The 230,686-nt window shown below is 35.0% G+C and carries 184 protein-coding genes, 6 tRNA genes and 1 pseudogene (2 of these 191 cut by a window edge); 94 read left to right on the forward strand and 97 right to left on the reverse strand.

Annotated elements, in window-relative coordinates; translation table 11 throughout:
* On the forward strand, nucleotides 1-4,406 hold the 3' portion of the coding sequence (locus OZP15_RS02905; protein ID WP_281336950.1) for a DUF8693 domain-containing protein. Its footprint begins 328 nt before the window's first position; the window shows 4,406 of its 4,734 coding nt (coding positions 329-4,734); its start codon lies off the left edge, out of view; its stop codon occupies nucleotides 4,404-4,406.
* Nucleotides 4,407-4,473: 67 nt separating this feature from the next.
* Here the strand turns inward: OZP15_RS02905 and OZP15_RS02910 are convergent.
* The 6 genes from OZP15_RS02910 to OZP15_RS02935 all read right to left on the reverse strand — a co-directional run bounded on the left by OZP15_RS02910 (nucleotide 4,474) and on the right by OZP15_RS02935 (nucleotide 10,765).
* Nucleotides 4,474-4,560: transfer RNA gene (locus OZP15_RS02910), tRNA-Ser, on the reverse strand.
* 61 nt (nucleotides 4,561-4,621) lie between these two features.
* Nucleotides 4,622-5,650, reverse strand: a complete 1,029-nt coding sequence (locus tag OZP15_RS02915; RefSeq protein ID WP_281336951.1) for an asparaginase — start codon at nucleotides 5,648-5,650, stop codon at nucleotides 4,622-4,624.
* Nucleotides 5,640-6,776 carry a 1-acyl-sn-glycerol-3-phosphate acyltransferase gene (locus tag OZP15_RS02920; RefSeq protein ID WP_281336952.1) on the reverse strand — a complete coding sequence of 379 codons (1,137 nt, stop codon included), beginning with the start codon at nucleotides 6,774-6,776 and terminating at the stop codon, nucleotides 5,640-5,642. The genes OZP15_RS02915 and OZP15_RS02920 overlap by 11 nt, the downstream gene beginning before the upstream one ends.
* A gap of 61 nt (nucleotides 6,777-6,837) precedes the next feature.
* On the reverse strand, nucleotides 6,838-7,605 hold the full coding sequence (locus tag OZP15_RS02925; protein WP_269227000.1) for a TatD family hydrolase: 768 nt from the start codon (nucleotides 7,603-7,605) through the stop codon (nucleotides 6,838-6,840).
* Between the two features lie 149 nt (nucleotides 7,606-7,754).
* Nucleotides 7,755-9,713, reverse strand: a complete 1,959-nt coding sequence (locus OZP15_RS02930) for a PKD domain-containing protein (RefSeq protein WP_281336953.1) — start codon at nucleotides 9,711-9,713, stop codon at nucleotides 7,755-7,757.
* Between the two features lie 83 nt (nucleotides 9,714-9,796).
* Nucleotides 9,797-10,765 (reverse strand): hypothetical protein, encoded by a 969-nt coding sequence (locus OZP15_RS02935; RefSeq protein WP_281336954.1) that lies wholly within the window; start codon nucleotides 10,763-10,765, stop codon nucleotides 9,797-9,799.
* 249 nt (nucleotides 10,766-11,014) lie between these two features.
* Here OZP15_RS02935 and OZP15_RS02940 point away from each other — a divergent pair, with 249 nt between their 5' ends.
* From OZP15_RS02940 to OZP15_RS02955, 4 genes are read left to right on the forward strand one after another with little or no spacing between them, the layout of a single operon-like run.
* Complete coding sequence (locus OZP15_RS02940; protein WP_281336955.1) at nucleotides 11,015-11,596, forward strand: RNA polymerase sigma factor; 582 nt, start codon at nucleotides 11,015-11,017, stop codon at nucleotides 11,594-11,596.
* 2 nt (nucleotides 11,597-11,598) lie between these two features.
* Nucleotides 11,599-12,321, forward strand: coding sequence for a tetratricopeptide repeat protein (locus tag OZP15_RS02945; RefSeq protein ID WP_281336956.1), 723 nt, complete (start codon nucleotides 11,599-11,601; stop codon nucleotides 12,319-12,321).
* On the forward strand, nucleotides 12,308-14,935 hold the full coding sequence (locus OZP15_RS02950; RefSeq protein ID WP_281336957.1) for a CHAT domain-containing protein: 2,628 nt from the start codon (nucleotides 12,308-12,310) through the stop codon (nucleotides 14,933-14,935). The genes OZP15_RS02945 and OZP15_RS02950 overlap by 14 nt, the downstream gene beginning before the upstream one ends.
* Nucleotides 14,932-15,372: a retropepsin-like aspartic protease gene (locus tag OZP15_RS02955; RefSeq protein ID WP_269227010.1), complete on the forward strand. Its 441-nt coding sequence runs from the start codon at nucleotides 14,932-14,934 to the stop codon at nucleotides 15,370-15,372. Before OZP15_RS02950 ends, OZP15_RS02955 begins: the two co-directional genes overlap by 4 nt.
* Nucleotides 15,373-15,379: 7 nt before the next feature.
* On the opposite strand, the gene OZP15_RS02960 is transcribed toward OZP15_RS02955, so the two are convergent.
* From OZP15_RS02960 to OZP15_RS03000, 9 genes are all read right to left on the reverse strand, one after another.
* Nucleotides 15,380-16,159 carry a ThuA domain-containing protein gene (locus OZP15_RS02960; protein ID WP_269227011.1) on the reverse strand — a complete coding sequence of 260 codons (780 nt, stop codon included), beginning with the start codon at nucleotides 16,157-16,159 and terminating at the stop codon, nucleotides 15,380-15,382.
* Between the two features lie 112 nt (nucleotides 16,160-16,271).
* Nucleotides 16,272-17,357: a biotin synthase BioB gene (bioB, locus tag OZP15_RS02965; protein ID WP_269227012.1), complete on the reverse strand. Its 1,086-nt coding sequence runs from the start codon at nucleotides 17,355-17,357 to the stop codon at nucleotides 16,272-16,274.
* 78 nt (nucleotides 17,358-17,435) lie between these two features.
* Entirely contained in the window at nucleotides 17,436-17,873 is a 438-nt protein-coding gene (locus OZP15_RS02970) for a hypothetical protein (protein WP_281336958.1), read from the reverse strand.
* Nucleotides 17,874-17,979: 106 nt separating this feature from the next.
* Entirely contained in the window at nucleotides 17,980-18,912 is a 933-nt protein-coding gene (locus OZP15_RS02975; protein WP_281336959.1) for a bifunctional riboflavin kinase/FAD synthetase, read from the reverse strand.
* Between the two features lie 101 nt (nucleotides 18,913-19,013).
* Entirely contained in the window at nucleotides 19,014-21,107 is a 2,094-nt protein-coding gene (locus OZP15_RS02980) for a T9SS type A sorting domain-containing protein (RefSeq protein ID WP_281336960.1), read from the reverse strand.
* Between the two features lie 72 nt (nucleotides 21,108-21,179).
* Entirely contained in the window at nucleotides 21,180-21,806 is a 627-nt protein-coding gene (pth, locus tag OZP15_RS02985; RefSeq protein ID WP_269227017.1) for an aminoacyl-tRNA hydrolase, read from the reverse strand.
* A gap of 105 nt (nucleotides 21,807-21,911) precedes the next feature.
* Entirely contained in the window at nucleotides 21,912-22,688 is a 777-nt protein-coding gene (locus OZP15_RS02990) for a LuxR C-terminal-related transcriptional regulator (RefSeq protein WP_281336961.1), read from the reverse strand.
* Nucleotides 22,689-22,894: 206 nt separating this feature from the next.
* The gene (locus OZP15_RS02995) at nucleotides 22,895-23,506 is read right to left on the reverse strand and encodes a 50S ribosomal protein L25/general stress protein Ctc (RefSeq protein ID WP_269227019.1); all 612 of its coding nucleotides are present in this window, start codon (nucleotides 23,504-23,506) and stop codon (nucleotides 22,895-22,897) included.
* Between the two features lie 178 nt (nucleotides 23,507-23,684).
* The gene (locus tag OZP15_RS03000; protein WP_269227020.1) at nucleotides 23,685-24,626 is read right to left on the reverse strand and encodes a ribose-phosphate pyrophosphokinase; all 942 of its coding nucleotides are present in this window, start codon (nucleotides 24,624-24,626) and stop codon (nucleotides 23,685-23,687) included.
* 285 nt (nucleotides 24,627-24,911) lie between these two features.
* On the opposite strand from OZP15_RS03000, the gene OZP15_RS03005 reads away from it, so the two are divergent.
* A tRNA-Leu gene (locus OZP15_RS03005) sits at nucleotides 24,912-24,991 on the forward strand.
* A gap of 194 nt (nucleotides 24,992-25,185) precedes the next feature.
* Here the strand turns inward: OZP15_RS03005 and OZP15_RS03010 are convergent.
* A complete protein-coding gene (locus OZP15_RS03010; RefSeq protein ID WP_281336962.1) occupies nucleotides 25,186-25,686 on the reverse strand; it encodes a DUF456 domain-containing protein in 501 nt (166 codons plus the stop codon).
* A gap of 78 nt (nucleotides 25,687-25,764) precedes the next feature.
* Between OZP15_RS03010 and OZP15_RS03015 the strand changes: the two genes are divergently transcribed.
* Complete coding sequence (locus tag OZP15_RS03015) at nucleotides 25,765-26,247, forward strand: hypothetical protein (protein ID WP_269227022.1); 483 nt, start codon at nucleotides 25,765-25,767, stop codon at nucleotides 26,245-26,247.
* Between the two features lie 188 nt (nucleotides 26,248-26,435).
* On the opposite strand, the gene OZP15_RS03020 is transcribed toward OZP15_RS03015, so the two are convergent.
* From OZP15_RS03020 to OZP15_RS03045, 6 genes are all read right to left on the reverse strand, one after another.
* Nucleotides 26,436-28,406 carry a TonB-dependent receptor plug domain-containing protein gene (locus OZP15_RS03020; protein WP_432419393.1) on the reverse strand — a complete coding sequence of 657 codons (1,971 nt, stop codon included), beginning with the start codon at nucleotides 28,404-28,406 and terminating at the stop codon, nucleotides 26,436-26,438.
* A gap of 116 nt (nucleotides 28,407-28,522) precedes the next feature.
* On the reverse strand, nucleotides 28,523-28,675 hold the full coding sequence (locus tag OZP15_RS03025; protein ID WP_281336964.1) for a hypothetical protein: 153 nt from the start codon (nucleotides 28,673-28,675) through the stop codon (nucleotides 28,523-28,525).
* Nucleotides 28,676-28,962: 287 nt separating this feature from the next.
* A complete protein-coding gene (locus OZP15_RS03030) occupies nucleotides 28,963-29,952 on the reverse strand; it encodes an aspartate-semialdehyde dehydrogenase (protein WP_281336965.1) in 990 nt (329 codons plus the stop codon).
* 169 nt (nucleotides 29,953-30,121) lie between these two features.
* Nucleotides 30,122-30,538, reverse strand: coding sequence for a large conductance mechanosensitive channel protein MscL (gene mscL, locus OZP15_RS03035; protein WP_269227024.1), 417 nt, complete (start codon nucleotides 30,536-30,538; stop codon nucleotides 30,122-30,124).
* Between the two features lie 67 nt (nucleotides 30,539-30,605).
* A complete protein-coding gene (locus OZP15_RS03040; protein WP_281336966.1) occupies nucleotides 30,606-33,053 on the reverse strand; it encodes a bifunctional UDP-N-acetylmuramoyl-tripeptide:D-alanyl-D-alanine ligase/alanine racemase in 2,448 nt (815 codons plus the stop codon).
* Between the two features lie 3 nt (nucleotides 33,054-33,056).
* Nucleotides 33,057-33,686: a thymidine kinase gene (locus tag OZP15_RS03045; RefSeq protein ID WP_281336967.1), complete on the reverse strand. Its 630-nt coding sequence runs from the start codon at nucleotides 33,684-33,686 to the stop codon at nucleotides 33,057-33,059.
* A 101-nt stretch (nucleotides 33,687-33,787) separates the two neighbouring features.
* Here OZP15_RS03045 and OZP15_RS03050 point away from each other — a divergent pair, with 101 nt between their 5' ends.
* Genes OZP15_RS03050 through OZP15_RS03060 form a run of 3 tightly spaced genes read left to right on the forward strand, consistent with a single transcriptional unit; the run spans nucleotide 33,788 to nucleotide 35,793 of the window.
* Nucleotides 33,788-34,732 carry a DUF8457 domain-containing protein gene (locus OZP15_RS03050; protein ID WP_281336968.1) on the forward strand — a complete coding sequence of 315 codons (945 nt, stop codon included), beginning with the start codon at nucleotides 33,788-33,790 and terminating at the stop codon, nucleotides 34,730-34,732.
* A complete protein-coding gene (gene rsmI / locus OZP15_RS03055; RefSeq protein WP_281336969.1) occupies nucleotides 34,733-35,434 on the forward strand; it encodes a 16S rRNA (cytidine(1402)-2'-O)-methyltransferase in 702 nt (233 codons plus the stop codon).
* A gap of 11 nt (nucleotides 35,435-35,445) precedes the next feature.
* Nucleotides 35,446-35,793, forward strand: a complete 348-nt coding sequence (locus OZP15_RS03060) for a HopJ type III effector protein (RefSeq protein ID WP_269227027.1) — start codon at nucleotides 35,446-35,448, stop codon at nucleotides 35,791-35,793.
* Between the two features lie 79 nt (nucleotides 35,794-35,872).
* Here the strand turns inward: OZP15_RS03060 and OZP15_RS03065 are convergent, their stop codons facing one another.
* The 5 genes from OZP15_RS03065 to OZP15_RS03085 form a co-directional block, all read right to left on the reverse strand.
* Complete coding sequence (locus OZP15_RS03065; protein ID WP_281336970.1) at nucleotides 35,873-37,165, reverse strand: type II toxin-antitoxin system HipA family toxin; 1,293 nt, start codon at nucleotides 37,163-37,165, stop codon at nucleotides 35,873-35,875.
* A gap of 2 nt (nucleotides 37,166-37,167) precedes the next feature.
* Nucleotides 37,168-37,503, reverse strand: coding sequence for a helix-turn-helix domain-containing protein (locus tag OZP15_RS03070; RefSeq protein WP_281336971.1), 336 nt, complete (start codon nucleotides 37,501-37,503; stop codon nucleotides 37,168-37,170).
* 80 nt (nucleotides 37,504-37,583) lie between these two features.
* On the reverse strand, nucleotides 37,584-39,206 hold the full coding sequence (gene ade, locus OZP15_RS03075; protein ID WP_281336972.1) for an adenine deaminase: 1,623 nt from the start codon (nucleotides 39,204-39,206) through the stop codon (nucleotides 37,584-37,586).
* A 140-nt stretch (nucleotides 39,207-39,346) separates the two neighbouring features.
* Nucleotides 39,347-40,576: a 2-oxoglutarate dehydrogenase complex dihydrolipoyllysine-residue succinyltransferase gene (gene odhB, locus OZP15_RS03080; protein ID WP_281336973.1), complete on the reverse strand. Its 1,230-nt coding sequence runs from the start codon at nucleotides 40,574-40,576 to the stop codon at nucleotides 39,347-39,349.
* Between the two features lie 61 nt (nucleotides 40,577-40,637).
* On the reverse strand, nucleotides 40,638-43,430 hold the full coding sequence (locus OZP15_RS03085; RefSeq protein ID WP_281336974.1) for a 2-oxoglutarate dehydrogenase E1 component: 2,793 nt from the start codon (nucleotides 43,428-43,430) through the stop codon (nucleotides 40,638-40,640).
* Between the two features lie 119 nt (nucleotides 43,431-43,549).
* Here OZP15_RS03085 and OZP15_RS03090 point away from each other — a divergent pair, with 119 nt between their 5' ends.
* The 3 genes from OZP15_RS03090 (at nucleotide 43,550) to OZP15_RS03100 (ending at nucleotide 45,225) form a co-directional block, all read left to right on the forward strand.
* Nucleotides 43,550-44,098: a hypothetical protein gene (locus OZP15_RS03090; protein WP_269227031.1), complete on the forward strand. Its 549-nt coding sequence runs from the start codon at nucleotides 43,550-43,552 to the stop codon at nucleotides 44,096-44,098.
* Between the two features lie 255 nt (nucleotides 44,099-44,353).
* On the forward strand, nucleotides 44,354-44,659 hold the full coding sequence (locus OZP15_RS03095; RefSeq protein WP_281336975.1) for a hypothetical protein: 306 nt from the start codon (nucleotides 44,354-44,356) through the stop codon (nucleotides 44,657-44,659).
* A gap of 119 nt (nucleotides 44,660-44,778) precedes the next feature.
* Entirely contained in the window at nucleotides 44,779-45,225 is a 447-nt protein-coding gene (locus OZP15_RS03100; RefSeq protein WP_269227033.1) for a hypothetical protein, read from the forward strand.
* A gap of 129 nt (nucleotides 45,226-45,354) precedes the next feature.
* Here the strand turns inward: OZP15_RS03100 and OZP15_RS03105 are convergent, their stop codons facing one another.
* Nucleotides 45,355-45,705, reverse strand: coding sequence for a hypothetical protein (locus OZP15_RS03105; protein ID WP_281336976.1), 351 nt, complete (start codon nucleotides 45,703-45,705; stop codon nucleotides 45,355-45,357).
* Nucleotides 45,706-45,748: 43 nt separating this feature from the next.
* Nucleotides 45,749-46,723: a polyprenyl synthetase family protein gene (locus OZP15_RS03110; protein ID WP_281336977.1), complete on the reverse strand. Its 975-nt coding sequence runs from the start codon at nucleotides 46,721-46,723 to the stop codon at nucleotides 45,749-45,751.
* 218 nt (nucleotides 46,724-46,941) lie between these two features.
* On the opposite strand from OZP15_RS03110, the gene OZP15_RS03115 reads away from it, so the two are divergent.
* On the forward strand, nucleotides 46,942-48,216 hold the full coding sequence (locus OZP15_RS03115; RefSeq protein WP_281336978.1) for a Y-family DNA polymerase: 1,275 nt from the start codon (nucleotides 46,942-46,944) through the stop codon (nucleotides 48,214-48,216).
* On the forward strand, nucleotides 48,207-48,647 hold the full coding sequence (locus OZP15_RS03120) for a LexA family protein (protein WP_269227034.1): 441 nt from the start codon (nucleotides 48,207-48,209) through the stop codon (nucleotides 48,645-48,647). The genes OZP15_RS03115 and OZP15_RS03120 overlap by 10 nt, the downstream gene beginning before the upstream one ends.
* 279 nt (nucleotides 48,648-48,926) lie before the next feature.
* On the opposite strand, the gene OZP15_RS03125 is transcribed toward OZP15_RS03120, so the two are convergent.
* Nucleotides 48,927-49,000, reverse strand: a tRNA-Ala gene (locus OZP15_RS03125).
* A gap of 103 nt (nucleotides 49,001-49,103) precedes the next feature.
* On the opposite strand from OZP15_RS03125, the gene OZP15_RS03130 reads away from it, so the two are divergent.
* The 3 genes from OZP15_RS03130 (at nucleotide 49,104) to OZP15_RS03140 (ending at nucleotide 51,235) form a co-directional block, all read left to right on the forward strand.
* On the forward strand, nucleotides 49,104-49,868 hold the full coding sequence (locus OZP15_RS03130) for an enoyl-CoA hydratase/isomerase family protein (protein ID WP_269227036.1): 765 nt from the start codon (nucleotides 49,104-49,106) through the stop codon (nucleotides 49,866-49,868).
* A gap of 120 nt (nucleotides 49,869-49,988) precedes the next feature.
* Nucleotides 49,989-50,441 carry a 6-pyruvoyl trahydropterin synthase family protein gene (locus OZP15_RS03135; protein ID WP_281336979.1) on the forward strand — a complete coding sequence of 151 codons (453 nt, stop codon included), beginning with the start codon at nucleotides 49,989-49,991 and terminating at the stop codon, nucleotides 50,439-50,441.
* A 44-nt stretch (nucleotides 50,442-50,485) separates the two neighbouring features.
* Entirely contained in the window at nucleotides 50,486-51,235 is a 750-nt protein-coding gene (locus tag OZP15_RS03140) for a UDP-2,3-diacylglucosamine diphosphatase (protein WP_281336980.1), read from the forward strand.
* Nucleotides 51,236-51,317: 82 nt separating this feature from the next.
* On the opposite strand, the gene OZP15_RS03145 is transcribed toward OZP15_RS03140, so the two are convergent.
* Both OZP15_RS03145 and recJ read right to left on the reverse strand, forming a co-directional pair.
* Complete coding sequence (locus OZP15_RS03145; RefSeq protein ID WP_281336981.1) at nucleotides 51,318-52,592, reverse strand: MFS transporter; 1,275 nt, start codon at nucleotides 52,590-52,592, stop codon at nucleotides 51,318-51,320.
* A 6-nt stretch (nucleotides 52,593-52,598) separates the two neighbouring features.
* Complete coding sequence (recJ, locus tag OZP15_RS03150) at nucleotides 52,599-54,287, reverse strand: single-stranded-DNA-specific exonuclease RecJ (RefSeq protein ID WP_269227038.1); 1,689 nt, start codon at nucleotides 54,285-54,287, stop codon at nucleotides 52,599-52,601.
* A gap of 226 nt (nucleotides 54,288-54,513) precedes the next feature.
* On the opposite strand from recJ, the gene OZP15_RS03155 reads away from it, so the two are divergent.
* Both OZP15_RS03155 and rbp read left to right on the forward strand, forming a co-directional pair.
* Nucleotides 54,514-54,996, forward strand: coding sequence for a DUF6252 domain-containing protein (locus OZP15_RS03155; protein ID WP_281336982.1), 483 nt, complete (start codon nucleotides 54,514-54,516; stop codon nucleotides 54,994-54,996).
* Nucleotides 54,997-55,140: 144 nt separating this feature from the next.
* The gene (gene rbp / locus OZP15_RS03160; RefSeq protein ID WP_269227041.1) at nucleotides 55,141-55,494 is read left to right on the forward strand and encodes an RNA-binding regulator; all 354 of its coding nucleotides are present in this window, start codon (nucleotides 55,141-55,143) and stop codon (nucleotides 55,492-55,494) included.
* A 76-nt stretch (nucleotides 55,495-55,570) separates the two neighbouring features.
* On the opposite strand, the gene mtgA is transcribed toward rbp, so the two are convergent.
* Nucleotides 55,571-56,311: a monofunctional biosynthetic peptidoglycan transglycosylase gene (gene mtgA / locus OZP15_RS03165; protein WP_281336983.1), complete on the reverse strand. Its 741-nt coding sequence runs from the start codon at nucleotides 56,309-56,311 to the stop codon at nucleotides 55,571-55,573.
* A 126-nt stretch (nucleotides 56,312-56,437) separates the two neighbouring features.
* On the opposite strand from mtgA, the gene OZP15_RS03170 reads away from it, so the two are divergent.
* Entirely contained in the window at nucleotides 56,438-58,339 is a 1,902-nt protein-coding gene (locus OZP15_RS03170; protein ID WP_281336984.1) for a S9 family peptidase, read from the forward strand.
* A 65-nt stretch (nucleotides 58,340-58,404) separates the two neighbouring features.
* Here OZP15_RS03170 and accC read toward each other — a convergent pair whose 3' ends face one another.
* The 6 genes from accC to pdxA all read right to left on the reverse strand — a co-directional run bounded on the left by accC (nucleotide 58,405) and on the right by pdxA (nucleotide 63,410).
* Nucleotides 58,405-59,757, reverse strand: coding sequence for an acetyl-CoA carboxylase biotin carboxylase subunit (gene accC / locus OZP15_RS03175; RefSeq protein ID WP_281336985.1), 1,353 nt, complete (start codon nucleotides 59,755-59,757; stop codon nucleotides 58,405-58,407).
* Nucleotides 59,758-59,847: 90 nt separating this feature from the next.
* Entirely contained in the window at nucleotides 59,848-60,327 is a 480-nt protein-coding gene (gene accB / locus OZP15_RS03180) for an acetyl-CoA carboxylase biotin carboxyl carrier protein (protein WP_269227042.1), read from the reverse strand.
* Between the two features lie 26 nt (nucleotides 60,328-60,353).
* Complete coding sequence (locus tag OZP15_RS03185; protein WP_269227043.1) at nucleotides 60,354-61,352, reverse strand: beta-ketoacyl-ACP synthase III; 999 nt, start codon at nucleotides 61,350-61,352, stop codon at nucleotides 60,354-60,356.
* A 177-nt stretch (nucleotides 61,353-61,529) separates the two neighbouring features.
* Entirely contained in the window at nucleotides 61,530-61,724 is a 195-nt protein-coding gene (gene rpmF, locus OZP15_RS03190) for a 50S ribosomal protein L32 (RefSeq protein WP_269227044.1), read from the reverse strand.
* A 9-nt stretch (nucleotides 61,725-61,733) separates the two neighbouring features.
* Nucleotides 61,734-62,276, reverse strand: a complete 543-nt coding sequence (locus tag OZP15_RS03195; RefSeq protein WP_281336986.1) for a YceD family protein — start codon at nucleotides 62,274-62,276, stop codon at nucleotides 61,734-61,736.
* A gap of 90 nt (nucleotides 62,277-62,366) precedes the next feature.
* Nucleotides 62,367-63,410, reverse strand: coding sequence for a 4-hydroxythreonine-4-phosphate dehydrogenase PdxA (pdxA, locus tag OZP15_RS03200; protein ID WP_281336987.1), 1,044 nt, complete (start codon nucleotides 63,408-63,410; stop codon nucleotides 62,367-62,369).
* Nucleotides 63,411-63,468: 58 nt separating this feature from the next.
* On the opposite strand from pdxA, the gene OZP15_RS03205 reads away from it, so the two are divergent.
* Complete coding sequence (locus OZP15_RS03205) at nucleotides 63,469-64,056, forward strand: riboflavin synthase (RefSeq protein WP_269227045.1); 588 nt, start codon at nucleotides 63,469-63,471, stop codon at nucleotides 64,054-64,056.
* Nucleotides 64,057-64,090: 34 nt separating this feature from the next.
* On the opposite strand, the gene OZP15_RS03210 is transcribed toward OZP15_RS03205, so the two are convergent.
* Both OZP15_RS03210 and OZP15_RS03215 read right to left on the reverse strand, forming a co-directional pair.
* Nucleotides 64,091-64,297: a hypothetical protein gene (locus tag OZP15_RS03210; protein ID WP_281336988.1), complete on the reverse strand. Its 207-nt coding sequence runs from the start codon at nucleotides 64,295-64,297 to the stop codon at nucleotides 64,091-64,093.
* Nucleotides 64,298-64,512: 215 nt separating this feature from the next.
* A tRNA-Ile gene (locus OZP15_RS03215) sits at nucleotides 64,513-64,586 on the reverse strand.
* A 234-nt stretch (nucleotides 64,587-64,820) separates the two neighbouring features.
* Here OZP15_RS03215 and rbfA point away from each other — a divergent pair.
* Both rbfA and OZP15_RS03225 read left to right on the forward strand, forming a co-directional pair.
* Complete coding sequence (gene rbfA, locus OZP15_RS03220; protein WP_269227046.1) at nucleotides 64,821-65,213, forward strand: 30S ribosome-binding factor RbfA; 393 nt, start codon at nucleotides 64,821-64,823, stop codon at nucleotides 65,211-65,213.
* A gap of 3 nt (nucleotides 65,214-65,216) precedes the next feature.
* A complete protein-coding gene (locus OZP15_RS03225) occupies nucleotides 65,217-66,416 on the forward strand; it encodes an ABC transporter permease (protein ID WP_281336989.1) in 1,200 nt (399 codons plus the stop codon).
* On the opposite strand, the gene OZP15_RS03230 is transcribed toward OZP15_RS03225, so the two are convergent.
* From OZP15_RS03230 to dusB, 3 genes are all read right to left on the reverse strand, one after another.
* Nucleotides 66,417-66,719: a type II toxin-antitoxin system RelE/ParE family toxin gene (locus OZP15_RS03230; RefSeq protein WP_269227047.1), complete on the reverse strand. Its 303-nt coding sequence runs from the start codon at nucleotides 66,717-66,719 to the stop codon at nucleotides 66,417-66,419.
* The gene (locus OZP15_RS03235) at nucleotides 66,709-66,942 is read right to left on the reverse strand and encodes a hypothetical protein (protein ID WP_269227048.1); all 234 of its coding nucleotides are present in this window, start codon (nucleotides 66,940-66,942) and stop codon (nucleotides 66,709-66,711) included. The genes OZP15_RS03230 and OZP15_RS03235 overlap by 11 nt, the downstream gene beginning before the upstream one ends.
* A 66-nt stretch (nucleotides 66,943-67,008) precedes the next feature.
* Complete coding sequence (dusB, locus tag OZP15_RS03240) at nucleotides 67,009-68,001, reverse strand: tRNA dihydrouridine synthase DusB (protein WP_281336990.1); 993 nt, start codon at nucleotides 67,999-68,001, stop codon at nucleotides 67,009-67,011.
* 400 nt (nucleotides 68,002-68,401) lie between these two features.
* Here dusB and lepA point away from each other — a divergent pair, with 400 nt between their 5' ends.
* From lepA to OZP15_RS03260, 4 genes are all read left to right on the forward strand, one after another.
* Nucleotides 68,402-70,198: a translation elongation factor 4 gene (gene lepA / locus OZP15_RS03245; protein ID WP_269227049.1), complete on the forward strand. Its 1,797-nt coding sequence runs from the start codon at nucleotides 68,402-68,404 to the stop codon at nucleotides 70,196-70,198.
* 99 nt (nucleotides 70,199-70,297) lie between these two features.
* Nucleotides 70,298-71,008, forward strand: coding sequence for a hypothetical protein (locus OZP15_RS03250; RefSeq protein ID WP_281336991.1), 711 nt, complete (start codon nucleotides 70,298-70,300; stop codon nucleotides 71,006-71,008).
* A 7-nt stretch (nucleotides 71,009-71,015) separates the two neighbouring features.
* The gene (locus OZP15_RS03255; protein ID WP_269227051.1) at nucleotides 71,016-71,138 is read left to right on the forward strand and encodes a hypothetical protein; all 123 of its coding nucleotides are present in this window, start codon (nucleotides 71,016-71,018) and stop codon (nucleotides 71,136-71,138) included.
* A 50-nt stretch (nucleotides 71,139-71,188) separates the two neighbouring features.
* Nucleotides 71,189-72,148, forward strand: a complete 960-nt coding sequence (locus OZP15_RS03260) for a helix-turn-helix transcriptional regulator (protein ID WP_269227052.1) — start codon at nucleotides 71,189-71,191, stop codon at nucleotides 72,146-72,148.
* A gap of 286 nt (nucleotides 72,149-72,434) precedes the next feature.
* Here the strand turns inward: OZP15_RS03260 and OZP15_RS03265 are convergent, their stop codons facing one another.
* A complete protein-coding gene (locus tag OZP15_RS03265) occupies nucleotides 72,435-72,917 on the reverse strand; it encodes a DinB family protein (protein WP_269227053.1) in 483 nt (160 codons plus the stop codon).
* 71 nt (nucleotides 72,918-72,988) lie between these two features.
* A complete protein-coding gene (locus OZP15_RS03270) occupies nucleotides 72,989-73,921 on the reverse strand; it encodes a 1-phosphofructokinase family hexose kinase (RefSeq protein WP_281336992.1) in 933 nt (310 codons plus the stop codon).
* A gap of 126 nt (nucleotides 73,922-74,047) precedes the next feature.
* Between OZP15_RS03270 and thiL the strand changes: the two genes are divergently transcribed.
* The 10 genes from thiL (at nucleotide 74,048) to OZP15_RS03320 (ending at nucleotide 88,298) form a co-directional block, all read left to right on the forward strand.
* On the forward strand, nucleotides 74,048-75,100 hold the full coding sequence (gene thiL / locus OZP15_RS03275; RefSeq protein WP_269227056.1) for a thiamine-phosphate kinase: 1,053 nt from the start codon (nucleotides 74,048-74,050) through the stop codon (nucleotides 75,098-75,100).
* A 308-nt stretch (nucleotides 75,101-75,408) separates the two neighbouring features.
* On the forward strand, nucleotides 75,409-75,903 hold the full coding sequence (locus tag OZP15_RS03280) for a YceI family protein (protein WP_269227057.1): 495 nt from the start codon (nucleotides 75,409-75,411) through the stop codon (nucleotides 75,901-75,903).
* 104 nt (nucleotides 75,904-76,007) lie between these two features.
* Nucleotides 76,008-76,604 carry a TetR/AcrR family transcriptional regulator gene (locus tag OZP15_RS03285; protein ID WP_281336993.1) on the forward strand — a complete coding sequence of 199 codons (597 nt, stop codon included), beginning with the start codon at nucleotides 76,008-76,010 and terminating at the stop codon, nucleotides 76,602-76,604.
* A 3-nt stretch (nucleotides 76,605-76,607) separates the two neighbouring features.
* Nucleotides 76,608-77,945, forward strand: a complete 1,338-nt coding sequence (locus OZP15_RS03290) for a TolC family protein (RefSeq protein ID WP_281336994.1) — start codon at nucleotides 76,608-76,610, stop codon at nucleotides 77,943-77,945.
* Nucleotides 77,946-77,950: 5 nt separating this feature from the next.
* A complete protein-coding gene (locus OZP15_RS03295) occupies nucleotides 77,951-79,015 on the forward strand; it encodes an efflux RND transporter periplasmic adaptor subunit (protein ID WP_281336995.1) in 1,065 nt (354 codons plus the stop codon).
* 96 nt (nucleotides 79,016-79,111) lie between these two features.
* Nucleotides 79,112-82,288: an efflux RND transporter permease subunit gene (locus tag OZP15_RS03300; RefSeq protein ID WP_281336996.1), complete on the forward strand. Its 3,177-nt coding sequence runs from the start codon at nucleotides 79,112-79,114 to the stop codon at nucleotides 82,286-82,288.
* A 292-nt stretch (nucleotides 82,289-82,580) separates the two neighbouring features.
* Nucleotides 82,581-85,238, forward strand: a complete 2,658-nt coding sequence (locus tag OZP15_RS03305; protein WP_281336997.1) for an nSTAND1 domain-containing NTPase — start codon at nucleotides 82,581-82,583, stop codon at nucleotides 85,236-85,238.
* 492 nt (nucleotides 85,239-85,730) lie between these two features.
* Entirely contained in the window at nucleotides 85,731-86,189 is a 459-nt protein-coding gene (locus tag OZP15_RS03310) for an SRPBCC family protein (protein ID WP_281336998.1), read from the forward strand.
* A gap of 71 nt (nucleotides 86,190-86,260) precedes the next feature.
* Nucleotides 86,261-86,743: a 2-dehydro-3-deoxyphosphooctonate aldolase gene (locus tag OZP15_RS03315; RefSeq protein WP_281336999.1), complete on the forward strand. Its 483-nt coding sequence runs from the start codon at nucleotides 86,261-86,263 to the stop codon at nucleotides 86,741-86,743.
* Nucleotides 86,744-87,173: 430 nt separating this feature from the next.
* Entirely contained in the window at nucleotides 87,174-88,298 is a 1,125-nt protein-coding gene (locus tag OZP15_RS03320) for an ATP-binding protein (RefSeq protein WP_281337000.1), read from the forward strand.
* A 277-nt stretch (nucleotides 88,299-88,575) separates the two neighbouring features.
* Here OZP15_RS03320 and OZP15_RS03325 read toward each other — a convergent pair whose 3' ends face one another.
* Both OZP15_RS03325 and dnaE read right to left on the reverse strand, forming a co-directional pair.
* On the reverse strand, nucleotides 88,576-89,049 hold the full coding sequence (locus OZP15_RS03325; RefSeq protein WP_281337001.1) for a hypothetical protein: 474 nt from the start codon (nucleotides 89,047-89,049) through the stop codon (nucleotides 88,576-88,578).
* Between the two features lie 300 nt (nucleotides 89,050-89,349).
* Entirely contained in the window at nucleotides 89,350-93,885 is a 4,536-nt protein-coding gene (gene dnaE / locus OZP15_RS03330) for a DNA polymerase III subunit alpha (protein WP_281337002.1), read from the reverse strand.
* Nucleotides 93,886-94,539: 654 nt separating this feature from the next.
* On the opposite strand from dnaE, the gene leuC reads away from it, so the two are divergent.
* The 4 genes from leuC (at nucleotide 94,540) to leuB (ending at nucleotide 99,474) form a co-directional block, all read left to right on the forward strand.
* A complete protein-coding gene (gene leuC / locus OZP15_RS03335; protein WP_281337003.1) occupies nucleotides 94,540-95,934 on the forward strand; it encodes a 3-isopropylmalate dehydratase large subunit in 1,395 nt (464 codons plus the stop codon).
* A 167-nt stretch (nucleotides 95,935-96,101) separates the two neighbouring features.
* Nucleotides 96,102-96,698 (forward strand): 3-isopropylmalate dehydratase small subunit, encoded by a 597-nt coding sequence (leuD, locus tag OZP15_RS03340; protein ID WP_281337004.1) that lies wholly within the window; start codon nucleotides 96,102-96,104, stop codon nucleotides 96,696-96,698.
* A gap of 123 nt (nucleotides 96,699-96,821) precedes the next feature.
* Nucleotides 96,822-98,339, forward strand: coding sequence for an alpha-isopropylmalate synthase regulatory domain-containing protein (locus OZP15_RS03345; RefSeq protein WP_281337005.1), 1,518 nt, complete (start codon nucleotides 96,822-96,824; stop codon nucleotides 98,337-98,339).
* Nucleotides 98,340-98,418: 79 nt separating this feature from the next.
* A complete protein-coding gene (gene leuB / locus OZP15_RS03350; RefSeq protein ID WP_269227066.1) occupies nucleotides 98,419-99,474 on the forward strand; it encodes a 3-isopropylmalate dehydrogenase in 1,056 nt (351 codons plus the stop codon).
* 153 nt (nucleotides 99,475-99,627) lie between these two features.
* Here leuB and OZP15_RS03355 read toward each other — a convergent pair whose 3' ends face one another.
* The 5 genes from OZP15_RS03355 to OZP15_RS03375 form a co-directional block, all read right to left on the reverse strand.
* Complete coding sequence (locus OZP15_RS03355) at nucleotides 99,628-100,728, reverse strand: glycosyltransferase family 2 protein (protein WP_281337006.1); 1,101 nt, start codon at nucleotides 100,726-100,728, stop codon at nucleotides 99,628-99,630.
* A 10-nt stretch (nucleotides 100,729-100,738) separates the two neighbouring features.
* Entirely contained in the window at nucleotides 100,739-101,710 is a 972-nt protein-coding gene (locus OZP15_RS03360) for a hypothetical protein (protein WP_269227067.1), read from the reverse strand.
* Between the two features lie 120 nt (nucleotides 101,711-101,830).
* Nucleotides 101,831-103,384: a pectate lyase gene (gene pelA / locus OZP15_RS03365; protein ID WP_281337007.1), complete on the reverse strand. Its 1,554-nt coding sequence runs from the start codon at nucleotides 103,382-103,384 to the stop codon at nucleotides 101,831-101,833.
* A 151-nt stretch (nucleotides 103,385-103,535) separates the two neighbouring features.
* Nucleotides 103,536-105,731, reverse strand: coding sequence for a hypothetical protein (locus OZP15_RS03370; RefSeq protein ID WP_281337008.1), 2,196 nt, complete (start codon nucleotides 105,729-105,731; stop codon nucleotides 103,536-103,538).
* A 190-nt stretch (nucleotides 105,732-105,921) separates the two neighbouring features.
* The gene (locus tag OZP15_RS03375; protein ID WP_281337009.1) at nucleotides 105,922-109,554 is read right to left on the reverse strand and encodes a DUF4450 domain-containing protein; all 3,633 of its coding nucleotides are present in this window, start codon (nucleotides 109,552-109,554) and stop codon (nucleotides 105,922-105,924) included.
* A 250-nt stretch (nucleotides 109,555-109,804) separates the two neighbouring features.
* Between OZP15_RS03375 and OZP15_RS03380 the strand changes: the two genes are divergently transcribed.
* From OZP15_RS03380 to hemW, 3 genes are all read left to right on the forward strand, one after another.
* On the forward strand, nucleotides 109,805-110,758 hold the full coding sequence (locus tag OZP15_RS03380; RefSeq protein ID WP_281337010.1) for an alpha/beta hydrolase: 954 nt from the start codon (nucleotides 109,805-109,807) through the stop codon (nucleotides 110,756-110,758).
* Between the two features lie 2 nt (nucleotides 110,759-110,760).
* Nucleotides 110,761-111,315, forward strand: coding sequence for a crossover junction endodeoxyribonuclease RuvC (ruvC, locus tag OZP15_RS03385; RefSeq protein WP_269227077.1), 555 nt, complete (start codon nucleotides 110,761-110,763; stop codon nucleotides 111,313-111,315).
* 74 nt (nucleotides 111,316-111,389) lie between these two features.
* Nucleotides 111,390-112,538 (forward strand): radical SAM family heme chaperone HemW, encoded by a 1,149-nt coding sequence (gene hemW, locus OZP15_RS03390; protein ID WP_281337011.1) that lies wholly within the window; start codon nucleotides 111,390-111,392, stop codon nucleotides 112,536-112,538.
* A 207-nt stretch (nucleotides 112,539-112,745) separates the two neighbouring features.
* Here hemW and OZP15_RS03395 read toward each other — a convergent pair whose 3' ends face one another.
* Nucleotides 112,746-113,618 carry an AraC family transcriptional regulator gene (locus tag OZP15_RS03395; protein WP_281337012.1) on the reverse strand — a complete coding sequence of 291 codons (873 nt, stop codon included), beginning with the start codon at nucleotides 113,616-113,618 and terminating at the stop codon, nucleotides 112,746-112,748.
* 281 nt (nucleotides 113,619-113,899) lie between these two features.
* On the opposite strand from OZP15_RS03395, the gene OZP15_RS03400 reads away from it, so the two are divergent.
* Complete coding sequence (locus tag OZP15_RS03400; RefSeq protein WP_281337013.1) at nucleotides 113,900-114,484, forward strand: T9SS type A sorting domain-containing protein; 585 nt, start codon at nucleotides 113,900-113,902, stop codon at nucleotides 114,482-114,484.
* A gap of 64 nt (nucleotides 114,485-114,548) precedes the next feature.
* Here the strand turns inward: OZP15_RS03400 and OZP15_RS03405 are convergent, their stop codons facing one another.
* The 20 genes from OZP15_RS03405 to aspS all read right to left on the reverse strand — a co-directional run bounded on the left by OZP15_RS03405 (nucleotide 114,549) and on the right by aspS (nucleotide 134,530).
* Nucleotides 114,549-115,541: a Gfo/Idh/MocA family protein gene (locus tag OZP15_RS03405; RefSeq protein WP_281337014.1), complete on the reverse strand. Its 993-nt coding sequence runs from the start codon at nucleotides 115,539-115,541 to the stop codon at nucleotides 114,549-114,551.
* 10 nt (nucleotides 115,542-115,551) lie between these two features.
* Nucleotides 115,552-116,433 carry a hypothetical protein gene (locus OZP15_RS03410; RefSeq protein ID WP_269227080.1) on the reverse strand — a complete coding sequence of 294 codons (882 nt, stop codon included), beginning with the start codon at nucleotides 116,431-116,433 and terminating at the stop codon, nucleotides 115,552-115,554.
* The gene (locus OZP15_RS03415; RefSeq protein ID WP_269227081.1) at nucleotides 116,433-117,866 is read right to left on the reverse strand and encodes an MBOAT family O-acyltransferase; all 1,434 of its coding nucleotides are present in this window, start codon (nucleotides 117,864-117,866) and stop codon (nucleotides 116,433-116,435) included. The genes OZP15_RS03410 and OZP15_RS03415 overlap by 1 nt, the downstream gene beginning before the upstream one ends.
* A gap of 78 nt (nucleotides 117,867-117,944) precedes the next feature.
* Nucleotides 117,945-119,336 carry an NADH-quinone oxidoreductase subunit N gene (locus OZP15_RS03420; protein ID WP_281337015.1) on the reverse strand — a complete coding sequence of 464 codons (1,392 nt, stop codon included), beginning with the start codon at nucleotides 119,334-119,336 and terminating at the stop codon, nucleotides 117,945-117,947.
* Nucleotides 119,337-119,349: 13 nt separating this feature from the next.
* Nucleotides 119,350-120,792 carry a complex I subunit 4 family protein gene (locus OZP15_RS03425; protein WP_269227082.1) on the reverse strand — a complete coding sequence of 481 codons (1,443 nt, stop codon included), beginning with the start codon at nucleotides 120,790-120,792 and terminating at the stop codon, nucleotides 119,350-119,352.
* A 10-nt stretch (nucleotides 120,793-120,802) separates the two neighbouring features.
* A complete protein-coding gene (gene nuoL, locus OZP15_RS03430) occupies nucleotides 120,803-122,683 on the reverse strand; it encodes an NADH-quinone oxidoreductase subunit L (RefSeq protein ID WP_281337016.1) in 1,881 nt (626 codons plus the stop codon).
* 4 nt (nucleotides 122,684-122,687) lie between these two features.
* A complete protein-coding gene (nuoK, locus tag OZP15_RS03435; protein ID WP_269227083.1) occupies nucleotides 122,688-123,008 on the reverse strand; it encodes an NADH-quinone oxidoreductase subunit NuoK in 321 nt (106 codons plus the stop codon).
* Complete coding sequence (locus OZP15_RS03440; protein ID WP_269227084.1) at nucleotides 123,008-123,550, reverse strand: NADH-quinone oxidoreductase subunit J family protein; 543 nt, start codon at nucleotides 123,548-123,550, stop codon at nucleotides 123,008-123,010. Before OZP15_RS03440 ends, nuoK begins: the two co-directional genes overlap by 1 nt.
* Nucleotides 123,551-124,096, reverse strand: coding sequence for a NuoI/complex I 23 kDa subunit family protein (locus OZP15_RS03445; RefSeq protein WP_281337017.1), 546 nt, complete (start codon nucleotides 124,094-124,096; stop codon nucleotides 123,551-123,553). It lies immediately after the preceding gene.
* Nucleotides 124,097-124,191: 95 nt separating this feature from the next.
* Nucleotides 124,192-125,244, reverse strand: coding sequence for an NADH-quinone oxidoreductase subunit NuoH (gene nuoH / locus OZP15_RS03450; protein WP_269227086.1), 1,053 nt, complete (start codon nucleotides 125,242-125,244; stop codon nucleotides 124,192-124,194).
* Nucleotides 125,237-126,292 (reverse strand): NADH-quinone oxidoreductase subunit G, encoded by a 1,056-nt coding sequence (locus tag OZP15_RS03455; protein WP_281337018.1) that lies wholly within the window; start codon nucleotides 126,290-126,292, stop codon nucleotides 125,237-125,239. Before OZP15_RS03455 ends, nuoH begins: the two co-directional genes overlap by 8 nt.
* A 38-nt stretch (nucleotides 126,293-126,330) precedes the next feature.
* Nucleotides 126,331-127,299: a hypothetical protein gene (locus OZP15_RS03460; protein ID WP_269227087.1), complete on the reverse strand. Its 969-nt coding sequence runs from the start codon at nucleotides 127,297-127,299 to the stop codon at nucleotides 126,331-126,333.
* Between the two features lie 9 nt (nucleotides 127,300-127,308).
* Nucleotides 127,309-128,676, reverse strand: coding sequence for an NADH-quinone oxidoreductase subunit NuoF (gene nuoF / locus OZP15_RS03465; RefSeq protein ID WP_269227088.1), 1,368 nt, complete (start codon nucleotides 128,674-128,676; stop codon nucleotides 127,309-127,311).
* A gap of 1 nt (nucleotide 128,677) precedes the next feature.
* Nucleotides 128,678-129,208: a complex I 24 kDa subunit family protein gene (locus OZP15_RS03470; protein WP_269227089.1), complete on the reverse strand. Its 531-nt coding sequence runs from the start codon at nucleotides 129,206-129,208 to the stop codon at nucleotides 128,678-128,680.
* A gap of 104 nt (nucleotides 129,209-129,312) precedes the next feature.
* Nucleotides 129,313-130,551, reverse strand: a complete 1,239-nt coding sequence (locus OZP15_RS03475) for an NADH-quinone oxidoreductase subunit D (protein WP_269227090.1) — start codon at nucleotides 130,549-130,551, stop codon at nucleotides 129,313-129,315.
* Between the two features lie 136 nt (nucleotides 130,552-130,687).
* Nucleotides 130,688-131,209 carry an NADH-quinone oxidoreductase subunit C gene (locus OZP15_RS03480; protein WP_269227091.1) on the reverse strand — a complete coding sequence of 174 codons (522 nt, stop codon included), beginning with the start codon at nucleotides 131,207-131,209 and terminating at the stop codon, nucleotides 130,688-130,690.
* Between the two features lie 4 nt (nucleotides 131,210-131,213).
* Nucleotides 131,214-131,762 (reverse strand): NADH-quinone oxidoreductase subunit B, encoded by a 549-nt coding sequence (locus OZP15_RS03485; protein ID WP_281337019.1) that lies wholly within the window; start codon nucleotides 131,760-131,762, stop codon nucleotides 131,214-131,216.
* Between the two features lie 107 nt (nucleotides 131,763-131,869).
* Complete coding sequence (locus OZP15_RS03490; protein ID WP_269227092.1) at nucleotides 131,870-132,235, reverse strand: NADH-quinone oxidoreductase subunit A; 366 nt, start codon at nucleotides 132,233-132,235, stop codon at nucleotides 131,870-131,872.
* Nucleotides 132,236-132,458: 223 nt separating this feature from the next.
* Nucleotides 132,459-132,653: a cold-shock protein gene (locus OZP15_RS03495; RefSeq protein WP_269227093.1), complete on the reverse strand. Its 195-nt coding sequence runs from the start codon at nucleotides 132,651-132,653 to the stop codon at nucleotides 132,459-132,461.
* Between the two features lie 125 nt (nucleotides 132,654-132,778).
* Nucleotides 132,779-134,530, reverse strand: coding sequence for an aspartate--tRNA ligase (aspS, locus tag OZP15_RS03500; protein ID WP_281337020.1), 1,752 nt, complete (start codon nucleotides 134,528-134,530; stop codon nucleotides 132,779-132,781).
* A gap of 149 nt (nucleotides 134,531-134,679) precedes the next feature.
* Here aspS and OZP15_RS03505 point away from each other — a divergent pair, with 149 nt between their 5' ends.
* Nucleotides 134,680-135,720, forward strand: coding sequence for a TlpA family protein disulfide reductase (locus OZP15_RS03505; RefSeq protein ID WP_281337021.1), 1,041 nt, complete (start codon nucleotides 134,680-134,682; stop codon nucleotides 135,718-135,720).
* Nucleotides 135,721-136,003: 283 nt separating this feature from the next.
* Here the strand turns inward: OZP15_RS03505 and OZP15_RS03510 are convergent.
* Nucleotides 136,004-136,085, reverse strand: a tRNA-Leu gene (locus OZP15_RS03510).
* Nucleotides 136,086-136,194: 109 nt separating this feature from the next.
* On the opposite strand from OZP15_RS03510, the gene OZP15_RS03515 reads away from it, so the two are divergent.
* On the forward strand, nucleotides 136,195-137,583 hold the full coding sequence (locus tag OZP15_RS03515; protein WP_269227095.1) for a dipeptidase: 1,389 nt from the start codon (nucleotides 136,195-136,197) through the stop codon (nucleotides 137,581-137,583).
* A 76-nt stretch (nucleotides 137,584-137,659) separates the two neighbouring features.
* Here OZP15_RS03515 and OZP15_RS03520 read toward each other — a convergent pair whose 3' ends face one another.
* Nucleotides 137,660-139,015, reverse strand: coding sequence for a saccharopine dehydrogenase family protein (locus OZP15_RS03520; RefSeq protein WP_281337022.1), 1,356 nt, complete (start codon nucleotides 139,013-139,015; stop codon nucleotides 137,660-137,662).
* Nucleotides 139,016-139,138: 123 nt separating this feature from the next.
* Between OZP15_RS03520 and OZP15_RS03525 the strand changes: the two genes are divergently transcribed.
* Nucleotides 139,139-139,528: a DUF423 domain-containing protein gene (locus tag OZP15_RS03525; protein ID WP_281337023.1), complete on the forward strand. Its 390-nt coding sequence runs from the start codon at nucleotides 139,139-139,141 to the stop codon at nucleotides 139,526-139,528.
* 116 nt (nucleotides 139,529-139,644) lie between these two features.
* Here OZP15_RS03525 and OZP15_RS03530 read toward each other — a convergent pair whose 3' ends face one another.
* The 3 genes from OZP15_RS03530 to OZP15_RS03540 all read right to left on the reverse strand — a co-directional run bounded on the left by OZP15_RS03530 (nucleotide 139,645) and on the right by OZP15_RS03540 (nucleotide 144,811).
* Entirely contained in the window at nucleotides 139,645-140,703 is a 1,059-nt protein-coding gene (locus OZP15_RS03530) for a phytase (RefSeq protein WP_281337024.1), read from the reverse strand.
* A gap of 75 nt (nucleotides 140,704-140,778) precedes the next feature.
* Complete coding sequence (locus OZP15_RS03535) at nucleotides 140,779-143,598, reverse strand: TonB-dependent receptor (RefSeq protein WP_281337025.1); 2,820 nt, start codon at nucleotides 143,596-143,598, stop codon at nucleotides 140,779-140,781.
* Nucleotides 143,599-143,734: 136 nt separating this feature from the next.
* On the reverse strand, nucleotides 143,735-144,811 hold the full coding sequence (locus OZP15_RS03540; protein WP_281337026.1) for a helix-turn-helix domain-containing protein: 1,077 nt from the start codon (nucleotides 144,809-144,811) through the stop codon (nucleotides 143,735-143,737).
* 140 nt (nucleotides 144,812-144,951) lie between these two features.
* On the opposite strand from OZP15_RS03540, the gene OZP15_RS03545 reads away from it, so the two are divergent.
* A complete protein-coding gene (locus OZP15_RS03545; protein WP_281337027.1) occupies nucleotides 144,952-147,216 on the forward strand; it encodes a TonB-dependent receptor in 2,265 nt (754 codons plus the stop codon).
* A 17-nt stretch (nucleotides 147,217-147,233) separates the two neighbouring features.
* Entirely contained in the window at nucleotides 147,234-148,607 is a 1,374-nt protein-coding gene (locus OZP15_RS03550; protein ID WP_269227101.1) for a DUF4374 domain-containing protein, read from the forward strand.
* Between the two features lie 81 nt (nucleotides 148,608-148,688).
* On the opposite strand, the gene OZP15_RS03555 is transcribed toward OZP15_RS03550, so the two are convergent.
* From OZP15_RS03555 to OZP15_RS03580, 6 genes are all read right to left on the reverse strand, one after another.
* The gene (locus OZP15_RS03555; protein ID WP_269227102.1) at nucleotides 148,689-149,378 is read right to left on the reverse strand and encodes a PH domain-containing protein; all 690 of its coding nucleotides are present in this window, start codon (nucleotides 149,376-149,378) and stop codon (nucleotides 148,689-148,691) included.
* Nucleotides 149,379-149,426: 48 nt separating this feature from the next.
* Nucleotides 149,427-149,798: an MmcQ/YjbR family DNA-binding protein gene (locus tag OZP15_RS03560; protein WP_281337028.1), complete on the reverse strand. Its 372-nt coding sequence runs from the start codon at nucleotides 149,796-149,798 to the stop codon at nucleotides 149,427-149,429.
* Nucleotides 149,795-150,196, reverse strand: coding sequence for a GNAT family N-acetyltransferase (locus tag OZP15_RS03565; protein ID WP_269227103.1), 402 nt, complete (start codon nucleotides 150,194-150,196; stop codon nucleotides 149,795-149,797). The genes OZP15_RS03560 and OZP15_RS03565 overlap by 4 nt, the downstream gene beginning before the upstream one ends.
* 105 nt (nucleotides 150,197-150,301) lie before the next feature.
* The gene (locus tag OZP15_RS03570; RefSeq protein ID WP_281337029.1) at nucleotides 150,302-151,132 is read right to left on the reverse strand and encodes an amidohydrolase family protein; all 831 of its coding nucleotides are present in this window, start codon (nucleotides 151,130-151,132) and stop codon (nucleotides 150,302-150,304) included.
* 3 nt (nucleotides 151,133-151,135) lie between these two features.
* Nucleotides 151,136-151,933 (reverse strand): SDR family oxidoreductase, encoded by a 798-nt coding sequence (locus tag OZP15_RS03575; protein WP_269227104.1) that lies wholly within the window; start codon nucleotides 151,931-151,933, stop codon nucleotides 151,136-151,138.
* A gap of 26 nt (nucleotides 151,934-151,959) precedes the next feature.
* Complete coding sequence (locus OZP15_RS03580; protein ID WP_281337030.1) at nucleotides 151,960-152,973, reverse strand: zinc-binding alcohol dehydrogenase family protein; 1,014 nt, start codon at nucleotides 152,971-152,973, stop codon at nucleotides 151,960-151,962.
* A gap of 558 nt (nucleotides 152,974-153,531) precedes the next feature.
* Here OZP15_RS03580 and OZP15_RS03585 point away from each other — a divergent pair.
* The 6 genes and pseudogenes from OZP15_RS03585 to OZP15_RS03610 all read left to right on the forward strand — a co-directional run bounded on the left by OZP15_RS03585 (nucleotide 153,532) and on the right by OZP15_RS03610 (nucleotide 159,925).
* Nucleotides 153,532-155,181, forward strand: a complete 1,650-nt coding sequence (locus OZP15_RS03585) for an ABC transporter ATP-binding protein (RefSeq protein ID WP_281337031.1) — start codon at nucleotides 153,532-153,534, stop codon at nucleotides 155,179-155,181.
* 11 nt (nucleotides 155,182-155,192) lie between these two features.
* Nucleotides 155,193-157,262: a glycosyltransferase gene (locus tag OZP15_RS03590; RefSeq protein ID WP_281337032.1), complete on the forward strand. Its 2,070-nt coding sequence runs from the start codon at nucleotides 155,193-155,195 to the stop codon at nucleotides 157,260-157,262.
* A complete protein-coding gene (locus tag OZP15_RS03595; protein ID WP_281337033.1) occupies nucleotides 157,259-158,236 on the forward strand; it encodes a UbiA family prenyltransferase in 978 nt (325 codons plus the stop codon). Before OZP15_RS03590 ends, OZP15_RS03595 begins: the two co-directional genes overlap by 4 nt.
* Before the next feature lie 146 nt (nucleotides 158,237-158,382).
* Nucleotides 158,383-158,709: pseudogene (trxA, locus tag OZP15_RS03600) on the forward strand (thioredoxin); the annotation flags it as partial.
* 128 nt (nucleotides 158,710-158,837) lie between these two features.
* On the forward strand, nucleotides 158,838-159,764 hold the full coding sequence (locus tag OZP15_RS03605; RefSeq protein ID WP_281337034.1) for a DUF58 domain-containing protein: 927 nt from the start codon (nucleotides 158,838-158,840) through the stop codon (nucleotides 159,762-159,764).
* Between the two features lie 87 nt (nucleotides 159,765-159,851).
* Nucleotides 159,852-159,925, forward strand: a tRNA-Asp gene (locus tag OZP15_RS03610).
* A 262-nt stretch (nucleotides 159,926-160,187) separates the two neighbouring features.
* On the opposite strand, the gene OZP15_RS03615 is transcribed toward OZP15_RS03610, so the two are convergent.
* On the reverse strand, nucleotides 160,188-161,174 hold the full coding sequence (locus OZP15_RS03615) for a T9SS type A sorting domain-containing protein (protein ID WP_269227112.1): 987 nt from the start codon (nucleotides 161,172-161,174) through the stop codon (nucleotides 160,188-160,190).
* Nucleotides 161,175-161,277: 103 nt separating this feature from the next.
* Nucleotides 161,278-161,616, reverse strand: a complete 339-nt coding sequence (locus OZP15_RS03620) for a T9SS type A sorting domain-containing protein (RefSeq protein WP_281337035.1) — start codon at nucleotides 161,614-161,616, stop codon at nucleotides 161,278-161,280.
* Between the two features lie 247 nt (nucleotides 161,617-161,863).
* Between OZP15_RS03620 and OZP15_RS03625 the strand changes: the two genes are divergently transcribed.
* From OZP15_RS03625 to phoU, 8 genes are all read left to right on the forward strand, one after another.
* Nucleotides 161,864-162,547: a response regulator transcription factor gene (locus tag OZP15_RS03625; RefSeq protein WP_269227113.1), complete on the forward strand. Its 684-nt coding sequence runs from the start codon at nucleotides 161,864-161,866 to the stop codon at nucleotides 162,545-162,547.
* Nucleotides 162,548-162,587: 40 nt separating this feature from the next.
* Entirely contained in the window at nucleotides 162,588-163,664 is a 1,077-nt protein-coding gene (locus OZP15_RS03630) for a sensor histidine kinase (protein ID WP_269227114.1), read from the forward strand.
* Nucleotides 163,665-163,837: 173 nt separating this feature from the next.
* Nucleotides 163,838-165,175 carry a porin gene (locus OZP15_RS03635; protein ID WP_281337036.1) on the forward strand — a complete coding sequence of 446 codons (1,338 nt, stop codon included), beginning with the start codon at nucleotides 163,838-163,840 and terminating at the stop codon, nucleotides 165,173-165,175.
* 195 nt (nucleotides 165,176-165,370) lie between these two features.
* On the forward strand, nucleotides 165,371-166,204 hold the full coding sequence (locus OZP15_RS03640; RefSeq protein ID WP_269227116.1) for a PstS family phosphate ABC transporter substrate-binding protein: 834 nt from the start codon (nucleotides 165,371-165,373) through the stop codon (nucleotides 166,202-166,204).
* 66 nt (nucleotides 166,205-166,270) lie between these two features.
* The gene (gene pstC / locus OZP15_RS03645; protein WP_269227117.1) at nucleotides 166,271-167,491 is read left to right on the forward strand and encodes a phosphate ABC transporter permease subunit PstC; all 1,221 of its coding nucleotides are present in this window, start codon (nucleotides 166,271-166,273) and stop codon (nucleotides 167,489-167,491) included.
* A gap of 2 nt (nucleotides 167,492-167,493) precedes the next feature.
* Entirely contained in the window at nucleotides 167,494-168,441 is a 948-nt protein-coding gene (gene pstA / locus OZP15_RS03650; protein WP_269227118.1) for a phosphate ABC transporter permease PstA, read from the forward strand.
* A 95-nt stretch (nucleotides 168,442-168,536) separates the two neighbouring features.
* A complete protein-coding gene (pstB, locus tag OZP15_RS03655) occupies nucleotides 168,537-169,295 on the forward strand; it encodes a phosphate ABC transporter ATP-binding protein PstB (RefSeq protein WP_281337037.1) in 759 nt (252 codons plus the stop codon).
* A gap of 88 nt (nucleotides 169,296-169,383) precedes the next feature.
* The gene (phoU, locus tag OZP15_RS03660) at nucleotides 169,384-170,073 is read left to right on the forward strand and encodes a phosphate signaling complex protein PhoU (protein WP_269227119.1); all 690 of its coding nucleotides are present in this window, start codon (nucleotides 169,384-169,386) and stop codon (nucleotides 170,071-170,073) included.
* A 55-nt stretch (nucleotides 170,074-170,128) separates the two neighbouring features.
* Here phoU and OZP15_RS03665 read toward each other — a convergent pair whose 3' ends face one another.
* The 5 genes from OZP15_RS03665 to OZP15_RS03685 all read right to left on the reverse strand — a co-directional run bounded on the left by OZP15_RS03665 (nucleotide 170,129) and on the right by OZP15_RS03685 (nucleotide 177,242).
* Nucleotides 170,129-171,193, reverse strand: coding sequence for a glycosyltransferase (locus OZP15_RS03665; protein WP_281337038.1), 1,065 nt, complete (start codon nucleotides 171,191-171,193; stop codon nucleotides 170,129-170,131).
* A 147-nt stretch (nucleotides 171,194-171,340) separates the two neighbouring features.
* Nucleotides 171,341-171,784, reverse strand: coding sequence for a hypothetical protein (locus tag OZP15_RS03670; protein WP_281337039.1), 444 nt, complete (start codon nucleotides 171,782-171,784; stop codon nucleotides 171,341-171,343).
* Between the two features lie 76 nt (nucleotides 171,785-171,860).
* On the reverse strand, nucleotides 171,861-175,277 hold the full coding sequence (locus OZP15_RS03675; RefSeq protein ID WP_281337040.1) for a DUF8818 domain-containing protein: 3,417 nt from the start codon (nucleotides 175,275-175,277) through the stop codon (nucleotides 171,861-171,863).
* A 126-nt stretch (nucleotides 175,278-175,403) separates the two neighbouring features.
* Entirely contained in the window at nucleotides 175,404-176,660 is a 1,257-nt protein-coding gene (locus OZP15_RS03680; protein WP_269227121.1) for an aspartate kinase, read from the reverse strand.
* 114 nt (nucleotides 176,661-176,774) lie between these two features.
* A complete protein-coding gene (locus OZP15_RS03685; RefSeq protein ID WP_269227122.1) occupies nucleotides 176,775-177,242 on the reverse strand; it encodes a GNAT family N-acetyltransferase in 468 nt (155 codons plus the stop codon).
* A 166-nt stretch (nucleotides 177,243-177,408) separates the two neighbouring features.
* Here OZP15_RS03685 and fbp point away from each other — a divergent pair, with 166 nt between their 5' ends.
* Complete coding sequence (fbp, locus tag OZP15_RS03690) at nucleotides 177,409-178,428, forward strand: class 1 fructose-bisphosphatase (RefSeq protein ID WP_269227123.1); 1,020 nt, start codon at nucleotides 177,409-177,411, stop codon at nucleotides 178,426-178,428.
* A gap of 104 nt (nucleotides 178,429-178,532) precedes the next feature.
* Here the strand turns inward: fbp and OZP15_RS03695 are convergent, their stop codons facing one another.
* Entirely contained in the window at nucleotides 178,533-178,964 is a 432-nt protein-coding gene (locus OZP15_RS03695) for a tellurite resistance TerB family protein (RefSeq protein ID WP_281337041.1), read from the reverse strand.
* A 189-nt stretch (nucleotides 178,965-179,153) separates the two neighbouring features.
* Here OZP15_RS03695 and OZP15_RS03700 point away from each other — a divergent pair, with 189 nt between their 5' ends.
* The 3 genes from OZP15_RS03700 to OZP15_RS03710 all read left to right on the forward strand — a co-directional run bounded on the left by OZP15_RS03700 (nucleotide 179,154) and on the right by OZP15_RS03710 (nucleotide 181,838).
* Nucleotides 179,154-179,747 carry a HupE/UreJ family protein gene (locus OZP15_RS03700; protein WP_269227125.1) on the forward strand — a complete coding sequence of 198 codons (594 nt, stop codon included), beginning with the start codon at nucleotides 179,154-179,156 and terminating at the stop codon, nucleotides 179,745-179,747.
* A 1-nt stretch (nucleotide 179,748) separates the two neighbouring features.
* Nucleotides 179,749-180,177 carry a deoxycytidylate deaminase gene (locus OZP15_RS03705; RefSeq protein ID WP_269227126.1) on the forward strand — a complete coding sequence of 143 codons (429 nt, stop codon included), beginning with the start codon at nucleotides 179,749-179,751 and terminating at the stop codon, nucleotides 180,175-180,177.
* 89 nt (nucleotides 180,178-180,266) lie between these two features.
* On the forward strand, nucleotides 180,267-181,838 hold the full coding sequence (locus tag OZP15_RS03710) for a S41 family peptidase (protein WP_269227127.1): 1,572 nt from the start codon (nucleotides 180,267-180,269) through the stop codon (nucleotides 181,836-181,838).
* On the opposite strand, the gene OZP15_RS03715 is transcribed toward OZP15_RS03710, so the two are convergent.
* The 3 genes from OZP15_RS03715 to OZP15_RS03725 are packed head-to-tail and all read right to left on the reverse strand — an operon-like array spanning nucleotide 181,839 to nucleotide 183,279.
* Nucleotides 181,839-182,447 carry an FAD-dependent oxidoreductase gene (locus OZP15_RS03715; protein ID WP_281337042.1) on the reverse strand — a complete coding sequence of 203 codons (609 nt, stop codon included), beginning with the start codon at nucleotides 182,445-182,447 and terminating at the stop codon, nucleotides 181,839-181,841.
* Complete coding sequence (locus tag OZP15_RS03720) at nucleotides 182,447-182,650, reverse strand: hypothetical protein (RefSeq protein WP_269227129.1); 204 nt, start codon at nucleotides 182,648-182,650, stop codon at nucleotides 182,447-182,449. The genes OZP15_RS03715 and OZP15_RS03720 overlap by 1 nt, the downstream gene beginning before the upstream one ends.
* Before the next feature lie 53 nt (nucleotides 182,651-182,703).
* Nucleotides 182,704-183,279, reverse strand: coding sequence for a MarC family protein (locus OZP15_RS03725; RefSeq protein WP_432419384.1), 576 nt, complete (start codon nucleotides 183,277-183,279; stop codon nucleotides 182,704-182,706).
* Nucleotides 183,280-183,496: 217 nt separating this feature from the next.
* Here OZP15_RS03725 and OZP15_RS03730 point away from each other — a divergent pair, with 217 nt between their 5' ends.
* From OZP15_RS03730 to OZP15_RS03745, 4 genes are all read left to right on the forward strand, one after another.
* A complete protein-coding gene (locus OZP15_RS03730; RefSeq protein ID WP_269227130.1) occupies nucleotides 183,497-184,078 on the forward strand; it encodes a DUF3109 family protein in 582 nt (193 codons plus the stop codon).
* Nucleotides 184,079-184,314: 236 nt separating this feature from the next.
* A complete protein-coding gene (locus OZP15_RS03735) occupies nucleotides 184,315-185,292 on the forward strand; it encodes a ribonucleotide-diphosphate reductase subunit beta (RefSeq protein ID WP_269227131.1) in 978 nt (325 codons plus the stop codon).
* A 150-nt stretch (nucleotides 185,293-185,442) separates the two neighbouring features.
* The gene (locus OZP15_RS03740) at nucleotides 185,443-187,872 is read left to right on the forward strand and encodes a ribonucleoside-diphosphate reductase subunit alpha (RefSeq protein ID WP_281337043.1); all 2,430 of its coding nucleotides are present in this window, start codon (nucleotides 185,443-185,445) and stop codon (nucleotides 187,870-187,872) included.
* 78 nt (nucleotides 187,873-187,950) lie between these two features.
* Nucleotides 187,951-188,424, forward strand: coding sequence for an RDD family protein (locus tag OZP15_RS03745; protein ID WP_269227132.1), 474 nt, complete (start codon nucleotides 187,951-187,953; stop codon nucleotides 188,422-188,424).
* 21 nt (nucleotides 188,425-188,445) lie between these two features.
* Here OZP15_RS03745 and OZP15_RS03750 read toward each other — a convergent pair whose 3' ends face one another.
* Nucleotides 188,446-189,366, reverse strand: a complete 921-nt coding sequence (locus OZP15_RS03750; protein ID WP_269227133.1) for an AraC family transcriptional regulator — start codon at nucleotides 189,364-189,366, stop codon at nucleotides 188,446-188,448.
* A gap of 302 nt (nucleotides 189,367-189,668) precedes the next feature.
* Between OZP15_RS03750 and OZP15_RS03755 the strand changes: the two genes are divergently transcribed.
* The 21 genes from OZP15_RS03755 to OZP15_RS03855 form a co-directional block, all read left to right on the forward strand.
* Nucleotides 189,669-192,119, forward strand: a complete 2,451-nt coding sequence (locus tag OZP15_RS03755) for an L-rhamnose mutarotase (protein ID WP_281337044.1) — start codon at nucleotides 189,669-189,671, stop codon at nucleotides 192,117-192,119.
* A gap of 129 nt (nucleotides 192,120-192,248) precedes the next feature.
* Nucleotides 192,249-193,313 carry a Gfo/Idh/MocA family protein gene (locus tag OZP15_RS03760; RefSeq protein ID WP_281337045.1) on the forward strand — a complete coding sequence of 355 codons (1,065 nt, stop codon included), beginning with the start codon at nucleotides 192,249-192,251 and terminating at the stop codon, nucleotides 193,311-193,313.
* Entirely contained in the window at nucleotides 193,310-194,893 is a 1,584-nt protein-coding gene (locus tag OZP15_RS03765; RefSeq protein ID WP_281337046.1) for a sodium:solute symporter, read from the forward strand. The genes OZP15_RS03760 and OZP15_RS03765 overlap by 4 nt, the downstream gene beginning before the upstream one ends.
* Nucleotide 194,894: 1 nt before the next feature.
* Entirely contained in the window at nucleotides 194,895-197,078 is a 2,184-nt protein-coding gene (locus OZP15_RS03770) for an alpha-L-rhamnosidase-related protein (RefSeq protein WP_269227137.1), read from the forward strand.
* A complete protein-coding gene (locus tag OZP15_RS03775) occupies nucleotides 197,078-198,736 on the forward strand; it encodes a glycoside hydrolase family protein (RefSeq protein ID WP_281337047.1) in 1,659 nt (552 codons plus the stop codon). Before OZP15_RS03770 ends, OZP15_RS03775 begins: the two co-directional genes overlap by 1 nt.
* A gap of 197 nt (nucleotides 198,737-198,933) precedes the next feature.
* Nucleotides 198,934-200,058, forward strand: a complete 1,125-nt coding sequence (locus tag OZP15_RS03780) for a glycoside hydrolase family protein (RefSeq protein ID WP_281337048.1) — start codon at nucleotides 198,934-198,936, stop codon at nucleotides 200,056-200,058.
* Between the two features lie 83 nt (nucleotides 200,059-200,141).
* Complete coding sequence (locus OZP15_RS03785; protein WP_281337049.1) at nucleotides 200,142-203,471, forward strand: glycoside hydrolase family 2 TIM barrel-domain containing protein; 3,330 nt, start codon at nucleotides 200,142-200,144, stop codon at nucleotides 203,469-203,471.
* A 103-nt stretch (nucleotides 203,472-203,574) separates the two neighbouring features.
* Nucleotides 203,575-206,979, forward strand: a complete 3,405-nt coding sequence (locus tag OZP15_RS03790; RefSeq protein WP_281337050.1) for a glycosyl hydrolase — start codon at nucleotides 203,575-203,577, stop codon at nucleotides 206,977-206,979.
* Between the two features lie 84 nt (nucleotides 206,980-207,063).
* Nucleotides 207,064-208,488, forward strand: a complete 1,425-nt coding sequence (locus tag OZP15_RS03795) for a sialate O-acetylesterase (RefSeq protein WP_269227149.1) — start codon at nucleotides 207,064-207,066, stop codon at nucleotides 208,486-208,488.
* Nucleotides 208,489-208,619: 131 nt separating this feature from the next.
* A complete protein-coding gene (locus OZP15_RS03800) occupies nucleotides 208,620-210,950 on the forward strand; it encodes a DUF5703 domain-containing protein (RefSeq protein WP_281337051.1) in 2,331 nt (776 codons plus the stop codon).
* Nucleotides 210,951-211,040: 90 nt separating this feature from the next.
* Nucleotides 211,041-213,494 (forward strand): pectate lyase family protein, encoded by a 2,454-nt coding sequence (locus OZP15_RS03805; RefSeq protein WP_281337052.1) that lies wholly within the window; start codon nucleotides 211,041-211,043, stop codon nucleotides 213,492-213,494.
* 131 nt (nucleotides 213,495-213,625) lie between these two features.
* Nucleotides 213,626-215,647, forward strand: coding sequence for an aceric acid hydrolase (locus OZP15_RS03810; protein ID WP_281337053.1), 2,022 nt, complete (start codon nucleotides 213,626-213,628; stop codon nucleotides 215,645-215,647).
* Nucleotides 215,648-215,938: 291 nt separating this feature from the next.
* Nucleotides 215,939-216,847, forward strand: coding sequence for an alpha/beta hydrolase (locus tag OZP15_RS03815; RefSeq protein WP_269227158.1), 909 nt, complete (start codon nucleotides 215,939-215,941; stop codon nucleotides 216,845-216,847).
* Nucleotides 216,848-216,879: 32 nt separating this feature from the next.
* Complete coding sequence (locus tag OZP15_RS03820; RefSeq protein WP_269227159.1) at nucleotides 216,880-217,872, forward strand: pectinesterase family protein; 993 nt, start codon at nucleotides 216,880-216,882, stop codon at nucleotides 217,870-217,872.
* Between the two features lie 5 nt (nucleotides 217,873-217,877).
* Complete coding sequence (locus OZP15_RS03825) at nucleotides 217,878-219,527, forward strand: glycoside hydrolase family 28 protein (protein WP_281337054.1); 1,650 nt, start codon at nucleotides 217,878-217,880, stop codon at nucleotides 219,525-219,527.
* Nucleotides 219,527-220,312 (forward strand): rhamnogalacturonan acetylesterase, encoded by a 786-nt coding sequence (locus OZP15_RS03830; RefSeq protein ID WP_269227163.1) that lies wholly within the window; start codon nucleotides 219,527-219,529, stop codon nucleotides 220,310-220,312. Before OZP15_RS03825 ends, OZP15_RS03830 begins: the two co-directional genes overlap by 1 nt.
* Nucleotides 220,313-221,039: 727 nt before the next feature.
* The gene (locus OZP15_RS03835; protein ID WP_281337055.1) at nucleotides 221,040-224,420 is read left to right on the forward strand and encodes a SusC/RagA family TonB-linked outer membrane protein; all 3,381 of its coding nucleotides are present in this window, start codon (nucleotides 221,040-221,042) and stop codon (nucleotides 224,418-224,420) included.
* 19 nt (nucleotides 224,421-224,439) lie between these two features.
* On the forward strand, nucleotides 224,440-226,443 hold the full coding sequence (locus OZP15_RS03840) for a RagB/SusD family nutrient uptake outer membrane protein (protein ID WP_281337056.1): 2,004 nt from the start codon (nucleotides 224,440-224,442) through the stop codon (nucleotides 226,441-226,443).
* Nucleotides 226,444-226,623: 180 nt separating this feature from the next.
* On the forward strand, nucleotides 226,624-228,327 hold the full coding sequence (locus OZP15_RS03845) for a pectate lyase family protein (protein ID WP_281337057.1): 1,704 nt from the start codon (nucleotides 226,624-226,626) through the stop codon (nucleotides 228,325-228,327).
* 104 nt (nucleotides 228,328-228,431) lie between these two features.
* Entirely contained in the window at nucleotides 228,432-229,100 is a 669-nt protein-coding gene (locus OZP15_RS03850; protein WP_281337058.1) for a DUF3826 domain-containing protein, read from the forward strand.
* 28 nt (nucleotides 229,101-229,128) lie between these two features.
* On the forward strand, nucleotides 229,129-230,686 hold the 5' portion of the coding sequence (locus tag OZP15_RS03855; protein WP_281337059.1) for a polysaccharide lyase. 149 nt of this gene lie beyond the right edge of the window; only the first 1,558 of its 1,707 coding nucleotides appear in the window; it begins with the start codon at nucleotides 229,129-229,131; the stop codon falls past the right edge of the window.

The following is a 230,686-nucleotide window of genomic DNA, read 5'->3' on the forward strand; positions in this document are numbered from 1 at the left end:
TTACGGTAAGTTCAGGTAGAATTTTACCAGCAGGAGATTTTACGAATACAGGAACAGTAACCTATTCGGCAGCAGGAAGGTTGTATTTAGGAGGGAATTATACCAATTCAGGAACTGTTACATTAGGCTCTGCATTAGTTTATTTTACGGGTAGTGCCAATCAAACGATTCAAGGATTTACCACTACTGGAACGGTTCGATCTGATAAAACTGGAGGAATGGCAACATTTACTGGGAATGTAAGTGGAGGAGGATTTACGTTGAACGGTGCTGGGACTTTGAATTTAGGAACAGGATTAACACATACATTTACTGGAAACTGGGCACGAACAAATGGAACTTTGAATTGCGGGTCAAGTACCTTGAAAATTGGTACTAATGTTACTGGAGCAGCAGGAACGTTTATTGCAGGAACTGGAACAGTTGAATACAACGGAAATCGAAACCAAGCTGCAGCGGTTTTAACGTATAATAACCTAACGCTTTCAGGAACAAGTGGAACTAGAGTGAAAACTTTTGAAACAACACCAACTGTAAACGGAAAGTTGACCATTGCTGGTACAGCAACCGTTACTATAACGGGATCAGGAGTAGTTACTTATGGGCCTAATGCTACTTTGCAATACGACACATCTGCGGCTAGAATAATAACTTCAGAAGAATGGATTTCGCCATTTAACGCATCAGGTGGTGTGTTGATCAATGGAACAAATAATATAACATTAAACACGGCTAAAGTCTTTGGATTAAATAGCCCGCTTACTATAACTGGTACAGGAAAATTAGTTACAAATAATCTAGGATTAACTTTTGGTGGAAACTTTGTTATTGATAGTGGCGGAACCTTTATGGCAGGAAGTTCTCCAATTGTTATAACTAATACAGGTACTCAAAATATTGCTGGATTTACAACCACAGGATTGGTTTCGATGACCAAAACTGCTGGTACAGCTACTTTTGTTAGTGATGTTAACGCAGTTGGATTAACTGTTAATGGAGCAGGAGGAACCTTGAATTTAGGAACTGCTTTAAATCACACTTTGACAGGTGCTGTAACCTTAACCAGCGGAACTTTGAACGGTGGTTCGAGTATGTTGAATGTTAATTTTGCAGGAACAGCTTGGGCAGGAACAGGAACTAATTTCGCCAGAGGAACAGGAACAGTAAATTTTGGAGGTCTTGCTCAAACATTGACTGCAGTTTCTACTTTTAATAATCTTACGGTTTCTAATTCTGGACTTAAAACAGTTGCCGCTGGAACAACAGTAAACGGAATTCTTTCTATGGAAGGTGCCGCAACGGTTTCTGCAGCACCTATTTATGGAACTGCGGCTACATTGCAATACAATACAGCTACACCAAGAAATTCGGATGTAGAATGGATAACACCATTCAATGCTACAGGTGGAGTGAGTATTATTAATACAGGAATTATAACAGTTGCGACTGCAAAAACTTGTGCTTTATTGAATATTGCAGATGATGCAACTTTAAATAATGGAAATGTTGCTATTTTAGGAACAACATTAAATCTTGCCGATGGCGGAACTTTGTTAGTAAGCGGAACAAGTACTTTTCCGGTATTTACAACAAACAATTTAGGGCTTACTAGTGTTGTAAATTATAACGGAACAGCACAGACAGTAGCAGTAAAAAATTATGGTTTTTTGACTTTGAGTGGTTCAGGAATTAAAACATTTGCAGGTGCAACAACCATTCGAGAAGACTTTTCTATTGGTGCGGGAGTTACTGCATTATTTCCTAATGGAACGACTTCTAGTGCAGAAAGTTTGTATTTGAATAGCGTTTTGCAAACTACGCTAGGCTCTTATGGGGGAACAGCTTCGGCAGCAACTACTAAAGATGCTACTTGGTTCGGAACTACTACAACGGGTATTTTAAACGTAACATCTTCTTGTATTTCGGGTACTTGGTTAGGAACAACAAATACAGATTGGGGTACAGCCTCTAACTGGTGTGGCGGAGTTATACCTTCGGCTACTACAAATGTCATTATAGGAGCTTCGTCTAATCAGCCTATCATTGGAGCATCAGGTGGAATTTGTAGAAATATTACCATAAATAGTGGCTCTACTTTAACTATTTCTGGATCGAATGTCTTACAAGTAAGAGGCAATTGGATAAATAACGGGACTTTTATCCCTAATTCAAGTATAGTAAATTTTAACGGAACTGTTGCGCAATCCATTGGTGGAACAGCAACAATCACTTTTGCTACTTTAAACAATACCAATACTACAGCTATAGTGACAGCTACAAAAGCTATTGCTGTGAATAATGGTTTGACTGTGGCAACAAACGCAGTATTGGATATGACTACTTTTGCTTTGGCAGGTGCTTTTATTAATTCTGGAGCTGGACAAATAAGAACAGCTAGTACAACAGCTTTGCCATTGCCAACAGGCAAAACTTGGACAAACACTATTTTATATTCTAGTTTAACAGGAGGACAAACGATTGTAGCAGGAACCTATAACGGAACACCATCAGTAGAATTGGATAATACCTCGGGAACACAAACGGCATCAGGAAACATAGTAACTGGCGGACAGTTGAATATCAATACTGGTGGTTCATCCACTTTCAATTTGGATAATTATAACCTAACAACCAATAGCCTAAATGTTTTAGATTCCAATTCAGTTTTGGATATGGGAACAGGAACTTTAACCATCACAACAGTACAAGCAATGGAAGGTAAAGTTCGTTTTTCAGGAGCTACTAACGGAAAAGCTTTTGCTTCTGGCACGGTAGAATATTACGGAACTGCACAAACGGTTACAGCTGGCGATTATTTCAAATTACTGTTTACAGGAGCCAGTGGAGTTTATACTATTGGTGCTAATTTGGACGTTGCAAGCACATTAATTATAACAAATGGAGTAGTAACGGTTCAGGATGGTTTTACAGTATCAGTCGATGATGCGGTAACTGTTACAAGTCCTGGGACTTTGATATTCGAAAATAATGCAAGTTTATTGCAAACGACTTATACGGGTGCTAATACTGGAAATGTTGTAATAAAAAGAAACACCACACCAATTCTTAAATTAGATAGTACTTTCTGGTCTTCGCCAACAACAGGAACACAAACTTTATCAAATTTTTCACCTAATACGGATACTTCACAATTTTACACTTTTAATAGTGTAATAAATAATTATGAAACACAAAATCCTGCAACGGCTGTTTTTGAAAAAGGAGTAGGCTATTCAATTCGCGCTCCAGAAACAGCTTCTACAGTTACGCCAACTGTTACCCCTTTTCAGTTTGTTGGAGTGCCTAACAATGGCCCTTTTACTCTAGCAGTGACTACTCCGCCGGGGGATGTAGGTTTGAGTTTGATAGGAAATCCATATCCATCAGCAATTAATGCCGAAGATTTCATAAACGAAAATCTATATGACGCTGTGTTAAATCCGACGAATGTATTAGAAGGAACTTTGTATTTCTGGACACACAATAATCGTTTGATAGGGACTGATTTTAGCTCTTCGGATTATGCTTCTAGAAATTTATCAGGGTTTAATGCAGGAAATTCAGGAACAGGAAATGATGAGGTACCAACAGATTATATCGCCTCTGGTCAAGGTTTTTTTGTGCAAAATGATATTGCAGGAAATTTGAAGTTTAATAATACCATGCGTGAATCTAACAATAATACTAACTTTTATAAAACCAAAAAAGGAAATAAAATTAAAGAGATTGAAAGACATCGAGTTTGGTTGGATTTGAAAAACAGTTCGACTAAATCAAGCCAGATTTTGATTGCTTATGTAGAGAATGCTACTAATAATTATGAAGGAGGTTATGATTCTTATGTTTTTGATGCAGATCTTCCTTTTTTATTGTACAGTTTGCTAGGGACAAATAAAATGGGTATTCAAGGTAGAGCTTTGCCGTTTTCCGATGCTGATATTATTCCGCTAGGATACAAAATGGATTTGGCTGGAAGCACTAATATATCTATTAATAATATGGATGGTTTATTTCTAGAAGAACAAGGCATTTATTTAGAAGACAAAGATTTGAATGTAATTCATGATCTTAAAGAAGAACCTTACGTGTTTAATTCCACAGTAGGAACTTTTGAGAATCGTTTTGTATTGCGTTACACCAGCTCTAATTTAGGTACCGATACTTTCAATTCTTTAAAAAATAGAGTTTTGGTGTCTAATAAAAACAAACAAATAAAAATCAATTCTTTTGCTGAAACTATCGAAAAAGTAGCTATTTATGATTTGTCAGGAAAACAGATCTTTCAAAAAGAAGGGGTTGATACTAATGAATTTGTAATAGCGAATTTGGCTTCAAATCGTCAAGTTATAATGGTAAAAACTACATTGCAAAATGGTACAATAGTAACCAATAAAATAGTTTTCTAAAGCACTACTTTTCATGACCAATAAAGAAAAACCCCAAAAACTAACGTCTTTGGGGTTTTTTAATTCGCAGAGAGGAAGGGATTCGAACCCTCGATACAGTTACCCATATACTAGCTTTCCAGGCTAGCTCCTTCAACCACTCGGACACCTCTCTATTATTTTGAGGATGCAAATAACACGAAAAAAAATGACTAAAGAAAATTAAAAATGGATTTTTATGAAATTTCTCCTCGCAATGAAGTTTCAAATAAGGTTTTAAAATTATTTGGCGCAGTATTTTGTCCTAACAAAAACATTAGTTTAGTAATCGCTGCTTCGGTGGTACTATCTTTTCCAGAAATCACTCCTATTTCTTTCATGGAAGTACTAGTTTCATATTGTCCCATACTAACGCTTCCAGCATCGCATTGTGTGACATTAACAATTTGCAATCCGCTTGTTATTGCGTCTTTCAGTAAAGATATAAACCAATCTTCGGTGGGTGCATTTCCAGCTCCATAGGTTTCTAACACCACTCCCTTGAGTGTTGGAATTTCAAAAATAGCTTTCAAAACGGCTTGACTAATGCCTGGAAACATTTTTACGATTGCTACACGAGTATCAAAATTTTTATGGATTTTTAAATCTCCAACTTCGGTTTTAGTCCAAAAAAGTTCGTGATTAATTTTAAAATGCACGCCAGAAGTTATCAGCGCAGGATAATTGGGCGAATCAAAAGCATTGAAATTTTCGGCATTAATTTTTGTAGTTCGATTGCCTCGATACAATTTATATTCAAAATACAAGCAAACTTCTTGTATTACCGCTTCATCGTTTTGGCGTAAAGCAGCAATTTGAATGGCGGTTATTAAATTTTCTTTGGCATCAGTTCTTAAATCTCCTATTGGCAATTGTGAGCCTGTAAAAATAATTGGTTTTGTTAAATTTTCGAGCATAAAACTCAATGCTGAAGCCGAATAAGACATGGTATCAGATCCGTGCAAAACTACAAATCCATCAAAATTGGCATAATTATTCTCAATAATTTCGGCAATTTCAACCCATTTTTCAGGATTCATATTCGAGGAATCGATTGGATTTTCGAAAGTAAGGGTTTCGATTTCGCAATCCAATTGCTTCAGTTCGGGGATTTTTTGCAATAATTTACTAAAATTAAAAGCTTTGAGTGCTCCCGTTTCAAAATCCTTCTTCATACCAATGGTACCACCGGTATAAATCAAGAGGATTTTGGTCTTAAATTGCATTTTCGTATTTCAACTTATTGGCAACAGGATTGGCATACATTGCCAAGAAACTTTGCATTGCCAATGGATTATTACAATCAATTCTTCTTTCTAATCGGCGTTCGAAAAGAGATTTTTCATTTTCAGTGTATAAATCAGAATAAGTATTGGTTTGATTTACAATATCGTAAGCGATATAATTAGTTGGCCATAATTTATAACTTGTTATGATTGAATCGTCTATAACTTGAGCCAAGGCTTGAATTTGCTTATTCGAATTATCGTGTTCGGCTTTGATGGTATCTAATTCAGTATCCAAAACATCGCCAAGGTGAATGTGGATTCTTCTTTTTTGTCCCATAATTCCACTCATCAAATTGATAAAATCTTCATTTTTTTCTTTGATGTAAATTTCTTGATTGGCTTCGGCCAAAAGTTGTGGCATCTTCAAGGCATCGGTAGGATCATATTCATAAGAAATAGAAACAGGAACTATTTTAATTTTCTTGAAATAATCCATCAAATTTTCCTCGTCAGAAGCCATGGCTAACATTTTCAGAACACCAGGATTTGTGGCATCATTTCCGTCTTTGGTTCTTCCTTCACGTTGTGCAATCCATACCGAACGATTTTCGTGTTGCAATAATTTGCTGATATATTCTGCCAATAACTTGGAACTTTGTAACATTTCACGAGGCGATAATCCTCTTTGAACCAAGAAATTTCGATTCAATTTCGCTAATACTTTTAAGAAAGATTTGGTTACCAAATTGTCCCCAATAGCAGAAGCTGTCATCACTAACTTATGTTCGAACAAACAAGCATTAAGCAAAGAAGTATCTAAAAGAATATCCCGATGATTCGAGATAAACATGTAAGCGGTGTTTAATTCTAGTTTTTCAAAACCCGAAGTTGTGAGTCCATCGGAAGTAGTTTCCAACACTTTTTGGAGTGCTTGATATATAAAATTGCATTGAAAATCTCTTGTAGAATGGGTTCTTCGAAGTTGTTCTTTCCAAACTTCATCTTCCAATTCTGGAAAAGTAAAGTTCATCAATGCCTTCATCATAGGATGATCGACCACTTTTAGAATGGCATCATTTACTTCGGTATCATAAAATGGACGGATAGCGTCAAATTTTGACATATAGCATATTTTTTTAAGAACAAATGAACAAAAATTTTAACAAAAATAGGCGAATTCTACATTAAATCCCAAATATAGCTATAGAATTTTCGGTAGTAATGCGTGCTATTTCTTCTTTTGGTAAATTGTAAATTTCAGCTAATTTATCTATCACTTTGATTATATAACTGCTTTCATTTCGTTTCCCACGAAAAGGAACTGGAGCTAGATAAGGCGAATCCGTTTCGAGAACAATATGCGTCAAATCAATTTGATTCAAGAATTGATCTATTTTCCCGTTTTTGAAAGTCACCACTCCGCCAATTCCGAGTTTCATATTATACGAAATGGCTTGTAATGCCTGCTCATAAGTGCCAGAAAAACAATGAAAAATTCCAAATAAATCAGCCGATTTTTCTTCTTCTAGGATTTCGAAAATTTCGTCGAAAGCTTCTCTACAATGAATCACGATAGGCAATTTATATTCTTTGGCTAATTGAATTTGTTTTCTAAAAGCATCTTGCTGTTGTGGTAAATGGGTTTTATCCCAATACAAATCGATGCCAATTTCTCCAATAGCATAAAAATTTCTCTTGGCTAATTCTTCTTCAATATGTTCTAATTCTTCCTGATAATTATCTTTGACATGAGTAGGATGCAAACCCATCATTAGGAAAATATTTTTAGGAAAAACTTTTTCCAAATCGTACATCGATTGAGTGTAAGCCGAATCAATTGCAGGAATAAAAAAGCGTGAAACTCCAGCATCAATAGCGCGCTGAATCATTTCGTTACGATCTTCGTCAAATTCGTTGGAATACAAATGAGTGTGCGTATCAGTAATTATCATGGTAATTTATTATTACCGCAAAGATACAATCTTAAGGAACTAAGTGTCAATTACGAATTAAAAATTACTAATTACGTTGAAAACGAGTGGCTTAAATATTGAAAACGTATTAATTAAATAATTGTAATCACTTAATCACTGTTTCTGGATTAAAACTTCCAAATAGCATATAGCTGCACATAATTGAAATTTTCCTCGAAATTCAGTACATATCTTGCTCCTAAACTTGGACCAATTCTAGCAGCTCCAAGTGTTAAATCGAACAATAGTCCAGTTTTGAAATTGGTAAAAGTTTTGCTGTTTGAAATGGTATTTTCTTCAGTTTTTAGGATAGGAGAATCTGGTTTTTCTGACTCGAAATAGTCTATTTTAGTATGTTCTTCTTGTTTTTCTGAAGCGTTAATATTGGCTTGGATACCCGCTCCAATTCCTATAAAATTATTGATATTGTATCTAATCAATAGGGGAATTTCGTTATTGATATTGGAATAATTTAGTGTGGTGGTGGTTCGTGTAGGTTGTCTTACTCCATTTGGAGAGGTTGTAAAACCCGTAGTTATAGTGGTACCGTTATTGTATTTATGGAGACTATTGATTAATTCGGCTTGCCAATAAAAACGATACGCTTTGAAAGGAGAAATTGTTGCTCCGACAAAATAACTTTTAGAATTATCTAAACTCGGATAAAAATTATATCCTGCTTTTGCTCCAATAGAAATGCCTGGCGAGAAACGAGTAGTGGCATAATTGGTAATAATTGGTTCGTTTTTGTCGAAAATAATAGCGGTCCTACTTTTGGTATTTACTTTGTGAAAGTCTTTGTTGAATTTCATCGAATATTTGACAAAGCCTTTAGTACTGTCTTTTTCTTTGACATTTTTTTGTTCGCTTCCTGGTAAATAAATGTTTTTGAAGGTAAAGAAAATCTGTTTTTGCTTGATAATAGTGTCCAAACAACTAACAGTTGGCTCCTCTTCTTTTGGACAAATCGGACATTTGGGATACATATCTTCAATTTGAAATGTTTTTTTGTCGAACATATCCGGAATATCAGTTTCTAAACGAATCATTCTAGCTGGTCCTTCGCCATTATTTTGAAAACGAGTTTTGAAATTCACTCTTTTGAAACGCACCAATCTGTAATTCATAAAACTGCCGTTCGACCCCATTTTGTTAGGATCATGTGAAGTCACAATTTCCATTTCAAGATTTTTGACTTTATGGTTTTTAAAACTCCTGTTTGGCACAAATACACTTCGCATCGTTACGGTAGCACTGGTATCTTTAATCATTTCGGGAGTGGTTTTGTGGGTAAAAAACACGTTACGGGTTTCGCCTGGATTCGCTCCATAAAACTCCAGAATCGTTACGTTTTTGTATGTTTTATAAGCGTCTAATAAAGTAGCGTCCAAATCTATTTCAGTTGTTGTGTTTTTGCTTTTTTGAACTTTCACCAAGGCGTTTCCAGAAGCCAAATAAGAATCTGAATTTTCCAAATCATCTACAGTTGCTACGAGATTTTCTTTGACTTCTTTCTCACCAGCATAAGTTCGGAAATCGATCAATTCGAAATTGTTGTTCTTGAATTGTTTTTCGTTGTAAAAAAGGTATAATTTTCCATCCGTTACGTAGTTTTCCATGTTTTGATAACTCACAATAACTTCCATTTCTTGGTCTGGAATGGGGTCAGCATTTTTTTGGATAACCAATCCATTTTGATCTTCAATAGAAGCAATATCGGTGTAAATTTCTTCCTCCGCAATTTCGTTTACAGCGACTGATTTTGGTCGTGTTGCTGGTGGTTTTCCGTTGTCGTAATTATTGGTTACCGCCAGTTTAGTTTTGTAAGTTCCTTTATTTTTATAAACGTGTTTGGGTTCGGCTTCTTTGCTGTAATGACCATCGCCCATTTCCCATAAATAAGAATAAAATGGTTTAGGCGCACCAGCAATAGGGATTAATGGTGGCGTTTCGGGTTTGAATTTTACGGCATTCCCTTTTTGATTATATGTAATATTAGCTCTTCGGGTTACCGTATCTTTTACTTTGGTTTGCGAAAATGAAAATAGATAAAAGAGAATAAAGAAAAGCGATAGTAGTTTTTTCATAATCTTTTGGTTTAGTTAAGGTTCTAAAAATAGAAAAAAGTGGTGAGCAAATCACCACTTTATCTAAAAACTTCTATTCTAGGCTATTGTATCGCATTGATGGCAGCAACTAATTGGGCTTCTGTTCCTGTCGTAGTTTCTGCAAGAGTAAAAGAAAAAATATCGTTTGCAGCCACTGTAACCGCTTTGATTCCGTATCGCCATTGTCCATTATCTTCTGTTACAAAAATAACGTGGCAAGCCAGTCCTATTGGAATTTGTCCATAATGTTCACTGAATAATCCAGCCGCTGTGTAAGTATCCATATTTGCTAAAGCATTTTGTCCTTCGCCATCATAAGATAAATATACGGCACTATTTGTATTGTCATATCCATCGGGAGCATCAACAAGAATAGTGGTTTTAGGTCTAGGATCGCTGTAGAATTTGTCCACATTCGTCCATCCAAAGTTTCCAAACGTCACATAATAGGTATTTCCTTGTGCGCCAACACCACCTTTTCCTCCAGCAGCGTCTCTTACTTCTTTCCAAGCCAGATTGTCGTTAGTATCTATTTCTCCTTTCCATAAAGTCATGGCATTATCTATTCCGCCAGTTAAATTAGCAGGAACTTGCAATTGTATAGCACCCGTTGAGACTAAATTTACTCCGCCTTGTGAAGCTTGGATAAAAAATTCTCCTCCCGATTTGAGTAAACTTTTTTTACCATCTGCCATAATTCCCATAGTAGGTTTGTTGGTAACCAACATCGTTCCTTTGTCGAAAAGTTCAATGTATTCAATGTCAATTGCTCCATTTACGGGAAGTCCGTTTTTAGTAAGAGCATTTCCGTTAAGTGTGATAACTACTCCTTTTGCTGAAGTTAATGTGATTGTTCCTGTTCCTGCTGTTGCGGTAAAATTTTGAGTATTTTTCTTTATTCCAGATTGTGTAATTCCTTTGAATGCAGCTGCTGTTGGCGGAATGGGATCCAAATTGTCATTGTTCGTACAACTTGTAAAGAAGATTGTTGCTAAAGCTAAAAGTCCGATGTTTTTAATTTGATTTTTCATAATTTCTATTATTTAAAATGGTTATTTAATTTAATATCAATTCGGGTTTGATATTGTTACCCTTTCTTTTAATTTTTTTTTATCGGGTAATTAATACCCAAAGTTTACTGACGAATGAGATTCCTATTTTCTTTAAATTTTCCATAATCTAAAAGTTTTAAAAGTTTCAATTCTTGATTTATACTGTTATATCAACTTGGTTTTATATTTGTTACCCCTTTTTTTAGTATTTTCGAAAAAAGTTTTTTTATGGCTAATACGATTCATCCCGACCAAATCTATATTGAAGGACTTGCTAATAATGATTCAGCAATAATTCAATCTATTTACAAGAAGTTTGTTCCCAAAGTTGTTTCTTATATCAGGAACAATTCTGGCGATGAAGATCAGGCTCAAGATGTGGTTCAGGAAATTATGATTTTGCTTTTCAATCAGGCCAAAGCCAATAAATTGCAACTCACTTGCCCCTTTGATGCTTACTTTTTTTTATTGTGTAAAAGAAAATGGTTGAACGAAATAAAAAAATCTTCGAATAAAGGGGTAACAATCAATGAAGATTTGGCATCTAATACTGAATCCACAGAACAAATGGTTACAGAAACTGAATTGTTCGACGAAAAACAGCAACTTTTTGACACGATGTTTCAAAAACTAGGCGACAAATGCCAAGAGTTATTGAAATTGAGTTTCACCATCAAATCGATGGAGGAAGTTGCCGAAAAACTCAACGTGACCTATGGTTATGTTCGAAAGAAAAAATCGTTGTGTGTAGGTCAATTAACCCAGTGGATTCAGGAAACCAATCGCTTTAACTCTTTAAAAATGAATTAGTCATGAATGAGGAACGCTACATAGAATTCGACCAATATTTGGCAAATGAATTATCTGCCGAAGAAAAAATATCTTTTGAAAAACAATTGTCAGAAGACCCAGAATTGGCTACAGCATTTGAAATTTTCAAGGAATTGCAGCTTCATTTGGACAATAAATTTGGCAATGCCGGAGAATTAAATGCTTTTAAAAAGAATTTAAAATCCATTTCTAAAGATCATTTCAAGATTAAAAAATCAAAAGTGATTGATTTAAGAGCTTGGCATTATGCCGTTGCGGCTTCTGTGGCAATCTTGTTCGGATTATTTGTTTTTCAGAATATAAATCCATCTTTTGAAGATTACAATCATCCCGAAATGGCAAGTTTTGTTGAAAGAGGCGATGTAAGCGAAAATTTAAAATTGGCACAAGATGCCTTTAACACAAAAGAGTATAAAACCGCCATTCCATATTTCGAAAATATTTTAAAAGAGAAAAAATCAGCTGAAATTCAATATTTTTATGCGATTTCACTTTTAGAAGATCATCAATTTAAAAAAGCCGAAAGCAATTTGACTGCATTACAAACTGGAACTTCTATTTATAAAAACAAAGCCACTTGGTATTTGGCTCTTTCTAAATTAAAACAGAAAAAATACAAAGATTGTAAAGAAATTCTATTGACCATTCCAGATGATTTTGAAGAGTATGACCAAGTGCAACAATTATTAAATGAATTGGATTAAACCCTTTTTGTGTCTAATACTATTCCTAAATCTAACTGTTTTTGGACAAAATTCGCTTGCAACAGAAGATCAGATTTACAATGCGATTGATGCTTATGTTGTGAATCCAACCCTTGAAGGATTGTCAAATTTGACGCAAACGGAACGTAATTTTTGGAAAAACGCTAAACCGAAAATCAAGAATGAATTCCTAGCCATTGTGGTTTTAAATTGCAACAAAGCCTATTATGAAAATCAATTTGGCAAGACTCATCAAGCCATTTCAAGTTATGAAAAAGCCTGGAAAATTTATCAAAACTACAAACTTTCTAATTATGATATTACCGAATATTGTCTGAAACCATTGGGTAATCTTTACACAATTATTGGGGATTTTGACAATGCCGAAAACACTATCAAACAGTATTATTTTATTGCCAATACCGATAGAAATCAATCGCAAAAAATTGCAGCTATTCTCAATTTGTCGAATGTGTATCAAAATACAGGTAGAATAAATGAGGCTATTGATTTACTCGAAAAAAACATTAGAAAGGAGAAACTGACCCCTACGCAAAAAGGAAATTTGTTGAACAATTTGGGAAACAATTATGTATTAAGTTATAAAAATCCAAGTTTGTCCAAACCTATTCCAGACATTTTCAAAAAACTAGAAGGCTCTTATTTTGCTGCCATTCAGTTATTGAAATCCGACAAAACTCAAAGTGAAACACTGGCGAATTGTTACCGCAACTTATCGGCATTAAATATCCAATGGCACAACCATGAATTAGCCAATTCCTATTTTGAAAAAGCAAAAAAATATTTCTTTTTAACTGCTAATATTGTGCCTCGAAAACTAGCCAAATTCAAACTGGAAGAAGCTAATTTATTGTTTCAGCAAGAAAAATATTCAGAAGCTAGCACCATTTTATCATCCGTTTTCAAGACTTTAATCCCCAATTATTCGAGTTCAAAAAATAGTTTTCCTAATGTCAATTCGCTTTATGCAGAAACCATTTTATTGGACGCAATAGACTTGCAAGCGGAAATTTTTGTGAATCAAAATCAACCCAAAAAGGCGTTGGAAGGATATGCTCTTTCGTTCCAAATAGAAGAGTTGTTCTCGAACTTATTGGTCTATGAAAATTCTAAAATCATCAACCAAATTAGAATTAGAAATCGCACCGAAAAGTGCATTGCTATTTATGATTTGTTGCATCAAAAAGAAGGCAAAATCAGTTATTTAGAAAAAGCGTTTCAACTTGCGGAACGAACCAAATCGGGTGTTTTGAAAAACTATCTTTCCACCAAAAAAACTACTTCCAGAGAAGAAAAACTGCATTTAGAACAATTGCAAAACTGGAATAACGAAATCCTAAAAGAACAACAAAAAGGTGATTTGGCAAACGTTTCCAAAATAAACGAAGCCAATAAAAAACAAAACGAATTGATGCTTTCGCTAAAGAAAATCAGGTCGAAAAACCAAGTCGATTCAGCTGAAAATTTAGATATAAAAGTCTTGTATTCTAAACTCGAAAAAGACAAAGCCATTATGGTGGAGTATTTTTCGGGCTTTGAAAAAATCTATATTTTTACTTTGGCAAATCAAAGAATAAGGCTGAAATACATTTACATTACAGACACTGCTATTCCAGAAATAATTTCATTTTTGGATTATTTTAGTGATACTAATAAAATTACAGATGATATTTCGGGTTATAATCATTATGGTAATTCGCTTTATAAAATGCTGCAATTGCCAATCAATACCACTTACCAAAACCTCGTCATTGTCCCTGATGGATTATTAAATTTCCTTCCTTTTGAAGCCTTAATTACTAAAGAATCCAACACGACGAATTTTACCCAAATGCACTATTTGCTGCATGATTTCAGGATAGCCTATAACAATTCGGCTAGCTTTTATTTGAATGGGAAATCCATTTCAAACGATAAAAAATCGGTACTCGGAATTTTTCCCGTTTTCGAAAAAACGAATTATGAATTGACTTTTTCCAAAAAAGAAATGCAATCGATAAAAAGCAATTTCGATGGTCAGTTTTTTGACAACAAAAATGCTACTTTCGATAACTTTAAAAAGAATGCAAACCATTATTCGATTTTACATTTATCTACACATGCCAGTTCGGGAGATACTCAAACGTCAGCAAGTATCAAGTTTTATGACCAAGAAATCTTGTATTCCGAGTTGTATAACCTCAATATCAATCCTGATTTGGTCGTTTTAAGTGCTTGTGAAACCGGAATTGGAAAACTCTACAAATCCGAAGGAGCGATGAGCGTTGCCAGAGGATTTCAATTTGCTGGAGCTCAAAATTTATTGTTTTCTCTTTGGAAAGTAAACGATTTTACTACTTCGGTTTTTATGGATAAGTTTTACAGAAACATTAAAAATGACCAATCTTACTTCGAAGCGAATGCCAATGCCAAACTCGATTTCCTAAATGACGAATCCATTTCGAATGCTAAAAAATCGCCTTATTATTGGAGTGCTTTTGTTTATTATGGTTCAATTGAAAAGCCAGAAGCACCAACGAATTATTATTTTTATATTATTGGGTTATTGATTGTAATTGGATTATTTTTGGTCTTCAAATACTTTCGAAAATGAATTACCTTCCCTATATTCTTAAAAAAGAAAACTACAAAAAAATAAAATTCAAGATTTCTAAAACCCAACATTTGCTCATCAAAGCGAAGATTAATGGCGTGAAAGGTAATTTTATTCTGGATACAGGAGCTTCTAACAGTTGCGTTGGTTTTGAAAGTATCGGATTGTTTCAACTCACAGCTAACGATTCTAAAACCAAAGCTTCGGGTGCCGGTGCAACGGGGATGTTGACACAAACTTCTGTCGGCAATAAACTGCAATTAGGCGATTGGAAATTCCGTGAATTTGATTTGGTGATTTTTGACTTATCTCATGTTAATGAAGCTTTGATTGCTTATAAAGCCAAACCTGTTCACGGCATCATTGGTGCCGATATTCTAATGCAAGGTAAAGGAATTATTGATTATTACAATCATTGTTTGTATTTGAGAAAATAGAAATAATTTATTTTCGCTTCGAATTTGACTTTTTTGAATTCGTTCCTAATGCCCATAAAAGTCCGCCTGTAATATGTTCCAGATATACAGAATTAGTATAATCTTTACTGTCATGACCTAAAGCGGTATAGAAAACTCTTCCGCCTTCAAATTCATGACACCAAGCCAATGGTAGATAATCGCCAAAAGTGCGTCCAGGATAGACTTCTTTTTCTTTGTCATTGACCGTTCGCATATCGGCTGCTAAAAGGATATGAATATTCGGATTGAATTCATTCATATAATAGCACTCATCTTCTTTTTTCCATGTTTCTCCCAGCATCGAAGTAGCAGGATGATTTTTATCAATGACTTTTATTTCGAAAGACTGAAAAGCAGGATGTCTTTTGAATCTCCCACCGACCATTGTTGCATACCAAGGCCAAGATTTTTCAGAATCAGATGCACTATGAATGCCTACGAAAGCACCACCAGAATGAATATAATCTACAAAGGCTTGCTTTTGCTGTTCGGTATCAAAAATAGCATTACAAGTATTCGAAAAAATCAGACAGCTGTACTTGGATAAATTTTCGGTATTCATTACGGCTGGATCATCGGAAACATCCACAATTAAATTGTTTTCTTCGCCAATTTTCTTCCACGCTTCCACGCTAGAAGCAATGTTTTTGTGTACATAACCTTTACCATTTTTGGTATAAATTAAAATACGTTTTTTAGCTGATGGATTTGCAAAAACAGCACTGAATCCAAAAAAAACAGTGAGTAATAGTAGCTTAATTTTCATGTTTCTTATTTGTTTTAATTTAAAAAAAAGCTTCTAACGGTTGTGTTAGAAGCTTTTTGGTGAGATTCAATACTCTTTTAAACTTGTTCTTTTTAAACAGTTTGGCTAGTATTTATTTTCCTTTTGTACTAGCTTCTAAATTTCTTTCAATAGTATGACCAGGTCGAGACCATTTTGGTTTTTCACCAAGAGGAACAAATTTAGAATCTTCGGCTTCTACAGTTTCTCTTTGCGAGGCTTTAGCAAAAGGTTTTTGATTTTTTAGACCTAACATTTCAAACATTTTAATATCGTCGTTGGCATCATTATTAGGAGTAGTCAACAATTTATCTCCTGCAAAAATAGAATTGGCTCCAGCCAAAAAGCACATGGCTTGACCCTCACGACTCATATTAATTCTTCCTGCTGAAAGACGTACTTGAGTTTCTGGCATCACAATTCGAGTAGTAGCTACCATTCGTATCATTTCCCAAATTTCTACTTGTTTTTGTTCTTCGAGAGGTGTTCCTTCTACAGCAACAAGAGCATTAATAGGCACTGATTCTGGTTGTGGATTCAAAGTAGCAAGTGCTACTAGCATTCCTGCACGGTCTTCGATGCTTTCGCCCATTCCGATGATTCCACCGCTACAAACAGTAACATTGGTTTTGCGAACATTTTCAATGGTTTGCAAACGGTCTTCAAAACCACGAGTCGAAATAACTTCTTTATAATATTCTTCGGAAGTGTCAATATTGTGGTTGTAAGCATAAAGTCCTGCTTCAGCCAATCGTTGGGCTTGATTTTCGGTAATCATTCCAAGCGTACAACACACTTCCATATCCATTTTATTGATGGTACGAACCATTTCTAGTACCTGATCAAACTCTTCACCATCTTTTACATTTCGCCAAGCAGCTCCCATACATACTCTAGACGAACCGCTAGATTTAGCTCTTAAGGCTTGCGCTTTTACCTGACTAACGGACATTAAGTCATTTCCTTCAATCCCAGTATTGTATCGTGCGGCTTGTGGACAATATCCACAGTCTTCAGAACAGCCACCTGTTTTTATAGACAATAATGTAGATACCTGAACCACATTTGGATCGTGATGTTCTCTATGAACAGTTGCTGCTTCGAAAAGCAAGTCCATCATGGGTTTAGTATAAATTGCAATAATTTCTTCTTTCGTCCAGTCGTGTTTTTTGATACTCATCTATGTGATTTTTTGATGGGTCAAAAGTAGTCAAATTGTTCCAATCGACAAAGTTGTGGTGTTAAAAAGGAATCGATATTAATCTACTACAAATCGATTGTTCCAATAAAGCATAGCAAATAAAGTGACTACTACAGATGATGCAATTCCTTCAAAAAAAAGACAAATGCTATAAGTCATTACAGATGGGTTGCCTCCAAACAAAAAAGTTTCGGATAAGGATTGTACATATTCATCACCACCTTTCATATAACTGTATGCAATTAACCCAATAATACTTAAAGCGACAGCTATAAGTGATGTTTTCATGGCAGCAGTAGCATTATGAATAAAGGCTCCTTTGCCTTCCATGATATTCATTTGGATTGTTTTGTTTACACCATAGAAAATAAAAAAAATATTGAACAGACGTAAATAAGATTTGTCCGCTAATCCTAATACATTCATTAGTAAAAAATAAATGCTAATTCCAACAAAGATAGTCGCTCCATTGGAAAATTCTTTTGATACTTTCATGTGATTGATTTTTAAAAGGTTAAAAACAATACTTTAGCGCACAATGGCATATCAAATTTACACAAAAAATAAGCAACTTTTATGTAACAATCTAAAATTTAACGAATTATAATGAATTTTTTATAAACACTAAAGCCGCTTTCTTATCTTTTTCTAACTGCTCTTTTAGTAAATCTACAGACTCAAATTTTTCTTCTGGGCGAAGATATTTTAGCAAAGAAACCGATAGTTTTTGATTGTATAAATCAGCATCAAAATCAAAATAATGCACCTCAATAGATAAATTTTCACCAGCTACGGTTGGCTTGAAACCTATATTCATCATGCCATAAACCGTTTTTTGATTGATGATACTTTTTACAACATAAACTCCATTTTTAGGAACTAGTTTGTAGTTTTCTTCTATTTGAAAATTAGCTGTTGGAAATCCAATGGTGCGTCCTAGTTGTTTGCCTCTAGTAATTGTACCAGATAAAAAATAATGATACCCTAAATAATCGTTGGCAAGTGCCATACTTCCTTCGGTCAAGGCTTTTCTTATTTTAGTAGAACTGATGGAAACAGCATCAATTTCTTCTGCCGAAATTTGTTCTACTTCAAAATCATATTGTTTCCCAAAAAGAATGAGGTCGTTGATATCGGCAGTTCGATTTTTTCCAAAACGATGATCGTGTCCGATAATTATTTTTTGAATTTGTAGTTTTTCAACAAGAATAGTTTTCACAAATTCTTCGGCAGTTAATTGTGAAAATAGTTCATCAAAGGGATGAATTACGAGATTTTGAATGCCTAATTTTTCTAATAAATCAATTTTTTCAGGAATTGTATTGAGTAGTTTTACGGCAGATTCTCCGTGCAAAACCATTCGAGGATGCGGAAAAAAAGTGAGCACAAGGCTTTCGTATTTTCCGTTGACTGTACTTTGAGTCATTTTTTCAAGGATTTTTTTGTGTCCAATATGCACACCATCAAAAGTACCTAGTGTCAGAATGGTTTTTTTGGTTGACTTAAAATCGTTTATGGAATGAAAAATATTCAAAGCAGTCTTTTTTTATAATGCTGCAAATTTAGGCTAATAATAACAGATAAAAAAAGAGGATTGAAATAAATCAATCCTCTTTAAAACATTATTTTTTCTAATTATTCTTTGATGAATTTTAAGGTTCGTTTTTGTCCATTTTTCACAATAGTAATAAAATAGACTCCCTTACTCAAACTCGAAGTATTGATAACTAAATCGGCTTCTTTGGTAACTTCTTTTTGACTCACTTTTTGACCCAACGCGTTGTTGATGTTAAAACTATTTGGCAGACCAAAATCATTTGGGATAAGGATATTCAACAAGTCTTTGGTCGGATTTGGAAATAAGTAAATATCGCTAGAAGTTTCGAATTCGTTTGTTCCAAGTGAACCAATGGTAAAAGTATATTTAGCAATAGATTTAAAATTAGTTCCAGAGGTCAAAAGAGTGCCATCTGTAGCTTTGATATCAAAATATCCACTACCACTACTGCCACAACAGATGCCATCTCCTTGAGAATCGTTTATGGTAAAAGTATAGCATTTATTATTAGGCAATGTCCAATTTTCAGTTATTAAATCAGGTAATGGTAGAGCATCTTTATCAGTGTAAGAACCACCACTATATAAAACTGCACCAGAACCGTCTTTGAGATTCCATGTGGTTTCACTTCCCCATAAGTCTTGTTGCAATCTAAATACATAATTGGTGTAAGAATAATTTGTTGCAGATGTTGGAATAACAAAACTTCCAGATATTGAATTGTTTGATGCTCTTTGATCGGTAACTCCATTTGCGGTGACAATAGCGGCATTGAAAGTTCCGTTTGCTGTTGCATTAATGGTAATGCTAAATACAGCTGATTGATTTGGAGCTAGGTTTCCATTCCAATTATATACCGTGTTTCCTCCACCATTGATATTATAATTAATCGTTGCAGCTGTTAAATTACTCGTTCCTCTATTATAAATAATTACTTTTTTTAAAGCTTGGTTGGTCGAAGCACCACAAACGGGAACGTCGCAACTCGACTCGAGTTTTAGTTCTGCATCATTGGCAAACAAGGCTATTGGACTATTTTTGGTAGATGTTTTCAGGGTACTTCTTCGTGCTGCACTATTGATAATAGTGGTCATTCTATCTTTTTGATTTTGCGTAAAAATGTTCATACAAGCATCGTTTGTATAATCCATATAGTTTTCAGGCATATCATTTCCAGCTACTAACGGACAAGTATCAAAAGTGCCACAAGTGAAATGTTCCCATCCTACTTGAGGAGTATCAGCACAATAATCAGTAGCGCTACAATCGGGTGTGTTAGCATCTTGATCGCCATCACCATCGCCCCAAATATGTCTTAATCCCAACCAATGTCCTACTTCATGAGTCATTGTTCTTCCTCTATCATAAGGAGATTGCAATAGAAAGCTATTGTTTGTATCATAAGCTCTACTTCCAAACACACTGTAGTTAGAAACCACTCCATCTGTATTAGCACTTCCGCCTGAATTATCAAGTCCTTGTAGTCCAGAAGCATCTGGAAATTGAGCATAGCCTAATAGTTGACTGTCAGCAAATTGCACGCTCCACATGTTCATATATTGTGTTGGATCCCAAATAGTAATTGGCTTTACGGTAGAATTAATTTCTGTTTCTCCCCAAGCGTCTTGGCACAAACTCACACGGTCAATTCCGTTGGTCGGGTTTCCGTTTGGATCTACTTGTGCCAATGCAAACTGAATTTGAGTATCAGTTCCCACAGCATTGTTGTTAAAACCAGGAGTTCCTGCTAATCTTCTAAAATCTTCGTTCAATACAGTAATTTGCGAAAGTACTTGTGCATCCGAAATATTAGGTGCAACTCCAATGGCTTGTCCGTTATAAATCACGTGAACTACTACAGGAATAGTAATAATCCCACCCGATTGGGAACTGGTTCTCAATGCTTTTTGTTTGTTGACCAATGGGGACAGCCAAGCCTCAAACTGTGTTTCTGTTAGCCTTTTTGGATTTTTTGCTTGAAGCGATTTTTCATATTCGGTTGTAGCGCAACGAATAATTCCATTGTTTGGATTTGTCTTTCCGCTACTTACAGGAACACCAAATAGTGTTTTTGAGTTTGATTTTTTTTCTTGAGCGTAACTATTATTTAGTATGAAAAAGAACAGAATTGCAATAATTTTATAAATAGAATTTGGGGAAATTTTTTTCATAGGTTAAGGAATGTTTTGTCAAATTTACGTATTTTACTAAATCACAGATGTAAATAAACAAAAATGTTGTTTTTATTTTCCGTTAAAGCTGGTCATTGTATTTTCTAAACCAGCAGTTCCAAAAGATTTTATGATTTCCGAAGCTAGTTCTAATCGTTCTGGAAGAGCGTTTTTTTCAGCATCATCCCAGTCACCTAGTACATAATCTACTTGTTTCCCTTTTTTGAATTCGTCGCTAATACCAAAACGGAAACGAGTGTATTGCTGCGTATTCAAAACCAAGTTGATGTTTTTGAGTCCGTTATGTCCGCCGTCGCTACCTTTAGGTCTGATACGAATGGTTCCGAAAGAAAGATTCAAATCATCAGTAATAACCATAATGTTTTCGAGGGGAATATTCTCCTTGTCCATCCAATATTGCACAGCTTTACCACTCAAGTTCATGTAGGTATTGGGTTTCAATAGGAAGAAAGTGCGTCCTTTGAATTTGTATTCGGCTAGCGAGCCTAGTTTTACGGTTTGAAAATCAAGCCCTTCTTTTCTTGCTAAAAAATCTACTACTTTAAATCCAATATTGTGTCTTGTGTTTACATATTCGGCACCGATATTGCCGAGTCCAACGATTAAAAATTTCTTCATAACATCTAAATTGTCGTCTGTTTTTGTTTTTGAAAACAGATTGTTCAACCATTTTATCATGGTGCAAAAGTAAGGTTAATTTTTGATTGTACTTAGGTCAATCTGGCTTTCGAATTTAGTTAGAATAAAATCAATATAGAGTTTGACTTTTAGTTGTATAAATAGTTATATCCAGCCTTCGTTTATAACTTTAGTCACTAAATCAATAGGGGATTTGCAGTCTGCTTTAGTAAGGAGTTTTTTTCGATGAGTGTTAACGGTATGCAGGCTTATGTTTAATTCGTCTGCTATGGCTTTGCTGCTTTTACCTTCTACTATAAGTTTTAAAACTTCTCTTTCTCTTTTGGTAAAGATATCATAAGTCTTCGTGAATACAGTCGAGTCTTTTATATTGTGATAAGAAGGTTCTCCATTCATCCCTATTATAGAAAAGCATGGGATGCCTTCTTTTTTTATGTGTGAAATGTCTGTTTGTAATCCTAAAGATTTATAAAAATTAGTTTCGTTATAATCAATAGGTATGATTTGCTGTAGTATCCTTATATAGGTGTCATTCTTGGTTTTTATCCTAAAGTCGTATTGGGCTTTATAGTTTTTAATTTTTTCGAAGGGGATACTTTTAAAAAACGCAATACTTTTATTTTCATAATGAAGCAAGTAATCCTTATCCTCTGGATGCACATTTTCTAAAAGAAACCTTGTAGTCATTTCTTGTGGTTCGTATCCTAAAACTTCTTTTACACTATCGCTGATAAAATCAAATTCGCCTTGAAAAATATTAAAAATAAAGTAATAAAACGGACCTACTTGAAGAAGATTAAGCAATTGTTTGTGAAACTCGAGTTGTTGCTCAAGATCTAGCGTGTATTCGGAATCACTTTTGGCAACCGTTCCCCATATTTTTTTGGCTGCTAGATAAAAGTTAGAATTTGATTTTTCCATGATTATATAGATAGTCTTGTTTAAAATAGATTTAACTCAAATCTTGTTTTTTCCTTATTTTTCAAATATAATGAATAATCCTAACTAAATGTAAGATATTTTGGTATTTACTGTTGAAGCATTTTAGGGGAATTATAAAGCTACATAAAACAAAAAAAGCACCAGTTGTAGAACTGATGCTTTCTTGAATATAATTTGAAAAAGTATTATTTTTTCTTTCCTTTTGCAGGACCTGCTTTTGCTGCTTTTGCTGCTTCTTGAGCTGCTTTCATAGCCGCACGAGAAATCTTCACTTGACAAACTACAGTGTTGTCTGGGTGCAATAATTTGTAATTATCAACCACTAATTTAGTAACATATAATTTGTTACCCATTTGAAGCTCTGAAATGTTAGCTTCAACATAATCAGGAAGATTTTTTGGTAAAGCTTTTACTTTTAATCTACGAGTGTTCAAACGTAAATCACCACCTAAAAGTACTCCAGGAGATACTCCAGTGATTTTTACAGGAACTTCCATAGTGATTTCTTTGTCATCAAATAATTGAAAGAAGTCAATGTGTAAAACTTTGTCAGACACTGGGTGAACCTGAATGTCTTGCAAAACTGCATTGAATGATTTTCCTTCCAACTCAATCACAACTGTGTGTGCGTTTGGAGTGTAAACCAAGTTTTTGAATGCTTTTTCTTCTGCAGAAAAATGCACTGGTTGATCTCCTCCGTATAACACGCAAGGAACCGCTCCAGCATTACGTAAGGCTTTAGTAGCAACTTTGCCCACGCTTTCTCTTTCTGATCCTTTAATTGTAATCGATTTCATTGTAAAAATTTTATATAGTTATTAATTAAACTCTTGTTATTAAGTGATTAGCGTCTAGTGATTAGTAATTAGCTAATCATTTAGGATAATCTACTTCTTCTTTTTGATTACTCTTTTGGTAAAGTTTAGTGTTCTATTTTGACCATTCACTAATTACTAAAAGCTAATCACTTGTATTTTACATCAAAAATGTTCCGCTGATGGAATTGTTGTTCTGAACCATTTGCATTACTTCTGCAAAAAGTGGCGCACAACTTACTACTCTTATTTTGTTTGATTCTTTCTTCAACGGAATAGAATCAGTCACAATCAATTCAAGTAATTTTGAATTTTCTATTTTCTCGTAGGCAGCTCCAGATAAAATGGCATGAGTACAAATAGCTCTTACGCTCAATGCTCCTTTTTCTATCATTAAATCTGCGGCTTTCGCCAATGTGCCTCCAGTATCAATCATATCGTCAACCAAAATTACATTTCTTCCTTTTACTTCACCAATCAACTCCATGGTGTCGATAATATTGGCTTCTTTTCGTTGTTTGTAACAAATTACCACATCCGACTCCAAGAATTTAGAATACGCATAAGCTCTTTTAGAACCTCCCATATCTGGTGATGCGATAGTCAGGTTCTCTAAACCTAAACTTTCTATATAAGGTAAAAAGATAGTCGATGCAAAAAGATGATCTACTGGCTTTTCGAAAAATCCTTGAATTTGATCGGCGTGCAAATCCATCGTCATGATTCTAGTTGCTCCTGCTGTTTCTAACAATTTAGCCACTAATTTAGCTCCAATTGGAACTCTAGCTTTGTCTTTCCTGTCTTGTCTTGCCCAACCAAAATAAGGGATAACTGCCGTGATGTGTCTAGCTGAAGCTCTTTTGGCAGCATCAATCATCAGTAATAATTCCATCAAATTATCAGCATTAGGAAAAGTAGAGCAAACAATAAAAACACGCAATCCTCTAATAGATTCTTCATAAGAAGGCTGGAATTCTCCATCACTATAATAAGAGGTTGTAATATTTCCTAATGGAACTCCATACTCCTTTGCAATCTTTTCTGCGAGATATACACTTTTTGAACACGCAAAAATTTTAGCTTCTGGCTCTAAGTGGGACATTTAATTTGTTGTTTTTATTCCGCTGCGCTCCATACAATTTGGCTAGAAATTTTATTTTAGCCAAACGACGTATTTGCCTCGGGTGTAGTTAGTTGCTGTTTTTCGTTTTACCGAGGTGCAAATTTAGGAATAAAATCGAACTCTGAAAGGAAAAATTTCAGTATTTTTATTAGAATGTTTAATATTATTTTTTACATTTGCACCGTGTTAAAGAAAAAGACGTTTAGCTACCACTAAATATCTCTTTATTGCGTGAGATAACTGTTGTTATTTCTGTCTGCTGAAGCCCGGATGGCGGAATTGGTAGACGCGCTGGTCTCAAACACCTGTGGGAAACCGTGCCGGTTCGACTCCGGCTCCGGGTACTTAAAAAGTCTGTAATTACTTGTTTTTCAAGTATTACAGGCTTTTTTATTTTGAAGCTGTCCAACCATTGCCCAACCATTTCAAAAATTTACATTTTTTTGGGATTTATTTTTTACTTATTCAGGTTGTCACATATTAAATTCAAAAATCTTTTATAAAAACAACAAACCCGATACGGTTTTTTACATACTTATTAAAACAAGTTGGATTTGTTTTCCCAAACAATATGGAGAAATAGCCCCAAATAAATAATGCAAACTACAAATTTCATAAAACTTCCTGCCAGAAATCCGATAAAGGAACCTGTTGCCGCTTTCAAAGCACGTTGATGATTTTTGGAATCGTAAAGTAGTTCTCCAATAAAAGCACCCAAAAAAGGGCTAATAATAAATCCAAAAGGGATAGGAGCAAAAATCCCCACAATCAAACCAATATTGGTTCCCCAAATGCCATAAGAACTTCCTCCAAATCGCTTGGTTCCCTTTGCAGGAATGAGATAATCCAAGATAGTAACTACGAGCATAATCACGAAAGTAATTCCTAAAATCCAATAATTATTAGGAACTGAATGGGTAAAATAAAGAAATAGCAATCCCAACCAACTAATACTTGGGCCTGGCAAAACTGGCAAAAAACTCCCAAAAACACCTACAATCATACACAGAAACCCAATAGTTAGCAATAGTAAATCCATAAAGTTATTTTTAGTATTTTTGAAAATTAAAGCAGTACTTTTAAATAAATTTTAAAAAGTGTTGTTTTGTTGACCAATATGAGAAAAATAATTCAAATACTACTCTTATTTCCACTGATTTTTAGCTCCTGCCAGTACTTTGAAAAACAAGTACCGTCAGAAAAGGAATTGTTGCAAAAAGAACTCAAGGCGATTAACTGGAAAGAAGTTGATGAGTTTCCTTCTATTGCCGATTGCGAAAAAATAGAAAATAAAATTTTGCGTCAACAATGTTTTTTTGAGTACATGACTCAATTGATTCAACAAAAATTAAGCATTGATACCCTCTCTGTTCTTTATCCAGAACTGGATACGATTGAAGTGAAAGTGACTATATTTCCTAATGCGTCTATGCAATTCGAACCACAATTTCCGAAAGATTCCGTTGCTTATGATACCGTAAAAATCGACAGTATTCTAAAAGCCCGCTTGGTCGATTTTCCAAAAGTAAATCCCGCCATCAAGCGTGGAATTCCTGTAAAAACTCAATTTATTTTGCCTGTTATTTTAAAGGTTGAGTAGGTTTAAAAATTATTTTATCCAAATTACGAAATATTATTTTATCATTTTTAATTGAAATCAAACCTATAAAAAAAACACATAGACACAGAATAAAAGAAGTAGGAAATTCTGAATTATTAGATTTACCTTCTTTTATTCTATGTTTATGTGGCAAAATGAAACCTATTGGAATTCAATCCTAAAGATTTCTAAATATCAAAATTCAATCCCAAAACAATATTTCTTCCCATATTCGGGATACCATCCGTTTTTAGGCGTGAAAGATGCGAAGTATAATTTTTATCTAGTATATTATTGGCATTCAAATTAATATCAAAAGCTGTTTTTCCTAATTTTATGGTTCCGCCTAAACCAAGATTTAGCAACGTATAACTATTCGTTTTAGTTTCAAAACCGCTTACATTGTTTTGATTAAAAGTACTAGAAACATTCAAAGAAGCATATCCTGCTTCTAGCCAGTTTTTAATTTTAAATTCGGTCTTAATGGTATTATTCCAATTGTTGGCAGGAATCAAAGGCAAATAATCTCCGTTGTCTTTTTTACCAGTAACAGTTTCAAAGCTAGTTTCATAATGCAACCAATCTAACGGATGCGGGTGAAAATGAAGTCCAATTTCGCCACCAAATAATTTGGCGTTGTCTTGAATATAATCAAAAACTTCATTGTCATCTAATATTGCTCCAGTTGGCGAAGTGTAAATATAATTATTGATGTGATTGTAAAATCCGTTAACAAAAAACTCAAAATGTCCGCTTTTGTACTCTAAATTCAGATCGGTTTGTAGGTTTTGCTCTGTTTTCAAATTAGGATTTCCTACTTCATAACGATTGGTGCCTTCGTGAACACCATTTGAAGTTAATTCTGCTAAATTAGGTGCTCTAAATCCAGAAGCAACATTCAAACGCAACGTTAAATCCTGCGCTAAATTAGTTTTGTATCCTAAAGAAGCATTAAAACTGTCAAACGATTTATCAAGTGCTTCGAATGAACCTTCTTCACCGGAAATTCCTCGAGCATCGCTGTTGATTTTTCTATTGTCAAAACGCAATCCTGCTTGTATGGCATTCGATCCCCATTCGTAAATTCCAGTTCCAAAAACACCAAAATCATTGGTTACAGCATCTGGAATAAGGAATTCTTCACCTGAATTGGTATTCGTTTGGTTCATTCCCTGAATTCCGACAATGGTTTCAAACTTTCCGAATTTTGGTAAATGGTATTTTGCATTATAGTTGAAAGTGTTTAATTTCATGTGCAAAACGGCAACTTCGCTGTCTTCAAATTCACTTCTGTCATTGGAAATATAACCCAAATCAACATCTAGTTTTGATTTTTCGAAGAAAATAGTATTATTCAAACTCAACAAATGATTGAAAATCCCTTGTTTTGGGTAGGCTGTATTTTTGTTAGTCGTTTGTTCTGCGATTCCTTCTTCGGGAATTCCCAAATCTAAATCATTAAAATTGTAGCGCAATACACTCGAAAATTTCGAATTACTGTAACCAATTCCAGTTTTGAAATCGGTTTCCTGATAACGAGTATTAGTCACTCGATCGCCGTCAGCCATTTTGTAATCAGAATGCGTATTATACGTTCCACGAACGAGAAATTTCCAGTTTTCGGTAGAGGTTTTTAAACCCAAAGAAGAATTACTTCCCAAAGTATTAGAGAATAATTTCTGATTGAAATTGGCCTTAAAAGTACCTGCTTCGGCAAATTTTTCAGGATTAAAATACAAAACACCACCCAAAGCATCCGAGCCATAAAGCAAAGAAGCTGGCCCTTTGATTACTTCGACACTTTCGACTCCAGCATCATTTAAACCCAAACCGTGTTCGTCGCCAAACTGTTGGTTTTCGATTCGAACACCTTGTGAATACACCAAAACTCGATTGCCACTCAATCCTCGAATGACTGGTTTTCCGATAGATGTTCCTGTCGAAACTTGCGAAACTCCGGGTATCGTTGCTAATCCTTCGATAAGTGTTGCAGTTCCTTTTTGTTGTAATTCTTTGATGGTAGAATGTTCTACTTTCATCACATTTTGTGATTGTAATTTTTTGAAAGCCGTAGAAACAATTACTTCGTCTAATGTAAAGGGTTTGTCTTTATGAAGGGTATCTTGTTTTTTTTCTTGAACTTCTTGTGCCTGAAGCATTGCCGAAAACCCTATAAATAGGGCTATTATAATTTTTTTCATTTTTGAAATGATTTTATATTGTTAAATAGAAAAGTTGCACGAAAAACATAGCGTCTTCGTGTCTTTGCGGTAAATTAAACAATAAAAACAGGGGGAGCACGAAGCGCAAAAAGGCTTCCTTTAAAGAATTGGGTGATTTCTCTAGATTCGAAAAAAGTGTATCCAGCAGGAATTTGGGTGTTTTGAAATTCAAAAGAGGAAATATCCAAAGAAACAAAATTGCTCATTTTGAAATCACAAACAAAGCAATTTTCAAAATTGTGATGTTGATGTGTTATTTGGAATTTAGAGGTAGATTTATGAACACATTTTCTATCAGCAAGTTCGTCTTCGAAATGCTCAAAACTGTGCACAGATTGGAACAGCATCACGAACAATACCGCAAATGCTAAGAAAGAATTTAGTATGACAAATCTCTTTTTCATTTTGTGCAAAGGTAGGGATAGAAAATAAAAAACCGACTAACTTTAAATTTATTTTAAAATTAGTCGGTTTTTAAGAAGTATAAAAGGTTTTAAACCAATTTATTAGCTACTAAATATTCGGCAATTTGAATGGTGTTTGTTGCAGCACCTTTTCTTAAATTATCTGCTACAATCCACATATTCAAAGTGTTCTCCTGGCTTTCGTCACGACGAATACGTCCTACGAACACATCATTTTTACCTTCAGCATATTTTGGCATTGGATAAGTAAAAGTATCTAAATTATCCTGAACCGTTACACCATCTGTTTGGCTCAAAAGAGTTCTTACTTCGTTTACATCAAAATCATTACTGAATTCAACATTCACCGCTTCACTGTGTCCACCAACAACGGGTACACGAACTGCAGTAGCCGTTACTTTGATGCTGTCATCGCTTAATATTTTTTTGGTTTCTTTAACCAATTTCATCTCTTCTTTAGTGTAGCCATTTGGTTCGAAAACGTCACATTGTGGAATACAGTTGCGGTTGATTTCGTATTTGTAAACCATATCGCCTTTAATTCCTTTTACTTCGTTTTCGAATTGTTCTACCGCTTTTACACCAGTTCCAGTGATGGATTGGTAAGTAGAAACAATCACACGTTTCACATTGTATTTTTTGTGCAATGGAGCCAAAGCCAAAACCATTTGAATAGTCGAACAGTTTGGATTTGCAATGATTTTATCTTCTTTTGTCAATTGATTCGCATTGATTTCAGGCACCACTAATTTTTTAGTTGGATCCATTCTCCAAGCTGATGAGTTATCGATAACTGTTGTTCCTGCTGCAGCAAATTTTGGTGCCCAATCCAATGAAGTTTGACCTCCAGCTGAAAAAAGAGCGATGTCTGCTTTCATATCAACTGCAGTTTGTAAACCTACTACGGTGTGTTTTTGTCCTTTGAATTCAATTACTTTACCTACTGATTTCTCTGAAGCTACAAGGATTAGTTCTGTGTATGGAAAGTTTCTTTCTTCTAATACTTTCAACATGATTTCGCCAACCATTCCAGTGGCACCTACAACTGCAATTTTCATACTATATATTTTAATTTTTTTATTTCTAAATTTTATGGTGCAAAAGTAAGCAATAAGTTATTTAAAACAAGACTGTTCACAAAAAGTAACAAAATGTTATAATTATAACAAAAAAAAGAACCACGCCTTTAGAGCGTGGTTTAGTTAGAATATATAATGTAGCGGAAATTTATTTTTTTAGTAAATCTCTAATTTGAGTCAACAATTCTTCTTGAGTTGGTCCAGCTGGTGCAGCAGGAGCGGCTTCTTCTTTCTTTTTAGCTTTTTCAGCAGCTCTTAAAACAACAAAAATGAAAAATGAAATAATCACAAAGTTGATTATAGCTTGTACTAAATTACCATAAGTAATTACCGCAGCACCAGCCGTTTTTGCAGCAGCTAAATTATTATAACTGTTTCCATCAAGAGTGATAAATTTTTGAGTAAAATCTATTCCTCCAGTTATCAAACCAACAATAGGCATAATAACATCATCAACGGCAGAACCCACAATTTTACCAAAGGCACCACCAATAACAACCGCAGTCGCTAAACTTAAAACGTCACCTCTCATCAAAGAAGCTTTAAAATCTGCAAAAAAACCCATAATCTATTTTTTTTTGTTAATAAAAAATTTTATAACGAAGTTAATAAAAAAAGATTTACAAAAATATTTATTCCCTGTAAAAAACTCTCTTTACTCTTTGAGAAATACTGGTCAGGATTTCATAAGGAATTGTTTGTAATTGATTGGCTATGTATGTTACAGTTGGGCTTTCGCCAAAAATAATTACGGAATCTCCTTCCTTGCAATTGATTTCGGTAATATCAACCATTAACATATCCATACAAATACTACCAATGATGGTTGCTTTCTGATTATTAATAGTAACGAATCCAGTACCATTGCCCCAATGTCTAGAAATTCCGTCGGCATAACCTATGGGAATTGTGGCAATTTTTGTCGCTTTGCTAGCCATAAAACGCCTGCCGTAACCTACGCTTTCACCTGAATCAATGAATTTGATTTGTGAAATAACCGATTTTAATGTACCTACGTTTTCTAAATATTTCTGCTCTTCATTATCGTTGGAAACTCCATACAATCCAATGCCTAGGCGAACCATATCGTATTGCGCTTTTGGGAAATTGCTAATTCCGGAAGTGTTTAATATATGTCGAATGGGTTGTATTTGTAATTCATTCATCAATTTAGATGATAGTTTTTCGAATAAATCGATTTGAGAATTGGCAAAATCAATGTGTTTCAAATCATCGCTTGTCGCCATATGCGATAAAATACTTTTTACGCTTACTGATTTATTACTTTTTAAAGTCGCAATTAACTCATCGATATTCTCCTCTTCAAAACCCAAACGGTGCATTCCCGTATCAATTTTGATATGAATAGGGAAGTGTTCTAAATTTCGCTGTTCGGCAATTTTAAGAAAAGCTTTTAAACCTTTCAAACTATAAATTTCAGGCTCTAATTGATGCTGAATAATTGCCGAAAAACTAGTCGTTTCTGGATTCAAAACCATAATTGGCAATTTGATTCCAGCACTTTTTAACGAAATTCCTTCATCGGCGAAAGCCACACCCAGATAATCTACTTTGTGATGTTCGAGTAATTTGGCAATTTCGAATCCGCCGCTGCCATAACCAAAAGCTTTGACCATCACCATCATTTTGGTAGTCGATTTTAGTTTGGATTTAAAGAAATTCAGGTTGTGACTAATGGCGTTCAGGTTGATTTCCAAAACGGTTTCATGTGTTTTCTCTTCTAATAAAGAAACTATGTTTTCAAACTGAAAATGTCTTGCTCCTTTGATTAAAATCGTTTCATTGCTAAAAGTTAATCGATCAAAATTAGCAACAAAATCTTCCGTATTTTCGAATGTAACACAGTTCGGAAATTTATTTTCGAATGCTGAAATAGTTGTACCAATGGCAATAACTCGAGTGATTTTATTCGAAATAATCAGATTAGAAACTTTTGAATACAATTCTTCGTTGGTCAATCCACTTTCGACAATATCCGATAAAATTATTGTTTTCTTATGATGTTGTTTTTGGTTTTCCAGAAAATCCAAAGCGATTTTTAAAGATTGAAAATCAGAACTATAACTGTCATCAATAATCGTTATATTGTTAATTCCGTTTTTTACTTCAAGACGCATTTCTACCGGAAACAGCATTTCTATTCGGTTTTGAATAGTCTCCAAATCGTATTTGAAATACAATAAAATCATCAGACACGAAATAGAATTTTCTACCGAAGCATCGTCCTGAAAAGGAATTCGGATTTCAAATTCTTGATTTCCTTGTTGAATATGTAAAACCGTTTTGTCTAAAACTGATTTTTTAGAAAGGAAAATATCGGCAGTTTTATCGGTAACACTCCAGGAGAAAGTTTTCGATTTTCCTTCTTTTAAATGTTTGTCAACAATTTCCTTTTTTTGATAAATTACTATTTCAGAATGTTTGAAAAGCTGTAATTTTTCTTTGATTTTTTCTTCCGTATTCGAAAAACCTTCATCGTGTGCCGAACCGATATTGGTCAGAATTCCGATAGTTGGTTGGATGATGGTTTCTAGTTTTTCCATCTCGTTCACTTTGGAAATTCCAGCTTCAAAAATTCCGAGATTATGCTTTTCGTTGATAGCAATTACCGATAAAGGCACACCAACCTGCGAGTTGTAACTTTTTGGATTTCGAACAATATTATAATCTGGACTTAACAAAAAGTTTAGCCATTCTTTGACTATCGTTTTGCCGTTACTTCCCGTCAATCCAATAATAGGAAAATCAAACTGACTGCGGTGATGAGAGGCAAATTGCTGTAAAGCTTCCAAAGTATTTTCCACAACAAGAAAATTAGCTTTGGTTTTTAATTCTTCAGGAATATGGGTAACGACAAAGTTGCGAACACCTTTTTCAATCAATGCCGAGATATAATTGTGTCCGTCATTATTGTGCCCTACCAAAGCGAAAAACAAAGTATGAATTCCGTTTTGCAAAGAACGGCTGTCGATGGAAATGGTGTCGATTGTAGTTTCAGGATTGCTCCCAAACCATTTGGCATTTAGTATTGAGACGCTATTTTTTAGATTAAAATTCAAAATCTAGGATTGATTTTTATTAGTTTTATCAGAAGATAATTTATTTTTTTCTTCACTTTTCTGCATTGCATAAAAATAAGCAGCACGGCTCAAGGGCTCGTATTCTTCGGTTTCGCCAAGCATAACGAGTTTGTCGTTGTTGTTTTTTCGATGACTGTAATTCGCTAGATTTCCAGTTTTTGTACAAACGGCGTGAACTTTAGTCACATATTCGGCAGTCGCCATCAAGGCTGGCATTGGCCCAAAAGGATTGCCTTTGAAATCCATATCCAATCCAGCAACAATGACACGAATTCCTTGATTTGCTAAATCATTGCAAATTTTCACGATTTCATCATCAAAAAACTGGGCTTCGTCAATGCCAACTACATCACAACCTTGAGCCAAAATTGCAATATTGGCTGCAGCAGGAACGGGTGTAGAGCGAATTTCGTTAGAATCATGCGAAACTACCATTTCATCGTGATAACGGGTATCAATTTCAGGCTTGAATATTTCTACTTTTTGTTTGGCAAATTGCGCACGTTTTAGTCTGCGAATGAGTTCCTCGGTTTTGCCCGAAAACATGGATCCACAAATTACTTCGATCCAACCAAATTGTTCTTTATGATTTACTGTATTTTCGAGAAACATTTTGTACTTTTCTGCCTTTAAAAAGGATTAGTTTTTATTACTTTGTAACGAAACAAATTTATTAAAAAAGACACACCCTACTCACTATAATTTCAAAAGTTATGAAGAAAAAATTGGAAGCCGACTTGATAAGCATCGCTCACCGAGTATTGCAAATGAAAAACAAATCTGATATTGAACAGTTGTATGTTGAAACCCAGAAATTGTATGAGAAACTGTCTGTTTTACGTTTTGTGGAAGAACATTTTGGAGATGTAAAACCAACAATTGGTCAAGCCGAAATTATAGAAAAACTGGAAGAAACTACAGTAACAACTCCTGTAGCTAACTTGCAATCAGAAACAATTCAGGAAGAAATTATTCCTGAAATTATTGAGGAGAAAATTGTTATTGAAGAAGAGATTGAAAATGAAATCGTAGGCAATGAAGTTGAAATTGAGCACATCACTATTGAAGAAGTTTCAGAAGAAATAGCAATGGAGGAAGTTTCAGAAGAAATTCTTGAGGAAGCAATTGCTGTTGAAGCAGAAACAATGCAAGAACCAATACAAGATAATTTTATTCCTTCTTTTGAATTAGACGAAGAAGAAACTCCAAAAAAAACAGCCTCTGTTCAGATTTCTTTTGAAGATTTATTAGGTGTAAATTATGGCGAACCTCATTTTGTAAAAGTAGATCACAACAAAGCCAATCCATTGGATTTTGAATTACCAAAAGCAACGAACCTTCAAGAAGAAAGAGCCGAACTTTTGGCCGAAATACAAGTAAGTCCTAAAGATATTGAACCAAAAACAGCCGCTATTATTGACATACAAGCCAAAGCAATTAACATCGGTTTGAATGATAGAATTGCTTTTGTAAAACACCTTTTCGGAAATAGTAATGAAGATTATGCACGTGTTTTGAACCAATTAATCACTTTCGATAGTTTTGAAGAAGCTCAAAATTTTATTGAAGATATGGTCAAACCAGACTACAACAATTGGGAAGGAAAAGAAGATTACTCCGAGCGTTTTATCCAAATCATCGAGAAAAAATTCGCTTAAATGGGTAAACTATACATTGTTCCAACGCCAATTGGCAACCTCGAAGACATGACTTTTAGGGCGATTCGAATTCTGAAAGAAGTCGATTTGATTTTGGCGGAAGATACCCGCACCAGCGGAAAATTATTGAAACATTTCGAGATTGGCACGCACATGCACAGCCATCACATGCACAATGAGCACAAAACGGTAGAAAATTTAATCTCTCGTTTGAAAGTCGGAGAAACCATCGCCTTGATTTCGGATGCGGGAACACCAGCAATTTCCGACCCTGGTTTTTTGCTGACTCGTGCCTGTGTTGAAAATAAAATTGATGTGGAATGTTTGCCAGGCGCAACAGCTTTTGTACCTGCTTTGGTCAATAGCGGTTTGCCAAACGACAGATTCATTTTCGAAGGATTTTTGCCTGAAAAAAAAGGGAGACAAACCCGCTATTTGGCTCTTGCCGAAGAAACTCGCACGATGATTTTGTATGTTTCACCCCATAAATTAGTCAAAACTTTAGCTGAATTTATTACATACTTTGGCGAAGACCGACAAATTTGTGTCTCCAGAGAATTATCAAAACTACACGAAGAAAATGTCCGTGGAACAGCTCGTGAAGTGTTAACCCATTTTGAAAACAAACCTCCAAAGGGTGAAATTGTTGTAGTCGTTGCAGGAAAAGTGTCAACTAAAGAAAATAAAAAACAAACAGAATAATACATTACATAATGAGCATTACATCCTTTTTAGAAAAATTAAAACAAACTCAAAATAAGATTACATTTCCAGAAACCATTGCAGTAATTGAAGAAAATTACGATTTTACTCCAACGACTTTCAGCAATGGAACACAGCATAATGAAGCGGGACAAAATTCAGGTTCTTGCAAATTATTTGCTTTTGCAAAATTGCAAAACTTATCCCAAACCGAAACATTAGCTTGTTTTGGAGCTTATTATTTTGAAGAAGTATTAGGGGATCCAGAAGGAACCAACCATCAAAATATCCGTAATTTTATAAAATTAGGATGGGACGGAATTCAATTTGAAGGCGAAGCTTTGGCTTTGAAAGTCTAAATAACAAAATAAAAATAATAAAAAATGTAGCTTTTGTGATTCAATAAGTGTTTAAAAAGCCTTTTTAGAATCACAAAAGCTACAATTTGTAACTCAAAATTTGTTTCTCAATCTGATGGATTTGAACGGTGTCAATTCCTGATTTTTCTGCATATACACTCCAATTAGAAAGTACTTTGTTGCACAATTCAATAATTGCTTTGGGTTTTTTGATGTTTACATTTTTGGCAACAGCCAATAAATCCTCCAAAGTGATGTTTTCTCGTTTTCCATTCACACTCATTTGATGCGCTTTCAGCCAAAAATTATCTGGATTATAAGCGTACGTAATGTCATAAGCTGGAGAAAGTTGCCATTTCCCGTCAGGAAACATCAAAAACGAAATGTTTTTAGTATGATCATCTTGGTTGCGGGACATTACATTAAAAACCATTCTGCGATACAATTCTTCCATATCAGAATAAGGCAATCTCATTTGGCGCATTATTTGAAAAGCTTGTTCATAAGAATAAATTCGAGGTTGATTGTAATCAAAATGGGCTAATCCACACAAAGTTTGCATGTGAATTTTTTGATTATTTTGTCTGTCGAACCGTTTGGTCAAAAAATGGGAACGACTATTTTCGGTCATTAATTTACTTTCAGAAATGGTAATTCCGCAATCCACAGCCATCAAATAATAAGCATATTCAATATTGCCATAGCCTTTTGGATCGCCCAATTGCTGGTTAGTCACGCCGTCAAATTTTATCAACCAATAATCAAAACCCTCCAAGCCATCTACTTGACTCGAACGCACTTCGCCAGTAGTTTCGTTGTAAGCAATAATCGCTTTTGCCCTTGCGCCACCAGCGGAACTTCCTACTTGCAAAATGTCTGAAAATCCTTTTTCGTTATCCATATTAGTATGAAAATCTTGTCGGTTTTCCAGTACTTCTTTGGCAAACTTTACCAATTCTTGAATTTGAATAGGGTTCGAATTTTCGACAGAAATGTTGTTAGTGGGTTCAAATTCTAAAGCACCCATTCCTCGTTTTCCAATATAACAAAGGCGATCAACTGGATTAAAATCACTGCTATTTTTACCTTGTTGCGTCAACCAAGCATCTATAATTTGATTTCCAAACTTATCCGGCAAACTATCCGAAAGCAAGCCCGGTAAGCCTTTGAAAGTATCAGGATTCAACATCGGAAAAGAAAAAATTCTATTGCCTTTTTGAGCTTCTGCAATAGGCATCATTAATGGCGCAATATCCAAACCAAGCTTCAAAAAAGATTTGTCGAATTCAAAAACACCAAGGTTTCTTTGTTCGTTCCAAAGGATAACGCCCACTTTTTTATTCCAAATTTTTACATCTGCTATCGCAACCATAATTAAAGGGTTTTGTTTCTTGGGGAAGACGCTTTTTTACGCAATTTTTGTTGCTGTTCCATCACTAGCATTGGGCTAATTTCGGGTTCAACATTCAAATAACCTAGCAAATCCAATTGTTCTAAAGCACGAAGTAATTGAATTAAAGTCAATAAATTAATAGCTTTTCCAGTTTCCATACGACTGATGGTTACTCGATTTACACCTGATTGTAAAGAAAGTTCTTCTTGAGAAATGTTTTTATTCAAACGCATTTGTTTGATGCTTTTGCAAAGCACCTCGACAATGGCGTTATCAGTCATTCCGTACCAGTTTTTATTGTAACTAAATTGCATCATTAAATGTTTTTAAGGTATTTATTGAATCAAATATGTTACAAATTTACAATTTTTATTGAAATTAATATATGCAAATCAATTTATTTTACCTCCAGATCCACAAACGAAAAACTATTGCCACTGAATAATCCTTTATCGGATAATTTTAAATCAGGAATTACCAGTAAAGCCATAAACGAAAGCGTCATAAAAGGTGCTTTCAAATTGCTTCCTAATTCTTTTGCCATAGCATCAACTTCTTGATACAATTTCCCTGTTTCCCAGCCATTTTTGGCGCTCATAATTCCAGCAACAGGCAAAGCCAACATTTTATTTTCAGCACCATTTACTGCACAAACGCCACCTGTATTTTTAATAATCAGATTAACAGCATTGCAAATTTCCTCGTCAGAAGTTCCTACTACAACAATATTGTGACAATCGTGTGCGACTGAACTCGCAATTGCCCCTTTTTTTAAACCAAAATTCTTGATGAAAGCAATTGCAGGTTTGGTGTCTTGATAGCGATTCACAACTGCCATTTTCAGAATGTCATTTTCCGTATCCGAAATTAGTTGCCCATCAACGATTAAGGGTTTATGATGAATTTCATTGGTAATCAATTGTCCTTCCAAGGCTTCGATTACTCTGATTTTTGAACCTGAACCTGAAACAGCAAAATCACTGATTTCTTTAGGACTAATATTGAAATTATTAGGTGTTTCAAAGAAAATATGTTTCACAAAAGAGTTTCCATTTTCGGCAACTAATTCGCCGTTGATATAGGTTTGTTTTACTTTAAAATTAATTAAATCTTCGACTACGATAAAATCGGCAGGGTCGTTTTCTTTTAATAAACCCACATTGATTTTGTAATGATTCACAGGATTTACACAAGCCACTTGCAAGACTTTAAAAACGTCTATTCCTTTAGCAACGGCACGGGCACAAAGTGAATTGATATGACTTACAATCAAATCGTCTGGATGTTTGTCGTCTGAACAAAACATCATATTTGCATAATTTTCAGGGAGTAAATCGATGAGCGCTTCGAAGTTTTTGGCAGCACTTCCTTCTCGGATAATGACTTTCATTCCGAGGGATAATTTTTCTTCGGCTTCTTCAAAAGTGAAGCATTCGTGGTCGGTAGAAATGCCTGCCGAAATGTATTTTTGAACCGCTTCACCTCTCAATCCTGGTGCATGACCATCGACGGGTTTATTGAAATGTTTCGCCCATTGAATTTTTTTCAAAACTTCTTCATCATCGAATAAAACGCCGGGATAATTCATCATTTCTGCCAGATAATAAATATCAGGTGAAGCCAATAATTCCTTGATTCCTTCTGAATCGATAACAGCTCCAGCACTTTCGAAAGTGGTAGCAGGAACACAGGATGGTGCTCCAAAATGAAATTTAAATGGTACTTTTTTGCCATTTTCAATCATGTAATAAACGCCTGAAGCACCCAGTACATTGGCAATTTCATGTGGGTCGGAAATCGTGGCAACAGTTCCGTGAAGCACAGCAATTTTAGCAAATTCAGAAGGAACTAGCATCGAGCTCTCTATATGAATGTGGGAATCAATAAAACCAGGCATAATGTAATCTTGCACATTGTGGTTTTTCTCGATTATCGAACTAATTTTTCCGTTTTCGACAGTGATTTCTCCTGCATAAATGCGACTGTTTTGAATGTCGACAATTTGTCCTTGAATTTGCATTTGGATTGATTTAAAAGTAGTTATTCAAAAATACGACCTTTTGTTTTTTGAAAATGTCTTTTGAAAGTGTTTTTCAAAAAAAAATCCCAAACTCCATTGTAAAGGAATTTGGGATTTTTTATATTGAAAAAAGTTTAAAACTATAGCTCCAATGCTTTTTTAGCATTTCCACCCATCAATAATTCTAGTGGGTTTTCTAAAGCCTCTTTTACAGCAACCAAGAAACCAACAGACTCACGACCGTCGATGATTCTGTGGTCATAAGAAAGCGCTACATACATCATTGGATGAATTTCCACTTTACCGTTTACAGCAATCGGACGCTCGATAATGTTGTGCATTCCAAGGATTCCAGATTGAGGAGGGTTGATAATTGGTGTAGATAACATAGAACCGAAAACACCACCATTTGTAATAGTAAATGTTCCGCCTGTCATATCATCAACAGTAATTTGTCCGTCGCGTGCTCTTAAAGCCAATCTTTTAATTTCAGCTTCAACTCCACGGAAAGTCAAGTTTTCAGCGTTACGAACTACAGGGACCATCAAACCTTTTGGACCAGAAACTGCAATAGAAATATCGGCAAAATCAAAAGCAATTTTGTGATCTCCATCCATCATTGAGTTTACATCAGGATACAATTCTAAAGCTCTTGTAACCGCTTTTGTAAAGAATGACATATATCCTAAACCAAGTCCACCGTGTTTAGCTTTAAACGCATCTTTATACTCATTACGAATCAAGTTGATTGGCGTCATGTTCACTTCATTGAAAGTAGTCAACATCGCTGTTTCGTTTTTAGCAGCAACTAATCTTTCCGCTACTTTACGACGTAACATTGATAATTTGGTACGCTCAACACCACGGCTTCCTCCTGTTGGAGTTCCCATAGAAGGTACTGCATTTACAGCATCATCTTTAGTGATTCTTCCACCTTTACCAGATCCTGACACAGTTGCTGGAGCGATATTTTTTTCGTCTAATATTTTTTTAGCTGCCGGAGACGGAGTTCCTGCTGCGTAAGATGCTGCCGGAGCTGGAGCGGCTGCTACTGGAGCTGGCGCTACTGGTGCAGGTGCTGCTTTTGGTGCTTCAGCTACTGCCGGTGCAGGAGCCGAACCCGATGGTTTAGCTGCAGCGGTATCAATATGACATACAACTGCTCCTACTGCTACTGCATCACCTTCTTCTGCTTTTAGGGTAATGATACCGCTTGCTTCTGCAGGCAATTCTAATGTTGCCTTGTCTGAATCAACTTCAGCAATAGCTTGATCTTTTTCAACATAATCGCCATCTTTTACTAACCAAGTTGCGATTTCAACTTCTTTAATTGATTCCCCTGGTGATGGGACTTTCATTTCTAAAATCATAATTTTTAATTTAAAGGTTCAGCTTTAAAAATTTAAACCTGAATATTGTGTGAATAGTTTTTTATCTGAATAAATTTTTGTCGAATACCATTTTAATAGCATCTGCATGACGACGTTTTGCTCTTGTATAACTTCCTGCAGCTGGTGCTGAATACGCTTTTAATGAAGCTAATCTCCATTTTACTAGATCAAAGTTCATCAACATATAGCTGTAAGCTCCCATGTTTTTAGGTTCTTCCTGTGCCCAAACATAATCATCTGCGTTTGGATATTTAGCGATGATAGCTTTCAATTGCTCCACTGGTAAGGGGAATAACTGTTCTACTCTTACAACTGCAACATCTTTTCTTCCGTTAATTTCTCTTTCCGCAACAATATCGTAATAGAATTTACCAGTAACAAAAACCAATGTTTTAACGTCTTTCTTATTAACTGTTTCATCATCGATAGTTTCCTGGAAGCTTCCTTTTGCTAATTCTTCGACAGTAGAAACGCATCTTGGATCACGCAATAAACTTTTTGGAGAGAATACTACCAACGGTTTACGGAAAGTCGTTTTCATTTGTCTTCTCAACAAGTGGAAGAAGTTGGCTGGTGTTGTACAGTCAGCCACATACATATTGTGTCTTGCACAAAGTTGTAAGTAACGCTCCATTCTTGCAGAAGAGTGTTCAGCTCCTTGTCCTTCATATCCGTGTGGTAATAATAAAACAATACCGTTTTGGTTGTTCCATTTGTCTTCACCACAAGAGATATACTGGTCAATCATAATTTGCGCTCCATTACTGAAATCTCCAAATTGTGCTTCCCAAATTGTTAATGCATTTGGATTCGCTAAAGCATAACCGTAATCAAAACCAAGAACTCCGTATTCAGATAAAAGAGAATTGAAAACATTGAATTTTCCTTTTTTGTTTTCGATATCGTTCAACAAAACTACTTCTTCTTCCGAATCTTCTACTTTCACAACAGCGTGACGGTGAGAGAATGTTCCTCTTTCTACGTCCTGACCTGAAATTCGAATATCATATCCTTCGGTCAAAAGTGAACCGTAAGCTAATGCTTCGGCAGTTCCCCAATCGATGGTGTTGTTATCGTATCCCGCTTTTCTATCCGTAACAATTTTGCTTATCTTATTGATAAATTTCTTGTCTGATGGTAAAGTCGAAATTGTTTTTATTATTGAATCTAATCCTTTTTTAGCAAAAGAAGTATTTACTTTTTCCAACATTACATCATTCGAAACCTGTTTGAAGCCTTTCCATTCATTTTGCATAAATGGAGTAATGATAGTCAACGCTTTTTTACGAGAAGCTTCCAAGTTATGATCTAAATCATCTTTGTATTCTTTCTCTAAAGTTTTTACCAAATTGCCATCGATAACGCCTTCAGATAATAATTTTTCAGCATAAATATCTCTTGGATTTTGATGCTTTGCAATTATTTTATATAAAACAGGTTGTGTAAAACGAGGCTCATCACCTTCGTTGTGTCCGTATTTTCTATATCCTAATAAATCTATAAATACGTCACGTCCAAACTGCATTCTGAAATCCAATGCAAATTGCATAGCGTGTACCACAGATTCAGCATCATCCGCATTTACGTGTAATACGGGTGATAAAGTTACTTTAGCAACATCTGTACAATAAGTTGACGAACGAGCGTCCAAATAATTGGTTGTGAAACCAACTTGGTTGTTGATTACAATGTGAATGGTACCACCTGTTTTGTATCCATCCAATTGTGCCATTTGAATAATCTCATAAAGCAAACCTTGTCCTGCAATCGCAGCATCACCGTGAACAGCGATTGGCAATACTTTAGAAAAATCGTCTGGGAAATATTTATCTTGTTTGGCTCTTGTAATACCTTCGATTACTGCACCTACTGTTTCAAGGTGAGAAGGGTTTGGAGCTAAATTGATGTTTATTTTTTTACCTGTACTTGTAATTTTGTCAGCTGTAAGACCTAAATGGTATTTTACGTCACCATCAAAATATTCTTGATCGTAATCTTTTCCGTCAAATTCAGAGAAAATATCTTGAGTTGATTTGCCAAAAATATTTGCCAAAACGTTCAAACGACCACGGTGAGCCATTCCCATAACGAATTGTTCTACTCCTTTTTCAGCAGCTCTTTCAATCAAAGCATCCAAAGCTGGAATTACAGATTCACCACCTTCAAGAGAGAAACGTTTTTGACCTACATATTTTGTATGCAAGAAGTTCTCGAAAGAAACCGCTTGGTTCAATTTGTTTAAAATTGCCTTTTTCTCATCGGCTGTAAAAGTTGGGCGATTTTCATTCACATTCAATCGATCTTGAATCCAATCTACGATTTCAGGACGACGAATGTACATGTATTCGATACCAATATGCTGACAGTAAACAGCTGTCAAGTGATTTAAAATTTGAGACAAAGTAGAGGATTGTAAACCCAACACTTTAGCAGCGTCAAAAGTTGTATTCAAATCAGCTGACGAAAGACCAAAATTTTCTATATCTAAAGTTGGAGAAAAAGTTCTACGCTCTCTAACTGGATTGGTTTTAGTAAATAAGTGTCCGCGTGAACGGTATCCGTCAATTAGTTTTAAAACTTTAAATTCTTTTTGAAGTTTTTCAGAAACTTGTGCGTTGTCAGTGTTACTAGCTGCATAATTAGCTATTTGCTGTACTGGCGCAGCAACTTCTGCCACTTGATATTCTTCGTTGTAAGTAGTCATTCCAAAGTCGAAACCTTGAAAAAAACTTCTCCAGCTAGGCTCAACGCTATCTGGATTCTCTAAATATTGATCGTATAATTGTGCAAAAAATTCGGTATGTGCCGCATTTAAGAATGAAAACCTATCCATAATTGTGTATAATCTAAATAATTGTTAGAAATAGTTTGGCAAAAGTACAATAATACAATAAGTTTATAAATCTTTTTTAAATACATTTATACCGAATTTTGTTAAAACCCAAGCTAGTTATGAAAAATAATCCCTTCAAAACTGTTTCGAAATTGTTTTTGGTAGTCCTTACCTTATCCTTTTTTTACACTTCATTTGCGCAACAACAATCCATTCCGTCTCATCAACAAAATAATTTTTGGCAAAATGTACAATTTGGTGGCGGATTGGGATTGAGTATTGGATCTGGTTATACGGATATTTCAGTTTCTCCGAGTGCTATTTATAATATCAATTCTGTTGTTGCAGTTGGAACTTCTTTGCAATTTGGTTATGTTTCTGCCAGAAATAATTTTTCGTCCACCGTTTATGGCGCAAGCTTGATTGGTTTAATCAATCCAATACCTGAAATTCAGCTCTCGGCAGAGTTAGAAGAAGTCAATGTTAATTTGAAATACAAAAACAACAGTCCTTTTAATTCAGAGAATTTTTGGAATACCGCCTTATATCTTGGTGCGGGTTATCGAACTGGAAATGTAACTGTTGGGGTTCGTTATAATGTGCTTTTTGATGAAAATAAAAACTATTACAATGATGCCTTTATGCCGTTTGTGAGGGTTTATTTTTAATTTATTACCTTAAATAAATAGTATCTTTGTAATTATAAAAATCCAAAAAACGGAAGTCTTTAAAACTGAAAGATTCAGGCAAAAACCTTCTTAAGATTGTCAAAAAACTATTATATAATTACATTTGAAGAAAAAACTTTATCTTACACAGTTGACAGAAAACTTATAATGAGAAACAATACAGTCAAAAAAATTCATAAGATTTGGGAAAAGTAAGCTCGTTAGAGTAATATTCAAATTTTAATCAATTGAATTATGGAAGATATCAAAATAAAAAAAAATCTTGATCAAAACTTTACTAATGCTAGTTATGTTAACACATTAGATGATGTTATATCAATTTACAAATCTAAAATCATTCTTGAATTTCCTTGGATTAAAGAGATATTGGTTGAAGTATTTATAGATTTTCTTGCCTCATCGAGTAAATTTTGTGCTAATGAAAAGGATAAAAGTATACAAATATTAATGAAATTTAATAAAATTCCATCACTAGTAGAATTTGAAAAAATATTCAAAAATACTTTTGAAAGTGGAATAAATACCATTTATCTCAAATAGAAATTTTAAGTTTATATATAAAAAAAAATAGAAACATTTTTTACTTTCAGTTCAAATTAGTTAAAGTCACTGAAAACAAATTAATTGTGATTTAATAAATTTTAAACCATTCTAACAATATGAAAAAACTAATTATAATTATATTTTTTTTATTCGGACAAAATATTTATTCCCAATGTATACTTAATTTTCAAACTTTTATAAAATACACAAAATTAAGTAATGAAGAATTTGATACTTATGCACAGAAAAATGGTTGGTTTTACAACACGGAATTAGAAGCATATATGTGTGACAATGAAACTAAAAATAATTGCCGTGCTATACTCAATAGGGTGAAAAAAAGTGAGTATGACATTACTACATATACTTTCTTTGACAAAAGAATATATATTAGTTTTAAAGAAATGCTAGAATCACAAGGAAAACTATCCAATCAAACTGAAAATGACGGCACAAGAACTATAAACTATATATATAATAAAAATATTATTTCATTATTAATAACCACACAAAACGAAAATTACAAAATCACTAATATATATAAAATTATTACTAGTAGATAATAATCTTCAACACACAGTTTTCTATAACTAACGCAAAAGCAGCATATTCATAGAAAAGATAATTTTAATTTAAAACGACACCACGAAAACTTATAATTTGTAAAATTCATAATTCTAATTATGCTTTTTTTAATACTTATTCCTAAACCACACTTTTTGCCACTCTCTTTTTAAGATTAAAAAAGCAACATCTTCAGCCAGCATTACTAAATCAGAACCATCGAGTTTTTTTATTTGCTCTTCGGGAACATCTATAATATAAAGCAGATTCAAATATTCGGCAAATTTGTACTGAATCATTCGATAGATTTTTTCGTGCAATTGAATTTTTAATTCTTCGGGCGAAATACTCATTGGAAAATCAATGCCTTCATTGGCTAAATTAAAATCCTTATTGATTTGTTCAATCAATTTCAGATACAAAGATTCTTTTTGAGCTTCTTCGAATAAAAGATCAGTATTTATTGGAGTAATATACATTTTAGATGGCAGATTTTAGATGGCAGATTTCTGCTAAATATGCTTATTGCTTTCTTTCCATTAAGTTTTCGCCAAAAGTTTTTAGAATCACTTTCTTATCTTGTGAAATGCTCATTTTTTCTAAAGTTTCAAACGCTTTCAAAGTATAATCTTCAATGGCTTTTTGTGTGGCTTTTGAGCCTCCTGTAGTATTGAAAATTTCTTTTACAGCAGTAATTTTATCTGAATTATTGTCTTGCTTTGTAGAAAATAATTGGGTTAGTTGTTCTTTTTGGGTTGGGTTCGAAAACTCGATAGCTTTTAGATACAAATAGGTTTTTTTGTTTTCGATAATATCGCCACCTACTTGTTTTCCAAAAGTTTCTGGATCGCCAAAAGCGTCTAAATAATCATCCTGTAACTGAAAAGCTAAGCCTAAATTAAGTCCAAAATCGTAAATCAATCGGGAATTTTCTTTAGAGGTTTGAGCAATAATAGCTCCCATTTTCATTGCCGCAGCCACAAGAACGGCGGTTTTATATTCGATCATTTTCAAGTATTCAGGAATCGTAACATCGTTTCTGGTTTCAAAATCGACATCGTATTGTTGTCCTTCGCAAACTTCGAGAGCGGTTTTGCTAAATAATTTGGCTAGTTTTCGGAATATTTTAGGTTCGTAATTTTCAAAATATTGATACGCTAAAATCAACATCGCATCCCCAGAAAGAATACCAGTATTGATGTTCCATTTTTCGTGAACGGTTGCTTGTCCTCTTCGCAAAGGAGCGTCATCCATAATATCATCGTGAACTAAAGAAAAATTATGAAAAACCTCTACCGCCATGGCTGCAGGCAAGGCTTTTTTGTAATCTACCTCAAAAATATCGGCTGTCAGTAAGGTCAGAACGGGACGCATTCTTTTGCCACCCAATTGCAAAATGTAATCTATAGGTTGGTAGAGATTTTTAGGTTCTTTGTCAATTTTTTGATTTTCTAAATACTGTAGAAATTGTTCTTGATATTTGTGTATAGGAAGCATAAAATAATTTTCGGATTTGCAAAAGTTCAAAGATACTAATTCCATTCTGAATTATTGATCTCAAAAACCAATCGAAATGAAACCTAAAAATTAAGAAATGGTTAAAAAATGAAATAAGCTTAAAAATTCAAAACAGTAAAAGTTTTTCTTCTTCAAAAATTTATCAACAATCCCTAAAATTAACTTTTGCCTACAGCCTTATTCTGTAATTTTACAGGATGTATGCTTTAGTCGATTGTAACAATTTTTATGCTTCCTGCGAAAGGGTTTTTCAACCCCAATTCGTGGGTAAACCCGTTGCGATATTGTCTAACAACGACGGTTGTATAATTTCTAGAAGTAACGAAGCCAAAGCTGTTGGCGTTCCGATGGGTGCTCCCGCATTTCAAATCAAGGAATTGGTCAAAGAAAAAAACGTCAAATTATTTTCTTCCAATTATCCACTGTATGGCGATTTGAGCAATCGAGTAATGACGATTTTAAACCAATTTACACCCAATCTAGAAATCTACAGCATCGACGAAGCCTTCCTGAATTTTGACGGGTTGACTATTCCAGATTACCACGATTATGGTCTGCAGATGAAAAATCGTGTTCGAAAATGGGTTGGAATTCCTGTTTGCATTGGCTTTGCCGAAACCAAGGCTTTATCGAAAGTCGCCAACAAAATAGCCAAAAAATTTCAGGACAGGACAAAAGGTGTTTACGTTATCGACTCCGAAGAAAAACGTATCAAAGCCTTAAAGTGGACCAAGATTGAAGATGTTTGGGGTATTGGCTATCGAATGAATAAAAAGATGAAGCTGAAAAACATCAAAACGGCACTAGATTTTACTCAACCGCAACACGAAAACTGGATCAAGAGAGAAATGGGTGTTGTGGGAATGCGTTTGAAATATGAACTCGAAGGAAAATCGGTTTTGGACTTGGAACCCATTCCCGACCAAAAGAAAAGCATTGCCATCACTAGAAGTTTTCCCAAACAAATCTCGGATTTCGATTTGTTGCGGGAACGTGTAGTGACTTTTGCTTCGGTTTGTGCAGAGAAATTACGAAATCAAAAATCATGTTGCCATACGATAATTGTGCTATTGGTCATTGACAAACACAGCGTTCAAACCTCGAAATATTATTTCAATATGGCGGTTACTTTGCCTTTTGCGACCCATTCGACGCTGACTATTTCGAACACAGCCATCGACATTTTGAAAAAATTACATCAAGGAAATGAACATTTAAAATTCAAAAAAGCAGGCGTAATCGTCACCGAATTGATTGACGAAAATAAAAAACAACTGCAATTATTCGACGAAGAAAATCCAAAACATTTGGCTTTGATGCAAGCGATGGATAAACTGAATGCCAAAATAGGTAACAAAAAAGTAAAACTGGCAACTCAAAACCTGAACTTGACTTGGAATATGAATCAGGAGCATCTTTCGCCAAAATATACGACTAACTTTAACGATATTCTCGAAATACGATGTCAATAAAAAAAGACCAAAAGCTAACATTCTTCGTTCCTGATCTAGAAAGTGAACTCCAAATTCCTTTTATAAAAGAAGGTGTTTCAGCAGGATTTCCTTCGCCTGCGGCTGATTTTATGGAAAACGGTATCGACCTAAACAAAGAATTAAGCGAAAATCCTTTGGCGACTTTTTATATCAAAGTCAAAGGTAACTCTATGATTGATGCTGGTATCAACGACAAAGATGTTTTGGTTGTAGATAGAAGCCTGGAACCACAAAACAATAAAATCGCCATTTGCTTCATTGACGGCGAATTTACCGTAAAACGCATTCAACTCGAAAAAGACTGTTTGTGCCTAATGCCCGAAAATCCCAATTATCCTCCCATAAAAGTCACAGAAGAAAACCAATTAATCATTTGGGGAATTGTGACTTATGTGATAAAGAGGGTGTGAAAAGAAAATCAAGTTTAAAAGTTTAATTTCTTCATAAGCATTAGCTGTCAATAAAACTTTTGTTCTATGCTGTATAAACAAAAATTTTAACTTGTTCACTTTTACTTGGAAATAAGAGTTTGGCAGACAAAAAAGAATGTTTTAGAAGAAGTTTTTACAATGAAATTGGCATTAGCAAACACGACAATTGGAGAAAAGATAAAAAAGCACAAAGAGCAAAAGAAGAGTACTTAAATAAAATAAAAAGCCTTACATCTCTGTAAGGCTTGGTTTTACTAGTGGAGAATACCGGATTCGAACCGGTCACCTCTTGCCTGCCAGGCAAGCGCTCTAGCCAAATGAGCTAATCCCCCAATCTTGGCGCAAATATAACATTAAAATACAGCACAAAGCAAATTTCGAAAAAAAATATCCAACGTCCCCTAATATTTTTAACTTTACACAAATTCTGTGTTAATGACAACTAAAAACTCAAACGGTACACTACTCACAACTATCGAAAATCAAATCGCAACCCTCGAATTTGGACATCCTGCGAGCAATTCTTTTCCGAGAGATTTACTAGCTCGATTGACGAGAGAGCTCAACGATTTGAGCAATAATCCTGCTGTTTCAGTAATTATTTTAAAGAGTAGTGGTTCGGGTGCCTTTTGTGCCGGAGCTTCTTTTGATGAACTTTTAGCTGTTTCGAATCAAGAGGAAGCTACTCAATTTTTTTCTGGTTTTGCCAATGTTTTGAATGCGATGCGCAACTGTTCGAAAATCATCATCGGAAGAATTCACGGAAAAGCTGTTGGAGGAGGTGTTGGTATTGCGGCTGCTTGTGATTATGTTTTTGCAACCAATGAAAGCTCCATAAAATTATCAGAATTAGCCATCGGAATTGGTCCTTTTGTAATTGAACCTGCAGTAAGCCGTAAGATTGGAAAAACCGCCACAACTGAAATGACTTTGGACACCGAATGGAAAACAGCCACTTGGGCAAAAGAAAAAGGATTGTATGCTAAAGTATTAGAAACTGCAACTGAATTAGATCAGGAAATTATGGCTTTCGCCAATAAACTGTCGGTTTATAATCCCGAGGCTTTAACCGAAATTAAAAAAGTACTTTGGGAAGGCACTGAAAATTGGGGTACTTTATTATATGAAAGAGCTGAAATTTCAGGAAAATTAGTCCTTTCGGATTTTTCCAAAAAAGCATTAAACCAATTTAAGAAGTAAACACAAAAGATAGATTTCCACAAGCAAAAAATCTGTGGAAATCTTTTAAATCTGTGGCAAAATAAAATTGAAGCAAATGTCAAAGAAAGAGATTAAATTTGCATTCAAATAAAATACACAATGAGCAAAATAAGAATCACAAAACAATTTAGTTTCGAAACCGGTCACGCCCTGTATGGCTATGATGGAAAATGCAAAAACGTGCACGGTCATAGTTATAAATTGTCGGTAACGGTAATTGGTTCGCCTATTTTAGATCGTTCGAACGTGAAATTTGGAATGGTGATTGATTTTACAGATTTGAAAAAAATCGTGAAAGAAGAAATTGTAGATCAGTTCGATCACGCTACCGTTTTCAACGAAACTACGCCTCATATTGAATTGGCAAACGAATTAAAATCTCGCGGTCATCACGTAATTTTAGTCGATTACCAACCTACAAGCGAAAATATGGTGGTTGATTTTTCAAAAAGAATCATCAGCAGATTGCCTCAAGATATCAAACTTTTTTCCTTGAAATTACAGGAAACAGAATCTTCCTTCGCCGAATGGTTTGCGAGTGATAACCTTTAAGAAATTTCAATTTTTTAAATCCCAAATCTCAAAGTTTTTATAAAATGTCTCCCAACAAAAAAATTTATTTCGCTTCCGATCAGCATTTTGGCGCACCTACTCCTGAATTGAGTTTCCCTAGAGAACAAAAATTTGTGGCTTGGCTAGACGAAGTCAAAAAAGATGCAGAAGCTATTTTCTTGTTAGGCGATTTATTCGATTTTTGGTTCGAATACAAAACTGTTGTTCCTAAAGGTTTTGTTCGGGTTTTAGGCAAATTGGCTGAAATTCGCGACAGTGGTATTCCGATTTATTTCTTTGTGGGTAATCACGATTTATGGATGGAGGATTATTTCGAAAAAGAACTCAATATCCCCATTTATCGTGACAATCAGGAATATACTTTCAACGGAAAAACCTTCCTTCTTGGTCATGGCGACGGAAAAGGGCCTGGCGACAAAGGATACAAACGAATGAAAAAAGTATTTACACATCCTTTATCCAAATGGTTGTATCGTTGGTTGCATCCCGATATTGGTATGAAACTGGCACAATATCTTTCAGTGAAAAACAAACTAATTTCGGGTGATGAAGACGTGAAATTTCTTGGCGATGACAACGAATGGCTGATTTTGTATGCCAAAAGAAAACTAGAAACCAAACATTACAATTACCTTATTTTTGGGCACCGTCATTTACCCATGATTAAAACCGTAGGCGAAAATGCTGAATATGTGAATCTAGGCGATTGGATTAGCTATTTTACTTACGGTGTTTTTGATGGCGAGAATTTCGAATTGAAGAAGTTTGAATAAGTTTTTTACCACATAAGTCATATAAGTTTTTTATTTGATACAGAAGCAAGTTAAACTTATATGACTTATATGTTTCGTTTTATTATTTATGGTTTTCGTGTTCTTGCATGTCTTTTTGCAAATCCAATTTTCTGAATCCTGGCAATTTGATTCCTGTGAAAATCACCACCAAAAGTGTCATACTTCCACCAAAAACAACTGCGGAAGCTGCTCCCATGAACTTTGCAGTTAATCCACTTTCGAAAGCACCCAATTCATTAGAAGAACCCACAAATATGGAGTTCACAGCTGACACACGTCCTCGCATGTGATCGGGCGTTTTGAGTTGTAAAATCGTTTGACGAATTACTACAGAAATTCCATCGGTAACACCGCTCATAAACAGCGCCAAAACCGACAACCAAAACCAAGTAGAAAGTCCAAAAACAATAATACAAATACCAAAACCAAAAATAGCTGCCAATAATTTCATTCCCGCATTTTTATAAAAAGGCAAATGAGCCGAAACAAACATCGTTAACAAAGCACCCACTGCTGGTGCTGCACGCAAAATACCAAAACCTTCAGGGCCAACTTTCAAAATATCTTGAGCAAAAATAGGCAAAAGTGCTACTGCTCCACCAAAAAGAACTGCTACCATATCTAGCGTTAAAGCTCCTAAAATGGATTTATTGGTATAAACGAATTTCAAACCTTCCTTTAAACTTTCCATTATTGGCTCTCCAATTTTTGGGTTCAAAATAGGTTTGGTTTCTATTTGAGTTAAGACTAATAATGCTAAAATCGAACAAGCAAAAATGGAGCACATTGACCAATGAACTCCGATCCAAGTGATAGAAAATCCAGCCACAGCAGGCCCAATAACGGAGCCAATTTGCCAAACCGAACTACTCCAAGTAGCTGCGTTGGGATATACTTTTCTCGGAACCACTAATGACAACAAGGAGAATATTGTTGGCCCCAAAAACGCGCGAACCAATCCACCCAAAAAAACCAAGAAATAAATAGAATATAAAATAGTATCGGTGGATAAATCGCTGACCATTCGTGGCCAAGTCAATAAAAACAATCCAAAACTGATGATAGAAAATCCTAGAATACATTTAACAAGCATTCCTTTTTTCTCTTTTTGATCGACAATATGACCCGCAAACAGAGCCATTCCAACGGCTGGAATTACTTCCATTAATCCAATCATTCCTAACGAAAGGGCGCTTTTAGTCAAACTATACACTTCCCATTCGATGATGATAAATTGCATAGACCAGGCAAAAACCATAGCAAAACGCACCATCAAAAAAATATTAAATTCTCTAAAACGCAACGCTGCGTATGGATCTCTCACTTTCTCACTCATAATCTGCTACTTAATATCTTTCAATCGCAATTGAACGGAAGTTTTACCATTCCATTCGTTTTCATCTATACAATACGCCGCTTCAAACGGATTTTTATTTATTGTTACTTCTATTTTATTTCCTAATCCAAAGCCAATTGCAGCTATTCCTTCCGAATTATTTTGACGTACAAAAAGTCTTAAATGTTCTTCATCGGCTCCTAATTTTTGAGCATAACCAGTATCTATAACATTTTTGGTCAGGAAAACAGGTGTCATATTTTGAGGACCAAAAGGTTCGAATTGTTTTAAAAGGCGGATCAGTTTTGGGGTAATATCCGATAAATTAATTTCAGCATCAATGGTAATTTCTGGAATCAACATATCGGGATGAATGGTTCTTTCGACTTCTTTTTCGAAAGCATTTTTGAAAGCCAGATAATTTTCTTCCAACAAAGTCATTCCAGCCGCATACATGTGTCCGCCAAATTGCTCCAGATGTTCCGAACAGGCTTCCAAAGCATTATAGACGTCAAAACCTTTTACCGAACGTGCCGAAGCCGCATATTTATCACCACTTTTGGTAAAAACCAAGGTCGGACGATAATAGGTTTCTATCAATCTCGAAGCCACAATTCCAATCACGCCTTTGTGCCAGTCTTCTTGAAAAACCACTGATGTAAATCGTTTTTCTTCCTTATTTTCTATAATTTGATTCAGTGCTTCTTTGGTAATTTGTTTGTCTAACTCTTTGCGTTCCGAATTATAAGCTTCAATTTCGGATGCAAATTGTTGGGCTTGTTCAAAATCAAATTCAGTCAATAATTCCACAGCGTGATTCCCGTGTTTGATTCGTCCCGCTGCATTGATTCTCGGTGCGATGATAAATACTACATCGGTAATATCCAAGGTTTTCTTTTTAATTTGATGTGTCAAAGCTTTGAATCCTAGTCTCGGATTGGAGTTGATGACTTGCAAACCAAAATAAGCCAAAACCCGATTTTCTCCTGTCATCGGAACGATATCAGCAGCAATTGCTGTTGCCACCAAATCCAAATAGGAAGTCAAATCTTCTATAGTTTGGTTTCGGTTTTCGCCCAATGCCTGAATTAATTTGAAGCCAATTCCACAACCGCACAATTCATCATACGGATAACTACAATCGTCTCGTTTGGGATCTAAAATCGCCACCGCTTCGGGTAAAAATTCTCCTGGTCTGTGGTGGTCGCAAATGATGAAATCGATGTTTCTCTCTTTGGCGTAAGCGATATGATCGATAGATTTTATACCGCAATCCAAAGCAATAATCAGCGAAAAACCATTGTCGTCAGCAAAGTCAATTCCTTTAAAAGAAACCCCATAACCTTCGTCATAACGATCTGGAATATACGTAGCAACATTTGGATAATAGGTTTTTAAATACGATGAAACCAACGAAACGGCAGTAGTTCCGTCCACATCATAATCGCCAAAAACGAGAATATTTTCTCCGTTTTCAATCGCTGATTCAATACGTTTAACTGCTTTGTCCATATCTTTCATCAAATACGGATTATGTAAATCTGCCAATGTAGGACGGAAAAATTGTCGGGCTTGTTCGAAAGTTTCAACGCCACGCTGCACGAGCAGTGTTGCTATAGATTCCTCAATATTCAAAAGGGCTGCCAATTGTTTTACTTTTTCTTCAGAAGGTTTTGCTTTGATAGTCCAGCGCATAAATAATGTAGGAATTGAGAATTACGAATGATGATTTTGTGTGTTAAGACAAATTTAGTTTAAAATAGCCAAAAAATATAAAGCGGCAAGAAATTAACAACCGATTAGGTATTTGTTGTTTGTTTCATTCATTCCTTAAGAATGCTTTTTGTAAGCAAATATTTCAATCTAGTACTGTTTTTAAATCAAAAATAATCTATTTTTGTATGGATAAATTCTTTAAATCATGAAAAAAATAGTTGCCTATCTGTTATTGTTTTTTGCTTTTGTTTCTTGTGAAGATAACGTGAAATTTAACAATCCTACTTTTGAAGGACAGAAAGATAATGTGTTTTGGCGCGCTATTGATGCTAAAGTTATGCTACTCAGTGATGGTGGTTTGATGGTTGAAGGATATACTAGAAACGAAATAATTTCTTTGAAAACAGCCTCAATTACAGCTCAAACATATACTTTAGGAATAGATGACTCGAATAAGGTTACTTATACTTACAAAGATGCCAACGGAACAATAACTTATGAAACAGGAGATGGAATTGGAGAAGGAGAAATTGTGATAGAGGAGTATGATGCTGTAAACAAAACGGTTTCAGGAACTTTTAAATTCAATGCAGAGAACATTTACAACAATCCATTGGCTGGACCACTATTGAATTTTCAGTATGGTCGCTTTTATAAAATACCTGTAACAACTGAATTTATCAATTAGCAGAAACTTATAAAAATCTCTTGTAATCAAGGCTTTTGCGATTTAAACTTGAATATTCTTCATATATAAATCATAAATAAACTAATACATAGTAGATTAGAGAAAAATAAGACTACATTTGTCCTATATTATAAATAAGTACATATGAATATTTTTGTTGGAAGCCTTCCATTCAGTATTGAGGAAGCAGATTTAAGAGAGTCTTTCGAGGCTTATGGAGCAGTTGATTCTGTAAAAATTATTACTGATAAATTTACTGGAAGAAGTAAAGGATTCGGTTTTGTTGAAATGCCAAATGATGACGAAGCTCAAAAAGCAATCGATGAATTGAACGGAGCAACTGTTCAAGGACGTGCAATCGTTGTTAATAAATCTGAACCAAAACCAGAAGGCGAAAGAAGAAGTTTTAATAACAACCGTGGTGGAGATTCACGCGGAGGTTACGGAAACAACCGTGGTGGAGATAACCGTGGAGGTGGAGATAGAGGAAGATACTAATATTTTTTTCAATCATATAGAAAAAGCTGTCAATGAAAATTGACAGCTTTTTTGTTTGTACAAAGTTGTAGTACTATTAATAATCCAATTTGCCCATTTGTCTCATGATGCGAACAATTTTATCTTTTCTGCGATTGATGTAAGATGAGGAACTCGTTGCGGTATATTTTCTTGGATTGGGTAAAATGGCTGCAATTCCTGCGGCTTGCTTTTTAGTCAAACTCGAAGCATCTTTTCTGTACCAATGCTCACAAGCGGCTTGGGCACCATAAACACCATTTCCCATTTCGATACTGTTGAGATAGACTTCCATGATTCTTTCCTTGCCCCAAATCAATTCTATCAAAACCGTAAAATAAGCTTCTAATCCTTTGCGCAAATAACTTCTGCCTTGCCAGAGGAAAACATTTTTAGCGGTTTGTTGCGAAATGGTGCTTCCACCTTTTATTCTTCGTCCCCTCGAATTGTTCTTATAAGCCTTTTGCATGGCTACAAAATCAAAACCATTATGAGTAAGAAAAGTTCCGTCTTCACTCGCAATTACTGCTTTTTGCAAATTAACTGAAATGTTTTCTATCGGCTCCCAGTCGTGGCTAAAGTAATTCTCTTTTCCGTCTATTTTATTTTCTATAGCTCGAATCACCATCAATGGCGTAAATGGTACTGGAACAAATTTGAAAAATACCACTGAAAAAATGGACAATCCAAAAAACCATAACATCGTTTTAAGTAAAAAACGAGTCAGCTTGCTTTTGAAATTTCCTGAATCTTTTTTAGTTGAGGGTTTTGTTTTCTTTGGGGTAATTCTTGTTGCCATTCTATTTTTGCCGCTAATTTATATAAATATAAAAAAATATTTCCGTTTTCAAAATTAACCATAAAACAACAGTTCCTAAAACATTTAGAATTTGTATTTTTAAGAAATAATAAATTTCCAAGTTTTATGAAAAAAGTACTATATATAACATTGATAATGATAAATCTAAATGCAATGGCGCAGCGTGTAATGACTCCAGAACTGCTCTGGAAATTAGGAAGAATAACCACTTTAGGAATTACTAAAGACGAAAAAAGTATAATTTATAAAGTAGATTTTCCTTCTGTTGAAGAAAACAAATCGAATTCTAAGTTGTATGCTTTGCCTATAAATGGTGGAAAACCAACAGAAATAACAACAACCAAAGAAGTTCTGAAAGACAAAAACGTTTCTCCAGATGGAAAATATGTTGTGTATCATGAAGAAGTAAAAATAGACAAAGTGCATGGTAAAGATTTTTATCCAGAACTCGAAAAATCAAATGTTCAAGTGTATAACGGATTGGATTATCGCCATTGGGATAAGTGGAATGAAGGTAAATTTAATCATGTTTTTTACAAAGAGAGTACAGAGAATGGGGTAGGAGTCGACCTTTTGAGTGGTGAATCTTTTGATAGTCCACAAAAACCTTTTGGCGGAGACGAAGATTATATTTGGTCGCCAGACAGCAAAAGCATTTTATACGTTTGCAAGAAAAAATCAGGAACCGCTTATGCAACTAGCACCAATACCGATATTTATGAATATCATTTAGAAACCAAAAAAACAATTAACAGAACCGAGCCAAACTTGGGTTATGACACCAATCCAGTGTTTTCTCCAACAGGAAACTTGACATGGTTGCAAATGAAACGTGACGGAAATGAAGCTGACAAAAACGATATTATTGTTAGTTTCAAAGGAATGAATATCAATTTGACAGCGCATTGGGACGGAACGGTGGAAAATTTCAAATGGAGTAAAAACGGAGAAAAAGTCTATTTTGTAGCTCCTGTTGATGGAACATTACAGCTGTTTGAAGTTGATTTCCCTGGATTGACCAAAAAAATGCCACAAGTCATTCAAATCACCAATGGCAATTTTGATGTGGTAGATATTGTTGGTTTTTCGGGAGATTCTGTCATTGTGAATCGAACAGATATGAATCATGCGTCCGAGATTTTTAGCTATCATTTAAAAACAAAAAGCTGGAAGCAATTGTCGAATGTAAATACGGAAATATACAATTCATTGGCGTTAAGCAAAACCGAAAAAAGGTATGTAACTACCACTGACGGTAAAAAAATGTTGGTTTGGTTGATTCTTCCCCCTAATTTTGATGTTACTAAAAAATATCCAACATTACTTTATTGTCAAGGCGGTCCACAAGCTCCGTTGACTCAATTTTATTCTTTTCGTTGGAATTTTCAATTGATGGCAGCTCAAGGTTATGTTGTGGTTGCTCCCAATCGCCGTGGAATGCCAGGTCATGGTGTAGCATGGAACGAACAAATTAGCAAAGATTGGGGCGGACAAGTAATGGATGATTATCTTTCAGCGATTGACGATGTCGCTAAAGAAATTTACGTTGACAAAAACCGTTTGGGGTGCGTTGGAGCCAGTTTTGGAGGTTATTCTGCTTTTTATTTAGCAGGAATTCACAACAATCGTTTCAAAACTTTCATTGCACATGATGGCGTTTTCAATACTCAAAGTATGTACGGAACGACCGAAGAAGTTTTCTTTAGTCATTGGGAATCGGGTGGTGCTTATTGGGAGAAGGATAATGCGATTGCTCAAAAAATATTTACCCAATTTAATCCTGCTAATTTTGTTCAAAAATGGAATACGCCTATACTAATTATTCAAGGCGGAAATGATTTTAGAGTGCCGATTGGACAAGCCCAAGAAGCTTTTCAGGCCGCACAATTATTAGGTGTAAAAAGTAGATTCTTGTATTTTCCAGAAGAGAATCATTGGGTTTTAAAGCCTCAAAACGCTATCGTTTGGCAAAGAGAATTTTACAAATGGTTGAAAGAAACTTTGTAGTATTTCAATTGTTTTTGAACCAAAAAATCCCGTCAATTTGACGGGATTTTTTATATGACTAGAATCTAGTTTTTTTCAGGATCATTCATTTTAAAAGTATCCATAAAAGCGGTGGTATAATCTCCAGCGATATAACGCGGTTCATCCATCAACTGTCTGTGGAACGGAATGGTTGTTTTAATTCCTTCGATTACGAATTCATCTAAAGCTCTTCTCATTTTGCTAATAGCTTCTTCACGAGTTTGAGCCGTCGTGATTAATTTAGCAATCATAGAATCGTAATTTGGCGGAATCGTGTAACCAGAGTAAACGTGAGTGTCTAAACGAACTCCGTGACCACCTGGCATGTGAAGCGTAGTGATTTTTCCTGGCGAAGGTCTGAAATCATTATATGGATCTTCGGCATTGATACGACATTCGATAGCGTGTAATTGTGGTAAATAATTTTTACCTGAAATTGGCACACCAGCGGCAACTAGTATTTGCTCTCTAATCAAATCATAATCAACAACTTGTTCCGTTATTGGGTGCTCTACTTGGATACGAGTATTCATCTCCATGAAGTAGAAATTACGGTGTTTATCTACCAAAAATTCTACTGTTCCTGCACCTTCGTATTTAATGTATTCGGCTGCTTTTACTGCAGCTTCACCCATTTTTTGACGTAATTCCTCGGTCATAAATGGTGAAGGAGTTTCCTCTGTTAATTTTTGATGACGACGTTGAACTGAACAATCTCTTTCTGAAAGGTGACATGCTTTTCCATAAGAATCACCAACAATTTGAATTTCAATATGACGTGGTTCTTCAATCAGTTTCTCCATGTACATTCCGTCATTTCCAAAAGCAGCAGCCGATTCCTGACGAGCACCTTCCCAAGCTTTTAGTAAATCTTCTTCTTTCCAAACAGCACGCATTCCTTTTCCACCACCACCAGCAGTTGCTTTTAGCATTACAGGATAGCCCATTTCTTTGGCTAATTTTTCGGTTTGTTCAAAAGATTCTAATAATCCATCTGAACCAGGTACACACGGAACTCCAGCTTCTTTCATTGTTGCTTTGGCCGAAGCTTTGTCACCCATACGGTCAATCATTTCAGGCGCTGCTCCGATGAATTTGATGCCGTGTTCTTGACAGATTTTAGAAAATTTAGAATTTTCAGAAAGGAATCCGTATCCAGGGTGTATGGCATCTGCATTAGTAATTTCTGCAGCTGCAATAATATTTGACATTTTTAAATAAGACAAATTACTAGGAGGTGGACCAATGCAAACTGCTTCGTCTGCAAATTTTACGTGCAAACTTTCAGCATCGGCAGTAGAATAAACAGCTACTGTTTTGATGCCCATTTCTTTGCAGGTTCTGATGATGCGAAGAGCAATTTCTCCTCTATTGGCAATCAATATTTTTTTAAACATCTTTTTTTAAATTAAAAATTAAAAATTTTGAATTAAAAATTAAAAGATACTTCAAGCATTTTTAATTTTTAATTAATAATTTTTAATTGATTAAGAGGGATCTACTAAAAATAATGGTTGGTCGTATTCTACTGGTGACATATCATCCACTAAAATTTTAACGATTTTACCTGAAACTTCAGATTCGATTTCGTTGAATAATTTCATGGCTTCAATTACACAAAGTACATCTCCTTTAGCAATAGTGCTGCCTACTTCTACAAACATTGGTTTGTCTGGAGATGGTTTTCTATAAAAAGTTCCAATAATTGGAGATTTAACAGTAATGTAATTAGAATTCTCTACTGCTGGAGCAGCTGGTGTTGGAGCTACTGGAGCGATGGTTTGAGGAACTGCAACTGGCTGAATAGCTGGTTGAGCTGGAATTTGTTGGATATAAGTTGCTTCAGCTACATTTCCTTCCAAAGTGGTTCTAATGGTGATTTTAACATCGTCCATTTCTAATTTAACTTCAGCAACTCCTGAATTTGCTACAAATTTGATTAGATTTTGAATTTCTTTTAAATCCATGATTATTGTTTTTTTTGGTTTAAATTTTATTTTTTATCGTATGCCCATTTTAAGTAAATAGAACCCCATGTAAATCCTCCTCCGAAAGCGGCTAAAATGATGGTGTCGCCTTTTTTGAATAGGTTTTCAAAATCATTAAGTACTAATGGTAAGGTGGCAGAAGTTGTATTTCCGTACTTTTCTATATTCATTAAGACTTTAGAGTCTTCTAAATTCATTCGACTTGCGGTCGCATCAATAATGCGTTTGTTGGCTTGATGTGGAACTAACCAATCTACATCTGCATTGGTCAAATTATTTCTTTTCAAAATCATTTCACTAGCATCAGCCATATTAGTCACAGCATATTTGAAAACTGTTTTTCCGTCTTGTTTGATATTGTGTCTTCCTTCTTCAACCGTTTGGGTTGTTGCTGGATGTAAAGATCCACCAGCATCAATTTTAAGAAAATCACGACCAATGCTGTCTCCTCTTAAATATTCGTCTTGCAATCCTAATCCTTCATAATTAGGTTCGAATAAAGCGGCACCAGCTCCATCGCCAAAGATGATACAGGTAGTTCGGTCGGTATAATCTACTATAGATGACATTTTATCAGCTCCGATAAGTAGTATTTTTTTATATCTTCCGGATTGAATGTAAGCTGCTGCAGTGGACATTCCGAATAAAAAACTAGAGCAGGCTGCTTGCAAATCATAGGCAAAAGCATTTTTTGCACCGATTTCAGTTGCAACATGTACTCCTGAAGCTGCCACTGGCATATCTGGTGTTGCAGTTGCCATTATTACCATGTCAATTTCTAAAGGATCGATATTGGCTTTTGTTATCAAGTCTTGAGCGGCTTTTATGGCCATAAAAGAAGTTCCTTTTGTGTCATCTTTTAGAATTCTTCTTTCTTTTATTCCCGTACGAGAGGTTATCCATTCATCATTAGTATCTACTAATGTTTCGAGAATTTTATTTGTAAGCACGTAGTCTGGAACATAAGCTCCAACAGCAGTAATTGCGGCTGTAATTTTATTCATTATATTCAGTTATTTCTTGTCAAATGCTTCCATTTGAAAAATTGCTAAAAGAACTCGAAAATTACAAAAAAAATCGAATTCTTATCGTTTTAATCACTCTTATTTAATGAAAATTATAAACAACAAAAAAACTCTCACATTGCTTGTGAGAGTTTGATTATCATTTACATAGATGTATTAAGCAACCGCTGTAGATTTATCTATAACAACTTGACCTCTGTAGTACATTTTACCTTCATGCCAGTAAGCTCTGTGGTATAAATGTGCTTCACCTGTAATAGGGCAAGTAGCGATTTGAGCTACAGTAGCTTTGTAATGTGTTCTTCTCTTATCTCTTCTTGTTTTCGAGATTTTTCTTTTAGGATGTGCCATTTTACTATATTATTTATCCGTTAATAGTTGTTTTAATTTGTCCCAACGCGGGTCAATATTTTCTTCTTTTTTATTCTCTTTTTTCAGTTCTTTTACTGTCAATTCTTTCAGTTTTGTTAAGGCTTCAGAGTTTAGGCTGCCATCTTTAACTCCTGGATGAATTCGCTTTAGAGGAACTGATAATACAATCATTTCGTATATATACTGTGCAATATCTATTTGATATTCTCCATGCGGCAAAATGAGCAATTCTTCATTGTCATTATTGAAGACATCTCCAAAACGAACAATTAATTTCATACTTCCTTTTATTGGCAAATCAAACTCTTCGTTTGTCATATCACAAGGAACATTTACTGTTCCTTTATGTTTGAAGGCCAACTCCAACATGGTGCTTTTTTTCTCTAAAACTACATTTACTTTGATATTCGAATTATTATATTCGTGATAGTCAAAGATTTCAAAGAACGAGTTACTTACCTGATATTCAAAATGATGTTTCCCTAGCTTTAATCCTATAAAAGGAATTAAAAATTCTTTTGTCTTCTCCATTTCAACAACAATTTGCCCGAAACTTCGGGAGTGCAAAGATATAAAATTATTGTAAACCTAATAATCTTATTTATCTTTTTTTGTTTATATCTATTTTTCTTTTATTTTCAAGGGTTTTTGGCTGATTTCTGCATATTGATTTCTTGAATGATAGATGTCAATTGCAGCATAAACAGCTTCTTTAAACGAATTATAATCCGCAATTCCTTTTCCAGCAATATCATAAGCTGTTCCGTGATCTGGGGAAGTTCGTACTTTATTCAAACCAGCTGTGTAATTTACTCCGTTTCCAAATGATAAAGTCTTGAAAGGAATTAGTCCCTGATCGTGATAAGTAGCAATAATAGCATCATATTTTTCATATTGATTACTTCCAAAAAAGCCATCGGCAGCAAAGGGACCAAATACTAATGTTCCTTTTTCGAATATTTTTTTTAATGCTGGTTTCAATACTACATCGTCTTCTTTGCCAATAACGCCACCGTCTCCACAATGTGGATTCAATCCCAATACCGCTATTTTTGGTTTGTTGATGCTGAAATCTTGTATCAATGACTGTTTAATAGTTTCAATCTTTTTTACAATCAATTCCTCTGTAAGATGTGATGCAACTTCATTAATAGCAATATGATCTGTCAATAGTCCCACTCTCAAGTTATCCTGAATCATAAACATCAAAGCATTTCCTTCCAATTCCTGATCTAAATAATCTGTATGTCCCGGAAATTTAAAATCTTCCGATTGAATGTTGTACTTATTTATAGGGGCTGTTACTAATACATCTACCAATCCTTCTTTCAAAGCTTTAGTAGCTGTAACAAAAGATTTGATGGCATATTTACCCACTTTATCATCGGTAGTGCCAAATTTTATATCTACGGCTTCTTGCCAAACATTTAATACATTGATTTTTCCCAAAACAATTTGGTCTAATCTATCAATTCCGTGAAGCATAGATGTAGATTCCAAACTTTTCTTTACAAAGGATAGAATTTTTACATTGGCAAAAATAACTGGTGTACATAATTCCAACATTCGAGAATCTTCAAATGTTTTAAGAATTACTTCGCTTCCAATACCGTTTAAATCTCCTATTGAAATTCCGACGATTATATTTTCTGCTTTTTTTGTCATGACATCAAGTTATTTATTGCTAATTTTGAAGTGCAAATTTAGTAAAATAAAACAAGAAATGTTTACAGGAATCATAGAAACCCTTGGTAAAATCCAGGAAATAAAAAAAGACAAAGACAATCTACATATTACAATAACATCTTCCGTTGCTAATGAACTTAAAATAGATCAAAGTGTGGCTCATAATGGGATTTGTTTGACAGTTGTTAATATTAATCAAGATCAATATACTGTAACTGCTATTGATGAAACAATAAAAAAAACGAATATTTCCCATTGGCAAACTGGAGATATTGTTAACCTTGAAAGAGCTATGAAATTAGGTGATCGATTGGACGGTCATATTGTTCAGGGACACGTAGATCAAATTGGGACTTGTATTGTAGCAAAAGAAACCAACGGAAGCTGGGGATATACCTTTGAATATGACGAATCACTTGGAAATATTACTATCGAAAAAGGATCGATTACTGTAAATGGAGTAAGTTTGACTGTAGTAGATTCTGGTAAAAACCAATTTAGTGTTGCAATTATTCCTTATACTTTTGAACATACTAATTTTAATACTTTTATAGAAGGGACAAAAGTGAACCTTGAATTTGATGTCATTGGTAAATATGTTTCTCGTTTGTATTCAAATAAATAAATCGTATTATAATAATAAAAACAAAGGCTTCAATTTAAATTGAAGCCTTTGTTTTTATTTGGTATTTTAGAATACTATAGAAGCTAAAGATTAATGCTATTAATATCAAAAAATAAATATTTTCGTCTATGGGTAATCCAGGTGGCGGTGGCGGTATTTTTTTTGGCGAAGGAGGATTTGGTGCGGCAATAATACTTCCTGTGAAAAAAAACAAAGCAATTAAAACAAAAAATCTATACATAATTGTTTTCATAAATTATTAATAAATAACAAAACAAAGAGATTTTGTGTTTAAACCTCCTAGGTTTTAATTAATTAACGCCTACAAAGTTATTTATATTTTGTTAGGAAACAATTTTTTTAACGATTAAAATACATTTTTTACCGATAAAAAGCATTGTTGAATTTTAATTGTAAAAAAAAACCTATAAATCGATTGATTTATAGGTTTTTTTGTGGTCCCACTTGGAATCGAACCAAGCACCTACTGATTATGAGTCAGTTGCTCTAACCGAATGAGCTATAGGACCGTTATTGCGGATGCGAAATTACTACTATTTTATATTTGTTCCAAATATTTTTAGAAATAGATTTTTTATATTCAAATCAGTATCACTTTCAAAACAGAAACTACTGATTATTAGAATCATCCTATAAGACATTCCTTTTGGCTGATTGTCAAATTTCACGTTTTAATTATCTAAAAGAACTAAACTTTGTCTGTTAGAGTCTTTGGAGCTTCAAAAAAATCGTATTTTTGCAACATGGAAACAAATAGACAGAAAAAAATAGGCGGAGTTATCCAAAAAGATTTGGTGGACATCCTACAAGGTGAAGTGAGAAAGAACGGACTTACGAATTTAATCATTTCGGTATCCAAAGTTAGTGTGACTACAGATTTATCCGTAGCCACGGTTTATTTAAGTATTTTTCCTCAAGAAAAAGCCCAAGAAACTTTAGTGGGAATAAAAGCGAATTCTAAATTAATAAAACACGATTTGTCTCAAAGAGTACGTTTGCAATTGCGAAAAGTGCCTAATTTAGTATTCTTTATAGACGACTCATTAGATTACATAGAAAAAATAGACAATGCTTTGTCTAATAAAGAAAATCCTATAGAAAATCGTGATCTTTTAGAAAAACGCAGATTTCAATAAAATTTGAATTTTCCTCTTTACATAGCCCAACGGTATATTTTTAGCAGCAGCAAAAATAATGCTATCAACATCATCAATCGCATTGCTAGTGTGGGAATCATCGTTGGTGCGATGGCTTTGTTTGTGGTTTTGTCCGTTTTTAGCGGATTAAAAGTCTTCAGCCTTTCGTTTAGCAATGATATTGATCCTGATTTGAAAGTTAGCAGTACTTTGGGAAAATCTTTTCTAGTTTCTCCATCTCAAGAAAATCAAATCAAACAAATTGAAGGTATTGCTTCTTACAGCAAAATAATAGAAGAACGTGTTTTATTTACTTTCAACGGAAAACAAGAAGTTACTTGGCTCAAAGGAATTGATTCTAGTTATACCAAAGTAAATGCAATTAAGAAAAAAATCTATACAGGGGATTGGCTCGAAAAAGATACTTATCAAGTAGTGGTTGGCTATGGAACTGCTGTGGAATTTTCGATGGGAATATTGGATTTTAAAAATCAATTGGAAGTTCTGGCACCAAAACCGGGAAAAGGCAATATCGAAAATCCAGCGGAAGCTTTCAATAAAGAGGTGATAATTCCAGTAGGAGTCTATGCAATTAGCGAAGAATTGGATTCTAAATATGTGTTTGCTGATTTAGGTTTGGCTCAAGAATTATTGGAGTATAAACCCACCCAAATTTCAGGAATTGAAATCAAGATGAATAAAAATGCTGATGAAAAAGCTATTGTCAATAAACTTCAAACTATTTTCAATAATAAAATCACAGTAAAAAACAGAGCGCAACTCAACGAATCACTGTATAAAATGCTGAATACCGAGAATCTTGCGGTTTATCTCATATTTACTTTAGTCATTATTATTGCCCTTTTCAATCTGGTTGGTGCATTAATCATGATGATTCTGGACAAAAAAGGAAACCTGAAAACACTTTTAAATCTAGGAACTGACATCAAAGATTTACGCAAAATATTCCTGCTTCAAGGTACTTTGTTAAGCGTTTTTGGTGGAATAATTGGATTGACTTTAGGTATTGCAATCGTTTTACTGCAACAACATTTTGAATTGATAATGATTACTCCAACCCTAGCTTATCCAGTAGATTTTACAATAGAAAACGTGTTGATTGTGTTTGCAACCATTGTTTCCCTTGGTTTTATTGCTTCATTGATTGCGAGTAGTCGTGTAAGTAAGAAGTTGTTGGATTGATTATAAAATCTGCGGAAGCTTGTTTGGGATATCTTCTTTGGAATGCCAAAATGCTAAAATAAACACTTCATTATTTTCCCAAATATAATACAAACCATAAGGGAATTTATTCAACCAAAATATTCTGATTTTAGAATAACGAAACTGGAAACTTTCAGGATTTTTAGCAATAATTTTTAAACCTAATCGTATTTCTTTTTCGATTCTTTTTGCTAAAACAATATTGATTGAAGCATAATGTGCAATTACATTTTCGATTTCAACCGCTGTATTTGTTTTTAAAGTGAGTTTGTTATAACTCATATTTAGATTTTAAGGAATCTAAAAATTCAAACGCATCAACTCCAGATTTAGAATTTTCTTGATGTTCAGCTAGTCTTTTATCTAATTCTTTCTTTTGCTTTTCGGATAACGAAACAGGTTCAATTTCGTGCAAAACAAAATTCTTCACTTTCTGAATAATAGAAGCGTCATTGATATTTTGAAGTAAATCAATTAAAAGCGATTTTTCGGTTTGAACACTCATAATCAAGGTTATTTAATAACAAATATAATGAAAATTGGAGAACAATAATTTCAAATTCTTTATTTTCTAAACCACCTCATATCCCGAATAAGTTTCTTCAATTTCATTCAAAACAGCAAATAATTCTTCGGGACGGTCTAGAGTAACCAATTGTTGTTTAAAAGGTTTGAAAGAATGAATTCCTTTAAAGTAATTGGTATAATGCGGACGTGTTTCTACAATTCCGAGTCTTTCACCTTTCCATTCCATTGCCCAGGTTAAGTGATTGCGAACAGCTTCTACTCTGTCCGACACAGTTGGTTTTGCTAAATGCTCGCCAGTTTTGAAGTAATGTTTGATTTCATCGAAAATCCAAGGATAGCCAATGGCAGCACGACCAATCATAATGCCGTCGATGCCGTATTCATTTTTATACTGTAATGCTTTTTCGGGAGAATCAATATCGCCATTTCCAAAAATAGGCATTGTGATTCTGGGATTATTTTTCACTCGGGCGATGTGTGACCAATCCGAATGGCCTTTATACATTTGGGCACGGGTTCGGGCGTGAATGCTCAAAGCAGCAACACCAATATCCTGCAGACGCTCGGCAACCTCATCAATATTAATAGAATTATCATCCCAGCCCAAACGGGTTTTTACTGTAACTGGCAAATGTGTGCTGTCGATAACGGCTTGCGTCAAGCGAATCATCAAATCGACATCTTTCAAAACTCCTGCGCCTGCGCCTTTGCAAACGACTTTCTTTACGGGACAGCCAAAATTAATATCAATTAAATCTGGATTTACCGTAGAAACAATTTTAGAGGACAATGCCATTGCTTCTTCGTCTCCTCCAAAAATCTGGATTCCAACGGGTCTTTCGTAATCGAAAATATCGAGTTTCATTCGGCTTTTGATGGCGTCGCGAATTAATCCCTCGGAGGAAATAAATTCGGAATACATCAAATCGGCTCCGTGTTGTTTGCACAATCTGCGAAACGGCGGATCGCTCACATCTTCCATAGGTGCGAGAAGTAACGGAAAATCAGGAAGTTTTATGTTGCCAATCTTTATCAAGGGTAATTTTTTTGCAAAGATAGATGATTTGATAGAATAGAAAAAAGATAAAAGAATAAAGCGAGCAAATGAGGTATTTCACCGCAGATTCACAGATTTATTTATCGAAAATCTGATTTTTATGATTTTGAAAGTCTAACTCGTACTTAAATTCATTGATTTTGAATACCAATTTTATTAAAATCTGCGAATCTGCGGTTATTTTTTAGCACATACATATTTCCATTGAGTCTTAAACCAAGTAGTTTGTGATTGAAGCGCTTTGAAACTGTTGAATTTAAACTATATTTGCAGATTAATTGCTTGCTTGAGAGAGCTTGTGACGATAGTCTGTTCGCCGCAGTGAACACGCCCAAACTTCGACTGCGCTCAGTTGGACATAAATTGACATACACAAAGAATGAAACACATAAGAAATTTTTGCATTATTGCACACATTGACCACGGTAAAAGTACGCTTGCCGACAGACTTCTTGGCGCTACACAAACCGTTACGGCTCGTGAGGAAAAGGCTCAATTGCTTGACAATATGGACTTGGAACGCGAACGTGGGATTACCATAAAAAGTCACGCCATTCAGATGGAATACAAGTACAAAGGCGAGGATTATATCCTGAATTTGATTGATACTCCTGGACACGTGGATTTTTCGTATGAGGTTTCCCGTTCGATTGCGGCTTGTGAAGGGGCTCTTTTGATTGTAGATGCTGCGCAAAGTATTCAGGCACAAACGATTTCGAATTTGTATTTGGCTTTGGAAAACGACTTGGAGATTATTCCAGTTTTGAATAAAGTGGATTTACCAAGTGCCAATCCTGAAGAAGTTAGCGATGATATTATTGATTTATTGGGTTGCAAACTGGAGGATATTATTCACGCTTCGGGGAAAACTGGTTTTGGTGTCGAAAATATTTTGGCTGCCATTATTGAGAAAATCCCACCTCCTAAAGGAAATAAAGACGAACCATTACAAGCTTTGATTTTTGACTCACATTACAATCCATTCCGTGGAATTGAGGTTATTTTCCGTGTGAAAAACGGAGAAATCAAAAAGGGTCAGAAGATTAAATTTATGGCTACTGGAAATGAATATTTTGCGGATGAAATTGGTACGTTGAAACTAAATCAAGTGCCAAAAAATGTCATTTCGACTGGAGATGTGGGTTATTTGATTTCGGGAATTAAAGAGGCGAAAGAAGTAAAAGTAGGGGATACACTTACGGATGCCAAAACGCCAACTACAAATATGATTACAGGTTTCGAAGATGTGAAACCAATGGTTTTTGCCGGAATTTATCCAGTGGACACCGAAGATTTTGAAGAGTTGCGTGCTTCGATGGAAAAATTGCAATTAAACGACGCTTCTTTAGTATTTACTGCCGAAAGTTCTGCGGCTTTAGGTTTTGGTTTTCGTTGCGGATTCTTGGGAATGTTGCACATGGAAATCATCCAGGAGCGATTGGAACGTGAGTTCGATATGACTGTGATTACTACGGTTCCCAACGTTTCGTATTTGGCTTACACCAAGAAAAATCCTGAAACTGCACTTGTAGTCAACAATCCTTCTGATTTGCCAGAGCCTTCTAGTTTAGACCGAGTAGAAGAGCCTTATATCAAAGCGACTATCATTACCAAAGCTGATTTTGTTGGGAATGTAATGAGTTTGTGTATCGAAAAACGAGGATTAATTACCAATCAAACTTATTTGACCACCGAAAGAGTGGAATTGAATTTCGATATGCCATTGGCCGAAATTGTATTCGATTTTTACGACCGATTGAAGACGGTTTCCAAAGGATATGCTTCTTTTGACTATGCTCCAATTGGAATGCGTACTTCTAAATTAGTAAAATTAGACGTTTTATTGAATGCCCAATCCGTGGATGCCCTTTCTGCCTTGATTCACGAAAGCAATGCTTACAATATTGGTAAAAAAATGTGTGAGAAATTGCGTGAACTGATTCCGAGACAGCAATTTGATATTCCGATTCAGGCGGCAATTGGTGCTAAAATCATTGCCCGTGAAACGATAAAAGCCTTACGTAAAGACGTTACCGCCAAATGTTATGGTGGAGATATTTCCCGTAAACGTAAATTATTGGAAAAACAGAAAAAAGGTAAAAAACGCATGAGACTGGTTGGAAATGTTGAGATTCCTCAAGAAGCGTTTATGGCTGTTTTGAAATTGAATGACTAGATTTTAGACTTTTTAGATAAAAGACGAATAGATAATAGAGAAAACCTGATGATGAAAATTGTCAGGTTTTTTTGTTTATTTTTACATCAAAAATTAATAATGAAAGAAATTAATCAATTAATAGATAATTTAGAAAATTTAAATAATTTGATTTCTGGCGAAATAAATAAACATAATGAAAATGATATTCGGAACGTTACTCTTGATTTAGTTGCAACGCGAATTCAAGATTTTAGAACCTCACTTATTTTGAGCAAAAATATCAATAAAAAGTGGCTTTTTGAAAATAACAGCAATGAGCATTATAGTGATATTGAAATTAAAACGTTTATTTCGAATTTTGTACACAATCAAATTGATGCATTTTTTATAAATACTTTTATGTATATAGAAGCACATATTAGATTAATTGCAAAATATTACGAAAATTCAAATAATAAAATTTTGAATTTTAAAATTTCTCAAACATTTGAAAACTTAACTAATAACAATAAAATTCAATTGTTTGAAAATATCAGCGAAGAAAACAAATTGTTATTCAAATTTTATCTTTCATTAAGAAATACTATACACACCGGACATTTTCACACTTGGGACTATGATTTTTTTATCATAAATGATAAATCTTCAATTATTGATAAAACTGAAAAAAAATTAGAACTACATAAAAATAAATATGTTGAAATTAATCCCTTCGAGAAACTTCTATTGATTGAACAAATAATAAAATTAATTTTAAAAATTAATTCCAAAATACCAAACAACACAATAATTGAGCATAGTTATGTTGATATTGGATATAATGAATAATTAAAAAATGGAGGAAAAAGACAATAAAATTCCCGTTGAGCATCAACAAATTGTTTTGGAACGAATAGAAAAATCAAAGACGAATCCAGAAAGACTTTTAGATTGGGATGAAGTTTCTAAAAATTTATAATTTTTGAAATGTATCTTTGAGACATTATCCACAAACATTTAACTCATAAAATGCTCGACGAAACCCCAAAACGATTTGACCGCATTGTTGCTATTTTGATCCAATTGCAATCCAAAAAAATTGTAAAAGCACAGGAATTGGCGAATCGTTTTGATGTCAGCTTGCGGACTATTTATCGTGACATTCGTACTTTGGAAGCTTCAGGAGTTCCTATTTACAGTGAAGCTGGCGTTGGTTATGCCTTAATGGACGGCTACCGATTACCGCCTGTAATGTTTACCCGAGAGGAAGCCAGCAGTTTTATTGCTGCAGAAAAATTAATGCAGAAATTCACTGATGCGACTCTAGGAAATCATTATGCTTCGGCGATGTACAAACTAAAAGCTGTACTTCGAAGCGATGATAAAGATTGGGTTTCCAGCATTGAATCGAGCGTTTTGATGCAATCTTCCGAAAAGCTTTTCAATGATAAATCACCGAATACTTTGTCCACTCTTTTTGAAAGTATAGCCGAAAAAACACAAGTTATTCTTTCGTATGAAGCGATTCAATCGGATGGAATTACGGTGCGAAATATTGAACCTGTTGGGGTTTTTCACGACAACAACAATTGGTATATGTTGGGTTATTGCCATTTACGAAAAGATTATCGACAATTTCGAGCAGATCGGGTTCACGGAATTGAAAAAACGGAAATTCCTTTCTCTATAGAACACGATGCTTTGGAAACTTATTTGGATAAAAACAAAAATGTTCCAACAACCAAAATCCGGATTCTAGTAGATAAAAAAATTGCCAACTATCTGGCATACGAACGAAAATACCACGGCTTTGTTTCTGAAAAAATAATAGACGACAAAATCGAAATGACTTTTATGTCTTGTGATACACTGGAAGGATTTTCGCGCTGGTATCTGATGTTTGGAGATTACGCCACCATATTGGAACCTGAAAGTTTAAAAACCAGAATTCTGGAATTATTAGAAATAAACAAACAACGACTTTTATAAAACATTGTTTCTATTTATAAACCATTAAGACATTAAGTTTTTATACTTAATTTTCTTAATGTCTTAATGGTAAATTCAAACCCGTTGGGTGTAATTTCATTTAGTTTTTTTAACACATAGAAACATAGTTTTTATTAACTTTAAAGTCGTTTCACTTTATTAAAGAATCATAGCTATGTGTACCGATAAATCGGCTATATAACTCTTTTTTCTATGATTCTATGCGTTTCAAATTTTACAATTTCTAAAGATTTAATAATTACACCCAACGGCTTAAATTCAAATGTTATCTTTCCCAGAAAAAAGGAGGTGTAATTCCTAACGCACGCAAATACACATATCCCTGACCTCGATGATGTACTTCGTTATCAATGAAATATAGAATATTATGAATAATCGGGAATTCGTATTGACCAAACAAATTAAAGGTTTCGTTAAAATCTTCTATTGTTAATTTCTCCCAATGCTGATTGATTTCTGCTGTAGCTTCATCCCATTTCTCTAGGTATTGCGCTTTGAAAATCAATTTTTCTGCTCTTTCTTCATTATAAGGCTGAATTTCTCGATTTACAATCCCTTTCAAAGCAGGTGCGCCAATAGCCAGAAGTTCATCTATCAATTTTGCAAAAGGACGCATCCCGCCAATGGAGAATTCAAAGAAATCTTTTTCAGGAAATGATTCAATTACACGACGGGTTAAGGCGCGATGCCCTTGCCAGTGTTTCAATAAATCTTCAGGAGTAATAACTTGTTGCGCTAATGTTTTCATAATTTTAAAGTTTTTATTTTTATTTCTTCAAAAGTAGATACAGCTGGTGACAACAGTTTGTCAGTAGTATTTTATTTATTTTGCAACCACCCAAATAGTCGTTTTGCATCCTCCAGTTTAAACAATTGGGTTCCTTCGTTCATCGTGGCTGCAGATCCACAGGAAACACCCCATTGCACGACTTCTTTCAGACTTTTGTTTTGGGATAATGCCCAGGTCATTGCGCCAACCATACTATCGCCAGCTCCAACGGTGCTTTTCTTGGCTACATTCGGCGCCGAAACAAACTCGGTTTGAGTTGCTGTTACCAAAACTGCTCCTTGTGGACCAAGCGAAACAACAATAATTTCGGCACTGCCTTTTTCGATTAAGGTTTGTGCGGCGTGAACCACTTCATCTATTTCTAATTTTTCGACCCCAATTAATTTGGCCAATTCCCCGACATTCGGTTTTATTAAATAAACGCCAGTTTCCAAGATCTTTTGCAAGGCTTCTCCCGAAGTATCTACAATTACTTTCGAACCTAATTTTTTTGCTAAATCGGCAATGTTTTTATAATAATCCGTTGGCAAACCTTCGTTCAAACTGCCACTCAATACCAAGAATTTGGGTTTCAACTCTTGAATAGTTTGAATAATTTTTTTTTGTTCTTCATCAGAAATTGCAGAACCCGAAAAACCAAAACGATATTGCGAATTGGTATTATCGTCAACAGCAACGAAACTTTCTCTTGTCCAATTTTTGGTTTTGATGGCTTCGAAATCTATATTTTCTTTTTGAACTAATCCTTCCAACATCGACCCAATTGGACCGCCAGAAGTAAAAACACAAAAGGACTCTCCTTCCAATCTGGCAATAGCTTTGGAAACATTGATTCCGCCACCGCCAGCATCATAACGAGGCTCCTCGCAACGAATTTTTTGTTCAGGAATTAATCCTTTGAAATGAGCTGTTTTGTCTAAAGCTGGATTTACGGTAATGGTAACAATATCGAATGGTTTCATTTTCTGTTTTTTTTTTGAATGGCATAAATTTAAGGATAAATAAAATGACAGAATCGAAACTGTTTTTTTATTTCTCAAAAAGCCTTCTGTTCTTTGTACCTTTGCAACTTTAAAATATAAATCACAATGATCGAAGATAAAACTCCACAAAGAACCAGTATTGCTCAATTAGGCGAATTTGGTTTGATAGACCACTTGACTAAAAACTTTGAAATCAATCAAACTTCCACATTAAAAGGAATTGGAGATGATGCAGCCGTTTTGGATTTCAAGGACAAAAAAACCGTTATTTCAACTGATTTATTGATTGAAGGCGTTCATTTTGATTTGGCTTATATGCCTTTGAGGCATTTGGGTTACAAAGCAGTTGTGGTCAATGTTTCTGACATTTGTGCGATGAATGCCAGAGCGACTCAAATCTTGGTTTCAATTGCGGTTTCTAATCGTTTTCCTTTGGAAGCTTTAGAAGAATTATTCGACGGAATTACGCTTGCTGCCAATGAATACAAAGTGGACGTAATCGGTGGCGATACCACTTCATCTCAAAAAGGAATGATTATCAGTATTACCGTTATTGGCGAAGCCGAAGAGAACGAAATTGTGTATAGAAACGGTGCTGGTCAGACTGATTTATTGGTGGTAACAGGCGATCTTGGTGCTGCTTATATGGGGTTGCAAGTTCTCGAAAGAGAGAAACAAGTATTTCAGGTAAACCCAAATTCGCAACCTGATTTAGATGCTTATACGTATTTAATCGAACGTCAATTGAAGCCAGAAGCTCGTAAAGACGTACGTACTTTATTGCACGCATTGGAAATAAAACCAACAGCAATGATTGATATTTCGGATGGATTGTCTTCTGAAATTATGCACATTTGCAAAAAATCCAAAGTGGGTTGTAATTTGTATGAAGACAAATTGCCATTGGATCCGCAATTTATGAATGTTTGCGAAGAATTCGACTTGGATGCCACAACGGTAGCCATTAACGGTGGCGAGGATTATGAATTGCTTTTCACTATCAAAATGGAAGATTTTGAGAAGATTAAAGGAAATCCAAACTTCACGATTATTGGTCACATGACCCAAGAAAGCGAAGGAATTCATTTGGTAACCCGAGCCAATACTCGAATTCCGCTAAAAGCTCGAGGCTGGAATGCTTTGAGCGAGGAAGAATAAATTTTAAATACAAAGCTTAAATAGTAAAAAACGACATTTTTAAAGTGTCGTTTTTTTTTTGCATAATGCTAAAAAATACCAATTATTTTTTATTGCATTCTAACACTTCACAGGAATCTGTTGTGTTTTCAACAGGAAAACCAGCAATTTAACAGACTTTATTAGCGAAAACCAATCAAATCATCGCAATTGGGGGAAATAATTTAAAAAATACTTTGGAAACTATTTTGGTATTCAAAGTTTCCGTTTTATATTTGCACCATAAATTTTAACACAAAAAGTCTTTTTAACATAAAATTCAACCAACTATGACAACAAAATGGGCTATTGATGCAAACCAATCGGATGTGTTAATCAAAGTAAAAGATGCTACAATTACGTATTTAGGTGGCGAAACCAATCAATTCAATGGTTTTGTGTCTATGGATGAAGATGAAGTTGAAGACGCATCGGTAGAATTTTTATTAGACAGTAACACATTTCCTTCTCAAAAAAGAGATTCAAAAAACAATCCTAAAAAGCCTTTGATTCGTTTCAAATCGACTTCGTTTCAAAAAATTAAAAATAACATCAATTTCTTGAAAGGTTATTTAACGATAAAAGATGTTACCAAAATGGTGGAATTGGATGCTGAATTTATTGGCATCAACAATTACAACGGAAGTCGTAAAGCTGCTTTTGAAATAAAAGGCGACATTAATAGAAATGACTTTGGATTGGATAAAAATTTCAATAATTCGAATGAAAAATTTGGATTAGGAAAAAATCTAAAACTAGTGGCTAATTTGGAGTTTTCAATCTAAAGAAGTTAAGTTATTGTAAACATCTTGGAAACCAATTTTTAGTTAAAATCTTCCAACTTACTTTTACATCAATAAAGGCGCTGAAGTTAATTCAGTAAAAAAAAATGAAAGAAAAAATTATAGCAAAAGCAGGCGAAATGTTTTTAAAACTTGGTTTTAAAAGTATTACTATGGATGACATCGCAGGCGAAATGTGTATTTCAAAAAAAACGATTTACAAATATTTTTGCAACAAAGAAATTCTAGTTGAAGAGAGTGTGCAATTGCTTCATAAAGAAGTGCATAAGCTAATAGAAGAAGCTATATCTAAAAACTTCAATGCTATTGCTGAAAATTTTGAAATCAGACGCATGTTTGCCGAGATGTTTAAATCTTCGGATACTTCTCCTATTTATCAATTAAAAAAGCATTATCCAGAAATATATCATAATGCTTTAAAATTTCAAATTGAAGAATGTGAATTTTGTTTTAGACAAAATATCGAAAAAGGAATTGAACAAAAACTATATCGAAGTGATTTGAATGTAGAGGTTTATGTTAAATTCTACTATTATTTGATTTTTAGTATCAACGAAAACACACCTTCAGAGGCGGAAGCTGAAACACTAGAATTTGAAGCTTTAGAATACCACACCCGAGCTATGGCTACAGCTGATGGAATAATCGAACTCGAAAAACAATTAAAAAACGTTAATATATAATCAATGAAAAAAATAATTCTAATACTATTGTGTTCTCTTGGTTGGACTACCAATGCACAAGTTAAAACCCTAACCTTGAAAGAAGCCATAACCTATGCGCTAGAAAACAAGGCCGATGCAAAAAAAGCAAAGTTAGATGTAGAAAATAGTGAATACCAAATTCAGGAAGTTCGCTCTAGAGCTTTGCCACAAATTACGGCTAATGGAAGCTTAAATTACAATCCTGTTTTGCAAACTACAGTAATTGATGGAGCTGCTTTTGGTACGCCAGGAACTACAATCCAAGCTGCTTTTGGACAAAAATGGAATTCAGTTGCAGGAGTTTCTTTAAATCAAGCTTTGTATGATCAATCGGTTTTTATTGGATTGAAAGCATCAAAGTCAACTAGAGAGTTTTACCAAATCAATGCGCAATTGACCGAAGAACAGCTTATAGAAAAAGTAGCTAATGCTTATTATCAGGTGTATGTTACTCGCCAAAACTTAAATGTTTTAGATAACAATTTAAAAAACACTACTAAAGTTAAGGATATTATCAAAGGGCAATTTGATAACGGTTTGGCAAAAAAAATTGATTTAGATCGAACTTTAGTTCGTGTTTCGAACATCAACACACAACGCCAGCAAACTATTAATGCTATAGCTCTTCAGGAGAATTCCTTAAAATTTTTGATGGGAATGCCTATAGAAACGACTATTTCAATTCCAGAAACTGAATTTGAAGTAACTCCAGAAGCACTTTCTGCCAAACCAGATACAACCACAAGATCAGAATATGCACTGCTAAAAAAGAACGAACAACTTTTAGAGTATCAAAAAAAATCAGTTCAAGCGGGCTATTATCCAACACTTTCTTTAACAGGAAGCTATAATTATATAGGACAAGGACCAGAAATGCCTTGGTTCAAAAAACCATCCGACGGAGTGTATTGGTCTGATTTTGCTTCAGTTGGTTTGAATTTGCAAGTTCCTATTTTCAGTGGATTTGGAACACGAGCCAAAGTTCGTCAAGCGGATAATAAATTAAAATCGATAAAAGTAGATTTAGAGGAAACGAAATTGGCTCTCGATTTAGAATTTGAAAATGCTAAAACTCAAATTGACAATAGCCTTATTTCCATCAATAATCAAAAGCAAAATGCACAATTGGCACAAGAAGTTTTGACTAATACCAATAATAATTACATTCAAGGATTGGCTTCTTTAACTGATTTGTTGGATGCTGAAAACGAATTGGTAGCCGCTCAAAACAATTACACCACTTCTTTACTACAATACAAATTAGCTGAAATAGCATTAATCAAATCCAAAGGACAACTTAAATCACTTATAAACAAATAACGAATATGAAAAAAATTATAACAACCGTACTAATAATTGTTGCCTCATTGGCAGTAATTGGATATATTTTGACGAGTAACAAAGCCGAGAACAAAGCGAAGACTGATATTGTTGCCGAAAAAAATGCAACAGTTTCTGTAAAAGTAGCTCCAGTAAAAACAGAAGAAATTGTGTTGGATTTCGTAGCAAACGGAAGCTTTGAACCTATCCAAGAATTGACTTTTTGTGCAGAAAAATCAGGAAAGGTAATCAGCGTTTTAGTAAAAGAAGGCGATTATGTAAGCGTAGGTCAAACATTAGCAACTGTAAGAGGCGATGTAATTGATGTAAATGCTCAAACGGCAAATGCAGTTTATCAAAATTCAAAATCAGATTATGCTCGTTATGAAAACGCATTCAAATCAGGTGGAGTGACCAAACAACAATTAGATCAAGCCAAATTAGCTTTGACTAATGCTGAAGCCAACTTAAAACAAGCCAGAATCAATGTAGGAGATACTCGAATCAAAGCACCAATCAAAGGTTTTATCAACAAAAGATACATCGAACCAGGATCTATTTTGACTGGAATGCCAGCTACTTCATTATTCGATATTGTGAATGTTTCTAAATTGAAATTGAATGTTACTGTTGACGAAAGTCAAGTAGCTAGCTTGAAAAAAGGAAATACAGTAAATGTTACTTCAAGCGTATTTCCTGATAAAACATTTTCTGGAAAAATCACTTTTGTTGCTGCTAAAGCGGATGCAACATTAAACTTTCCGGTAGAAATTGAAATCGCTAACAACTCGGACAATAGCCTAAAAGCGGGAATGTACGGAACGGCTAATTTTGGTTCGAAACAAAAGAAATTGTTGAAAGTAGTTCCAAGAAATGCTTTCGTAGGAAGTGTAAGTGCTAACGAAGTTTTTGTTGTAGAAAACGGAACTGCTAAATTGAAAAAAGTAACTGCTGGAAGAATTCTAGGCGATCAAGTAGAAATTGTTGACGGATTAGACGAAGGTGATACAGTAATTATTACAGGGCAAATTAACCTACAAAATGGTAATGCAGTAGAAATTATTAAATAAAAGTAATTAGTGACTAGTAATTAGTGATTAGTTATGAACTGTACTCAAGGCTAATCACCAGTCACTAATTACTTATCACTCTTTAAAACAAAATATATGAAATTAGCAGAAATATCCATAAAACGTCCCTCGTTAATCATTGTATTGTTTACAATATTAACCCTTGGTGGACTCTTCAGTTACAGCCAATTGGGCTATGAATTGATCCCGAAATTCGAACAAAACGTAATTACTATTTCGACTGTTTATCCTGGAGCTTCTCCGAGTGAGGTAGAAAATACAGTTACCAAAAAAATTGAAGATGCGATTGCATCCTTGGAAAATATCAAAAAAATTGATTCTAAATCCTACGAAAGTTTGTCTATCGTATCGATTTCATTGACATCCAATGCAAAAGTAGATTATTCGATGAATGATGCGCAACGAAAAATCAATGCCATTATTAGTGATTTACCAGATGATGCTAAAACACCCGCATTGACTAAATTCTCTTTGAGTGATTTGCCAATTATGACCATTGGTGCCAATGCCAAAATGGACGAAGCTACCTTTTATGACTTGATTGACAAAAAAGTAGCACCCGTTTTATCTCGTGTTCCTGGTGTGGCCGAAGTAAGGATAGTAGGTGGTCAGGAACGTGAAATTCAAGTCAATCTGGATGCTGTAAAAATGCAAGGTTACGGATTATCAATTCCGCAAGTGCAACAAACCATTTTGACTTCCAACTTGGATTTTCCAACAGGAAATATCCAAACGCGTGATCAAAAAATCTTGATTCGTTTGGCAGGAAAATACAAGAGTGTTGAAGAATTAAGAAATTTGGTAGTTTCTTCTCAAAACGGAATTCAAATTCGTTTGGGCGAAATTGCAGATGTTCAAGATGCTCAAAAAATTGCTGAAAAAATTTCGAGAGTAGATCAAAAAAGTGCTATTATCTTGCAAGTTGTTAAGCAGTCGGATGCCAATGCGGTTGCGGTAAGTGAAGAGTTGGTTAAAACCATCAACAACTTAAAAGTAGATTATGAAAAAAATGCTTTACAATTAGAAATTGCCAAAGACAGTACAGTTTATACGCTGGAAGCTGCGGATTCTGTAATCCACGATTTGTTGATTGCCGTAATTTTGGTGGCTTTTGTAATGTTGTTCTTCTTGCACAGTATTCGTAACTCTTTGATTGTAATGGTGTCGATTCCGGTATCGTTAATTGCGACTTTTATTGGGATTTATTTGATGGGTTACACCCTGAACTTAATGAGTTTATTGGGATTGTCGCTTGTGGTAGGTATCTTGGTTGATGATGCTATTGTGGTATTAGAAAACATTTACAGACACATGGAAATGGGCAAAAGTCGTGTTCGTGCCGCTTATGACGGAACTGCCGAAATTGGCGGAACCGTTACTTCTATTACATTAGTAATTGTGGTGGTATTTTTACCTATTGCGATGAGTTCAGGATTAGTGTCTAATATTATCACGCAGTTTTGTGTTACGGTAATTATCTCTACCTTATTTTCATTATTGGCTTCGTTTACGATTATTCCGTGGTTGTCTTCTCGTTTTGGAAAATTAGAACACATTGAAGGTAAAAACTGGTTCGGAAAATCGATTCTTGGATTCGAAAAAATATTAACTCGCTTTACCAACTGGGTTACTGGATTGTTAAACTGGTGTTTGGATCATTATATTAAAACCATTGTTGTTGTAGTGGTATTGTTTTTCGCTTCTACAGTAGGTTTGATGGCAGGAGGTTTTATCGGAGGAGAATTCTTTGCGGCATCAGATAGTGGAGAGTTTTTAGTGCAAATCGAAATGCCAAAAGACGCTTCGTTAGAACAAACCAACTTTATGACTCAAAAAGCCGAAGCGTATTTGAAAGGACAAGAGTATGTAGAAAGTCAAATTACGACCATTGGTCAAACCAGTGAAGGATTTGGCGCATCGCAAGCTACGGCTTACAAAGCCGAGATTGATGTAAAGATGATTGAACAATCCGAACGTTCGGACGACGCTTCTGTTTATGCAGCCAAAATCAAACGTAAATTAGAAAAAGTATTGGTGGGAGCCAAAATCAAAACAGTTCCAGTAGGTATTTTAGGAACTGCCGAGGATGCTACTCTTGGATTAATTGTTACAGGACCATCAACAGAGGAAGCAATGAAATTTGCCAAATTAGCCGAAGCCGAATTGCGTACTATTCCAGGAACTACCGAAATCCGATTGAGTGTCGAGGACGGAAATCCTGAAGTAAACGTGCAGGTAGATAGAGATAAAATGGCAGCATTAGGATTAAGCCTTCAAACGGTGGGTATGACTATGCAAACGGCTTATAGCGGTAATACTGACGGAAAGTTCAGAGCAGGTGAATACGAGTACGACATCAATATCAAATACAATGCTTTTGACAGAAAAAGTATTGCCGATGTTAGTAATTTGATTTTCATAAACAATGCTGGACAACAAATTAAATTAGCACAATTTGCTACTATTTCTGAAGGTTCTGGGCCTAGCCAATTAGAGCGTAGAGACAAAACGGCTTCGGTAACGGTTAAAGGACAAAACGTTGGGGTTGCCTCTGGAACCATTGTAGCGCTATGGCAAGAGAAATTAGACAAACTAAAAAAACCTGCAGGAGTCAATTACATTTGGGGTGGTGACCAAGAAAATCAAAGCGAGGGTTTTGGTACTTTGGGAATTGCATTATTAGCCGCTATTATCTTGGTTTACCTGGTAATGGTTGGATTGTATGATAGTTTTGTTCACCCGTTTGTGGTATTGTTTGCCATTCCGCTTTCGTTTATTGGAGCGATGATGGCTTTGGCTTTGACTAATAACACCTTGAATATATTTACCATTTTGGGAATCATTATGTTGATTGGTCTTGTGTGTAAAAATGCGATTATGTTAGTGGATTATACCAACCAACGAAGAGCAGCTGGCGAATCGATCAGAACGGCGTTAATTCAAGCGAATCACGCTCGTTTGCGTCCGATTTTGATGACGACAATTGCCATGGTATTTGGTATGTTCCCAATAGCATTGGCATCAGGAGCTGGAGCCGAATGGAAAAATGGTTTGGCTTGGGTAATTATTGGTGGATTAATTTCTTCTTTATTCTTAACCCTGATTATCGTTCCTGTGATTTATGAAATCATGGAAAAAATAATCGCTAAATTCTCTAAAGGCGAAAAAGTAGATTACGAAGCCGAAATGGTTGCCGATTATGAACACACCGAATTAAGCGAAGACGGTTTCAACCCGAAACATACGGTTTAATTTCTGAATTTTAATATTTTAAAAAAACCACCTGAAATTTGATTTTGGGTGGTTTTTTGTTTTTTGTAAGAATGGAATGATTATATTAGCGGAGAATATAAAGTGAAATAAACCTTCGCCAATCTACCTAATTTTGGGCGGATTGTCGCTACTTTGTAGCGAGTATATATAAGTTTGGCAAAAGAAAAAAAGGCCAAATTTAGATAATACTTAGGCCTTTTTTCCCTTCGCCAAGCGGACTGACGTTGGTGGCAATTGTAAGAAAAATATCCGGTAAACAAAATCCTTGTAAATGAAAACAGAAATTAAAATCATACTTGAGGAAGGCTCTTCAAATAAAGCTAAAGGAAATTGTTTTGAAACGCTTATTAGAAATTTACTTGCAATTCATCAATATGATATTAGAGGAAATATAAACTTTTCAGGAATGGAAATTGACTTAATTGCTAATCATAAACATAAAGACGAAATTCTTTATGTAGAATGTAAAGCAAAAGAAAAAGTTAGTTCAGATGAATTAAGTAAATTCTGTTTTAACGTTGAATTTCAAGAAGCTGATTATGGATATTTTTTTAGAACACAAGAATTAGAATATCAAGCTGGTGCTCTATTAAGTGAAATCAGAAAAAAAGCTAAATATAAAAATTTAACTTTTTTTGAACCCTCTGATATAATTCAAATGCTCTCCGATGCTAATAAAATTTTCGAACCAATTTCAAAGTTAAATTCATTTACAATTTCTAAAAAAATACTAGCAGTTACTCATTTTGGTGATTTTTTAATTTATTTAGTAGATGAAGCAAATTTATTTCCAACAAAATTTATTGTTGTTAATGCTAATAATAATTCGTTAGAAGTAAAAAAAGAAACTGTAGAATTAATCGTAAAGCGAATAGATGAGTTAAGTAAGTTAGAAGCAATAACAAATTTTATTGAACCTATAAAAAAAAATGAATTAATAAAAAAAGAGGTTGTTGTTGAAACTATATCAGAAGTTCAAGAAAGTGAATATTGGTATGATTATTTACCTGCTTCTTCTACAAAAAATCATTTTGTTGGGAGAGATTTTATTAGAACACAAATTTTAGATTTTTTCAAAGAAGTTCAAACTGACAAAACACATAAGAGAATCTTTTACTTAAATGGAAAATCAGGTTGGGGAAAAAGTTCTTTATTACTTGAAATTAAATCACGTTGCGAAAATAAATATTATAAAAATAAATTTTTCACACTTGCCATCGACACAAGAAGTGCATTGTCTGATAATTTTGTTGCTTTATCATTTGAAAAGCTTATCAATAAAGCAATAGAAAAAAAATTTATTAAAAAGACTATTTTCAGCAAGCAAGTCAAATTTACTTCAAATTTAGATTTACTATCGTCAGAATCAATAGAAGATTTATTTCAATCACTAAAAGCTGAAAATAAATATCTAGTACTTATTTTTGACCAATTTGAAGACGTTTTTAGAAAGCAAGATTTATTTAAATCCTTTTACAAGTTCTTAAGTGATGTCACAGATAAAAAACCAAATTTAATCGTTGGTTTTTCTTGGAAATCTGAATTTTTCATACCAAATGATGACCCAGCATATTATTATTGGCAACAAGCTAAAGAACAATCAAGAGAATTTATAATTGGAGATTTTGGTGAAAAGGAAATTGATGGTATAATTAAACAATTAGAACAATCCATAGGAAAACTTGATAAAGATATAAAAAACAGGATTAAAGAAAGCTCACAAGGTTTACCTTGGCTTACTAAAAAATTATGTATTCATATTTTTGAGCAAATTCAAGGAGGACTAAAAAAAGATAAACTTATTGAATCAAATCTTAATATTATAGATTTATTTGAAAAGGATAAAGAAAGAATAGAACCTGAAGAATTGAATGGTTTAAAATTAATTGCTCAAAAAGCATATGAAGGAGCATTTTTTGAAATTTCTGAAGTTGGAGAATCAATTGAAAGCAAAATAATAGATTCATTGTTAAATAAGCGTTTAATAATTAAATCAGGTGCTAATTATAATATTTATTGGGACATATTTAGAGATTATTTAGTTACAAACATTATTCCTACTATTGGTGAAAGTTATTTGATAAGACAACGTGTAACATTATGTTTAGAAGTTTTTTTACTTTTCAAAGATTCCGCAGAACCACAAACTATTGAAACAATTCTAAAAAAACATATAAAAAGTATAGGAAAAACGAGTCTTGAAAATATTTTAATAGAATTAAGAAATTTTGGTCTAATTAAAAAAAATGATGATTTTTATAGTGTTGCAAAAAAAGAAATAGAAATCACAGAAAATGGTTTTATTACATTCATTACAAATAAATTCCAAAATTACACACCTTATTTAGAATTAAAGAAAATGAATTTAAACTCAATCACTAAAGATGATATAACAACAGTTTTAAAATCAATTTTCAAACAAGATTTTAAAGACAAAACCTGGGAAGCTTATTCATTAAATCTGATTAGTTGGTTTTTACAATCTAAATTAGATATTAAACCAAAAATTAAGGAACCACAAAAAGGACGAAGTACAAAAACACAACTATCTTTAAAATCCGATAATGTAATTCCTAGAAGTTCGTTAAAAGAAATTTCAAATGTTATAAAATTAATGAAAGAAGCAGATTATTCCATTAATAGTAAATATTATAGAGATTTACTGTTACTTAATATAATTGACGAAAGCAAAAATATTACCGCTATTGGTTCTCAAATTATTGAATTAAAGGATGAAAATTTAAAAATCTCGCTTATAAAACAATTAAATAAGAACAAAAAAATAATTGAATTACAAAAGATTTTGAAATTAAAACCAAAAATACAAGCTAAAGAATTAGTAAAAAATTTACCAACTGATTTTTTTGACGGTAAAGCAGAAAGTTCAAAAATTATTTACGCATCAGTAGCCTTATCTTGGGTTAAATAGAAACAACAGCCACCAACAGTTAGAGTTTCGTTGCGTGCGCAGCACGAACAATGAAACTCCTGTTGAACGGAACCGATTACACGTCCGTCAACCTATGTACTTATCGTAAAAGTTTTAGAGAGAATAGCAAGAGGATTTATATTCCTCTTTTTTTTTTTTTTTGAGTAATTTCTAGAGGTTTTATCGTGTTTTCCATCACTTTTGGGCATACTATCCCTTACCCCAGCTCCTCGAAGAGTTCCCTAAAAGATAAATATTCATAAAGCTACGGTTGTGCTGGGCGAATGTCTCCGACTTCGCCCGCTAAACCTCTTTTGGAAACACTACTGGTTTTGGCTTAATATAAAGCTGGTTTTGTATTTTGGATGATTTGGCAAATTCGAAAATAGTACTTAATTTAGTTTCAAACCTTTGTACTAGCGAATGTTATCTAGAACAACGTTGCTATTACAAATAATAACAACTTGAAAAATTAACCAAAAAGCTACTATTATGAAAAAGTTACAATTCAAAGTCAGTATAGATGCAACTGCAAATAAGATCTATGATTTTATGCTGGGCATTAGCAATAAATCCACTTATGAGCAATGGACAGCTTTGTTTAATCCTACATCTACATTTGAGGGAAGTTGGGACAAGGGAAATAAAATCCTATTTATTGGAGTAGATGAGAAAGGAGAAAAAGGAGGTATGGTTTCCAGAATAGTGGATAACATTCCCAATCAATTTGTTTCTATTCAACATTATGGGCTTTTTAAAGCGGATAAGGAAATAACAGAAGGCCCCGAAGTAGAAAAATGGGCAAACGGATTTGAAAACTATACTTTCGAAGAAAACAATGGTACCACCACCGTTACTGTTGATTTAGATACCACCCAAGATTTTGTAGATTACATGAACCAGTCCTACCCAAAAGCACTCGACAAATTGAAAGAAATTTGTGAAAAATGAGTTTGATTTAGTGCCAAAACCACTATAATAGCAGATGTCGATTATTACAATTAAAACATTATAAATTGCACATGAAAAAAATAATTCCACTTATCGTATTTGTAATTTTATCCTGTTCCTCTCCAAAAACTATTGTTGCAGGTAATGATGTTGCTGACACCGATAAAGGTGTAGGTGATACCAGAACAAAACAGGTTGAAATGCTAGATAATAATACGTATTTGTTAACGGAAACTAGTGATGATAAAACTTACGGATATGACAAATCCAATCCTATAAAAGTAGGAGGAGTACACGATAACACTGGTCCTTTGAACGAACGAAGATTTTTAAATGCACTTTTTGGGCCCAACGATAGAAAGATGATGTATTTCAGAGCGGGTAGTTGTTGTCCATTTAAAACTCCCAATGGGTTTATTAACAATTCTGGAATGCTTGATCGTTATAGACTAACCGAAATTGGGAGTAAAGACACTTTAGATATCTATATCAATATGTACGATACTGGCGATTTAAAAATCCCTTTTGGTTTGAGAGCTAAAGAAAAGAAATAATTAACAGTAACCCGTTGGATGTAATTCAAAATTTTTGATTTTTAAACACATAGAAACATAGATTTTGTAAATTTTGAAAGGCGTTTCACTTTATTAAAGAAAAACATAGCTATGTGAACCCAAGACCCGAGCGATAGCGAATAGGCGAAGCAATTGGGCTATAAAACTCTTTTTTTCTATGATTCTATGTGTTTAAATTTTATATCTTTTTGAAATTCTTTTATTTTTAATAATTACACCCAACGGGTTAATAGTAATTAATTTCTATAAAAACATAATTATTTTGGAATTAATTCCAATAAAAACATAATTATTTTGGAATTAATTCCAATAAAAACATAATTATTTTGGAATTTAATCCAATAAAAACATAATTATTTTGGAATTAAAATTCAATTAAACTACTTTTGTTCTTCAATATCAATTCGTTATGGTAAGAAGAGAACAAACCCATTATGCCAAAGCAAGATTATTCAAAGGAAAAGCACTTTTGGTTTTTGGACCAAGGCAGGTGGGGAAAACTACTTTTGTACAAAACCTAATTGCCGACTTAAATAAAAAAACACTTTTCCTGAACGGAGACGAGTCGGATGTGTTGGTTTTATTCGAAAGTCCAAACGTTACGAAACTGAAGAACATCATTGGCGACAATGAAATTCTAGTGATTGACGAAGCACAGCGCATCACCAACATTGGCATTGTACTCAAAATCATTGTAGATCAAATTAAATCGGTGCAAGTTATTGCTACTGGTTCGTCAAGTTTTGAATTGGCAAATAAACTCAACGAACCTTTGACAGGAAGAAAATACGAAATGTTTTTGTATCCTCTTGCCTTTTCAGAAATGGTAAACCATAACGGATTACTAGAAGAAAAAAGAGCTTTGGAACAACGCCTTATCTTCGGCAATTATCCTGAAATAATTACGAATCCGATAGATGCGAAAGAGCACATCAAATTGATTGCCAACAGTTATTTATACAAGGATTTATTTCTGCTGGATCAAATTTCGAAACCTGTTTTACTTCAAAAAATCGTCAAAGCATTAGCCTTGCAAATAGGAAGCGAAGTCAATTATAACGAATTGAGCAAATTGATTCAAATAGACAATAAAACGGTTGAAAAATATATTGATTTGCTCGAAAAAGCTTTTGTGATTTTTAAACTTCCTGCGTTGTCTAACAATGTTCGAAATGAAATCAAAAAAGGCAAAAAAATCTATTTTTATGACAACGGAATTATCAATGCGGTAACTGGAAATTTCAATCCTTTGACTCAAAGAACGGATATTGGTAGTTTGTGGGAGAATTATATCATAAGCGAGCGCATCAAATATTTGAATATTCAGCAGCAGGAAAGTGAGTTTTATTTTTGGAGAACCACACAGCAACAAGAAATAGATTATATAGAGAAAAATGAAGACCAGATTTTGGCCTGTGAAATAAAATGGAACGCTAAATCGAAGTATAAAATTCCTGTCACTTTTTCGACAAATTATGCCAATGTAACCTCCCAAATAGTTTCGCCCGAAAATTATGAGGAGTTTTTGTTGTAATCTTTTATGGGTTTAATTCAACCAAAAAACTATTCGGAATCTTGACTTTTAGACTCAATCTTAACGAAATTTAAAACTTTGGTAAAGGCTCTCAATTAACAAATGTGTTAAATATTTTGTATTTTTAGGGTGTTTTATCTCGTTTATATCTATATTTGCAAAGGCAATTTTGATATAGCACAATCTGCACTCGCAGAGGTTACCAGTATTGGTACGGCTAATCAAAGATTGCTTTTTTTGTTTATATAACCATCAGTTTTAAATTCGCTTGCTTTTTCTATCTCGAATTTATTTTTTTTAGGATGGTATAATTACTGTTTTTACTTCCAAATTTTTCAAAATCGTATAAATCAATTATCAAATTCATTTTCTCTACCAAAGCATTGTAAAACCTGCTTTCTTGGAGAAGAATATAGCGTTGTAAAGCCCACATCAAATAATCAATAATACTTAACTCCGGTGTAATATCGCTTGGAATTGTTCTACAGTCATAATGAATTGCTATTGGTTTTTTCCTTTTTTTATTGTCTCTTTCAATTGCTTTTTCGATAGCTTCCTTTAATTTTTCTCCTGAATTACCAGCTCTGGTTGATAATAAAATTTGATAAAAAACGTCTTCTCTGTTTAATCTATCCTTTAACAAATGATAGACCATATCAAAATAAAATTCACTTTCAGATTTATTATGCTTTTTGTGAAATAAATCCAAACGTTTTCTTCCAATAACAATATAAGATTTAAAATTTTCCATTTTTCTGATTAGCTCAATAAATTTTGTTCTAATTTCTGGTTGATCATTTCTAGCGTGAAAATACCAACCTTTAGGATTTGAAACACATTTTAAAGAGTTGTATAATGTGTCATTTTTAATGTCTTCTTGAAGACTTTTAATAGAATTGTATATTTCTTTTTTGTCTTCTAAAACTATCAATCCTAGTAACAATAACGGTTGAAAGCCATCTGTTCCAACAAGTAGTTTGTTTTTTTGGCATAAAAAGAAGCATCACCGCTTTCGTCAATAAACAAATACACTTTCTTTTTATCCTCCATATCAATTCAACTTAAAATTCACTTGCATTTTCTCCAATTCTACTAACAATTCATTCGAAATCTTGATTTTTAGTTTTCGGCTGGGCATGGATAAAAAGGTAATGATTTTGGTTTCTTCTACGATTTCTTTTTCCATAATTACTACCGTGTTTTCGGTTTCTAGGGTAGTGTCGTCATCATCAAGTATCATTTCATTTTCATCTACTTCAACGGCAATTGGTGCTGCATCAACCTTTTTTTGGATAGTTTCCAGTTCCATTACTTCAAAAGTAACTTGGTGATCACCGCTGTTTTCTTGAAAAATGGTTTTCAATCTATGGATTAAATCTGTCTGTAAATCTTTAATATTTAGTGGAATAATTAATTTTTTAGCAAAAATGCCTAGTATGTCTTGTAATTGTTTTGCATCAACAAATTGAATTCTTGGATCCGACTTTTTTCCTGTTTCTCTATTAACCCAACCTTCTTTAACGAGTATTTTAAAATAAACAAAATTGTTAGGTAATAAGTAGCGATGAAAATTCAAATAATCCTCATTGAAAATTTTAAACTCATAGCTTTCATCATAGCCTTCTAAATTGAAACTAGCCCATTCTTTGCCGTTCTTTGCCGTTCTTCTTTGAACATTAGATACAATCCCGCCAAAATGTAAATTTTTGCCAATATGCAAATCTAAATTTTTAAGTGATTCTAGTTTAGAACTACAAAAATATTTCATTTCAAACCTAAAATCATCCAGTGGATGGCCAGAAATATAAATACCGACTACTTCTTTTTCTTTTGCCAATTTTTCCATCGTGCTCCAGTCTTCGCAAGGTGGTACAACGGGTTCGGCAATTTGAACATCGCTGCTTTCTCCAAACAAGCTCACCTGCGATGAATTTTCGTTTTCCTGATATTTCGCTCCATAGCGAATGGCTTTTTCATAGAACGTAATTCCATCACCATCATCATGAAAGTATTGTGCTCGTGTTGTTCCAATAAAGGAATCAAAACCGCCTGCTAAAGCCAGATTTTCGAATGCTTTTTTGTTGGCTGCACGCAAATCAATACGCTTTGCCAAATCAAAAATTGATTTATATTTTCCGTCTTTTCTATTAGCTACAATAGTTTCTACAGCACCTTGGCCAACACCTTTTATCGCACCCATTCCGAAACGAACGGCATATTCGTCGTTTACCGTAAATTTATAAAACGACTCATTTACATCAGGACCTAAAACTTTTAATCCCATGCGTTTGCATTCTTCCATGAAAAAAGAAACTTGCTTGATATCGCTCATATTGTTCGAAAGTACCGCAGCCATATATTCGGCTGGGTAATGTGCTTTCAAATAGGCTGTTTGATAAGCAATCCAAGCATAGCAAGTTGAGTGTGATTTGTTGAAGGCGTAACTGGCAAAAGCTTCCCAGTCTTTCCAAATTTTTTCTAAAACGGTAGCGTCATGTCCTTTGGCAGAAGCTTGTTCTACGAATTTAGGTTTCATTTTAGCCAGAACATCTATTAATTTTTTACCCATCGCTTTACGCAAAACGTCGGCTTCACCTTTAGTAAAACCAGCCAAAGATTGCGACAAAAGCATCACCTGTTCCTGATAAACCGTAATTCCGTAGGTTTCTGCAAGGTATTCTTCGCAAGCATCCAAATCATAGACGATAGGTTCTTCGCCATTTTTTCTTCGAACGAAAGACGGAATATATTCCAATGGTCCTGGTCGGTACAAAGCATTCATAGCAATCAAATCCCCAAAAACTGTCGGTTTCAAGTCCTTCATGTACTTTTGCATTCCGGGTGACTCGTATTGGAAGATTCCAACTGTTTCTCCTCTTTGGAACAGTTCATACGTTTTTATATCATCAATCGGGAAAGTGTCGGGATCGAGTTGAATTCCAGTTCTATATTTGACCAGTTTAACAGTATCTTTTATTAAAGTCAGAGTCTTTAAACCCAAGAAGTCCATTTTCAACAATCCAGCACTTTCGGCAACCGAGTTGTCAAATTGGGTTACATATAAATCCGAATCTTTGGCAGTGGTTACAGGAACGAAATTCGTAATATCCGAAGGCGTGATAATCACTCCACAGGCGTGAATTCCCGTATTTCGCATCGAACCTTCCAAAATTTTTGCTTGCTGAATCGTTTCTCCGGCTAAATCATCGCCACTGGCAATAGCAATTAGTTCTTTGACACTTTCGAATTCATCTGAACGCAAGGCTTTTTTGACATCCTCTTCTTTTTCCGAAATAAAACGTGCCAAATTCCATTTGGAAGGCATCATTCCCGGAATCAGTTTGGCAATTCTGTCGGCTTCAAATAGCGGTAAATCCAATACACGAGCCGTATCTCGAATGGCTGATTTGGTTGCCATTTTACCATAAGTAATAATCTGTGCTACCTGATTTTTTCCGTATTTATTAATTACATAATCCATTACTCGACCACGACCTTCATCATCAAAATCGATATCAATATCGGGCATGGACACACGATCGGGATTCAGGAAACGCTCAAAAAGCAAGTCGTATTTAATGGGGTCGATATTGGTAATTCCCAAACAATACGCCACCGCAGAACCCGCAGCCGAACCACGACCTGGTCCAACAGAAACGTCCATATTTCTAGCCTCGGCAATGAAATCCTGAACAATCAAAAAGTAACCCGGATAACCCGAATTGGAAATCGTCAATAATTCAAAATCCAATCGTTCCTGAATTTCGGGTGTAATATCGCCATATCTTTTTTTGGCACCTTCCATCGTTAGGTGTCGCAGGTATTTATTTTCACCACGAACTCCACCATCGGCTTCATCTTCCACAACAAAAAACTCGGATGGAATATCAAATTTTGGAAGTAAAACATCTCTGTAAAGCGAGTATATTTCAACCTTATCTACAATTTCTTGAATATTGGAAATAGCCTCTGGTAAATCGGCGAAGAGTTTTTTCATCTCCTCTTCCGACTTGTAATAATACTCCTGATTGGGTAAACCATAACGGTAGCCACGACCACGACCGATAGGAGTCGCCTGCTTTTCACCATCTTTTACACACAATAAAATATCATGAGCATTAGCATCTTGTTTGTTTAGATAATAAGTATTGTTGGTCGCAATTAATTTGACATTGTGCTTTTTAGAAAATCCAATCAAGGTTTGATTTACCCTGTTTTCGTCTTCCTGATTGTGGCGCATAATTTCCAGATAAAAATCGGTGCCAAATTGTGCTTTCCACCAAACCAAGGATTCTTCTGCTTGATTTTCGCCTAAATTCAGGATTTTACTCGGAATTTCTCCGTATAAATTCCCAGACAAAACCATAATGTCTTCCTTGTATTTTTCGACAATGTTTCGGTCAATTCTAGGCACATAATAAAAACCATCCGTGTAGGCAATAGAAGCCATTTTGGCTAAATTATGATAACCCTTTTTGTTTTTGGCTAACAAAACTACTTGATAGCCATTGTCTTTTTTGGTCTTATCCAAATGATTGTCGCAAATATTGAATTCGCAACCTACTATGGGTTTAATTTCGGTTTCGGTGGGTTCTTCACCACTTTCGACCAAGGCTTTGTTTTTGGTGGAAGCTGATTTGTTGTGGTTCATTACTGCACTCACAAAATGAAAAGCGCCCATCATATTCCCCGTGTCGGTCATTGCCACAGCGGGAAATTTATTTTTGGCTGTTGCCGAAACTAAACCTCCAATAGCAATAGTGGATTGTAAAACTGAAAATTGAGTATGATTGTGCAAATGCGCAAATCGAGCATCAGATAATAATTCAACATTATTGGAAAGCTCTTGTTTGGAAATTACTGTCGATTGTTTCTCTCCAAACTGCTGACGTATTTTATCCGAGGCTTCTTTTAGGTTAATGTGCCTTAAACCTATTAACTGTATTTCACGGGGATTTTTATTTTTAAACTCTTCAAAATAATCCTTTGGAACATCCAGCTCTTCTTTTGTAAAAACTTCTCTTCGAATTAATTCTAAAAAACAACGCGTAGTTGCCTCAACGTCGGCAGTTGCGTTGTGCGCTTCCGCAAAAGGAACGTTGAATAAATAACTGTGCAATTCGGTCAAAGTAGGCAGTTTGAACTTACCACCACGACCTCCAGGTAATTTTAATAGAGAAGCAGTAACCTCGGTACAAGTATCCAAAACAGGCATAGTACTCATCGGAGAATCCACACCCATACGATGAAATTCTGCGCCCATAATGTTTACATCAAAACCTAAATTCTGACCTACAATAAATTTGGTTTTCGATAAAGCAATATTGAATTTTTCTAAAACTTCCGCTAAAGGAATTCCATCGTGTTCGGCCAATTCGGTCGAAATTCCATGAATTCGTTCTGCATCATACGGAATATTAAAGCCATCTGGTTTGACCAAATAATCCTGATGTTCTATGAGTTTTCCCATCTCGTCATGCAGCTGCCAGGCGATTTGTATGCAGCGAGGCCAGTTGTCAGAATCAGTAATAGGAGCATCCCAACGTTTTGGCAAACCTGTGGTTTCGGTATCGAATATTAAGTACATAGTTGAATTTTAATGTATTGCAACTACAGAAAACTATAGGTAGCAATTTTCAAATTTAGTTTTTTTTGGAGTAGAAACATAATTCAAGTTATCAACAAAAATGATTTTAAACTGAAAAAAATAATGGTTGTCTCAAATCATTTTTAAGTGAATTTTCTCTGCAAAATTCAAAAAAAAAATCAAAAATCTATTTTTTGGATGTCGTAGTATTTTGTCAAAAAAAAAGCATTAGAAATAGTCTAAATAATTTTATTTGAAGGAGTAAAAAAACAAAATAGTAGCATGAGTTAAAAATAAATAAAAGCAATAATTATTGTTAATTATTGCTTTTTTGGCTTGTTTTTTTGTGGTTTTTGGTTCAAAAACAGTTGGTTTAGACCAAAATCGTGATGATTTTTCAAAAAAACAAAACCATTTCTGCTAAATTGAAAACCCAATTAAAAAGAGAATTAAAGTTAAAATTAAAAGACAATGTTTTATCACTATTAACTATCAGAACTAGTTAGCTGTTGTAAAAACAACTTTGGGTATCGTATATATGTAGAATAGTAAAATTGATAACTTTATTTCTTTTTATAAATTTGCACCCATTGTTATAATTATGGCTAATTACCAAAATTGTAAAAAAGAGAAATACACTAAAAAATATTAAAAATGAGTAAGACATTATTTGACAAAGTATGGGATGCGCACGTAATACGTAAAATTGAAGATGGACCAGACGTGTTTTTTATTGACCGTCATTTCATTCACGAAGTTACAAGTCCTGTTGCTTTTTTAGGTTTAAAAGGAAGAGGTGTTTCGGTTTTGTACCCAGAACGTACTTTTGCAACAGCCGATCACAACACGCCAACTATAAACCAACACTTACCTGTTGCTGACGCTTTATCTGCTAATCAATTGAAAGCATTGGAAGATAACGCTGCAGAATATGGCATTTCTCACTGGGGATTAGGTCACCAAAAAAATGGAATTGTACACGTAGTAGGTCCTGAAAACGGAATTACTTTGCCAGGTGCAACCATCGTTTGTGGAGATTCTCACACTTCTACTCACGGAGCTTTTGGTGCTATTGCTTTTGGTATCGGAACTTCTGAAGTGGAAATGGTTTTGACTACGCAATGTATCATGCAACCAAAGCCAAAGAAAATGCGTATCAACGTAAACGGAACTTTGAGCAAAGGTGTAGGACCAAAAGATGTGGCTTTGTATATCATTTCAAAATTGACTACTTCCGGAGGTACAGGATATTTTGCTGAATACGCCGGAAATGTTTTTGAAGAAATGTCTATGGAAGGCCGTATGACTGTTTGTAACCTTTCTATCGAAATGGGTGCTCGTGGAGGTATGATTGCACCAGATCAAAAAACTTTCGATTTCTTGGAAGGACGTTTATTCGCTCCAAAAGGAGAAGCTTGGACAAAAGCTGTTGAATATTGGAAAACGTTGAAAACGGATGCTGATGCAGTTTTTGATGCTGAATTAAATATCGATGCTTCTGATATCGAACCAATGATTACTTATGGTACCAATCCAGGAATGGGAATTGGTATCTCTAAACATATTCCAAGTGCTGACCAAGTAGAAGGTGGCGAGGAAACTTATAAAAAATCTTTGGCTTATATGGGCTTCAACGAAGATGATGTAATGATTGGAAAACAAATCGATTACGTTTTCTTGGGAAGTTGTACCAATGGTCGTATCGAAGATTTTAGAGCTTTTGCTGAAATTGTAAAAGGAAGAAAAAAAGCAGATAATGTTACCGCTTGGTTAGTTCCGGGTTCTCATGTTGTTGAAGCACAAATCAAAGAAGAAGGAATTTTAGACATTCTTACTGAAGCTGGTTTCGTATTGCGTCAACCAGGTTGTTCAGCTTGTTTGGCAATGAATGATGATAAAGTTCCTGCTGGAAAATATGCAGTAAGTACATCAAACAGAAACTTTGAAGGTCGTCAGGGTCCAGGTTCAAGAACGTTGTTAGCTTCTCCAATTATGGCAGCAGCAGCAGCGGTTACTGGAAAATTAACTGATCCAAGAGACTTATTTTAGATTGAAGATTTTAGATTTTAGATTTCACTTGGTGTTATTTAAAAATCTAAAAATAGCTTCAACTAAAATTGATTTACATTATTAATAAAAAATATTTTTAGAATATCCAATTTAGTATTTCAAATGAGAATCTAAAATCTGAATTCTAAAATCTAAAATTACAAAAAATGGCATACGATAAATTTAATATCCTTACCAGTAGTGCAGTGCCACTACCAATAGAAAACGTAGATACTGATCAAATCATTCCGGCTCGTTTCCTTAAAGCTACAAAACGTGAAGGCTTTGGCGACAACCTTTTCAGAGACTGGAGATACAATGGAGATGATACTCCAAAAGCTGATTTCGTGTTAAACGATAAAACATACAGCGGAAAAATTCTTGTTGGAGGAAAAAACTTTGGTTCAGGTTCTTCTCGTGAGCACGCTGCCTGGGCAGTTTACGATTATGGATTCCGTGCTGTAGTTTCTTCTTTCTTTGCAGATATCTTCAAAGGTAACTGTTTGAATATTGGAGTTTTACCAGTGCAAGTGAGTCCTGAATTTTCAGAAACTATCTTCAAAGCTATCGAAGCAGATCCAAACACACAATTGGAAATCAATTTGCCAGAGCAAACGATTACTTTATTGGCTACTGGACAAAAAGAATCTTTTGATATCAACGGATACAAAAAGAACAATATGCTTAATGGTTTTGATGATATTGATTACTTACAAAGTATGAAAGAAGAAATTGTTGGCTTTGCTGACAAACTTCCTTACTAATAAAAAACCTTTACAAAATGCAGTTACGGAAGCATTCCTTTTTGGAATTTGCTGAAGTAACTGCTTTTAGTGTTTTATACAAAATACAATATCCCGATTTCAAATTAGCGAAATCATATTAAAATGGAAAGAAGAAAAATTGAAATAATGGATACGACGCTCCGTGATGGTGAACAAACCTCGGGAGTATCCTTTTCTGCTGCAGAAAAATTAACCATTGCGCAATTATTGCTAGAAGAATTAAATATAGATCGCATCGAAGTAGCGTCAGCTCGTGTAAGCGAAGGTGAGTTTCAAGGTGTAAAAGGTATTATGTCTTGGGCAGAGCAAAATGGATATAGTAATCGTATCGAAGTTTTATCTTTTGTCGATGGCGGAATTTCTATCGAATGGATGAAAAAGGCAGGAGCCAAAGTGCAAAATTTATTGACCAAAGGATCTTTAAATCACTTGACGCATCAATTAAAAAAAACACCAGAACAGCATTTTTCTGAAATCGCACAATCTATTGCTTTAGCCAATGAAAACGGAATTGCTACTAATGTTTATCTAGAAGATTGGAGTAACGGAATGCGTAATTCTCCAGATTATGTTTTTCAATATTTGGATTTTTTAGTGACTCAACCTGTTAAGAGAATATTGTTACCTGATACTTTAGGAGTTCTTATTCCTTCAGACACTTTTGCCTTTATTGCTAAAATCACAGCCAAATACCCAAACATTCATTTTGATTTTCATGCACACAATGACTACGATTTAAGTGTTGCCAATGTGATGGAAGCTATAAAAGCAGGCATCAGCGGATTACACGTTACGGTAAACGGAATGGGAGAACGTGCAGGAAACGCACCACTCGAAAGCACTGTTGCTGTGATTAATGACTTTATGCCCGAGGTACAAATCAACATCAAAGAATCATCCTTGTATTCGGTAAGTAAATTGGTGGAGACTTTTACTGGGTATAGAATTCCAGCTAATAAACCAATTGTTGGAGACAATGTATTTACACAGACTGCAGGAATTCACGCCGATGGTGATAACAAAAATAATTTATATTTCAACAATTTGCTTCCGGAGCGTTTTGGAAGAAAACGAAAATATGCTTTAGGAAAAACATCTGGTAAAGCCAATATCGAAAAAAATCTGCAAGAGTTAGGATTACACCTTAATAACGAAGATTTGAAATTGGTTACTCAACGCATCATCGAATTGGGTGACAAAAAAGAAACCGTTACCAAAGAAGATTTGCCTTATATCATATCTGATGTTTTGGACAGTCATACTTATGAAGATAGAATTGTTATTGATTCGTATGCTTTAGTGCATTCTAAAGGATTTCAGCCCACAACCTCATTGCGTTTGAAAATCGATAACGAAATTATCGAAGAGCACGCTCAAGGCGATGGACAATTTGATGCTTTTATGAATGCTTTGACCAAAATATACAAGAGCAAAAAACTCACGTTACCAAAATTGACAGATTATGCCGTTCGAATTCCACCAGGAAGTAGTTCCGATGCGTTGTGCGAAACCATCATCACCTGGGCAGCCAACGGAAGAGAATTCAAAACCCGAGGTTTGGATTCGGATCAAACGGTTGCGGCTATCAAAGCAACACAGAAAATGCTGAATGTACAGTAACGGAGTAAATTCCAAAAAATAAAATCCAAATTCCAACTCATTGGAATAGAAATAAATAATTAATTATAATATCAAAATAATGAAATTTAACATCGCCCTTTTAGCCGGAGACGGAATCGGACCAGAAGTAATTGATCAAGCAGTAAAAGTATCAGATGCAATTGCACAAAAATTTGGACACGAAATTACTTGGCAACCAGCTTTAACTGGAGCTGCTGCAATTGATGCAGTTGGTGAGCCTTATCCAGATTCTACTCATGAAATTTGTAAAAATGCTGATGCAGTTTTGTTTGGTGCTATTGGTCACCCAAAATACGATAACGATCCTTCTGCACCAGTTCGTCCAGAACAAGGTTTGTTAAAAATGCGTAAAGCTTTAGGTTTGTTTGCAAACGTAAGACCTACTTTTACATTCCCATCTTTATTAGATAAATCGCCATTAAAAAGAGAAAGAATCGAAGGAACTGATTTAGTTTTCTTAAGAGAATTAACCGGAGGAATCTACTTTGGTGAAAAAGGAAGAAAAGACAACGGAGATACCGCTTTTGACAACTGTGTTTACACTAGAGCTGAAGTACAACGTTTAGCGAAAAAAGGTTTTGAATTAGCAATGACACGTAGCAAAAGATTATGTTGTGTTGACAAAGCCAACGTAATGGAAACTTCCCGTTTGTGGAGAGAAACGGTTCAGGCTATGGAAAAAGATTATCCAGAAGTAACTGTTTCTTACGAATTTGTTGATGCTGTTGCGATGCGTTTGGTTCAATGGCCAAATTCTTATGATGTATTGATTACAGAAAACTTATTTGGAGATATCTTAACAGACGAAGCTTCTGTAATTTCAGGATCTATGGGATTAATGCCATCAGCATCTATGGGAGCTGAAGTGTCTTTGTTTGAGCCAATTCACGGTTCTTATCCACAAGCAACTGGTTTGAACATTGCTAATCCAATGGCTACTGTTTTATCTGCTGCTATGATGTTTGAAAACTTCGGTTTAATGGAAGAAGGAAAAGCAATGAGAGATGCAGTTAACAAAGCGTTAGAAGCTGGAATTGTTACAGAAGATTTAGCCGATGGTGGTAAAGCTTATGGAACAAAAGAAGTTGGTGATTGGTTAGCAGCTAATATCTAAAATAGTTTTATTAGTCAAAAATAACTGTTTACAAAACTCTAAAATTTTGTAAACAAGACGCATAAAAGTTTATTGAAATTCGTTTCAATAAACTTTTTTTATTTGCAAACAGACCAAAATGTTAATCTGTAATTTGCTTTGATTTTTAGGAATCTAAAACCGTCTTCCTTTCCATTCATACTTACCAAACAAGGAATACAAAGCCACACTCACACTGAAAAAAGGATACACTACACTACTCAAAACCAAATAACGGATTTTGTTTGAAGTCAAAAAACGATTGGTTTTATAAATTAAAATACTATCTACAGTACATTTTAAAAAGGCAAACATAACGATATTTAGAAACGAAATAAAATCCACAACCCACAACCCACAACCTACAACCAAAGATAAATTCCCACCCAAAACTATCAATCCCAAACTAATTCCAAATTGACTTTGATAAGAGCCTGTTTTCGAAGCCCAACGCACTCTTTGATGAAATAAAGATTTCCAATTATTTACGGGTTGCGTAGTAATAATGTTGTTTTCTGATTTTAAATAATGCACTTTTTCTGGGAATTGAGCTATGGCTTTTTGCAACAAAAAAACATCGTCGCCGCTGGCAATAGTGTTGTTTCCGTCAAAACCATTGAGTTCCTGAAAAAAAGATTTGGTGTAAGCAAAATTAGCTCCATTGCACATAAAACCTTTTCGCAAACCAAAACTTCCTATTGTAGCACCTTGTAAACTCGTTAAATCCAATTGCTGAAAATGATGTAAAAAAGAGTTTTCACAATCATAAGTAACCGCTCCAGCTATCATCGAAATTTGATGCAGTTGAATGTAATTGTCTAATGCTGATAACCAGTTTTCATTGACTACACAATCAGCATCGGTGGTGATAATCCAATCGTTTTTGACCACTTTCATAGCTGTTGTAATCGCATCTTTTTTGGGTGAATTCGACACCCGAATAGTATCAATTACCTGAACACTGAACGCTGAACACTGAACACTGAACACTTCATCAGAATCGTCATTCACCAAAATTACTTCAAATAAAGCGGTTGGATAATCTAATTTGGAAAGACTATTCAAAAGTTTTGGAATATTTTCGGCTTCATTTCGAAAAGGAATTATAATAGAGAATTTGGTTTTTGGCTCCAGTCCAAGATAATCAAAGGAATTGACTTTGGTAAAACCATAAATTAAGGCAGTAATCGCCAAGCAATAAATGAATATTATGATGTATAAAATAATTGTAATCATCATCATTTTATTAAGTTGCGTCTCCCTCTTCTTTGGAGAGGGTCGGGGTGAGGACTTTGAAATTCATTACATAATAACTGCCAATAATTACGGGTAAAACTACATTCAAAAACCACATTAGCGTACTTATGAAAACCACAATCCATTCGTTAACTCCTAAAATACCAAAGAAATAAACGGCAACACTACCTTTTACGGCAAAGTCTAAAAATTGAAATGTAGGTAGCGATGAGGCTAAAAAGTAAACACTCGCTATGGTGGCCATCAAAGTGAAGTAAGGTAAATCTACATCAAAAGCTAAAAACAAAAAATAGTATTGATGTGAAAAAGTTAAATAACGACAAACCGCCAAAAAAATATTCTTACGATGAATAGATTTTGGAATTTCGTTAATTTTGTGAATCAGTTTTTGAATCGAATACCCTTTGATATTTACTTTCTTCGAAAAAAATAAAATTCCAAAAAGTAAAGAACAAATTCCAAAAAGTATCAAAACTGTTTTTGGAGTAATAATGTTATAATTGACATTAAAGTATAACAACCCAAATAGCCCAAAAACTACCGATAAAATCATTTGGATTCCGTTACAAATTAAATTTAAAAAGATAACCGTTTTTGCTTTTGCTTTTTTGAAAAACAAAGCTTTCCCAGCATATTCACCAACACCGTTTGGCGTAAATAATCCAGCAGTTAATGCGCCTAGGACTTGCTTGGTGGCTTCTGGTAAAAGGATTGGATGAAGATAAGAAACCAAATTTTGCCATTTCAAAATCTCGAAAAATCGATTCAAAACACTCAAAAGTAAAATAAAGGCAATTCCTCCAAAAGAGTAATTTTTATGGAATAAAATCAGGAATTTTTGCCAATCTAGCTTATCATTATTGGCCAGTTGATTGTAAATAAAATAGAACGCACCCCCAACAATCAAGATTTTGATTAGAAAGAAGAAAGATTGTTTTGCTTTTGGAGAAATGAAAATCATAACAGCAAAATAACAAATTTAATCTGTGAAAGTCTTTGAAATATTGGAAAGCTTTTATTAAAAAAAATAGCTCGAAACGGTTAGGCTTCGAGCTGTTTATTCTGTTGTTTGTGATTGTGTTTACAAACCGTGTTTAGCTTTCCAATTGGTGTATTCAGAACCAATCAATCCAGATGGCCAGTTGCCATACCAAGAATATCCTGTTCTTCTTTCGATTTCAATTTCGGCTAAAGTGTTTTTCTTAATGCCATCTCTACCACAGAAAAATGGTAAGCCTGTGTTTAAATCATAAAAACGAGCCCACAAAATTGCACCAGGAGAAGCTACAACCACTACATCGTTTGGGTTTGTAGTTGCTTGTGTTTTTATATCAAAAAGTCTAGCACTAATAAACCAATCTACAGCATCTTTCACAGCTTGTTTTACCGCTGGCGAAGGACTTTCTACCATCATTAATATTCTTGTAATTCCAACCGATTCAGATCCGCTAATAGAAGGTAGTTCATAAGCTCTAGCTGTGGCAGGTAGTAAACTTACTTCATCGTGTTGTGCACACCAAGCTGTTTTTTTACCGTTTGAAGTAATTTGTGTTTTTAAAATGACATCAATTCCTTTGTTAAACGCGGCAACAGCCATTGCTTTGTATTTAGAATTGATTACTTCGGTGTCTTTTTGAGTTTTAGAAATGTCCCACATCAAATTCATTACATTTCCCATAGCGTTATCGTTGTAAGTGATTTGGTGTCTGTATCCGCTTTTGTCAGGGTAATATTGCGGCCATCCACCATTGGCATATTGTGCTGTGAATAAGAAATCGATTCCTTTTTCGGCAGCAACCAAATAATTAGGATTTTTGGTAGATTTAAACGCACTAAGTAAATGTCTTATTTCTCCAATAGTATGATTGTTGTCTATGTTTGTGTCAAGGTTGTTTTTGGTATTGTTTGCAGTTGTAATTTCTGAACTGGTTTGTGTACGATCATATCCAGAAAAATCATTGTGAGGTTCTTTTGGCCATCCACCATTATTTCTTTGCCACAATAACATATTCTCTGCTCTTAGATTTGTAGTAAAGACAATACCAGAAATAGTAATAGTAAGTTGTCCTACTTTTCCGCTGCCGTCATTTGCTGTAGCATAAATGATAACTGTTCCGTTGGATATTGGTGTAAAAAGACCCGCTGAAGAAACGGTAGCAACACCCGAAGATGCAGACCAAGTAACAGTTTTGTTTGTGGCATTAGCGGGTTGAACATCTAAAGTAAGTTGTTGTGGTTTGCCATCAGTGCTAGGAGTTGCTCCGATAGTTACACTTGTAGCAAGCACAACAGGTCCAACAATTCCTGTGATGGTAATAGTAGCTTGTTTTGAAATTCCTGAACCGTCATTTGCAGTAACATCAACGGTTATGGTTCCGTTTTTTAATGGAGTTAAAAGTCCTGTTTGCGAAATGGTTGCAATTGTTGCGTCTGAAACAGACCAAGTAACGGTTTTGTCTGCGGCAGTACTTGGAAGTACAGTTGCTGATAATTGTTTAGGAAGACCATTCGTAATAGCTGTGCCATTATTGATTGTAATGGATTTTACTTGTTCTACCGTAGGCTCTTTATCAGAGCTACAAGCTGCTAAAAATAAGATGCCAATAAACAGGCCTAATTTTTTAATTGTGTTCATAATTTTTTGGTTAATAGTTGGTTAGTTATTGAATCACAAATAAACAACAAAAATCATTCCTAAATTGTAATCGATTACATTGTTTTGTGTTAAAAAAATAAAAAAGGCTATTTTTTTACGAAATTATATAAAAAAATAGCCTTGATTGTAATTACGGCATCGGTTTAAAACCTTCCCATTGCACCTTCCAAGTTCCGTCTTTTGGAAATCCGGGATTGTTTTCTGTCGTTCCGTCCCAACCAGCGCACATCATAGCAACGGTTGTTAAAATTCCCCCATTTCCAGGCAAGTATAATGTCAATCTTTCGGATTGGTAGTTGTGTCCGTTTTTCAAATACGTATTGGTAACTACGTCCATAAACAAAGCATCGATGGCTTTTTTTGGCATATTCAAACGAGCTGCACTCATCGCTGTCATTGGGAAATCCCAACCCCAAGTTTTGTCCCAAGACCAAGTGTCCCAAACCAAATCGAAAGTGTTTTTCATAATCTTTTTATCCAAAAGAGTCGTTTCTGGCAACATTCCGTAAGTTCCTAAAACAGATGGATGATCGGTTTTGAATTCAGGATTAGTGTATGAATCCGTAGCACTTTCGGTAGCCAAATACACATTGTCGGCAACTGGCAAAGGGGATAATTTAGCCAAAACATCTTGCCATTCTTTTGGAGCAGGTTCGTTCAACCTTTTTTTCCAATCCAAAGCTGTATTTAACGCCCAATTCCAATACGCCAATTCGTAAGTTGGGTTAAAAGTTTGCATTGCTTTGAAACGTTCTTGTGCAGGAATTACACCTGGCCCTAACATATATCTCTTTTTTTCGGCATCATAATGAGCGAACGAAGCCATAAAATCGGCAGTGGCAAAAACACGTTCTTTGTATTTTTCCAATGTTGCAGGAGTAGGCGAATTGCGATACAACAATTCAGCGTACGTAATAAAATGGGGCTGTTGCCAAATCAAAAGTGCTCCTACCGAAGAAGGACTTTCATTTCCATCAGGATCGGTCATTTTTTGCCATCTTGCTCCTTTAAATCCTTGTCTTTGGGCTATTTTTTTTGCTTTATCGAAGGCATTTTGATACCAAGGCAAACTTTTTTCTAATAGTTCTGGTCTTCCCCAAAGTGGAAAATGAACACCGTGCCACCAGTGCATTTCCAAATGCGGTTTTCCGTACCAACTGTTATACGTTAAACCTGTTTCTTGTGGAGGCATTGAACCTGTACATTGAATTTTGGTCAAGTATTGCGAAAGAACAACTCTTCGTTCCAATTCGTGTGCTCTTGGGTCAGTACTTCCTGAAAAGTCAACTGCTGCACCACTTTCCCAAAAGGATTTCCAACCAGCGATACTGCTTTTTTCAATCGCTTCAAAAGAAGGGATTACAGATTTGTTTTTATCTGTTTGAATGAACGAACAGCTCAATTCGATTGTATTACTTTTTGAAGGCTCTACAACAAAATAATGTTTTGCTTTTTCTTTAATCGATGCAGTACCTTTCCATTTCAAATTAATATCATACGAAATACTGTCCATTATGTGTGTAATTGTAGCTTCTGATTTATTTTTGATTTTCAGATTGCTTATATAATCTTGATTTCCGCCCCATTTTTTTCCCATATCAGTCCCCGCAATTGCAACTGCTGAAATAGTTACATCTTGTTTTTCTTCCCATTTTGTCCCCATATCACCCCATAATCCTGTTGGATAAGGAATTCTCAAACGGAATTTTAAGCGTCCTTGTTGCAATAAATCGGATACAACTTTTACGCCAATAGCATCTTTTTCTTGATGCGAAGCTGTAGTTACTTTTACAGGAATGCCTTCCACTTTGAAATTACTTTCAATTTCTCCAGTCCAAAGATTTAGCGTTTGATCAATAGATTCGATGTCTTCGGCTTTCGCCAATGTGCCGTCTTTTTTAGTAATTTCAAAACCAAGATTTCCCAATTGCAGTAAATGCGCATTTTGTCGGAACCAGTTTACGGCTTCGTTTTTTCGAGGCGTTGATTTTTCTTGAACGCTATAACTAATTTTTCTGCCGTATTGATCGTAATCTCTTAAGGTTTCTGAAAATTTGTAGTTATTGGTGTTTTTATAACTGTCCCAACCCCATTCGGATTGCGTTCCCAATGGCACTCCTTTTTGATATTTTTCTGGGAAAGATTGTAATCCTGTAGCATCGACAGTAAAGGCGAAAGCACCATTTCCAACGGATAATGAAGCCAGAGTATCAATAGACGAAAGCTTCACATTATGGCGACTGACCACTGCTTTTCGGTCAATTTTTTGCTGTCCTATCATTACGATAGAAAATAGAAGAGCTGTAATTATTAGGTTTTTTTTCATTGGTAGTTAATTTATAAAAAAGGGCAATATTACCCAAATAAACGTATATTTTTTTTACCGCAGATTCGCAGATTTTATTGTGAATTTTTATTAAATGAATTAACCACTTTCAGTGGAAATAGCACAAATTATCTTCTTTAAAAATCATAAATTTTGCTTTAAAATCAGCGAATCAGCGGTTGTTGTTTTTTCATCGCACCAAAGTCGCACTCATCAACCCAATCACCACATCATTGGCAATGGATTTCAGGGTAATATTTTTCAATGTTTTATTTTTATTTAATGGTAAATCTAAAATCGTTGCAGCACCGCCATCAACGGCATAATTGCTAAATCCTTTTATCGATGTGAAATCGGTGAAAGTTCTGGAAATCGTTCCCGATTTTAAATACACTCTTGGCGGTTTTGGAGCATCGGTCGTGAAAGCCAAACCGTCAATAAAATAATCTTGTTCTATCGGCCACCAGTTTTCAGGATTTGTAAGTGTTAGGATTTCCGAAGTTCCATCGGTGTAATTTACGGTCAATTCTCCATTTGTGAATCGACTTTGCATAGGGTTTGTGGTTCCTGCCATCATCAAATACAGGTGTGACGCTTTTCCTGAAAGGGGAACAGCAATACTATCCGGAAAGTTATCCCACATTGAGGTAAAAGCAATGTTTTTCGAATTGGAATCCGATGGCGTTTGAAATAAAATCCCTTGTGGACTTGTAATTTGGTTGTTTTTTGCACTTTGGCGTAAGCCAGAATCATCAATTTGTACGTCTAAATTGGGATAACACCAATTGCCAATTCCGTGTTTTGGTAATTGTAAAGTAGGCGATGTCGGTCTAGGCGAAAGGTATTCTTGTTTGAAAATATCGGTTACTTTAGCATTAAAATTTGGAGCAAGTGAAACTGTTTCTAGCTTTGTTTCTTTAGGTAAAGTAATATCCCAATTGGTAAACGAAATCGGAACTATTTTACCATCATTGGTTTTCAATTCTAAAGTATTAGTTCCCGAAATCAAATTCTCGAAAGGAATAGCAATAGTAGTTTCAGAATCTTTGTTCAAACTCACTTTTTGTGAAATTGCTGCTCCAAAAGGATTGAAAATCAAGTTCCCTTCAATCGCTTTTTGACTGTTGTTTTTTATGATAAAAAGTAATTTGTTGTTTTCTATTCTATTCGATTTTGCTTCGATTTCTGGTTTTACAATCAGTTTAATCGGATTCCACCAAGTCACATTTCCTTGTTGTAATTTTATGAAAAAAGTAGCATTTTCTTTGGTTTTCAAATTGGCTTTCAGTTCGGAATTCGTTTTCGAAACTTCTCTTAAAGCCATTTGTGGATCATAAATTTCAATGATTTTGGCTTTTGTTGTTTCCAATAAAATGCTTTCGCCAATGCAATAGCTTTTTTCCAATTTAGGTTGTTCTAGCTTTTCGCCATCCCAAGTAATGTCGATGTTGTAATTCTCTTTAAACGGACTTTCGACAATCAATTGTGGATTTCCAACTGCATCGAAGATTTTCCAAGTCGCTTTTTCGCCATTGATAGTTACGGATTTTATGTTGTCGTAAGGGATTTTAGCAACGAATTTCAACCCCATTTTTGTTGTAAAACGACTTTTAATTTCATAAGAATCCGTGTTTTTTTCTCTATTGAAAACAACTGAAATATCTGGAATTTCAATACTTGCAGAATTCCATTCGACTGGAAATCCGGGATGAATCGTTAACCTATTTTCCAGCGCATTCGGTTGGATTCCAAAAAGTCCTTCCACTAAAGTTCGGGAAGTCATTCCAATTGGGTCGGCAAAATCGCGGTATAATTCGCCACGCATCGCATCATAAAACGAAAGCTGTTCAAAACCACCTGGCGAAGCACCTAGATACATACTGCCGATTAGGGCACTTTCCCACATTTTGAAAGCCGTTTCTTGTTGTCCGCCTTGCCAAAAAGCCAATGAAGTGTGCAATTGTTCCGCCAGCGCCACATTATTGATGGACCAATCGTAAGGTTGCCAATTGGTCGTACTGATGACATACAAATCTTTTTTATCCAATCCTTCGGCAACAATTGGAATATGAGGCGTTTTGGTATCTACATAATTGAGCATTTGGTAGGATTGAAAAGGATCCGATAATTCGGAATCGATGGTGTGATAGATGCTCCAAACGCCTGGAGAATCGTGTAATAATTTGTTTCCAAGTCCATCTTTGTATTCGGCAAAAATTCCTTTTTTAGGCATCCAAAGTTGGGCATTCGTGGCATTTGAAATCTTTAGAGCTTCGTTTAAAAAAGGTTTTTCATCTATGTTTAAAATTTTGGCAACAGCCGCCACTTCTTTGTTTGCATAAAAATTATAAGCCGAAGTATGCGTTACCGCTCCGCCGCTATATTGCAAGGCATCGCTCGCCCAAATGGCTGCATACGCATCATACAATCCGTCATTATTAGTATCGAAATTTCTTTTTTCCCAAGCTAGATGCCTTTGTATTACGGGCCACATTTCTTTCATAAAACTGGTATCGCCAGTCCATTTGAAATGGCGTAACATTTGGTCGAAAAAAACCAAATTCATATCATAATGATGGGCAATGGTATTGTTGTCTGGTCGGCGGCTAATGTATCCGCTACTGAACATCGAAGTTCCAATTTTTTCGGTTTCACGAGCTAAATTTCGGCTAACATCGGGTGTGACAGGACCACTCAAAGGTTCCAGAACTTGCGAACGACTGTAACTGGTAAAATGAGTTTTGGCTCGATCGTGCCATCCCAAAGGATCGGCTGTGTAAGCGCCTCGCCAAGCATTTAAGTGCATTCGCCAAGCAATCGCTCCGTGCAAATAAGCGGGACTTTCCCAAATTCCGTCAGCGGCAATTGCCAAGGCAGAACCTAAAGTATTGATGTAAGGATTGGGTGTAACCACTTTAACTCGATTCGCCAAAAGTTGAGTTTCTTGAACGGATTTTTCGAAAATAACAGCCAATTCTTTTTGATTTTTGAGTTGGGTTTTAGCATCGGTTTCGATCATCCAAAATAAACCAGATTTTGGAATGCTATTTATTTTTCCAGTAATGACAGGCAAAGAATCAGGAGTGGAATTGTAAAGTTCTAAAGGGGAATTTTGCTTGTTGGCATTCGCCAAATGAATTTCGGATTTGGGATAAAAACCAATCAAACTTTTGTTATTTCCTGTTTTTTCTTTGTTGACTGCAGCGCCATATTCCAACAAGAAAGATTCTTTTTGTAATGTGAATTTATTGTCAGTGCAATAATTGGGTTGCATATAAAACACCGATTCGGGGTCGGCACCAATATCGCCATCACGACTGAATTTTCTACCACTCGCTCCACCAAAAGCCCAAATCAAAGCAATGTCTTTTGGGATATTGTTTCCAGTAACTTTCAATCCGAAACCTTCTGTGTTTTTCAAGGCAATTACTTCCAAAAGCAGTTCGCCATTTCCTAAAGTGGGATCTTGAATTTTGTAATACATAATGCCCAAAGTATATCGGGTATCGATTTTTGTAGCTTCGGTAATCCATTTGCTTTTGTCTCCTTTTTGAATTCCGAGTTTGAAGTTGCCGCCCATTCCAGGGAGATACAATGCAAATTCTGGTAAATCGCCCGTTTCAACTCTAAAAGCAGTGTTAGTTCCATAAAGTGCTCGGTTGAATTTTCGAGTTCCATTTTTTAACACAAAACTATTTCCTTCTGGCGCATAATGAATTTTGCGAGCTGATGGTACAGTTTCTTTAGCCTGACTTACAGAAAGTATTGGGAATAAAAGCAATAAAACTCCAAAAAATGGGAAAAGTGTTTTTTTAGTTCTCATACGATAGGGTGGAAGCGTCTGGGTTAAATAGCTGAATTTCAATAATGATAGGGCAATATAATTCTTTTTCAAAATTAATCCATCCTATGCTGTCCTGTACTGTGCTGAAATTCTAAAATTCTGCTTCAAATATGATGCCGTTATTCCTTAAAAATTGAATCTAAATGTTATTAAAAAATAAATAGTGTAGGAACTGCAACAAAAGAATTAGATTTGTATGAGAATAAAACAATAGTAGAAATTAAAGAGTATGAAGAAAAATAGAGACCGAAAATTACTTATGATTTTTTTGTTTTTAGGAATAAGTATTTCCAGTTTTTCGCAAAATACAGTAATTCCGTTGTGGGATAAAATTCCTAATTCCATTGAATTGAAGGATTATAAAGAAGAAATGACTTATTTTAACGATGGTTCAATAAACGGAATTAGTAAAGTTTCTGAACCTACAGTAACGGTTTTTCTTGCCGATGCCAAAATAGCTAACGGAACCTCGGTAGTTATTTGTCCTGGAGGCGGATACCATCATTTGTCTATTAATAAAGAAGGATATAAAATCGCTCAATGGCTTAATACTTTAGGAATTTCTGCCTTTGTTTTGAAATACCGAATGCCGAGCGATTTGACGATGAAAGACAAAACAATTGGACCTTTGCAAGATGCTCAAGAAGCGTTGAGAACGGTAAGGCGTAATGCCGAAAAATGGAAATTAAATCCTGCGAAAATTGGGATTATAGGATTTTCGGCAGGAGGACATTTGGCTTCAACATTGGCGACACAATTCGATAAAAAAGTCTATGATTCTAAAGACAACACCAGTACTCGTCCCGATTTTTCGATTTTGATGTATCCCGTGATTTCGATGCAGGATGGAATTACGCACAAAGGTTCCAAAACGAATTTATTGGGCGAAAATCCGAGTGCAGCTTTGATAGAAAACTATTCGAATGAAAAACAGGTAAATGCAACAACTCCCAAAACATTTATCGTTCACGCCACCGATGACAAAGCGGTTCCTGTTGAAAATAGCATCAATTATTATCTAGCATTAAAACAGAATAAAATTCCAGTGGAAATTCATTTGTATGAAAATGGAGGTCACGGTTTTGGATTAGGCACGGATGGAACGAATAAAAACTGGTCGAAAGCCTGCGAAAATTGGTTGATTGCTAATGGATTTCTACCTAATATTTTAGCGACAAAATAATTATGGCAAACGAACGCATTATATTAGGAATCGACCCCGGAACTACGATTATGGGTTTTGGATTGATAAAAATTGTCAACAAGAAAATGGAATTTTTGCAACTCAACGAACTGCAATTGTCCAAATACGACAACCATTATCAAAAACTGAAAATCATTTTCGAACGCACCATCGAATTGATAGACACACATCATCCAGATGAAATTGCGATTGAAGCGCCTTTCTTTGGCAAAAATGTACAGTCGATGCTAAAGTTAGGAAGAGCGCAAGGCGTGGCAATGGCTGCGGGACTTTCGAGAGATATTCCCATCACGGAATACGAACCCAAGAAAATAAAAATGGCAATTACCGGAAACGGAAATGCCAGCAAAGAACAAGTAGCCAAAATGCTGCAACAATTATTAGGATTGAAAGAATTACCCAAAAATCTCGATTCCACCGATGGTTTGGCAGCTGCGGTTTGTCATTTTTTCAATTCCGGAAAAGTGGTGGGCGAGAAGAGTTATTCGGGTTGGGATGCTTTTGTGAAAAATAATGAAGAACGAATTAAGAAGTAGTGTTCAGTAATCAGTAATCAGTTTGCAGACTGACGACCACTGAATACTGACCACTGAATACTGACCACTATTTTATGAGCGGAATCTACATCCATATCCCTTTTTGCAAGCAGGCTTGCCATTACTGCGATTTTCATTTTTCGACTTCGATGAAGAAGAAAGACGAGATGGTTTTGGCTTTGGTCAAAGAAATTCAAATGCGTAAAAATGAGCTTCTCGACTGCGCTCGAAGTGACAACGATGAGGTTGTAGAAACGATTTATTTCGGTGGAGGAACGCCTTCTACATTGCAGATTGCAGATTGCAGGTTGTTGATTGATGAAGTGTATAAAAATTATAAAGTTTCTGAAAATCCAGAAATCACACTCGAAGCCAATCCCGATGATTTGTCGGAAACGTATTTAATGGAACTTTCGGAAATTGGAATTAACCGATTGTCAATCGGAATTCAATCTTTTTTTGAAGATGATTTACAGCTAATGAATCGTGCTCATAATTCGGTGGAAGCCAAAAAATGTTTGGAACTGGCGACTCAATATTTTGATAATATTTCTCTCGATTTGATTTATGGAATTCCGGGAATGAGTAATGAAAAGTGGAAACAAAACATCGAAACCGCTTTGTCTTTTGGTATTCCGCACATTTCGAGTTATGCTTTGACGGTGGAACCCAAAACGGCTTTGAACAAACTCATCCAAACCGGAAAAATTACCCAACCCAAAGACGAAGTTGCCGAGGAACATTTCCAGATTTTGGTCGAAACGCTAGAAGCGAATGGGTTCATACATTATGAATTATCGAATTTTGGTAAGGAGAATTACTTTTCGAAAAACAATTCGGCTTATTGGTTGGGGGAAAAATATATTGGGATTGGGCCTTCTGCTCACAGTTATGATGGTATTTCTCGAAGTTGGAATATTTCGAATAATGCGATCTATTTAAAATCTATTCAAGAAAATAAATTGCCTAATGAAATAGAAATTTTATCCAACACTGATCGGTATAACGAATATATTATGACGGGTTTGCGAACCATTTGGGGCGTTTCATTGAATAGAATTGAACAAGAATTTGGAAACGACTATTTAGACTATTTGCAAAAGCAATCCCAGAAATTTATAAAGGAAGATTTACTTTTTATTGAAAATAAGATTTTAAAACCCACTCCAAAGGGGAAATTTTTGACCGATGGAATAGCCAGTGATTTGTTTTATATAGAATAATTCTTTGGTAGCAATTCGAATTTTTTTAACACATAAGAAACATAGATCTATAAATTATAAAAAGGCGTTTCACTTTTTTTTTAGAAAACATTAGCTATGTGAACCCAAGAAATGGGCTATCGAATTCTTTTTTCTATGCTTCTATGCGTTTCAAATTTTTATAGTTACAATCAAAAATTTATAGCATAAATAAATTGCTTTAGGAAATCAATCTAAAACCGAACGCAACTCTTTGCGGTATTCCGAAGCAGTTTTACCGGTAAATTCATGAAATGATTTATTGAAATAACTAAAGTTGTTGAATCCACTTTCGAAACAAATTTCGGTAATGCTGATGGGTTTTTCTGCAAGCAGTTTTGAAGCGTGTACCAAACGATATTCGTTGACAAATTTGGTAAACGTTTTGTGGGTTACTTTTTTGAAGAATCGACAAAAAGAAGGAACCGTCATACTAACTAATTCAGCCACTTCATCCAGCGTAATAGGTTCTTGAAAATGATCTTTCACAAAATTAAAAACAGAGTTGATTTTGTCATTGTCCTGCATTGGCATTTCCATTGAGAAACCTTCGGCATTGAGCACCTTAAATTCTGTGGCTTGTTCCATTTCATTTAAAACCGAAAGTAAAGTCAGTAATCTTTCGAACGGGGCTTGATTTTCCATCAATTCTATTTTTTGTCCAATTCTATTTTTGGTTTCACCAATAAAAACTAAACCTGCTTTGGCTCGATTAAAGAGATGCTGGATGTTTTTCATTTCGGCAATTCCAAAAAAGTCAGCTCCAAGGAAGTTAGGCAGCATTTGAATTACCGTTTCTTTTTTGTTCCCTGTTTTTTCATCGGTAAAACCGCAATGTGGCAGATTGCTTCCTATGAGAATAACACATCCACGGGTATAGTAAGAAATATGGCTTCCTACTTGGCGTTTGCCCGCACCACCATTTACATAGACCAATTCGATTTCGGGATGGTAATGCCAAAAGTGGGATTTGTTGTTCGAATTTCCGCCATATTGTGTAAAAGTGAAGGAACTTCCAAAAGAGGGTTCTATTATTTTTAAGGTAGGTTGAATCTTTTTCATATATATAGGAGTTATTTATCAGAGGTCATATATGTTATCGCTTTTTTATTTATTGGTGTTTGCTTATGCAAACGGTTTGTTAATAGCGATTTCATATAGTCTCTGATTTAGAATCAATACAAAATTAACTAAAAATAACACAGAATTATCTTTTTTAACCTTAATCGTTTTCGTAAAAGGTAATATAGCATATAAATTGGAAAATAGAGCATCTTTGTGCATCAGTAAGTTGAGGTAAATTTGACTTAACAAAAATCATTGTTAACTTAAAATGAACAATTATGAAAAAGATTTCAAAATTTGGTTTGATGCTGGGAGTAGCATTATTAACTGTAAATATGAATGCTGGTACTGTTGATTCTGCATTAAGTGTAAAAGAAAAAAAGGTAACTTTTGTTTCTAATGAGATGGACAAAGTAGATTTATCTATTTATGATTCTGAAGGGAAATTACTCCATTCAGAAATGGTTGATGCCAAAAAAAATCCTGCAAGAACTTTTGATTTGAAAGCTTTGCCAGAGGGGACTTATTTTTTAGAAACAGAAACCGATGTGAAAGTTTCGAGATATAAAATTTCAGTTCTTGAAAAAACAGCATCATTATCGACTACTGTTGTTTCTGAAATTTATAAACCTGCGTTTGTAAACAAAAAAGGACTGATAATGGTAAGTATCTTGAATTTAGATAAATCTCCTGTGAATATCAAAATCTATGATAAAGCCAATAATGAGGTTTATGATAGTGATGTTCTTATGGAACAAGATGTGAAAAAGGTTTTTGATATCAACAATTTACTCGACGAAGAATATACTTTTGTGATGAGTTACAAAGACAAAACGTATAGCAAAACATTTGCGAGCAATTAATTTTAAGCCAATCGGGATTATGTAAAGAACAGCTCTACCTACTTAAGGGCTGTTTTTTTTATGTTTATAAATTACCTAAAATCTTATCCATCACCCAACTAGTTTGTACTGCTGAAGCATCAGCTGAAGGATGCTGGCTATTGCCTAAAAGATGTTCTCGAATTCGTTCTACGTGATGCAATTGCACGTTTTCAGGATGCTCGATAAACAGTTCCGTATCGCCTTCGTCATTGGAAAGTAGAATTGCTTCGTCTTCGAAAATAGAAAAGGTTATCTTTCCTTTACTTCCAGCAATTTCTACAATATCTTCTCGTTTAGGACTTCCAAAATTCCAATTGCCATTTCCTGTAACTCCTGATTCGTGAACCCAACAAGCTGTGATAGCATCTTTGGCAGAATACAATCCTTGTTGGTTCAAACTATAACCTGTAACGGCTGCGATGTCTCCCAAAAGAAAGGTGAATAAATTCAAACCGTGACTTGCCAAATCATCAAAATAACCACCTGGAGCTACTTTTGCATCCGTACGCCAATTGTATTCTTTTGACAAATCTTGTTCCGATGTGGTTTTAGTCAAATTCCATCGAATGGATCGTAGTTCTCCAATTTCATTATTGTCGAGCCAAGCTTTTATTTTTTCGAAACGAGGCAAAGTTCGTCTGTAATAAGCGGTAAATAATGGAATATTCTTTGCTTTGAAAGCTTCGTAAATTTCAAGACTTTCTTTGTAGCTCGGAGCTAATGGTTTTTCGATACAACAAATTTTTCCAGCAGTAGCTACTTTAAGTCCGTATAATTTATGAGTGTCTGGTGGAGTCGCAATATAAACAGCATCAATTTCAGGATCATTGATTAGTTCGTCAGCATCCGAATAATATTTACTAATGTTGTGTCTTTTAGCATAATCAGCAGCTTTTTCGGCATCTCGTCGCATCACGGCTTCGATTTTGAAACCTGCCGTTTTTTGATAGGCTGGACCGCTTTTTACTTCGGTTACATTCCCACATCCCAAGATTCCCCAACGGATTTTTTTTGTGTTTTCGGTGTTGTTTGCCATTTCAAATATTTTATTTTTTTTCGAAAAACCTATTGATAACTTCTGCTGTAAAAAGCCTCGCTCCCGCATCATTCATGTGTCCACAAGATGAGAAATATTGATCTCCTTGCACGACGTTTTCCAGATTGTGAATTTCTGGATAAATTTTGTTTGCTTTTTCAAAATAATCTAGTCCTTTCACATTGGTACACATAGGTGTCATTACAGTGATTAGATTGTAATTATTTTGTTGGCAAATTAGCTTGATTTCTTCGTAATATTTGTTGCGAATGGGTTTCAAAGCCCTAATGTCGTTCTTCATGTTTCCGGGTTTGTTGCTATTTAAAGGATGATAGCCCAAATTGTCTAAAATATTTGTGGGTTTACCCGTTGCCGTATTGTACATTTCACGAAAACCAATCAGCGCATCAAAATCGATATAGCGGTAAAAAGGAATATAATACAACTCATTAAAATTCTCCTGCTTCGAAAAATGATTTTTTATAATTTCAGAATGATGAATGTAAGGCAGGAATTTGCCAGCAATCATTTCGGATTCTTTTTCGTTACAAAGCCCTAAATCGGCTTCCAGGATTATGGTTTTGATTTTGTAATTACGTTCAGCCATTAGTTTCAACATTAGCGAAGCTTCAAATAAATGGGCGCCGCTCATTCCGTAATTGAAGGTTTTCAATCCTTTCTTTTCAAACAATTCGGGAACGAAATGATTATTGGCTCTGGAAGAACCTAAAATTACTACATCATAATTTTCAGCTTTCGAATTGAAAACCTTTTCTACTTTTCCACGATTGGAAGAATGTAAAAACACAGTTGTATATGCCCAATCTAGTATTACTAAAAATACTAGAATGATGAGTAATATTTTTGCTGTTACTATTAGAAATTTCTTCATTAGAATTGAAAATAAATGAATTCTTTATAATCTGCATACGTTCCCAAAGCAATAATCGCCAAGAGGCACAAACTCATTTTTAACCAGCTGTATTTTCCCGAAATAGGTTCTATTTTATAGCGGCTGTTCCATTCTACCAAAACAAAAGCTAGAACCAATAAAAGTAGTTCATAACTGTAGCGTTGGTTTTGAAGAAATTGTGAGGCGAAAGTTCCGTTGGTAAAAATTTTGCCAATGTAATCAAAAGCAATCTCAATGGTGTTTGCCCTGAAAAATATCCACGCCAAACACGATAAAATGAATGTTGACAAAATACTAAAGAACACTTTTATAGAATTGAAATCCCAATGCAATTCGGCAGTTTCCATATTATTTCGATTCGTTCCCAATAACAAAGATGGCAAGAAATATAAGGCATTAATAAATCCCCAGGCTACGAAAGTCCAATTGGCTCCGTGCCAAAAACCACTAACCACAAATATGATGAATACATTGCGTACTTGTTTGAGTTTGCTTCCACGGCTTCCGCCAAGAGGAATGTATAAATAATCCCGAAACCAGGAGGACAACGAAATGTGCCAGCGACGCCAAAACTCGGCAATGTCTCTTGAGAAATAGGGATAGTTGAAATTGCGTAACAAATCCAAACCAAATAATTTTGACATTCCCAAAGCCATATCTGAATAACCTGAAAAGTCGCCATAAATTTGGAACGCAAAATAGATTGCTCCTAAAATTAAGGACAAAGAATTCATTGAGGTGTAATTGTCAAAAATAGCATTGGCATAAGTGGCGCAAGTATCGGCAATGACTACTTTTTTGACCAATCCCCAAATAATTTGATAAATGCCTTCTTTGGCTTTTTCGAAATCGAAGTTTCTTTTTGTTTTAAGATGAGGTAATAAATGTGTGGCTCTTTCGATTGGACCCGCCACCAAAAGTGGAAAGTAGCTCACGAATAAGGCATAATCAACCACGTTTTTCTCGGCGTTTATTCTTTTGTAATAAATGTCAATTACATACGACAAACCGTGAAAAGTATAGAAAGAAATCCCAACAGGAAGAATTAAGTCAAGTAAAAGCGGACTAGATTGTAATCCAATATTAGTTAATGCTTCTGCTAAAGATGTTGCAAAAAAGTTATAGTATTTGAAGATTCCCAAAAAACCAAGATTGAAAATTATACTCAACCAAAACCAAAATTTACGAGTTGTTTCTTTATTGCTTTTTTCGATTTGGATTCCAGTGAAATAACACAGAAGAGTCGAGAACAACAATAATAATAAGAAATACTTATTCCAGCAAGAGTAAAAATAATAACTAGCAACTACTAAAAAGGCATTTTGCGTGCTTTTAGAATAACTAAAAACAAACCAATAGAGTAGAAAAACTATAGGTAGAAAAACAGCAAATGTTAGCGAGTTAAAAAACATAGTTGTAGTTGTATAATGAAGACAAAAACCATCAAAATTGCTCTTGATGGTTTTGTGAATTTTATTTTCTATTTAGAATTATCCCAATAAATCCAACACTGCCGAAGGGAATAAGCCTAAAGCAATATTCAAGAGGATGGCAATAATGGCTACTGCATAAAAAACAAAAGGGGTTTTTGCTACTTCTTCGTTTGGCTCTTTTGAATACATTGCTAAAATCAACTTGAAATAATAACCAACACTTATGATAGAGTTGATTACTCCAGCGATAACTACTACCAAATATCCTGCTTCAATCACTTGGTTGAATAAAAATAATTTGGCAAAAAATCCGGCAAATATTGGTATTCCAGCCATTGAAAGTAAAGCTGCAGTAAGTACTGCTGCCATCAATGGATTCTTTTTACCTAATCCGTTGAAGTTTTCGATGTCTTCGTTATCTCTATTTTTACAAACGTATAAAATCACAGTAAAAGCAGCAATCCCAGCCAATGAATAAGCCGAAGCATAATACAATAAACTTGCAGATGAATTTTGGATACTCAACAAAGTCATCAACATAAAACCAGCGTGTGAAATTCCAGAGAAAGCCAGCATTCGTTTTACGTTATTTTGTTTCAACGCCATAATATTTCCAACAGTCATCGATGCGATAGCAATCACAACAATAATGATTTTGAAAGCTTCTAGAAGATCTTGGTTTTCTAAAGATGGAATTAAATTCAGTTCTATGATTAATTTATAAAGTGTGGCAACGGCTATTACTTTTACCAATGTACTCATGGTTGCAGTTGTCAAAGCTGGAGAACCTTCATAAACATCTGGAGCCCAAAAGTGGAATGGTACAGCAGCAATTTTGAAAAGCATTCCGATTGTCATCAAAATCATTCCGATAGGGAACCAAACAGGCAATTCGGCAGATAAGGAGCTTTCGCTTATTTCGATAACATCAAAACTTCCCATAGCGCCATAAACCAAACAAATTCCGAATAATATGATTCCTGAAGCAAAAGATCCCATTAGAAAATATTTCATACCTGCTTCGTTACTTTTTATATTCATTCTGTTACTAGCAGCAAGAACATAAAGGGAAATGGATAAAATTTCAATTCCGATAAAGAACATAGCTAAATTTCCAAACGAAACCATGGCTACTCCACCTGCTAACAAAAATATTTTTATGGCAATAAAATCGGAGATTTTAGTGGAATGATTTTCGTAGAAATCGTGTGCTAAAGCTATTAATAAAATAGCAAGAACAATAAACAATGAAGAAAATGCAGTCGAAAATTTACTTACCACAATCATATTGTTGTAATAAGTTTGTGGAGTATTAAATTCAGATACTGTTAATCCAAGGATGGCCAATAATCCAATAATGGTTACGGGAACAATACCTTTTCTAAAATTTAAAATTTCAAATAAAAGGCATAAAACACCTAATCCTGTTATAGCTATTAATGTATTCATTTTTTTATTTGACTTATTTATATCTATTAATTTCTATTATAATATTTTCGAGACTTGGTGTTATTAAATCTATAATTGGTTTTGGATACAAACCAAAGAAGAATAATACTGCGATGATGCTTACCAAAGTTAAACCTTCGTTGAATGTTACGTCTTTAAATATTTTGGTATTTGTTTCGCCCAACATTACGTGTTGGAACATTCTCAACATATAATAAGCTCCCAAGATTATTGTTGTTCCTCCAAGTACAGCAAACCAAATGTTTATTTGCGAAAGACTGTAAAGCACTGTAAATTCTCCGATAAAGTTAAAAGTAAGCGGTAAAGCAACAGACGCTAAAACTAAAATTAAAAATAGTGAAGTGAATATTGGTGATTGGGTACGAATACCACCCATTTCGGCAATTTTTCTGGTTTGGAATCTTCGGTGAATAATTTGCGCTGTGTAGAATAAACCAACCACCACAAAACCGTGCGCTATCATTTGTAAAACAGCACCACGCAATCCATCTAGTGTTAGAGTATAAATTCCAGCCGCAATTAATCCAACGTGTGCCAAAGAAGAATAAGCCAATAATTTTTTCAAATCATTTTGTCTCAATGCCACGATTGAACCATAGATTACACCAGCAAGTCCAAGTCCAATGAAAACATACATATATTCTTTTGCAGCCAATGGCGCTAGAGGTAATTGCCAACGAATAACGCTGTACAATCCCATTTTTAGCATAATCCCAGAAAGTAGCATCGTTCCAGCAGTTGGTGCTTTTTGATATACTTTTGCTTGCCAAGTATGAAAAGGAATCAATGGAATTTTGATAGCATAAGCCAAGAAGAAAGCCATGAATATCCAAAATTGTTCTGTTTCAGACAATGGAACTCTTAATAATTGAGAGATTAAAAAAGTACCTGTTTTTTGGTACAAATAAATAAACGCAACCAACATAAATAGCGAACCAGCGAGTGTATAAATAAAGAATTTCACCACTGCTTTTTTGCGTTCTTCTACATAGCCATTACCCCAAATCAAAGCGATGAAGTAAATAGGGATTAAAGCAAGTTCCCAGAAAATATAATACAATAATCCGTCAGTTGCAAGGAAAGTTCCTGCCATAGCGAAAGACATAAATAGTATCAAACTATAATACGCTTTTGCATTTTTATAGTCATTTCCAAAAGAAGAAAATATAATGATAGGAGTCAAAGCAGTTGTAAGCAGAAGCATTGCCATAGTGATACCATCTGCATAGAAGGATAGATAAACTGTTGGTTTTGTTATCCAGAGTTTAAAAAAACTAATTTCTATTCCTGCATTGAAATGACTCAATAAACAGATTGCACTTCCAAAAGCAGCCAAACTAAAAAGTAAAGCAATTTTTGAAGCCCATTTATCGCCCGAAAAATAAGTAGCCAATGCGCCAACTAATAGTATAATTAATAGGGTAGTTACATCCATTAGGTAAAAATTATTGTAAAAATAAATAAGTTAATATGGCAATAACGCCTAAAACAAATACGGAAAGATACAAACCAACACTTCCGTTATGTATTCTTTTTCCATAGAAAGCAATTCCGTTTGTTGCTGTTCCTAATCCTAAAACGAGTTTAGTTAATGTTGTTTCTACTTTATCTCTAAAGAAACTAGATAGTACATTGATTGGTTTTACAAAAACTGATTCGTATACTTCATCAACATAATATTTGTTGTATAAAACTTTAGAAAACCCTGTAATTTCAGTATCCTCACTTGGAATTGTATTGTCTTTTAAGTATTTTTTGTAAGCAATTGCAATTCCAACAATAGCACCAATGGTAGCAACTGCCATCAACATATATTCGGTACTTCCTAAAGTGTGGACCTCGTGAGCTTCTTTTGAAAATAATGGTGCTAAATAATGGTTCAACCAACTGTGTCCAGGTAAACTAATGATTCCACCAAAGAAAGATAAAATCGCCAAAATAATTAAAGGAACAGTAATTAAACTTGGGCTTTCGTGCAAATGATGTTTTTGTTCTTCGGTTCCTCTAAAATCGTTAAAGAAAGTTAGATATATTAATCTAAACATATAGAAAGCAGTCATGATTGAAGCAATCGAACCCACTATCCACAAAACTTTGCTTTCGTGAAAAGCCACCATCAAAATTTCGTCTTTTGACCAAAATCCTGCTAATGGGAATATTCCAGCAATGGCTAATGAAGCAATTAACATAGTGATAAAAGTAATGGGCATTGCTTTTTTCAAACCACCCATTTTGCGCATATCTTGTTCGCCGTGTAATCCATGAATTACTGATCCAGAACCCAAGAACAAACAAGCTTTGAAGAAAGCGTGCGTGATTACATGGAAAACCGCCACTTCATAAGCACCCAAACCTAAAGCCAAAAACATTAATCCCAATTGTGAAACAGTAGAATATGCCAATACTTTTTTGATGTCATTTTGAACCAAAGCAATCGTTGCAGCAACCAAAGCAGTAAGTGCTCCAACAACAGCAATAATTTCCTGAACACTTGGAGCTAAATCGAACAAGAAATTCAATCTCGTCAACATAAAAATACCAGCCGTAACCATCGTTGCAGCGTGAATCAATGCCGAAACTGGCGTTGGTCCAGCCATGGCATCAGGCAACCAAGTATATAATGGAATTTGAGCTGATTTTCCAGATGCTCCAATGAATAAGGCAAAGGCTGCAACAGGAATCCATAAACTATCTGTATTTGTTCCAGAAGCGATTAGTGTTTTTAAGGAAGTAAAATCCAAAGTGCTGAATACAGAACCCACAATGAATATTCCAATTAAAAATCCTAAATCTCCAATTCTGTTCATGATAAAGGCTTTTTTGGCAGCATCATTAAAATCTTGGTTTTTGTACCAAAATCCAATCAATAAATAGGAGCAAAGACCAACGCCTTCCCAACCAATGAACATCATTAGCAAGTTGCTTCCCATTACTAAAGTAATCATGAAGAAGATGAAGAGGTTCAAATAGCCAAAAAAGTAATGTGTTTTCTCGTCATCGTGCATATAACTGATGGAATATAAATGAATCAAAGATCCAATTCCGGTTACAAACATCAACCATAGTATAGACAATTGGTCTAAAAGAAAACCAAATTTCACATCAAATTTTTCTATCGAAATCCAGTCAAATAAATTAATAGAAATAGCTTCCTGGGTTTGGTTTATTTGAAGGAAAAAATATAACGTCACAGCAAACGAAACCGCAACGGAAAGTGTTCCCACAATGCCAACGCTATTTTTTCCAGCTTTTTTACCTAGAAAAATATTAAATAAAAACCCTAAAAAAGGAGCTAATAGTAGCACTAAAACTAAATTGGTATCCATTAAATTATCCTTTTAAGTTTTTTAAATTTCCAACATCAATTGTATGCAAGTTTCTAAAAATCGAAACTAAAATTGCCAATCCAACAGCCACTTCTGCCGCAGCAACTGCCATCGAGAAGAATACGAAAACTTGTCCTTGTGCATCTTGATGGTAAGTTGAAAATGCTACAAACAATAGATTAACAGCGTTCAACATGATTTCAATTGACATAAATACGATAATGGCATTTCGTCTGTACAACACTCCAAAAACGCCAATACAAAAAAGTATCACGCTCAAGAAGATGTAATTTTCGATACCCACTTGATTCAAAATATTACTCATTATTTCTTCTCTATTTTTTCTTTTTTAGACAATAAAACGGCTCCAATCATTGCTACTAAAAGTAGAATTGATGCAAATTCAAAAGGAACCATATACTCATTCAACAGTACTTTGCCCAATACTTTAATGGATTGGAAATCTTCTCCAGTTGTTGGATATTCTCCAACAATTGGTTTCGAATTGATGAACATTGTAATCAAAACTACACACATTGTGCAAAACAAAACGATAGCACCCAAGCGAGTTACTCTAGGTTTGTAAACTTCATTTTCTTTGTTGAGGTTCATTAACATTAAAGTAAATACAATCAAGATCATAATCGCACCGATGTAAACAATCAAGTTTACCAATGCCAAAAACTGTGCATTCAACAGTAAATAATGTCCTGAAATGGTAGAGAAACAAACCACTAAATAAATAGCACTATGCATTGGTTTTCTACTGTAAATAGTCATAAAAGCTGTAAACAATGTGATAACAGCAAGGATACAGAATAGTATTTGTATTGGTGTTGCATTTGCAATATCTGGAATACGTATCATTTAGTTAACAGTTTTAAGTTGAGCATTTCTTGTTGCCATTTCTAAAGGCATCACCAATTTGTCTTTTCCGAAAATGAAATCTTCTCTGTTATAACTTGCAGGTACTAATTCTTTAGAAATAGTCAAATAAATAGCGTCTTTTGGACAAGCTTCCTCACACAATCCGCAAAAAATACAACGTAACATGTTGATTTCATATATCGAAGCATATTTTTCCTCACGGTACAAATGTTTTTCATTTGGTTTGCGTTCTTCAGCTTTCATGGTGATAGCTTCTGCAGGGCAGGATAATGCACATAATCCACAGGCTGTACAGTTTTCACGACCTTGTTCATCACGTTTCAGCATGTGCTGACCACGATATACCGGACTCATTTCACGTACTTGCTCCGGATATTGAATCGTGGCTTTTCTCATGAATAAATGCTTCAGTGTTATCCATAAGCCTTTGAATATGGCTATAAGATACATTCGTTCCAAAAAAGTCATCTCCTTGTTAGAGACTACTTTTTTTCTTCCAGAAAGTGATATTTCTTGTATTGACATTTTTTCTTTTTTTTGAAGCTTAATCCTGCTATTCGTTTCTCCAGATGAAAAATTGAGATGCACTACTAGGCAGGGCTGGGTATTTCGTAATCTAATTAAAATCCTAAATAAGTGGCTATTTCTCCTTTCAACAGCACAATTCCAGTAATGATAATATTTGCAATCGATAATGGAATTAGTATTTTCCAGCCTAAATTCATTAATTGATCGTATCTGAATCTTGGGATAGTCCAACGTACCCACATATAAAAGAAGATAAAACCACAAAGCTTAATAAACAAAGCTATAATTCCTAATGTGTTTCCAATATTTACTCCCCAGTTTTCGACAACCCAACTCATTCCTGGATAGTTATATCCTCCGAAGAATAAAACTGCTAAAAGGGTAGAAGAAACAAACATATTTGCATATTCAGCAAATAAATAGAATCCCATTTTCATTGAGGAATACTCGGTGTGGTAACCTCCAATTAATTCGGTTTCACATTCTGCTAAATCAAAAGGAGTTCTGTTGGTTTCTGCAAAAGCACAAATCAAAAAGATTAAAAAGGATAAAGGCTGATAGAAAACATTCCAGTTCATTCCTGCTTGTTGGGCTGAAATTTCTTTTAGACTTAAAGTTCCTGTCATCATTAACAAAGCCACTATTGATAATCCCATAGCAACTTCATACGAAACCATTTGAGAGGCAGCACGAATCGCTCCCATCAAAGAGAATTTATTATTAGATGCCCATCCACCAATCATAATTCCGTAAACACCCAAAGAAACTATACCGAAAACATACAAAATAGCTACATCAATATCAGTAGCCTGTAATAAAATGTCTTTTCCAAAAAGATGGAAACGGTCTCCCCATGGGATAACAGCACTCGTCATCAAAGCCGTTGCCATTGCAATTCCGGGACCTACAACAAATAAAATTCTATTAGGGGTATTAGGAGTAAATTCTTCTTTTGAAAATAATTTTAATCCATCAGCTAGAGGTTGCAATAATCCACCCCAACCAGCACGGTTTGGTCCAATTCTGTCCTGTAGAAAGGCTGCTACTTTTCTTTCTGCCCAAGTAGAATACATTGCCATAAGCATGGTTACAGCAAAAACAACAAGAATTACAATACTTTTTTCTATAACAAAGGCACTATCCATTTTTTGTAGTATTTACTGGGTTACCATCTATTTTTTCATTATAATCAATCTCGGACATACTGATTTTTTTTCTGTCTTTTTCTCTACCTAAAAGAATAGTTTCTTCGGTATTGATAACCACTTTTTCTAATTTTTTGGTGTAATTGTTTTGATTGATTACAGAATCTTTTTCAAAAGCTCTTGGCCCTTCAATTACCCAGTCATTCACATCTTTTTTATCAAAACGACAAGTGTTACAAATAAAATCTTCTACTTCGTGGTATTCGTCTTTTCTTCCTGTAACTCTCTGAATTTCGTTTCCAAACATCCAAACAGTTGTTTTTCCGCAACATCCTGGAGTAGTACATTCTCTGTGTGCGTTGAATGGTTTGTTAAACCAAACTCTCGATTTGAATCGGAACGTTTTGTCAGTCAAAGCACCAACCGGGCACACATCAATCATATTGCCTGAAAACTCATTGTCGATAGCTTTAGAAATACAAGTTGAAATATTCGAATGATCACCTCTGTCCATCACTCCATGTACTCGGTTGTCTGTCAATTGATCAGCAACCATAACACAACGATAACACAGAATACAACGATTCATGTGCAATTGAATATTTGGACCAATATCTTCCGGTTCGAAAGTTCTTTTTTCTTCAATAAAACGGGATTCGGATTTTCCGTGTTCGAAACTTAAATTCTGCAAATCACATTCTCCTGCCTGATCACAAACCGGACAATCCAAAGGATGGTTAATCAACAAGAATTCCGTCACCGATTTTCTTGCTTCCTGCACTCTTGGCGAAGATTTGCTGTTCACTTCCATTCCGTCCTGACACCCTGTTACACAAGAAGCCATCAATTTTGGCATTGGTCTTGGGTCGGCTTCACTTCCTTTGGCTACTTCAACCAAACAGCAACGGCATTTTCCACCGCTTCCTTTTAACTTAGAATAATAGCACATCGCTGGCGGAACTACTTCTCCTCCAATCATTCTGGCTGCTTGCAGGATTGTTGTTCCTGGTTCTACCTCTATTGCTTGACCGTCTATGGTTACTTTCATTATCAAAAGATATTTTGAAATATTTATTTTAACTTAAATTACTTCTTTGCTATTACTTTGCTCAAATCTTTTAAATCTCCTGATTTGATATTATAGGAGGCAGGAGTATATACAGAGTATACAATTTCTCCAGTTTGAGAATTAATTACACTAACATATTTGTCCGTAGAACTCTTTATATATTGTAAATAATAAAAAACAGAATCATCATTTAGAATTTTTTTATTTAAATCCGTAGACGATACAATTTCATATTTGAATTTATAATCATTTAATATGTCTTTTGTATCATGTTTTTTTGATTCATCACCTGTAAACATATTAAATTTTGTAAAAATATAATCAGGGATATATAAAGTCTCCTTGTTTAATTTTTTTAGTTCATTAGCATTTACAATCTCTGAAAATAATCTTTTTTCTGTTCCTTTATTAAGGTAAGAAACCATATTTTGAATGTGGTTTTTAAATAGACCAAGTCCCCAATTTCTGATATGTCCATCAGCGTCATAATCGGTTTTGTAAAGATTACTCGGCATCATTAATGTTGGGAAATCTGTAAATAACTCTAATCTTGAAATTTGCGTTTTGTCTTTTTCCTTAAAATCTTTAGCATCTTGACTTTTTCCTAAAAATTTATCGCTACATTTCCATAGTTCTAAATAAATATGGGTGTGGCTATAATCAACTCCAAAACCTCGACCTCCGCTATAGATTGTATGAGAATTTACATCTGTCACATATCCTCCAATTGTTAAAAATGAACTTTTACTATTCAAATATTTATAAATATCGGAATATTCAATGAATTCAATTTTAGAAATTGTCCAATATTTTTGAAAAATAGCTGCGTATTCTTTTGCAATTACAGAATTTGGATCTTTCATTGCAATATAAGTCGTAGTATTTTTAATTTTATTAATTTCATCAGCATTAGAGACAGAAATCTGCGCCTTGCTAACAAAACTTATAAATAGAAATAAAAAAGCTAATCTTATCTTAATAGTCATATTTAGTGTTTAAACAGTTGCTTTAGAAACTAAATGCTTCACACTTTCAAAAGGCTCATTCACAAAATGGTCTCTGTTTTTTATTTTTTCCGGGAAACGAATATGGTATTCAAATTCATCTCTAAAGTGACGAATTGCCGCTGCCACAGGCCAAGCTGCTGCATCACCTAATGGACAAATCGTGTTTCCTTCAATTTTACTCTGAATGCTCAAAAGCAAATCGATATCTTCTTCACGGCCGTGACCGTTTTCTATTCTGTGCAATACTTTTTCCATCCAACCTGTTCCTTCACGGCAAGGCGAACATTGTCCGCAAGATTCGTGATGGTAAAAACGAGAAAAATTCCAAGTGTTTCTTACGATACAAGAAGTGTCGTTGTAAACGATAAACCCTCCTGAACCTAGCATCGAACCCGTTGCAAAACCACCGTCGCTCAAACTTTCGTAAGTCATCAAACGGTCTTCGTTGTTGGCTGTTTTGTAAATTAAATTAGCTGGTAAAACTGGAACTGAAGAACCTCCAGGCACAAAAGCTTTCAAAGGTCTGTCAGAACTCATTCCGCCCAAATATTCATCGGAATTCATAAATTCGTAAACGCTTAATCCTAATTCGATTTCATAAACACCAGGATTTTTGATGTGTCCTGAAGCTGAAATTAATTTGGTTCCTGTAGATCTTCCAATACCAATTTTAGCATAATCAGCACCTGAATTGTTTACAATCCAAGGCACAGCTGCAATAGTTTCTACATTATTTACTACTGTTGGATTTGCCCAAAGTCCCGAAACTGCCGGAAATGGTGGCTTGATACGAGGATTTCCTCTTTTTCCTTCCAATGATTCGATCAATGCGGTTTCTTCTCCACAAATGTAAGCTCCACCACCAATTTGAACATAAAGTTCCAAATCGTAGCCGGTTCCTAATATATTTTTTCCTAACCAACCCGCAGCTTTAGCTTCGGCGATGGCTCTTTCTAAAATTTTGTAAACCCACATATATTCTCCACGAATATAAATGTAAGACAGGTTTGCACCCAAAGCATAGCTCGAAGTAATCATTCCTTCAATCAATAAATGAGGAATGTATTCCATCAAATATCGGTCTTTGAAAGTTCCGGGTTCTGATTCGTCAGCGTTGCAAACCAAATGTCTTGGTTTTCCTGATTTTTTGTCAATAAAACTCCATTTCATTCCTGCTGGGAAACCTGCACCTCCACGACCTCTTAATCCCGAAGTTTTCACTTCTTCAACCACTTCATCAGGCGTTAGTGTTTTTAAGGCTTTCTCCACAGAAGCATAACCACCGTTTTGGCGATACACTTCGTAGGTTTTGATTCCCGGAATATTTACTTTGTCTAATAATATTTTTTGTGACATATTATTTATCGTGTAACGTAATTTTATTATCTCTACAATCAGCAATAATCTGATCTACTTTTTCTTTGGTCAGGTGTTCTTTGTAAAAATCACCCAATTGCATCATTGGAGCATAACCACAAGCACCTAAACATTCAACTCCTCTAACTTCAAAAAGTCCATCAGCAGTTGTTTCTCCAATTCCAACGCCCAATTTTTCGCAGGTATAATCCATTAAATCTTCAACACCATTCAAACAACAAGGAGAGGTTTGACAAAATTCAAACATATATTTTCCAATAGGTCGTCTGTTGAACATCGTATAAAATGAAACCACTTCATACACTTCGACTGGTTTTATCGACAATATTTCGGCTACTTTGTCTTGCAATTCAATACTCAACCAATTGTTGTGAGCATCCTGAACTTCGTGCAAAACAGGCAACAAAGCCGATTTTTGCTTTCCTTCAGGATAATGACTGATTAATTCATTGATGCGAGTCATCAAGGCTTCGGTCATATTTATTTCTTGTTTATAATCTGTTCTTTCCATTTTTATTTCTTTTAACCACAAAGTGCACAAAGAAGGCACAACGTTCACAAAGATTTTCTATCGAATTAAATTTTTAATTTTTAATTCTCAATTTTTAATTGATTTTAAGCGTCTAATTCTCCGGCAATAACATTTAAACTTGACAAAATAACAATCGCATCCGAAAGCATTGCTCCTTTTATCATTTCGGGATAAGCCTGATAATAAATAAAACAAGGTCTGCGGAAGTGAAGTCTATAAGGAGTTCTACTTCCATCGGTTACCAAATAAAAACCTACTTCTCCGTTTCCACCTTCAACCGCATGATACACTTCGGCAACCGGAACAGGAATTTCTCCCATTACAATCTTGAAATGATAAATCAAAGATTCCATATCGTGATACACATCTTCTTTTGGAGGCAAATAATATTCAGGAACATCAGCGTGAAATACATTTCCTTCTGGCATTTTGTCTAATGCCTGACGAATAATGCTTAAACTTTCCCAAACTTCGGCATTACGAACACAAAAACGGTCGTACGTATCGCCTGATTTTCCAACAGGAACGATGAAATCAAAATCTTCGTAAGAGGAGTAAGGATGTGCCACACGAACGTCATAATCAACTCCGGCAGCACGTAAATTTGGACCTGTAAATCCGTAAGCCATCGCCATTTCGGCAGTAATTGGACCAACGTTTACAGTTCTGTCAATAAAAATTCTGTTTCTTTCAAACAAGTTTTCGAATTCTTTCCAAGCAACTGGAAAATCTTTCAAAAACACGTCTAATTTGCGGAAAGCTTCTGGTGACCAATCTCTTTCGAAACCACCTAATCTTCCCATATTGGTTGTCAAACGAGCACCACAAATCTCTTCGTAGATTTCGTAAACTTTCTCTCTAAATTGGAAAACATATAAGAAACCAGTGTAAGCACCAGTATCTACACCAAGAATCGAATTACAGATAATATGATCTGTGATTCTGGCCAATTCCATCACGATAACTCTTAAATATTGAACTCTTTTAGGAACTTCAATATCTAATAATTTTTCCAAAGTCATCCACCATCCCATATTGTTGATAGGAGAGGAGCAATAGTTCATTCTGTCAGTAAGTGGTGTGATTTGATAAAAAGGGCGATTTTCGGCAATTTTTTCAAAAGCTCTATGAATGTAGCCAATGGTTGGTTCAGCTTCTAGAATTTTTTCTCCATCCATCAACAAAATATTTTGGAAAATACCGTGTGTAGCTGGGTGCGTTGGACCTAAATTCAAAATCGAAAGCTCGCTTCCGTCTTCATTTACCCTGTTTTTTATAATTTCAGCATAGCGATGCTCTGGTGGTAATAATAGTTCTGACATTTATAATCAATTACGAATTACGAATTACGAATTAAAAATCAATTTCTTAAAAGTAAATTGGCAATCTATTTTGTTCTGTTTTTATATTCTAAAATTAGAATTACGCAATCCATTCGTAATTCGTAATTTTTAATTTCTAATTATTATGTACTGTTCTTCCAAAGAAACGATCGTCTTTGTCTGTTCTTCCGCCGTCTTCCATCGGAAATTCTTTTCGCATAGGATGTGATACCATTTCATCCATATTTAAAATGCGTTTTAATTGTGGATGACCAATAAAATCGATGCCGTAAAAATCCCAAGTTTCTCTTTCCATCCAGTTTGCAGTTGGAAAAATAGTAGTCAAAGTTTTAATTTTTGGTATTTCTCCATTGATAAAAACTTTTATTCTGATGCGTTTGTTCTCATACCAATTGTGCAAATGATAAACTACTGCAAATTGTCTTTCGATTTCGTTATCTGGATAATGAACTCCACATAAATCTGTCAAAAAATGAAATTTTAATGCAGGGTCATTTTTCAAAAAAAGAACAACAGCGGTAATCTTGTCGGCTGCTACTTCAAATGAAAATATATCTTTTTCTTGATTGAAATGGAAAACGTTTTCACCAAACATTTCCGCTAATTTATCCTGAATTGTTGTCGATTCTAAACTCATTTGCTTATTTTATGTTATACGAAGCCAACAATTCCTGATATTCAGGAGAACTTCTTCTTCTTACCGATTCACTTTTTACTAGCTCTTGTAATCTCATTACACCGTCCACAATTTGTTCAGGTCTTGGCGGACAACCAGGAACATAAACATCAACTGGAATTACTTTGTCTATTCCTTGTAAGACTGAATAAGTGTCAAAAACACCGCCAGAAGAAGCACAAGCTCCAACAGCAATTACCCAACGAGGTTCTGCCATTTGTTCGTAAACCTGACGTAAAATTGGTCCCATTTTTTTTGAAATAGTTCCCATAACTAACAACATATCAGCTTGACGAGGAGAAAAACTCACACGTTCAGAACCAAAACGGGCTAAATCATAATGAGAAGCCATTGTTGCCATAAATTCAATTCCGCAACAAGAAGTGGCAAAAGGTAATGGCCAAAGTGAATTGGCACGAGCTAATCCCACAACATCATTCAATTTTGTAGCAAAAAAACCTTCGCCAGAAACGCCTTCAGGTGGGGCAACCATTTTTATATTTGAATCACTCATCTTTGTAATTATGAATTGTAAATTATGAATTATGAGTTCATAATTAAAATTTAAACATTTTAGAAATTAGAATTTTGTCATTCATAATTTCTAATTCGTAATTGTTTTTATTCCCACTCCAGTGCTTTTTTCTTGATGATGTAGAAAAAACCTACCAATAATAAAGCCATAAAAATCATCATTTTGACTAACCCTTCCATGCCTAATTCTTTGAAATTGATAGCCCAAGGGTAAAGAAAAATTACTTCGACATCAAAAAGTACAAATAAGATAGCGACAAGGAAATATTTAACTGAAAAAGGAATTCGAGCACTACCAAGAGATTCAATACCACATTCAAAGTTTTCATCTTTAATTTCAGATGATCTTTTTGGTCCTAATTTACCTGAAACTACAATTGTTCCTGCTACAAATCCTATGGCTAAAAGCGCTTGCATTATTATTGGGAAATAATCTAATTGGCTTGATTGCATAATGAATATAACTTTTATATTAGAATAAGTTACAAAGATAGGTTTCGGGTAATTAAAACACAAGAATAAAACACACAATAGTTTGCTAAAACATATAATTAACACTTTATTTTTAATCATTATAAATAAAGTTGAAATTAAATGATTTGTTATTTTTTGTGTCAAAAAAAAAGCGTCTCGATTTAATCGAAACGCTTTAAGCATTTGTTGTAAAAGAAATGATTTAGATAACTGCTACTTTCGCAGCAACTTTTCCTTTTCTTCCTTCTTCTTCTTCATAACTAACTCTATCACCTTCGCGAAGTTCTTCCGCAGTGATTCCTGATGCATGAACAAAAATGTCTTTTCCTGTTTCTTCGTCTGTAATGAATCCGTAACCTTTTGATTCATTGAAAAATTTTACTGTACCTGTACGCATTGTAATTGTAATAATAATTTATAATATGACAAATGTAATATTTAATACAATACGAAAGATATATTATACAAAATATTATTAAAATATTTGATATTCAACGTTTTCTAGTTGGTTTGAACTGTTTTCTACAATAAATCTAGTTTAATGTGTAGTTCGTTTAATTGCAGTTCATCTATTGCTGATGGGGCATCAATCATGACATCTCTACCAGAATTGTTTTTTGGAAATGCAATAAAATCACGAATGGTCTCTTGGCCACCAAGGATTGCAACCAAGCGGTCTAATCCAAAAGCCAATCCTCCGTGTGGTGGTGCGCCAAATTGGAAAGCGTCCATCAGGAATCCAAATTGCTCTTTGGCTTGTTCTGGTGTGAAACCTAAATATTTAAACATTAATTGTTGAGTCGCTTTGTCGTGAATACGAATTGAACCTCCACCAATTTCGTTTCCATTCAAGACCATGTCATAAGCATTAGCGCGGACTTTTCCTGGTTTAGTTTCCAAAAGCTTCATGTCTTCTGGTTTTGGAGAAGTGAAAGGATGGTGCATTGCATGATAACGACCACTTTCTTCGTCTAATTCCAATAATGGGAAATCAATTACCCAAAGTGGAGCAAATTCTGCTGGATTTCTTAATCCCAAGCGAGTTGCCAATTCCATTCTTAAAGTAGAAAGTTGTGTTCTGGTTTTATCGGCTGGACCAGAAAGTACAAAAATCATATCTCCAGCTTTTGCTCCAGTTGTTTTCGCCCAATTGGTCAAATCTTCTTGGTCGTAGAATTTATCAACCGATGATTTGAATGTTCCATCTTCGTTGCATTTTACATAAACCATTCCGCTGGCACCAATTTGTGGACGTTTCATCCAATCGATTAATCCGTCAATTTCTTTACGGGTATAATTTCCTGCTCCTGGAACGGCAATTCCAACAACCAATTCCGCAGCGTTGAAAACTGGAAATTCTTTGTGCTGTGCAAATTCGTTCAATTCGCCAAATTCCATTCCGAAACGAATGTCTGGTTTGTCATTTCCATAGGTTTTCATTGCGTAATCGTAAGTGATACGAGGAAATTTATCTACATCAATTCCTTTGATTTCTTTTAATAAATGACGGGTCAATCCTTCGAAAACATTCAAAATATCTTCTTGTTCCACAAATGCCATTTCGCAATCGATTTGTGTAAACTCTGGCTGACGATCGGCACGCAAATCTTCGTCACGGAAACATTTCACGATTTGGAAATATTTGTCCATTCCACCTACCATTAACAATTGTTTGAAAGTTTGTGGGGATTGTGGTAAAGCATAAAATTGTCCTTCGTTCATACGGGAAGGAACAACAAAATCTCGGGCTCCTTCTGGAGTCGATTTAATCAAATAAGGCGTTTCTACTTCGCAGAAATCTAAATCTGAAAGGTATTTACGCACTTCCATCGCTACTTTATGACGGAAAAGCAAACTGTTTTTTACCGGATTTCTACGAATATCCAAGTAACGGTATTTCATTCGAATGTCTTCGCCACCATCGGTTTCATCTTCAATGGTGAAAGGAGGAGTAAGCGCTGCATTCAATATTTTCATTTCAGTAACCAAAATCTCGATATCTCCAGTTGACAGATTCGGATTTTTGGCTTCACGCTCAATAACGATTCCTTTGGCTTGAATCACAAATTCACGACCAAGAGTTTTAGCTAGTTCGAAGACGGTTTTATCGGTACGACTTTCGTCAAAAATTAATTGGGTAACTCCGTAACGGTCGCGCAAATCGACCCAATTCATAAAACCTTTGTCTCTTGATTTTTGAACCCATCCTGCAAGCGTAACTTCGGTATTGATATGTGAGGCGTTCAATTCGCCACAATTATGACTTCTGTACATTGAAATAATTTTTTAGAGTGCAAAAGTAAAAACAAAAAACAACTTAATCCTAAAAACTATTCGGCAAGATGAAATATAAAGTAAGATATTTTAGGATTGTATTTTTTTATAAGCTATTTCTTTATATTTGAAGTCTAAATAAAAAAAATATGAAGAATTTATTTTTAATGGTATTACTGTGTCTTTTTTCGAGTACAAATTATGGTCAAACTAAAGAATATGCCACTTTTGAAGCTGATATTACTAATTTGAATGAGCCTATTTATCTTATGATGAAAGATAAGGTCGTGAAAAAATTTGTAAAAAATAGTGATGGAGTTTACAAAGACACCTTGAAAGTGGTTAAAGGAAATTACAGATTATTCGATGGTAAGCAATATACTTTAGTTTCTCTTGATAATAATTCAGATTTAAAACTAAAAATGGATGCTAATAATATTGATAAAACTATTGTTTTTTCTGGTGTTGGCTCTGAAATGAATAATTATATTGCTCAATCTGCTATTGCAATTAAAAAAATCGATATTAAAGGATTGTTCTTATTAGACGAAATTGCTCTAAAGAAAAAGATAGAAGAGATGGAACAGTCTGATAAAGCAAGAATAGATAAATATATTGTGGATCCGCAAGTGAATGCTACAATGAAAAAAGAGATAGGTGTTCAATATGCTAAATTGGAGGATGTTATTAAGAAAAATAAAGAAACACTAGCTTCTAGAAATAAAGAGCGTGAGTTGAAAAATGCGGAATTAAATAAAATGAATGGAACGCTTTCTCCAAGTTTTAATTATCGCAATTACAAAGGGATAAAAACAAAGTTAGAGGATTTTAAAGGGAAATATGTTTATATTGATTTATGGGCAACTTGGTGTGGACCTTGCATTAAAGAAATTCCATTTTTGCAGACTATCGAGCAAAAATACCACAATAAGAATATTGTCTTTGTGAGTATTTCTATAGATAAACAAACGGATTTTAAGAAATGGGAAACAATGGTAAAAGAAAAAAATTTGGGAGGAGTTCAGTTGATTGCAGATAATGATTGGAATTCTGAATTTGCCAAAAGTTTTGGTGTGACTAGTATTCCCAGATTTATTTTGATTGATCCAAGTGGTAAAGTAGTTAAAGCTGTAGCAGAAAGGCCATCAAATCCCCAATTAATTAAAGAATTGGATGTGCTTTTGAATTAAATGATTGATATAAATAAGGAAAATATTTTTTTATTTAAATTTTTTCTTTAAATTTACACTATATCAAAGACGCTCTAGATTACAGAAATTAGAGTAAAGTTTAGAAAATAAACTACTAATTCTGGATATTAAATTATTAATATAGCGTCCTATAAAAAAATCGGCTGTCGCAAATTTTTGCAACAGCCGATTTTGATTTATTAAATGTTTGGGTGAATAGGGGATAGTGCAAAATAAAGAATCCTTTAAGCGTTAATTTACAATGCTTAAAGGATTCATAAAGTGCGGATAATAGGACTCGAACCTACACGCCTTGCGGCACCAGATCCTAAGTCTGGCATGTCTACCAATTTCACCATATCCGCTAAAATTGTGAGTGCAAAGATAAACATAACTTCTAATTTTCAAAGGAATTTATAGAAAAATATTTATTCTCTTTTTTGTACTTTTGAAAGAGAAAAATTTAAACCTACTATGGAAACTATAAAAGCCTACGTTCAACAGCATAAAGACCGTTTTATCAGCGAATTATTCGAACTCTTAAAAATGCCTTCTGTAAGCGCTGATGCCGCTTACCATCAAGACATTATCAATACCGCCGATGCTATAAAAGTGAGCCTAGAGAAAGCAGGTTGCGATTTTGTCGAAATTTGTGACACACCCGGAAACCCAATTGTGTATGGCGAAAAAATAATTGATTCCAGCTTACCAACTGTTTTGGTTTATGGACATTACGATGTACAACCCGCCGATCCAATCGAATTATGGACTTCTCCACCATTCGAACCGGTTATAAAAAAAACCGAAATTCATCCCGATGGTGCCATTTTTGCCAGAGGCTCCTGCGACGATAAAGGTCAAATGTTCATGCACGTCAAAGCATTGGAATATATGATTCAATCGAATACTTTGCCTTGTAATGTGAAATTTATGATTGAAGGCGAGGAAGAAATTGGTTCCAAAAGTTTGAGCTGGTTTGTAGAAGGCAATCAGGAAAAACTAAAATGTGATGTAATTTTAATTTCGGATACCGGAATGATTTCCAACCAACAACCTTCTATCACCACTGGATTGCGTGGTTTAAGTTATGTAGAAGTCGAAGTTACTGGACCCAATAGAGATTTACATTCTGGTTTGTATGGCGGTGCTGTTGCCAATCCTATCAACGTTTTAGCTAAAATGATTGCTACGCTTCACGACGAAAATAATCGAGTTACCATTCCCGGTTTTTACGACAAAGTTGAAGAATTATCTCTTGAAGAAAGAGCCGAAATGGCAAAAGCACCCTTCGTTTTAGAAGATTACAAAAAAGCTTTGGACTTAAATGATGTCTATGGCGAAAAAGGCTATGTAACCAACGAAAGAAACTCGATTCGCCCAACGCTTGACGTGAACGGAATTTGGGGTGGATACATCGGCGAAGGAGCTAAAACCGTTATTGCGAGTCAGGCTTTCGCCAAAATTTCGATGCGATTGGTTCCGAATCAGGATTGGGAAGAAATCACAGAATTATTTACCAAACACTTTTTAAGCATAGCTCCAGCTGGAGTGAAAGTAAAAGTAAAACCGCATCACGGCGGACAAGGCTATGTAACGCCAACGGACAGCATTGGTTACAAAGCCGCCAACAAAGCCTATACCGAAACCTTTGGAGTTCCAGCAATTCCGGTGCGTTCTGGCGGAAGTATTCCTATTGTTGCCTTATTCGAAAAAGAATTAAAAAGCAAAACCATTTTGATGGGATTTGGTTTAGACAGCGATGCAATTCATTCACCAAACGAACATTTCGGGATTTTTAATTACCTGAAAGGAATTGAAACGATTCCGTTGTATTATAAGTATTTTGTGGAACTATCGAAATAAATCTTTTTTGTAAACTTTGTCAAAGTTTGAAACTTTGACAAAGATAAACTCCACTAGATATACATAAATCTATTCATCAAGGATTATACCCCAAATAATGCATTGCTTGTTCTTTGAAAACCACTCCATATTCTTCCAATTCTTTCAAAATAGGTAAATACACCTCTTCCCGAATTGGGAGTTGTACTCCAGGTGTTTTAATCTTTCCGTTCAGGATTAATAAGGTTGTTATGGCAACAGGCAAACCAACCGTTTTCGCCATTGCGGTATAGATTTGATCTTCGCCAATGCAAACCATTTTGGAATCGATTTGCTGTTTTTTACCATTCAATTCGTAGCCAAATTTATGATACATCACAATCATATCTTTATCATTTGGCTCCAATGTCCAGCTATCTGTTAGGATTTTTTCAAGAATTTGAGCTGGAGTAGCGTCTTTTAAACCTACTTTTTTATTGGGATTAAACAAATCCAATTCCAATAATTTATCCCACATAATATCGTCTTGATCGATTTTCAGAATCAAACGCATTTTGATTTCAACAGAATCTGTTGGGTGATAAGGCAAAAAAGAATTTACAAATTGGCGGTAACTCATATCTTCGGATCCTTCCATAACATAACTATCGTCTGTCATTCCGAGTTGAACAAACATATTCCAAGCTTTGGAAAAACCCACTTTACGAATGGTTCCACGGTACAAAGTTAGCACATCTTTCAAACCATAAACGTCAAGATATTTCAGAGAATCACGGTTCGAATAAGCCTCAAATCGTCCGTAACCTTCCACTTCTAAAAATTCGGTTCTACGGAATAAACTTCCATAAGGAATGTACTTATATGTTCCTTCCTGGATAAATTTTGCAGTTCCTCCCTGACCGGCAAGCACCACATTTCGAGGCGCCCAAGTAAATTTATAATTCCACAGATTCGTATCTGATTCTGGAGCTACAAGACCTCCGCAAAAGGATTCGAACAATAGCATTTTTCCACCTTTGGCTCTGATTTCGTTGATGACTTTCATCGCACTCATGTGGTCAATTCCGGGATCAAGACCGACTTCATTCATAAAAATCAAATTATTTTCTTTGGCCAAAATATCCAAATCCTGCATCGCATCGCTAATATAAGAAGCAGTTACTAAATGTTTTTTATGCACAATACAATCTCTGGCAACTTCAATATGCAAATGTGCAGGCAACATCGAAATCACGATGTCAGCTTTTTGAATAAGCATCTGTCTTTGATTTTTTTCGAAAATATCTAAAGCGATTGCGGTAGCATTGGGATGATTATTGGTTTTCTTTTGGGCGGAAGCCAATGACAAATCACCAATAATAAGATGCAGGTTTTCTTCATCAGATTTGTTTAAAAGGTATTGAATTAATGACGAAGCTGATCTTCCTGCTCCAATGATTAGAATTGTTCTCATAACTATAATTATTAAGACAAATGTAAGTTAATCATAAATAAAAAAGGGATAGCAAAAAGTATCGTTAAAATTGATTTTGTTTGATGAGAAAGCGATATTTTTGTGTTTAAAATAAAATAAAAAATGGACAAAAAAATAATTTCTACGGGAGCAATTTTCGGAATGCTCGCTATCATTTTAGGAGCTTTTGGCGCTCACGCATTAAAAAAAGTTTTAACTATCGATCAGCTTTCTACATTTGAAACCGGAGTGAAATACCAAATGTATCACGCCTTATTTTTATTGTTTATTGGATTGTCTTCCATTTCCCAAAAAACAAAAAGAATGATTTGTAATTTAGTTGTTGTTGGAATCATTTTCTTTTCAGGATCGATTTATTTATTGGCTACCAATGGTCTTTTTATTCCTTTTGATTTTAAAGCAATTGGATTTATTACTCCTATTGGCGGATTATTTTTAATCATTTCTTGGGGAGTTCTTTTGGTTAACATTCTTAAAAAAGCACCTCAATAATAATTATTTTCCTCACCCCAACCCTCTCCAAAGGAGAGGGAGCCGAAACTGGATTAATCAAAAAGAGCTGTTCATTTCGAACAGCTCTTTTTGTTATTAAGCCAAACAATTGAGATTTACTTTTTAGCAGCATCAATTCGTTTTTGAAAATCTTCCCAATTGTAAAAATGAAAGGTCATTCCGTTGCTCATCGCTACAAACATTCCTTTTTGAAATGCGCCGCCAAGGTTTAATGCCGTTACATCTGCGCCGTCGCATTCTATGGTAGAAGTTGGAATTTCGGCTAATAACGTATATTCATTGGCATTACCATTTGCTCCTTCTCTTGGATACACCATAAAAGTATTCGCTTGCTGATTGGATACCAAAATATAACCAGTTATTGCAGTTGTTTTATAAATAGCAATTCCTTCGTTATCCGCTTTGAAATCCTTTTGACCAAAAAGAGCTAATTCCGTATTATCATTCAAGGCTGGATCGGCTTTGTATTTTCTGATTCCGAATTGTTCATCGCAATAATAAAGAACACCCAATTCATTATCTACAGCAATGGCTTCGATTTCTTTTTTGCCACTGTATTTACCGAATTTTCGAACCACATTCGCTCCCGCTTTTCCATTGCCTGCATCGGTCAATTGGTATTGCCACAAATAGGTTTCAGAAGGGCCACTTTTTCTGCCAACGATAGCGAAAATAGCATTGTCACTTGGGCGAGTATATAAAGAAATCCCCATTGGATCACGTAGCAATTCACCATCAAAAACAGCAATTCCTCCATTGTCAATTGGTTTTAAATCGGGTAAGCTGAAAATTCTAATTCGATTATTTTCTCTTTCTGTTGTTACAGCAACATCTACTTTTTTGCCATCAATTAGCAAACCATAAGCGATGTCTACATTGTTGGGTCTTTTTAGAACTTCTGATTTGGCAATGATTTTTCCATTCAAATCAAAAGCATACAAACCACCGTCGGTATCTTTATCGGTACCAATAATAATACTTTTTGTAGCATCGGCAGGATTAATCCAAATAGCGGGATCATCTGTATCGTGCGGTAATGTTTGAGTTACTATGGCTGGTTTGACGGCATCTTTGCGAATAGGTGCCAACTTATTGCTACAAGAAGTAACGAAAAGGCTTAAAAACAGAATTGAGATTATATTAGTGTTCTTCATTGGATAATTCTTTTAATGCAATTAGACAGAATTGTTACATCCTGTCTAATTTATAAATTTTATTGTTTGTGTTTTTTAGAAGTCAAACTTCAATCCTAAATTATATCTAGCTTGATAGTATTCTACTTGTTTAGTATGTGATTCAACACCTTGATAATAACGCAACGGTTGATTGGTCAGGTTATTGGCTTCAGCAAAAATTCGGATGTCCTTTGTGATTTTATAGGCCGCATTCGCATCTACAAAAAACTGTTTGTCATAATAGCTGTCGTTGTATTCTTCTGACCCCAATTCGTCTAAATAATCGGAAGTAAAATTGGTAGAAACTCTAGCGGAGAAACGTTTGTTTTCCCAAGATAATGAACCATTAAACATATGCGGAGCAGTTCCCGGAAGACTGATATTTTTTCTTTCATTTCCATCTTCATCCGCAATTCCTTTGGCTTCTGATTTGGTGTAAGTATAGTTCAAATAAATTCCGAATCCTTTCAAGAATTTACTTTCGAAGAAATCCAGCTGACGCTGAAAAGCAAACTCAAAACCATAAACATCAACAGTATCTCCATTTTTTGGCTGAACAAATGTCCAATTTTCTCCTACTGGAATTGGGTTATCTTGCGTTGGGAAATCAGCAGCAAATTTAGCTGTTGTGTATTGACTATCACTGTAGTTATAAATGAAATCTTGCAATCTTTTATAGAAAACGCCTCCAGAAATTAATCCAACTGATTTGAAATAATTCTCTGCCATAAAATCATAATTGTATGAATAAGTAACATCCAAGTTTGGATTTCCAGCTGTGATTTCCATATCAGACGCAACGTTATTTACGTAAGGAGCTAGTGCATAATAATTAGGTCTAGCCAAAGCTGTAGTAGCTGCCGCTTTCAAAACTAAATCTTTGGTAGCATTGTATTGAAAAGTAAGACTTGGCAAAACATTGGTGTACGTATTGGTTGTGTTAATTTCACTTTCTAATTCTTCTTCGTCCAAAACACGGTTTGCTGTATAATCAATGTGTGTATTTTCTATACGAGCACCTACCACCATTGACAATTTATCATTAAAATCCTGATCCCATCTTACGTAAGCCGCATAAATATTTTCTTTGGCTTTGTAATTTACTGCTAAAAATTCGGATGGATCCAATTCTTTATCGAATAAAGAAGCATTATTCAAATCTAGATTTCCCAGATAATTTGCCGATGCAAAAGTGCCTGGCACAAATTGACTTCCTGGATTAAAATCTTTTCCATCAAAATAACTAGTTGGAACTTGAGATAAAGCATCCATATCGCCATTGATTGGTTCGTAAGCGAAAAACGAATTATTTCTTGATTTTTCTTTCATTCGAAGACGAAGACCCGTTCTGATTCTTCCTTTTTCGGCTGGAATAATAGTGAATGGGAAACGAACATTCAATTTAGCTCCAAATTCACTTTCTTTGGTTTCGTCTGTATTTTCAGAAATACCATCTAATTCTAAATCATTCAATGATTCTCCAATAGTTTTTACCAAAGGAAATCTTAAATCGGATAAATCTTGAGTTACATCCAAACCTTCTTGACGGTAATCAAGGTAACGCTCTCCCGGACGGTATTCTCTAGCGGTAGAATAATTAGTTGACCAATCTAAATCCAATTTAGAATTGATTAAATGCTCTCCACGAAGCGAGTAATTTTGCACTCTTTGGTCTTCTAATCTTCTGCTTTTGTTTCTGTTGTTATCAACTCCTCCTTTTGTTTGACGGGTTACACGACCTTCAAAACCTACTATTTGTTCTTCATCTACAGCATCATAAATGGCTTCGATATCGTCATAAGTAGTTCTGAAACGGTTTTCTCTATCGTCTCTCCAATTGTAAATCGCATTGGCAAAAATGGTGTTGTTTTCGTTGAATTTATAATCCATTGCCAACGAAGCACTTCTACGAATACGTTGCACATCGTATTTTCTAATTTCAGAAGCCTGAACGAATTCATTACCAAAATCGTCTTTTACCCATTCGTTTTCGATATTGTCTGAACCGTAATCTACATTATTATATGAACCACTCAAAACAGCTCCAAATTTGTTGCTGAAAAAACGATTTCCATACACAAAACCTGCGGTGTAAGAAGCATTTTCTCGTATTGGCAAATAACCTCCAGCTACTGTAGCCGAGATTCTTTCACCGTTTGGAGTGGGACGAGTTACCAAATTTACAGAACCTCCAATAGCATCGGCATCCATATCTGGGGTTAATGTTTTGCTTACTTCAATCGTAGAAATCATGTCGGATGGAATCAAATCCATTTGTACATTTCTATTATCGCCTTCGGCAGACGGAATTCTGTCACCGTTCAAAGTAACCGAATTTAACGAAGGAGCCAATCCTCTAATAATGATGTTCCTGGCTTCCCCTTGGTCATTTTGCATCGTAACTCCAGGAACTCTTTTCAAGGCATCTCCAATATTTGCATCTGGAAAACGACCTACTTGATCCGAAGAAATTACGTTACCAATGTTTTTGTTGTGTTTTTGTTGGTTTAATGCTTTGGCTTGCCCTTTTAGAATGTCACCAATTACCACTTCTTTCAATTCAGTACCTGAAGTGGCTAATTCGAAATTATAAATTCCGTTAGCTCCTGCTGCCAAAACCACTTCGCCTGTAGCAGCTGTGTAACCAATATATTTTACTTGAACAGTGTAAGTTCCTAGGGTAATATTCAAAAATTCGTATCGCCCGTTTTGATCGGAAATGGTGTATTTGTTCATTCCAACCAATTCGACCATCGCACCAGGCAAAGGCATTTTGTCTTCTTTGTCTAATACTTTTCCAGAAATAACTCCTTTTTGTGCAAAACCCATCAGGGTAAAACAAAGGAGCATCACAACTAAAAATTTACTTTTCATTTTGTTTTGTTTAAATAATTTTGAGGCAAAACTAGGCTTCAACCATTAATTTAAACCATGAAAAAAATTAAGCTATTGTTATGAATGTTATTGAAATAAAAAAAATAATTACATTAAGATAACACTTTAAAAAGTCTTAAATCATACAAACATCTAGGGAAAGTACGTCCACCGAAAGTACCTCTAAAAAATCCCAATACAAGAAATATAATTTTGCACCTAAATTGATTTTTCGAAAACTGATGGGTGTAAATCCGTAGAAAAATTTAAAGGCAGCCGAAAAATGTGAAACATCTTTGTAACCACATTTATAAGCGACTTCGCCTACATTGGATTCTTTATTTTGGAATAAAGTTTTGGCATATTCCATTCGGAGTTGGGTTACATAGCCTTTTATAGTCGTGTCAAAACAGGATTTAAACCCTTTTTTTAATTTAAACTCATTTAGAGAAACCATTCTAGAAAGTTCGGGAAGTGTGGGTGCATTGGTAAAATTGGCTTCAAGAATTGATTTGGCTTCTAATAATTTATGGTAATCTTCATCTTGAATTGTTATATTTTTCTTTTGAGACTTTTCTAGTAAGGCTTCCAGTTGTAGAATTAAAAGTTCTTTTATTTTAGCATCTAAATACATTTTTTGGATTGCTCCTTTGTATTTGCAACTTTTGATTTCGTGAATAATCCATTGAATGGCGGGGTTAAAAGGAACAGATTTTGGTGCTAAATAGCTGGATTTTTTTTGACTAATAGTTGCAGAGAAATTTGGATGAAGATTCCAATTTTCATTAATTAATTCCTGATAATAATCCAATGACAAAACAATCGATAAATAATTTATGTCTTCAAAAGCAGGAATTTCGAATGAAGCATTAAAATTAGATGCGTACAGAATATTATGAGTATTCTCTGTTGTAAATTTTTCGCTTTCTACATGATCAATAATAGCTTCAACATTGTTGCAACAAATAAAATTCATTACAATAGATTCGCCTGTTATTTCCGATTCAATAGTTTGTGGCGTTGAAAATCGCATTTGAGTATCTAGAATTACTATACCATCTGAAATTAAATTTTTACTTGTGATTTCTTCTCTTTTTCCATTTTGAATATTGATTTTTTCTTCTAAAAAAGTACTTGCTGGATTAAACAAATCAGCAGTTTCTATAGTAATTATAGGTTCTTGATGAGTCAGTATTTTCGATTTGAATTTCAAAATATTAATCCGTTTTTACAAAGTTATAATCCGTTTTTCCCTATCAAATTTCGGAATCCTGATAGTATTTTTGCAGCAAATCTATTTATAATAAGTCTAATTAAAAATAGATTTTTGTTAAAAAAAATAATAAAAACAAAATGTTTCAAAAATATAGCTTCTCGATTCTATTTTTTTTACTGGTAATTTCTGTGTTTGCACAGCAAAGTCTGCCTAAAGTAAAAACTACCAAAACTGAAAAAAAAATTAAAAAAGACAGTTTAGTCGAATCTTTAAAAAATGTTGAAATAAAAGGAAAATCAAAAAAGAAGAAATTAGAAACCAGTGGTTTTGCAGTTGCTATTATAGAAACCAAAGAAGCATCATTACGAAATTTGACCACCAATGAATTACTAGACCGCTCTGTTGGTGTTCGAGTAAGACAAAATGGAGGAATAGGCTCGAATGTGGAGTATAACCTGAACGGAATGTCTGGAAGTGCCATTGGAATTTTTATTGATGGAATTGAGGCTTCTACTTTCGGTTCTTCTTTCAATTTGAATAACATACCGCCTTCTATGATTGAGCGTATCGAGGTGTACAAAGGGATTTTGCCTTCGCATTTAACCGGTGATTATGTGGGTGGAGCTATCAATGTGGTATTGAAAAAAGATGTCTCTCAAAATAATGCTACTGCGGCAGTTTCTTATGGTTCTTTCAATACTTTTCAATCGGATTTAAGCGCAACTTATCGTGATAAAAAAACGGGACTTTCTTTTAGAGGCTCTGGTTTTTATACTTACACCGACAATAGTTTTGAAACTTGGGGACGATCAACGACTTATGTGAATCATTTGCAACAAATCACCAGACCTTATCGAGCCAAGCGTTTTAATAATGATTATGAATCGGTTGGAGGTCGAGCCGAAGTTGGTTTTGCCGATACCAAATGGGCAGATCAGTTTTTTATTGGCTATAATGGTTCTAGCAATTACACCGAAATCCCGCACGGAACCACTATGGCTGTACCTTATGTAGGACGATTCAATGAAACCAAAGCTCATGCTTTAATACTCAATTACAACAAAAGAAATTTTCTAGTAAAAGATTTGTCATTAAATATTAATGCGGTACGAAGCTATCGTACTACCTATTTGCAAGATACCGTTGGATATGCTTATAACTGGGACGGTACCGTTAGAGAAATTATTGAGTTTGGAGAAAGAGTACCCCTTAAAACATTGCAAGGCGGACAGCAAGGACCAAAATTAATTACGAATACCGAAAGAAAAATCACTAACGCACGATCTAATTTGGGTTATATGATTGCTAATGGACATCGTATTTCGTTGAATCATAAATATGAATCGACCGATAGAAAAGATGAAGATTTATTGAATCCAACTTTAAGAGATTTGGCTACAAAAAGTATTGTTTCAAAGAATATTATTTCGATGAATTATGAAGCTGAAACTTTCAATAAAAAGTTAAGAACCAATATTTTAGGAAAGTACACCAACAATCGAACTGATCAAACACGATTTGAAATAGTGGATAATCAAGGAGTAAGCTCAATTGTTCAAAAAGACACCACAAGAACGAATTATAATTTTGGTTACGGAGCAACAGTATCTTACAATGTTATTTCAAGCCTTTTTATTATTGCATCCACAGAGAACTCTTATATTATGCCTACAGAAACTCAATTGTTTGGAGCTCCTGAAATTAACATTCAACCGAACCTTGGATTAGATCCAGAAAAAAACATCAATTATAATTTAGGATTCCGTTATGGCGCAATAGATTTTGGGAAACACAAATTAACCTTCTATGCCAATGCTTTTTGGCGCAATGGATTCGACAAAATCACACAACAAGTTGTAAATGAGGCAGAAATTGAGGAAGAAGCTGATGCTGATATTCAAACTACTCGATATATCAATCTTGGCAAAACACAATCTCGTGGTTTTGAAGCAGAAATTATCTATGTCTATAATAATAAATTGAATGCTTCCTTTAATATTTCCAAATTCAACAACCTGTTCAAACTAGAACTTGACGATAATGGCAACGCACACAGTTTGTTTGGTCTTCAAGTGCCTAACGAACCTTATTTTACGATGAATGCTAATTTTCAATATCGCTTTAATGATGTTTTTCAAAAGAAATCCATACTTAACGCTTATTATAATGCAGGATTTGTAGGCGAATATTACATTGTTTGGGGACAACCTGAATGGTCATTAACTCCAAGACAATTTACCCATGATTTGGGTGCGAGTTATCGTTTTCCATCCAAAAAACTAGTAGCTAGTATAGATGTAAAAAACCTGTTTAACGCAGAAATTTATGACAATTTTGCCATACAAAAACCAGGTAGAGGAATCTACTTCAAATTGAATTACACCTTTAGTAAATTTTTATAATCAAATTAATCAATACCATGAAAAAAAATCTATTTAGAACAGTATTATTTAGTACCGTTACAGCCATTACATTAGGAAGCTGTAGCAACGACGACAATGATTCAGGAAGTAATCCTGGAGAAGACAATACCCGTTGGATTTCCCTAACAGGATCTTTTCCAGACGACACAGGAACCGCTGGAAATGGAGGTACTCGCGCTTTAGCCATTACACCAGAAAATGCTGCCAACCCAAGTTATGAAGTAGATCTTTTTAAAATGAACGGATCAGAATATGTTGAAGGTTTTGCTTTAAAATCAAGCCGTACTGCCCGTGTTCAAGCTTCAGAAGATGGTAAATTTTTATATAATATCCAATATACTGGAGCTGATGGTGGTGTATTCAATAAATACAGTGTTGCTGGTGGAAAATATACAGAAGTAGGATATGAATTAAATACTGCTAGTATTCTAGGAACAGCACCTCGTTGGGTAAAAGCTGCCGAAGGTATTGGTGTTGGTGTGTATTCTGGTACAGTAACAACTGTTTATGAAGGAACTGCTCCAAACTTTGTTTACAAAAGCAGAGATTGTGAAGTGAAAATTGCAGCAATAGATTTGAATAACACAGCCATTACGAATACTGCTATATTCAATTTCCCTTGGACAGATGCAGAAAGAGCAGCTGGTTATAGTGTAGGTCGTATTGATGTTCCTGTGTTAAATGCAGATAAGACTAAACTATTTATTGGTTGTAATGTAGCTAAAGTTGATCCTACAAAAACGCCTACTATAAGCACAGCTGGAGTACCTACATGGCCAAGTGATGCTGCGAACATCAATGGTACAAAAACTTTGGTAGTAGATTATCCTTCGTTGAAAAATCCTAAAGTTATTACTTCTACTTTAACAAAAACTAGCAACCACGGATACCGTACTATGACACAGTACGTGGGTACTGATGGTCATTTGTACCAAGCTACAGCAACTTCGGGAGCAGACATTATTCGTATTAGCAAAACAACCAATGATTATGACCCAACTTATCATTTTAATTTGAATACTGCTTTGGGTATAACTGGAGCAAGTATCAGAGCTTGGAGATATGTTAAAGATGGAGTGGCGGTTGTTTTATACACCACTACAACTGCAGCTGGTGGATATGTTGCTTTAGTGGATTTGAATGCTAAAACGGCAACTAAATTAGCGACAGAGATTGAAACAAATGCAGGTTTATCTACGACTTTAGGTCAGTACCAAAACATTGGTCTTATTGGTGACAATGTGTATCTTCCATTAACACCAGCAGGTGTAGATGGTAACATTTATATTGTAAATGTGAAGAACAAAACCATTACAAAAGGAGCTAAATTGAAAACGGCTTCTGGTAGTTTTTATTTAGGAGCTTACTAAAAAACAATAAAAATTCAGTTCATAAAAAAACAGATGTTGAATCATTCAGCATCTGTTTTTTATTTAAAATATTTCAAAATTTTACATCAAACTCAAAATCTCTTTTTTCAAAGCGTCATATTCGCCTTGTAAAATCAATCCGTTGTCAAGTAGTTTTTTATAGTTTTGAAGTTTGGCAAAAAGTTCGTCTTGTGTTAATTCGTTAGTTGCTTTTTCAGTTGAAGCGTTTGAACTTTCTACAACAGGTTCTGAATAACTAGAAATAGCTGGAATAATTTCGGCATAATTTACTACCTCTTCCGTTTCCATTTCTTCCACAATTTCTTCAGGAATATAAGTTGGAATTTCAACTTTTACTTCTTCGGCAACAACAGGATTTTTCAACAAATCCAATTGTTCTTTGGCATAAGTAGAAATCTTTCTGGCCTGAATTTTTGGAATGTAATCAATGGAAACTTGAATCTGTGTTTTGGTCGAAAACGAAAATTCGGAACCCAAAATATTTTCTTTCATAAAAGTTCCTTCGATTTCATCCCAAGTAAAATCGGTGAAATTCATCGAAAGTCCCATGTTTTTGGGTTGGCAAATAATAATTCTTTTATTGGTAACCACAATACTATCTGGAAAAACAGTAATCGCTGGTTTTTTCTGCACGGCGATATAACCAATTTCTTCATTTTTCATCAATAAATCATTCAATTTTGAAGTGATTTTCTCGATGGCTTTTGGGTCTTGTTCTTCGTTCAAGAACTTTTTTATATTGTCAATCATGATATTTTAATTTGAGTATGTTCTAAAAATGTTAGACAAAAGTAATGCCTAATTTTTTAATTGCAGAATTTCGCTTTGGATTTTTTTGATTAAACTTTTGAAAACCAAATTATAAGAATCATCAATCAATTCCTTTACAAATTTATCCGAAACATCGCTGTTGATGGCAACGGTGTTCCAATGCACCTTGCTCATGTGAAAAGCCGGCTGGACATCGTCATATTGCGCGCGTAATTCCAGGGCATAATCAGGATTGCATTTCAAGTTAACAGAAGGTTTCCCTTTTTCCCATTGTAATAATGAAGATAATGCAAACATTTTTCCACCCACTTTAAACACCAAAGTATCTTGATCGAACGGAAAATGTTCGGTTACGCCTTTTTTGGACAAACAATATTCGTAAAAACTTTCTAAATTCATAGTAGTATTTTTTCCATCATTTTTTCTGGGTGAGCCAATGTTTTAAAACCAAACTTTTCATATAAGTAATGAGCATCCGAAGTTGCCAATCGCCATATCTTAATATTTTTCAAAACAGGTTCTTCCAACATTGCTTCAATTAAAATAGACGAATAACCTTTCCCTCTTTCTTCTTCGGTAATAAAAACATCCATTACATACCCAAAAACCACATAATCAGTAATCACTCTAGCAAAACCAATTTGAACTTCATCTAAATAAATCCCTAAGCAAACCGAGCTGTCAATACAAATTTGCACTTCTTCAATAGTTCTTCCAGCTGCCCAATAAATATCCTTCAAAAAGTTTTGGATGAAAGGAACATCAAGTTTAGTTTTATCTGTTGAAACGGTAATCATGGTTATTTATTTTAAAGTAAAAAAAGGTATTTTGGATTTAAAAAACAAACCCTATCAACATTTTCAAAGTTGATAGGGTTGTTTAAATCTAATTATAAATTAAATTTAAAGTCCATAAAACCGTTCTGCATTTTTAAACCAAATCATTTCTTGCTGGTCAATCGGTAATTGTGAAATATAATTTTCGAGGGTTTTTACCACCAATTCATATTCAGAAGCGACCAAGCAAACGGGCCAATCGGAACCAAACATAAGCTTTTCGGGAGTGAAGTTTTCGAAAACCACATCCAGATAGGGTTTTAAATCATCGGGCGTCCATGTTTTCCAATTAGCTTCGGTGACCATTCCAGAAATTTTGCACATTACATTTTCGGCTTTCGACAATTCTATGATATTCTGTTTCCAAGATTGAATTTCGCCTGATTTAATATCGGGTTTAGCAATATGATCCAAAACAAAAGCTTGGTCAGGAAAACGATTTGCCAAATCAATAGCAGCGGGCAATTGACGATGAAAAACTAGAATATCATACGTATAATTATGCGTTTTCAAAGCGGCAATTCCTCGTCTAAAATCATCCCGAAGCATAAAATCATCTGCTTCGCCTTGTACTACGTGTCGGAAACCTTTTAGTTTTTTTTCGGTAGAAAAGAAATCTAATCGGTCGGCAATATTTTCATTCAATAAATCGACCCAACCTACAACTCCTTTGATGAAATCATTTTGCTTGGCTAAATCTAATAAGAAATGAGTTTGTTCCTCGGTTTGATCCGCTTGAACCGCAACACAGCCTTTAAAGTTGTTTTTTTCTAAAACAGGTAAAAGATCTTGAGGCAAAAAATCCCTTTGAATTCTTTGCATACTTTCGTCAATCCAACTATCTCGAACGGGATCAAATTGCCAAAAATGCTGATGAGAATCAATTCGTTTTGACATTTTTTAACCTAAATCATTAATTAAAGAACGATCCAAATGAACATATCCACCATCTACAAAAACAAATTGCCCTGTAGTGTGTGAAGAACGTTCGGAAATGATGAAAAGAACCGTGTCAGCAAGTTCTACCGTTTTAGTCATTCTAGCTTCAAACGGAATACTTTTGTTGATTTTTGCCAAAGTCGCTTCGCCATCAGCCAAGGTTTTAATCCAATCTTCGTAGGCTGGAGTATAACTTTCGGCAATGATTAACGCATTCGAACGGATTCCATATTGAATCAAATCGACCGCCCATTCTCTGGTTAAGCCTAAAACACCGCCTTTGGCAGCAGCATAACCAGAAGTTCCTCCTTGACCAGTTAAGGCTACTTTAGAACCAACATTTAATATATTTCCTTTGGATTCTTTTAGATATGGCAATGCGTATTTGGTCAACAAGAAATAGCTAACCACATTTAGTTTTAGCGATTCCATAAATTCCTCGTAAGAAGCGTCAAGACCTGCGCCATCGTTTACACCAACATTATTAATAACGGCATCAATTCTTCCGTATTTAGCCACTATTTTTTGTACTGCATTTTCTATTTGAACAGGGTCAGTAACATTGGTTTGTGCAAAAAAAGCATCGATTCCTCTTTTTTGAAGATTGGCAACATATTCGTGTCCACGGTCATTTCTATCGACCAAAACAGGAATTGCTCCTTCGTCTGCCAGTCTGTTGATGATGGTTTCTCCAATACTTCCTGCTTTTCCTGCAGAACCCGAAACCACTATAATTTTTCCTTTTAATCCTAAATCCATTTTGTCTTTTTTGGGTTAGTTAGTTATTAGTCTAATTCAATAAGTGCCTTGATAACATTATTTTTTGGGTCAATCCATTTGCCGAATTCGCCAATCATATCTTCAAAATTTGCTCTGTGAGTAATGTATTTGCTTGGGTCTATTTTACCCGCTTTCAAGCATTCGATTACGTATTCGAAATCTTCGGTAGTGGCATTTCTACTACTCATCAATGTCGATTCGCGTTTGTGAAATTCAGGATGACTAAAGGCTAATTCTCCTTTTTGCAATCCTACCAATACGAAACGTCCACCGTGTGAAATATAATTGAAAGCGCTATTCATGACATTTCTATTTCCTGTAGCGTCAATGACAACTGTAGGCATATTTCCGTTGGTGTATTCCTTTAGTTTTTCGACTACGTCTTCCGTCATTGGATTGATAATTTCATCCGCACCCAATTCCTCTTTACAGAAATTCAATCGGTATTGATTAATATCCATCGCTATTACTTTCGCACCAGCTATTTTTGCAAAATTGATTAATCCAATTCCAATTGGTCCAACTCCCATAACTAGAACGGTATCTTTTGCAGTCACAGCTGCTCTGCGAACTCCGTGTGCTGCAATAGCCAGAGGTTCTACTAGTGCTAATTGGTCGTAATCTAATCCTTGTCCGTGCAGTAAATATTGTTCAGGAACGCTAATGTATTCTGCCATTCCGCCATCAATATGTACGCCGAAAACTTTGATATTAGCACAACAATTAGTCAAACCATTGGTACAAGCGATACATTTTCCGCAGTGAAAATAAGGAATAAAAGTTACTTTGTCGCCTTTTTTGAATCCAGGAGCTTCACCTTCAATGTATTCTGCTGCTAATTCGTGCCCTAAAATTCTAGGATATTCAAAAAAAGGTTGAGTTCCTCCAAAAGCATGAATATCAGTACCGCAAACTCCAATTTTTCGAATTTTCAACAATACTTCGCCTTCTTTTCGAACAGGCATTTCTTTTTCTTTGATCAAAAACTCTTGTGGTTTTTCACAAACGATATATTTCATTTTAATGTATTTTGTTTATTGTTTTTTTGGATATTTTTATTCAAGTGTCAAAATAACACTTACAAATGTAGTAAATTAATTAAAACTAATGAATAACATTCATGGGTTGGCTGTTATCAAATTGTTTTTGTTTTTGCAAGGCTTTGCAAATTAAATTCTAAAGCAGTATATTTACAAAAGAGAGTCGTTTTTTATTGAGAAATTATTTTTAAATGCAATCTATTATTCGACAATCATTCTCATTATACCTTGAAAGTGAAGTATAGCTCTTGTTCTTTAAATTGATTCTTTAACGAGTATTTAAGCCTTTAGAAGATTTAAAACTATGGGTTAGTACAAATTGAGTAATTTTATTTTTGAAACAGATTGTCTATTAAAATTTTAGCCCCAAAGCCTGTAAACAAAACATAAATGATTAAAAAAAAGATACAAAAAGTACTCGTTAAAGCGAATATCAAAAGAGCCATTCTGTTAACTTGGTCAGTCTCAAAAAAGTTAACTATTCTTACCTTATTTCTTCTTGTACTTGAAAATGTGTTATGGCTTGGTTCCATATACATGTTAAAGCGTCTCGTAGATATTGTATCAAAAGCTGGTTACACAGAAAAAGGAGAAGAACTAGTAAATACGGTAATAATTGCTGGTGCAATCTCTGTAGGTTATGCTTGTGTAAGAAGTATTTCTGGATACTTTAGCGAATTACAATCTACTAAAGTGAATCATTTTGTAGATAGAAAAATACACGCACATACACTTTCTCTTGATTATAGTTTTTATGAAAATCCAGAATATCTTGATGTTTTAAAAAGAGCTCGCGAAGCAGGGATGGACAAGCCTTATGCAGTTGTTAGTTGCGTATTTGATATGGCAAAAAATGCTATTATGATGGCATCGGTAAGCTATATTTTAATATCTATAGATTGGTTGTTGCTTCCATTACTAACACTTTTTGTCTTACCAATTTTAATTAGTAAAATATTTTTCTCTAATAAAGACTTTCAACTATATCTTAAAAATACTGGATTAGAGCGACAAGCTTATTATTTGAGCTCATTGATTACTGTTGACACATTTGCCAAAGAGATGCGTACATTCTTATTAGGTGATTATATTTTTTCAAAATATATAAAGATTAAAGATTCATTGATTGATGAGCAACTGGCATTAAGTCGCAAAAGAACTATTAATGAATTGATGACTACGGGTATGGCAACAACCGCCTTCTTTAGTGTTACAACTTATATTCTTTTCGGAACATTAAGTGGTAAAACTAGCGTAGGAGATGTAGCAGTTTTTCTCGTTATCTTCCCACAATCCTACACCATTATGCAAGCTCTTGTGTCGGCTATTACTAATTTGTATCACAACAATATGTATGTTTCCAATATCTTTAAACTTTTTGATTTGGAGCCATCAGTAGAAAACAGGACATCTTTAGAATCGTTTAACGAAGAAGAAGAAAATGGAGAATTGATAATTGACAATGTTTCATTTCAATATCCGTCTAGTAAAGAATTTGCAATTCAAAATGTTTCACTCAAAATACCAGCTGGAAAAATTGTTGCTCTAGTAGGTTTGAACGGAGCAGGTAAAACTACATTAATTAAATTGATGTGTAAGCTTTATGAACCTACACAAGGAGCCATATTTTTTGGCGGACATGATATTAAAAACTATAGTTCTTCTCAATACAGAAAAAAAATAAGTGTTGTTTTTCAGGATTTTGTAAAATACAATTTAACTGTAAATGAAAATATTTGGTTCGGAAACATTCACCACGAGCCATCCTATGAGGCTATAACCAAAGCTGCCATTAATGCTGGAGCGGCTAATTTTATTGATGATTTCCCTAATAAATATGATACTGTTCTGGGTAAATTATTTGATGATGGTCATGAAATAAGTATTGGACAATGGCAAAAAATTGCTATTGCAAGAGCATTTTACGGCGACTCTGATCTTGTTATTTTAGACGAAGCCACCAGTGCTCTTGATGCAATAGCCGAAGCAGAATTGTTTAAATCATTTCGCTCTAGAATAGGAAATAGATCGGCATTAGTCATTAGTCATCGTTTATCTACAATTAAACAAGCGGACTTTATATATGTACTTTCAAACAAAGGAATTACCGAATCAGGTACTCACGAAGAACTTATTAAACTAAAAGGAAAATATGCTTCACTTTATGAAAGTGATTCAGAATTATAACTTGTAATATTATGGCTGAAAGTAAAAAAATTTTAATTGTAACTTGTAGCGAAGGAGATTGGGGCGGAAGCGAAGAATTATGGGCAAGAATGTTACCTTATCTCATCAATTATGGCTATAGTATTGCAGTATGTAAAGATAAAATCAATTTTGAGCACATTGAATTTAAAAAACTCAAATCAATAGGAGTTAATTTACATGAATTAAATCCTTTCTCACTACAGCCCAATTCTAAACATTCAGAAGATACCCTTGAGGCTATGCTTGATAATGAAAAATTTTCGCTTGTTGTAATTTCGCAAGGCATAAATTTTGATGGTTTAGGACTGGCTTATACCTGTCTTTTAAGAAATATTCCTTATATTCTTATTTCTCAAAAAGCAGTTGATTCTTTTTGGCCTCACCACCTTGATCGAGTTGGAATGAGAAATGTGTATATCAATGCTGAAAAAGCTTTCTTTGTTAGCAAACACAATCTTACGCTAACCGAAGAACAATTTGGCATAAGATTACGTAATGCTCAAGTTATACCAAATCCCATAAAAATTGAACGAAAACCACAAAATTTTCCAAGTACTGATCAAGGTTATCAACTAGCCTGTATTGGTCGTTTCTTATTAATAGACAAAGGGCAGGATATCTTGATAAGAATAATGGCACAGGAAAAATGGAAAGAAAGACCTATAAAAGTGTCATTCTTTGGGCAAGGACCTGACAAAGCAGCACTTATGGATCTTGCATCATTATTGGGAGCCAATAATGTTGAGTTTTTAGACCCACAATATGACATAGAAAAGTTATGGGAAAATTACCATGCGCTAGTATTGCCCTCTCGATTTGAAGGAATGCCACTAGTACTACTTGAAGCAATGGCTTTAGGTAAAACAGCTATAGTGTCAGATGCAGGCGGTAGTGCCGAGCTTATTGTAGATAGTGTAACAGGTTTTATAGGACAACCCAATACTATTGATTTTGAACAAGCCTTGGAGCGTGCTTGGCAAGCACGTGAGGATTGGCCAACTATTGGGCTCGCAGGATTTGAAAAATTAAAAAAATATATGCCAGAGTTACCCGAGCAAAATCTAGCAGATGAAATAAATCGCATTATAAATCAAGATTCACAGTTGGTTTCAGTTATTATTCCAACATACAATCGTGCTCATATTGTTGAAGATGCAATTATTAGTGTTCTCAATCAAACTTATCCACATGTGCAACTGATTGTAGCGGATGATGGATCAACTGATCAAACCGATGCGCTTATGGCAAAGTATCCACAAGTGACTTACATAAAACTGCATAAAAATTCTGGTCAGGCAATGGCAAGAAATGAAGGTTATATTTATGCAAGAGGACATTATGTAGCTACATTAGATTCTGATGATACTTGGGAGCCTGATTTTCTAAAAACTTGTGTTAATTTAATTAAAGAACATGATTTAGATTTTGTCTTTACAAATTGGATGCAAGATATGAAAAACGGTGAATTCATCGATCGTTTTAGTATCTGTAAAGTTCTCGAAAACCACCTTAATGCAACGACCGAGAATACAATTATTTTGGATGACAAAGAATTGAGAAAAATATATTTGAGTGGTTGTCCTTCACCTTCGTCTTCATTACTATTCAAAAAATCTTCGTTACGTTCCAACTGGTCTTCAGGATTGAAAATTGCCGACGACTGGTGCTTACTTATGGATATTATCTATACAAAACCCAGAAAAGCAGCTTTTACAAGAGATATTTTATGGCGAAAAAAAGTAGATGGATTTAATATATACGATGGAAGAGAGATGTATGACCTAATGAAGGATCTTTGGACTCACGATCTTAATTTACTTTACGATAGATTCCGAAAATATTTGACCACCAAGGAAAAAAAGGAAATGCGTACCAATCTTTCTGATAATTACTTGAAATATGCTTACTTTCAAATATGGCATAAAAAACAATATTTAAAAGGGATAAAAAGTGGTTATACTGCAATTTTATTTAACAAAACTGGAATCTTTAAAGTAATAGTCTATGAAACGAGTGTTAAAGTAAAAAGAGTGATTAAACATTTGTTGCGACTAAAATGACGAATCTTATAAAAATAATACGCGCTACAGAGTGGTGGGAATATAAATTTCCTCCCATTTTAGTAATACCCTATTTTATTATTTTATCTGATACTAATTTAAAATTATCAACAGTAGTTTGCAGTGTGCTATTTATCATAGCAGCACTCGTAGTTGGTGCGATATATGTATCAATACTGAACGATATCACTGATATAAAAGAAGATGCTATTGCAGGTAAAAACAACAATATGGCTAAACACAGTCGAGTGAAACAGTTTTTCATCTTGTCAATTCCCATCTGTTTAGCACTGTCATTTTGTTGGTTTTTAAGAGAAAACAATTTTGCACTTGCTTTTTACGTACTATCCTACGTTTCATTTACGTTGTATTCTGTGCCACCATTTCGTCTAAAAAAAAGAGGAGTGCTTGGTCTATTTGCCGATGCGTCAGGTTCACAAATGCTACCCACATTATTCGCAGTCACTTTTGTTTCTCATTATTCTCATCATCAATTATCTACTATTGAAATATTGGCTATAGCCGCTTGGTCATTATCCTTTGGTTTGCGGGGCATTCTTTGGCATCAATTCCATGACCTAGATAATGATGTGCGCAGTGGCTTATATACCATTGTGCAACGAATGGGAAGAAGAACTACCATAGCTACTGGATTGTTAATTATCACCATTGAATTAATCGCATTTTTATGGTTAATGTACGCAATTGGAAACCAGTATTTATACATAGCACTCCTGCTTTATATAATTTATATGCTTTACCGCATTAAAAAAACCGACCTAGAAATAATCATAATAAAATACACCAGCCCTAATTTTGACATTGTAATGAATGTCTTTTACCAAGTTTTTCTTCCTATTGCGACACTAATTTTAATTTCAACAAACCGCCCAGAATTTTTAGGATTAACAGCACTTCATTTGCTTCTTTTTCCAACAGGGTTCTACAGGGTCATTAAGAATATTTTTAATTAGTTGATGACTGTTAATAATATTAAAAATAGCAAATAATAATACATTCATAATTAAAACTAATTCACAAATGGCGTTTGATTTGTTTTTAATTTCTAAATTTGTACTCTAGTTTGAAACAGTAAAAAACAAACTTTAAACTTTTAAATAGATATATTATGGCATTAGCAATAACAGATGCTACTTTTGAAGAAGTAGTTTTGAAAGCAACACAACCAGTAATGGTGGATTTTTGGGCAGCATGGTGTGGTCCATGTAGAATGGTAGGTCCAATCATTGATCAAATTAGTGAAGAATATGCTGGAAAAGTAGTTGTTGGAAAAGTAGATGTTGACGCAAATCAAGAGTTTGCTGCAAAATACGGAGTGAGAAACATCCCAACGGTATTAGTTTTTCATAACGGAGAAGTAGTAGGAAAACAAGTTGGAGTTGCTCCTAAACAAACTTATTCTGATAGTTTAGACGCATTATTGTAATCTGTAAGATTATGATTTATATAGAAAGGTTTGGCGAAAGTCAAGCCTTTTTTGTTTTCAAAAAGGTTTAGATTTAAGTAATTTATCTTTTAATTTTTAATCATTCAATCTTTTAATACATTTGAGTTATGAAGATAGAATCACAATTAGATAAAATTTCCAGTTTTCAGCATCTTGAAATGTTGGCAAACCAAATTGTAGAAGGATTTATTTCAGGTATGCACAAAAGTCCATTTCATGGTTTTTCTGCTGAATTTGCTGAACACAAAGTGTATAATTTGGGAGAAAGTACAAAGCACATCGATTGGAAATTATTTGCTAAAACAGATCGATTATATACCAAGAAATTTGAAGAAGACACCAATTTGCGTTGTCACATCATCATCGATAATTCGTCGTCGATGCATTATCCAAAATTGCAAGACAAGCAACACTTTTTTCAAAACAAGATTGGATTTTCTGTTCTAGCTTCGGCAGTTTTGATGAATATTCTAAAAAAGCAGCGTGATGCCGTAGGCTTGAGTGTATTTTCGAATACCTATGAATATTTTGCTCCCGACAAAGGAAGTGATCGCCATCATCGAATGATTTTGAATGCGCTTGAAAATATTTTGGAAAAACCCAAATTACAAAAGAACACCGATACAATAACTTTCCTGCACCAAATAGCCGAAAAGATTCATCGACGTTCGATGATAATTTTGTTTACAGATATGTTTCAATCAAGCAATGAACAAGCTCTGTTTGATGCTTTGCAACACTTACGACACAATAAGAACAAAGTAGTTTTGTTTCATGTTATTGATAATAAAACTGAGTTAAAATTTGATTTTGATAATGCTCCAAGAAAGTTTATCGATGTGGAGACTGGTGATGAAGTAAATCTTTTTGCCGAAAATGTAAAGCAGGAATATGAAAAAGGAATCAATAATTATTTCAAAAAAATAGAGCAAACCTGCACGCAGAACAAAATTAAGTACATTCCGGTTAGTGTTGGAGAAAATTTTGAAAAAATTTTAACTGCTTATTTAGTTGAAAAACAAAACTTTGGGTAACGATTAAAAAAAAGATGAAATATTTTTTCAAAAAACACTTGTAAAAACGAAAATCTAGTGTATCTTTGCCACCGCAATAACGCAGTAGGTTTGGTAGTTCAGTTGGTTAGAATACATGCCTGTCACGCATGGGGTCGCGGGTTCGAGTCCCGTCCAGACCGCGAATATTGGGAAAGCGATTCAGAAATGAATCGCTTTTTTTTCCGATATAAAGCATTTAAAATAGTTGTGTTGTTTTCGCTACGACTTTGTAACTCGTGGCTCGGTTTAGTAGTTAGACCAATGGAAAGCTTTCCCTTTTAGGGATGGCTTTTTTAATTTTAGGACAATTTGATTTTTTTCAAAAACTTCAGAATAAAAAAAGCAGCAAAATATTTTGCTGCTTTTTTGTTTGTGTTAGTTTCTTTTAAAAAAAAAGATTAACTATTTAATGATTAATTTCTTGGTTTCGGTTTTTCCATCTTCAGTAATTTTGATGATGTAAACTCCGTTTTTTAAACCACTAACATTAATGCTGTTGTTTGTAGTAGAAGTTTTTAAAACTTGCTTTCCTAATACATCGAATAATACAACAGATTTTGCTGTGCTACTGCTAGATGTAATGTATAAAGTTCCTTTAGAAACTGGGTTAGGATAGATGCTTAATCCAGCGATTTCGTTTTGTTTAACTGATAAAACAAGGGCAGATGTAGTAACATAAGCCCAAGTGCTGCCAGCTCTTACATCATCAAACTCAACATTGCCAGTTCCGGCCAATGTTGCACTTCCAGATTGTCTGATGCAAATACTTGCGATTGAAGCTGGGGCTGCTCCTGCTCCAGATGCGTTAGTTAGAGCTGGTGTTGGTTCAGTGGTGTTATCTAAAGTAGGGTTTACAAATAAGTCAGCAGTGTTGTTAGTGCGGTTATATTTAACAACAACAAAAACAGGCGTTCCAACTGGATAATCTGTAGGTAAAAAAGTAGCAGCTGTTCCTGTTCCGCTATTGTTTACAATTCCAATGTTGAAAGTGTTTGCAGTTGTTCCTGTTTTTAATGTTAATCTTCCGACTAATGCAGTTACACTAGCGCCAGTAGTTCCTCCAAATGACATTGAATAATCTCCGGTAGTAGATAATAATGTAGTGTTTGGTACATTTAATACTGTAGAATAATATGCAGCTGTTGTAATAGCTGTTCCTATGCTTTTATTTGCATCTTCGCTATTTCCCGCAATCAAAGCAACTTTGTTTCCTGTAGGGGTTAGTCCAGAATATGTTAATGAACCTGATGCTATTGATAGTGGTGTTGTTCCGCTATGAACAGTCCATCCATTTGCACTCAATAATCCTGTTCCAGTAAAAGTGTCTGTTACTTGTCCAAAAGATAAAGAAGCCAGTAAAATAAAAGATAAAGTGTAAAGTTTTTTCATAATTAAATGTTTTAGATTCTTTACAAATATAGCAATAGTTTTTCCTTGTAGGAAAAAATCAATGTAAAAAAAACATTAAATTAAGGAAAAAGGTAAGAATAACTTATTTTACGATAAGCTTTCTAGTAGCAGTTGCTTCACCTTCATTTATCTTGATGATGTAAACGCCTGGAGATAGATTAGAAACGCTTAACTCTCTAGAGCTGATGGTGGTTTGAAGAACTTTTTTGCCTAAAACATCAAAAATAAGGATGTTTTTGTCGGAATCGTTTTTTGAGGTAATATATACTTTTCCATTGCTCACAGGGTTTGGATACAAGTTTAACCCTTCAATAGAAGTGTTATCTTGAGTTTTGGATTGTGACTTTGTCTCTTGAGCCGAAAGGCTAAAAGTAAAGAAAAAAACCAGTAAAGTGGCAATATAAAAGTAGTTTTTTGTCATTATTTCTGTTTAGAAAAAGTAAAGATATTAAAAAAACATTTCAAAAGATATACCAAACCGAATAAAATTGCGTTATCGTGCATTTTTTAGCGTAAAATTAACTATTTAAGGCTTTTTGTTTCTTCAATGTTATTTTTTTGTTTTTGATATATTACCAAATCGTTAACTTATTAATTTTGTTTCAATACTATAAGTGGTTTTGTTTTACATTTACGTTCACAAACACAAATTTAGCATTACCGTTACTATGAAAAAACGAAATACAAAGATTTTATTAGTGGATGATGAACCGGATATCTTGGAAATTGTAGGCTATAATCTTACTCAAGAAGGCTATCAAATTGTTACTGCTTCTAACGGTAAAGAAGCTATTTTGAAAGCTAAAAAAGAATTGCCTGATCTTATTATCATGGATGTGATGATGCCTGAAATGGACGGAATGGAGGCTTGCGAAAATATTCGAAAAATCCCTGAACTTAATAATGTAATCATCACTTTTCTTACGGCTAGAAGTGAAGATTACTCGCAAGTAGCAGGGTTTGATGCTGGTGCTGATGATTATATTACCAAGCCGATTAAACCTAAATTATTAGTAAGTAAAGTAAAAGCATTATTACGACGTTTGAAAGAACAAGAGATAAGTAGCGAGACACTGAATGTAGGCGGAATCGAAATTAATCGTGAAGAGTATAAAATCATAAAAGATGATGTAGTTATTGCATTGCCTCGAAAAGAATTTGAACTCTTCTATTTATTGGCTTCAAAACCTGGAAAAGTATTTAAACGTGACGAAATTTTAGACAAAGTTTGGGGTAATGAAGTGGTTGTGGGCGGTAGGACTATAGATGTTCATATTCGAAAATTACGTGAAAAAATTGGTGAAGATTTATTCAAGACCATAAAAGGAATTGGTTATAAATTTGAAGTATAATTTTATTGCTAAATTTGCCTGAAACATCCAATTTCTAAACATGAAGATTAGCTTCAAAAAAACCTACAAATTTGCCGTAGTATCGGCTTTATACATTAGTCTTTTTGCTACTATTTTCGTTATGTTATTAGCGACTATGGTGTTTCAATACACCCCAAAAAGAATCTTTCTTTTTGGAGGTGTTTTTCTTATCTTTATTTATGCCTTTTCATTTATTGTTGTTCAGTACAGAGTAGAACGCTTTATTTACCGTAGAGTCAAAAAAATCTACGATGATGTTTCTCTTTTAGAATCCAGTTCCTTTATCAATCAGCCTATAACGACAGATATGGAAACTTTGACCCAAGAAATGAAAAAGTATGCTACGGGCAAAAAACTCGAAATCGAAATGTTTAAAGTTCGAGAAGAATACCGAAGAGAATTTCTAGGTAACGTTTCACATGAATTAAAAACTCCTTTATTTACTGTTCAAGGTTATATTTCCACACTACTAGATGGTGCAATGGATGACAAAGTTATTCGAAAAAAATATTTAAAAAGAGCCGAAAAAGGAGTAGAAAGATTGATCTACATCGTTGAAGATTTGGATATGATTACCAAATTGGAAGTAGGAGATTTGAATTTAGAATTTTCGGAATTTGATATTGTCGAATTGGTTCAAAATATTTTTGATTTATTAGAAATGAAAGCCAATGAAAAGAAAATTAGCCTTGCATTCGAAAATAAAAAAATCCAACCTGTTTATGTAAAAGGCGATAAAGATCGCATTCAACAAGTTATCGAAAATTTAATTGTCAATTCAATAAAATACGGTAAAGAAGGTGGATTGACCGAGATTAGTATCGTCAACTTGACCAAAAGGAAAGTTTTAATTCGAGTAACCGATAATGGAGAAGGAATTGAAAAGCAAAATCTTCCGAGAGTATTTGAACGTTTTTATCGTGTGGATAAAAGCGGTTCAAGAACTGAAGGTGGCTCTGGATTAGGACTCGCCATCGTAAAGCATATTATCGAAGCGCATAAAGAAAAGATATATGTAGAGAGCGAATACGGGATTGGTTCTGAATTTTCATTTACATTACCTAAACCTAAAATTAATTCACAAACAAAAGATTAATTAACATTTGAAAAATAGGTATTATATTAATTCGTCTGTAATCAGCGGTTTATATTTTAGGTAAGTTAATTCAGTTTTAATTCAACATTAATTTATTGTCAACATAATATTTTGTTAACATTAGCTTAACATAGCAGTAGCACCTTTGCAAAAAAATAAATCATAAAACAAAAATGAAAAAATTTTTATTTGCAAGTTTGCTGACTGCTTCTCTTTCAGTAAATGCACAAGAGGTAAAGAAAGACGAAATAAAAAAAGAAGTAGTCCGTATTTTAGACTCTATCAATTCTGCTAACAAAAGCAAACAAGTAGAAAAAGATCAATTAATCCTAAAAGAAAAACTAGATAAAGAGAAAGCTGAAAAAGAATCTTGGTATAATAAGCTTTCTATAAGAGGATATGTTCAAGTTCGTTACAACGGATTATTTTCTACAAACGACAAAGTTTCTTGTGATCAATGTGATAAGTCCTGGGGTACAACTTCTACAGCTCCAGACGCAAAATCAAACAATGGTTTTTTTATAAGACGAGCTCGTATCGTTTTTTCGGGACAAGTTCATCCTAATGTATATATTTATATTCAACCTGATTTTGCTAGTTCTCCAGCATCAGGTGTCAATCATTTTGCACAACTAAGAGATGCTTATGCTGATATATCATTCGATAAGAAAAAAGAATTTAGAGTAAGAATCGGACAAAGTAAAGTGCCTTATGGTTTTGAGAATATGCAATCGAGCCAAAATCGTTTGACATTAGATCGTAACGATGCGATGAATAGTGCTGTGGTTAATGAACGCGATTTAGGAGCATTCTTTTATTGGGCACCAGCCGAAGTAAGAGAACGTTATGTTATGCTTATAAAAGACGGTTACAAAGGTTCGGGAGATTATGGTGTGTTTGCATTTGGAGCCTATAATGGTCAAACCGCTAATAAAACAGAAGGAAATAGGAATCTTCATGTAGTTTCTAGAATAACTTATCCTTTTGTTATAGGAAATCAAATAATTGAGCCAGGATTGCAAGCTTATACTGGAAAATGGGCTTTTACAAGTGAATTATCTACAGGGGTAACCACTCCAAATAAAATAAATACACTTGATCAAAGAGTAGGAGCTAGTTTTATATTGTATCCAAAACCATTTGGTATTCAAACAGAATATAATATTGGAAGAGGACCTCGTTATGATAAAGTAACTAATACCGTTGATGTTTCTAGTTTAGAAGGTGGTTATGTTACTTTAAATTACAAATGGGATGTAAATTTGGCCAAACATCATTTTATCTATCCTTTTGCCAAATTTCAGTATTACGATGGTGGAAAGAAATTTGAAAAAGATGCTAGAAGTTATATCGTAAGAGATTATGAATTCGGTATAGAATGGCAACCGTTCAAGGCATTTGAACTTGTAGCTGAATGGGTTGTTGCTGATCGAACTTTTGAAGATAGCGCACTAAAAAATAACAGACAGCGTGGTAATTTATTACGATTACAGGCGCAAATTAATTTTTAAATTCTATTGAATAAATACAAAGAGGTTATTTCGTGAATTAACCTCTTTTTTTTGCTCAATAAAATTAACTTAATAATTCTTCATTGTAAAGTAATTGTAAAAATTACTCAAATAGTAAAGATTGAATAATGCTGACTTAACACAGGCTTAACCTTGCGGCTATACATTTGTCAAAAATTAAAACTAAAATCAAAAATGAATACAACTAAATTAAGAATTGCAGCCCTTTTAGTAGTCGTGATGACTATTGGGTATTCGTTTACTACTTTGAGTAAAATAACAATCAAAGGTTCGGATACCATGGTGATTTTGTCACAACAGTGGGCAGAAGCTTATATGAAAAAACACCCTGGAACAACTATTCAGGTTACTGGTGGAGGATCAGGAGTGGGTCTTGCTGCATTAATAAACGGTTCTACAGAAATTGCTAATTCAAGCCGTCCAATAAAGCCAACAGAAGTAGAAAAATTAAAGGCAAAATACAATAAACCTGGTGTTGCAATTGCTTGTGCTAAAGATGGTTTGTCTGTTTTCTTAAACAAAGGAAATTCTGTTTCGGAATTGACAGTAGCGCAAATCGGAGATATTTTTTCAGGTAAAATAACCAACTGGAAACAAGTAGGAGGAGCTGATGCAAAAATTCAATTATACGGAAGAGAAAGCAGTTCAGGGACCTTTGAATTCTTCAAAGAACACGTGGTGAAAACAGATTTTTCTCCATCTTGCCAAACTTTGCCAGGAACTGCAGCAATTGTAAATGCAGTAAAAAAAGATAAATATAGCATTGGTTACGGTGGTGCAGCTTATGCAGAAGGTGTGAAAGATTGTAAAGTAAAAAAGGATGCTAAAAGTAAAGGAATTTTGCCAACAGAAGCAACCATCAAAAACAAAACATACCCAATTTCAAGATACTTATTCATGTATTTGAAATCAAAACCAACTGGCGAAACTAAAGCTTTTATCGATTGGATTTTGAGTCCAGAAGGTCAAAAAATGATTGCAGCCGTAGGTTATTTTCCAGTAAAATAAAAAAATATAAAAATCCCTCTCTTCATTTAGGGAGGGATTTTTTTTATGAATTCTTAAATCCATTAAATGAATTCTCCACTTCCAAAAGAACAAACTTTTACCAAAGAAAGTTTAAAAAAACAATTTCGGCTTTCTGAATTTTTGGCCGAGAAAATTATTTCAACAGTAGCTTTTCTCTCTATTGCTATTATTTTTTTAATATTCATTTTTGTTTTCAAAGAGTCTTTACCGTTGTTTAGTACCAACCAAAAAGCGAAAGAGAATTCAGAAATACAAACCACAACAACAGCAGTAGAAACCTACGGAAGCGAAACTTCTGAAGAAAGCCAACCCGAAACTTATGGAACTTCAACCGAAAGTTTAGAGCCAGAAACTTACGGAGAGCCTACAGAGGATTTGAATGTAGCGACAGAAGAATCGACCGAGCCTGAATCTTACGGAACAGTAACCGAAGATTTGAATCCTGGAGCAACAACAGATGAAACTCTTGTAACTGAAAAAGCCCTTGAAAACAAAGAAGGAGCCGACAAAACTTGGAGTACTTTTTTCACTACAGAATGGGTTCCTGTTTCAGATAATCCACGATTCGGATTGTTAGCTTTACTTATTGGAACTTTAAAAGTAACAATTATCGCTATGCTAATTGCTGGACCATTGGCAATACTGGCAGCCGTTTACACTTCTTGTTTTGCATCCAATAGAAGAAAAGAAATCATCAAACCGATTATCGAAATGCTAGCAGCTTTTCCATCAGTAGTAATCGGATTTTTTGCGATGATGGTTTTGGCTACTTTTTTCCAAGATATTTTTGGTTATGATTCTCGATTGAATGCTTTTATTGGTGGTGTTGCCATGGCATTGGCAGCTATTCCAATTATTTATACCATTTCTGAAGATGCCCTTTCGGCAGTTCCAAAAACCTATACCGAAGCCAGTTTAGCATTAGGAGCCAGCAAAGCACAAACCGCTTTTTCGGTGATTTTGCCAGCAGCAACTCCAGGTATTTTTGCAGCCTTGCTTTTGGGTGTAGGTCGTGTTTTTGGTGAAACCATGATTGCATTGATGGCAACAGGAAACGCCGCTTTATTATCGGCAAATCCGTTTGAAAGTGTACGAACTTTTGCCGCAACTATTGGATCTGAAATGGCCGAAACTGTTTTTGGAGAAACTCATTATAGTGTGCTGTTTTTTATAGGTTCGTTGCTTTTCATTTTCTCTTTCATATTAAATGCTGTGGCAGAATTTTATGTTAAGGGAAGATTAATCAAAAAATTCCAAGGTAAATAAGTATGGAAAATACAATTGATATAGTAGAAAATCCGTTTTCTAAAGCGAATAATCATAAAGGCAAAGAGATTAAAGAAAAAGCAGTTGTAGGAATTACTCAACTGGCAGTTTTTTTGATTATTGCCATCTTGTTTGTCATCTTGGGAATTATCATTTACCAAGGTCGTGATAAGTTTTCATGGGAATTTATCAGTTCTTTTCCAACGGATGGAATGACTAAAGGAGGAATTTTTCCTGCTTTGATTGGTACTTTTATTTTGGTTATTGTTATGTCGATTGCTGCAGTTCCATTCGGGACAGTTACGGCAATTTATCTAACAGAATATGCTCATGAAAAATCAAAATTTGCAGCAGCAGTTCGTTTTTCAATTCGAACTTTAGCAGTAGTTCCTTCTATTATTTTTGGACTTTTTGGATTGGGTTTTTTTATCCAGTTTGTGGGCAGCGGAATGGATTCAGCTTTTAATGGGGGCGAATTGCATTGGGGACAGCCTAATATTTTGTGGGCGAGTTTAACCATGGCTTTATTAACGCTTCCCGTGATTATCGTTTCGGTAGAAGAGGCTTTGAAAACCATTCCGAGAGAATTAAGAGAAGCCAGTTTAGCATTAGGAGCAACGAAATGGCAAACCATAAAAAAAGTTGTTTTTCCAGGTTCTATTTCGGGAATTATGACAGGAACAATACTTGCTGTGAGTAGAGGAGCAGGAGAAGTAGCACCGATATTGTTTACAGGAGCAGCTTATTATCTAGCCACTTTACCAGGTTCTTTGAGTGACCAATTTATGAATTTGGGGTATCACGTTTATATCATGTCAACCCAATCTTCGGATGTGGAAAAAACAATGCCTATTCAATTTGCGACTACTCTAGTATTGTTGATTCTTACGTTGTCGTTAAATTTAGTTGCAGTTGTTATCCGTTCCAGAATTAGAAGAAAAGCAAAATAGAGATTTTTGATTAACGAATTTTGACCCGAGCGTCAGCGAACTGGCGAAGCATTTCAGATTTTGGAGTCACACCTTTTATCAAATAAAGAAATAAAATGAAAGATATAAAAATACAGGTTAATGATTTGTCATTATACTACGGCGAAAAGAAAGCATTAAAAGAAATTTCGATGCAAATTCCAGCTAATAAAGTTACCGCCTTGATTGGGCCTTCGGGTTGTGGGAAATCTACTTTTTTGAGATGTATCAACCGAATGAATGACTTGATTCCGAGTGTGAAAATCACAGGGGAAATGCTGGTCGAAGGAATTGATATTTACGATAAAAACGTTGATGTGGTGAATATCAGAAAAAAGATTGGAATGGTTTTTCAAAAATCGAATCCGTTTCCGAAATCCATTTATGAAAATGTGGCTTATGGACCAAGAATCAATGGATTGAAAGACAAAACCCAATTGGACGAAATTGTAGAGAGATCTTTGCGACAAGCCGCTATTTGGGATGAATTCAAAGATAGATTAGATGATTCTGCTTTGGGATTATCGGGAGGTCAGCAGCAACGTTTGTGTATTGCAAGAACATTGGCGGTAAGCCCAGATATTATTTTGATGGATGAGCCAGCGAGTGCTTTGGATCCTATTTCGACTTCAAAAATTGAAGAATTGGTTCATCAATTGAAAGAGCAATATACTATTATAATTGTAACACATAATATGCAACAGGCTGCGAGAACCAGCGACCATACTGCGTTTTTTTATATGGGTGAATTGATTGAAATGGGTAAAACAAACACTATTTTTACCAAACCAGAGAAAAAACAAACCGAGGATTATATCACAGGAAGATTTGGATAGTTGTTTAATCGTTTATTTGTTTAACCGATTAAACAGTTAAACGATTAAACAGTTAACTGATTAATCTTTTTAAACTAAAAATTGTAAGATGACACACTTTGAAATGGAATTAGAAAAACTTAAAAATGTAATCGTAAAAATAGGTTTGCTAGCCGAAGTTCAGGTAAGCGAATCAGTAAACGCATTACTTTCAGAACCTTTTTCGGAAGTGAAAGATGTTAAGAAAACTGAACAAAAAATAGATAAATTAGATGTAAAAATCGACGAAATTTGTCAAAGTATTTTTGCCTTACAGCAGCCTGTAGCGTCTGATTTGCGCTTTATCATGTCGGCAATGCAAATCAGTAACGAAATTGAGCGTATTGGAGATTTATCCATTAGTATCATCAAAAAAACCAAGAGCATTAAGGACAAACATGATTTGATTACCAAGTTTAGTATTGCTGAATTAGCTAAACAAGTTGAATTAATAAATACAAAAACAAATGAGTGTTTTTTGTCTCGTGACCAAAATGCTATTGGAGAGATATTGGTTTTGAACAAAAATATCAAAAACAAGTGCGACGAAGCCATTCACGGTATTATCAGCGAAATGAAAACCAATTCGAAAGTAGTGGTTTCTGGGACTAATCTTGTAATTGTTTTAAAGCATTTGGAGCGCATTTCAGAACATTGCTCGAATATTGCCGAGTATGTTTATTTTATGGTTAATGCCAAAATCATCAAACACGAAAAATTTGAAGATAACACTATTTTACCTCCAACTATAGAGGAATAACAATTTTTTCAAGACTAGAAAAACCCCGAATTGGAAGTATGCTGATTCTGGGTTTTTATTTTTCGAATACACTAAATAATTTCTTCCAATCTAATGTTTTTTCGGTTAACGAAAGCCCTTTGTAAACCCCAATTTCTTGAAGATTTTTTATCTTGAAATGTTCTTGTTTGGCATAAGGAGCCAGTCCTTCATTTTTTAATTTTTTGGCTAAATATTCTTGTTCGTATTGCCCTGGAGTAGGGATCAAAAAAGTTTTTTTATTCAGTTTTGCCAAATCCATGATGGTAGTGTAGCCTGATCTGCATAAGATATTTTCGCTTTCGTTAAAAGTTTGTTCTAACTGGCGTGAATTCATGAAGTTGTAAAAAGTTACATGGTCTATTTCTTCTTTTTTTTGCTCCTTTTCGACAATGCCTTTTATGAAAACTACCTTTCCATTATAATGAATGATTTCCTTTTTTAGTTTTTCTTCAAGTAATCCTCGTTGCGGTTCTGGACCAGATAGAATAATCATCAAGTCGTATTGTTTTGGAATATCTTTTTTGTGCATTCGGCTCAAAGGCCCAATGTATTTTATTTTGAAATTTGCATTTTCGAGATGACCTAATTTTCCGGATAAGTTGGGTGATTTTTCAAAATCAGGTATCCAGCATTCTGTATATTTCTTAATGATAGATTGATGTAGTTTACTAGTAATCCAGGTGGTGCTTCCTGACATCACATTCAATTGGTGTGTGATAAATACCGAGGGTACTTTAGTGCTAAAAACGCCTAATCTGTTATCAGAAATGATGCCGTCAATATGGTGTTTTTTAATCCATTTTTTAACTATTTTTCTTTCTTCTAAAACGGCTTCAATCATTTTGGGGCAGTTCTGCAATAATTTCCATTTGAAGTTTTTACCATTTTTGGGGTATTCTATTTGGTATGAAGGCAATTCAAGGGTTTGTAAGTAAGGGAACTCTTTTCGCAATAATTCCAATGCAATACCATCTGAAGCTATAATTGGAGTATAATCGTTTTCTTGTAATTCTTTAATAATGGGAATGCAACGTGTGGCGTGACCCAATCCCCAATTTAATGGTGTAATTAAGATGGTTTTATTATTGTTTTTATCCATTTATTCAAAAATAAGAGTAGTATGCTTTTGTTTGTGAAGTTATAAAAAATACTCCTCTTACGTATTTTCAAATTATTACGTTAGTATTAAATTACATCATAAAAAAAAGCTGTCTAAAATAGACAGCTTCGTTTTTTGGAATTAAATTTAATCCTGAATATAGGTTTTATTTCCGTTTTTATTGATGTAATATTTCCCACCTTTTGGACCCGTATATACTTTTTTTCCTTTGTATTCTCCTGTGATTTTATCCGCTTTTTTAGGTGCTTTTTCGGTAGATTCTTTTAATGTTGGTGCTTTGGCAATTTTCTTTTTGGTGTCTTTTACGATGGCTTCTTTTTTGTCAGCTACTTTCTTTTCGGTTGCTTTGGCGTCTTTTTTTACAGCTTCTTTTTTGTCTGTTACTTTCTTTTCTGTTGCTTTGGCTTCTTTTTTAACCGCTTCCTTTTTTACAGTAACGTCTTTGTCGTAATCATAAGCTGATTTCTTTTTGGTTGCTTTTTTTTCAGTAGTCGTTTTAGCCTTTGTTTCTTGGGCATAAAAAGTAGAGGAATAAACGAATAGGAAACATAATAAAATTAGTTTTTTCATAATGTATTGATTTTAAGTTTTTGAATAATAAAAATAATAAATTTAAGATTACAAATATTTTTATACCAAGAATATTTTAAAAATAAGCTCTCAATTGAACACTTCCGGTATGAATGGTTGGGTTGGTTTCGCTTTTTCGTCCTTGATAATTGAGATTGATGTCCAGAAAACTCGTTAAGTTTTTTTGAACCAACAATCGCCAAGTTATATTTTCTCCTGTTTGTAATCCTTCCAGCATTTGAAAACCCACGGACGAAAATTCATTGCCCACATATTTGTTTTGGTAAAAAGAAACTTCGCCATTCATCGTGATTTTCTTTTCTCCTGCGTAACTAAACGAAGTTCCAAACCGGCTTTGTTGTAAAGTTTCTAAAGATCCAATTTGATTTTCCTTGTTTTGAAATTCATAAAACAAATCCCAACTCGTGCTTTTTGAAAACAAATAGCTGATTTTTGGAGCCAATTGATAGCCTTTTATCGCATAATTTTTCTCGGGATAATTTTCGGATGTCAAATCCGTTTGAATGGTTTTGGCAAACCAACCGAACAACCAACTTTTTTGGTACAAATGATTGTACTGCATTTGGTGCGAACTGTTTTTGGCATCTTGCGAACCAATAGAAAGTAAATTTTTAGCATTATTTTGCACATAAGTATAAGTTACAGAATGCAATTGTTTGCCTCGATTGAAGAACAAACTGTTCCTGAAACTAGAATTCAATCCCAGCACATTTTCGTCCGATTTGCTAAACGGATTCAAATCGAAATTATCGCCTTTGTTTTCCACTTTTCGATCTATGAGATACGAAGATTGGTTATAAAAATAAGAGAGTGCTTTTTTGAATCCAGTTTCATTTTGCCACTGATTGGGATTTAAAGTAATGGATTGTGAAAATTTATTCTGATGGGTTTTGATGTAAATTCGATTGGGCAAATAAACTCTAATGTATTTCGCTTGGTCAATAAATGGCGCTACTTCAAACTCTTCTAATTCCTGAATTCCGTTACCATTGTAGTCGTTCCAAGTATAAACGCCTTGTCCGACGGCTACTTCTAAATAAGTGAATTCTTGTTGCGGAATCGAACCCGAATTGGTTTCGAAAACCGTCGTCGATTGTATCAATTGATTAAAAAATCGATCGTTGTATATCGCCCTAGAATTCAACGAAGGTTCATTTTTTTTACTTGGATCTACAAAATCCAATACGCGGTAATTCGCAAAAACAGACAAATCACTTTTGTTGGTTTGAATTAATTTCGACCGTAAAGCAAAGGTTTGAGAATTGTTTACCCGTTGAATCATACCGTTTTGCAGGCTGTCATTCGCTCTTTTATAATAACCCAATTCCACAAAAACTTTGGTGCTATCGCCACGACCCGCAAAAAATCCGTATTCTGTAAATCTTTGGCTTAAAGCCGAAAATTGATTGGTAGCTTTGTTTTTTTCTTGATTGTCCTCTAATCTTAAACTGCTGCCAATCCAATTTTTCTTGAAATGGTATTTAACTTGGGTTTGATTCCGCAAGAATTTGGATGAAGAAATTGTCGCTTCACTATTTAGAAAGCTGCCCAAACTTTGAATCTTCCAATTATTCAAATTAAAAGAAGCATTCAAAAAATGACGATTCCCCGCAAAATTTTCAGAAAAATCTAGTTTTTCGAATTGGTAAATCAAACTGCCTTTTTCGGGTAAACTCATTTGCAATCCTGAAATCAAATAACTTTGATTGCCAATGGCAGTTGTTCCTAAATTCCAATCTCGGCTAAATTCAATACTGTACAAACGTTCTACAGTACTGAAATTTTTGGCTATAAATTGATAATTCGCAAACGCATCGACATTCCATTTTCTGGAAAAAAGGCGTTGTTTTATATTTATTTTAGTCGCCACGCCTTCATTGTTAGAATCGTCTTGAGTTGAAAATAAGTTTTTGTCATTATTGCTAACACCAATTTCAAAATCAATGGCTGTTTTTTCGCTAGGATTGTATTTTCCTAAAAATGTAGCGACTTGCGTTTTTATAGGAGCAACTAATTGAATTACGGGTTCGAAATTTCCTTGCGGGATTCCATTTATGGGTTCGATGTATTCGTAAATTCTTCCGATTGCAGCATTGCTTTTCAGGATGTAATTTCCTTTGTTGGCGTCAACTGGAGTGAATCTCACATTGTATAAAACATCGTCTGGATTATTCGAATATTCGAAAATTTCGACTGTATTGATTGTCGTTTTCTGATACAAAATTTTGTTGTCAGAATACGAATCTACATAAGCCGATGGTGCCACCATTAAGTCTGTGTTATCACCAGCATTCGATAAAATTTGCGCTTGTTCTGTCGAAAGGCTTTGCTGTAAAGGCTGGTTTTTCAAATCATTTTCAGAATACAAATAACTGCCAAAACTCCATTTTTTGCTTTCGTGCGTTCCGCCAACATAAGTAACGAGTCGAGTGTAATTTTGATTGGTATATTGGTATTCTACCACAATTCGCATTTCGGACGTGACGGTAAAAAGCGGCGTAAAAATGATTTCACCAGCATTGTAGTCTATCACATAATCGTTGTTTTCGCCTCGTTTTAAAAGAATTCCGTTGACATAAACCCGTTCTGAACCCGAAATAACCAATACATACAACTCGCCACTTTGACCAATTAATTTATACGGGCCTTGATTGCCTTCTTGCCCAATAAAATTGCTCCTTGCATATTGTCCTCTGACCAAGGCTGCCGATGCGAAAATATTGGTCTTGTTGTCGTCTTCTCCAAAATCGAAACTAGCGGCGATTCCTTGTGCTTTTTTGTTGAAATTTAGGAATTGACTTTTGTGGTTTTCCAAGAAAACGTCGCCTGCTCGAATATTCCATTTTTCGCTGAAAAGTTCCATAAAAACATTGTCAAATTGATCTAGTTTTTGCGAATAACCACCATCTTGCAACGGAATATTACTGTCTTGTAAAGAAGCTCGTAAACTCACTTTTTCGGATAATTTTCCTGTGATTTGTAAATCGAGATTGGAGTTTAAAACCGAATTTTGATTGTTGCCAATAGTTACTCCACGAGTAATACTTCCCGAAGTGTTGAGACCTTCAAAAGGAGTGTTTTTTTTCTGAATATTTTCTCTTTCAATTTTATATAAATTGCCCGATAAGGCCTCGTTGCTCACTACTTTACTATCGTCGTAAATGCGATATTCTTTGGTCAAAATCTCGGGAAGTTTGAGGTAATGAACCGTCAATGAATCCGAACTAAAGGGCAAATTTTCGCTTAAAATTAATGTTCCTTTTGCAAAATTGATTTGGTAAAATGTAGAATCAACAGGTTTGTCATTAACATCAAGTAATTTAAAATTACTCGAATTGATGCTGTTGTTTTCTAGATGTATCGTGTCTCGGGAAATGGATATTTTTTTGGTTTTGTACAACGAATTTCCTTCCTGTGCCTGTAGCCCAGAAAAGTAAATGAGTGCCCACAAAAGCAAGAGATTCTTTAGCATAAATACTTTAACTCGAAAGTATCAAAAGTAGTATTTATAATTGGGAAAAGTAATGACAAAAAAACCGCAGATTCACAAATTTAAAAGTCTGCGAATCTGCGGTAAAATTATCCAGATAGTTATTGACTAACTTTCTTGCGTTATAATTTGCATTGTTTCCGTACTCACTTGTTTCAAGATAACCGTTTTGTTTTCTTCAACAGTATGTGCTGCTTTTTCGTCGAAATGGCGAATGGTATATAATGTAACATGTTCTGTAAAATCGACTTTGAATTTTTTAGATAGAATAGCATTTACATCCTTGAAGTTGTCAAATTTATCTTCGATACAAACAGAGAAACTAATCGCTGAATTCTGAATCAAGTTTACTTTTAATTTGTATTCGTGGAATAAGCCAAAGATTTCGCTGATGTGTTCTTCCATAATAAAAGAGAAATCTATAGAAGAAAGCGATAGCAATAATTGGTTTCTTTTTACAATAAAACAAGGCATATAAGGCTCCAAAGTTGCTCCTTTAGAAACGCTTGTTCCAGGCAATAATGGATTGATAAACGATTTTACATACAAAGGAATTTCCTTTTTTTGTAGTGGTTGCAAGGTTTTTGGGTGAATAACCGTTGCGCCATAAAACGCCAATTCAATCGCTTCACGATACGAAATCTGGTTCAATAAACTTGCATTTTCAAAATATCTTGGATCAGCATTCATCACACCTGGAACGTCTTTCCAGATGGTTACGCTTTCCGCATTCAAGCAATAAGCAAAAATAGCAGCCGTATAATCCGAACCTTCACGACCTAAAGTAGTAGTGAAATTATTTTCGTCAGAACCTAAAAAACCTTGTGTAATGTTTAGAATTTTTCGCTTTACATTTTTCGAAATATTTTGCTGTGTCAATTCCCAATCTACTTCGGCATCTCGGTAGTTAGAATCGGTTTTTACAAAATTTCTAACATCCAACCATTGGGTTTTGATGCCCATAAAGTTCATGAAATGACTTAAAACTGTAGTCGAAATCAATTCACCATAACTCACAATTTGGTCATAAACAAAATTGTAATTCGGTGATTTGTTGTGTGCCAAGAAATATTCTAATTCTGCAAATTGAGCATTTACAGCAGCAAAAACTTCATTTTTTTCATCCTCGAATAAATCCAATAAAATTTCGTTGTGGTATTTTTTTATTTCTTGAACAGACGATTGCAATTCTGGCGATTTGTCAAAATAGTTTTTGATTACTAATTCCAGTGCATTTGTGGTTTTTCCCATGGCGGAAACCACTAATAATACGTCTTCGTAACCTGCTGTTTGCAAAACGCTATATACGTTTTTAATTCCTGCGGCATCTTTTACAGATGCACCACCAAATTTGAATACTCTCATTTTTAAATTTAGATTTCTGACTTTAGATTTCAGAATAAACTACTGAAAACTAAAAGTCATTTATTGATATGTTTTTTTTCTAATCCTTTTTTGTACATGAACAAAAGTTGCAATCTAAAATTGGAACTCTGAAATCCCTTTCTCGTCCATTTGCACTACTTTCCAGTCGTCAAATATTTTGGCTCCTGATTTTTTGTAAAACTCGATAGCTGGCGTATTCCAATCCAGAACAGCCCATTCAATTCTTCGAACACCGTCTTTTTTGCCTTGCTTCATAATTTCATCATATAAGGCTGAACCCACTCCTTGTCCACGCATTTCATCTTTTACAATTAAATCTTCCAAGTGGATGGTTTTACCTTTCCAAGTTGAATAGCGGTAATAATACAAAGCAATTCCAACAATTTTTGATTCTACTTCTGCTACAAAAACATGAAACAAAGGAACTGCTCCAAAACCATCACGAATTAAATCCTCAACTGTTATTACCACAGCATCGGGCTCTTTTTCAAAATCGGCTAAATCTTGAATTAGTCCCAAAACGGCTTTCATATCTTCAGCTGTGCCTTTTCGAATGTTCATATTGTCTTATTTTACGTTTTTTTCTGCGTTTGAAAAGATTTTACAAACAAAAAGTTATAAAATTTTAAGCAAATATACAATTCTGATAAACGGATTGAATAAAATACGATGATTTTCACAAATAATCCGATATTTGTGACTTCAAACTAACTACAACGATTTCATAATGGAAGAACGCAACAAAACTCTAGGAGAATTCATCATCGAAAATCAACACGCTTTTCAATATTCGTCAGGTGAATTGTCTAAAATAATCAATTCAATTCGATTGGCTGCCAAGGTGGTCAATTATAAAGTAAACAAAGCTGGATTAGTGGATATTGTTGGAGCCGCTGGCGAGCAAAACATTCAAGGCGAAGACCAACAAAAATTAGATGTTTATGCCAACGAAGTTTTTATTCAAACTCTAATCAATCGTGAAATTGTATGCGGAATTGCATCCGAAGAAAATGACGAATTTATTACGGTTGAAGGAAGCGACCACAGTCATAATAATAAATATGTGGTTTTGATGGATCCTCTTGATGGTTCGTCTAATATTGATGTGAATGTTTCGGTAGGTACTATTTTTTCAGTTTTTAGAAGAGTTACGCCAATAGGAACTCCTGTAACGATAGAAGATTTCTTGCAACCAGGTATTAATCAAGTAGCAGCAGGATATGTAATTTATGGTACATCAACGATGTTGGTTTATACTACAGGTCACGGCGTGAACGGATTTACATTGAATCCCGCTATTGGAACCTTTTATTTATCGCACCCCAATATGCAGTTTCCAAAAGACGGAAATATTTATTCAATTAACGAAGGAAATTATGTTCATTTCCAGCAAGGTGTAAAAGATTATATCAAATATTGCCAGTTAGAAGAAGAGGACAGACCTTATACGTCTCGTTACATTGGAAGTTTGGTTTCTGACATTCACAGAAACATGATTAAAGGCGGCATTTATTTGTATCCAACGAGTACTAAAGCACCAAATGGAAAATTAAGATTACTTTACGAGTGTAATCCAATGGCTTTTATTGTAGAGCAAGCGGGCGGAAAAGCATCGGATGGATTAAATAGAATAATGGAAATACAACCAACAGAATTGCACGAAAGAGCTCCTTTCTTTTGTGGAAGTTTCAATATGGTCGAAAAAGCCGAAGATTTTATGCGATTGGCAAAGTTGAGTAAATATTAATTCGAAATAGTATTGTAAACAAAACACCCCAAAACGAATGTATTTGTTTTGGGGTGTTTTTAGTTTTAACTCCTTCGCTTTTGGAGAGGGCTGGGAGAATTTTTTTATTTATTCATGTGCTCCATTTCGTAAACAAAAGTGTCAGCATCAACTTTTTTATCTACTAGTGTAAGGGCTTTGTCAACAATATAGTTTACGTTTTCTGGATTAAATCCTAATGCTACACCAATTTTTCTTAACAAAAGATCTTGTTTGTCGCCTAATTGATGATCTACATGCACCATTCTAGCAAGGTCATACAAACGCTCTAATCTTTGCGCACGCAAATAAGGAGGGTTGATCGGGTATTTTAAAGGATTTTCAAGGATTTCTTCGTATTCTGATTCCGTGATTTCTAGGTTTCTAGATAGTTTTTCTAAAAATTCTTTTTCTTCAGGACTAACTATTCCGTCGGCAAGTGCTACACGAACAATAGCCGAAAAATGACCTTTATTTCTTTGTTTGAATTCGCTATCGAATAAATCGGAGAATGACATAATAGTGTTAAATTAAATGATTTCCACAAAGGTAATTTTAATTTTGCTTTCTAGCCAATATCGGTTTTTAAATTTTTCATAATTAGGTTAAAAAATCAAGTCGGAGAATATATTTATGAGTATGCTTTCAAACTATTTTCAAAATATATTGTAAGTTTGACAGTCCCTAATCTTTAAAACTATTGTAAAATGGCAGAATTTTGGATTTATTTTGAAAAAGGCTTAAGGCATATTCTCGATGCTTATGCTTATGATCATATCTTGTTTTTAACAGCTTTGACACTGCCTTATGCTTTTAAAGATTGGATGCGATTGTTACTTTTAGTGAGTGTTTTTACACTTGGTCATTCTTTGGCGTTACTCTTGTCTATTTTTGGAATTGTATTTGTCAAAGGTCATTTTGTCGAGTTTTTAATTCCAATAGCCATAATTATTGTCGCTATTTTTCATCTTTTTACTGCTGGAAAATCATCCAAAAAAGAAAGTATTAGTGTGGTACTTTTTATTACACTGTTTTTTGGAATTGTACACGGATTAGATTATGCTACTTATTTCAAAACGCTAGTGAGTGGTTCTCCACAATCCAAATTATTGCCTTTGTTGGAGTTGGGATTAGGGATTGAAGCAGCTCAAATAATAGTAGTTTTTGTGGTTTTGGTACTTTCGTATATTGTTCAAACCTTCTTTAGATTTTCAAAAAGAGATTGGACATTAGTGATGGCATCATTTATAATTGGTGTAGTTTTGCCAATGATTATCGAAAGCAAAATCTGGATTAGATAAAATGGAAAAGAAAAAATTAAATAAATACGATAGAGCTTATCTTCGAATTGCCAAAGAATGGGGACTTTTGTCCTATTGCAAGCGCAAGCAAGTAGGAGCCATAATCGTTCGAGATAAAATGATTATTTCCGATGGTTATAACGGAACACCTTCTGGTTTTGAAAACTGTTGCGAAGATGCAAACGGCTTGACCAATTGGTACGTACTTCATGCCGAAGCGAATGCGATTCTTAAAGTAGCTAAATCTACTCAAAGCTGCGAAGGAGCCACTTTATATATTACACTTTCGCCTTGCAAAGAATGTAGTAAATTAATTCATCAATCGGGAATTACTAGAGTTGTGTATCAAACCGCATATAAAGATACTTCGGGGATAGATTTTCTTGCCAAAGCAGGTGTGATGGTAGAACAAATTGAAGTTTTAGAATAAATAAAATGAGCATAATCGGATAGTAATGTCAATGATGGTTTTGTATGTGAATTACATTTGACCATTAAAAAAGCAATGAAAATCTCCAAATGAAAGTCAATCCGAATTTTTTACCCATTATTATCGCCGCAGCCATTGCCTTTGGAATTCTTCTAGGTGGCGGACTTAATTTTTCAGAGCAGAATTATTTTTTGGTTAAAAATTCCAAAGGAAAACTCAACAGACTCCTTGATTTTATTGATAACGAATATGTAGATAGCATTAGTTCCGATTCGATTATGGATAATGCTATCGATAATATCTTGGGACAACTCGACCCACATTCGATATATATTCCAGCTAGTGAGCAAACTCAAGTTGCCGAAAGTATGAAAGGCGATTTTGTGGGAATTGGCGTGAATTATTATATGTATAAAGATACGATGGCAATCTTGAAAACCATCGAAAATGGTCCTTCAGAAAAAGCAGGAATAAAAGCAGGAGACCGAATTTTGTATGTTGATCAAACAAAAATGTTTGGACGAAAATTGCCCAACGACAGTTTATTTGCAAAATTAAAAGGAAAAGAAGGCTCGGAAATTGTATTGACCATCTTTAGAAAATCAGAAAATAAAAAACTGAAAATAAAACTCAATAGAGGCGTTATCCCAATAAAAAGTGTTGATGTAGCTTTGCTTTTAGATAAAAATACGGGTTTTATAAAACTAAACCGATTTGCAGGAACAACTTACGAGGAATTCAAAGATGCCTTGGATAGTTTAATACAAAAAGGAATGAAAACACTGGTTATCGATCTTCGAGATAACGGAGGAGGTTATATGGAAGAAGCCATTGCTATTGCTGACGAATTATTAAAAGACAAACAACCCATCGTTTTTGTCAAAAATAAAAAAGGAACTACCGAAAAAACATTTGCTACAGCAGGTGGAAGTTTTGAAACTGGAAGAGTATTTGTTTTAATCAACGAAAATAGCGCCTCGGCAAGTGAAATTCTCGCAGGAGCCATTCAGGATAACGATAGAGGAACAGTTATAGGGCGTCGTTCTTTTGGAAAAGGATTGGTGCAACGTGAATTGGATTTTGCCGATGGATCCGCCGTGAGATTAACAATTGCTAGGTATTATACGCCAACAGGTCGTTCTATACAAAAGCCTTATATCAAAGGAAGTGAAGGATATGGTAAAGAATCAGAATCTCGTTTTACGAATGGAGAACTGTACTATAAAGACAGTATAAAAACACCTAAAACACCACAATTTAAAACTCCAAAAGGCAGAATTGTTTACGGTGGTGGCGGAATTGTTCCTGATGTTTTTGTTCCTTTAGAGTTAAACCAAGGCGATGAAAACACTGCCTATTTGCTGCAATCGGGTTTGGTGAGTCACTTTGTTTTCGAACAATTAGACAAAGATAGAAATGCCTTCAAAGACTTAACTTTTGAGGAATCAATGGATAAAGTCAATACTACTGATTTGTACTTTAAGACATTTCAAGATTTTCTTGCTACTCATGAAATCGATTTGAAATTGGATAAAAACAAGTCTTTAGCCAAACGTTATTTGTCAGCAGAATTTGCCCGACAATTATTCAATGAGCAAAAATATTATGAATTGGTGTTAAAAGAAGATTCAATGATTCAGCGGGTTTTAAGGAAAGATTGATTATTTTCTTATGCTATCATGAGCATGAGTCTGAATTCCTCCATTCCATAAAGTAAGAATATCGGTGGCTACTGCTGCTCCACTTCCAGCTGCAATCGCTACTTGGCTTCTCCAGCCTGCTAAAACGCCAATTACATAAATGCCTTCAGCGACTTTATGATCGTTGTTTTTGAGTTGGATTCGTTGTTTTTCAGGAAGAGACTTTTGATGTGGTTCTACAAATTGCATCAAGCCTTCAATCGCAAAAGTATTAGCAGAACCAATTCCTACTACAATTGATTTCGTTTTATAACTATTCTTGTTGGTAAGGACTGTGAATTCAGGCGATTCACCTTCGATTTTCAATACTTTTTCGTCGGCAATTTGTGTAATATGAGGATAGGTTTCTCGTAAATGTTCGATGCTTTCTGATAATAAATCCGCACCTAATTTCCTAGCAGGAATTCCGTAAGCATTGTTAATGAGAGCTTCTTGAAGAGCAGAAGTTTTTTGGTGAGCGATAATTCCAATTTTTTTATCAGTGGCAAAAGATTTGTTTTTGGCAGAACCCAAAACAAGAGCACACGACATTCCAGAAACGCCACCGCCTAGGAGTAGAACATCAAACATTATAGTTTGTCGTTCATTTTTTCTTCAATATTCTTTGACATCTTAAAAATCAAAAGAATCAAAACCGCACAAATAGAAGCAGCGATTCCAATAAAAGCCACCATGCTATTTCCTTCAAATGGGTTTTTAAAATCCAAAAGACAGATATTAAAAATAATCAACCCCAATGCCAAAACGACCAATATATTAGTAAACACTTTCATAAAAATATTTTTTTTCTTCTAAAATCCAGAGGGTAAATTTATAAAAATTTATTTTAGAGGAACAAATCTTTAACATTAGCAGCGAATAATTTAACAGCAATTGCCAAAAGTACCACGCCAAAGGCTTTTCGGATGACTCCCAAGCCATTTTTTCCTAACCATTTTTCGATTTGAGCAGAGGATTTTAGAACAATATATACTACGATGACGTTCAAAATAATAGCAACTACTATATTTAAGGTTTGGTATTGCGCTTTCAAAGACAATAAAGTAGTCATGGTTCCTGCGCCAGCAATCAGCGGAAAAGCAATGGGAACAATTGAGGCAGAGCTGGCTTCTTCATCCCGATAAATACGAATGCCTAGAATCATTTCTAAAGCCAAAAAGAACAATACGAACGAACCTGCTACCGCAAACGAATGCACATCGATCCCAATAAGATTCAGGAATTCTTCGCCAATAAAAAGAAAAAAAATCATAATCAATCCTGCTACTAACGAAGCTTTTTCGGATTCTATTTGACCGTGTTTGGTTCTTAAATCAACAATAATAGGAATTGTTCCTACAATATCAATTACGGCAAAAAGTACCATTCCTACTGTGGCTATTTCTTTGAAATTTAGTTCCATGATTTGGTGTGTTTGATGTAGTAAAAGTATTGAATTTCAAATCGATAAAACTCATTTTTGATTATTTTTTAGAATAATTTAAAAGTGTTTAAGGAGTTGACTTTTATTGGTTTAATTTTAAAATTCACTCAAAAGAAGAAAGTAATAATACAATTAAATGAATAATAAACTCAAAAATTAACAGTCAAAATTCAGAATTGCTGGCTATCTTTGCAAAATGTTTCAACTAGGAAAAACCATCGTATCAGAAGATATTCTTGAAAAAGAATTTGTTTGTAATTTATCAGCTTGCAAAGGCGCATGTTGTGTCGATGGTGACGCTGGCGCACCATTGAGCGAAGCCGAAACCAAAATTATGGAAGCCATTTATCCAAAAGTAAAACCCTTTCTTCGCAAAGAAGGAATTACCGCTATCGAAGCGCAAGGCACTTGGACAAAAGGAACCGATGGCGATCTTGAAACACCTTTAATTGATAATAAAGATTGTGCTTACGTCATTTTTGATGGTAAAACTGCACTTTGCGGAATTGAACAAGCTTACAATCAAGGAATTGTAGATTGGAAAAAACCCGTTTCCTGTCATTTGTATCCCATTCGTGTTAAGGATTTTACCGAATTTGCTGCCGTAAATTATGATAAATGGGACATTTGCGACGATGCCTGCTCTTTAGGCAAAGAATTAGAAGTTCCTGTGTATAAATTTGTCAAAGAAGCACTCGTTCGACGATTTGGCGAAGACTGGTATATCGAACTCGAAAAAGTGGCCGAGGAATTGAAAAATGATCCTCGAAAAAAATAAACACCTTCCCTTTTTTTCTTTTATTAAACCCCTATGTTTTAGGGTGGTTTCTTGTTTTTATGCTTTTTAAATAACTGATAAACAGTGTTTTATTATTTGTATGAAAAGCATTCTAATTGTTAAAAACTCAAGCCGATTGTGAATAAGTTTGACTTTTAATAACCACGATAATTCACAATCTTTGTAATCTACGAAAAGCACACTTTTCAATAAAATCTCTAAAAAACAAAATCAAAATGTCGCAAATTGAACCAATCTTACAAGAGAACAAAAATAGATTCGTAATATTTCCTATCAAACACCAAGATATTTGGGAATTTTATAAAAGCATGGAAGCCAGTTTCTGGACTGCAGAGGAAATAGATTTATCCCAAGATTTAAACGATTGGAACAATAAGTTAAGCGAAGATGAAAAATATTTTGTAAAACATATTTTGGCATTTTTTGCGGCTTCAGACGGAATTGTAAATGAGAATTTAGCAGAGAATTTCGTGAACGAAGTACAATATGCTGAAGCCAAATTCTTCTATGGTTTTCAGATAATGATGGAAAATATTCATAGCGAAACCTATTCGCTTTTGATTGATACTTACGTAAAAGATGAAGCTGAAAAGACAGAGTTGTTTACGGCAATAGATGTTTTTCCTGCGATTAAGAAAAAAGCAGAATGGGCTTTGAAATGGATCGAATCCGATTCGTTTGCTGAACGATTAATTGCTTTTGCAGCCGTAGAAGGAATTTTCTTCTCCGGAAGTTTTTGTTCTATTTTTTGGTTGAAAAAACGTGGATTAATGCCAGGTCTGACATTTTCAAACGAATTAATTTCTCGTGACGAAGGCGTTCACTGTGATTTTGCTGTGCATTTACACAATCATCATTTGGTAAACAAAGTCCCAAAAGAGCGAATTAGAGAAATTATTGTAGATGCGTTAAACATCGAAAGAGAATTCATTACCGAGTCAATTCCTGTGAGTTTGATTGGAATGAATGCTTCTTTGATGACACAATATTTAGAGTTTGTTACCGATAGATTGTTGGTCGAATTAGGATGCGAAAGAGAGTACAATACACCAAATCCATTCGATTTTATGGATATGATTTCGCTCCAAGGAAAAACCAATTTCTTCGAAAAGAAAGTAGCCGAATACCAAAAAGCAGGAGTGATGAACACCGATTCTGACGCTCAAAAAATTAGTTTCGACGCTGATTTTTGATTTTTTTAATCTTTGTCAAAGTTCAAAACTTTGACAAAGATCCTTCTTAAAAATAAATTATAGAATGCCCGGGATTAGTTTCCCAAAATAGTAATACAAATTCACCTAAATAGAAAAGGGATTTTCTGTTTAAAAAACAACAACAAGATTATGTACGTAGTAAAAAGAGACGGTAGGAAAGAGCCAGTAATGTTTGACAAAATCACGGATAGAATTAAAAAACTATGCTATGGTTTGAATGATTTAGTAGATGCCGTAAAAGTGGCAATGCGAGTAATTGAGGGGCTTTACGATGGAGTTTCAACATCAGAATTAGATAATCTTGCGGCTGAAACGGCTGCTTCCATGACTATTGCGCATCCAGATTATGCACAATTAGCAGCGAGAATCGCCATTTCGAATTTGCATTCAAATACCAAAAAATCATTCTCGGAAACGATGAACGAAATGTTTCATTATGTCAATCCGAGAACCAATCTAGAAGCACCTTTGCTTTCAGAAGAAGTGCATAAAGTAATTATGGAAAATGCCGAATTCTTGGATTCGCATATTATATACAACAGAGATTTTAACTACGATTATTTCGGTTTTAAAACCTTGGAACGTTCGTATTTGTTGAGAATTAACGGAAAAATTGTAGAGCGTCCGCAACACATGTTGATGCGTGTTTCGGTTGGAATTCATTTAGGGGATTTGAAATCTGTAATTGAAACTTACGACTTGATGTCGAAAAAATTCTTTACACACGCCACGCCAACATTGTTCAACGCTGGAACGCCAAAACCACAAATGTCTTCTTGTTTCCTTCTAGCAATGCAAGATGACAGTATTGACGGAATTTATGATACGTTAAAACAAACCGCTAAAATATCGCAATCAGCAGGAGGAGTTGGACTTTCTATTCACAATGTTCGTGCAACAGGATCTTATATTCGTGGTACAAACGGAACATCAAACGGAATTGTGCCCATGTTAAGAGTGTTCAATGATACGGCTCGTTATGTGGATCAAGGTGGTGGAAAACGTAAAGGAAGTTTTGCGATTTATATCGAAACTTGGCATGCTGATATTTTTGATTTCTTGGATTTGAAAAAGAATACTGGAAAAGAAGAAATGCGTGCGAGAGATTTATTCTTCGCCATGTGGACTTCGGATTTATTTATGAAACGTGTGCAAGAAGATGGACCTTGGACTTTGATGTGTCCAAACGAATGTCCAGGTTTGTATGACGTTCATGGTGAGGAATTCGAAAAATTATATACCGATTACGAAAAGGCTGGCAAAGGTAGAAAAACCATCAAAGCACACGAATTGTGGGAGAAAATTCTAGAATCGCAAATCGAAACTGGAACACCATATATGTTGTACAAAGATGCAGCAAACCGTAAATCAAATCAAAAAAATCTTGGAACCATTCGTTCGTCGAATTTGTGTACCGAGATTATGGAATATACTTCAAAAGACGAAATTGCAGTTTGTAATTTAGCTTCACTTTCGTTACCAATGTTTGTTGAAAACAATAAATTCAATCACGAATTGTTGTTTACGGTTACCAAACGTGTAACTAGAAACTTAAACAAAGTAATCGACAGAAATTATTATCCAGTACAAGAAGCAGAGAATTCTAATATGCGTCACCGTCCAGTAGGATTAGGAGTACAAGGTCTTGCTGATGCTTTTATTATGTTACGTTTGCCTTTTACTAGTGACGAAGCAAAGAAATTAAACCAAGAAATTTTCGAAACTTTATACTTTGCAGCCGTAACCGCTTCGATGGAAATGGCAAAAGAAGAAGGACCTTATTCTACATTTGAAGGATCGCCAATTTCGCAAGGAGAATTCCAACACAACCTTTGGGGAATGAAAGACGAAGAACTTTCAGGACGTTGGGATTGGGCATCATTGAGAAAAGAAGTAATGGAACACGGAGTAAGAAACTCATTGTTGGTAGCACCAATGCCAACAGCTTCGACTTCACAAATTTTAGGAAACAACGAAGCATTCGAACCGTATACTTCTAATATTTACACCAGACGTGTACTTTCAGGAGAATTTATCGTGGTGAACAAACATTTATTAAATGATTTAGTAGAACGCGGACTTTGGAACGAAAGTTTGAAACAAGAATTAATGCGTAATAACGGATCGGTTCAAGACTTAAACATTCCGCAAGACTTGAAAGACTTGTACAAAACCGTTTGGGAAATGTCAATGAAAGATATTATCGATATGTCTCGTCAGCGTGGTTATTTTGTAGATCAATCGCAATCGTTGAACTTGTTTATGCAAAACGCCAATTACTCTAAATTGACGTCAATGCACTTCTACGCTTGGCAATCTGGATTGAAAACAGGAATGTATTATTTGAGAACCAAAGCAGCAGTTGATGCTATCAAATTCACATTGAACAACGATAAAAAAGCAGAACCAGTTGAGGTAAAAGAGCCAGTTGCAGAGCAAAAACTACAACCTATTGCTGAATTAAACGAACCTGTAGAAATAAGTCCAGAAGAATACAGAGCCATGATCGAATTAGCTAAAAATGCTGGTCCAGAAGATTGTGAGATGTGTGGGTCTTAAAGGAAATAGAACAAAGAAAAGAGAATAAAGAGGAACAGCTATCAATTTTGGTAGCTGTTTTTTTATATTTGTATTTCAATGAAGAAAAAAGACATAATTCCGAATTACATTCTAGCGTCAAAAAACACTCGTTTTTTGAACTTTATAATCGATTTGTTTTTTATTTACATACTCTCGTTGATGGTCTATTTCTTGTTGAGTTTTGTAAAGTTTGACAACGTTTATCCATATTTTTCAGATTGGATCGATACGTTCAATCATTCAGAAAATTTTATTTTCCATTCAATAATTTGGTTTTTTTATTACGGACTTACTGAATTTTTTCTATCTCGAACAGTTGCTAAATATTTTACCAAAACAATAGTGGTTTTAAAAGATGGTTCAAAACCAAAACTAAAGAATATTTTAGCTAGAACTGTGTTGAGAATTGTGCCTTATGAGCATTTTACTTTTTTAGGAGGAAGAAGACTTGGTTTACACGATGAAAGTTCTGAAACATTTGTAGTCAAAAAAGAAAAACTTGAAAAATTCATTTTAAATAGAAATACATAAAAAGTTTATTCCTAAGGAATCCTAACTGTTTTTAACTCTATATTTACCCGGTGTCGTCCCAGTTCTTTGTAAAAAAGAAGAAGTAAAATGCTGTATCGACGAAAATCCGCAAGAATAAGCAATATCCGACATGGATTTGTTTTTAGGGTTTTGCATCAATACAATGGCTTTTTCAATTTTAAGATTTATGATGTAACTATTTGGAGGATAACCAGTTAGTCTTTTTACTTCATACGTAAATTTGGTTTTCCCCATCCCAAAACGATGCGCTAAATCGTCGATATTCCATTTTTTGCTAATATCTTCCGAAATGATTTTAGTGAAAGTTTCAATAAAATTGGTTTCTTCCTCGGTTTTGAGACTTCTAGACGAGAGATGGCGATACAAATCGATGAGTAAATTCTCTAAAATATTACCCACCATAATTTCAAAACCTTCTTCTTGATCGGCTAATTCTTTGCGAATTTCAGCAAAATATTTTTCAAAATCTTTGGCTTTTTCTAAAACGGCATTGCTATTATCGGCAATTAATTCGCCCAGACTATGTTGGAATTTTTGAGACAATTTAGTCCATTTTCCTAGATTTAATTTCTTCTTTTGGTCATATTCTACTGGCTTTAAAATAATCCAATTGATGTAACCAATGTCCATTTTTCCATTTGGACTTCCGTTCCAATGCCATGGTGCAGTTACCGATAAATTACCAGGTAGTAATTCAATCTGATTGCCTTCGACAACCCAGTCGTATTTACCACTGGTTACAAAATGAATTTCGATTCCATCATTCAAGTGCGGACGCATATTTTCGTCCATTTGCACTTTCGTAAAACGCATACTTCCAAACTGCTTGATGAAAGGCAAATTAGCCAATGGACCTTGGTTTTTTTCATGCCACCAAACTCCAGAATTTCCAACATTGTTTTTTGAATTGATTTGATCCATATTTGTTTAAAATTTATCTAAGAGGGCGTTAAGTTACAAATATTTATACAATTGTTCGTTGTTTAAAAATAACACGGAATAATTATATAAATAGTACTTTTAGCTTTTAAATAATTATTCCTTGGAATAAATACAATATTCTCGGAAATAGATTACTATAAATAGGATTAATAAAAAAAAGAGAAGAATGTATTGCTGCATGAATGATTCAGAAATATGTTTTTTTGTTCAATTAACGATTAGTTTTTACAATGACTTCAAAGCAACAGCGTAACATATTTTTAATTTTTTTTCTAATAGGAATGCTCTTTTCAGCCAATGCTGCCGAAATTTGGGTCGCACCAAACGGAAAAGATACTAACGAAGGAACAAAAGTAAGTCCTTTAGCAACCGTACACATGGCATTGAGAAAAGCTAGGGAATTCCGTCGATTAAAAGACGCATCGGTAAAAGGAGGAATTCATATTATCATCAAAGACGGAACCTATTATTTTGATGAGCCTTTGTTTGTAAGGCCAGAAGATTCAGGAACAGCTGATAGTCCAACAACTATTGAAGCCGATGTCAATGCAAAACCTATTTTTAGCGGTGGAATCGAAATCAAAAATTGGAAAAAAACCACAACTTCAATAAATGGATTAAAATTAGGAATGGTTTGGGTAGCTGATGCTCCTGAAAAAGCGGGTGAAATCATCAATTACCGACAATTGTGGGTGAATGGAAAAAAAGCCGTCAGAGCCAAAAGCACAGCTGGAAATCAAATGGACAGAATTCTTTCATGGGATGCTGCAACAGAAACTTGCTGGATTCCTTTCAAGGATAAATCGATTAAATTTCAACCCGGAATGGAAATGTTCATCGTACAATGGTGGGCAATTGCCAATCTTCGAATTAAAAATATCGAGGTGAAAAAAGACAGCGCCCGACTTTCATTCGAAAAACCAGAAAGTAGAATTCAAAGTGAACACCCTTGGCCAGCACCTTGGATTTCGAAAAATAACGGAAATTCAGCATTCTTTTTAAACAACGGAATGTCAATGCTGAACGAAGCCGGAGAATGGTATTTGGACAGAAAAAAAGCCAAAATATATTACATTCCAAGAGCAGGAGAAAATATGGCTTCCGCCAAAGTGACTGCTCCGGTTTTAGAAAATTTAGTTGAAGTAAAAGGAACGATTGACTCTCCAGTGCACGATGTAAAGTTTAAAGGAATTTCGTTTCAGTACAGCAATTGGCTTCGTCCTTCTCAGCAAGGTCACGTTCCGTTGCAGGCAGGAATGTATTTATTAGATGCTTACAAATTGAAAACTCCAGGAACGCCAAATCAGGCTTCTTTAGAAAATCAGGCTTGGGTGGGAAGACCAAGAGCAGCTGTTGAAGTGAATTTTGCTAATAACACGATTTTCGAATCTTGTAGTTTTGAGCATTTGTCTTCTACAGGACTGGATTTGCATAAAGGAACAAATAACAACAAAGTACAAGGAAATCTTTTTAAAGATATTGGTGGAAACGGAATTAATTTGGGTGTTTTCTCCGAAGAAGCTTTCGAAGCGCATTTGCCATTACAAGTAAAAGATGATAGAGAAGTTTGTTCGAATGAATTAGTTGCTGATAATATGATTACTGATGTTGCCAATGAAGATTGGGGATGTTTAGGAATTGCAGCTGGTTTTGTGAAGAATTTGACTATTGAACACAACGAAATTTCAGATGTAGCTTACAGCGGAATTTCGATGGGTTGGGGTTGGACACACACTGAAAATGTGATGAAAAACAATAAAATTATTGGAAATAAAATTCATCATTATGCCAAACATTTACACGATGTGGCTGGAATTTACACGCTTTCATCGCAGCCAGACAGCCGAATAGAAGAAAATTACATTGATAAAGTGTACAACAGTCCGTATGCTCACGATCCATTTTTATGGCTGTATTTGTATACCGACGAAGGTTCACAACATTTTACGATTAAAAACAATTGGATTCCAATTAAGAAAATTTTAAAAAATAACAATGGTCCAGCTGGGAATGTTTGGAAAGATAATTATGCTTTTGTTGATCCAAAAATCAAGGAAAATGCAGGTATTCGTGCACCTTTTGCAAATTTGAAAAAAGAAGTAGTTGTTGATGAGGCTTGGGGATTACAAGAAATGCCAAAATCGGTAGCGATAGAATTAATCGGGAAAAATTTTGATATTGAAAAAATCAAATCGACGATAAAAGGTTTCCGAATTGTAGGCGAAGAATTGTACCAATGGGAAAATCATCTGGTGATTTATGGTTTGATGAATCAGCCAGAAAGAACAAAAAGAAAACTGGCTCTAGCTTTTCCTGAATTAGAAATTAAAATCTACGAAAATCCAGTTTATGATTTTCAAAATTTCGAAAGATGCAAGGATTCAAAACCAGCATCCGAATGGGAAAATATTGTATTGACTGCCAATTTAGTAGCTGATGAAAAAATGCAAAAAGAGTATGTGGATTATCACACGACTCAATTTGAAAAATGGCCGGAAATTGCTAAAGGTTTCTGTAATGCCGATTTCCAACAATTGCAGGTTTTCAAAAACGGAAGACAATTAATGTTAGTAATCAGTATTCCAAAAGGAGAAAGTTTGGATAAATTAAATCCAAAAACTACCGAAAACAATCCGCGTGTTGACGATTGGAACGCCTTAATGAAAAAATACCAAACAGGAATCGAGGGAACAAAACCAGGAGAAGTTTGGATGTTTTTGAAGAAGCTTTAGACGAGAAAATTGAGAAAAGAATAAAGAAAATTGAAAAAGTATAATGCCAATACTTAATAGGTCTCAATCCAGTTTTGGCTCCCTCTTTTTTGTAGAGGGCTGGGGTGAGGAAAAAATTAAACAGAATAAATGTTAAAAATAGCCATTTTAGGTTTAGGAGAAGGAAGAAGTACAATGTCGGCCGCTTTGTCGAGCTCAAAATTAGAGTTGGTAAAAGTGTGTGATAGTAACGAAGAGTTGTGTAAGCAAAGAGCTAAAGAATTTGATTTCCATTCTTATGCCACCAATTACGATGAACTTTTAAATGATAGCGCAATCGATATCATTGCGATTTATACACCAGATCATTTGCATGCTGAACATGTAAAAAAAGCCTTGTTGGCTGGAAAACACGTGGTTTGCACCAAGCCTTTCATTGACGATCTTTCGGATGCGAAGGAGTTATTGGAGTTAAGCAAAAGCACAGGAAAGAAAGTATTTATTGGTCAAAGTTCACGTTTTTTTGAACCAGCTAAAAGACAAAGAAAAGATTTTGAAGCAGGAGTAATTGGTGATTTGATTACAATAGAATCGCATTATCATGCGGATCACCGTTGGTTTTTAAAAAAAGAATGGTCGTTGTTACAATCATTCAAATGGTTGTACGGAGGATTGAGTCATCCTGTGGATTTTATTCGTTGGTATTTGCCTAATATCGAAGAAGTAATGGGTTATGGAATGATCAGCAGCAACGGAAAAACAGCAGGCTTGAAAAATGAAGATACAATGCACTTTATTTTCAAAGCGACTGATGGACGAATTGCCAGAGTTAGTGGAGTCTATACTTCGCCAACACAGCCAACCAAAAGAGATAGTGGAATGAGTGTTATTTTAAGAGGGACCGAAGGAGCAAGTCAGGCAGATTATCATGAATTGCGTTATTCTGTTACCGATAAAGAAGGCGAAGAAAAAATCATTCACTGGGGAGATGCAACGCTTAAATATTATTTCCGTTTTGAAGGACAAAGTCATCATGGTGGGGAATACCAAAACTATTTAGACTATTTTGCAGATAGTATTGAGCAAGGTTTTACAGCGTATCCGGATATGAAAGAAGGAATAGGAACCGTAGCTTTATTGCAGGCAATGGACAAAACATTACAAACCGGAATGCCAGTAAAAATGGCGAATATTTTAAAAGAATATAACCTATGAATAATACCATCTACGATAAATTAACTGCTTTAGACTTTATAATAGTTGCTGCTTATTTAGTGATATTATTGGTTATTGGATACATTGTTAGTGTCAAACAAAGCAAGAAGAATGAAACGCTTTTTATGGCGGGAAATTCGTTGAATTGGTATAATATTGGATTCAATATGTGGGGAACTAATGTTGGGCCATCTTCATTATTAGCTTTTGCCAGTATTGGATATACCACTGGAATTGTAGCAGGAAATTTCGAATGGTATGCCTTTGTTTTTTTACTGCTTTTGGCTATCGTTTTTGCACCAAAATACATTGCGAGCAAAGTAAGTACAATGCCCGAATATATGGGAAAACGCTATGGTGATAGTACGCAGACCATTTTAGCATGGTATGCCATGGTGAAAATTTTGGTAAGTTGGTTGTCTTTGGGATTGTTTAGTGGAGGCGTTTTAGTACGTCAGATTTTAGGGATTCCGATGTGGCAAAGTGTGACAGTTTTAGTGATTTTTTCTGGAATTTTTACCTATGCCGGAGGATTGAAAGCCATTGCCAAAGTGAATGTTTTTCAGATGATTTTGTTAATTGTTGTATCGCTTACCTTATCCTATTTAGGTTTACAAAAAGTAGGCGGAATCGAAGCTTTAATTGCAAAAACGCCATCAAATTTTTGGAATTTAGTGCGTCCTGCGGATGATGCTCATTATCCCTGGCCTGCTATTTTATTAGGTTATCCTGTGGCTGCAGTAGCTTTCTTTTGTACCGATCAATCGATGGTACAAAGCGTATTGGGAGCCAAAAATTTAGAGCAAGGACAATTAGGAGTTAATTTTATTGGTTGGTTAAAAGTGATGGCATTGCCATTATTTATTTTACCGGGAATTTTGTGTGCCGTTTTATATCCAGAATTAGGAGAAAATTCCGATTTGGCTTATATGACAATGGTAACCAATTTATTTCCAAGTGGAATGAACGGTTTGGTTATTTGTGTGATGATTGCTGTATTAGTAGCTACAATTGGTTCTTCATTGAATGCGTTGAGTACGGTTTTTACCAATGATATTTATGTGAAGAAAATGAATCCTGCGGCAACTATCAAGGATCAGATTAAAGTAGGTCGTATCACCATTGGAGTAGGGTGTATTGTTTCTATTCTGATTACAGTAGCGATTGACAATATCAAAGGGCAAAATTTATTCAACATCTTTCAGGCAGTTTTAGGCTTTTTAGCACCATCTTTATCTGTTGTGTTTTTGTTGAGTATTTTTTGGAAGCGTACCACAAAGAGAGCTGTAAACTGGACACTTTCATGGGGTTCGGCTTTTAGTTTATTCGTTGGAGTATTGTATTTATGGATTTTTCCAGCCGATGTTTACACAGCCTGGCCACACTTTTTATTGATTTCTTTTTACATTTTTGCCGTTTTAATGTTAACAGCCATTGTCATTTCATTAGTGGATAAAAATCCCGAAACTAATTTCGAAATCGAGTCAGAAGTTCCTAAAACCAGTAAAAAAGTCAAATTGTTGTTTGGTTTATTAGGAGTAACAATTGTCGTTTTATATCTCATTTTTAATTTCAATTAATATGAAACTATTTTCTTCTTTACGCCAAAGTTTTAAAACGATTGTTTGCGTTGTTGCGGTATTCTTTTTGTCAGAAGCGGCTTCGGCTCAAACCTGGATTTGGTATCCGGGAGATTTCGAAGTTTGGTTAAGCAATAAAATGCAGGTAAGACGTACAGAACGCGAAGCAGTATTTCCACCGCTTTGGCAATATTACAGTCCGTATGCCTTGGTCACTTTTCAGACAGAAGTAGATATTCCTGCCCCAGACGATGTAAAAATCTACTCGGAAGGCTCTTTTCAATTACTTTTAGATGGTGTTCAAGTTTACGGGCAACCCAAATCATTAAAAATTCCAGCCGGTAAACACAAAATTTCCTTTAAAGTGTATAATCAGGAAGTGTTACCAGCTATTTATATTGCTGGTAAGTATGTGAAATCAGATGCTTCCTGGAAGGTGACTAATGAAGATAAACTTTGGATTGATGAAAATGGAAAAGCACAGCAATCCGGTACACCATGGGTGCCTGTTGGTTCCTGGAATTTTGATGCGCCAGAAAACAAGCCTTCTGAATTTAAACTAACAACTACACCCTGGAATGCCAAAAAAACAGAAAAAACAGCAGCAGGTCAGTTGGTTGATTTTGGTAAAGAAACCTTTGGTTACATTAAAATTCACGGCTTAAAAGGAAAAGGTAAACTAGCATTGTATTATGGTGAATCTCGTGAAGAAGCGATGGATACGGCCAGATGTGAAACATTAGACCATTTATCTTTTGATGGAAATCAAGCGGAAACGTATACTCATAATGGGTCGAAAGCATTTCGCTATGTTCAGGTAGTAGCAGATGCATCGGTAAAATATGATTCCATTTCGATGCTTTATGAATACTTGCCATTGGAGTATCGTGGTGCATTCAAATCTTCGGATCAAGAATTGAATAAAATTTGGGATGTGTCGGCTTACACGATGCATTTAACATCCCGTGAATTTTTTATAGACGGAATCAAACGCGACCGTTGGGTTTGGTCTGGCGACGCTTACCAAAGTTATTTAATGAATTATTATTTGTTCTTTGATTCGGCTTCCGTAGAACGAACGCTGTTGGCTCTTCGTGGTAAAGAACCTGTGACAGCTCATGTAAATATCATAATGGATTATTCGCTGTATTGGTTTGTGGGTGTTTACGATTACTATTTGCACACGGGCGATACGAAATTTATCAAAACTTTTTATCCGCGAATGAAATCATTGATGGAATTCTGTTTAGAAAGAAGAAACAAAAACGGATTTCTGGAACCATTAGAAGGCGATTGGGTTTTTATTGATTGGGCAAACGGATTACCAAAAACGGGTGAGGTTAGTTTTGAGCAAATGCTTTTAGCGAGAAGTTTAGAAGCAATGGCAGTAAGTGCTGAAATTGCAGGTGAAAAGGATGACCAAAAAGAGTATAAAAAATTAGCGGATGATTTAAAAATAAAATTATTTGATGTGTTTTGGGATAAAAAAGAAAACGTGATGAAGCACCAGCGTATAGACGGTAAAATGCAGGATATTGTTACCAGATACGCTAATATGTTCGGTATTTTTTTCAATTATTTTAATGAAGAACAAAAACAAAGTATAAAAAAGAAGGTGTTGCTCAATGATGATATTCTTCAAATCACAACACCCTACATGCGTTTTTACGAGTTGGAAGCGTTGTGTGCCATGGGCGAACAAGATTATGTGTTGAAAGAAATGAAAGACTATTGGGGCGGAATGTTAAAAGAAGGCGCAACTTCTTTCTGGGAAGAATACAACCCAAACAAAAAAGGAACAGAACATTTAGCGATGTACGGACGTCCTTATGGAAAAAGTCTTTGCCACGCCTGGGGTTCCAGCCCAATTTATTTGTTGGGAAAATATTATTTGGGTGTAAAACCAACTGCTCCGGGTTATGCTGAATATGAAATCAAACCCAATTTAGGCGGACAGCAATGGATGGAAGGAAAAGTGCCAACGCCAAACGGAGAAGTTGCCGTATATTGTAGTACCAAAGAAATCAAAGTAAAAGCATCTGAAGGCGAAGGAAAATTGGTTTTCGAAAGTTCAAGCAAACCGAAAGTAAGTTCAGGAACGATTACAGAATTGGCAAAAAACAAATACCAATTGATCGTAAAACCGAATGTGGAGTATAAAGTAAGTTATAAAGCAGTTAAATAATGATTCAAAAAAGTAAATATATTCATTGGTTATTCTTGGTTTTTTTGAGCTTTCAATTTTCAGTAAAAGCTCAAAATCCAGCTTGGCAACCCGCTTCTTTTGAAGTGGTAAAATCCAATTACAAAGCATTCAAAACAACCCAATACGCACACGTTTTTTCAGGTAGCAAACACAATATTATAGGATTGGCAACCGAATTGCAAGGGTTGACAGGAGTAGAACTTCCTTTGGATGCTTACAAAAAAGGAACGAATGCTCCATTACAATTAAAATTCAAGGAGCCGGTCCAGGTGCTGATAGGAATTTTTCAAGAAAAAAATAATTCAGATTACCGCCAATTAAACAATGCCAAATTAGTTCTGGAAAACGGTGTTACCATCACAGGTTTGCCACCCGTAAATGTATATGCGATTTCTTATCCAAAAGGAACTCAAATTATAAATCCCGAAGGCAAAGGCTTGTTCGCCGTTTTAGGTGTAATCAAAAACAATCAACCAATAGTTTCCCGTAATGCCCAATTATTGGATGGAAAACTTTGGAATATGCCTTACATAATCGAAGGATTCTCCGATGAAAAACCACTTTTCGAAATTATTGGTGGCGAAAATAAGCCAGTAATCGATGAAGGATTTCCTGGAACCGAAGGAATTCAAGGCGGTTTTGAAGGAGGTCGCGTGGTGAAAGTTGGCGATGCCTATCATATGTTTCCAACGGAAAGAGCTGGTGAAGTTGGTATAGAAATGTATTACGATCGTGTAAAAACTAAAATCGGACATTGGACAAGTAAGGACGCCGTTCATTGGAAAAGAGAATCCACTATTTTGCAAGCCAGGGGAACTTATGCCATCACCGAAGATGATAATCCGATGAACGATCGTCGTGCGGCGATTTGGTCGTATATGCCGGTTTTTAACGAAAAAGCAAATAAATGGTACGGCTATTATTTGGCTTATACCGTTCACAAAGAAATTCAACCGAATCATTCTTTTGGAAGAATTTGGCGTTGTGAATCAACGGTCGATGGAATCAACGGAATCGGTGGTCCGTACAAAGATATGGGAATCATTATGGAACCGGGTTTGGATTCACAGCCTTGGGAAGGACGTCAGGGAGTGGCTTCCTTTTTTCCGTATAAAGTCGGCGACAACTATTTCGGATTTTACAGCGGAGCCTATCCGTTTGAATCTTGGGCAGATTATCCGACGAAATCAGGAAAAGGCTGGTTTGTGGCTTTGGCAGAATCGAATAGTTTGGAAGGTCCGTGGAAACGATTAAACAAAGGTTTAGAACCGATAAAAACGATCCATCCACAGTTTGTTGAAAATCCAATTGTGAGTCAGTTGCCAAACGGTTTGTACATCGCCATTTTTGACGGAGGCCCTGAAGGATGGGGACATCATTTGCCCAATATGATTGGATACACACTTTCAAAAGACGGAATCAATTGGGGAGAAGCACGCTATTTGCCAATAGAAACCAAAGTGGATAAATGGTGGGATATTATGCGAACACCGCTTTGTTTAATTCCCGAAGGAAATGACGTTTATACAATCGTGTACAACGCCATCGATCTAAAAAGAAGATTTCACCCAACAGGAATGGTAAAAGTAAAACTGAACAAAGACGTGATGGAATCGAGATTGAAGGAGTTGAAGTAAATATAGAACGAGGATTTAAGCGATTTTAATCTTTGTCAAAGTTTTGAACTTTGACAAAGTTGTTAAGAAGAAAAAAATCCGTGGAAATTAGTTTAATCTGCTCCTCAAAGTCGGAGACTTTGAGGATGTGTTTTTCAGTCTTTGACTGACCTTAAAGAAGAAAATAATAAAATTGAAGGAAATATATGAAAAATACAATGAAATATCTTTTTTTTGGAATAGCAACTTTGCTAATAGCGAGTTGTGCAACCAAATACAAAAAAAGAGAAATCAACGAAACCGTGATGCAGGAGATTTACAACGAAATCAAAACGCCTTACAAATACGGTTTGGTGATGGTGCCAACGGACAACTCCTATAAAATGGACTGCCCAAGCGTTTTTAGGAAAGACGGAAAATGGTTTATGACCTATTTGATTTACGACGGAAGAGGCTACGAAACCTGGCTGGCCGAAAGCGATGATTTATTGCATTGGAAACATTTAGGAAAAGTAATGTCCTTTTCAGAAAATGAAAAACATTGGGATGTGAACCAAAAAGCGGGATATATTTCGTTGCAAGACCCAACTTGGGGCGGAAGTTACGAATGGGAAAAATACGATGACAAATACTGGATGAGTTATTTTGGCGGAGACAGTAAAGGCTACGAAGCCGGAATATTGTCAATAGGAATGGCTTACACCAAGGAAGCACCGACAAAACCACACGAATTTCAGAGATTGGAAAATCCAGTTTTAACACCAAAAGACAAAGACGTAAGCTGGTGGGACAACAGCACAATGTACAAAAACAGCGTCATCCGTGACAAAGATAAATTGACGGGGCATAATTTTGTTATGTATTACAATGCCCGAGGCGACAGTTTGAAACCGCAAAAAGGTGCAGAACGAATTGGAATGGCAGTTTCAAACGATATGAAAACCTGGAAACGGTTCGGAAAAAATCCAGTTTTGAATAACCATAGAGGAATCACGGGCGATGCATACATTCAAAGAGTCAACGATACTTGGGTGATGTTTTATTTTGGTGCTTTTTGGACAGGTTGGGATCAAGGTGCTTTCAACCGTTTTGCAGTGTCGAACGATTTGATTCATTGGAACGACTGGAAAGGCGAGAATTTGATACAGTCGTCAGAACCGTATGATAATATGTTTGCCCATAAATCATTTGTAGTGAAACACAATGGTATTGTTTATCATTTCTATTGTGCCGTTAACAAAGCAGAGCAAAGAGGAATTGCCGTGGCAACTTCCAAGGATTTAGGTAAAAGTGAAATGAATTTTGTGGCTCCACCAGAGAAAAAAGAAACTAAAAAGAATTAATATAAAGATACAGTTTGTCATTCCGTAGGAATCTCACAATGCAGAGATTCCTACTGAATGACAAAACACTAAAAAATAATATAATGTTCAAATCAATTCAAATAAATCACTTTTTCAGGTTTCGATTTTCGATACCTAAATCGGTATTTACATTTTACATTTTACTTCTAACATCTTACACAACACAGGCCCAATCCGTAACCGGCGAACCAGCGGGAGTTCCGGAATTGCACAAAAAATACGAATTTGCTCCTTGGGAAGACCCAACGGTAACAAGTATCAACAGACAGCCATCCAGAGCAACGGCTTATTCGTACAGCAATATTGAAGATGCGCTAAAAGGGGATAGAACCAAGAGCCGAATCCAAATGCTGAACGGCAACTGGAATTTCAAATATGCGGTGAATCTAAAACAAGCTTCAAAAGATTTTTATAAAAACACCGTATCGGGTTGGGACAAAATAGAAGTTCCTTCCAACTGGGAAATGAAAGGGTACGACAACCCTATTTACAAAAGTGCCGTTTATCCATTTAGACCCATAAATCCGCCTTATATTCCTAAAGACTACAACGGAATCGGTTCGTACCAACACAGTTTTACCGTTCCGGCCAATTGGAAGGATATGACCGTGACTTTGCATTTTGGCGGCGTAAGTTCAGGCTTTCAGGTTTGGTTAAATGGAGAGTTTTTGGGTTATGGAGAAGACAGTTGTTTGCCTTCGGAATTTGATATTACTCCTTATTTGAAAGAAGGAGAAAACGTGGTTTCGGTTCAGGTAATCCGATGGGCAGACGGTTCGTATCTCGAAGATCAGGATCACTGGCGAATGAGCGGAATCCAGCGTGAAGTTTTTATTATGGCAGAGCCAAAACTACGCATTCAGGATTTCTTTGTCCAAACCAAATTGGATAAAGAATACAAAGACGCGATTTTCAAACTGCGTCCAAAAGTGGAGAATCTGACTGGTGAAAAAATCAAGGATTACACGATGAATGTCCAGTTGTACGATGCCAATAATAAGGCGATGTTCAAAGAGCCGCTTCAAAGACCGGTGATTGATTTAATCAACGAAAGTTACCCTCGTCTGGACAATGTTCGCTTCGGATTCTTTCAGGAAAATATCAAAAATCCAAAAAAATGGAGTTCCGAAGAGCCCAATTTATATACAATGGTCGTTTCGATAAAAGATAAAAACGGCAACATCACCGAAGCCAAAAGCTGTAAAGTTGGTTTCCGTTCGATTGAATTTTCGAAAGAAAATGGCAAGATGTTAATCAACGGAAAAGAGACCTATGTGTATGGCGTGAATCGTCACGACCATCATCCAACCCGTGGAAAAGCGGTAACCAGAGAAGATATCAAACAAGATATTACGACAATCAAGAAATATAATTTCAACTTTATTCGTACCAGCCATTATCCAAACGATCCGTATTTTTATGAATTGTGCGACCAATATGGAATTATGGTAATGGACGAAGCCAATCAGGAAACCCACGGAATTGGCGGAAAATTGAGCAACGATCCAAAATGGACTAATGCTTATTTGGAGCGTATGACCCGAATGGTCGAAAGAGACAAAAACCACCCATCGGTGGTGATGTGGAGTTTGGGTAACGAAGGCGGAAAAGGACCCAATCATTCCGCAATGTCGGGTTGGGTTCACGATTTTGACATTACGCGTCCCGTGCATTACGAACCGGCGCAAGGAAATGCAAAATTGGATGGTTATATCGATCCGCTGGATAAGGGATATCCAAAAACAATCGATCACGCCTACCGATTCGAAAACCCGCAGGATGATTCGTATGTCGATATGGTCAGCCGATTTTACCCAGGCGTTTTCACTCCGAAATTTTTGGTGGACCAAAAGAAGGACACCCGACCAATTATTTTTGTGGAATACTCGCACGCAATGGGAAATTCCGTTGGAAATTTAAAAGAATTATGGGATGAATTCCGTTCGCTTCCAAGAGTCATTGGAGGCTGCATCTGGGAATTTAAAGATCAGGGATTGGTGAAATTCGATTCCAGATCGGGTCAAAATTATTTTGCCCACGGAGGCGATTTTGGCGAGAAATACCACGACGGGAATTTCAATACCAAGGGAATTGTAGATTCCAACGGAAAACCAAAAGGTTCTCTTTTTGAAAACAAATGGGTCTACCAGCCAGCAACATCGACTTTAAAAGATGGTAATCAATTAGAAATAAAAAATCGAAGTGCTGTAAAATCTTTAGCAGATTATATTCCGGTTCTTCAACTATTGGAAAACGGAAATATTATTAAAACACAAATTCTAAAACCTTTCAATTTAGAGGCAGGACAATCGACAACTTTAAATGTAAGTCAGTATCTGCCAAAGATGAAAGCAGATGCAGAATACATTTTGAATATTGAATTCCAGCTTTCGAAAGACGAACTTTGGGCTTCTAAAGGTTACGCTGTAGCGGAAGATCAGTTTCTGCTGAAAAAGAAAGAAGTTGTTTTAGAATCCAAAAAAGGAAATCTAAATGTTTCCGAATCCGACGCTGATTTTAACATCAAAGGAAAAGATTTCGACATAAAAATCAATAAATTAAACGGAGCCTTGAGTTCCTATGTTTTCAACGGAGAAGAACAGGTTTTTGCGCCTTTATTGCCTAATTTTGTTAGACCGCTTACGGATAATGACAAGCGTGGATGGAAATCGCAAAAATTGCTGAAACAATGGTACAACGCCAAGCCAAAATTGACGAATGTCAAAATCGACAAATCAGCTTCTGAAATTAAAATTACGAGCGATTATGAAATTATAAAAGACAGTGCCAATGTGAGCGTGGCATACAACATCAAACCGGACGGAACGATAAAGGTAGATTACAGTTTGAAGGCTTCGAACAAACTGCCAAAAATTCCGAAAATTGGAATGCAGATGGGAGTTCAAAGAAAATTTGACCAAATTTCGTGGTACGGAAAAGGGGAATTGGAAAATTACAGTGACAGAAGTTTTGGTTCGTTTGTTGGTAAATATTCATTGCCAATTAATGATTTTATCGAACATTACCCAAAACCGCAGGAAAACGGAAACAGAACTGAAGTAAGATGGATGGCATTGACCACTCCACAAAAAAACAAAGGATTTTTGGTTGTGAACGACACCAAAGTTTTGAGTATGAGTGCGTGGCCTTACACGCAGGAAAATTTAAGCGGTGCTTCACACACTTACGACTTGAAAGATCCGGGGTTTTTGACGGTAAACATCGACTTAATCCAGATGGGAGTGGGAGGAAACGACAGCTGGACATTGGTGGCACAACCAATAGAACAGTATCAAATCAAGTCGGGAGATTATCAGTATAGTTTTTATTTGACGCCTTTCAGCGGTTCAAAAAATGAATTGGAAAGCAGTTTGAAGCAGTTTAAATATTAGATTTTAAAAGTATAGTTTGTCATTCCGTAGGAATTTTTACAACTGGAGCAACTAACGTGAGATTGCTTCGCAATGACAAAGCAAATGGATAATAACAACAATAATGTTTCCAAAAAAACACTTCTTTTTTATTTTATTACTTGCGGGAATCCTTTCCGCACAGGAAACCTATAAAAATGAAAACACATCATTTCAGCCCACAATCGAATCCTCAAAACCTTGGGTGTATTGGTATTGGATGCAAAGTGCCTATTCAAAACCCGGCATCACAGCCGATTTAGAAGCGATGAAACAAGCCGGAATTGGAGGTGCTTATTTGATGACGATAAAAGGGCCAGCAAATCCGCCCTTGATGGATCCGCCGGTTTTACAGTTGAGTAAAGAATTCTGGGACTTGGTACATTTTGCTTTAACCGAAGCAGACCGATTAGGCGTAAAAATAGCCTTTCATCCCGCCGATGGTTTTGCCGTTGCTGGAGGACCGTGGATTAGGCCTGAAATGTCGATGCAAAAAGTGGTTTGGGCAGATGTTACAATCAACGGAAATAGCTTCAAAAACCTGCAATTACCCGTTCCAAATCATTACAAAGAGTATTACAAAGATATCGCTGTGTTTGCCATTCCCGTTAAGGAAGATTATATCACATCCGATCAAAATCGTCCAAAAGTTACTTCCACTCTTGGCGATTTTGATGCTTCATTTTTGAGTGATTCAAAAAAAGATGATCAATTTCGATTAAAGGAAAAAGGCTGGGTTCAATACGAATTTGATCAGCCGTTTTTGTGTAAATCCATTCAAATTGAGAACAAAGGCAATAATTATCAGGCGCATCGTTTACTAATTGAAGTAAGTGACGATGGTGTAAATTTTAAAAGTCTCGGTCGATTGACAACGCCACGCCAAGGTTGGCAAGATACCGATGCGTTTTATACCCACAGCATCGTTCCGACAAAAGCCAAATATTTCCGTTTTGTTTACGATCCCGAAGGAACAGAACCAGGTGCGGAAGATTTAGATCCAGCCAAATGGAATCAGGGATTGAAAGTCGCAAAAATATATCTATCGAATGAGCCCCTGATTGACAATTACCAAGGAAAATCAGGAGCGATTTGGCGTTTGAGTCCGCAAACTTCTGTTGAACAAATTGAGAAAAATGATTGTGTGGAACAATCAAAAATGATTAACGTTTCGAAGTTTGTTGATGAAAAAGGTATTCTGAATTGGAAAGTGCCTTCAAAAGGAAATTGGCGAATTATTCGTTTCGGGCATACATCCACAGGTCACGAAAATGCCACGGCAGGTGCAGGACGAGGTTTGGAAGTCGATAAATTCAATGCCGAAGCGGTTCGTTTTCAACTGGATCATTGGTTTGGCGAATTGCTTCGAACAGCAGGGCCTGAACTGGCATCCAAAGTGGTTAAAATATTGCATATGGACAGTTGGGAATGTGGCAGTCAAAATTGGTCGCCTGTTTTTCAATCCGAATTCAAAAAACGCAGAGGCTATGATATTGTAGATTATTTGCCAGTTATGGCGGGTATTCCCATAAACGATATTGAAACTTCGGAGAAAATATTGTATGATGTTCGCAAAACAATTTCAGAATTAATTGTCTATAATTTCTTTGGCACTTTGGCGGATGAAGCCAAAAAAGCAGGAGTAAAATTCAGTTCCGAAAATGTGGCGCCAACGATGATGAGCGACGGACTTTTGCATTTCAAACACATCGATTATCCGAGTGGCGAATTTTGGCTGAAAAGTCCAACGCACGACAAACCCAATGATATGCTCGATGCGATTTCAGGCGGACATATTTACGGAAAAGATATTATTCAGGCCGAAGCTTTTACGCAACTAAAAATGGATTGGGACGAACATCCCGGAAATTTGAAAACTTTGGCAGACCGAAATTATGCCCTCGGAATCAACCGATTTTTCTATCACGTTTTTGTACACAATCCTTGGACGGACAGAAAACCTGGAATGACTTTGGACGGCGTGGGTTCTTATTTTCAAAGAGATCAAACTTGGTGGAAACCAGGAAAAGCCTGGGTGGATTATTGCCAGCGAGTGCAGTTTCAATTGCAAAAAGGAAAACCGGTTATTGATTTGGCGGTTTTTATTGGTGAAGATTTGCCGTCACGTTCGGTGCTTCCAGATCGATTGGTGCCGTTTATTCCGAATGTTTTTGGGAAGCAACGTCTGGAAAGTGAAGCCATCCGATTGAAAAATGTAGGCCAGCCAAGCATTAAAATACCAAAAGAAGTAACTTCTAGTAAAAATTCAACCGATTTGTCACAATGGACTAACGCAATGAATGGCTATCAGTACGATTCTTTCAACGCCGATGTTTTATTGCATAATGCCAAAGTTGAAAATGGGAAAATAGTTTTCAGTAACAGTATCGAATACCGTGCTTTACTATTTCCAGGAAGTCATAAAATGGCACCGAATAAAATAATTTCTTTGGCTGTAGCCGAAAAAATACTGGAGTTAATAAAGCAAGGTGGAACTGTTTTTGTGGATGAAAAACCAAATTTGCAACCCGGAATACAATCAGAAGCTGATCAAAAAAAACGGCAAAATGTTATTGATGAAATTTGGAATAACTCAAATGAATCAACTTGGAAAATTGGAAAAGGAACAATTATTAAATTACCATATTTAGGAAACGATTTTTCAGGAATTGGAATTCCGAAAGATGTTTATTTTCCTAAATTAAGCAGGGCCGATGCCGAAACAATTGCCTGGACACACCGTAAATCGGAAACAGAAGATGTTTATTTTCTTTCGAATCAAAAAGAAGAAAAACGATCCTTTGAAGCTTCGTTTCGAGTAACTGGAAAAATACCGGTTTGGTACAATCCTGTAACCGATAAAACATTGGCTTTAGCCAATTGGAAGATAGAAAATGGAAGGACAATTGTTTCGATACATTTAGATGCGAATGAATCCGGTTTTGTGATTTTTAAAGAAGAAACAAAAGAAATTTTGGCTCAAAGCAATCAAAAAGGTATAGAATTTGAGAGCGTTCAGACGTTGGATGAAAACTGGGAATTGCAATTTGATCCAGAATTTAAAGGTCCAAAAGAGGTTGTAAAAACAGATAAACTATTTGATTGGAGCAGTTCGGAAAATGATCAAATTAAGTATTATTCGGGAACGGCTACTTATCAAAAAGAAGTGGTTTGGAAAGGAAAAACTGAAGATAAAATTTGGTTGGATTTGGGGACAATTGCCAATATTGCTGAGGTTAGTATCAACGGAAAAGATTGCGGTACGCTTTGGACATTTCCTTATAAAGTCGCTATTTCTGATGCACTGAAAAAAGGAAAAAACACGATTGTTGTCAAAATCACGAATACTTGGGCAAACCGATTAATCGGCGACCAAAAATTGCCAAAAGAAGAAAAATTAACATGGACAACGGCGCCATTTCGTTTAGAAGGAGAACCGTTGCTTAAAGCAGGTTTATTAGGACCAGTAAGTATTGTAAAAGAAAAATAAATTTTTTCGCCACGAATTCACGAATTTTTATAATCCTGATTTGAAAATAATTCGTGAATTCGTGGCTAATAAAACATAGTAGAAATGAAAAAAACAATTATTGCAATTTTAATGCTTTTAGGAAGCTTTCAAATCAATGCAAAAATCAAATTGCCGGCACTGTTCACGGACAACATGATGTTGCAGCAAAAGGCGAATGCGCCAATTTGGGGCTGGGCAGAGAAGAACGCCAACATTACGATAAAAACATCTTGGGATTCCAAAACCTACAAGCTGAAAGCGGACAATTCCGGAAAATGGAAAACAGAATTGCAGACTCCATCTTTTGGAGGACCTTTTACCATTGAAGTTACGGAAGGAAACGAAAAAGTAACCATCAAAAATATTTTAATTGGCGAAGTCTGGCTGTGTTCTGGTCAGTCGAATATGGAAATGCCTTTGAAAGGATTTCAGGGTCAGCCCGTAAAAAACGGCAACGAAATCATCGTGAAATCAACCAATAAAAACATCCGTTTGATTATGATTCCACGTGCAACGGTTTTAGAACCCAAAGATGATTTTGAAGGAAAATGGGAAGTGGCTTCACCAAAATCTACGGCAAATTTTAGTGCGACGGCTTGGTATTTTGGTTCGCTTTTGCAGGAAGTTTTGCAGGTTCCAGTAGGATTGATTCACGTTTCCTACGGAGGTTCGAGTATGGAAGCATGGATGAATCAGGAAATGTTGAAAGATTTTGCAAGCGCCAAAATTCCGACTACAAAAGAAGAGTTGGCCAAAGACCCAAATCGCGTTCCGACGACTCTGTTCAACGGAATGCTTTCGCCTGTGATTGGTTACGGAATCAAAGGCTGTATTTGGTATCAGGGCGAATCGAATTACGAAAGAGCTTCGGAATATGCTGCTTTGATGAAAAAAATGGTCAGTAGTTGGAGAGGTTTGTGGAAGCAAGGCGATTTTCCGTTTTACTACGCACAAATTGCTCCGTTTAATTACGCCCAATTTCATCCAAAAGACAATTTAGAGAAATACAATTCGGCTTATTTGAGAGAAGCGCAACTGAAAGCTTCGGCAGTAATTCCGAATTCAGGAATGGCGGTTTTGATGGATGTTGGCGAAGAAAATAACATTCACCCAATGGACAAGGAAAAAGGCGGAAACCGTTTGGCTTTTCAGGCTTTGGCAAAAACCTACGGAATCGAAGGCTTCGAATTTGAAAGTCCGAAATATAAGTCGATGGAAATAAAAGACGGTTCGGTAACGGTGTCTTTTGATAATGTTGAAAACGGAATAACGGCTTATGACAAAGAAGTTAAAGGTTTCGAAATAGCAGGCGAAGACAAAGTTTTCTATCCTGCAAAAACAGTAGTTCGAAGAAAATCAGTAGTATTGACTTCGGATAAAGTTGCTAAACCAGTAGCGATTCGTTATTTGTTTAAGGATTTTGCAAAAGCAGAATTGTTTAGTGGAGGTGGTTTGCCAATTTCGTCTTTTAGAACTGATGAGTGGTAAGTTAAAGAAATTATAGATAAAGTTTGTCATTCCGTAGGACACGAGCGATAGCGAATTGGCGAAGCAATCTCAAGTTAGTTGCTCACATTGCCGAGATTCCTACGGAATGACAAACGAAACTTAAAAATTAAATGAAAAAAATAACAGTTTTCTTCTTTCTAATTTGTACGATTTTAACTAAAGCGCAAATTCCCGTGCTTGAGAATTACAATCAAATCTGGACAACTCAAAGCAATAATTCATCAGAGTCGATGCCATTAGGTGGTGGCGATATTGGTATGAATGTTTGGGTAGAGAACGGTGATTTGTATTTTTATTTTTCACGGAGCGGAACATTTGACGAACACAACACTTTGCTGAAACTAGGACGTGTAAAAGTGAGTTTAAGTCCAAATCCGTTTGCCGATGATGAAGGATTTCGTCAAGAATTGGTTTTGAAAGACGGTTATATTTCGATTATTCAAAAGGATACCAAAATCAAACTTTGGGTAGATGTTTTCAAGCCAATAATTCATTTGGATCTAGAAAGTGAAAATCCGTTGCAAATGACGGCTTCTTATGAAAGTTGGCGATACAAAAACCGCGATTCCAAAGGAAAAGCGAACAATGCCAATTCCTACAAATGGGCTCCTCAAGGCGAAATTGTAACATTTAAAGATTCGATTGCTTTTGAAAATAACGGAATCAAATTCTACCACCGTAACCGGGAACAAACCGTTTTTGATGTTGCAGTCAAACAACAAAAAATGGAATCGATGAAAGACCAAATGATGAATCCGATTGTAGATTTGACCTTTGGCGGATTTATGAAAGGTGACAATCTCAAACCCATAGGCAATTATCTTGGAAAATATCAGGATACTGATTTTAGGGGATTCAGTCTTTCAAGCACAAAACCTTCTAAAAAACAGTCGGTTGAGATTTATTTAAACACGAGTCAATTTGATTTTAATACTTGGAATAACGGTTTGAAAATTTTGATTGCTGCAAATAAAGGAAGAGTAGAGCAGGCCGAAAAAAGCACAATGAAATGGTGGAATGATTTCTGGGATCGAAGTTTTATTTATACACAGGAAAGTAATTCTGCCGCAAAAGATTCTGTCTATCAAATTGGGCAGAATTATCAATTATTCCGCTATATGTTGGGGTGTAATGCCTACGGAAAATATCCAACCAAATTCAATGGTGGACTGTTTACGGTCGACCCCGTTTTTACCAATCCCGATTTGAATTTTACACCCGATTTCAGAAATTGGGGTGGCGGAACAATGACGGCTCAAAATCAGCGATTGGTTTACTTTCCGATGGTGAAAAGCGGTGATTTTGATATGATGAAATCGCAATTGGATTATTATTTGAGCCTTCAAAAAAATGCTGAATTGCGTTCGCAGGTTTATTGGAAACACGGCGGCGCATCGTTTACAGAGCAATTGGAAAATTTTGGTTTACCCAATCCAGCGGAATACGAATGGAAACGCCCAGCCGATTACGATCCTGGAATGGAATACAACGCTTGGCTCGAATATGAATGGGACACCGTTTTTGAGTTTTGCCAAATGATGTTGCAACAGAAAGAATACGCCAACGCAGACATTCAGAAATACAATCCGTTTATCATCAGTTGTTTGAGGTTTTTTGACGAACATTACCAATATTTGGCGAAACAAAGAGGCAGAAAAGCATTGGACGGAAACGGACATTTGATTCTTTTTCCAGGTTCGGGAGCCGAAACCTATAAGATGGCAAATAACGCCAACAGCACTATTTCTGCTTTAAAAGTAATTACGGAACAGTTATTGTTACTGTCGGAAAAAGAATTGTCAAAAGAAGATTTAGCTTATTTAAAAGGGCTTCAAACTCGAATTCCGCCTTTAAATTTTAGGGATTTTAACGGAAATAAAACATTGGCTCCAGCCAAAACTTGGGAAAGAATCAACAATACGGAAGTTCCACAATTGTATCCTGTGTATCCTTGGGGAATTTACGGAATAGGAAAACCCGATTTAGAAACGGCTTTGAATACTTGGAAATACGACACCGATGCGATAAAATTCCGAAGTCATATTGGTTGGAAACAGGATAATATTTTTTCGGCTCGTTTGGGATTAACCAATGAAGCGGCGAAATACAATTTGTTGAAAATGGCAAATTCCGACCGAAGATTTCCAGCTTTTTGGGGTCCAGGATTCGATTGGGTTCCCGACCATAATTGGGGAGGTTCGGGAATGATCGGAATGCAGGAAATGCTTTTGCAGGAAGCCGATGGAAAAATTTACCTTTTCCCCGCTTGGCCAAAAGAATGGAATGTGCATTTCAAGTTGTATGCTACTCAAAATACAACTGTTGAGGCGCAGCTTGTAAATGGCAAATTGAAAGTTTTAAAAGTTGTTCCTGAAGAACGGAAAAAAGATATAATCAATCTGATTGGCAAATCAGAAGCAGAAAAAATCAAATTAAATTAAAAGAGTATAACGATTCCAGTTTCGGCTCCCTCTCCTTTGGAGAGGGCTGGGGTGAGGTTCAATAGCAATTTAGAAAAATAAAATAAGAAGATGAAAAAATTAGTAAGTGGTTTGGTTTTGTCGGCTATTTTGGCTGTAAATACACAAGCACAAGCATTAAAAAGTGGAACGGAAAAACAAATCGTAAAAGTTGATTTCGATTTTTCGCAACGAAGATTGGAAGAAGTGAACGACACCAATTATAATTCTTGGACGATAAGCGAACAAAAGCAAGCCGAGAAATCCTTTAAAGACTTAACCTTCAAATTGAAAGGAAACTTTAATGCGAAATGGTACAAGGTGGGAATGAATGCGCCATTTTACAGTAAGTTGGCGAGTGATGGTTTGGCTACAGCCGAAAACTTGGAATTGACAATCAGTGGACTAAAAGCGGGACAACATTCGTTGCTGACTTTTCACAATACTTTCGACAAAATCGAAGGAAAAACATTCTCGCCGGTAAAAATTTATGTGAATGGTACATTGGCGGAAACCGTTATACCAAGTAATCGCTCCAATTCCAAAATAGAAACCGCAACGGCTTATATTCTGTTTAATGCCGAGGCAAACAAGGATGTGGTAATTCGTTTTGAATTGGAAAATGGAACCGATTTTGTCCAACAAATGGTCATCAACGGATTTGAAATTGATACCCCAAATTTGAAAAAACAAGCTCATACGCCAAAGCCTGAAAATGCTAATGAGCACGTGGTGATGGACAACAAATTGATGTTGAACTGGGAATCGGCCAAAGATGCCGTTGCGCACCAAATCTATTTTGGAACCGATAAAAAAGCGGTTTCAAATGCCACCGAAAAATCTCCTGAATTCAAAGGGAAATTAACCTCGAACCAATTCGAACTTGGAAAATTATACAGCGGAACTTCTTATTACTGGCGTGTGGACGAATTGGATTCCAAAGGAATAGTGAAATTGGGAACTGTTTGGTCATTCAAACCAGCACAATTGGCTTTCCCTGGAGCGGAAGGTTACGGTCGTTTTGCCGTGGGTGGAAGAGGAGGAAAAGTGGTTGAGGTAACCAACTTGAATGATAGCGGACCGGGCAGTTTGCGTGATGCCGTTGACAAACCCATTGGACCAAGAACGATTGTGTTTAATGTTTCGGGAAATATAAAATTGCAATCCAGATTAGTTGTCAATCAACCCTACATAACCATTGCGGGTCAAACCGCTCCGGGCGAAGGAATCACGATTAGCAAAGCACCAGTGGGATTAACAGGAAATGATGGAGTAATCCGATTTTTGAAAGTTAGAATTGGTGGCGGAACAACTTTTGACGGAATGGGATTGACGGGAGCGAATCACAGTATTATTGACCATTGTTCCATCAGTTGGACGATTGATGAATCTTTTAGTTCTAGAGGATCACACAACATTACCTTGCAACGCACTTTGATTTCTGAAGCCTTAAATATTGCGGGTCACGACAAATATCCAGCAGGAAAAATGCACGGTTATGCGGCTACAATTGGTGGCGATATTGGAAGTTTTCATCATAATTTATTGGCACACAATGAAGGCAGGAACTGGAGTATTGGTGGTGGTTTGAATGGCGATGGTTTTTATGGAGGAAAATTAGATATTCGTAATAATGTAGTCTATAATTGGGGACATCGCGCTACAGATGGAGGAGCGAGTGAAGTGAATTTTGTCAATAATTTTTATAAACCGGGAGTTTCAACTAAAATTTTTGTGGCCTTGAATGCCCAGATAGAAGGCGTTGGAAAAGGGAAACAGCAATATTATTTTGATGGGAATGTGATGCTGGGTTATTTTGACGAAAAAAATCAGGACAAAGGAAGAAAATTTACGCTATCGAATAAAGCCGTTGTGGATTATCCCGTGTTTTTGCCAAAACCATTTTTCGAATCTTTTGTAACCAATCAAACTGCCGAGGCTGCTTATAAAAACGTGCTTTCGGATGTGGGAGCGAATCAGCCATTTTTCGACAAACACGATAAGAGAATTGTGGATGAAACCTTGAAAGGAACTTTTACTTATAAAGGAAGTAAAAGCGGTTTGGGTGGATTGATTGACAACGAAGCCGATGCTGGAGGATTTCCAAATTTCGCCAACGAAACACGCCCGACAGATTGGGATACCGACCACGACGGATTGCCAAATTGGTGGGAAAGAGCTTTTGGCTTGAACGAAAATTCAAAAGCAGGAGATTTCTCGGATGCCAATGCAGATGCAGACAAGGACGGATTTACGCAATTGGACAATTATTTGGATTGGATGGCACAGCCTCATTATTTTGTGAATTCTGGAGAAAAAACAAGTTTAATTGTTACCGATTTTTTTAAAGGATACGAGAAGAAACCAGTATATACTTTTTCGGAAGTTAAAAATGGTAAAGTAGTTTTAAAAGGAAAAGAAATTCAGTTTACGCCAAGTGAAAAAGGGTTTGGTTCTTTTGTCGTTACTGTAAAAGATTCAGAAGGAGATACAATGAGTCGTACAATTAATTTCTTTGTTAAATAAAATTGGTTTAAATTTTTTTACCGCAGATTCGCAGATTTTTCATTAATTCATTAAAAAAATCTGCGAATCTGCGGTTAAATTTTAATTTTTTAATCTGTGACAAAATTCATCTCATTAAATAAAATTATAAAATGAAAAAGAACATCATTCTATTATCGGCGGTACTTTTTTCTACAGCTTTTGTGGCTCAAAATAAAGGCTTGGTAGCCAATTCAGAAAGTCCGTATTCCAAATTGCAGAGTGTCAATTTACAAGATGTAAAATGGACAAATGGCTTCTGGAAAGAACAATTTGATGTGGAAGCCAAAAATACTTTGCCGTATATGTGGGATTTGTATCATAACGATTCGATTTCACACGCCTATAAAAATTTTGAAATTGCAGCTGGCGAAAGTAAAGGAACTTTCAAAGGACCTTCTTTTCACGACGGGGATTTTTACAAGATTTTCGAAGGAATGGCAGCCACTTATGCCGTAACCAAAGACAAGAAATTGGATACCGAAATGGACAAAGCCATTGCACTTTTTGCCAAAACACAACGCAAAGATGGCTATTTGCACACGCCCGTTTTAATTGACGAACGTTGGGGAACTTTGGGGCCTGAAGAAGTGAAAAGACAGTTGGGTTTCGAGAAATACAATATGGGACATTTGATGACTGCGGCCTGTATTCATTATCGTGCCACAGGGAAAACGAATTTCTTGAATGTTGCCAAAGGCGTTGCCGATTTCTTGTATGATTTTTACAAAAAAGCATCGCCAGAATTAGCACGAAATGCCATTTGTCCTTCACATTATATGGGAATTGTCGAAATGTATCGCACGACGAAGAATCCAAAATACCTGGAATTGGCCAATAATCTAATTGACATTCGAGGAACGACCAATGACGGAACCGACGACAATCAGGACAGAATTCCGTTCCGAAAGCAAACCACTGCAATGGGTCACGCTGTGAGAGCGAATTATTTGTATGCTGGTGTAGCCGATTTGTATGCGGAAACGGGAGAGAAAAAATTATTGGACAATCTGGAATCGATTTGGGATGACGTTACTTATCGAAAAATGTACATAACGGGTGCTTGCGGTTCTTTGTACGACGGTGTTTCGCCGGACGGAACTTCATACAATCCAACCGATGTGCAAAAAATTCATCAAGCTTACGGAAGACCTTTCCAGTTGCCGAATGCCACGGCTCATACCGAAACTTGCGCCAATATCGGAAACGTGTTGTGGAATTGGAGAATGCTTCAGATTACCGCCGACGCCAAATATGCCGATATCGTGGAGTTGGCTTTGTACAACAGCGTGTTGTCGGGAATCAGTTTGGAAGGAAAAGATTTTTTCTATAACAATCCGTTGAATGTTTCCAAGGATTTGCCTTTCAAACAACGTTGGAGCAAAGAACGCGAAGGTTATATTGCTTTATCCAATTGCTGTGCACCCAACGTGACCAGAACCATTGCCGAGATTAGCAATTACGCTTATAATTTTTCGAAAGAAGGATTGTATGTGAATTTGTACGGAAGCAATAATCTGAATTCTACTACACTTTCGGGAGAAAAAATTGAAGTTGAACAACAGACGAATTATCCTTGGGACGGAAAAATCAGCTTGAAAATCGTGAAATCCCCGAAAGATGTTTACGCTTTCCTGTTGAGAATTCCGGGTTGGAGCCAGGGAACCACTATTTCGGTGAATGGTAAAAATGTTGATGATGTAATTACTTCGGGTTCCTACCAAAAAATAGCCCAAAAATGGAAAAAAGGAGATGTCATCGAATTGAATATCCCGATGCCTGTTGAATTGATGCAAGCCAATCCATTGGTGGAAGAAGTCAAAAATCAGGTTGCTGTAAAACGTGGACCAATAGTGTATTGCTTGGAATCGAATGAACTTCCTGCGAATGTAAAAGTGAACGATGTGATTTTGAATCTAAATTCAAAATTCACTACCGATTTTATCAAAATCGACAACCGTCAATTGTTGAGTATAACGGCAAGTTCGTCCATAGCTCCAGATAATTCTTGGGATAAAAAGTTGTACAAACCCATTTCGACCAAAGACAATAAAGAATATAACATAAAATTGATTCCTTATTTTGCGTGGGGAAATAAGGGTAAAGGCGAAATGTCTGTTTGGTTGTCGCATTGATAATTTGTGAGTTAGCTCCGCAAAGTCTCCGACTTTGTGGATGTGAATTGCGGTCTCTGACCGCCCTTGTAACAAGTAAATTAACCCAAATAATGAAGGTCGGAGACCTTCAAACACACCCACAAAGTCTCCGACTTTGCGGAGCTAGTTTGTAATAAATTATTGATTTGTTCCCAGTTTAATAGCGATATTTCTACTGTTTTAGAGTTTATTAGATGTAATTTTGCTTTTAGCAGAAACTCCGACAGGGATGTTTAAATGAAACTTTTTAAAACTAACCACCAACCAAAAATGAAAAAAGCAATAACATTTCTGTTGCTATTGGCAATAGGTCAAATTAATGCACAAGAATTTATGCCGCTTTGGACAAAAGGCAAGATGCCCAATTCCAAAGGATTGGTCGTAAAAGACAGCATCAATAATGAGCGTGTAATGCAGGTGGGAATGCCAGGTATTCACGCTTTTTTCACATCCATACAAGAGAATAAAGGAGCAGCGGTTTTGATAATTCCGGGCGGAGGCTACCATCATTTGTCTTATAATATCAGTGGATTTCAATTGGCAAAATGGTTCAACACCATTGGAATTAATGCTTTCGTGTTGACACATCGATTACCGATTTCACCAGACCTCAAAGAAAGAGAGAAAGCACCGCTGCAAGATGCCGAAAGAGCGATGCGAATAATTCGCAAAAATGCAACTGCTTGGAAAATAGATGCCAATAAAATTGGCGTTATGGGTTGTTCGGCAGGAGGACATTTGGCGGCAAGCCTTGGAACAATCAAAGATGATTTTGCCAAAGTAGGGGATGAATTGGATGGTTTTTCTTTTCAACCCAATTTCATGATTTTGGTGTCTCCGGTAATCGACATGGGAATTTTGGGACACAAGGGAAGCACTGAAAATTTGCTTGGACCCAATCCATCTGCAGAATTGATTAAAAAATATTCGCTACAATTTCAGGTAAGCGATTATACGCCACCCACTTTTATGGCTCACGCTTTCAATGATAAAGTGGTGTCACCAAAAAACAGTTTGTTGTTTTATGACGCTTTATTGTCAAACAAAATTCCTTCGAGTTTGCACATTTTCAATCAAGGTGGTCACGCGATTGCTTTAAGAAATAATCCAGGTTCCACAAATATATGGACTGCTATTTGTGAAGAGTGGCTGACGGAAATAAATATCCTGAAAAAATAATTTCAATAACTACAAACCACCATTTAAAAATTATGAAACGTATTTTAATCCTTTTGCTGTCATTAAGTTCTATCTTATCGTCAGCGCAAACTATGGAGAATTTATTTGAACTAACCGTTGCTCAAGATGGTTCTGGGAATTTCAAAACCATTCAAGAAGCCATCAACAATGTTAGAGATCACGCCGAAATTCGAGTGACAATTATCATTAAACCAGGAATTTATAATGAAAAAGTTGTGATTCCTTTTTTTAAAAGAAATATAACTCTGAAAGGATTGGACAAAGAAAAAACGCTAATTACATACAATGATTATTCTGGAAAACCATTTAGAGGAATTGACATAACAGGAAATCCAAAATTCAGTACTTACACTTCTTACACTTTATTGGTTCAAGGAAATGATTGTTCCGTGGAAAATCTGACTATCGAAAATACCGCTGGAAAAGTAGGTCAAGCAGTGGCATTGCATACTGAAGGGGATCGCTTGGTTTTTAAAAATTGTTCTATTTTAGGAAATCAAGATACTTTATATTTAGCAAAAGGAGGAACCAGAAATTATTTTGAAAACTGCTACATCAACGGAACGACCGATTTTATTTTTGGTGCCGCAACGGTTTATTTTTACAATTGCACCATCGAAAGTTTGACTAATTCTTATGTTACCGCAGCATCTACAACACAGCAAGATGCCCACGGTTTTGTATTCGTTGATTGCAAATTGACTGCAAAAGATACTAGTGTAAATAAAGTTTTCTTGGGAAGACCATGGCGACCTTATGCACAAACAGTTTTCATTAATACTGAAATGGGAAGCCATATTCTTGCTGAAGGTTGGAATCCTTGGAAAGGCGACAAGAATTTCCCAGACAAGGAAAAAACAGTTTTTTATGCTGAACATGGTAGTAAAGGCGAAGGCGGAAAAGATACTTCAAAAAGAGTTGCTTGGTCACACCAACTAAAAAAAGCCGATCTTAAAAAATATGATTTGGGTAAAGTATTCAACGGTTGGAATCCTAAAAATTAAAAAATATGAACAAAATATTTTCCAAGGAGCTTCTTTTGTTCCTTTTTTGTGTAGTTGCGATACAAGTTCAAGCACAAACTAAACCCTATTCTTGGAATAATTTACCAGTAATTACTGAACCTGTGTTCAAAAAGGACACCATCAACATCATCAAATATGGGGCAAAACCAGATGGAACTTTTTTAAATACCAAAGCAATCAATGATGCTATTTCAGCTTGTAATGCCAATGGCGGTGGAGTGGTTTTGATTCCCAATGGCTTTTGGTTAACGGGTCCAATAAAATTGAAAAGCAATGTTAATTTGCATTTAGAAAAAAATGCTCTTTTGTTGTTTTCAAAAAATTTCGACGATTACAAAATTATTGAAGGCAATTACGAAGGCGTTCCATCGGCAAAAAATGAATCGCCAATTATGGGAACTAATTTGCAGAATATAGCCATAACCGGAAAAGGAACTATTGATGGAAACGGTGATGCTTGGCGAATGGTGGGAAAAAATAAATTGACCGAATCCGAGTGGAAAAATAAAATAGCCTCTGGCGGAAGTGTGAGCGAAGACCAAAAAATCTGGTTTCCTTCCGAAAAAACGAAGAAAGCCTATTATGAAAAACCTTCAACTTTACTGAAACCAGGAGTTAAGCTGGAAGATTTTGATCCAATAAAAGATTTTCTTCGTCCTAATTTGATTGTGCTTACCAGTTGTAAAAATGTATTGTTAGAAGGTGTTGTTTTTCAAAATTCTCCCGCTTGGAATGTACATCCATTAATGTGCGAGAATTTGACAATGAGAGATTTGTTTATAAAAAACCCAGATTATGCCCAAAACGGGGATGGAGCAGATATCGAGTCTTGCAAAAATGTATTGATGGAAAATTGCGTTTTTGATGTAGGCGACGATGCCATTTGTATCAAATCAGGTAAAGATGTAGAAGGTAGAAAAAGAGGGATGCCAACAGAAAATATGATTATCAGAAACAATACTGTTTATAGCGGTCACGGAGGTTTTGTGATTGGTAGCGAAATGTCGGGTGGAGCTAGAAATATCTTCGTTTACGATTGTACTTTTAGAGGAACTGACAAAGGACTTCGTTTTAAAACCACTAGAGGAAGAGGTGGAGTGGTCGAAAATATCTTCATCAGAAACATCAATATGGTTGATATTGTTAGCGAAGCTATTTTCTTTGATATGTATTATTGGGTAAAATCTCCAAAACAAAATGAAGTGGTTGCAGTGCCTCCAGTTACGGAAGAAACGCCAATTTTTAGAAATATTTATATAGACAATGTGGTGTGTAATGGCGCTAAAAAAGGAATCTTTGTGAGAGGTATTCCAGAAATGCCAGTACAAAATATTTATATGGAAAATTTGGTTCTGAATACTGACATTGGTGTTGAAATCAAAGATGCTAAAGGAATTTACATCAAGAATTGTGACTTTACCACCAAGAAAGGAAAAGAATTGATTTACATCGAAACGAGTCAAAATATCTCTTTCGATACGATAAAAAGCAATCAATCCGAAGGGACTATTTTTAACATCAATGGTGAAAGCAGTTTGGATATTAGTATTAAAAATTCGACTTTTTCAGAGAATTTGACCAAGGCAGTTTTTAATAATAAAGCTGTTGCAAAATCATTGAAATTCAATAAATAATGATGAAAAATTATAAAAGGCTATTAGTTGCTTTTGTATCTATATTGGTTTTAAGTGCTTTTAATCCAAAACCTAAAGTGACCACAATTTACTTAATCGGAGACTCTACTGTAGCCGATTACTCATTAGAAGAAAATTATCAAACCAAAAGATTTCCTTTGGTGGGTTGGGGACAAATGTTTCAACCCTTTTTTCAAAAAGACAGTTTGAAACAGCTTACGACTATTTTAGGCAATGCCAAAGAAGTAAAAATCGACGATAGAGCCAAAGGAGGGAGAAGCACCAGAACCTTTTTTCAAGAAGGTCGTTGGGCTGAAGTATATAAATCCTTGCAAAAAGGTGATATTGTGATGATGCAATTTGGGCATAATGATGCATCTGTAGAAAAAACCGAACGTTATGTTGATATTCAAGGGTATAAAGAATTCTTGCGTCTTTTTATCAATCAAACTCGTGAAAAAGGAGCCACCCCAATTGTCATGACTCCGGTTGCCAGAAACTATCCTTGGAAAGACGGTAAGTTAACCAATGTTCACGGAGAATATCCACAAGCAGCCAAAGATGTTGCCAAAGAACTCAACGTAAAATTGATTGATTTGAATGAATTATCGATAGCGTTTTTTACCAGCAAAGGACAAGAATATGTGACCAAAAATTATTTTATGACTTTCGAAGCTGGTTTATATGAAGCTTATCCCAACGGACAAAAAGACAATACCCATTTTCAAACCGAAGGAGGAAAGGAAGTGGCAAAATTGGTTTTCAATGCGATGAAAAAACTTTAATTTCATAAAGATTTAGTAACCTAATTTCAGTTTCTTTTTTATAAATACTTTTTCAAAGCTTTACTTTTTGCTTAATCGTTAAAGCAGCGATGTAAGAATTTACTTTTTTAGCAAAAAAAAATTCAATAAAGTTAAAATTTTAACATTTTGAAATCGATTTCGTAAATGGATTTTTTAGATTTTAAATCAAGTTTATTTTAGTAGTTTTTGATTAAAAAAAACTTCTTCTTTGAGTTTTTTTTTATTGTCTAAATATCTGTAAATCAGTTATTTGTTTTTGTTATTTAAAATATCATAAGAAACTATTTTTTAATTTTTTTATATAAAAAAACGCAGTATAATTCCATAATTTGTTTAAAAATTAGTTATGAGATTTTTTCTTTTAAAAACAGGTTTTTTCTGCTTATAAGTCACTTTTGTTAAATTTATCTCAACAATACAAAACAAATGGGGTTAAAAATTAAAATAAATCAGTAATATCGGTATTTTTTTTGCTAATTTTATTTTAGGTGTTCATTTTTTATGAATATGATTTATTTTTACTACTTTTATTTTGTAAAAATCAAATAGCAGGATAGTGCAGGATAGTTTAGGTTTACCTAGCTAATAATTTTGACCAAAATAGTATAATTGTATCTTTTACATTTATTAATTTTTGGTTTTTCCAGAAACTACTGTAAAAAATATTTTTTTATAACTAACTAACTTTAATTTAACTAAAACATTTATGAAACAAACTATTAAACAGGTATGTGGGGTACTGTTATTTATGCTGTTAAGTTTGTCGGGTTTTGCTCAAAATGCCGATGGAGGAAAAATTATAACAGGTAATGTAGTCGATAACACAGGTATTGGGATACCAGGAGTGAATGTAATCGAAAAAGGAACTAAAAATGGCGTAACAACCGATATGGATGGTCGTTATAAAATTACAGTAAAGAATGGATCAATTCTTACATTTGCATTTATAGGAATGGACAGAATAGAAAAACCAGTTGGTAATTCATCAACTATTAATGTAACAATGAAAGAAGATGCAACACAACTTGATGATGTTGTAATTGTTGGATATGGAGCGCAAAAAAGAGGTAATCTTACGGCATCTGTTGTTACAATAAAACCAGATGACATTAAAGATCTGCCTGTTTCTAATTTAGCAGAAGCTTTAAGAGGATTGTCTCCTGGAGTAAATGTGAACAATGCAAATGGATCTAGCCGTCCGGGTGGAGCTGCTACTATTAATATTCGTCAATCTTTTGGGTTTACAAATGCTACTGCATTATTTAGTGTTCCTTTGATTGTAATTGATGATATGGTGCAAATTGATCCAGCAACGGGTAGAACTACACAAGAAGCATTCGATAGATTAGATCCTTCAGAAATTGAAAGTATTACTATTTTGAAAGACGGTTCGGCAGCGATATATGGTTCTCGTGCTTCTCAAGGTGCTATTATTGTTAAAACCAAAAGAGGAAAAGAAGGTAAAGCAAAACTTTCTTATTATTCTCAATTTGCTGTGAATGATGCGGTAAGTCATCAGAAAACAATGAGTGCTTATGAGCATGGTGTTTGGAAAAACAGATTTTTGAGATCTAATTTAGATGCGAATCAAGCTAAATATTTTTCTGATGCTGAATTAGAACAAATGAAAGGGTTAGATTATGACTGGTTGAAAAAAGCATGGAGAGCAGCGACTCAACAAAGACATGTGCTTAATGTAAGTGGTGGTACGGATAAAGCAACTTATTTTGCAGGTATTAATTTTTATACCCAAGGAGCAAATTTAGGAGAACAAGATTATAAGAGATGGAATTTCCGTACAGGTACTACTGTTAAAGTTACAGATAATTTAGAGTTTTCAGCTTCGGTTTCTGGAAGTTCAACCGATACTCAAAAATCATTTACAAAGGCTTCTGCAAACTTAAATGATAGTAGTTTTGGTTCTCTTTCTTCAGGAGAACAAGCAGATTATATGTATTTATTGCACATGCCAAAATATATTCCTTGGGAAACGACTGTGGCTGGTAAAGAATATTGGCTATCTCCGTTTGCACGTACCGATGTTAATTTAGGAAGTGCTAATAATAGAGGTACTATTGCGGGTTGGAATTATTTTGCTGCATTAGATGCAGGTAAACAAATAGATGAGGATTTTTCATACAACGTAAATTTGAATTTGACTTACAAAGTACCTTTTATCAAAGGAATGTCTATTAAAGGAAGTTATGCTAGAAGTCAGTCTGCTTCTCATACAGAACAAGTTCAATTGCCTTTTGATTTGGCTAGAATAAGAAACTATGAAACAGTTGGTAATCATTTAGCAGGAGCTGCTGATCCAACATTTTATGATGTTGTAACTAACCCAAATGGGGATTATATTTTAGATACCAATAGCGCACAATCAAGAGTTTATTATACTTCTGATTTGGATAAAATGATTCAGACAAATCTTTTTGTTAATTACAATAGAACTTTTGGTGATCATAGTATTGATGGAATGGTGGGTGTTGAACGTTCGGAGCTAAATAATAAAAATGTACGTTTAGCTTATGAGGGAACGGGAAAAGACTATTTAGGAGATTATGCTACAGCAGGACCTATAAGTACTAATTCAACAGCGACAAAAGTAGAGTCAGGTAATCTTTCTTATTTAGGACGTTTAAATTATAGTTTCAAGGATAAGTACTTATTATCACTAATTTTCAGAAGCGATGCTTCTACAAAATTTGCTCCGCAAAATTATTGGGGCTTTTTCCCTGGAGCACAAGTAGGTTGGGTTGTGTCTAAAGAGAAATGGTTTTCTGAAAATGTATCATGGGTAGATAATTTAAAATTCCGTTATTCAATTGGAAAAACAGGAAAAGATGCTATCAATCCTTGGCTTTGGCAGCAATTATATGAACCAATTGTGGATAAAGGTGCTCAATTTGGAAATTTAGGCGGTACATTAGGAACAGGTATAACACCTCGTATTACGCCAAATGCAGATGTTCGTTGGGATGCTAGTGTGAAGCAAAATTATGGGATAGATTTGGCTTTGTTAAATAATAGATTACAAATAACTGCTGATTATTATTATAATAAATCAACTGATATGTTGGTAAGTTTAGCAAGTATTGTTGGAACTCCAATTTCAGTAGGAGGAGGGTTAGCAGAACGTAATTATGCAGCTGTCGATGATTGGGGTACAGAATTTTCTGTGAATTGGAATGACAGAATCAAAGAGAATTTTAGTTATAATGTCGGGGTTAACTTTGGTTTTACTAATAATGAAGTACAAACTTATCCACTTTCTGCTCTAGCGCTTCCATCTGCAAATGTTATTCGTGAAGGTCAATCGTTAATTTTTCCTTCATGGGGATTCAGAACTTGGAAAGGAACTTCTTCAGGAGACGGTATCCTTCGTACGGATGAAGATGTTACCAACTATTGGAATTATTTGACAGCAAATGCAACAGCTGCTGGGGGAACTCCTAGTTATGTTGGTAATATCACAAATGTTAGCAATATGAGAAAAGGGATGTTAGCTTATGAAGATGTTGGAGGTGTATTTAATACTGCTACTGGTGTTCAAGCTGCAGCTGATGGAAAGATTGCAACAGGTGAAGATTATGTGAAATTGGTTAATAAAAATAGAACCTATGGATTTACCACAAATCTTGGATTCAAATACCATAGTTTTTATTTTAAATCACAAATTGCTACTTCTTGGGGAGGTTACAATGCTATTGATTTAATTAGACAAGGAACTGGATCTGCACATAATGATTGGTCACATGAAGTTTTTTGGACAGATATGTATGATGCTACAACGAATCCAAACGGGAAATACCCTAACATGTATCAAGGTGCTAATTTCAACCCATCTGATTTCTGGCAGTTAAATAATTTTAGATGTGTGGTTAGAAATTTATCAATAGGTTTTGCTGTTCCAAAAGAGGCACTAAAAACTATAAAAGTGGACGGTCTTAATTTTGGTATTACAGGTCAAAACCTATGGGATTTGTATAATCCTTATCCTAATAAATACCGCAATATGTATGATGATTCTTCTACAAAGTATCCTACTCTTAGAACTTGGTCATTAAGTATTAATGTTGCATTTTAATTTTAATTTAATTGTAATTATGAAAACAAAATTTAATAAATATTTAGTTGTATCCCTTCTAATCGTTCTTGGAGTTTCTTCCTCTTGTAATGATGATTTTTTAGAAGAAAAAAAACAGTTTAGGTACTACGATGAGACTTTTATGGAAAGTGAAACTCGTGTCAATCAGTATGTAAATAATTTGTATTTTGATTTTTTTGATGGATTTAAAGCACCTGGAGCAATTAAAACAGGTCTTTATAGTACAACAGAAACGTCTTATACTGAAGAATTAGGGGGAATTTCAAATTTAATTAACCCAAACGTAACTTTACAAAATGCAGCTGATGGTTCTAGCTACTATGGAACTACTCTAGGTTCTACACTTCGAAACGAACCTTATACCAGAATTAAAGATTGTAATTTTTTATTGGAAAAATTAGATGTAGTTGGAGCTGCTTTACCTCAAGCTTTTCGTAATGCAATTAAAGGGCAAGTGTATTATTTACGTGCATTACAATATTTTGATTTAATGCGTACTTATGGAGGGGTTCCTATTGTAACTAATAGTCAGCAAGCATCGCCAACTGATGAATCCATTAAAACACCGCGAGGAACGGTAACTGAAGTAGTTAATCAAATTGTGGCTGATTTGGATTTGGCGGCTACTTTATTACCTCCAAATTGGGATGCAGCCAATTATGGTCGTTTTACAAGAGGAGCTGCTTTGGCTCAAAAATCAAGAGTATTATTGACCTACGCAAGCCCATTATTTAATAAAGGTTGGGATACTTCAACTACACGTTGGGATGTAGCATTAGCTGCAGGTTTAGCTGCTGAAACACAACTGACAACTGACGGTTACGGTTTGTATGGTACAAATGCGAAACAATGGGCTGAAATGTTTTATATTAATGATAATGCTAAAAATAGTGAAGCTATTGTTGTTAAACTTTTAGCTAATGGTATTACTGCATTGTTTTCAAACAACTCTTGGGAAAGATCGATGAGATTGGCTAGTCAAGGTGGTGTAGCTGGTGGTGGTGTGAAAGTACCTAAAAGAATGATTGATTTATTTCCAACTAATACTGGCGCCAGACCTGTTGCAGGAACTAATTATGATCCATTTCTTTTCTTTAAGGATCGTGATCCACGTTTTTATAGAACTTTTGGTTTTTCAGGCGTTGCTTGGCCATACACTAACACTCTTGGAAATACCACACAAACAACTGTTTGGGCTTATCGTTGGGCAGTAAGTAGTGCGTCTAATACGGCTTTTGGTTTTAGTTTAGGTAATGATGTGCCTAGTCCAGCTTTTGTGCGTAAAATGTCAAATCCTGCTGCTGGTAATGCAAGTAATTTTCAGTATTCTGGAACAGATATTATGGAATATCGTTATGCAGAGCTATTGTTGAACATAGCTGAATGTTATGCTGCTAAAGGAGATGTAACTAACACATTAGTGTATTTAGGTAAAATTAGAAATCGAGTAGGAATTCCTTCTGCTAATAATTATGGTATTGGTACATTGGCAACTAAATATGCTGCTCTTGAAGCTGTATTGTACGAACGTAGAGTAGAATTAGCTTATGAAGGAAAACGTTTTTGGGATATACAACGTTGGATGTTATATAGTGACGATAGTTCCGTAAATGAAGATGATACAAATGCAAAACTTGGTTTTCCAATAATAAATGGTACACAGCGTATTGGTAACTATTTACACTATAAAAATGGTTTCAGTCCTACAGGTACAGATCCATTGGCTACAGCACGTGCTGCTATTTCAGTAGATCCTGATGCTTCAAATTTTGCTGCTCAAATTACTCTTTTAGCTAATTTTTATACAGCTAACTTTGAATTGAAATCGCCTCCTTCTCCTATGGATAACGTGAGTAGTACAGCAACTAATATTTTATGGAGACCTAATTATTATCTTATGGGACTTACACAGACTGTTTTATCTCAAAATCCATGGTTGATACAAAACAAAGGATGGAATGATTCTACAAACTCTCCAGGAACATATAATTATCAAGAATAAAATAATAAATGTTAATTTTACAATTATTAATGTTTTTGGCATCATATTTGAAATTAGCCCTGCGAATGCAAGGGTTCACTTATCCAATTAATAGTAATAATTAGTTAAATAAATCAGCTGTATTTCTTCAAAGAATGCAGCTGATTTAGTTTAACGACAAATTTGAAATCAAAAATTATCATGAAAAAATCTATTTTATTTATTTTATTTCTTCTTTTTTTAGGGAATACAAAAAGTTTCGCGCAATACCCAAAAATAAGCCCTGAAGTACAGGCTCAAGAAAAAGCAATTAAAGAAGAAGCCAATAAACTTTCGGACGAAGCTTGGGAAAAAGCTCTTGTAATTATCGAGCAAGAAGCCAAACAAGGAAAACCTTTTATTCCGTGGGCATCAAGACCAAACGATTTACCACAAGCAACAATTCCAGCTTTCCCTGGAGCCGAAGGTGGAGGAATGTACACTTACGGAGGTCGTGGCGGAAATGTCTATACCGTTACCAGTCTTGAAGACAGAGGTCCTGGAACTTTGCGCGAAGCTTGTGAACAAGGAGGAGCTAGAATAGTAGTGTTTAATGTTTCTGGTATTATCAAAATCAAAAGCCCTTTAATTATTCGTGCACCTTACATTACCATTGCGGGACAAACCGCTCCTGGTGATGGAGTTTGTGTGGCTGGAGAATCTATTTGGATTGATACCCATGATGTAATTATTAGACACATGCGTTTCCGTAGAGGAGAAACTTTTGTGGGTCGTAGAGATGATTCAATTGGAGGAAATCCTGTTGGTAATATTATGATTGATCACGTTTCGGCCACTTGGGGATTAGACGAAAATATGTCGATGTACAGACACATGTACAGCCCAGGTGCAGGCTATCCTGACGAAAAAAAACCAACTGTAAACATCACAATTCAGAACAGTTTGTTCGGAGAAGCATTAGATACGTATAACCACGCTTTCGGAAGTACTTTAGGTGGAGAAAATTGCTCTTTTATGAAAAACATGTGGGCAAGCAACGCAGGTAGAAATCCATCTATCGGTTGGAACGGGATCTTTAATTTTGTAAATAATGTGGTTTACAACTGGTACAACCGTTCAACAGATGGTGGTGATTATACAGCCAACTACAACATCATTAATAACTTTTACAAACCAGGACCTGTAACTAATTTAAATGAACCTATCAGCTACAGAATTTTAAAACCGGAATCTGGAAGAAGCAAATTGTCTTATATGGTTTTTGGTAGAGCACACGTAACAGGAAATATTGTGAATGGTAACGAAAAAGTAACCAAAGACAACTGGGATGGCGGTATTCAAATTGAAAACAAAAAAGGAGAATTGATGGGTTATGACGAAGCCAAAACCTATTTCGACAAAATGAAAAGCGAAACACCTTTTCCAATGCCTTGGTTTTCTAAAATCCTAAAAGCAGACGAAGCCTATGAATATGTTCTTAAAAATGTAGGAGCCACTCTACCTATCAGAGATAAAGTGGACGAAAGAATTGTTAGAACTGTAAAAACTGGAGTTCCAGAATATGCAAAAGGATTAGAGAAAAAGACGTTTTATCAGTTTGAGCACCGTCGTTTACCTGCGGATTCTTATAAACAAGGAATCATCACCGATATTTCACAAGTGGGTGGTTATCCAGAATACAAAGGGAAGCCTTATGTAGATTCAGACAAAGATGGTATGCCAGACATCTGGGAGAAAAAACACGGACTAAATCCAAACGATTCCTCTGATGCCAAAGGAGATTTAAACGGTGATGGATATTCTAATATCGAAGATTACATCAATGGTGTGAATCCTGCCATAAAAGTGGATTGGAAAGATTTAGCCAATAATAAAGAGACTTTAGTTAGACCTTTATTGGATTAAGGATTGAACCGCAAAGTCGCAAAGAAAATAAGTATAATAATATTCCAGTCTCGGCTCCCTCTCCTTTGGAGAGGGCTGGGGTGAGGTTTTTAAAAATTATAACAATGTCAATAAATAAATTTGCCCTATTGTTCCTGCTTTTTGCTTTTTGCCAATTAAGCGCACAACAATATGCAGACCCGGAATACATCAAAGTAACCAACGAAAGAGCAGCCAAAATCGTTGAAAAGTTAGCTTTGGGAAACAAAGCAAAAGAAACTGCTGTAACCAATATCATTGCGCAACAATTCCGTGATTTGAGTAAAATTCATGACGGAAGAGATACTGATATTAAAATAGTAAAAGACGACGCTAGTTTATCTAAAGATAAGCAAAATGAAATCATTGATAAATTGAAAGCCGAAGCCGACAAATCAATTAATGAATTGCACAAAGCCTATTTGGAAAAATTAGCAACGCAATTAGACGAGGCTAAAATAACCGAAGTAAAAGACGGAATGACTTATGGCGTTTTGCCAATTACTGTTGATGGTTATAATGATATGTTGCCTAATTTGACCGTAGCACAAAAAAAATACATTTATGATGCTTTGGTCGAAGCCAGAGAACATGCCATGGACGGTGGCTCATCCAAAGAAAAACACGCTTGGTTTGGTAAATACAAAGGAAGGATCAACAATTATTTGTCGAAAGAAGGTTACGATTTGAACAAAGAAAGCACCGATTGGCACAAACGTTTAGAAGAACGAGAGAAAGCTAAAAAGGCTAAATAATCAATTTTAATTCCTAACAAGAATTCCAATGGCTAACATTTTTCAAAAGAACAGTTTACAAACTACGATGATGGCAATTACTTTCTGCCTGACTTTTTCATCCGCATTTGCCCAATATCCAGAAATTCCAAAAGAACTTCAAGCCAAGACGGATTCTATTTTGGCAAAAGAAGAAATCCGATTGGGCGAAATTTGGAAAAGCAACGAAAATGTGCTAAAGGAAGAAGCAAAACACGGCAAACCTTATTTGCCTTGGGCTTCCTATCCAAAAGATTTTGTGCCTGCAGAAATTCCGGCATTTCCTGGAGCCGAAGGTGGAGGAGCATTTACCCAAGGTGGTCGTGGTGGGAAAATATTTGTAGTTACCAGCTTGGAAGACAGCGGAAAAGGAACTTTCAGGGAAGCTTGCGAAGCTGTTGGATCAAGAACCATTGTATTCAATGTTTCGGGAATTATCCGATTGAAAAACCGCATCAGTATGCGAGCACCATATGTTACCATTGCAGGACAAACTGCTCCCGGTGACGGAATTTGTATTGCGGGAGAAACCTTGGAAATTGACACGCACGACGTAATTATTAGACATATGCGTTTTCGTAGAGGTGCCACCGACGTGACCCGTAGAGATGATGCGTTGGGCGGAAATCCAATGGGGAACATTATCATAGATCATTGCTCGGTAAGTTGGGGATTGGACGAAAATATATCTTTGTACAGACACCAGTTTAAAGCGAACGAAAAATCTACATTGGAGAAATTGCCGGCTGTAAATATTACGATTCAAAACACGATTTCCTCGGAAGGGATGGATACTTACAATCACGCTTTCGGAAGTACAATTGGCGGATTAAATAGTACCTTTATGAGAAATTTATGGGCCGACAACATTTCCAGAAATGCGTCTATCGGAATGTATGGCGACTTTAATTTTGTAAACAACGTGATTTTCAATTGGTGGAACCGTTCTTTGGACGGCGGTGATTATCGTTCGATGTTTAACATTATCAATAATTATTTCAAACCGGGACCAATTACACCAACGGATCAACCCATTCGTTACAGAATTTTAAAACCAGAAGCAGGTTATATGAAACCTAAAACTTTTGGAAGAGCTTATGTTTCGGGAAATCACATAGTAGGAGCTCCAGAAGTTACGGCCGATAACTGGAATGGCGGAATTCAATTGGAAGACCTTTCATTGGAAGCTTCCAAAGAATATTTGGAATTAATCAAACAACCAAAACCATTCGCAATGCCCCAGTTTAAAATAATGTCGGCAGAAGAAGCGTATGAATTTGTGTTGAATAATGTTGGTGCAAATTTTCCAAAAAGAGATGCCGTTGACGAACGTATTATCAAACAAGTTCGTACTGGAAAAATCGAAGTCAAAGACGGTTTGGAGAACACAATTGGCAAGGAATTTATCAAAAGAAGATTGCCTGCCGATTCGTACAAAAAAGGAATTATAACCAATCCCAATCAAGTGGGTGGTTATCCAGAATACAATGGGAAAGCCTATAAAGATTCGGATAATGACGGAATTTCTGACGCTTGGGAAAAGAAATTTGGGTTGAATCCAAACGATG

The organism is Flavobacterium eburneipallidum, from assembly GCF_027111355.2.
Taxonomy (GTDB): domain Bacteria; phylum Bacteroidota; class Bacteroidia; order Flavobacteriales; family Flavobacteriaceae; genus Flavobacterium; species Flavobacterium eburneipallidum.

Excerpts from the sequence above, each read along its gene's own strand:
- OZP15_RS02915 (WP_281336951.1), bottom strand. The coding sequence starts at position 5,650 with ATGCAATTTAAGACCAAAATCCTCTTGATTTATACCGGTGGTACCATT.
- OZP15_RS02920 (WP_281336952.1), bottom strand. The coding sequence starts at position 6,776 with ATGTCAAAATTTGACGCTATCCGTCCATTTTATGATACCGAAGTAAAT.
- OZP15_RS02925 (WP_269227000.1), bottom strand. The coding sequence starts at position 7,605 with ATGATAATTACTGATACGCACACTCATTTGTATTCCAACGAATTTGAC.
- OZP15_RS02930 (WP_281336953.1), bottom strand. The coding sequence starts at position 9,713 with ATGAAAAAACTACTATCGCTTTTCTTTATTCTCTTTTATCTATTTTCA.
- OZP15_RS02935 (WP_281336954.1), bottom strand. The coding sequence starts at position 10,765 with ATGAAAAATCAAATTAAAAACATCGGACTTTTAGCTTTAGCAACAATC.
- OZP15_RS02940 (WP_281336955.1), top strand. The coding sequence starts at position 11,015 with ATGGCTAATACGATTCATCCCGACCAAATCTATATTGAAGGACTTGCT.
- OZP15_RS02945 (WP_281336956.1), top strand. The coding sequence starts at position 11,599 with ATGAATGAGGAACGCTACATAGAATTCGACCAATATTTGGCAAATGAA.
- OZP15_RS02950 (WP_281336957.1), top strand. The coding sequence starts at position 12,308 with ATGAATTGGATTAAACCCTTTTTGTGTCTAATACTATTCCTAAATCTA.
- OZP15_RS02955 (WP_269227010.1), top strand. The coding sequence starts at position 14,932 with ATGAATTACCTTCCCTATATTCTTAAAAAAGAAAACTACAAAAAAATA.
- OZP15_RS02960 (WP_269227011.1), bottom strand. The coding sequence starts at position 16,159 with ATGAAAATTAAGCTACTATTACTCACTGTTTTTTTTGGATTCAGTGCT.
- bioB (WP_269227012.1), bottom strand. The coding sequence starts at position 17,357 with ATGAGTATCAAAAAACACGACTGGACGAAAGAAGAAATTATTGCAATT.
- OZP15_RS02970 (WP_281336958.1), bottom strand. The coding sequence starts at position 17,873 with ATGAAAGTATCAAAAGAATTTTCCAATGGAGCGACTATCTTTGTTGGA.
- OZP15_RS02980 (WP_281336960.1), bottom strand. The coding sequence starts at position 21,107 with ATGAAAAAAATTTCCCCAAATTCTATTTATAAAATTATTGCAATTCTG.
- pth (WP_269227017.1), bottom strand. The coding sequence starts at position 21,806 with ATGATAAAATGGTTGAACAATCTGTTTTCAAAAACAAAAACAGACGAC.
- OZP15_RS02990 (WP_281336961.1), bottom strand. The coding sequence starts at position 22,688 with ATGGAAAAATCAAATTCTAACTTTTATCTAGCAGCCAAAAAAATATGG.
- OZP15_RS02995 (WP_269227019.1), bottom strand. The coding sequence starts at position 23,506 with ATGAAATCGATTACAATTAAAGGATCAGAAAGAGAAAGCGTGGGCAAA.
- OZP15_RS03000 (WP_269227020.1), bottom strand. The coding sequence starts at position 24,626 with ATGTCCCACTTAGAGCCAGAAGCTAAAATTTTTGCGTGTTCAAAAAGT.
- OZP15_RS03010 (WP_281336962.1), bottom strand. The coding sequence starts at position 25,686 with ATGGATTTACTATTGCTAACTATTGGGTTTCTGTGTATGATTGTAGGT.
- OZP15_RS03015 (WP_269227022.1), top strand. The coding sequence starts at position 25,765 with ATGAGAAAAATAATTCAAATACTACTCTTATTTCCACTGATTTTTAGC.
- OZP15_RS03020 (WP_432419393.1), bottom strand. The coding sequence starts at position 28,406 with ATGCTTCAGGCACAAGAAGTTCAAGAAAAAAAACAAGATACCCTTCAT.
- OZP15_RS03025 (WP_281336964.1), bottom strand. The coding sequence starts at position 28,675 with ATGAGCAATTTTGTTTCTTTGGATATTTCCTCTTTTGAATTTCAAAAC.
- OZP15_RS03030 (WP_281336965.1), bottom strand. The coding sequence starts at position 29,952 with ATGAAAATTGCAGTTGTAGGTGCCACTGGAATGGTTGGCGAAATCATG.
- mscL (WP_269227024.1), bottom strand. The coding sequence starts at position 30,538 with ATGGGTTTTTTTGCAGATTTTAAAGCTTCTTTGATGAGAGGTGACGTT.
- OZP15_RS03045 (WP_281336967.1), bottom strand. The coding sequence starts at position 33,686 with ATGTTTCTCGAAAATACAGTAAATCATAAAGAACAATTTGGTTGGATC.
- OZP15_RS03050 (WP_281336968.1), top strand. The coding sequence starts at position 33,788 with ATGAAGAAAAAATTGGAAGCCGACTTGATAAGCATCGCTCACCGAGTA.
- rsmI (WP_281336969.1), top strand. The coding sequence starts at position 34,733 with ATGGGTAAACTATACATTGTTCCAACGCCAATTGGCAACCTCGAAGAC.
- OZP15_RS03060 (WP_269227027.1), top strand. The coding sequence starts at position 35,446 with ATGAGCATTACATCCTTTTTAGAAAAATTAAAACAAACTCAAAATAAG.
- OZP15_RS03065 (WP_281336970.1), bottom strand. The coding sequence starts at position 37,165 with ATGGTTGCGATAGCAGATGTAAAAATTTGGAATAAAAAAGTGGGCGTT.
- OZP15_RS03070 (WP_281336971.1), bottom strand. The coding sequence starts at position 37,503 with ATGATGCAATTTAGTTACAATAAAAACTGGTACGGAATGACTGATAAC.
- ade (WP_281336972.1), bottom strand. The coding sequence starts at position 39,206 with ATGCAAATTCAAGGACAAATTGTCGACATTCAAAACAGTCGCATTTAT.
- odhB (WP_281336973.1), bottom strand. The coding sequence starts at position 40,576 with ATGATTTTAGAAATGAAAGTCCCATCACCAGGGGAATCAATTAAAGAA.
- OZP15_RS03085 (WP_281336974.1), bottom strand. The coding sequence starts at position 43,430 with ATGGATAGGTTTTCATTCTTAAATGCGGCACATACCGAATTTTTTGCA.
- OZP15_RS03090 (WP_269227031.1), top strand. The coding sequence starts at position 43,550 with ATGAAAAATAATCCCTTCAAAACTGTTTCGAAATTGTTTTTGGTAGTC.
- OZP15_RS03095 (WP_281336975.1), top strand. The coding sequence starts at position 44,354 with ATGGAAGATATCAAAATAAAAAAAAATCTTGATCAAAACTTTACTAAT.
- OZP15_RS03100 (WP_269227033.1), top strand. The coding sequence starts at position 44,779 with ATGAAAAAACTAATTATAATTATATTTTTTTTATTCGGACAAAATATT.
- OZP15_RS03105 (WP_281336976.1), bottom strand. The coding sequence starts at position 45,705 with ATGTATATTACTCCAATAAATACTGATCTTTTATTCGAAGAAGCTCAA.
- OZP15_RS03110 (WP_281336977.1), bottom strand. The coding sequence starts at position 46,723 with ATGCTTCCTATACACAAATATCAAGAACAATTTCTACAGTATTTAGAA.
- OZP15_RS03115 (WP_281336978.1), top strand. The coding sequence starts at position 46,942 with ATGTATGCTTTAGTCGATTGTAACAATTTTTATGCTTCCTGCGAAAGG.
- OZP15_RS03120 (WP_269227034.1), top strand. The coding sequence starts at position 48,207 with ATGTCAATAAAAAAAGACCAAAAGCTAACATTCTTCGTTCCTGATCTA.
- OZP15_RS03130 (WP_269227036.1), top strand. The coding sequence starts at position 49,104 with ATGACAACTAAAAACTCAAACGGTACACTACTCACAACTATCGAAAAT.
- OZP15_RS03135 (WP_281336979.1), top strand. The coding sequence starts at position 49,989 with ATGAGCAAAATAAGAATCACAAAACAATTTAGTTTCGAAACCGGTCAC.
- OZP15_RS03140 (WP_281336980.1), top strand. The coding sequence starts at position 50,486 with ATGTCTCCCAACAAAAAAATTTATTTCGCTTCCGATCAGCATTTTGGC.
- OZP15_RS03145 (WP_281336981.1), bottom strand. The coding sequence starts at position 52,592 with ATGAGTGAGAAAGTGAGAGATCCATACGCAGCGTTGCGTTTTAGAGAA.
- recJ (WP_269227038.1), bottom strand. The coding sequence starts at position 54,287 with ATGCGCTGGACTATCAAAGCAAAACCTTCTGAAGAAAAAGTAAAACAA.
- OZP15_RS03155 (WP_281336982.1), top strand. The coding sequence starts at position 54,514 with ATGAAAAAAATAGTTGCCTATCTGTTATTGTTTTTTGCTTTTGTTTCT.
- rbp (WP_269227041.1), top strand. The coding sequence starts at position 55,141 with ATGAATATTTTTGTTGGAAGCCTTCCATTCAGTATTGAGGAAGCAGAT.
- mtgA (WP_281336983.1), bottom strand. The coding sequence starts at position 56,311 with ATGGCAACAAGAATTACCCCAAAGAAAACAAAACCCTCAACTAAAAAA.
- OZP15_RS03170 (WP_281336984.1), top strand. The coding sequence starts at position 56,438 with ATGAAAAAAGTACTATATATAACATTGATAATGATAAATCTAAATGCA.
- accC (WP_281336985.1), bottom strand. The coding sequence starts at position 59,757 with ATGTTTAAAAAAATATTGATTGCCAATAGAGGAGAAATTGCTCTTCGC.
- accB (WP_269227042.1), bottom strand. The coding sequence starts at position 60,327 with ATGGATTTAAAAGAAATTCAAAATCTAATCAAATTTGTAGCAAATTCA.
- OZP15_RS03185 (WP_269227043.1), bottom strand. The coding sequence starts at position 61,352 with ATGAATAAAATTACAGCCGCAATTACTGCTGTTGGAGCTTATGTTCCA.
- rpmF (WP_269227044.1), bottom strand. The coding sequence starts at position 61,724 with ATGGCACATCCTAAAAGAAAAATCTCGAAAACAAGAAGAGATAAGAGA.
- OZP15_RS03195 (WP_281336986.1), bottom strand. The coding sequence starts at position 62,276 with ATGGAGAAGACAAAAGAATTTTTAATTCCTTTTATAGGATTAAAGCTA.
- pdxA (WP_281336987.1), bottom strand. The coding sequence starts at position 63,410 with ATGACAAAAAAAGCAGAAAATATAATCGTCGGAATTTCAATAGGAGAT.
- OZP15_RS03205 (WP_269227045.1), top strand. The coding sequence starts at position 63,469 with ATGTTTACAGGAATCATAGAAACCCTTGGTAAAATCCAGGAAATAAAA.
- OZP15_RS03210 (WP_281336988.1), bottom strand. The coding sequence starts at position 64,297 with ATGTATAGATTTTTTGTTTTAATTGCTTTGTTTTTTTTCACAGGAAGT.
- rbfA (WP_269227046.1), top strand. The coding sequence starts at position 64,821 with ATGGAAACAAATAGACAGAAAAAAATAGGCGGAGTTATCCAAAAAGAT.
- OZP15_RS03230 (WP_269227047.1), bottom strand. The coding sequence starts at position 66,719 with ATGAGTTATAACAAACTCACTTTAAAAACAAATACAGCGGTTGAAATC.
- OZP15_RS03235 (WP_269227048.1), bottom strand. The coding sequence starts at position 66,942 with ATGAGTGTTCAAACCGAAAAATCGCTTTTAATTGATTTACTTCAAAAT.
- lepA (WP_269227049.1), top strand. The coding sequence starts at position 68,402 with ATGAAACACATAAGAAATTTTTGCATTATTGCACACATTGACCACGGT.
- OZP15_RS03250 (WP_281336991.1), top strand. The coding sequence starts at position 70,298 with ATGAAAGAAATTAATCAATTAATAGATAATTTAGAAAATTTAAATAAT.
- OZP15_RS03255 (WP_269227051.1), top strand. The coding sequence starts at position 71,016 with ATGGAGGAAAAAGACAATAAAATTCCCGTTGAGCATCAACAAATTGTT.
- OZP15_RS03260 (WP_269227052.1), top strand. The coding sequence starts at position 71,189 with ATGCTCGACGAAACCCCAAAACGATTTGACCGCATTGTTGCTATTTTG.
- OZP15_RS03265 (WP_269227053.1), bottom strand. The coding sequence starts at position 72,917 with ATGAAAACATTAGCGCAACAAGTTATTACTCCTGAAGATTTATTGAAA.
- OZP15_RS03270 (WP_281336992.1), bottom strand. The coding sequence starts at position 73,921 with ATGAAACCATTCGATATTGTTACCATTACCGTAAATCCAGCTTTAGAC.
- thiL (WP_269227056.1), top strand. The coding sequence starts at position 74,048 with ATGATCGAAGATAAAACTCCACAAAGAACCAGTATTGCTCAATTAGGC.
- OZP15_RS03280 (WP_269227057.1), top strand. The coding sequence starts at position 75,409 with ATGACAACAAAATGGGCTATTGATGCAAACCAATCGGATGTGTTAATC.
- OZP15_RS03285 (WP_281336993.1), top strand. The coding sequence starts at position 76,008 with ATGAAAGAAAAAATTATAGCAAAAGCAGGCGAAATGTTTTTAAAACTT.
- OZP15_RS03290 (WP_281336994.1), top strand. The coding sequence starts at position 76,608 with ATGAAAAAAATAATTCTAATACTATTGTGTTCTCTTGGTTGGACTACC.
- OZP15_RS03295 (WP_281336995.1), top strand. The coding sequence starts at position 77,951 with ATGAAAAAAATTATAACAACCGTACTAATAATTGTTGCCTCATTGGCA.
- OZP15_RS03300 (WP_281336996.1), top strand. The coding sequence starts at position 79,112 with ATGAAATTAGCAGAAATATCCATAAAACGTCCCTCGTTAATCATTGTA.
- OZP15_RS03305 (WP_281336997.1), top strand. The coding sequence starts at position 82,581 with ATGAAAACAGAAATTAAAATCATACTTGAGGAAGGCTCTTCAAATAAA.
- OZP15_RS03310 (WP_281336998.1), top strand. The coding sequence starts at position 85,731 with ATGAAAAAGTTACAATTCAAAGTCAGTATAGATGCAACTGCAAATAAG.
- OZP15_RS03315 (WP_281336999.1), top strand. The coding sequence starts at position 86,261 with ATGAAAAAAATAATTCCACTTATCGTATTTGTAATTTTATCCTGTTCC.
- OZP15_RS03320 (WP_281337000.1), top strand. The coding sequence starts at position 87,174 with ATGGTAAGAAGAGAACAAACCCATTATGCCAAAGCAAGATTATTCAAA.
- OZP15_RS03325 (WP_281337001.1), bottom strand. The coding sequence starts at position 89,049 with ATGGAAAATTTTAAATCTTATATTGTTATTGGAAGAAAACGTTTGGAT.
- dnaE (WP_281337002.1), bottom strand. The coding sequence starts at position 93,885 with ATGTACTTAATATTCGATACCGAAACCACAGGTTTGCCAAAACGTTGG.
- leuC (WP_281337003.1), top strand. The coding sequence starts at position 94,540 with ATGAGTAAGACATTATTTGACAAAGTATGGGATGCGCACGTAATACGT.
- leuD (WP_281337004.1), top strand. The coding sequence starts at position 96,102 with ATGGCATACGATAAATTTAATATCCTTACCAGTAGTGCAGTGCCACTA.
- OZP15_RS03345 (WP_281337005.1), top strand. The coding sequence starts at position 96,822 with ATGGAAAGAAGAAAAATTGAAATAATGGATACGACGCTCCGTGATGGT.
- leuB (WP_269227066.1), top strand. The coding sequence starts at position 98,419 with ATGAAATTTAACATCGCCCTTTTAGCCGGAGACGGAATCGGACCAGAA.
- OZP15_RS03355 (WP_281337006.1), bottom strand. The coding sequence starts at position 100,728 with ATGATTACAATTATTTTATACATCATAATATTCATTTATTGCTTGGCG.
- OZP15_RS03360 (WP_269227067.1), bottom strand. The coding sequence starts at position 101,710 with ATGATTTTCATTTCTCCAAAAGCAAAACAATCTTTCTTCTTTCTAATC.
- pelA (WP_281337007.1), bottom strand. The coding sequence starts at position 103,384 with ATGAACACAATTAAAAAATTAGGCCTGTTTATTGGCATCTTATTTTTA.
- OZP15_RS03370 (WP_281337008.1), bottom strand. The coding sequence starts at position 105,731 with ATGAAAAAAAACCTAATAATTACAGCTCTTCTATTTTCTATCGTAATG.
- OZP15_RS03375 (WP_281337009.1), bottom strand. The coding sequence starts at position 109,554 with ATGAGAACTAAAAAAACACTTTTCCCATTTTTTGGAGTTTTATTGCTT.
- OZP15_RS03380 (WP_281337010.1), top strand. The coding sequence starts at position 109,805 with ATGAAGAAAAATAGAGACCGAAAATTACTTATGATTTTTTTGTTTTTA.
- ruvC (WP_269227077.1), top strand. The coding sequence starts at position 110,761 with ATGGCAAACGAACGCATTATATTAGGAATCGACCCCGGAACTACGATT.
- hemW (WP_281337011.1), top strand. The coding sequence starts at position 111,390 with ATGAGCGGAATCTACATCCATATCCCTTTTTGCAAGCAGGCTTGCCAT.
- OZP15_RS03395 (WP_281337012.1), bottom strand. The coding sequence starts at position 113,618 with ATGAAAAAGATTCAACCTACCTTAAAAATAATAGAACCCTCTTTTGGA.
- OZP15_RS03400 (WP_281337013.1), top strand. The coding sequence starts at position 113,900 with ATGAAAAAGATTTCAAAATTTGGTTTGATGCTGGGAGTAGCATTATTA.
- OZP15_RS03405 (WP_281337014.1), bottom strand. The coding sequence starts at position 115,541 with ATGGCAAACAACACCGAAAACACAAAAAAAATCCGTTGGGGAATCTTG.
- OZP15_RS03410 (WP_269227080.1), bottom strand. The coding sequence starts at position 116,433 with ATGAAGAAATTTCTAATAGTAACAGCAAAAATATTACTCATCATTCTA.
- OZP15_RS03415 (WP_269227081.1), bottom strand. The coding sequence starts at position 117,866 with ATGTTTTTTAACTCGCTAACATTTGCTGTTTTTCTACCTATAGTTTTT.
- OZP15_RS03420 (WP_281337015.1), bottom strand. The coding sequence starts at position 119,336 with ATGAATACATTAATAGCTATAACAGGATTAGGTGTTTTATGCCTTTTA.
- OZP15_RS03425 (WP_269227082.1), bottom strand. The coding sequence starts at position 120,792 with ATGGATGTAACTACCCTATTAATTATACTATTAGTTGGCGCATTGGCT.
- nuoL (WP_281337016.1), bottom strand. The coding sequence starts at position 122,683 with ATGGATACCAATTTAGTTTTAGTGCTACTATTAGCTCCTTTTTTAGGG.
- nuoK (WP_269227083.1), bottom strand. The coding sequence starts at position 123,008 with ATGAGTAATATTTTGAATCAAGTGGGTATCGAAAATTACATCTTCTTG.
- OZP15_RS03440 (WP_269227084.1), bottom strand. The coding sequence starts at position 123,550 with ATGATACGTATTCCAGATATTGCAAATGCAACACCAATACAAATACTA.
- OZP15_RS03445 (WP_281337017.1), bottom strand. The coding sequence starts at position 124,096 with ATGTCAATACAAGAAATATCACTTTCTGGAAGAAAAAAAGTAGTCTCT.
- nuoH (WP_269227086.1), bottom strand. The coding sequence starts at position 125,244 with ATGGATAGTGCCTTTGTTATAGAAAAAAGTATTGTAATTCTTGTTGTT.
- OZP15_RS03455 (WP_281337018.1), bottom strand. The coding sequence starts at position 126,292 with ATGAAAGTAACCATAGACGGTCAAGCAATAGAGGTAGAACCAGGAACA.
- OZP15_RS03460 (WP_269227087.1), bottom strand. The coding sequence starts at position 127,299 with ATGACTATTAAGATAAGATTAGCTTTTTTATTTCTATTTATAAGTTTT.
- nuoF (WP_269227088.1), bottom strand. The coding sequence starts at position 128,676 with ATGTCACAAAAAATATTATTAGACAAAGTAAATATTCCGGGAATCAAA.
- OZP15_RS03470 (WP_269227089.1), bottom strand. The coding sequence starts at position 129,208 with ATGGAAAGAACAGATTATAAACAAGAAATAAATATGACCGAAGCCTTG.
- OZP15_RS03475 (WP_269227090.1), bottom strand. The coding sequence starts at position 130,551 with ATGTCAGAACTATTATTACCACCAGAGCATCGCTATGCTGAAATTATA.
- OZP15_RS03480 (WP_269227091.1), bottom strand. The coding sequence starts at position 131,209 with ATGAGTTTAGAATCGACAACAATTCAGGATAAATTAGCGGAAATGTTT.
- OZP15_RS03485 (WP_281337019.1), bottom strand. The coding sequence starts at position 131,762 with ATGAGTGATTCAAATATAAAAATGGTTGCCCCACCTGAAGGCGTTTCT.
- OZP15_RS03490 (WP_269227092.1), bottom strand. The coding sequence starts at position 132,235 with ATGCAATCAAGCCAATTAGATTATTTCCCAATAATAATGCAAGCGCTT.
- OZP15_RS03495 (WP_269227093.1), bottom strand. The coding sequence starts at position 132,653 with ATGCGTACAGGTACAGTAAAATTTTTCAATGAATCAAAAGGTTACGGA.
- aspS (WP_281337020.1), bottom strand. The coding sequence starts at position 134,530 with ATGTACAGAAGTCATAATTGTGGCGAATTGAACGCCTCACATATCAAT.
- OZP15_RS03505 (WP_281337021.1), top strand. The coding sequence starts at position 134,680 with ATGAAGAATTTATTTTTAATGGTATTACTGTGTCTTTTTTCGAGTACA.
- OZP15_RS03515 (WP_269227095.1), top strand. The coding sequence starts at position 136,195 with ATGGAAACTATAAAAGCCTACGTTCAACAGCATAAAGACCGTTTTATC.
- OZP15_RS03520 (WP_281337022.1), bottom strand. The coding sequence starts at position 139,015 with ATGAGAACAATTCTAATCATTGGAGCAGGAAGATCAGCTTCGTCATTA.
- OZP15_RS03525 (WP_281337023.1), top strand. The coding sequence starts at position 139,139 with ATGGACAAAAAAATAATTTCTACGGGAGCAATTTTCGGAATGCTCGCT.
- OZP15_RS03530 (WP_281337024.1), bottom strand. The coding sequence starts at position 140,703 with ATGAAGAACACTAATATAATCTCAATTCTGTTTTTAAGCCTTTTCGTT.
- OZP15_RS03535 (WP_281337025.1), bottom strand. The coding sequence starts at position 143,598 with ATGAAAAGTAAATTTTTAGTTGTGATGCTCCTTTGTTTTACCCTGATG.
- OZP15_RS03545 (WP_281337027.1), top strand. The coding sequence starts at position 144,952 with ATGTTTCAAAAATATAGCTTCTCGATTCTATTTTTTTTACTGGTAATT.
- OZP15_RS03550 (WP_269227101.1), top strand. The coding sequence starts at position 147,234 with ATGAAAAAAAATCTATTTAGAACAGTATTATTTAGTACCGTTACAGCC.
- OZP15_RS03555 (WP_269227102.1), bottom strand. The coding sequence starts at position 149,378 with ATGATTGACAATATAAAAAAGTTCTTGAACGAAGAACAAGACCCAAAA.
- OZP15_RS03560 (WP_281337028.1), bottom strand. The coding sequence starts at position 149,798 with ATGAATTTAGAAAGTTTTTACGAATATTGTTTGTCCAAAAAAGGCGTA.
- OZP15_RS03565 (WP_269227103.1), bottom strand. The coding sequence starts at position 150,196 with ATGATTACCGTTTCAACAGATAAAACTAAACTTGATGTTCCTTTCATC.
- OZP15_RS03570 (WP_281337029.1), bottom strand. The coding sequence starts at position 151,132 with ATGTCAAAACGAATTGATTCTCATCAGCATTTTTGGCAATTTGATCCC.
- OZP15_RS03575 (WP_269227104.1), bottom strand. The coding sequence starts at position 151,933 with ATGGATTTAGGATTAAAAGGAAAAATTATAGTGGTTTCGGGTTCTGCA.
- OZP15_RS03580 (WP_281337030.1), bottom strand. The coding sequence starts at position 152,973 with ATGAAATATATCGTTTGTGAAAAACCACAAGAGTTTTTGATCAAAGAA.
- OZP15_RS03585 (WP_281337031.1), top strand. The coding sequence starts at position 153,532 with ATGTTAAAGCGTCTCGTAGATATTGTATCAAAAGCTGGTTACACAGAA.
- OZP15_RS03590 (WP_281337032.1), top strand. The coding sequence starts at position 155,193 with ATGGCTGAAAGTAAAAAAATTTTAATTGTAACTTGTAGCGAAGGAGAT.
- OZP15_RS03595 (WP_281337033.1), top strand. The coding sequence starts at position 157,259 with ATGACGAATCTTATAAAAATAATACGCGCTACAGAGTGGTGGGAATAT.
- OZP15_RS03605 (WP_281337034.1), top strand. The coding sequence starts at position 158,838 with ATGAAGATAGAATCACAATTAGATAAAATTTCCAGTTTTCAGCATCTT.
- OZP15_RS03615 (WP_269227112.1), bottom strand. The coding sequence starts at position 161,174 with ATGAAAAAACTTTACACTTTATCTTTTATTTTACTGGCTTCTTTATCT.
- OZP15_RS03620 (WP_281337035.1), bottom strand. The coding sequence starts at position 161,616 with ATGACAAAAAACTACTTTTATATTGCCACTTTACTGGTTTTTTTCTTT.
- OZP15_RS03625 (WP_269227113.1), top strand. The coding sequence starts at position 161,864 with ATGAAAAAACGAAATACAAAGATTTTATTAGTGGATGATGAACCGGAT.
- OZP15_RS03630 (WP_269227114.1), top strand. The coding sequence starts at position 162,588 with ATGAAGATTAGCTTCAAAAAAACCTACAAATTTGCCGTAGTATCGGCT.
- OZP15_RS03635 (WP_281337036.1), top strand. The coding sequence starts at position 163,838 with ATGAAAAAATTTTTATTTGCAAGTTTGCTGACTGCTTCTCTTTCAGTA.
- OZP15_RS03640 (WP_269227116.1), top strand. The coding sequence starts at position 165,371 with ATGAATACAACTAAATTAAGAATTGCAGCCCTTTTAGTAGTCGTGATG.
- pstC (WP_269227117.1), top strand. The coding sequence starts at position 166,271 with ATGAATTCTCCACTTCCAAAAGAACAAACTTTTACCAAAGAAAGTTTA.
- pstA (WP_269227118.1), top strand. The coding sequence starts at position 167,494 with ATGGAAAATACAATTGATATAGTAGAAAATCCGTTTTCTAAAGCGAAT.
- pstB (WP_281337037.1), top strand. The coding sequence starts at position 168,537 with ATGAAAGATATAAAAATACAGGTTAATGATTTGTCATTATACTACGGC.
- phoU (WP_269227119.1), top strand. The coding sequence starts at position 169,384 with ATGACACACTTTGAAATGGAATTAGAAAAACTTAAAAATGTAATCGTA.
- OZP15_RS03665 (WP_281337038.1), bottom strand. The coding sequence starts at position 171,193 with ATGGATAAAAACAATAATAAAACCATCTTAATTACACCATTAAATTGG.
- OZP15_RS03670 (WP_281337039.1), bottom strand. The coding sequence starts at position 171,784 with ATGAAAAAACTAATTTTATTATGTTTCCTATTCGTTTATTCCTCTACT.
- OZP15_RS03675 (WP_281337040.1), bottom strand. The coding sequence starts at position 175,277 with ATGCTAAAGAATCTCTTGCTTTTGTGGGCACTCATTTACTTTTCTGGG.
- OZP15_RS03680 (WP_269227121.1), bottom strand. The coding sequence starts at position 176,660 with ATGAGAGTATTCAAATTTGGTGGTGCATCTGTAAAAGATGCCGCAGGA.
- OZP15_RS03685 (WP_269227122.1), bottom strand. The coding sequence starts at position 177,242 with ATGAACATTCGAAAAGGCACAGCTGAAGATATGAAAGCCGTTTTGGGA.
- fbp (WP_269227123.1), top strand. The coding sequence starts at position 177,409 with ATGGAAGAACGCAACAAAACTCTAGGAGAATTCATCATCGAAAATCAA.
- OZP15_RS03695 (WP_281337041.1), bottom strand. The coding sequence starts at position 178,964 with ATGTCATTCTCCGATTTATTCGATAGCGAATTCAAACAAAGAAATAAA.
- OZP15_RS03700 (WP_269227125.1), top strand. The coding sequence starts at position 179,154 with ATGGCAGAATTTTGGATTTATTTTGAAAAAGGCTTAAGGCATATTCTC.
- OZP15_RS03705 (WP_269227126.1), top strand. The coding sequence starts at position 179,749 with ATGGAAAAGAAAAAATTAAATAAATACGATAGAGCTTATCTTCGAATT.
- OZP15_RS03710 (WP_269227127.1), top strand. The coding sequence starts at position 180,267 with ATGAAAGTCAATCCGAATTTTTTACCCATTATTATCGCCGCAGCCATT.
- OZP15_RS03715 (WP_281337042.1), bottom strand. The coding sequence starts at position 182,447 with ATGTTTGATGTTCTACTCCTAGGCGGTGGCGTTTCTGGAATGTCGTGT.
- OZP15_RS03720 (WP_269227129.1), bottom strand. The coding sequence starts at position 182,650 with ATGAAAGTGTTTACTAATATATTGGTCGTTTTGGCATTGGGGTTGATT.
- OZP15_RS03725 (WP_432419384.1), bottom strand. The coding sequence starts at position 183,279 with ATGGAACTAAATTTCAAAGAAATAGCCACAGTAGGAATGGTACTTTTT.
- OZP15_RS03730 (WP_269227130.1), top strand. The coding sequence starts at position 183,497 with ATGTTTCAACTAGGAAAAACCATCGTATCAGAAGATATTCTTGAAAAA.
- OZP15_RS03735 (WP_269227131.1), top strand. The coding sequence starts at position 184,315 with ATGTCGCAAATTGAACCAATCTTACAAGAGAACAAAAATAGATTCGTA.
- OZP15_RS03740 (WP_281337043.1), top strand. The coding sequence starts at position 185,443 with ATGTACGTAGTAAAAAGAGACGGTAGGAAAGAGCCAGTAATGTTTGAC.
- OZP15_RS03745 (WP_269227132.1), top strand. The coding sequence starts at position 187,951 with ATGAAGAAAAAAGACATAATTCCGAATTACATTCTAGCGTCAAAAAAC.
- OZP15_RS03750 (WP_269227133.1), bottom strand. The coding sequence starts at position 189,366 with ATGGATCAAATCAATTCAAAAAACAATGTTGGAAATTCTGGAGTTTGG.
- OZP15_RS03755 (WP_281337044.1), top strand. The coding sequence starts at position 189,669 with ATGCTCTTTTCAGCCAATGCTGCCGAAATTTGGGTCGCACCAAACGGA.
- OZP15_RS03760 (WP_281337045.1), top strand. The coding sequence starts at position 192,249 with ATGTTAAAAATAGCCATTTTAGGTTTAGGAGAAGGAAGAAGTACAATG.
- OZP15_RS03765 (WP_281337046.1), top strand. The coding sequence starts at position 193,310 with ATGAATAATACCATCTACGATAAATTAACTGCTTTAGACTTTATAATA.
- OZP15_RS03770 (WP_269227137.1), top strand. The coding sequence starts at position 194,895 with ATGAAACTATTTTCTTCTTTACGCCAAAGTTTTAAAACGATTGTTTGC.
- OZP15_RS03775 (WP_281337047.1), top strand. The coding sequence starts at position 197,078 with ATGATTCAAAAAAGTAAATATATTCATTGGTTATTCTTGGTTTTTTTG.
- OZP15_RS03780 (WP_281337048.1), top strand. The coding sequence starts at position 198,934 with ATGAAATATCTTTTTTTTGGAATAGCAACTTTGCTAATAGCGAGTTGT.
- OZP15_RS03785 (WP_281337049.1), top strand. The coding sequence starts at position 200,142 with ATGTTCAAATCAATTCAAATAAATCACTTTTTCAGGTTTCGATTTTCG.
- OZP15_RS03790 (WP_281337050.1), top strand. The coding sequence starts at position 203,575 with ATGTTTCCAAAAAAACACTTCTTTTTTATTTTATTACTTGCGGGAATC.
- OZP15_RS03795 (WP_269227149.1), top strand. The coding sequence starts at position 207,064 with ATGAAAAAAACAATTATTGCAATTTTAATGCTTTTAGGAAGCTTTCAA.
- OZP15_RS03800 (WP_281337051.1), top strand. The coding sequence starts at position 208,620 with ATGAAAAAAATAACAGTTTTCTTCTTTCTAATTTGTACGATTTTAACT.
- OZP15_RS03805 (WP_281337052.1), top strand. The coding sequence starts at position 211,041 with ATGAAAAAATTAGTAAGTGGTTTGGTTTTGTCGGCTATTTTGGCTGTA.
- OZP15_RS03810 (WP_281337053.1), top strand. The coding sequence starts at position 213,626 with ATGAAAAAGAACATCATTCTATTATCGGCGGTACTTTTTTCTACAGCT.
- OZP15_RS03815 (WP_269227158.1), top strand. The coding sequence starts at position 215,939 with ATGAAAAAAGCAATAACATTTCTGTTGCTATTGGCAATAGGTCAAATT.
- OZP15_RS03820 (WP_269227159.1), top strand. The coding sequence starts at position 216,880 with ATGAAACGTATTTTAATCCTTTTGCTGTCATTAAGTTCTATCTTATCG.
- OZP15_RS03825 (WP_281337054.1), top strand. The coding sequence starts at position 217,878 with ATGAACAAAATATTTTCCAAGGAGCTTCTTTTGTTCCTTTTTTGTGTA.
- OZP15_RS03830 (WP_269227163.1), top strand. The coding sequence starts at position 219,527 with ATGATGAAAAATTATAAAAGGCTATTAGTTGCTTTTGTATCTATATTG.
- OZP15_RS03835 (WP_281337055.1), top strand. The coding sequence starts at position 221,040 with ATGAAACAAACTATTAAACAGGTATGTGGGGTACTGTTATTTATGCTG.
- OZP15_RS03840 (WP_281337056.1), top strand. The coding sequence starts at position 224,440 with ATGAAAACAAAATTTAATAAATATTTAGTTGTATCCCTTCTAATCGTT.
- OZP15_RS03845 (WP_281337057.1), top strand. The coding sequence starts at position 226,624 with ATGAAAAAATCTATTTTATTTATTTTATTTCTTCTTTTTTTAGGGAAT.
- OZP15_RS03850 (WP_281337058.1), top strand. The coding sequence starts at position 228,432 with ATGTCAATAAATAAATTTGCCCTATTGTTCCTGCTTTTTGCTTTTTGC.